Genomic DNA, 221,585 nt, shown 5'->3' on the forward strand with positions numbered 1-221,585 from the left:
GCCATGGCCAACGCGCACGACGACCTGAAGGCCGTGGCGCACGAGATCACCGCGTCGAACGAGCACGACGGCATCGCGGTCGTGCTCGAGGAGCTGCTCCGGACGGCCCCGCGCGCGCAGCGGGCCCCGACGAGTTCGGTCGCCGAGTCGACGAGGTGCTGGAGCGTGGCGCGGAGTTCGAGGTCCGTACCGACGGCGAGGACGGCTTCGAGCAGCATGGGCAGGCGGGCCCGCTCCTGGTCCTGCTCCCGCCCCGGCTCCTGCCCCTGCTCCGCGTCCTCGGCCCGGTCCTCGTCCATGATCACCATGGTCTCATCGGCGTACGAATCGGGTGATGTCCGGATTGGTCACTCCGTCAGGTCGTCCGCGTACTCCCGGTCCCGGTCCCGATCGCGGTCCCGGTCCCGGTCGTCCGCGAGGCCCCGGTGGTCGCCCAGCGGGTCGAGGGTCATCGGCTGGACCTTGCCCTCCAGCATCGCGCCGAGGCCCAGCACGGCGCAGACGTCGGGGCGTTCGGCGATGTGCACCGGCATCCCGGTGGCGTCCCGCAGCATCTGGTCGAGGCCCGGGAGCAGGGCGCTGCCGCCGACCATCATGATCCCGCGGTCGGCGAGATCGGCCACGAGGTCCGGCGGGCAGTCCCGCAGCACCTTCCCGATGCCGTCGAGCACCGCCGTCAGCGGGGTGTGGATCGCCTCGCGCACGGCCGCCGTGTCGACGGTGACCGAGCGGGCCAGGCCGGTGGCCACGTCCCGGCCGTGGATCTCGGTGGAGGCCGGGCCGTGCGGGGTGAGGCCGTTGCCGCTCAGCGCGAGCTGGAGCGGGCGCACCGACTGGCTCGGCAGCATCAGCTCGTGGTGGTGGCGCAGGTGCTGGATGATCGCGTGGTCGATGGCGTCGCCGCCGACCGGCATCCGCTCGGCCGTCACGATCGCGCCCAGCGACAGCACCGCGACCTGGGTCGTCGCCGCCCCGCACACCATGATCATGGTCGCGGTGGGCTGCTCCACCGGCAGCCCGCAGCCCACGGCCGCCGCGATCAGCGTGTCCACCAGCTCGACCCGGCGCGCCCCGAGCCCGACCAGCGTCTCCACGGCCGCGCGCTGCGCGAGCGGGTCGCTGTCGTGCGGGGTGCAGGCGGCGGCGCGCAGCCGGGGCTTGCGGCGGAGCTGGCGGCGCAGCTTCTCGCCGAGGAGGTGGCGGAGCATCCGCTGGGCCATCTCGATGTCGACGACCGTGCCGCCGGAGACCGGGCGCACGACCCGGATGTAGTCGGGGGTGCGGCCGGTCATCTTCTCGGCGAGCGCGCCGACCGCGATCAGCGCTCCGGTGCGGGTGTTGACGGCGGCGACGCTCGGCTCGTCGACGACGAGCCCGGCTCCCTTGACGAAGACCCGGGTGCGGGCGGCACCCAGGTCGACGGCGACATGGCAACGGCGCAGCTGATCGAGGCTGACGGTCACGGCGGATCCTCCGGAGTGCGGTGCTGACACGGGCGAGGTGTCGCGGTTCGGGTTCCTGTTGGCATCGTGCGACCGCCGGGCCCACCGCGCGCGTTGGGCTGCGCCGCCCGGGGCCGGTCCGGGGCGGCCGGTGCGGGCGCGGGACGGGGGCCAGGGTGGGGGAGGGGGTGGTGGAATGGCGCGGTCCGGTGGTGGGGGTGCAGGGGGAGGCGAACCGGGAGAATCGTCACGCCACGGCGTTCACCTGCGGTTTCCTCACAGGATCCTCACGTCCTCGCCTACCCCGGGTCGAGCCGGGCGTCCTAGCCTGCGAGCCCCATGGACTACTGCCACGCGTGCCGGCGGCATCTCAACGGGGCCCTCGCCTGTGCCGGGTGCGGGACTCCCGTCGAGCGGCTGCGGTACGACACCCCCCACGCCCTGTCTCACCCCGCGCCTCACGAGGGCGCCGAGGCACCGGAGCCGTACCCGACGGGCATGCCGTACGCGGCCGAGCCGTACGGGTACGCGCCGGAACCGCATCTCTCGGAGCCGTACGCCTCGGAGCCGTACACAGCCGAGGAAGTCTCCCCCCGCGAGCCCCTCGCTCCCGAGCACGTCTACGAGCTGGACCTCGTGGTGCCGCCGAGGCCGGCGGGGCGGGCGGCGGGACGTGCCGCCGAGCGCCGTCGGAAGCGGGGGCGCTCGGGGCGTGGCCGCTCCGGGCGGGGCCGGACGGTCGCGGTGAGCGCGCTGGGGCTGGTCCTGGCGGCCGGGTCGCTGGGCCTGGCGAAGGCGGTGTTCGAGGAGCCGGAGGAGAAGGGCCCCGCGAACGCGGTGGAGGAGCTCGACGTCACCGAGACCCCGCTGCCGCCCGCGCTGCCGACCCGGAGCCCGGGCGGCGAGCCCACCGGGACCACGAAGGTGGGCAACCGCGCGGACGGGGCTTCGGCGGCTCCCGCCACGTCGACCGGCCGCCCGCGCTGGGTCAGCGCGGAGTCGGGCGGCGGCTCGACCGCCTCGCCCGCGTCGGGATCCGGCCAGGGCTCCGGCCAGGGGCCGGGCGGTGGATCCGGTACGGGGACGGGCCCAGGCGCGGGTACGGGGAGCGGTTCGGGTACGGGGACCGGTACGGGCTCCGGCGAGGGCTCCGGTCAGGGCGGCACGCCCACCGGGCGGCCCTCCTCCGCCACCCCCTCCTCCCCGGCCCCGTCCGTGCCGGAGGTCACCGCGGGCCCGCAGGACGAGGGACCCGGCTCCACGCCGAGTGCCACCGGCTCGCCCACCGCCCCGGCCACGGGCACCGCGAGCCCGTCCGCCACGGCGAGCCCCCGGTCGACCACGGCGACGCCGACACCGGAACCCTCGGAGACCTGCACCCGCTTCCTGTGGTGGTGCGTGTAGGCCGGACCCTTCAGGCCAGGCTCAAGGGCAGGTCAGGGGCGGGCGCGTCAGACCGTCACGTCCTCGCCCAGCATCCGGCGCAGCAGGTCCCGCAGCAGCGTGCGCTCGACGACGGTGAGTTCGCCGAGCGGCTCGCGCGCGAAGCGGAGCGAGTCGCGCAGGCGGCGGGCGGTGTCCCGGCCCTCGTCGGTGGGCGCGGCCAGCTTCACCCGGCGGTCGGCCGGGTCGGGGCGCCGCTCGACCAGGCCCCGGGACTCCAGGCGGTCGATGATCCCCGTGACGTTGGAGGGCTCGCACTTGAGCTTCTCGGCGATCTTCCGCATCGGCGTGGGCTCCAGGGTGAGCAGCCCGAGGACGCGGGCCTGCGCGCCGGTGAGGGAGTGGGCGGCGGCGGCGTCCTCGTACTCCTGGTGGTAGCGGGCCACGACCGCGCCGATCAGCTCGACGACTTCGAGGGTCACGGGGTCGCCGTGTGAGGTGGGCATGGGCCCCATCGTACTCCGATACTTGACAACATGAAATATTCAGGCGCATGGTTGTTTCATCAAGTGAAGCTTTTCGCCGCAGCCCGGAGGTTCCCCCCATGACCGCTCTGCCCCCCACCAGCCGCGCATGGCACCTCGTCGCCCGCCCGCACGGCTGGCCCGCCCCCACCGACTTCGCGCTGCGCGAGACCCCGGTCGAGGCGCCCGCGGAGGGCCGGATCCTGGTGAAGAACCTCCACTTCTCGGTCGACCCCTACATGCGCGGCCGGATGAACGACGTCAAGTCCTACGTCCCGCCCTTCCAGCTGGACCACCCGATGGACGGCGGCGCGGTCGGCGTCGTCGTGGCGTCGAGCGCGGAGGGCTTCGCCGAGGGCGACCACGTCCTGCACGGCCTCGGCTGGCGTGAGTACGCCAGTGTCCCGGTCCAGCACGCGACCAAGGTCGACCCGGAGCTCGCCCCGCTCTCCGCGTACCTCGGCGTGCTCGGCATGACCGGCCTGACGGCCTACGCGGGCCTCTTCGAGACCGCCTCCTTCAAGGAGGGCGACGCGGTCTTCGTCTCCGGCGCGGCCGGCGCGGTCGGCAGCCAGGTCGGCCAGCTCGCCAAGCTCGCCGGCGCCTCCCGGGTCATCGGCTCGGCCGGCTCCGACGAGAAGGTGAAGTGGCTGGTCGAGGAGCTCGGCTTCGACGCCGCGTTCAACTACAAGTCGGGCGCCGTGAAGGACCTGCTGCGCGAGGCCGCCCCGGACGGCATCGACGTCTACTTCGACAACGTGGGCGGTGAGCACCTGGAGGCCGCGATCTCCTCGCTCAACGTGCACGGCCGCGCCGCCATCTGCGGCATGATCGCGCAGTACAACGACACGGAGCCGGTCCCCGGCCCGCGGAACATGGCGATGATCATCGGCAAGCGGCTCCGCCTCCAGGGCGTCCTGGTCGGCGACCACTACGGCCTCCAGCAGAAGTTCGTCGAGGAGGTCGGGGCCCGGCTGCGCTCCGGCGAGCTGAAGTACCGCGAGACCACCGTCGAGGGGATCGAGAACGGGGTGGACGCCTTCCTCGGTCTGCTCCGCGGTGACAACACCGGAAAGATGATCGTCTCGCTGGACCGGTAGTCTTCCCTCAGCCGTCGCGATCGTGGGCGCGAGTCGAGGCGGGGAGAAGAAAGCAGATCCAGCATGTCCATCCAGCACTCCGACGTTCTCTACACCGCCGTCGCCACCGCGGAGAACGGCCGTGACGGCCGTGTCGCCACCGACGACGGCAAGCTCGACCTCGTCGTCAACCCGCCCAAGGCCATGGGCGGCTCCGGCGAGGGCACCAACCCCGAGCAGCTCTTCGCGGCCGGCTACAGCGCCTGCTTCCAGGGCGCCCTCGGCGTCGTCGCGCGGAACGAGAACGCGGACATCTCCGGCTCGACGGTCACCGCCGAGGTCGGCATCGGCAAGAACGACGACGGCTTCGGCATCATCGTCAAGATCTCGGCCTCCATCCCGAACGTGGACGCGGAGACCGCGAAGAGCCTGATCGAGAAGGCCCACCAGGTCTGCCCGTACTCCAAGGCGACCCGCGGCAACATCACGGTCGAGCTCGCGGTCTGAGCCACCGGCGGCACCGCCGCACAGCGGACCCGTGCGGGCCGCACCCCGACCGACCGGGGTGCGGCCCGCACGTACGTTCAAGCGGGCGTCTCCACCCCGCTAGGCTGCGCGCATGCGCGATTTCGGGGTGGGTTTCGGTTATCTGGTCCAGGGCCAGAAGTGGGTCGCACGGCACGGCCGGCAGTTCGGCTTCGGGCTGCTGCCCGGTCTGGTGACCCTCGTCCTCTACGCGGGCGCCCTGATCGGCCTCGGCTTCTGGGCGGACGACCTGGTGGCCTGGGCGACGCCCTTCGCCGACGACTGGTCCTCCCCGTGGCTCGGTCTCCTCCGCAACGGCCTGACGGCGCTCGTCTTCGTCTTCGGCCTCTTCCTCGCCGTCATCACCTTCACCGCCGTCACCCTCCTCGTCGGCGAGCCCTTCTACGAGTCCCTCTCCGAGGACGTCGACCGCGACCAGGGCGGCGAGGTCCCCGAGTCCGGCCTGCCGCTCTGGCGGGAGCTGTGGATCTCGGCCCGCGACAGCCTGCGGATCGTGCTCCGGGTGGCCTTCTACGGCGTGCTGCTCTTCGCCTGCGGCTTCATCCCCGTCGTCGGCCAGACCGTCGTCCCCGCCCTCGGCTTCTGCGTCTCCGGCTTCTTCCTCGCCGTGGAGCTGACCGGCGTCGCCCTCCAGCGCCGGGGCGTGGAGCTCAAGGAGCGCCTGGCGCTGCTGCGCGGCCGGCGCGGCGCCGCGCTCGGCTTCGGCGTCCCGCTCACCCTCGTCTTCCTCGTCCCCTTCGTGGCGGTCTTCCTGATGCCCGGCGCCGTCGCCGGCGCCACCCTCATGGTCCGCGACCTGCGCGGCGAGACGGCCGGCCGCGAGCGCGACGGCGACCGGAGCGACGGGGACTCCGGCCACCTCCCCCTGCCCGGCGCCGACCAGCAGGCGCACCACACCCGCCACTGAGGAGAGCGGCGCCCCGGCGGCGCCGGCTCAGTCCGCCAGGACCGGATGGAGCTCCGGCCGGGCGTCCCACCACTCCCGGTGGAAGGCGTTGGTGCCCACGTTCGCGAGGTACGCCTCCGCCGCCGCCCGGTACAGCAGCTCAGCGTCCCGGGCCGAGACGGCCGACCTGTTCCAGGCGAGCCGGATCCGGCCCGTCACCGGATCGCCCACCAGGGGGCGCAGCACGGTCCCCTCGGTGGGCGGCGCGGTCGGCTGGCTCAGCGAGATCGCCCGGCCCGTGGCGATCAGGTCGTAGTGGATCTTCCGGTCGGCGACCCGGTGCCGCAGGGACGGCGTGAAGCCGGCCCGCTCGCAGGCCGCGACCAGCGCCTCGGGGCCGCCGTCGTCGTCCTCCACCAGCGTCATCCAGGACTCGCCCGCCAGGTCGGCCAGGTCGATCCGGTCCTTCCCCGCCAGCCGGTGCTCCGCCGAGAGCCGCACGCAGAACGGCTCCTTCGCGATCAGCGTCCGGGCCGTCGTCCCCTGCGGCAGCGGCACCTCGTGGTCGTTGACCTCGCCGTACAGCACCGCGTCGTAGCGTCCCGCGCCGAGCTGCCGGGTCAGCGTCGTCGCCGACTGCTCGACCGTCACCGCGATCTCCCGGCCCGCCACGACCTGTTCGAGCCCCAGGAGCAGCCGGTCCACGAGCACCAGCAGGATGCAGCCGAGCCGCAGCGGGGTGTCGGGGTCGACGGCCCGCGCCCCGGCGGCGAGCGCGTCCATCTCGCCGAGCACGAGACGGGCCTTGGAGAGCACGAACTCGCCCAGCGGAGTGGGCTCCACACCGCGCCGGCCGCGCAGGAACAGCTCCCCGCCCGCGACCCTCTCGATCCGCCGCAGCTGCGCCGAGAGCGCCGGCTGCGAGATGCCCAGCCGGAGTGCCGCGCGGCCCAGACTGCCCGCCTCCGCTATCCGGCAGACGGCTTCCAGATGCCTCAACTCCAGCTGCATTTCAGCAGCGTACGCAGCGCCGCACGGGCGCACCATAACCCGCGTCTTATGCCGGATGAGATGTCCCGAACGTGCCATGTCCACGCCCATACTCGGCGCGACGATCCGTCTCCCCCACCCTGAACGGAGCACGACGTTGCACCCCACCAGACTCACGGCGGCCGTGGCCGCCCTGGCTCTCTCGGCGAGCCTGGCCACCGCCCTCGCCGGAACCGCTGCCGCCGCTCCCCAGGCGCAGCCGGTTCCCCCGGGCCACGGCAAGTCCCTGGCCCTGGCCGCCGCGGACACCGCCGCCGCCAGCGGCCTCGACGAACTGCGGCACGGCGCCGACGAGGAACTCGTCCGCACGTCCGTCACCCCGTGGTCGAACGGCCTCTACTACACCGCCTACGAGCGGACGTACAAGGGCATCCCGGTCCACGGCGGCGGCGACGCCGTCGTCCTGACGGACTCCTCCGGCAAGGTCCGCGACGTCACCGGCGCCGCCGCCCCCGCCCTGAAACTGGGCACCACCACCGCCCGGGTGACCTCCGCCGCCGCCCTCGCCACCGCCCGCGGCCAGCTCGCGGCCGTGGAGAGCGCGAGCGCCCCCGAACTGACCGTGCTCCTCAAGGCCGGCAAGCCCGTCCTCGCCTGGCACACCCTGGTCGTCGGCCGCACCGCGAAGGACGTCCCCAGCTCGCTCGACACCTACGTCGACGCCCGTACCGGCAGGGTCACCCAGGCCACCGACAAGGTCCGGCACGCCGACGGGCGCGGCTACCACAACGGCAACGTCACCATCGACACCGCCGCGGGCTCGATGACCGACACCAGCCGCGGCGGCTTCAAGTGCGGCGGCCAGAACGGCAGCGCGTACACGGGCTCCTCCCCGTGGGGCAACGGCGGCGCCAACGACCTCGTCACCGCCTGCGTCGACATCATGTACGCGGCCCAGCGCGAGTCGGACATGCTCAAGGAGTGGTTCGGCTACAACGGCATCAACGGCCAGGGCGGCATGGTCCCGGCCCGCGCCGGACTCACCCAGGTCAACGCCTACTACGACGGTACGAAGACCACGTACGGGCGCAACCAGAACGGCACCAACCAGCTCACCGGCATCGACGTCGTGGCCCACGAGTACGGCCACGAGATCTTCGACCGGACCCCGGGCTCGGCCGGCTCGTCCAACGAGAACGGCGGCATGAACGAGTCCACCGGCGACATCTTCGGCGCGCTCACCGAGCACTACGCGAACAACCCGAACGACACCCCGGACTACACGGTCGGCGAGGAACTGAACTTCACCGGCAACAACCAGCCCATCCGCAACATGTACAACCCGTCGCTCATCAACAACGACCCCAACTGCTACCCGCAGTTGTCCTCGGGCACCGAGGTGCACGCGGCGGCCGGCCCGCAGAACCACTGGTTCTACCTGCTCGCCGAGGGCTCCAACCCGGGCGGCGGCAAGCCCTCCAGCCCCATATGTTCGGGCGGCCCGTCCTCCGTCACCGGCATCGGCATCCAGAAGGCCGGCAAGATCTTCATGGGCGCCCTGCTCCTGAAGACCTCCTCCTGGAACCACCCCGCGGCCCGCCGCGCGACCCTCACCACCGCGAAGAACACCTACGGCGCCACCGAGTGCAACGCGGTGAAGGCGGCCTGGAACGCGGTCGGCGTCCCCGCCCAGTCCGGCGAGACCGACTGCGGCGGCACCTCCACCCCGGGCTTCTCGCTCTCCCTGAACCCGTCCTCGGGCTCGGCCCAGCCGGACACCTCCGTGACCGCCACCGTCAACACCAGCACCACCGGCGGCACCGCGCAGACCGTCCAGCTCTCCGCGAGCGGCGCCCCCAGCGGCGTCAACGTCTCCTTCAACCCCGCGTCGGTGACCTCCGGCAACTCCTCCACGATGACCGTCAAGGTCGCCGCGGGCACCCCGAACGGCACCTACCCGATCACCGTCACCGGTACGGGCTCCGCCACGCACACCGTCACCTACCAGCTGACGGTCGGCTCCGGCACCCCGCCCACCGGCTGCGCCAACGCCGAGAACACCTACCAGGGCACGCTGACCTCCGGTCAGGCCGCCGCCCAGCCGGACGGCTCGTACTACTACTCGGCGAGCGCCGGCACCCACGTCGGCTGCCTGCGCGGCCCGGCCGGCACCGACTTCGACCTCTACCTCCAGAAGTGGAACGGAGCGGGCTGGGCGGACGTGGCCGTCGGCGGCACCGCCGGCGCCGACGAGGACACCAGCTACTACGGCACCGCGGGCTACTACCGCTACGTCGTCCACGCCTACAGCGGCTCCGGCGCCTACACGCTGGGCCTGAGCGCCCCGTAACGGGCCCGCCCCGCAAGGGGCGACGAGAACGCCCCGGTGCGGGGCCCTGACGCCCCGCACCGGGGGCGGGAGACCGTGCGGCGGACCGGGGGTTCCGTCGTACGCCCTCCCGGGCCGGGCCGCCGGAGTCCCACGGCGGCCCGGCCCTCCACCCGTTCCGGACCACCCCTCCCGGCTCAGCCCACGGCGGCGAGGACGAACCCCGGCTTCTCCGGCCCCGCGTCGGCGAGCCGTCCGCCGTCCGGACCCCAGATCCCGGCCATGCCGCCGCCCTCGCCGACCTCGCTCGGCCCGAGGGAGTTGCCGAGGGCCACGTACAGGCCGAAGTCCCGGGCGCGGACCGGGTAGACGGTCTCGAAGGAGTCGTTCGCGGCGTCGAGCATCGAACTCGCCAGGTACACCGCGCAGCCGTCGTCGGCGGCTCGCTCGGCCAGCTCGGGGAACCGGTTGTCGTAGCAGGTGGCGAGCGCGAACCGGACCCCGTCGAGCTCGAACCGCCCGTCGGCCGTGCCCGCCGTGAAGGTGTCCTGCTCGTGCCCGTGGTAGAGGTGCCGCTTGTCGTACCGGACGAGCGTCGCACCGTCCGGCCCGATCACCAGCGTCGTGAGCCCGGGCAGCGAACCCTCCCCCTGTACGGGCCCGTTGACGACGGCCGCCGCCCCCGCCTCCCGGCAGGCCGCGCGGACCGGCTCAAGGCGGGGGTCGTCCTCGGCGAGCACCAGCGCGGGGTTCTCCCGGATCAGGGCGGTGTCGTACCCGGTGAGCGACAGCTCCGCGAAGACGACCACCCGGGCCCCCGCGGCCCCGGCCTCCCGGACGAGACCGGCGATCGTACGGACATTGGCCTCGACGTCCCCGGCGACCGGGGCGAACTGAGCGGCGGCGATCATCATGCCCCCATGCTCCCAGCCCGCCGCCCCGTACCCGCCCGGGGCCGCCCCTACTTCTCGGCCGAGCCCGCGAGCAGCCGCAGGAAGTCCCGGAAGGCGCCCGGCATGTCGACCGCGGACGGGTCCAGGAGCCACTGGTACTGGAGGCCGTCCATGACGGCGGTGAGCAGGGGGGCGGCCCGCTCCGGCGTGAGGCCGCCCGGCAGCCGCTCGCCGAACTCCAGGCGCAGCACGTCCGCCATGTTGGCCCGCACCTGCGCGTACCGCTCGGTGAAGAAGGCCCGCGCGGGGTGCCCGTCGGTGACGCTCTCGCCGAGCAGCGCGGAGAAGGTCTGCACGATCCCGGGCCGCATCGCGTTGTACTCGACCAGCGATTCGAGCAGGTCGAGCCGCCAGCCCTCGCGGTCCCGGCCGCCGCTGGTGTCCCACCGGTCGCGCTCTTCCAGGACGGCGACGAGCAGCGCCTCCTTGGTGGGGAAGTAGTGCAGCAGGCCCTGCTGGGTGAGGCCGACGCGCTCGGCGACGGAGCCGAGGGTGGCGCCCCGGTAGCCGCGCTCGGCGATCACCTCCAGGGCGGCGCGCAGGATCTCCGAGCGGCGCTCCTCGCTCCTGGTCCGTGCCATCGTCCGGCCCCCTTTCCGCGGGTCCTGTCGACAGGACCGTACGCCATGACATGAGATAACGAAAAGATTACATTGCCTACCGATCTACAGGTAGGCGGGTCCATGATGTCCGCATCAGCACTTCAACGCGGAGGTACGGACGTGAACGAGACGGACGTGAACGAGACCGACTCGAACGAGACGGACGTGAACGGGACGGACGTGAACGGGGACGCCGTGCGCGAGGCGGCCGTCGAGGCCGCGCTCGCCCGGCTCGACCTGGACGCCAAGGCCCGGCTGCTCGGCGGCCAGGACATGTGGTCCCTGCCCGCCCTGCCGGAGATCGGCCTCGCCTCGATCGTGATGTCCGACGGCCCCGTCGGCGTCCGCGGCGTCCGCTGGACCGCCGACGACCCGTCCGTCGCCCTGCCGTCCCCGACCGCGCTCGCCGCCACCTGGGACCCGGCCCTCGCCCGCCGCGCCGGCCGCCTCCTCGCCCAGGAGGCCCGCCGCAAGGGCGTCCACGTCCTGCTCGCCCCCACGGTCAACCTGCACCGCACCCCCCTCGGCGGCCGCCACTTCGAGGCGTACAGCGAGGACCCGTACCTCACCGGCGCCATCGGCACCGGCTACGTCCAGGGCGTCCAGGACGGCGGCGTCGGCACCACCGTCAAGCACTTCGTCGCCAACGACGCCGAGACCGACCGCTTCACCGTCGACAACAGGATCGCCCCCCGCCCGCTCCGCGAGCTCTACCTCGCCCCCTTCGAGGCGATCGTCGCCAACGCCCACCCCTGGGGCATCATGACCGCCTACAACCGGGTCAACGGCGTGACCATGACCGAGCACCGGTACCTCGTCAACGAGGTGCTGCGCGGCGAGTGGGGCTTCGACGGCTGCAACGTCTCCGACTGGGTGGCCGCCCGCTCCACCGCCGGCGACATCGAGGGCGGTCTCGACGTGGCCATGCCCGGCCCCGACACCGTCTACGGCGAGCCCCTCGCCGCCGCCGTCCGGGCCGGCGAGGTCGAGGAGTCCGCCGTCGACGCGGCCGTACGGAACGTGCTCCGGCTCGCCGCCCGCGTCGGCGCCCTCGAAGGCGCCCCCGCCGCCGTCACCGAGCACCCCGCCGCCATCGACGGCGACGCCCTGGCCCGCGAGGTCGCCCGCCGCGGCTTCGTCCTCGTACGGAACGAGCGCGGCGCCCTCCCGCTCAAGCCCGGCACCGTCGCCCTCTCCGGCGCCGCCGCCCGCGACGCCCGCGTCCTCGGCGGCGGCTCCGCCCAGGTCTTCCCCGAGCACGTCGTCTCCCCGCTCGCCGGCCTCACCGCCGCCCTTGCGGCGCTTCCCGGCGGGGCATCGCTCACCTACGTGATCGGCGCCGACCCCAGCGACGAGCTCGCCCCCGCCGACCAGGGCTTCACCCTCCGCGCGATCTGCCGCGACGCCGACGGCACCCTCCTCGGCGAAGGCACCCTGCCCAACGGCCAGGTCCAGTGGATCGGCGACGACCTCCCGGCCGGCGTCACCCACGACACCCTCGCCTCCATCGAGGTCATCGGCAGCTTCACCCCGCGCGAGACCGGCGCCCACGCCTTCGGCACCCGCGGCCTCGGCGCCTTCACCCTCACCGTCGCCGGACGCGAACTCTTCGATGGCGTCCAGGAGATGGGCCCCGACACCGACCCCTTCGAAGCCTTCTTCGGCTCCCCGGTCGAGCGCGGCACCATCGAGCTCACGGCCGGCGAGACCGTCGAGGTCTCCCTCCGGCACACCCTCGCCAAGGAGTTCGCCGCCCCGCTCCCCGCGGTCATGTTCTCCTTCGTCCACCTCGGTCCCCGCCGGGACCCCGACGAACTGATCGCCGAAGCCGTCGAGGCCGCCCGCGCCGCCGACACCGCCGTCGTGGTCGTCGCCACCACCGAACGCGTCGAGTCCGAGGGCTTCGACCGCAAGGACCTCGCCCTCCCCGGCCGCCAGGACGACCTCGTCCGCGCCGTCGCCGCCGTCAACCCGAACACGGTCGTCGTCGTCAACGCCGGCTCCCCGGTCGAACTGCCCTGGCGCGAGGACGTGGCCGCGATCCTGCTCGGCTGGTTCCCCGGCCAGGAGGGCGGCGCAGCCCTCGCCGACGTCCTCACCGGCGCCGAGGAGCCCGGCGGCCGCCTCCCCACCACCTGGCCGGTCACCCTCGCCGACGTCCCCGTCACCGAGGTCACCCCCACCGAAGGCGCGCTCGACTACGCCGAGGGCCTGTTCATCGGCTACCGCGCCTGGGACAAGGCCGGCGCCGCCCCCGCGTACCCCTTCGGCCACGGCCTCGGCTATACCACCTGGTCGTACGACTCCCTCACCGCGACCCCCGAGACCGTCACCGTCCGCCTCACCAACACCGGCGACCGCCCCGGCCGCGAGACCGTCCAGCTCTACCTCGCGCCGGTCGGGGACACGGTGGAGCGCCCGGCCCGCTGGCTCGCCGCCTTCGCCGGCGTCGAGGCCGCGCCCGGCGAGACCGTCGAGACGGTCGTCGAACTCCCGCGCCGCGCCTTCGAGATCTGGGACGAGGAGAAGAACGCCTGGACGCTCGTCCCCGGCCGTTACGAGCTCCACGCCGCCCGCTCGCTGACCGACGCCCGCCTCACCACCGAGGTGGAGCTGTAGAGGCACCCCGCGACCGGCCCCGGGGCGGACCTGACGCCCGCCCCGGGGCTACTTCTCCGTGATCCTCCGGTACGCCAGCTCCGCCAGCCGCGCCTGTCCGGCGCGGCTCGGGTGGAACCAGTCCCAGGTGCTCAGCAGCGACTCGTCGAAGCGGACGCCGAACACCGCGCCGCCGTCGTACCGGCAGAGCGCGTCCGCGGCGCAGACCTCGGCGAGCGCCCGGTTGTACGCCACCACCCGGTCGCGCACCGCCGTCCGCCGCCGCTCCGCCGCCGCGCCCAGGTCCTCCGGGTCGGCCAGCATCGCGCCGCAGACACCCAGCTCCCAGACCCGCCGCACCGCGGGGCTCGCCCGGCCGGTGTCCCACAGCTGCCGCAGGTCCGGCACGCTCGCCACGTACACCCGCGCCTTCGGGGCGTCCTCCCGCAGCCGCTCCAGCGACTCCTCGAACGACCGGCGGAACTCCGCGACCGGCGTCATCCCCGCGGGCGTCGGCCGGCAGGCGTCGTTGGCGCCGATCATCACCGTGACCAGCCCCGGACGCTTCTCCGCCGCCCGCGCCATCTGCTCCGGCAGCGCCGCCACCCGCGCCCCGCTGCGGGCCAGGTTCCAGCTGTTCCCCGCCACCCGGCCGGGGCCGAGGAGTCGCAGCGCCAGGCTGTTCACCGCCGGGTCCGTACCGGTCGCCCAGGACGCCTCAGGGCAGTCAGCGAGGAGCGCGCAGGCGTCGAACGCGCGGGTGATGGAGTCGCCGACGGCGGCGACGGAGGCGGGGGAGACGTCCCACGGCGAGGCCGGTGTGGGAGGTGGGGCCGAGGTCGTCGTCGCGGCGGGGGCGGCGGCCGGTGTGGACGACGGGTCGCCCGAGCGGCTCGCGTTGCTCGTGCCGCTCGCGCAGCCCGCGAGCGTGGCCGCCGCGAGCACGGCGCCCATGACGGCGGTACGGAAACGGCGTCGGCCGTACGGCACGGCCCCCTCCTTCGCGCTGCGGGCCTCCTGGCGAGTGAAAGCTTCGTGTCCACCCGCCCCAGGGCCGACCGTACGTCACCCTGATGACGGTGCGGCACGGTAGCTTTTCCCCCGTCGAACCAGCGGCGCGCCAGCGCCGACCGGCTCCGGTAAATTACATCACGTCACATGCTGTCCCTTTTCAGAAGGTTTGCGGAGTTCTTCTCCTGATGCTGTTTACTGAAGCCGCTGGGAAGGCGAACCTCGTCCCACACTGGAGGTCCCGGTGACGACACGTGGAGTCCTGTACGTACACTCCGCACCGCGCGCGCTCTGCCCGCACGTCGAATGGGCGGTGGGGGGTGTCCTTGGTGCGCGGGTCCAGCTCGACTGGATCCGGCAGCCCGCGGCGCCCGGCACCTGGAGAGCCGAGTTCTCCTGGCAGGGTGAGACCGGCACCGCCTCCAAACTCGCCTCCGCCCTGCGCGGCTGGCAGATGCTCCGCTTCGAGGTGACCGCCGAGCCCTGTCCCACGGCCGAGGGCGAGCGCTACAGCGCCACCCCCGACCTGGGCATCTTCCACGCCGTCACCGGCATGCACGGCGACATCCTGGTCCCCGAGGACCGGCTCCGCGCCGCGCTCGCCCGCGCGGCGCAGGGCGAGACGGTCCTGGCGGTCGAGGTCGCCAAGCTCCTCGGCAAGCCCTGGGACGACGAGCTGGAGCCCTTCCGCTACGCCGGAGAGGGCGCCCCGGTCCGCTGGCTTCACCAGGTCGTCTGAGGCCGTTCACCCGGGCCCGGTAGCTTCCCGCCCCGAGGCGCGCGGCACGCGCGCGGGGCGGGGGGACGTACATGACGGGTCTGCGCGGAACGGTCGGCGCGGTAGCCGCCCTGCTGGCGGCGACCGCGCTGGGCGCGGCCCTGGTGCTGCTGGCGGGCTTCGTCTACCAGCTGCTGTACGGCGACGCGCCGGGGGCGATGCTGGTGTGGTCGCTGGGGCTGATGTTCCTGGCGGCGCTCCTGTTCGCCCTCTTCGGCAGCATGCTGCCGGACGAGGAGGCGGAGGAGAGGCCGCAGGAGGAGAAGGCAGAGGGGAAGCAGGAGGAGAAGCCTGACGCTCCGTCGGAGCCGGCGCCGGACAACTGGCTCGACGTGGCCGCCTTCTGCTGCGTCGTGCTGGGACTCGTAGCGGGAGGCCCGTTCGGCATCGCGGGCTACGAGGCGCTGCGGACGGAGACGAAGACGGCGGCGGCCCCACCTCCGACGCAAGCAGCTTCCCCCTCACCGTCGCCGTCTCACCGCGACGGGGCCGTCGCGTGGACGGTGCCGCCCGTCGGGGGCCCGTACGACACCGGGCCCGGTGCCTGGGCGCTCGGCGACGCGGTCGCGCAGGTCCGGCTCGACGGGGTCTCGGCGTACGCCGTCCGCGACGGAGCGGTCCGCTGGAACGTCCCGGCGCCCGCGCGCGAGTCCGTGTGCGCGATGAGCCGGCACGTCGGGGCGAACATCGGGCTCGTCGCGTTCGGGCGGCACGAGAAGCCCTGCAAGACCCTGGCGGCCGTCCACACCTCGACCGGGCAGGTGCTGTGGCGGCAGCCGGTCGGGGGCGCGGGCCTTGCCCCGTACGGCCTCGCGGTCGGCGGGCCGACGGCGGTCGCGGCGGAGGACCGGGTGGTACGGGGCCGCTCCGCCGAGACCGGGGAACAGCGCTGGCAGCGCGCCCTGGGCCGGGACTGCGCGGTCCTGGCGCTCGACGCGGACACCTCCCGGGCGCTCCTGGTGGAGCAGTGCGGCAGCGGCGCGCGGCTGGTCGCGCTGGAGCCCCGTACCGGCAGGGAACAGTGGACCAGGGCGCTGCCCGTCGAGTCGGAGGCCGCGGCGGCGGTGATCTCGGTGACGCCGGCGGTCGTCTCCGTCCACGAGGACGACCCGCGCGGCACCCGCGCGCTCCTCGCCTTCGACGAGCGCGGCGCCCCCACGGCGACGGTGCCGCACTCCGGCCCCACCGGCTCGCTGGCGGTCCCCGAGCAGGTGTCCATCACGGGGGAGTGGGGCACCCCGGTGGTGACCGGCGACCGCCTGGTCGCCGCCGCAGGGGACAAGGTGGTCGCCTTCTCCCTCAAGGACGGCCGCACGACCTGGCAGTACACCCCCAAGGGCACCCGCCCCGCCGCCCTGGCCCTGGAACCCGACGGCCGCATAGGCGTCCTCCTCCCGAGAGAAGGCGCGGAGGTCGTCCTCCTGGACCCCACCACCGGATCGCCAAGCGCCACGACGTCCACCAAGGACGAGGCGGCAACCGTCTCGATCCGCCCCCTCCTCCTCCCCACCCCCCAGGGCCACATCATCACCAACCGCCTGGCCACACCCCCCCAACCAGCCCTCTTCCCTCTCCACTGAAACGCACAAAGGCCCGCCCCCGACAACAGGGAGCGGGCCTCGTGAGCCGAGCGCGCGGGTCAGCGCGGGCGGGTCAGCGCGCGCGGGTCAGTGTGCGCTGGGTGAGACCGTGCGGAAGGCCAGGACTACGTTGTGGCCGCCGAAGCCGAACGAGTTGTTGACGGCGGCGATGGTGCCCTGGGGGAGTTCGCGGGGGGTGTCGCGGACGATGTCGGCCTCGACCTCCGGGTCCAGGTCGTCGACGTTGATCGTCGGCGGGGCCAGGCGGTGGTGGAGCGCCAGGACCGTCGCGACGGTCTCGATGCCGCCGGCGCCGCCGAGGAGGTGACCGGTCATCGACTTGGTCGCGGAGACCGCCACGTGGTCGAGGTCGTCGCCGAAGACCTTCCGCAGCGCCTTGATCTCGGCGACGTCGCCCTGCGGCGTCGACGTGGCGTGCGCGTTGAGGTGCACGACCTCGGCCGGCTTCAGGTCGGTGGTGTCCAGCAGGTGCTGGAGCGCGGAGGCGATGCCCCGGCCGGACGGCTCGGGCTGCGCGATGTGGTGGCTGTCGGCCGAGAGGCCCTGGCCGATCGCCTCGCAGTAGATCTTCGCGCCGCGGGCCCTGGCGTGCTCCTCGGACTCCAGGATCACGACGCCCGCGCCCTCGCCGAGCACGAAGCCGTCGCGCCCGGTGTCGTAGGGGCGCGAAGCCTTCGTCGGATCCTCGTTGTTCTTCGACATCGCCATCATGTTGGCGAAGGCGGCGATGGGCAGCGGGTGGATCGCCGCCTCGGTGCCGCCCGCGACGACCACATCGGCACGGCCGTTGCGGATCATCTCGATGGCGTAGCCGATCGCCTCGGCGCCGGACGCGCAGGCGGAGACCGGGGTGTGGACGCCCGCGCGGGCGTTCACCTCCAGGCCCACGTTCGCGGAGGGGCCGTTCGGCATCAGCATCGGCACGGTGTGCGGGGAGACGCGGCGGACGCCCTTCTCCTTCAGCACGTCGTACTGGTCGAGCAGGGTCGTGACGCCACCGATGCCGGAGGCGATCACGGCGCCGAGCCGCTCGGGCACGACGGCCGGGTCCTCGCCCGCGGCGGCGGTGAAGCCCGCGTCGGCCCACGCCTCACGGGCCGCGATCAGCGCGAACTGCGCCGAGCGGTCCAGCTTGCGGGCCAGCGGACGGGGCAGGACCTCGCCCGGGTCCACCGCGGCGGCCGCGGCGATCTGGACGGGCAGTTCGGCGAAACGCTCGCCCTCCAGGGGCTTGACGCCGGAGCGTCCCGCAAGAAGACCTTCCCAGGTCGACGCGGAGTCGCCACCCAGCGGTGTGGTTGCGCCGATACCGGTGACGACCACGGTGCGATTGGTCGAGCTCACAGGAATTCGTTCTCCATGTGTGTGATGGTCGAAAGACGGCGCCACCGCCGGGTGGCTGGCCGGATCAAGGGCTGGTTCAGCCCTTGGAGATGCCGCCGTCCTGGTTCTTCAGGATGTAGTCGACGGCGTCGCCCACGGTCTTGAGGTTCTTGACGTCCTCGTCGGGGATCTTGACGTCGAAGCGCTCCTCGGCGGCGACGACGACCTCGACCATGGACAGGGAGTCGACGTCCAGGTCGTCGGTGAAGGACTTGTCCAGCTGGACGTCCTCGACCGGGATGCCGGCGATCTCGTTCACGATCTCGGCGAGACCTTCGACGAGCTGCTCCTGGGTGAAGGCCATGGTGGCGCTCCTTCTGTGGTTGCTTCGATGGGTGGGCTTCCGGGAGATCCCGGCCGCCTAGGGGAGAGTAACGACCGTCGCGGCGAACACGAGACCCGCCCCGAAGCCGATGACGAGCGCGGTGTCGCCGCTCTTCGCCTGTCCGGTCGCCAGGAGCCGCTCCATCGCGAGCGGGATCGAGGCGGCCGAGGTGTTGCCGGTGGTCTCGACGTCACGGGCGACCGTGACGTGCTCCGGCAGCTTCAGGGTCTTCACCATCGAGTCGATGATCCGCATGTTGGCCTGGTGCGGGATGAAGACGTCCAGGTCGTCCGCCGTGATGCCGGCGGCGTCGAGCGCCTGCTGGGCCACCTTGGCCATCTCGAAGACGGCCCAGCGGAACACCGCCTGGCCCTCCTGCGTGATGGCCGGGAACTTGATCTCGCCCGCCTCGTTGAGAGGCAGCTGCGAGACGTCGCCCACGTGAAACTCGTTCCACGGCACGGTCTGCTTGATCGTCTCCGACTTGTCGCCCTCGGAACCCCACACCGTGGGGCCGATGTGCGGCACGTCGGAGGGGCCGACCACGACCGCGCCCGCGCCGTCGCCGAAGAGGAAGGCCGTCGCGCGGTCCTCCAGATCGGTCAGGTCGCTGAGCCGCTCCACGCCGATGACCAGGACGTACTCCGCCGAGCCCTCGACGATCATGCCCTTGGCGAGCGTCAGGCCGTAGCCGAAGCCCGCGCAGCCGGCGGAGATGTCGAACGCGGCCGGCTTCCCGGCGCCGATCTTGTCGGCGATCTCGGTGGCGACGGCCGGGGTCTGCTTGAAGTGCGAGACCGTGGAGACGACGACGGCGCCGATCTGCTCCGGGGTGATCCCCGCCTCGGCGATCGCCTTCCCGGACGCCTCCACCGACATGGCGGTGACGGTCTCCTCCGGGGAGGCCCAGTGGCGGGTGGAGATACCCGAGCGCGAGCGGATCCACTCGTCGGACGAGTCGATCTTCTCGAGGATCACCTCGTTGGGCACGACCCGGGCGGGGCGGTAGCCGCCGACGCCCATGATCCGCGCGTACGGGGCGCCCTTGCTGGGCTTGATCTTCGACATGCTTCTCGACACTCCTCGTCAGACGGCCGTGTGCTCGGCGACGAGCGTACGGGCCGCAGCCAGGTCGTCGGGCGTCTTGAGGGCCACGGTGGCCACGCCGGGCAGCGCGCGCTTGGCGATGCCGGTGAGGGTGCCGCCGGGGCAGACCTCGATCAGCGCGGTCGCGCCGAGGGCCTGGAAGGTCTCCATGCACAGGTCCCAGCGGACCGGGTTGGCGACCTGGCCGACCAGGCGCGAGAGGACCTCGGCACCGGTGGCGACGGTCCGCCCGTCCTTGTTGGAGACGTACGGCAGCGTCGGGTCGGCCGGGGTCAGCTCCTGGGCCGCCTGCTCAAGCGTGGCGACCGCGGGGGCCATGTGGTGGGTGTGGAAGGCGCCGGCGACCTTGAGCGCGACGACCCGGCGCACGCCCTCGGGCTTGTCCGCCTCCAGGGCGGCCAGCTGCTCCAGGGTGCCGGCGGCCACGATCTGGCCCGCGCCGTTCACGTTCGCCGGGGTCAGGCCCAGCTTCTCCAGGTGCGGGACGGTCACCTCGGGGTCGCCGCCGAGCAGCGCCGACATGCCGGTCGGGGCGATGGCGGCGGCCTCGGCCATCGCCAGACCACGGGTGCGTACGAGACGCAGCGCGGCGGTGTCGTCGAGGACGCCCGCGAACGCGGCGGCGGTGAACTCGCCGACGCTGTGGCCGGCGACCGCGCCGGGAACGACGTCGCCGAGGGCGGCGGCGGAGAGGAGGCCGGCCGCGACGAGCAGCGGCTGGGCCACGGCGGTGTCACGGATCTCGTCCGCGTCCGCCTTCGTGCCGTAGTGGACGAGGTCGAGCCCGATGGCGTCCGACCAGGCCGCGAGGCGGTCGGCGGCGCCGGGGAGTTCGAGCCAGGGGGTCAGGAAGCCGGGCGTCTGGGCGCCTTGGCCGGGAGCGACGAGTACGAGCACCCTCACACTCTCTCTTGGGGACGGCGTCCGGCGCCCGTGGGGACTAGGACGAAGAACCGTCGGGGTAATTGTTGGTGTTCGACAAAAGTCTAGGACTGCCCGTCCGCGTCGGCCAAGCGCCCGAGGATCAGGGCGATCCGCAGGGTGAACGCGGAACGGACGTCGGAGGGTGACCAGCCGGTGACGTCGGTCACACGTCGGAGCCGGTAGCGCACGGTGTTCGGGTGGACGAAGAGCATCCTCGCCGCGCCTTCGAGGCTGCTGGCCTGCTCCAGATAGACACTCAGAGTCTCCAGCAGTGCCGAGCCGGCCTCCTCCAGCGGTCTGTAGATCTCCTCCACCAGCTGCTCGCGGGCCGAAGGGTCGGAGGCGATCGCGCGCTCCGGCAGCAGATCGTCCGCGAGCACCGGCCGGGGCGCGTCCTGCCACGCCGTGCACGCCTTCAGGCCGGCCGCGGCGGCCTGCGCGGACCGCGTCGCCGCCAGCAGGTCGGGCACCACGGGACCGGCCACGACCGCCCCCGGCGCGTACGGTCCGATCAGGGCCTTCGCCACGCCGAGCGGATTGTCGGAGCCGCCCGCGATCACCACCAGGCGGTCGCCGAGCACCCCCGTGAGCACCTGGAGCTTGGCGTGCCGGGCGGCCCGCCGGATCGCCTCCACGGTCAGCTCGCTGTCCCCGTCGGGCGCGGTGCCGAGGACGACGCAGACGTGGTCGGGCGAGTTCCAGCCGAGCGCGGCGGCGCGGGAGACGGCGCCCTCGTCGGCCTCGCCGGACAGCACCGCGTTCACCACCAGCGACTCCAGGCGGGCGTCCCAGGCGCCCCGCGCCTCCGCCGCCTGCGCGTACACCTGGGCGGTCGCGAAGGCGATCTCCCGGGCGTACACGAGCAGCGCCTCGCGCAGCACCGACTCGTCGCCGGGCGCGGCGACGTCCTCGATCGCCACCTCCATGACCTCGATCGTCGTCCGGACCATCTCCACGGTCTGCCGCAGCGTGATCGCCCGGGTCAGCTCGCGCGGCGCCGTGCCGAAGACGTCCGTCGAGATCGCCTGGGGGGTCTCCGGGTGCCGGAACCACTCGGTGAAGGCGGCGATGCCGGCCTGCGCGACCAGACCGATCCACGAGCGGTTCTCGGGCGGCATCGCGCGGTACCACGGCAGCGTCTCGTCCATGCGGGCAATGGCGTTGGCGGCCAGCCGTCCGGAGGACTGTTCGAGGCGCTTCAGGGTCGCGGCGTGCGGATGAGCGGCGTTCGTGGGTTCAGACACGGGGACAAGACTGCCTCATCCGGGCACCGACGTGCGGGGTCGGGGCGGTTTCGTCCCCGCCGGTCCGGCTACCGTACGGGGGTGATCCGCATCCAGCGCGCGGGCGAGCGGTACCCGGGCGGCGACCCCGGGGCCGGCATCGAGACCCGGCACGCCCTGTCCTTCGGGCCGTACTACGACCCCGACAACCTCCGCTTCGGCCCCCTCCTCGCCGTCAACGAGGAGCGCCTCGCCCCGGGCGCGGGTTTCGACGAGCACCCCCACTCCCACACGGAGATCGTGACCTGGGTGGTGGAGGGCGAGCTGACCCACCGCGACTCGGCGGGCCACGAGACGGTCGTCCGCCCCGGCGACCTCCAGCACCTCAGCGCCGCGGCCGGCGTCCGCCACGTCGAGCGCAACGCCGGCGACACCCCCCTGACCTTCGTGCAGATGTGGCTGGCCCCGCGCGAGACCGGCGGGGAACCGGCGTACGAGCTGATCCGCTCACTCCCCGGGCGCCACGACCTCCCGGCGGCCGGAGCGGTCCTCCACGTCCACCGGCTCGCGCGGGGCGAGGGGACCGGGCTCCCGGCGGCGTACTCCCTCTACGTCCACGTGGTCCGGGGCGCGGTCCGCCTGGCGGGCGAGACCCTGACGGAGGGCGACGCGGCGCGGATCGAGGCCGGGGAGGCCGCCCCGGCCGTGGAGGCGGCGGAGGCGGCGGAGCTCCTGGTGTGGGAGTTCCGCGGCTGAGGGCCTTCAGCCCAGCGCGCTCTTCGCCTTCCACTGGGCCCAGGAGAGGTTCCACGCCCCGTACCCGTTGCCCTCGGCGACGACGCCCTTCGTGTCGCCGCCCGTGATCTCGAACGGGTCGCCCACGCGCACGGCCGCGTAGAACGACTCCGCGTCGGCGGTGCTCATCCCGATGCAACCGGAACTCCGGTTCGCCTTCCCGAAGTGCGCCGCGTTCCACGGCGCCGCGTGCGCGTACATCCCCGACCACGTCAGCCGCATCGAGTGGTCGACCATCTTGTCGTAGGCGTCCCCGAGCCCGACCGTCTCGGAGTTCATCCGGATCGTGCCCTCCTTCGCCATCAGCACGGCCGTCCCCCGCCACGACCGCTTGTCGCCGCCCGGCGTCCCGCCGGAGACCGGGATGGTCCGCACCGTCCGCCCGTCCTTCACCAGGGACAGCCGCTTCGCGTCGAGGTCCACCTTCACCACCTGCGAGGCGCCGATCGTGAAGCCGGTCCGGTAGTCGCGGACGAACCAGCCGTCGCCCGAGTCCGTCCCGTTCAGGTCCGCCTCCAGCGTGACCCGCGTGCCCGGCTTCCAGTACGTCCGGGGCCGCCAGTCCACCCGGTCACGCCCCGAGTAGTCGGTCACCCAGCCCCACGACCCCTCGGTGCCGTTCGAGGTCGTGACCCTCAACTGCCGCTCCACGTCGGCCTTCCGCTCCACCGGCCGGTCGAAGACGATCGACAGCGGCTGCCCGATGCCGACGGTCGTGTTCTTCCCGGGCGCCAGCGTCAGCTTGTTGACCTCCGCCGCCTCCGCCGTGGTGAAGGTGGACCGGGTCGTCGTCTCCTTCCCGGAGGCGGTACGGGAGACGGCCTCGACCGTGTACGAGGCCCCCGGCACCGCCTTGCGGTCCGAGGTCCAGCGGGCCCCGCCCGCCGCGGACTTCCCGTCCAGCCGCCCGCCCTCCGCGTCCGTGACCGTCACCGACGCGAGCGTCCCGCCGGCCGCCGTCACCGTCACCGGCTTCCCGGCCACCCGGTCCACGACGGTCACCTGCGCGGGCGGCCCGTCCGCGGTGGCACCCCCCGTGGGAGCGGCCGAGGAGCCGGGGCCGCTCGCGGCCTGGGCCGTACACGCGGTGAGGGAGACGGCCAGGGCGACGGCGGCCAGAGCGGGGCGGGACGTGCGTATCGGCGGCACGGAGCACCTCCGGAAGAGGAGAGAAAAGGGTGGGATGCCCGGACTCTAGGCGCCTGGCCCCGCCCTCCGCCCGGCCGGAGCCCCATGTGACAGGGGCTGATGGAAAACGGTCATCGTCCCGTCACACACGCCGCGCGGACCCGTCTCATCCGGCTGTGAGCCTGCTGTGCGCCGCGCCACCGAGGGCGCGGAGGAACCAAGGAGGCTCCCGTTGTGTCAGCGCTGCTCGTGACGCCCGCACCCGTGAAGCGCCGCCCCGCCGCCGTGCCGGTGCCCGCGGGACCGCTCCGGCTCGGCCCCGTGACCCCGGAGGCGTACCGCGCCTTCCTCGCCTCCCGCGCCACGGGAGCGGACGGCCCCGGCTTCCTCCAACTCCCCTCCTGGGCGCAGGTGAAGGAAGGCTGGACCCACCAACTCCTCGGTTGGGGGCCGGAGTCGGGCGAGCTCACCGGTGTCGCCCTCGTCCTGCTGCGCGCCTTCCCCGGCACCCGCAAGCACTTCGCCTACCTCCCCGAGGGACCCGTCGCCGACTGGGCCGACCCCGACCTCGACCGCTGGCTCACCCCGCTCCTCGCCCATCTGCGGGCCTCCGGCGCCTTCGCCGTACGCATCGGACCCGGGCCCGACCACCGCCGCTGGACCGCCGCCACCGTCAAGGCCGCCACCGGACCCGGCCGCCGGCTCGGCGACGTCCTCGCCGACGAGGTCGACCCCCTCGGCACCGCCGTCGCCGAACGGCTCCGCGCCCGCGGCTGGAAGCGCTGCGGCGGCGACTCCGAGGACGGCGCCGACGCCCAGCCCCGCCACGTCTTCCAGGTCCCGCTCACCGGCCGCACCCCCGACGACCTGTGGTCCGGCCTCAACCAGGAGTGGCGGCGCAACGTCCGCAAGGCCCGCAAGTCCGGCGTCGAGATCACCGTCGGCTCCGCCGCCGACCTCCCCGAGTTCCACCGCCTGCTCCGCGTCACCGAGGAGCGTGACGGATTCCGCCTCGGCCGCTCCCTCGCCTACTACGAACGCCAGTACGCGGTCCTCAACGCCGAGCACGCCGGTCGGATGAAGCTCTACCTCGCCCGCCACGAGGGCGAGATCCTCGCAGCCCACACCATGATCACCGTCGGCCGGCGGGTCTGGTACCAGACCGGCGCCTCCGCCGACCACCGCCGCGAGGTCCGCCCCTCCAACGCCCTCCAGTGGCGCATGCTGCTCGACGCCCACGCCCTCGGCGCCGACGTCTACGACCTGCGCGGGGTACCCTCCACCCTCGATCCGGACGACCGCGCCCACGGGCTCCTGCGCTGGAAGCTCGGCACGGGCGGACAGGTCGTCGAGACGCTCGGGGAGTGGGAGACACCGATGCACGGCACGACCAACCAGGCGCTGTACCGCGCCTTCCACGCCTACCTGAACCGCCGATGAGCAACGGCACGACCCTCGCCCCGCCCGCGCCGACCCGGCGGAAGCCCGCCTCGGCGCTCCGCAGCGGCGCCCTCATGGCCGCCGGCTCGCTGGTCTCCCGCGCCACCGGCTTCGTCCGCGCCTCCGTCGTCGCCGCCGCGCTCGGCGCGGGCGTGGTCGCCGACGGCTACGCGGTCGGCAACTCCGTCCCCACCATCGTCTACACGCTGCTCCTCGGCGGCGCCCTCAACGCCGTCTTCGTGCCCGAACTGGTCAAGGCGGCCAAGGAGCACGCGGACGGCGGCGCCGCCTACACCGACCGCCTCCTCACCCTCTGCGCGCTCGCCCTCGTCGCCCTCACCGCGGGCGCCGTGCTCGCCGCGCCCCTCGTCGTCGACACGTACACCGACTACGCCGGCGGCCAGCGCGACCTCACGATCGCCTTCACGCGCGCGTGCCTCCCGCAGATCCTCTTCCTCGGCCTCTTCACCCTCCTCGGCCAGGTCCTCAACGCCCGCGGCCGCTTCGGCGCCATGATGTGGACCCCGGTCCTCAACAACGTCGTGGTCGTCGCCGTGTTCGGCCTCTTCCTCGTCGTCAGCGACGGCGGCGAACTGACCCCGGAGGAGACCGCGCTCCTCGGCTGGGGCACCACTGCCGGCATCGCCGCCCAGGCCCTCGCCCTGCTGCCCTCGCTGCGCGCCGCCCGCTTCCGCTTCCGGCCCCGCCTCGACTGGCGCGGCAGCGGCCTCACCGCCCCGCTCCGCGCCGCCGGCTGGCTGGTCCTCCTCGTCGCCACCAACCAGGCCGCCTACTGGGTCACCACCTGGGTCGCCACCTCCGCCGGACAGCGCGTCCCCGGCGGCGGCGCCGGCCTCGCCGCGTACAACAACGCCTACCTCCTGTGGGCCGTCCCGCACGGCATCGTCACCGTCTCCCTCGTCACCGCCCTCATGCCCCGGATGAGCGCCGCGGCCGCCGACGGCGACCTCGCGGGCATCCGCCGCGACGTCTCGTACGCCCAGCGCACCAGCGCCGCCGGCGTCGTCCCCGCCGCCTGCGCCCTCTTCGCCCTCGCCACCCCGCTGATGAGCGCGGTCTTCGGCCACGGCGCCACCGACGCCGACGGCGTGCGCGGCATGGCCTGGACGCTGATGGCCTTCGCCCCCGGCCTGATCGCGTTCTCCGGCCAGTACGTGTGCACCCGCGCCTTCTACGCGCTCCGCGACACCCGCACCCCCTTCCTGCTCAACCTGGTCATCGCGGGCCTCAACGCGGGCCTCTCGCTGGCCGCGTACCACTGGCTGCCCACCCGCTGGGCCGTCACCGGCATGGCCGCGGGCTACTCCCTCGCCCTCTGGGCCGGCTGGGCGCTCACCGCGTACGTCCTCCGGCGGCGCCTCCCGGCGGCGAAGGACGGCGGCGACGGCCTCGGCCGGCTGCTGCTCGCCGCGGTCCCCGCCACCGGATACGGGCTCTTCGTCACCGAGGCCACCGCCCCGGCCGGCGCCGTCGTCTCCGGTCTCGCCGGCGCGGCCACCGTCCTCGGCGCCTTCGCCGTCCTCGCCCGCCCGCTGGGCCTCACCGAGGTCTCCGCCCTCCTGGCCAAGGCCACCGGGCGTCTCACCCGCCGCACCTGACCGCATCCACCAGGAGGTTCCCGGAGCCGGGGGCCTCCACCGACCCTGGGATACTCCACCCATGCCCCGCGTGCTCCTCATCGAAGACGACCCCTCGGTCCGCGAAGGCGTCGAGCTCGGGCTCAGGCGCCGCGGGCACGAGGTGCGGACCGCCGCCACCGGGGAGGCCGGTCTCGCCGCCCTCGGCGAGTTCCGCCCCGACCTGCTGCTCCTCGACCTCATGCTGCCCGGCATGAACGGCGTCCAGGTCTGCCGCCGGGTCCGCGAGACCAGCCAGCTCCCGATCATCATGCTCACCGCGCGCGGCGACGACTTCGACGTCGTCATCGGCCTGGAGGCGGGCGCCGACGACTACATCGTCAAACCCGCCCGCACCGAGGTCATCGAGGCCCGCATCCGCGCCGTCCTGCGCCGCATCGAGGACATCGGCGGCGGCCGCCCCGCGATCGAGCACCACGGCGACCTCGCCGTCGACCGCGCCGGCCTCACCGTCGCCAAGACCGGCGAACGGCTCGCCCTCGCCCCCTCCGAACTCAAGCTGCTGCTCCACCTGACGGCAGCCCCCGAGCAGGTCTTCAGCCGCCAGCAGCTCCTGGAGCACGTCTGGGAGCACAACTACCACGGCGACGCCCGCCTCGTGGACGCCTGCGTCCGCAGACTCCGCGCCAAGATAGAAGACACCCCCGGCGACCCCCGCTACATCCAGACTCTGCGCGGCTTCGGCTACCGCTTCGGCCCCCTGTGAAGACGTGCGTACACCCACGGGAGGAACCGTGGGAGGGACCGGGGGACGGGAACAGGCACGGGGCTGGGGTTGGGTCCGGGTCCGGGCCTGGGTCTTCCGGTGGGTCCGAGTCTGGGGCCGGTGGCGGGTACCGGGCCGGGTCCGGGGTCGGTACGGGCTTCGCTACGGGTACCGGGGCCGGGGCCGAGTCCCGTACGGGTGACGGCTCCGGGTCCGATACGGGCTCCGGCTCCGGGTCTCCGTCCGGCCCCGGGACCGAGGCCGAGGCCGCCGACCCGGGTCGGACCGGCCGCCGTACGCGCGCCCGGTTCCGGGGCCGGGCGTCCGGGTCCCGCACGGGTACCGGGGTGGGGACCGACTCCCGTACGGGTACCGGGGCGGGGTCCGAGCCCCGTACGGCTGACGGGGCCGGGTCCGATACGGACTCCGGGTCCGCCTCCGGGTCCGCGGCCCGGTCCGGGTCCGGGGCCGCAGACCCCGGCCGGGACGGGCGGCGGGCTCGGGCGGGGTTGCGGGGGCGGCGGCCGCGGCCGTTCGGGCTGCGTACGCGTATGGTCTTCGCGTTCCTCCTCGTCGCGGCCGTCAGCTGCGGCACCACCGCCGCCCTCACCTACCGGGCGGCCCGCAGCGCGATCCTGGAGCAGACGCAGGACACCGCCGTCTCCGCCTTCCGGCAGCAGGTGGACGACCTCAGCATCGACCTGCCGCCGGACGAGGACATGCTCCGCGACCTGCTGCGGGGCATCGCCCGGCAGGGCAAGCCGCGCCCCTGGCGGGTCTACGCCGAGTACGGCTCCCTCCGGGTCTCCTCCACCGACCGCCCCGTCTCCACCGTCCTCACCCCGGAGCTGCGGGCCCGCGCCCACGCCCGGGAAGCGCCGCGCACCAGCTTCCAGCGGGTGGTCAAGGCCGGCACCCCGTATCTGACGATCGCCGTCCCCGCCCTCTTCCGTACCGACACCGACCCGGCCACGGCCCAGCCCACCGGCCTCGTCCTCTACGCCGTCATGGAGCTCCGCGAGGACGAGGCCAACATCGAGGCCCTGGTCACCGCCGCCCGCGACGGCGCCCTGCCCGCCCTGGCCATCGCCCTGATACCCGCGCTGCTCGCCGCCCGAGGCGTCCTGCGCCCGGTCCGCGAGCTCCGCCACGCCGCCCGCAGCATGGGCCGCGGCCGGCTCGACACCCGGATCCACGCCAAGGGCAGCGACGAACTCTCCGACCTGGCGCGCACCTTCAACGAGTCCGCCGCCGAGCTGGAACGTTCCGTCACCGAGCTGCGCCGCGCCGAGGCCCGCGCCCGCCGCTTCGCCTCCGACGTCTCGCACGAACTGCGCACCCCGCTCGCCGGGATGCTCGCCGTCACCGAGGTGCTCGACGAGGACGCCGGCACCCTGGACAGCGACACGGCCCGCGCCGTCCGGCTGATCAGCGCCGAGACCGTCAAGCTCGCCGTGCTCGTCGAGGACCTGATGGAGATCTCCCGCTTCGACGCCCGCGCCGCCGAACTGCACACCGACGAGGTCGACGTCGCCGACTGCGTCCGCAAGACCCTGAGCAGCCGGCGCTGGACCGACCCCGAGCAGATCCACGCGGCGCTCGGGGAGGGCATCCGGGCCCGGCTCGACCCCCGCCGCTTCGACGTCGTCGTCGCCAACCTCGTCGGCAACGCCCTGCGCCACGGACGCCCGCTGGTCACCGTCCGGGTGTACGTGGACGACGACGGCACCCTCGTCACCCAGGTCTCCGACCGGGGCCCCGGCATCCACCCGGACGTCCTGCCGCACGTCTTCGAACGCTTCTACAAGGCCGACCCGGCCCGCGCCCGCTCGGCCGGCAGCGGCCTCGGCCTGGCGATCACCCAGGAGAACGTCCGCCTGCACGGCGGCACCGTGGAGGCCGCCAACCACCCGGCGGGCGGTGCCGTGTTCACGGTCAGGATCCCGCTGTGAGGCGCCGGACCCGGGCCGCCGCCGCAGCCCTGCTCGCCGCGCTCGCGCTCGCCGGCTGCGGCGTCCAGGGCAGCGACGTCGTGGAGGCGGGCGAGGCGCCGCACCTCATCGTGCGGCCCAACCCCGAGAGCCGGATGCTGCTCTACTTCCTCGGCCCCGAAGGGAGGCTGATGCCGGTCTCCCGCGACGTCGGCATCACCTTCGTCCCCGACCCCGAGCGGACCCGGCCGGGGGACGCGACGGAGCTCGGCCGGAAGAGGACCGAGGGGCCGTTCGAGGAGGGCGGGAGCGGTTTCGGGGTCGACGCGGGCCACCCGTACGCCCCCGGCCTCGCCGCCGTGAAGGCGCTCGCCGCCCTGCTCGCGGGCCCCGGCGGCGCCGAGAGCGAGGCGGGCCTCACCACCGACCTGCCCGAGAGCCGCGAACTGATCCGGGTCGAGTCGGACGGGGCGGACGGGGTCCGCCTCCAGACCCCGTTCCTGACCCAGGAGCTGTCGGAGGCCGCGGTCGCCCAGCTGGTGTGCACGGCCGCGCACGCCGTGGACCGGTCCGGCACGTCCACCGTCACCGTCGCGGGCCCCGACGGCACCCTCCCGGCCACCGACTGCCGCCCCGGGGAATCCTGACGCGTCAGCGGCGGAGGTCGGCGAGGACCGCGTCCGTGAACGGGGTCCACGCCTCGATCGCCCACGTCCCGAAGGCCCGGTCCGTGAGCGCCACGCAGGCGGCCCGCGCGTCCGGGTCGATCCACAGGAAGGTGCCGGACTGGCCGAAGTGGCCGAAGGTCCGCGGCGAGGACGTGGTGCCGGTCCAGTGCGGGGCCTTGGAACCCCGGATCTCGAAGCCGAGCCCCCAGTCGTTGGGCCGCTGGTGCCCGTATCCGGGCAGGATGCCGGTGAGCCCGGGGTACGTGACCGTCATCGCGTCCAGCACCGTGCGCGCGTCCAGCAGCCGCGGCGCCTGCACCTCGGCGGCGAACCGCACCAGGTCCTCCACGGTCGACACCGCGTCCTTGGCGGGGGAGCCGTCGAGCGTCGTGCCCGTCATCCCGAGCGGCTCCAGGACCGCCTGGTGGAGGTAGTCGGCGAAGGGGATGTCGGTGGCCTTGGCCACCAGGTCGCCCAGGACCTCGAAGCCGGTGTTGGAGTAGATCCGGCGGGTGCCCGGCGCGGCCTGGACCCGGTTCTCGTCGAAGGCGAGCCCCGAGGTGTGGGCGAGCAGGTGCCGCACGGTCGCGCCCTCGGGCCCGGCCGGCTCGTCGAGGTCGATCGCCCCCTCCTCGTACGCGACGAGCACCGCGTACGCCGCCAGCGGCTTGGTCACCGAGGCGAGCGGGAACCGGTGCCCGGTCGGCCCGTGGGTCCCGGCCACCGTGCCGTCCGCGCGGACCACGGCCGCCGCCGCGGTGGGGACGGGCCAGTTCTCGATCGCCGCCAGGCTCGGCACGCTGCTGCTCTCCATGGGGCCGAGCCTACTTGCTTGGAGTGCACTCCAACCTTTTAGCGTGGAGGCATGAGCGTGATCGAGAGCACGAGCACGACCCGGCCGCCGGTCATCGGCAAGGACCGCTACACGATCAGCGAGGTCGCCGCCCTGACCGGCCTCTCCGCGCACACCCTGCGCTGGTACGAGCGGATCGGTCTGATGCCGCACGTCGACCGTTCGCACACCGGCCAGCGCCGGTTCACCGAACGGGACCTCGGCTGGCTGGAGTTCGTCGGCAAACTGCGGCTCACCGGCATGCCGGTCGCGGACATGGTGCGGTACGCGGAGCTGATCCGCGAGGGCTCCCACACCCACGCGGAGCGGCGGGCCCTCCTGGAGGACACCCGCCGGGACGTGCTGTCCCGCATCGCCGAGCTCCAGGACACGCTCGCCGTGCTCGACCTCAAGATCGACCACTACGGCACCATCTGCGGAGGCACCACCTCATGAGCGACACCACCGGCCAGGCCGGCCCGATCGACACCGTACGCCTCGGCCCCGGCCAGGACGGCCCCGAGATCGGCGTCCAGGGCTTCGGCGCCATGGGCATCAGCGAGTTCTACGGCTCCACCGACGAGCCCGCGGCCCGCGACACCCTCGAAGCGGCCCTGGAGGCCGGCGTCACCCTGATCGACACCGCGGACAGCTACGGCGGCGGGACCAACGAGGAGTTCCTCGCCCCCTTCGCCGCCGCCCACCGCGACGAGATCGTCCTCGCCACCAAGTTCGGCATCGAACGCGACCCCGAGCGGCCGACGTACCGGGGCATCCGCAACGACCGCGCCTACATCCGCCAGGCCGTCGAGGGCAGCCTGCGCCGCCTCGGCGTCGACACGATCGACCTCTACTACCTGCACCGGCGCGACCCCGCCGTGCCCTTCGCCGAGTCCGTCGGCGCGATGGCCGAGCTGGTCGCCGAGGGCAAGGTGCGCCACCTGGGCGTCAGCGAGGTCACCGGACCGGAGCTGCGCGAGGCGTTCGCCGTCCACCCGATCGCCGCCCTCCAGTCCGAGTGGTCGCTCTTCTCCCGGGACGTCGAGCGCTCCGCCGTGGCCGCCGCCGCCGAGCTGGGCGTCACCTTCGTGCCGTACTCGCCGCTCGGCCGCGGCTTCCTCACCGGCGCCTTCGCCGACGCCGGCAAGGAGCTCCAGGACGGCGACTTCCGCCGCCGCCAGCCCCGCTTCACCGGCGAGAACGCCGAGCGGAACGCGGCCCTGCTCGACCCGGTCCGGAAGATCGCCGCCACCCACGGGGCGACGCCCGCGCAGATCGCCCTCGCCTGGGTGCAGCAGCGCGCCGCCGTCCACGGCCTCACCGTCGTCCCCATCCCCGGCACCCGCAAGCGCTCCCGCCTGGAGGAGAACGCCGCCGCCACCCGCATCACCCTCACCGAGGCCGAACTCGCGGACCTGGAACCGATCGCGGGCCTGGTGGCGGGCGACCGCTACCCGGACATGAGCTTCACCTCGGCCGCCCGCGAGGGCTGACCACCGCGCCCGGGGCGCCCCTGCGCGGGGCGGGCTCACGCGAGGCCCAGGGCGAAGACCGCGAACCCCGCCGCGAGCAGGCCCGCGAGCGCGCGGCGGGCCGGTCCGGTACGCGCCCACGGCGACTCGAAGCCGCGCGCGTACCGGCCGATCAGCGCGATCAGCCCGGCGAAGACCGGCATCCAGGCCAGCCGGGCCAGGATCCAGCCGACCGAGTCCGGCGCCCCGACCAGTCCGGGCACCTCGCCCAGGTACGAGGCGGGGACCGCCGCCGCGAGCATCGCCGTCTGGTGCCAGCAGAGGATCGTCATCGCCGACAGGTTGATCACCACGACCGGAGCCCACAGCGCGGGCCTGCGCAGCAGCCGGCCGAGCCGGTCCCGCAGCAGGATCGCGGCCCCGCTCTGGGCGGCGGCGAGCGCCAGGACCAGCAGCGACGGCGGATGCGAGTTGGTCCGGGCCTCGCCGGGCACCCCGACCATCGACGCCGGGTAGCCGAAGGCCAGCAGCAGCGCCGCGAAGAGCGCCGCCCCGCCGAGCAGCAGCGCCCAGGCGTGCCGGCGCCGCACCCGGCCCTCGCCCCAGGAGACGCCGAGCTGGTACGCGAAGAGCCAGCCCGGCAGGATGTTCAGCAGGCTCAGCCAGGACGGCACGGCGTCCGCGTACGGGCCGTACCGCAGGAAGTCCACGACGGCGACCGAGCCGAGCAGCGGCGCCGCCGCCCACACCCCGAACCGGCGCGCGGCCCGCACGCACAGCGGGGTCAGCGCCGTCACCACCGTGTACACCCCGACGAACCACAGCGGCTGGATCACCAGCGTCGACGCCGTCCGCAGGGTGTCCACCGGCACCCCGAGCCCGTGGTGGAGCAGCGGCAGCAGCGCCGCCCACACGGCGGTCACCCCGAGCACCGGCCGGCCGAGCCGGGCCAGCCGCCCGCCGAGCCAGGCGCGGGTGGAGCCGGTCCAGCGGCGGAAGGACAGGACGGAGGCGTAGCCACCGACCAGGAAGAAGATCCCCAGCATCTGGAGGATCCAGCTCGCCGGGGCGAGCGCGCCGAAGGTCGCGAGCGGCGAGGCGTTGTGGAGCGCGCCGTCGGCGGAGAGCGTGAACCCGCCGAGCAGCCAGTGCCCGGTGGGCACGGCGAGCAGCGCCAGGGCCCGCAGCCCGTCCACGGCCCGGTCCCGGTGGGCGGGGGTGCCGGCCTCGATCTTCCGGACGAGGGTCTTCATCGGACGTCCCCCTCGGCGATCGACGCGAAGGCGCGCAGCGAGGAGGTGCCGGGCGCGAAGTAGCCGTCGTGGCCGTCCGCGTCCCCCGCCTCCACCGGGCGGGCGCCGAACTCCGGTGCCGTGGGGTCCGTGCCGTGCCCGAGCCCGGCGACGGCCACGTTCGGCACCCGGTCGATCCAGTCCGTCGGGTCCTTCGCCGCCCACACCCGGGCCGTCGTCCGCAGCGCGTCCACGTTCTCCGCCCGCATGCCGGGGGAGCCGAAGACCACCAGGTCCTTCGCCTTCAGCCCGTGCGCGGCGAGACCGCAGACCACGGAGCCGTAGCTGTGGCAGAAGAGGGACGGCTCGGGGCGCACCCCGGCGGCCCGCAGCCCCTCCGTGAAGCGGACCAGCCGCTCGGCGCCCGCCTCCGCCAACTCCCCGGAAGCGGCGTCGAGTCCGACGCCGACCGGGGTGGTGTAGCCGGCCCAGGCGACGACGGCCGTGCGCCCGCCGGTCGCCTCCCGCAGGGCGGCGGCCTTCCGGGTGAGGGAGTCCATGCGCCCGGCGTCGACGTCCGAGCCCGGCACCAGCACCGCCACCCGCTCGGCCTCCGCCAGGTCCCCGTACACCAGGACCACCTGGCCCCGGCCCCGCGCGTCGTGCGCCAGGACCCGCGCCCCGGGATACCGGCCCTTCGCGGCAAGGGAGTTGGCCTCGTACCGCAGCTCCAGCGGCGCCCCGTCCAGGTTCCCCACCACCGTCGGGTGCGCCCGCACCAGCGCCCGCCGCTCCGCCGTGCCGAGCCCCGCGAAGAAGCGCGCGACCCCGGCCGGGTCCATCCGCTCCGGGTCCGGCAGCCCCGCCGCCCGCCACTCGGCGGTCCCCGCCGGCGGCCCGGTGACCGGCTCCTGCGCGGTGCCGGACGCCCAGCCCGCCGTCCCCGCCACGACCGCCGTCACCATGACGGCGGTCACCAGGGTCCTCGTGATGCGGCGCATGCCCGCCCTCCCTCTCTCGTTGTCGGCGAGAGGAAGGTAGGAAGACGGTGGGTGACGGCACGTCACCCCGGGGAGCCAACTCCCGTGCCATACCCGGGTAGGGGGTGGACGAGGAGCCGCCCCCCGGCCCGGGGTGGGGCTAGCCCCCGGGGGTCACCAGGCCCGACTCGTAGGCGAAGACCACCGCCTGCGCGCGATCCCGCAGGTCGAGCTTGGCGAGCACCCGCCCGATGTGGGTCTTCACGGTCTGCTCGGCGAGCACGAGCCGCTCCGCGATCTCCTGATTGGACAGCCCCCTCGCGATCAGCTCCAGCACCTCGGTCTCACGTGGCGTCAGACCGTTGAGCCGGAGCGCCGTCACGTCCTTGCGCGCGGCCGGCCGGGTCGCGGCGAAGTCGGCGATGAGCCGGCGGGTCACGGACGGCGCCAGCAGCGCGTCGCCCGCCGCCACGACCCGCACGGCCGCGATCAGATCGGCCGGCGGCGCGTCCTTGAGCAGGAACCCGGACGCCCCCGCCCGCAGCGCCTCGTACACGTAGTCGTCGACGTCGAACGTGGTCAGCATCAGCACCTTGGGCCGGTGCGTCACCCCGGCCGGCGGACGCAGGATCTCCCGGGCCGCCGCCAGCCCGTCCAGCTCCGGCATCCGCACGTCCATCAGCACCACGTCGGGGTGGACGGCCCGCGCCACCTCGACCCCCTGCCGCCCGTCCGGCGCCTCACCGACCACGTCGATGTCGCTCTGCGCGGCCAGCAGCGCGGCGAACCCCGCCCGCACCATGGCCTGGTCGTCCACGATGATCACCCGAATGGCCACCCGGCACCCTCACACTCACTCGATGTCCCCCTACCCGCCCGACCCTAGGCCCTGCCGGGCCCCGCCCGAAAAGTCCCGCCTGTCACGCGCCGCCCGGCACGCACGATCACGGCGTTGTCGCCGGCTGTCGCTGCTCCGCCGTTGCCGCCCTCCTCCCTCTCGCGCTCGCACCGGACGCTGCTTGCCCTGCCCTCCGTCCGGACGGCGCCGGCCGCCACGGCTCCGCCGTTGTCGTCCTCCTCCCCCTTGCGCTCGCACCCGCACCGGACGCGCGAGCCCTGCCCTCCGTTCGGGCGGCGCCGCTCTCCGGACAGGCACCAGGCCCTCGGGCCTGTCACGCCGCGTCCGTGCCCTCCGTGCCCTCCGCGCCCTCCGCGCCCTCTGTCCCGAGGGGGAGGTGAGCCGCGACCCGGAAGCCGCCGTCCGGGAGGGGGCCGGTGTCGAGGGTGCCGCCGGTCAGCCGCACCCGCTCCCGCATCCCCACCAGACCGTGCCCCGTGCCGGTGCTCTCCAGCGGCGAGACCGGCTCCGCGGCGGGCCCGTTGACCACCAGGACCATCAGCCGGCCGGACCCGTCCTCCCGCACCGACACCCGGGTCGGCGCGCCGGGCGCGTGGCGCACCACGTTGGCGAGCGCCTCCTGCACGATCCGGTACGCCGAGAGGCCGACGGCCTGCGGCACCTCGGTCCGCCCGTCCGCGAGCTCCGTGGCGAGCGCCAGCTCGGCCGGCAGCCCCGCCCGCACGGTCGCCTCCACCAACTGCTGGAGCCGGTCGAGTCCGGGCTGCGGGGCCCGCTCGCCCTCGCTGCCGTCGCTCCGGAGCACCGCGAGCAGCCGCCGCATCTCGGCCAGCGACTCCCGCGCGCTGCCCGCGATCGACGCGAACTCCTCCCGGGCCGCCTCCGGAAGCTCCGGGATGCGGTACGGAGCGGAGTCCGCCTGCACGGTGATCACCGACATGTGGTGGGCGACGACGTCGTGCAGCTCGCGCGCGATCCGGGCCCGCTCCTCCAGGAGCGTCCGGTGGGCCCGCTCGGCCTCGCTGATCGTCTCCTGCTCGGCGAGTCTTCGCTGCGCCTCGCTCCGCGCCCGTATCGAGGAGGTGAGCAGCAGCAGCACCCCGCTGAGCACGAACAGCAGCGTTGTGATGCCCGTGTCCCCGTACGGCCGCACGGTCTCCAGGAGATATCCGGCCGCGCCGGTCGCCAGCCACACCCCGATGAGGGTGCGGCGCGGCTCGCGCAGCCCGAGCGCGAGCATCAGGGCGCAGTACCCGACGACGACCGGCGGGGTCCACGGCCACAGCTGGGCACGCGGCCCCTCGGAGGCCATGAGGACGAGCGCCCCGGCGACGTCGGCGGGCAGCACGACCCACCACGCCTGGAGCGGCCGGGTGGCGGCGAGCAGCAGCGGCGCGGTCTGCGCGGTGGCGAGCGCCCCGGCGAGGGCGCCGGGCACGTCGTAGTCGTTGATGAGCAGATGGACGGTGACCGGGAGCAGGGAGGCGACGAGCGCGACCCCGAACCCGTACGGAAGCAGCCGCGTCCACCGCGAGGACGCGTCCCCGAAGAGTGCGGACCCGGGCGCGGCGGGCGAGGCGAAGGCGGCTTCCAGCGCCCGGACGGCCGTTCGCGACCAGTCCATCAGCCGCGCCGCGAGCCGCCGGGGCGCCGGCCGCTTCTCGATCACTTTCATGTCGAGTCAGCCTAGGTTCGCGGCCCGCTCCCGTCGTCGTACCAGGGGTGACAATCGCGGGTCAGACCCTGGTATGACGGCGCGCGACTTTCGTCGCGCGCCCCACCCGTCCCGCCCTGACGGGACACCGCCCACCCCGCCTGACGGGACACCGCCCGTCCCACCTGTCCGTCACAGCTCGGCGAGCAGTTCCGACTTCTTCGCCGTGAATTCCTCGTCCGTCACCAGGCCCGCCCGATGCAGTTCGCCGAGGTGCCGAATCCTTTCAGCGATGGCGCCGGGATCCCCGTGCGCCGCGCTGCGCGCCCCCGCGGGGACGGGGGCGCGGTCCTTGGCGCGGATCGCCGCGAGGACCGCCGCCGCGAACGGGAGGGAGTCGTGGACGGGGCCGTAGCCGAGTCCGAAGACGACCGACGCCGGGTCGTGGTCGGGCCGCTCCGCCCCGGGTGCGCCGCTCCGGGGGAGCAGCCGCAGGAACCCGCCGGGCGAGTCCGGCGTGCGCCACTCGACCCCGCTCAGCTCCCGTACCGAGAAGACCTGGTCGCCGGTCTTCCACTTCTCCGACGTGGCCATCGTCGACGACCAGCGGAAGGAGACCTCGGACGACCCGTCGAACGCCGCCTTGCCGTCGTACGCCTTGAAGGAGAGCGGCCCCTGCCCCGCCGCCACCAGGAAACCCGTGTCGAACGGGTCCGCCGGCTCGGCCGGGATCACCTCGGCCAGCGCGTCGCGCAGCCGGGCGGCGGCGTCCTCCCGGTCGGCGGCCAGCGCCAGCCGGTACGGGTCGCAGGCATCCTTCAGCTGCCCGCCGGCCGCCTCCATCAGCGGATCGACGCCCGGCCGCGGCACGGCGTGCAGGACGACGGTGCCGCGCCTGCCCGGCGCGAGCGTCGCCGACGCCAGCGCCTCGTACGGCACGCGTCGCTCGCGCAGCGCCTGGAACAGCCTCGGCGTACGGATCCCCCGTTCGAAGCGGATGACAAGTGCGTCGCTCTCCAGCTCCCAGGTGGCATGAATTCCGGCCAGCACATCACCCATGCGCCTCATCGTAAGCGTCGCGTGGCCGTGCGTCGCCCCTCGGAACTGTCAGGAAATTCCGTGATCTACGCGCGTCAGAGCACCGTGCCGCCGGAGATTCCCCCGCGGCAAGCGCTGTCGGCACGTGCGCAGACGATCCTCCCGAAGGCCCCGGCGCCTATCGCCGCGAAGTTGCCGAGGCTCTCCGTGCCCGGCTCGAAATACCCGCTGTGCCCGGCCGCCCCGGCCGCCGATACCAGCCGCGCCCCGAACTCCGGCGCCACCGGGTCCGCCCCGTGCCCGACCCCGCCGAACTCCAGGTGGGGGATGTCCGCGATCCAGTCCTCGGCGTCCCGCATCGCCCAGATCCGCGCCCGGGTGCCCAGCTCGGCGGCCGTCTCCACCCGCATCCCGGGGCTGCCGGCCACCGCCAGGTCGGTCACCCGCTCCGGCAGCCGGGGCGCGGCGACCCCGCAGAGCACGGAGCCGTAGCTGTGGCAGAAGAGCGCCACCCGCGCCGTCCCCGGCAGGCCCTCGGCGAGCCGGACGAGCCGGTCGGCGCCCGACGTGGCGAGCCGGCCGGTCGCCGCGTCCACGCCCACGCGGGCGGGCGCGGTGTAGCCGGCCCAGGCGATGACGGCGACCCGGGTGTCGGGCGCGGTGCGCCGCTCGGCCTCGTACAGGGCGCGTGCCATGCCGACGGGGGCCGTGTACCGCCCGTGGGTCTTCTGGAAGGTCAGGAGGTGGGTGTCGACGCCGGGCACGACCACCGACACCCGCCGGGCCCGCTCCAGATCGCCCAGCACCTCGGCCGCCCGCCCCGTGCCGGTCGGGTCGAACGCGAGGATCTTGCGGCCGGGCTCCATCAGCGAGACGAGGCGGTCCACCCGCCGGCGGGCCTCGTGCCGGCCCTCGGCGGAGAGCCGGGGGTCGTCGAGGCGGGGCCGTTCGGCCGCCAGCGTGTGGGTGAGGCCGATCCGGTTGGCGCGGTAGCGCAGCGACGGCGGCGCCCCGTCGAGATTGCCGACGACGAACGGATGCCGCACGGCGAGGCTCTCGGCGCGGGCCGGCCCGAGGGCGGCGAACCAGGCCGCGACCGTACGGGGCGGGGCGGTGGCCGGATCCGGCGGCGGGGCATCGCCGATCCGCTCCCGCGCCCAGGAGGCCAGCGCGGCCTCCATGGACGGCCCGGGCACCGGCCGGTGCCGGATGGCGGTCCACCCGGTGGTGGCCAGGATCACGAGGACGACGCCCAGCACGAGGAGCGTGCGCAGGACGGCGAGGGACGGCGGGACATCGGCGGAGGTCACGGGCGCACACCCTAGACGCCCAAGATGACGAACCCGGCCCGCCGGACCCCGGAGCCGGACCCTCCGCGAGGCCCTCGGCCCGCCCGCGGGCCTGCCGTGAACCCGACCACGCGCCCGCCGCGAAATCGGGTCTGAGCCCGGCCGCGAGCGCACCGCACATCCGGCCTGAACCCCCGTCAGCGAGCCCGGAGGAGCCTCCTGGCCGCGACCCCGACCGGGTGGGGCATCTCACGCGCGCGCGTGCGGCTCCCGCCAGTGCAGGGAGAGTGCCGGGCCCAGGTGGTCCAGGTACCACTCGGTGAGGGCGCGGATCCCCTCCAGGGTGCGCTCAGGGCCCTTGCCCCACATCTGACTGGTGACCCGCATCACGCCGCTGAAGGCGGCCACCGCGATCCGGGGCCGCGGGTCGGCGTCCACGTCGAGCCCCTCGCGGCGGGCGATGAGCCGGGCGATGGTCTCCTCCATCTCGCTGGACCGGCGCAGGTGCGCGGCGAGCAGCGCGGGCGTCGACTCGATCATGAAGAAGGTCTTCAGGTACAGCTCGACGGGGACGACCTCGTCGATCGCCTCGCCCACGCCGTCCCACGCGGCGAGCACGGCGTTGCGCAGCGCGTCGAAGGGGCCCTCCTCGGGCGGGCGCACGGCGAGGGCCCGGAGGAACTCCTCCTCCACCATCCGCTGGACCGCGAAGGCGACCTCCTCCTTGGAGGCGAAGTAGCGGAAGAAGGTGCGCTGGGAGACCTCCACCGCCTCGACGATCTCGTCGACGGTGGTCCCCTCGTACCCCTGGGTGGTGAAGAGCTCCAGGGCCACCCGGATGAGCGCGTCGCGCGTGCGCTGCTTCTTCCGCTCGCGCAGGCCGGGCGGGCCGGGCGCGGTCGGTCCGGGCGCGGACACGGTCAACGGAGTCTCTTTTCGGCCGTTTACGGGATGTTCTTCCTGCTCAGCGTACCTGTGAGCTACGTGACAGTTACCGACGTGTGAATCACTTTGTCAATTGTCAGTGGCTGTCATTAGCCTCTTTCTCATGACTAGTCAGACCACCGTGGAAAAGGCCCCGTACGGCCAGGGGGGCGTCCGGGAGCCAGGTCCGGTCCCGGCGAAGGGCCTGCGCGGCCACCCCTGGCTGACCCTGTTCGCCGTCGCGGCCGGCGTGATGATGGTGGCGCTCGACGGCACGATCGTGGCCATCGCCAACCCCGCCATCCAGGCCGACCTCGGCGCCTCCCTGGACCAGCTCCAGTGGATCACCAACGGCTACCTGCTCGCGCTCGCCGTCGCCCTGATCACGGCCGGCAAGCTCGGTGACCGCTTCGGCCACCGCCAGACCTTCCTCATAGGCATCGCGGGCTTCGCCGCCGCCTCCGGCGCGATCGGCCTCTCCGACTCGATCGCCTTCGTCATCGGCTTCCGCGTGCTCCAGGGCCTCTTCGGCGCCCTGCTCATGCCGGCCGCGCTCGGCCTGCTGCGCGCCACCTTCCCCGCCGAGAAGCTGAACATGGCCATCGGCATCTGGGGCATGGTGATCGGCGCGTCCACGGCGGGCGGCCCGATCCTCGGCGGCTTCCTCGTCGAGCACGTCAGCTGGCAGTCCGTCTTCTTCATCAACGTGCCGGTCGGCGTGCTCGCCCTCGCGCTCGGTCTGATCATCCTGAGGGACCACCGCGCCGAGAACGCGCCGCGTTCCTTCGACGTCCCCGGCATCGTGCTGCTCTCCGGCGCGATGGGCCTGCTCGTCTGGAGCCTCATCAAGGCCGGCGCGGACTGGGGCTGGACCAGCGGCAACACCTGGGGCTGCCTGATCGGCTCGATCGTCCTCTTCGCCGTCTTCGCCGTCTGGGAGACGAAGGTCAGGGAGCCGCTCATCCCGCTCGCCATGTTCCGCTCCGTGCCGCTCTCGGCCGGTGTCGTGCTCATGGTCCTGATGGCCTTCGCCTTCATGGGCGGCCTCTTCTTCGTCACGTTTTACCTGCAAGGCGTGAAGGGGCTCGGCCCGATCGACGCCGGTCTGCGGCTGCTCCCGCTGACCGCGATGATGATCGTCTCCTCGCCGCTGGCCGGCGCGCTTATCACCAAGTTCGGCCCGCGGGTGCCGCTGGTCGGCGGCATGGTCTGCACGGCCGCCGCGATGTTCGGCATGATCTCGCTCTCGGACGGTACGAGCACGCTGACGATGTCCCTCTGGTTCGCCCTCCTCGGCCTGGGCCTCGCCCCGGTCATGGTCGGCGCCACCGAGGTCATCGTCGGCAACGCCCCGCTGGAGCTCTCCGGCGTCGCCGGCGGTCTCCAGCAGGCCGCCATGCAGGTCGGCGGCGCGCTCGGCACCGCGGTGCTCGGCGCGGTCATGTCCTCCAAGGTCTCCGGCGTCTTCGCGGAGAACTGGAAGGAGGCCGGCATCCCGGTCCCGGTCGACCCGCGGCTTGAGGAGGCCGCCGAGTTCGGCATGGCTCCGGAGGCGATGAGGCAGGCGCCCGGCATGACCCCGGACCTCTTCGCCAAGATCGCCGACGTCATCCACGACACCTTCCTCCAGGGCATGGGCCTCGCCTTCACCGTCGCCGGTGTCGTCGCCGTGGTCGCGGCCCTGGTCGCCACGCTCACCAAGCGCGGCGAGAACGCGGAGGCCGGCATGGGCGGCGGCCACATCTGACCCTGAGGTTCCCTAGGGGGCCGTCACCCGTTCGAAGGAACGGGGGCGGCCCCTCTTCCGTTCGGAGGGTCACCTCGTCCATGCTCGTGATTACAGAGAGTGACGACATGGGGGTTGATCTGCATGAACGCAAAGGTGACAGCCGTGCTCGCGGGGATGGCGGTACTGCTCCTGGCCGCCCTCCCGGCCACAGCCGCCCCGCCGAAACCGCCCACACCGCCCACGCCACCCGCTCAGGCCGCACCGGCTGCCGGGACCGCGCTCGGGGCCTGCGGACCGGGGCGGCTCTGCCTCTGGCCGAAGCCCGACTTCAAGGGCAAGCCGTGGACGTACGAACTGGCGACGACGGACCTCGACAGCTGCGTCGCCCTCCCGGCCGGGGCCTCGGCCCAGTCGCTGGCCGTCCGCACCGGCCGGCCGGTCACGACGTACCAGTCGGCGGAGTGCGCGGAGACGGGCGAGTTCGAGACCTACCCGGGCCGGGGCACGTGGGTCCCGCAGACCCCCTACGAGGTCAGAGCCCTCAAGCTCTGGGAGCGCTAGCCGCCCCCGCCCCGGACACGGTCTCCGGTACGCCCTCCGGCACGGCCTCCAGGGCGGTCTCCGGTACGCCCTCCAGGACGCCCTGTGGCGCGCCCTGCGGCGGCACCGGGGCCGAGAGCCGGGCGACCTCGGCGCGGAGCTCGCGGACCTCCCTGGTCAGGGTCTCCAGGAGCTCCGTCTGCCGGCGCTCCACCGCGTCGTCCCGCTCGAAGCGGGCGATGAACCAGGCCGCGATGTTGGCGGTCACCACACCCAGCAGGGCGATGCCCGAGAGCATCAGCCCGACCGCGAGCACCCGCCCGAGCCCCGTCGTCGGCGCGTGGTCGCCGTAGCCGACCGTCGTCATCGTGGTGAAGGACCACCACACCGCGTCGCCCAGGGTCTTGATGTTGCCGTCCGGCGCGTCCCGCTCGACGTGCAGCACCGCCAGCGACCCGAACATCATCAGCCCGACCACCGCGCCCGCCACATAGGTGGTGAGCGTTATCTGCGGGGCCATCCGGGCCCGCCGGCCCACGAGGAGGAGCGTGGAGACCAACCGCAGCAGCCGCAGCGGCTGCACCAGCGGCAGCAGCACGGCGAGGAGATCGAGGGGGTGGGAGCGGACGAAGGCCCAGCGTGCCGGGGCGAGACAGAGCCGGACGAGGTAGTCCAGGGCGAAGGCGCCCCACACCACCCACTCCACGTAGTGGCACAGCCGGTGCACCCGCGGGTCGGCGCCGGGCGCCACGATCGGCACGGCGTACGCGACGCCGAAGGCCACCGCGAGCACCAGCAGCGGGGTCTGGGTGCGCTCTTCCCAGCGGGCGTGCGGGGGGCGCTCCTTCTTCACGGACATGCGGGGCATCGTAAGGAATGCCGAGGGGGCGGCGGGACTGCCGGTCCCACCGCCCCCACCAGGAGCTACGCCCCACCAGGAGCTACGCCCCACGAGGCGCACACGCCCCGCCAGGCGCACACGCCCCGCCAGGGTCCGTCAGGCGTCGCCGCCCGCCGGGCCGGGGTCGGCGGCGGCCACGTCCAGGAGCTGGTAGCGGTCCACCGCCTGCTTCAGGACCGCGCGGTCCACCTTGCCCGCGCGGGCCAGCTCGGTCAGCACCCCGAGCACGACCGACTGGGCGTCGATGTGGAAGTACCTGCGGGCGGCGCCGCGGGTGTCCGCGAAACCGAAACCGTCCGCACCGAGGGAGGTGTACGAACCCGGGATCCAGCGGGAGATCTGGTCCGGCACCGCGCGCATCCAGTCCGAGACCGCCACGAAGGGGCCCTCGGCGGACTGGAGCTTGCGGGTGACGTACGGGACGCGCTGCTCCTCGTCCGGGTGGAGCAGGTTGTGCTCCTCGACCGCCACCGCCTCGCGGCGCAGCTCGTTCCAGGAGGTCGCGGACCAGACGTCGGCCCTGACGTTCCACTCCTCGGCGAGGATCCGCTGCGCCTCGATCGCCCACGGCACGGAGACGCCGGAGGCCATGATCTGCGCCGGGATCGCGCCCGCCTCGGCGCGCTTGAAGAGGTGGATGCCCTGGAGGATGCCCTCCACGTCCACGTCCTCCGGCTCGGCGGGGTGCTGGATCGGCTCGTTGTAGACCGTCAGGTAGTAGAAGACGTCCTCCGCCTGGGGGCCGTACATCCGGCGCAGACCGTCCTTGACGATGTGCGCGATCTCGAAACCGAACGCCGGGTCGTAGGCGAGGCACGCCGGGTTCGTCGAAGCGAGGAGGTGCGAGTGTCCGTCCGCGTGCTGGAGGCCCTCGCCGGTCAGCGTGGTGCGGCCGGCGGTGGCGCCCAGGACGAAGCCGCGCGCGAGCTGGTCGGCCATCTGCCAGAACTGGTCGCCGGTCCGCTGGAAACCGAACATCGAGTAGAAGACGTAGACCGGGATCAGCGGCTCGCCGTGGGTGGCGTAGGCCGAGCCGGCGGCGATCAGCGAGGCCGTGCAGCCGGCCTCGGAGATGCCGTCGTGCAGCATCTGGCCGGTCGGGGACTCCTTGTAGGCGAGGAGGAGTTCGCGGTCCACCGCCTCGTACTGCTGCCCCAGCGGGTTGTAGATCTTGGCGCTCGGGAAGAAGGAGTCCATGCCGAAGGTGCGGTACTCGTCCGGCGCGATCAGCACGAAGCGCTTGCCGATCTCCTTGTCCCGCATCAGGTCCTTCAGCAGCCGGACGAAGGCCATCGTGGTGGCGATCGACTGCTGGCCCGAGCCCTTGCGGACCGCCGCGTAGGCCGCGTCGTCCGGCAGGGCCAGCGGCCGGGACCGCACGACGCGGGTGGGCACGTAGCCGCCGAGCCCGCTGCGGCGGTCGTGCATGTACTGGATCTCCTCGGAGTCCCGGCCCGGGTGGTAGTACGGCGGCAGGCCGGACTCCAGCTCCTTGTCGGTCACCGGGATGTGCAGCCGGTCCCGGAAGCGCTTGAGGTCGTCGACCGTCAGCTTCTTCATCTGGTGGGTGGCGTTGCGGCCCTCGAAGTTGGGGCCGAGGGTCCAGCCCTTGACGGTCTGGGCCAGGATCACCGTCGGCTGGCCCTTGTGGGCCTTGGCCGCCGCGTAGGCCGCGTAGATCTTCTTGTGGTCGTGACCGCCGCGCCCCAGGTGGAGGATCTGCTGGTCCGACATGGACTCGACCATCGCCCGCAGCCGGTGGTCGTCGCCGAAGAAGTGGTCGCGGATGTACGCGCCGGTCTCCGTGGCGTACGTCTGGAACTGCCCGTCCGGCGTGGTGTTCAGCCGGTTCACCAGGATGCCGTCGCGGTCCTGCGCGAGCAGCGGGTCCCAGGAGCGGTCCCAGATCAGCTTGATGACGTTCCAGCCGTTGCCCCGGAAGATCGACTCCAGCTCCTGGATGATCTTGCCGTTGCCGCGGACCGGGCCGTCGAGCCGCTGGAGGTTGCAGTTGACGACGAAGGTGAGGTTGTCGAGGCCCTCGCGGGCCGCGATGGAGAGCTGGCCGAGCGACTCGACCTCGTCCATCTCGCCGTCGCCGAGGAAGGCCCACACGTGCGACTTGGTGGTGTCGGCGATCCCGCGCGCCTCCATGTACCGGTTCATCCGGGCCTGGTAGATCGCGCCGAGCGGGCCGAGGCCCATCGACACCGTCGGGAACTCCCAGAAGTCCGGCATCAGCCGCGGATGCGGGTACGAGGACAGCCCGTTCGGGTACTTCGACTTCTCCTGGCGGAAGCCGTCGAGCTGGGTCGCGGTCAGCCGGTCGAGCAGGAAGGCGCGGGCGTAGATGCCGGGGGAGGCGTGGCCCTGGAAGAAGATCTGGTCGCCGCCGTCACCCTCGTCCTTGCCCCGGAAGAAGTGGTTGAAGCCCACGTCGTAGAGGGAGGCCGAGGAGGCGAAGGTGGCGATGTGGCCGCCGACGCCGATGCCCGGACGCTGGGCGCGCGAGACCATCACGGCCGCGTTCCACCGGGTGGCGTTGAGGACCTTGCGCTCGATCTCCTCGTTGCCGGGGAAGAAGGGCTCGTCCCTGGTGGCGATGGTGTTGACGTAGTCCGTGCTGCGCATCTCGGGCACGGCCACCCGCTTCTCGCGGGCACGCTCGATCAGCCGGAGCATCAGGTAGCGGGCCCGCTCACGGCCCCGCTCGTCGACCGCCGCGTCGAGGGAGTCGAGCCACTCCTGGGTCTCTTCCGGGTCGAAGTCCGGGACCTGGCTGGGAAGGCCGCCAATGATGATCGGGTTGCGATCGGATCCGGGAGCCACGCTGTTCCTTCGCTGGTCGGGGGGAGCCCCAGGAGGGAGGGGAGCCCCGTGGAGGCCGGGATGTCCGAGGCCGGGGACGTCCATCGTGTACCCGGCTCGCGGCGCACGTCATCTTTACCGAGAGGTGAATCTCCCCGCGCCCTCCCCGCGCGAGGGGTGTGGTCAAATCGCAACCTTACGCCCAATCCGCGCATGCGTTCCGGCAATGCGTTCGGCAGACTGAAACCGCAGAAGCCCGCCAAGCGGGACGAATCGTGCATCCCTGATCACGGAGAGCTGTCGAAAGTCGCCGGAAGTTGCGGTGAGACAGCCCCAAACGTCACCGTTTCGGCGGTCTCCACGGCCGGGTACTTGCGCGATCCGCCCCGTCACGTGTGGACTACGGCCAGCGCCGCGCACCTACGCGGCCCGAGCATTTTCCGATACATGATCAGGAGGCAAGCCGTGAGCGCGACCGCGGACCACGCGGAGGAGCGGACCAACCCGGCGGCGAGGCTGGGGTTCGAGCCCGGACAGGTGGTCCAGGAGATCGGCTACGACGACGACGTCGACCAGGATCTCCGCGAAGGCATCGAGTCCACCATCGGCCAGGAGCTCGTGGACGAGGAATACGACGACGTCGCCGACGCCGTCGTCCTCTGGTTCCGTGACGAGGACGGTGATCTCACCGACAGCCTGGTGGACAGCATCGGTCTGCTGGAGGACGGAGGCAACATCTGGTTGCTGACGCCGAAGACCGGCCGCGACGGCTACATCGAGCCGAGCGACATCAACGATGCCGCGCAGACCGCTGGTCTCTCCCAGACCAAGAGCATCAGCGTCGCCAAGGACTGGACGGGCACCCGCCTGGCCGCTCCCAAGCGCTGATCCCCTGCCGCGCGAGAGCCCCCGCCGTCGCCACGGCGGGGGCTCTCGCGCACCCTGAGGCCCCCTGACGCCGCCCCCACGCCGCCTGGCGGCCGCTTCGGGATCGGGGACGCCGCCGGCCAGGCCGTAGGGTGGGGTTCACCGGTTCGGCCCAGGGGCCGGGCCCCGTCGAAGGGATGCGTACGCGATGGCGATCGAGGTCGGCACCAAGGCCCCCGATTTCGAGCTCAAGGACAACCACGGGCGCACCGTGAGGCTCTCCGACTTCCACGGCGAGAAGAACGTGGTGCTGCTCTTCTACCCCTTCGCCTTCACCGGCGTGTGCACCGGCGAGCTGTGCGAGCTCCGTGACAACCTGCCGAAGTTCGTCAACGACGACACGCAGCTGCTCGCGGTCTCCAACGACTCCATCCACACCCTGCGCGTCTTCGCCGAGCAGGAGGGCCTGGAGTACCCGCTGCTCTCCGACTTCTGGAAGCACGGCGACGCCTCCCGCGCCTACGGCGTCTTCGACGAGGAGAAGGGCTGCGCCGTCCGTGGCACCTTCATCATCGACAAGGACGGCGTCGTCCGCTGGACGGTCGTCAACGGCCTGCCGGACGCCCGCGACCTCGACGCGTACGTGAAGGCCCTCGAAACCCTCTGAGCGGGACCCGGAATCGACGGCGTCCGCCGACACCCCCCGATTCCCCGGGCGAATCGTCTGTTTCGACTGGGAACCCGTCACTAGGATCCAGTCGTTGATCCGATGCCAACGCACGACTGGGGGCGCTGCCCCTGGAAACCAATGGAGGGACTCGTGGGAGTCAGCCTCAGCAAGGGCGGCAACGTCTCGCTGACCAAGGAGGCCCCTGGCCTCACCGCCGTGACCGTCGGTCTGGGCTGGGACGTCCGCACCACCACCGGTACGGACTTCGACCTCGACGCCAGCGCCATCCTGGTGAGCGAGGCCGGCAAGGTGCGCAACGACCAGGACTTCGTCTTCTTCAACAACCTCAAGAGCGCCGACGGTTCCGTCGAGCACACCGGTGACAACCTCACCGGTGAGGGCGAGGGCGACGACGAGCAGGTCAAGGTCAACCTGGCCGGCGTCCCCGCCGACGTGTCCAAGATCGTCTTCCCGGTGTCCATCTACGACGCCGAGAACCGCCAGCAGTCCTTCGGCCAGGTGCGCAACGCGTTCATCCGCGTCGTGAACCAGGCCGGCGGCGCCGAGATCGCCCGGTACGACCTCTCCGAGGACGCCTCGACCGAGACCGCCATGGTCTTCGGCGAGCTGTACCGCCACGGCGCGGAGTGGAAGTTCCGCGCGGTCGGCCAGGGTTACGCCTCGGGCCTGCGCGGCATCGCGCAGGACTTCGGCGTCAACGTCTGAGCCGCACCACCCTCAGGGCCGTCCGGTCCGGGCCGCCGAGGCCCGGGGCCGGACCCCGCTCGACCGACGTCCGGCGCCGCACCTTCTCGTGCGGCGCCGGACGTGCCTGATGGCAGCAGCATCCACCGGGGAGGAACCGAACACCATGGGCGTCACGCTCGCCAAGGGAGGCAACGTCTCCCTCTCCAAGGCCGCACCCAACCTCACCAAGGTCCTCGTGGGCCTCGGCTGGGACGCGCGGTCCACCACCGGAGCCCCCTTCGACCTCGACGCCAGCGCCCTGATGTGCCAGGCCGGCCGGGTCCTCGGCGACGAGTACTTCGTCTTCTACAACCAGCTGCGCAGCCCCGAGGGTTCGGTCGAGCACACCGGTGACAACCTCACCGGAGAGGGCGACGGCGACGACGAGTCGCTCGTCGTCGACCTCACCCGCGTCCCGCCCCAGTGCGACAAGATCGTCTTCCCGGTCTCCATCCACGACGCCGACAACCGCGGCCAGACCTTCGGTCAGGTCAGCAACGCCTTCATCCGCGTGGTGAACCAGGCGGACGGTCAGGAACTGGCCCGCTACGACCTCTCCGAGGACGCCTCCACCGAGACCGCGATGATCTTCGGCGAGCTCTACCGCTACAACGGCGAATGGAAGTTCCGCGCGGTCGGCCAGGGGTACGCGTCCGGGCTCCGGGGCATCGCTCTAGACTTCGGGGTCAACGTTTCGTAAAGCCGCGTTATCACACAATGGGGTAGGCAGTGGTTCTGAAAACCTTCGGCTGGTCGTTCGCGATCACCGCGCTCGGCCTGGTCGCCGCGGTGCTCTACGGGGGGTGGGAGGCGTTCGGGATCGTCGCGATCCTCTGCATCCTCGAGATCTCGCTCTCCTTCGACAACGCGGTGGTCAACGCCGGAATCCTGAAGAAGATGAATGCCTTCTGGCAGAAGATCTTCCTCACCATCGGCATTCTGATCGCCGTCTTCGGAATGCGCCTGGTCTTCCCCGTCCTGATCGTCGCGGTCAGCGCCAAGGTCGGTCCGATCGAAGCCGTCGACCTCGCGCTCAACGACGCCGACCGCTACCAGGAACTGGTCACCGACGCGCACCCGTCGATCGCCGCCTTCGGTGGCATGTTCCTTCTGATGATCTTCCTCGACTTCATCTTCGAGGACCGTGACATCCAGTGGCTGCGCTGGATCGAGCGCCCGCTGGCCAAGCTCGGCAAGGTCGACATGCTGTCGGTCTGCATCGCGCTGATCGTCCTGCTCGTCACCGCGATGACCTTCGCGACCCAGGCCCACCAGCACGGCGGCGCTCACGTCGACAAGGCGCAGACGGTCCTCATCTCCGGCGTCGCCGGCCTCATCACGTACCTCGTCGTCGGCGGTCTCTCCGGCTTCTTCGAGGGCAAGCTGGAGGAGGAGGAAGAGCGCGAGCACGAGGCCGAGGAAGCGGCCAAGCGCAGCGGCAAGAAGGTCTCCGCGATCCAGCTGGCCGGCAAGGCCGCCTTCTTCATGTTCCTCTACCTGGAGGTCCTCGACGCCTCCTTCTCCTTCGACGGTGTCATCGGCGCCTTCGCCGTCACCAACGACATCGTCCTGATGGCCCTCGGCCTCGGCGTCGGTGCCATGTACGTCCGGTCCCTCACGGTCTACCTGGTCAAGCAGGGCACCCTGGACGACTACGTGTACCTGGAGCACGGCGCCCACTACGCCATCGGCGCCCTCGCCGTCCTCCTCCTGGTCACCATCCAGCACGAGATCCCCGAGGTCATCACCGGCTCCATCGGCGTCATCCTGATCGCCTGGTCCTTCTGGTCCTCCGTCCGCCGCAACCGCGCGCTGGCGGCGGCAGAGGGCGGCTCGGGCGGCTCCTCGGGGGACAAGGCCGAGGTGAGCTCCGGGGTGTGACACCCTGCTCCCCGGTGTGCGCCCCGCCACGGGGTGTGACCCGGGGGACAATGAGGAACGCTTCCCTGCGGGGCGGCCGGTATGCCCGGCCGCCCCGCAGGCGTGTGGCGGGCGGGCAAGGCGACCGATGTGGGGGGTGGGGGCCCGATGGCCTTCTGGGAGAACCTGATTCCGGGACGCGCGGCGTCCTTCGACACCGGTATGGGCGCGTCCCACACCATCGACCTGACCAGGCGCCGCCCCTCGGTCTCGCTCGCCAAACAGGGCGGCGCCACCGGCAACCTCCGGGTCAACCTCTCCTGGCGGATGCGGACCTCCGACATCGAGGGCCGCTCCCGGCAGAGCGGCCGGCTGCTGCGCAACCCCGCCCAGTTCTTCAAGCCCGAGGTCGTCCAGGCCCACACCCAGGGCATGGTCAACGTCGACCTCGACCTGGGCTGCCTGTACGAGCTCAAGGACGGCAGCAAGGGCGTGGTGCAGCCGCTCGGCGGCTTCTTCGGCGACCTCAACGCCGCCCCGTACGTGAAGCTCAGCGGCGACGACCGGTTCGGCGCCCCCTCCGGGGAGACGATCTTCGTCAATCTCGACCACAAGGACGAGATCAAGCGGCTGCTCTTCTTCGCGTACATCTACGACCAGACCCCGGCCTTCGACCGGACCCACGCCAAGATCACGCTGTATCCGAGCAACGGCCCCCGGATCGAGATAGAGCTCGACGAGCGCGCCCCGCAGGCCCGCTCCTGCGCCGTCTTCTCCGTGGACAACAGCAAGGACGAGCTGCTCGTCCGGCGCGAGGTGCGGTTCGTCTACGGCTTCCAGGCCGAGCTGGACCGCCTCTACGGCTGGGGCCTCCAGTGGGGCCGCGGCTACAAGACCAAGACGTGACGGCGGCCCTCAGCGGCTTACCGGGGGCCGCCCGGCCGTCACCGGTGCTGGAACTGCGGCCCCATCGGGGGCATCCGGAACTCCGGGACCGGCTCGGGCCCGCCCGAGGCGTGCACCGGCTGCGGATAGCCGTACGAGGGCCCAGGACCCGGCACCGGCTCCTGCGGGTAGCCGTAGGCCGGCGCCCGGTCGGGCCGGGGCGGCACGGGCGGCGACGGCGGTACGGGGGTGTGGACGACGGTCGCGTCGAGGTCCGAAGGCGCGGCGGAGCCCGTACCGGCCCCGTCGGCGGCCCCGGCGTCGATCAGCGCGGTCTCGGCGAGCGAGGCGCCCCCGGAGTCCCCGGAAGCCCCAGAGGCCGCTCCGGCCCCCGCGGAGGCCCCTTCGGCGGCCGCCCCGGGGTCCTCGTCCACCGAGATGCCGAAGTCCGTCGCCAGGCCCACCAGGCCGGTCGGATAGCCCTGCCCGACCGCGCGGAACTTCCACGCGTCGCCCCGGCGGTACAGCTCGCCGCAGATGACCGCGGTCTCCTCGCCGGTCTCCGCCGTCACGTCGAAGCGCGCCAGCGGCTCCCGATCGGGCGCGGCCGTGGCGTCGTACAGGTAGATCCGCAGGTCGGTGACCGAGCGGAAGGTGCCGCCGTCCGAGGAGGCCGCGAGCACCACCCGGTCGATCGAGGGGTCGAGCGCGGAGAGATCGGCCTCGACCGTGTCCGTCAGCCCCTCGGCCACCCGCTTCTTCGGCAGCCGCCGCACCAGCCCCGAGGGGTGGCGCGGCTGGTTGTAGAAGACGAAGTCCTCGTCGGAGCGGACTCGCCCGTCGGGACCGAGGACCAGGGCCGAGGCGTCCACGTCGGGGACCCCGGGGCCCGGGGTCCAGCGGAGCACGGCCCGTACGGCCGCGGTGTCGAGAGGGACGTTGGAGCCCTTCAGCATCGCGTGCGTCATGACGGCCATCCTGCCCTCCTGCCCGACCGGGGGACAACGCGGGGGCACCACGGGTAGCGGAGCGGCTCCCCCCGGTGGCCCGGCCCGCCGCGCGCGACCGGCGGTACCGGAGTCGTACATCTGACGGAATCAGGGTGGGAACGGGAGGGAACAGAGGGATACGACGGGGACGGGTTACCTGGATTTCATGCGCGGTGGGAACTACGGACACCCGCACCTACGTACTATTACCGGCCACGTGTCATCAGGGCCCAGAGAAGCCGACGGGGGATTCACATGCGTCATTTCGGGCACATCCCGTCCGCGGTGCGGAGCGGGCTGTTCCACCGCGAGCCGGTCGAGTTCACCGCCGACTCGCCCGCCCGCACGCTCGCGGTCGCCCTCGGCGCCACCCTCTACAGCCCCGCCACCCGGCCCCAGCTCGCCGACGCCGTCCGCAAACAGGCCGCCCGCGGCGTCGTCTCCATGGTCCTCTGCCTGGAGGACTCGATCAGCGACGCCGACGTCGAGGCCGGCGAGGACAACCTGGTCCACGAGTTCCGCGACCTCGCCGAGGGACGGGCCGCCGGCGGCCCCGACGTGCCCCTGCTCTTCATCCGCGTCCGCGAACCCCGCCAGATCACCGACCTCACCGACCGCCTCGGCGACACCGTGAGCCTGCTGTCCGGATTCGTACTGCCCAAGTTCACCGAGGCCCGCGGCAGCGCCTTCCTCGAAGCCCTCACCCGCGCCGAGCGCACCGCCGGACGCCGCCTCTTCGCCATGCCCGTCCTGGAGTCCCCCGAGCTCCTCCACCTGGAGACCCGGGCCGAGACCCTCGCCGGCATCGCCTCCATCACCGAGAAGTACCGCGACCACGTCCTCGCGCTGCGCCTCGGCGTCACCGACTTCTGCTCCGCCTACGGGCTCCGCCGCTCGCCCGACATGACCGCGTACGACGTCAAGGTCGTCGCACACGTCATCTCCGACGTCGTCAACGTCCTCGGCCGCGCCGACGGCACCGGCTTCACCATCACCGGCCCCGTCTGGGAGTACTTCCGCCCCGGCGAGCGCATCTTCAAGCCCCAGCTGCGCCGCAGCCCCTTCCTGGAAGGCCGCGCCGAGGACCTGCGCACCGCGCTCATCGAGCACGACATGGACGGCCTGCTCCGCGAGATCGAGCTCGACCGCGCCAACGGCCTCCTCGGCAAGACCTGCATCCACCCCACCCACGTGCTGCCCGTCCACGCCCTGTCCGTGGTCACCCACGAGGAGTGGAGCGACGCCCAGGACATCCTCCGGCCCGAGCGGGACGGCGGCGGAGTGCTCCGCTCCGCGTATACGAACAAAATGAATGAAGTGAAACCGCACCGGGCCTGGGCCGAGCGCACCCTGCTGCGCGCCGACGCCTTCGGCGTCGCCCGGGAGGACGTCGGTTTCGTGGAACTGCTCACCGCCGGCCTGGCCGGCTGACGAAAGGACGACGGCGACGTGGTGTGGACCGGAACGTGGGTCGCGGAGCGGCTCGGGGTCGAGCTGATCGGCGACGAGGACCTGCCGGCGCTCCTGGGCCTCGCCCTGCGCCGCAACCCCAAGCGGGCCCACCTGCTCGTCTCCAGCGTGCTCGGCAAGCACGTGCCGCAGCACCCCTCGGTCGTCTACGGCTCCGGCCTCGGCCTCGGCCTGCGCGTCCGTGAGCTCCTCGGCCCGGACGAGGCCGCCCGGGCCGTCGTCCTCGGCTACGCGGAGACCGCCACCGCCCTCGGCCACGCCGTCGCCGACGGCCTCGGCACCGCCCCCTACCTCCACTCCACCCGCCGCCCCGTCGCCGGCGTCGCCACCGCGGGCGGCTTCGAGGAGTCCCACTCCCACGCCACCTCCCACCTGCTGCTGCCCGAGGACCCGGAGCTGCTGGCCGGGAAGGGCCCGCTCGTCCTCGTCGACGACGAGTTCTCCACCGGCAACACCGTCCTCAACACCATCCGCGGCCTCCACGAGCGCTACCCCCGAGACCGGTACGTCGTCGTCGCCCTCGTCGACATGCGCGGCCCCGCCGACCGCGACCGGCTCACCGGCTTCGCCGCCGAGATCGGCGCCCGCGTCGACCTGATCAGCCTCGCCGCCGGCACCGTCGGCCTCCCGGACGGCGTCCTGGAGAAGGGCCAGGAGCTCGTCGCCCGGCACGAGCCCGCGCCCGGCCCGGCCCCGGCGCCGCGCTCCCGCGGCGGCCTCACCGCCGTCGCCGCGCCCGTCCGCGTCGACCTCGACTGGCCCGCCGAGGTCCCCGACGGCGGCCGGCACGGCTTCACGCCCGAGCACCGCGCCCGCCTGGAGACGGCGCTGCCCGCGATGACGAAGGCCCTCGCCGAGGCGCTGGAGGCCGGCACGGCGGACCCCGCCGACGGAGACGGCCCCCTGGTCACCCGGGTGCCCCGCGTCCTCGTCCTCGGCTTCGAGGAGCTGATGTACGCGCCGCTGCGGCTCGCCGGAGCCCTGGAGGACGCCGGACTCGACGTCCGGTACTCCACCACCACCCGCTCGCCCGTCCTCGCCGTCGACGACCCCGGCTACGCCATACGCAGCCGGCTCGTCTTCCCCGCCCACGACGACCCCGCCGACGGCTCCGGCGAGCGCTACGCCTACAACGTCGCCGGCGGCGGCTACGACGCGGTCGTCGCCGTCGTCGACTCGGCCGCCGACACCCCCGAGCTGCACGCCCCTGACGGACTCCTGGCCCAGCTCGCCACCCACATCCCGCACGTAGTGCTGGCGGTCGTCCCCTCGTACGCACCGGGACCGCAGGCGGCCTTGTCGGACGCACCGGGACCGCAGGCGGCCTTGTCGGACGCACCGGAACCGCAGGCGGCCTTGTCGGACGCACCGCGACCGCAGGCGGCCTTGTCGGACGCACCGGAACCGCAGGCGGCCCTGTCGTACGCACCGCAACCGCAGGCGGCCCTGGAACCGGTCGCCGAAACCGAATCCGAGCCGATCGCGTCCGAAGCGGCCGATCGCGAATCCCCCGGATCCGATCGCGAAGCCCTCGGATCCGAAGCTCCCGAAAGGAGCTCCATGCTGCCCGAGCCCCTCCGCGGCCCCGCCTTCTCCTCGTACGCGCCCGAGGAGGTCGGCTGGCTGCTCCAGGACCTCTCGGACGTCGAGCTGGAGGCGCCCACCGAGGAACGCGAGGAAGCCATCCAGCGCGGCGGCGCGCACTACGCCGAGTCGCTGCCCGTCGAGTACCAGCCGAGCGCCCGCTACCAGGAGCTCTTCCACAGCGCCCTGGACGCCTCCGCCGCCCGCATCGCCCACGCGGTCGGCACCGTCACCGAGACCGTCCTCGCCGAGCGGCCGGGCCGCCCGGTCCTCGTCTCGCTCGCCCGCGCAGGCACCCCCGTCGGCGTCCTCATGCGCCGCTGGGCGCAGCGGCGGCACGGCCTGGACCTGCCCCACTACGCCGTCTCGATCGTCCGCGGCCGCGGCATCGACGCCAACGCGCTGCGCTGGCTCGCCGCCCACCACGACCCGGCCGACGTCGTCTTCGTCGACGGCTGGACCGGCAAGGGCGCCATCACCCGCGAACTCGCCGCCGCCCTGCGGGAGTCCGAGGAGTTCGCCGGCTTCGACCCGGAGATCGCGGTCCTCGCCGACCCCGGCTCCTGCGTCCGCACCTACGGCACCCGCGAGGACTTCCTCATCCCCTCCGCGTGCCTCAACTCCACCGTCTCCGGCCTGATATCGCGTACGGTGCTCCGCTCCGACCTGGTCGGACCGGACGACTTCCACGGCGCCAAGTTCTACCGCGAGCTGGCGGGGGCGGACGTCTCCGGCGCCTTCCTCGACGCCGTCGAGGCCCGCTTCGACGAGGTCGCCGACACCGTCGACACCGACGTGAAGGACCTCCTCGCCGGCGACCGGACCCCCACCTGGGAGGGCTGGGCGGCGGTCGAGCGGATCAGCGAGGAGTACGGCATCCACGACGTGAACCTGGTCAAGCCCGGCGTCGGCGAGACCACCCGCGTGCTCCTCCGGCGCGTCCCCTGGAAGATCCTCGCCCAGCGCGGCGCGGGCGCCGACCTCGCCCACGTCCGCCTCCTCGCGGAGCAGCGCGGCGTACCGGTGGAGGAGGTCGACGACCTCCCGTACACCTGCGTGGGCCTGATCCACCCTCAATACACCAGGGGCGCGACAGGCGCCGACGGCAAGGCGGTGGTGTCCCGATGAGCACGGTTCCCGCCGCGCGGACGGCCGATACGGATAAGACTGGGACTGGGACTGTGGCCGAGACGGGTACGGCCGAGACCGGTACCGACGCCGGGGCGCTCAGGGCCGCGACGCGTACGACCCTGGTCGCGAGCGACCTCGACCGCACCCTCATCTACTCGACCGCGGCCCTCGCCCTCGGCATGCCGGACGCGCAGGCGCCCCGGCTGCTGTGCGTCGAGGTCCACGAGTCCAAGCCGCTCTCCTACATGACGGAGGAGGCCGCCGAGCTCCTCGCGCGGCTCACCGACGAGACCGTCTTCGTGCCCACCACGACCCGGACGCGCAAGCAGTACCAGCGCATCCAACTCCCGGGCAGCGAGCCGGAGTACGCGATCTGCGCCAACGGCGGGCACATCCTCGTCGACGGCGTCACCGACGCCGACTGGCACGCCTCCGTCGTCCGCAGGCTGGCCGACGAGTGCGCCCCGCTCTCCGAGATCCGCGCCTACCTCACCGCGACGACGGACCTGTCCTGGGTGCGCAAGCACCGGGTCGCCGAGGACCTCTTCGCCTATCTCGTGGTCGAGCGGGAGCGGCTCCCGGAGGACTGGCTGGACCGCTTCGGCGCCTGGGCCGGCGACCGGGGCTGGACCGTCTCGCTCCAGGGGCGGAAGGTGTACGCGGTGCCGAAGCCGCTCACGAAGAGCGCCGCCGTCCGCGAGGTCGCCCGGCGCATCGGCGCCGAGCTCACCCTCGCGGCGGGCGACTCGCTCCTCGACGCGGACCTGCTGCTCGCCGCGGACCGGGCCTGGCGCCCGGGCCACGGCGAACTCGCCGACACCGCGTGGACCGCCCCCCACCTCGACGTCCTCGCCGAGCGGGGCGTCGCGGCGGGCGAGGAGATCCTCCGCCGCTTCCGCGCGGCGGCGCTCAGCTGAGGGGCGCGCGTACGTCCTGAGGGCCGGGCGTTCTGAGGGCCGGGCGTTCTGAGATGCGAGCGCCTACGTCCTGACGTCAGCCGCAGCAGCCACCACCGCAGCAGCCACCGCCTCCGCCTCCGCCCCCGCTCGGGGCGGGGCCGGAGGCGGCCGCCGAGCCGCCGACGGCCACGGCCGACAGCAGCTTCACGGTGTCGTCGTGCCCGGCGGGGCAGGAGGCGGGCGCCGAGGACTCGGCCATGGGCCGGCTCAGCTCGAAGGTGTCACCACAGGTGCGGCAGCGGTACTCGTAACGAGGCATGGGGCCAGGTTAGCGGCGGCGTACGCGCGAGTCAGTGCCCGGACGGCCCCCGCCTTCGGGCCGCATCGCCCCGGCCCCCGGGGTCAGTGGGCCCCAGCCCCCCGCTCCTCGCGGATGGCGGTGACGACGCCCGCGGCCGCGGCCCGTACCGCCTCCAGCTCCATCAGGAAGTGCCAGTAGTCGGGGTGGCGCCCTTCGAGCCCGTCCACGGCCCGGTCGATCCGCGCGACGGCCTCGTCGAGGGGACGGGCGTGACGCGGATCGGGCCGGCTGCGGCCCTCCATGGCGAGCCGCTGCGCGTCCCGCACCGCGAACCTGGCGCGGTCCGTCTCCACCTTCGGGTCCTTCGCCGCCGCGTCCAGCCGCCGCAGCCGGTCCCCGGCCGCCGAGACGGCCTCCCCGGTCGTGTCGAGCAGCGCGCGTACGGTCGACAGCAGGGCGGTCACGTCCGGCCACCGCTGCTCGGCCCGCGCCGCGACCGCCTCCGCGAGCCGCTCCTCCGCCTGCCGTACGGCCTCGGCGGCCTGCTCCGGCACGTGCTGGAGGTCCTGCCAGCAGGCGAGGGAGTACCGCCGGCGCAGCTCCGAGAGCATGGGCTCGACGGCCTCGGCGCGGGTCGTCAGGGCCTGCGCCCGGGTCCGCAGGGACACCAGCCGCTTGTCGATCTCCGCGGCCCGCTCCGGCAGCCGCCCGGCCTCGGCCCGTACCGCCTCGGCGTCCCGCAGCACCCGGTCGGCGCGCTGGAGCGTGTCGGCGACGCCGTGCCGCCCGGCGCCCTCGTTGAGCCGGGTCAGCTCGGGCCCGAGCCGTGCGAGGCGTACGGCCAGGTCATCGGCGCGCAGCCCCTGCGCGCGTACGCCGTCGAGCGCCTCGCTCGCCCCGCGCAGCGCCTGCCGCGCCCGCTCCACGGCGGGCGCGAGCCGCGCGAGCTGGGTCTCGGCCCGGTCGAGCAGCGGCGCGAGCCCGGCCTCGAAGCGATCGAGCTCGCCCTTGACCCGGTCCAGCTCCTCCTTGGCCCGGGTGAGCTCGCCGCGGGCCCGCTGGGCGGTCCCGGCGTCCAGTTCGTCCCGGTCGAGGTCATGGGCGTCGACGGCGGAGATGTACGTGTGCGACACCTCGTCGATCCGCCGCCCCAGCGCGTCGAACCCCTCGACGGCCCGCCGCGCCTCGGGCGACCCGTCCACGGCGGTGATGGTCTCGATGGTGATCCGAAGCCCGCGCTGCGCCGTGTCCAGCTCGTAGAAGGCCGCGGCGGCCGCGTCCTTCGCCGCCTGCGCCTCGGCGCGCTGGCTCTCCCCGCGCCCCCCGAACCACCGCCGGGTCCCGCCGCCGGCGAACGACTGCGGCACCAGCGCCGCCACGAGCAGCGGCAGCACGAAGGCCAACCGCACAGCCGACCCACCCCTGGACGCCGCCCCACCCCTCACGTCGCTCGCCGCCACGTCCCTCTCCCGTGCTGTCTCCGAAGTGCCCGGCCGTCCGAACGACCATTCTCCCACCCACTAACGACGAACACACGACCCGATCAGTTCACGGCCCGCACGGCGACGTCACCCTCCCCGCCACGCACCCTCCCGCACGGACACGTCGACGCCCCGGTCACCGTCGCACTCGACGCAAGGCACCCGCAGACTCACGTCGACCCGCCGGCGCACGCCCGCGAGGCCGATCCGTACGTCCCCGTCCTCGGACCGCACCTTCAGCGGTGCCGTGAACCCCTCGACGGCCACGAAAGACACGGCGACGTCCCGGGGCACCTGCACCCGGTGCACGGCCCCGCACCCCGCGTCCACCCGGATCCGCAACCGCCCGTCGACCAACTCCCAACCGGCCTCGGCCTCACCCCCCACCACAGAGGTAGGGCTCCCCCCCCCGGAAACAGGTTTGCGATCCGCCCACCCCCTCCGTGTAGGCTGTTGCTCTCCCACGGGTGCGTAGCTCAGGGGTAGAGCGCTGCTCTTACAAAGCAGATGTCGGCGGTTCGAAACCGTCCGCGCCCACCAGTAGGAAGCACGTCGAAGGCCCCCAACCGATCATGACTGGGGGCCTTCGACGTCAACGTATCCGTAGTCCCGGCGGCCCGTACGGAGAAGGCGTAGGGCACTGCGTCCACGGTGCTGCTGCTCCAGCGGCTGACCGATCATGAGGAAGGGGACTGCTGGATCGGGTCAGGGGGCCGTGGGTTGGGGGCGGGGGCGGTTGTGTCTCTGCCGCAGAGTGCTCGGTGGTAGCGGAGGTGTGCTTCATCGAGCTGGTGGGTGGGGAGTTTGCGGAGCGGGCCTATGGGGCTGCGGTCCTCGGTCCGGCGAACCGTGCCTTCGGTGTCGATGTAGATCGCCAGGGTGTCGAACTGGACGTGGTGGTTCGGGCATAGGACGAGCAGGTTGGGCTGTTCGTCGGGGCCGTTGTGCGGGCGGCCGAGGCCGCGGATGTGGGCGGCCTCGCTGTAGGTGCCGAAGAGGGTCGACAGCCGGAGGCCGCAGACCTGGCAGCGGTCGCCGTGCAGCTTCTTCACCTTGGCCGTCAGAGCCGTGTCGCGGACGATGCGGGCGGTCGCGACCGTGCGCCGCGCAGCGGGACCCGCTTCCGTCGTGCGATCCTCCGATGAGTCCTCGATGCCGCCGGCGCTCTCGTAGCCGGCCAGCCCCAGCCGCTCCATCAGGGCATGCTGATCGATGTCTCGCAAGTACGTCTCGCGCAGGAGGGCCAGCGCCTGGGACCGTACGAAGGGGTCTCCCAGCAATCGTGCGGCCTGCTCGGTCATTCCTGCTTCGGGATTGAGCCTGTCGAACGCTGCGGCGTGCGCTACGGAGTCATGCTCGGAAGGGAGGCCGTGGACGTCCCACAGTCGGCTCGTCTTCAGGTGCAGGAACGGGTACTCGGGGGTGACGGAGGAATCGGGAAGGCCGAACTCGGCTAACAGGCCGCCCACTTCCTCGCGGAACTCCCGCCATGGTGCGAGGTGGGGCCTGCCCGTGGCTACTCGGGAGATACCCCACAGCAGAGCCAACGGCTTGTGCCTGCTCTGCCGGCCGTTTCTCGTATGGACCCGAAGTTTCCTCAGTCTGTCCATGAGCTCGCTCACCATGAGCTCAGCGGGCGACTCGGCTGCGGGAACCGGCGGCGGGAACTCCCGGCCGCTCTCAGCCGAATGCCGGACCGGTTCAGGCACCGTAGGCATGGCGCGGCCCGCTGGGCGTCTTGACCTTGGCGGTCGGATTGATGCCCTTGCTGAGCGGCACCTCGGGATCCTTGTTTCGGGCAGATCGATACACGTCACCGACACGCAACAGGCTTCCCACTGGACCTCCCCCTGATGACACTGCTCTGGTTCCCCGATCTTGCCAGGTCCGTGAGGTCGCTGGAGGTCGGCGGGCGGGCAGCGCACAGTCAGGCGGTCGGTCGGCATGTCGCACGGCGCCTGAGGGCGTACCCGGCGCGTGTGCTGTCGGTGTGCTGCTGTCCGCCGCGGTTGCGCCTCCCCCTCTTCGGTGCGCGCTGGAAGCATTCCAGCATCCGACGACGAAGGGGACAGGATGGTTCAGCCGAAGTGCGGTGCTCCTACCCAGAGCGGAGGCCGCTGCCAGAACAAGGCGATCACGGGTACCTCGCGGTGCTCCAAGCACCAGGGGCCGTGGTCCCCGTATGGGGTGGAGCAGCGGAAGAAGAAGGAAGCCGAAGCCAAGATGAAGAAGCTTCGGAAGAAGCGGTAGCGGGCGGTCAGGTGCGGTCGGCTGACATTCGCAGCTGACACCGACACCGACACCGACGGCGACGGATGACGGCGGCTTCTGGGCTGTGGGATCTGCGTCGTCGTTTTGGAGGCCCCTCGCCTGGGGTGGGGAGGGGCCTTTTGGGTTACTTGATTACTTCTACCTTCTTGTCGCCGGCGGACTTTGCGGCGGTGACCCACTTGACCGTGCCCGTCTGGCGGTCGCTGGCGTCCGTGGACGTGGGGGCCGAGGGGGTGAGGAGGGTGGCGAGGGCGGCGGCCGTGATTGCCAGGAGGGTAATTGCGAGACGGGGGCGGGGGAATGCGGTCGGCATGGGGGCTCCCTGGTGTGGTGAAGTCGTGGTGAGGGGGTGAACTTATCTTGGTGGGGGGTGCTGGGGGAACGGGGTGGGGTGGTTGACGTGGGGGGTTGGGGGTCGGTGTACTCCGGGGATGGTCGATGTGGGGGATGCGCCTGAAGTGGGCGTTGCCGTGGGGGACATGACGGCGCAGAAGTATGTGGAGACGCGGCTCGCGCAGTACCAGGAGTGGTACGACGTCAAGGCGGCGCGGATGAAGGCGATGCATCTGCGGATGCGGACCGTGTCCGTCGTGGGTGGGGCGCTCGTGCCGGTGTTCGTGAATCTGGACGCCGGGTTCGCGCGGGTCACCGCCACCGTGCTGAGCGTGGTCGTCGTCGCCGCGGTGTCGCTGGAGAGCGTCTACCGGTACCGCGAGCAGTGGAAGAACTACCGGTCCACCGAGCAGCTGCTCGGGCACGAGCGGGTCTACTTCGAGACGAAGGTCGGGCCCTACCGGGAGCTGTCGCGGCGGGAGGCGTTCTCGTTGCTCGTCGCCCGGGTCGAGAAGGCCATCGCCAACGAGAACGCCGCCACTTTGAATGTGATGACCTTGGGCGGGCAGGTCACCGCCGATCTTCAGGGGCAGACGCGGGCGGGGGGCGAGGTGCCTGCCGCGCGGGAGGGGTGAGGGGTGAGGGGTGAGCTCAGGCGTCGAAGTCGTACTCCAGGATGTAGGACGACGCGTCCAGGGTCATCTCGTTGAGCTCGACCGCCCGTCCCGGGCCCGTGAACGCCGTGCGGCCGATCAGGACCACCGGTGTGCCGAGGGGGAGGGCGAGGCGGGTGGTCTCGTCCGCCGTCGGCATGCGGCAGCGGATCTCCTCGCGGAAGTGGACCGGGCGGTGGCCGAGCTCCGTCAGGCGGGCGTACGTGCCTCCGGGGCCCGTGTCCGGCTGCGTGATCGGCGTACCGCGCACCAGGTCCGCGGAGAGGTACGAGACCGACAGCAGGACCGGCTTGTCGTCGAGGACGAAGCGGCGGCTGCGGACGCAGACGGGGGCGTCCGGCGGCAGGTTCAGCGCCCCCGCGACCCGCGCCCCCGCCTCCTTCTCCGCCACCACGATCTGGTCCACGACCAGCGCCCTGTTCTCCACCTCCGCCGCCCACACCGAGCGGCCGCCGGCCCAGCCCTCGCCCGCGAGGCGCGGGATGCCGCGGCGGCGCAGCGGGCGGAAGGCGCGGACGAAGACGCCGGCTCCCTTGCGGGCCTCCGTGAGGCCCTCGCCGCGGAGGACCGCGAGGGCCTGGCGGGCGGTCATCCGGGCCACCTCGTAGGTGGACATGAGGTCGTTCTCACCGGGGAGACGGTCGCCCGGCGCGAAGGCGCCGGACTGGATCGCCGATCTCAACTCATCCGCGATGCGCTGGTACTTGGGCCGACGAGTGCCGTCCTGGTCAGTCACGGGTGGACCACTCCCTTCGTCTGCGGGACACCCTAAGGGGCACCCCGCGGCCAGGGTGCACACGTGTGCGCCGTCCTGCCCTCGTGATCCATCCATCGGGGGACATCTCTAGAGATACGTTGACAGGGCGGGGTCTCCGCGTTTCCCTGGGTGTCCCCATGCAGCATTCGGGACCGGGACGGAGGGGTTGCGTGCAGCCTGTGCCCGAGGTCGGCGACCTCGTCCGCGACACCGCCACGGGGCGGGTCGGCTTCTTCGTGCGGAGCGCTTCCGGGCGCTTCCTCATCCGCGCCGTCCACGGCGGGGCCGAGTGGGAGGCCGAGCCCGGCGACGTCCAGCTCGCCACCCCCCTGCGCGAGCTCCGCGCCCGCGCCGCCGAGATCAACGCGCGCAGCCGGCGTGGCCTGAACTGAACCCTGGCTCCCCAGGGAGGCCGTACGGGCCTCAGGCCGTGAATCCGCCGTTGTCAGTGGGGCGGGTCACACTGGAGGCATGTGCCGCAGCATCAAGACGCTCCGCCCGCCCGTCCTGCCGCATGAGGCGACGCAGGACGACATCCGCGCCGCCGCGCTCCAGTACGTCCGCAAGGTCTCCGGCTTCCGCGCGCCCGCCGCGCACAACCGGGAGGTCTTCGACCGGGCCGTCGACGAGATCGCCGACGCCACGGCCCGACTCCTCGCCACCCTGGAGGTGAGAGGAGCGCACCAGCACTCCGGCGTCAGGACGCCGGAGCCGGAGCCGCGCCCGGACGCCGTATGAGATAGCCGGCCAGGCCGCCCGCCAGCAGCAGCGCCAGGGTCGAGACCCCCGCGCTGAACCAGGTCGCGCCCAGCCACTGGCCGCCCAGCCAGCCGAGCCCCACGCTGTACGAGGCCCAGATCACCGCCGCCAGCGCGGACCACGGCAGGAACTCCTCGGGGCGCCGCCGCGCCGCGCCCGCGCCCAGGGACACCACCGAGCGGCCGGCGGGGGCGAAGCGGGCCAGGACCACGATCAGGCCGCCGCCCCGTGCCAGGGCGGTGCCGAGACGTTCCCGCGCCACGGTCAGGCGGCGCGAGCGGGCTATCGCCCGGTCCAGGCGCTTGCCGCCGCGCAGCGCGAGCCGGTACGCGAGGAAGTCGCCGAGCATCGAGGCCGCCGCCGCGGTGAGCAGCAGCGGCAGCAGGGACGGGACGTCCGCGGGCGCGGTGGCCGTGCCGAGGGCCGCGGAGGCGGCCGTGGCGGCGGAGATCACGAGGAAGCCGCTCGGCAGCACGGGCAGAAAGACGTCGAGCAGGATCGACGTCGCCACCACCGGATAGATCCACGGGCCCGCGGTCAGCGACCTCAGCGAGCCCATGCTGTCGAGCAGATTCACAGGGCCAGAGCCTACGCGCCGCCGCCCGGGCTCCTGCCGGGTGGGTACCGGCGGGAGTCCGGGCGGCGGAGAGAGGGGTGGGGAGCTCCGGTCGTCAGGTCATCCGGTCGTCAGGTCATCCTGCCGTCCGGCCGTCAGGCCGTCAGGCGGCGACCGGTGCGCCCTGCTTCTCCGTGCCGCGCTCGTTCTCGCCGTCGGGGGAGCCCGTCCCACTCTTCGCGCCCTTCTGGCCGAAGAGCGCGTCGAGCGCCAGGCCGCCCGGGCCGGTGAAGATCAGCAGGGCGAAGGCCCAGCAGAAGAGGGCGGCGGTCTCGCCGCCGTTCTGGAGGGGGAAGAGGGCCTCCGGCTGGTGGGCCCAGAAGTACGCGTACGCCATCGAGCCCGAGGCCAGGAAGGCCGCCCCGCGCGTGCCGAGGCCGATGAGGACGAGGCCGCCGCAGACGAGCTGGATCAGCGCCGCGTACCAGCCGGGCCAGGCGCCGGTGGGGAGGGTGCCGCCGCCCATCACGCCGCCGAGGACGCCGAAGAGCGAGGCGGCGCCGTGGCAGGCGAAGAGCAGTCCGACGACGATCCGGAACAGGCCGAGCGCGTAGGGCCGCGCTTGGTCGAGGCGGTGGGTGACGGTGTTCATGGTGGGGGGAACTCCTTCGGCGGGCCCTCCCTGGGTGGGGGCGGGCGTGGGGGACTGGTACCGAACGGCCGCCAGGTTAGGCATCCCTCAGTAGTACTTGCAAGTTCAAGCATCTCTATTGAGGGGGGCGCGCCTGTGGTAAGAGTCGCTCAGGTCTGGACCAATAGGTGCGCCGATTTCACGCCGTTCTCGCGCCGCCCCCACGCCCTTCTCGCGCCCTTCTCAGGCCGCGTCAGGAGGCGTGCGGTCAGCAGCCGTTGAGGACCGACTGGAGCGCGCTCTTCTCCGCCGAGTCGACGCTGAGGCCGTAGTGGTACTTCACGTGCACCCAGGCGCGGGCGTAGGTGCAGCGGTACGCGGTGCGCGACGGCAGCCACTTGGCCGGATCGAGGTCGCTCTTGGCCTGGTTGACGTTGTCGGTGACCGCTATGAGCTGCGGCCGGGTGAGGTCGTTGGCGAAGCCCTGGCGCTGGGCGGTGGTCCAGGAGTTGGCGCCCGAGCGCCACGCCTCGGCGAGCGCGACGACGTGGTCGATGTCGAGGTCGGAGGCGGCCGTCCAGGTGGCGCCGTCGTACTGCGAGTACCAGCTGCCGCTGACGGAGGCGCAGGCGGAGTCGGTGACGACGTTCGAGCCGTCGCGCTTCAGGACGGTCTCGCGGGTGTTGCAGGTGCCGGACTGGGTGATCCAGTGCGGGAAGAGATCGCGGTTGTAGCCGGTGAGGGAACCTTCCGCCTTGACCGTGAGGGCGGCGAGGTAGGTGCGGGCGGTGGCGGCGCTGACCGGGGTCGGCATCGCCGCCTGCGCGGAGGGGGCGGCGGTGACGAGGCCGGTGAGGGTGAGGGCGGCGGTGGAGGCGAGCACGGCGGCTCGACGCGCGTAGACCTTGCCGAAGGACATGGGTGACTCCCTGGGATCGGTGGGACCTCGGCGGTTCGGGCCGGCCCCGTGCGGTGCCGGGCGACGGCCCGGTCATCGTGGCGGCGCCAGGTTTCGCTGGAGGGTGCGCCAGGTAACAGAGTGGCGACATGCACACGTCACATCAAGGGGTGTGACGATCCCTGACGGAGCGCCAGATTCCGCTCGCGGGAAGGGCGGTGCCCGATCCGGCCACACACACGACCGCGCGCGACCGGATGATCCGGCCGCGCGCGGTGGGAAAACTGTGTGGGGTGGTGTGGGGTGGTGCGGGTGGTGTGGGTGGGGAGAGGCGAGTGGGTGCCAGGCCGCCCGGGCGGCTAGCCCGCCCTCCCTATGAAGATCACTCCGGTACGACTCCGAGGGTCATCGTCCCGTCCTCGCCCGCCGCCAGCCGCAGGCGGGTCAGGTCCGGCACGTACAGGTCCGGCGCGAAGGCCGCCGCGCGGGGGCCCACGCCCACGACGCGCATCCCGGCCGCCTTCGCCGCCTGGATGCCGGCCTCGGAGTCCTCGAAGGCCACGCAGTCCGCCGGGGCCGTGCCGAGCTCGGCGGCACCCTTGAGGAAGCCCTCCGGGTCCGGCTTGCTCGCGCCGACCTGCTCGGCGGTCACCCGGGTCACCGGCATCCGCAGCTTCGCCGCGCCCATCCGGGCCTGGGCGAGGGCCTCGTCCGCCGAGGTCACCAGGGCGTGCGGGAAGGCGGCGATCGCGTCCATGAAGGCGGGGGCGCCGGCCACCGGCACGACGCCGTCGACGTCGGCGGTCTCCTCGGCGAGCATCACGGCGTTGTCCGCGTGGTTCTCGGCCATCGGGCGGTCCGGGAGGAGGACCGCCATCGTGGCGTAGCCCTGGCGGCCGTGCACGACCTTCAGCACCTCCCCGGCGTCCAGTCCCTGCCGGTCCGCCCAGCGGCGCCAGCAGCGCTCCACGACGGCGTCCGAGTTGACCAGGGTGCCGTCCATGTCGAGCAGGAGGGCGCGGGCGGTGAGCGTTGCCGGGGTGGCGGCCATGAGGGTCTCCAGGGGGGTGGTGCGGAGAACGAAGCGGTCCCGCCCGCCGGTCAGGGAGTACGGGCGGGGCCACTTTGTTTCTTCACGATACAAAAAGCGGGGCGGTCTTGGCCACCCGCCCCCCTGTGACCTTCATCGACCCTCGCCGCCCGTGGCCGTCCGTAGTCAGCCGTGTCAGCCGTGTCAGTCGTAGTACCGGTCGGTCTGCTCCTCCAGCTCGCGCCGGGTGTGGGGGCCGTATACGCCCTCCGGGTCCTTCAGGCGCCAGAAACGGCTCTGGTACTCGATCAGCGACTCCCGCAGGCCGTCGTCGAAGACCCCGTCGGCGTCCCCCAGGTACACCCACAGGAACCGCAGCCGCTCCTGGAGCTCCCGCACCTCGGGCCCCGTGGAGCCGAGGCTCAGCGTCGCTCCCTCGGGCGCGTCCGTGTGCGCGGGGGAGGCGGAGGTGGTCGTCGGGGCGGCGGAGGTCTCGGGAGCCGTGGGCGCGGTCCCGGTCGACGTCGCGGAAGGGGGCAGGTGGCCGGTCGCGGACGGCGAACCGGTGGCCGCCGGCGCGGTCGTCGTCCCGGCCGACGAGGACGCGGACGCGGAGGCGGACGTCGATGCCGACGGGGACTCGGACTCCGTCGAGGGCGTCGCGCTCGGGGAGGAGGATTCCGGCGAGGGCGTCCGCGAGGGGGTCCGGTCCGCCGTCGGGCTGGTCGAGGACGGGGACGGCTCCTCCGAGACCGCGAGGTTCAGGGACGCGCTGGTGGTCATCTCGGGGAGCAGCGCCCGGTTGTCGGGGTCCTCGCCGCCGAACACCGCCGCCGCCAGCGCCGCCGTGCCCACCACGGCCACCGCCGCGACGCCCGCGACCAGCGCGCCCCGCCGCCGGCGCGGCCGCTCCCGCTCCGACCCGTACGCTCCGTGGTCGCCGGCGCCCCCCGCGCCGCCGACCCCGCCGAGCAGCAGAGGCATGGTCTCGTGGGCCCCGCCCTCGGAGCCGTACGAGAAGGAGTCGACGTACGGCTCCGAGAGCGGGGTCCCGTGGATCCCGGCCCCGGCCCCCGCCTCCGGCCGTATCGCCCGCAGCTGCGTCGTCGGCGGATCCCCGGGCTCACCCCCTGCCCCAGGCCCGCCCTGAGCGCCCCGTGCGCCCCGCCCGCCCTCCGCGCCCTGCACACCCTCCGCGTCCTGCGCGTCCAGCGTCACGTACGGCCTGATCCGGAGCGGGTCGAAGTCCTCCGCCGCTGCCAGTTCCGCCGCCAGTCCCGCTGCCCGGGCGCAGGCGCAGCCCGGTCTCTGACCACCGCATTCAGGACATGCGTGTCCGGTCATGATGTTTCCCCTCCCCGATGCAACTGGCAGTGATTATGCAGCCCACCCCCCGCCCACCCTCTGCCGCCGGGTGAACACGTGTACCCCTCCGCAGGCCATATCCGGACATTCGACTCAGGATGGAGGGACCCCGAGGGAGGTTGCCCATGGCCCAGGAGACCAGCCCGCCGCAGCTCGGCGGGGAGCCCGCGCCCGTGCCCGGCGAGGGACAGAGCCACCGCACCGTTCTCGTCGCGATCGGCGCGCTGCTGCTCGGCATGCTGCTCGCCGCCCTCGACCAGACGATCGTCTCCACGGCCCTGCCCACGATCGTCAGCGAGCTCGGCGGCATGGAACACCTCTCCTGGGTGGTCACCGCCTACATGCTGGCCGCCACGGCCGCGACCCCCCTGTGGGGCAAGCTGGGCGACCAGTACGGGCGCAAGAAGCTCTTCCAGACCGCGATCGTCCTCTTCCTCATCGGCTCCGCGCTCTGCGGCCTCGCCCAGGACATGCCCCAGCTGATCGCCTTCCGCGCGGTCCAGGGCCTCGGCGGCGGCGGGCTCATGGTGCTGTCGATGGCGATCGTCGGCGACCTCGTCTCGCCCCGGGAGCGCGGCAAGTACCAGGGGCTCTTCGGCGCCGTCTTCGGCGCCACCAGCGTCCTCGGGCCGCTGCTCGGCGGGCTCTTCACCGAGCACCTCTCCTGGCGCTGGGTCTTCTACATCAACCTCCCCATCGGCGTCGTCGCCCTCTTCGTCATCGCCGCCGTCCTCCACATCCCGGTCCGCTCCACCCGCCACACCATCGACTACCTCGGCACCTTCCTCATCGCCTCGGTCGCCACCTGCCTCGTCCTGGTCGCCTCCCTCGGCGGCACCACCTGGGGCTGGGGCTCGCCGCAGATCATCGGGCTCGCCGTGCTCGGAGCCGTACTCCTCGTCTGGTTCGTGCGCGTCGAACGGCGGGCCGCCGAACCCGTCCTCCCGCTCAAGCTCTTCCGGATCCGGACCTTCACCCTGGTCTCGGTCATCAGCTTCGTCGTCGGCTTCGCGATGTTCGGCGCGATGACCTACCTGCCGACCTTCCTCCAGGTCGTCCAGGGCGTCACCCCCACCATGTCCGGCGTCCACATGCTGCCGATGGTCGTCGGCATGCTGCTCACCTCCACCGCCTCCGGCCAGATCGTGTCGCGGACCGGCCGCTGGAAGGTCTTCCCGATCACCGGCACCGCCGTGACGGCGCTCGGCCTGCTCCTCCTCAACGAGCTGACCGAGACGACGCCCACCTGGCAGATGAGCGTCTACTTCTTCGTCTTCGGCGCCGGACTCGGCCTGGTCATGCAGGTGCTCGTCCTCGTCGTGCAGAACGCCGTCGGGTACGAGGACCTGGGCGTCGCCACCTCCGGAGCGACCTTCTTCCGCTCGATCGGCGCGTCCTTCGGCGTCGCCGTCTTCGGCACCGTCTTCACCAACCGGCTCACCCACAAGCTGGAGGACGTCTTCGCCGAGGCGGCCAGGGCAGGTACGGAGCTGCCGCCCGGCACCGGCCCCGGCCAGGTCGCCGCCGACCCGCGCGGCATCGCCGCGCTCCCCGCCGAACTCCGGCCGGAGGTCCTCCACGCGTACGCCACCTCCATCACGGACGTCTTCCTGTACGCCGCGCCGGTCGTCCTCGTCGCCTTCGCCGTCGCCTGGTTCCTCAAGGAGGACCCGCTCCGTGCCTCCGTCACCGCGCCCGACACCAGCCAGACCCTCGCCTCCAACCCGGTCGAGCGCTCCTCCTACGAGGAGGCCGCCCGCGCCCTGTCGGTGCTCGGCTCCCGCGAGGGCCGCAAGGAGATCTACGAGAAGATCACCGCGCGCGCCGGGCTCGACCTGAAGCCCGCCTCCAGCTGGCTGCTGCTGCGCATCCGCCGCCACGGCACTGTCGAACCCGCCCGGCTCGCCGAGGCCGCCCCCGTGCCGCTCCGCGTCATCACCGAAGCGGCCCGCGAGGTCGAGGGACGGGGGCTCGCCCGCCGCGAAGGGCTCCAGCTGATCCTCACCGAGTCCGGCGTCGCCACCGCCACCCGCCTCGCGCAGGCCCGCGAGGAGTCCCTCGCCGAACTCCTCGGCGACTGGTGGGGGCCCGACCGCCCCACCGACCTGGTGCAACTCGTCGAGGAGCTCACCGCCGAGCTGTGCGGCTCCGACGCGGAACGCCCCCGCGCCCCCGAACCGCCCCGCGACCACCGCGCCTGAGACGGCGGAACTCGCCTCCGGGGCAACCGGGATGACGGGCGCTCAGCACCGGTCGGTACCCTGACCAGCCGAAGATCACATCGCAGGTACGCGCACAGGTGCACGCACAGGTGCAGGTACCCGCACAGGCACAGGCAGAGGTACAGGGGGACGGGCAGGATGAGCAGCCACGAGCCGGGTCAGGGCTGGCCGGCGCAGCAGGGTCACCCGCAGGCGGGGCCGGGATACGGGGGCTACGGCACCCCGCCGCCGCCGAGCACCCCGCCGGGCCGGCAGCCGTCGAACAGGGGCGCGTGGATCGGCGCGGGGGCGACGCTGGTGGCGGCCCTGATCGGCGTCGCCGGGATGTATCTGGTGAACACCGGAGACGACGACCCGGCGGCCGCCCCGGCCCCGGTGCCGACCTCGGTGACCCCGACGACCCCGTCGGCCGACGACAAGCCGACGACGGAAGGCACCCTGGGGGAGGGCTCTGGTACCGCCACCGCCGCCACCCCCGTCCAGGAGGCGCCCGCGACCACCGCCCCGCCCACCACCGCCCCGCCCACCCCCACCACGGCGCCCGACACGGTCCACTGGCAGGGCACCCTGGTCATCACGTACGTGGACGACAAGGACCTCGACGCGGCGCCGCCCGTGGAGTCCGAGATCAACAGCGACAACGACTTCGCGGTGTACCCCTTCGGCGGCCACATGCTGCGGCCTGACAACGGCTCCAAGGCCCTCGTGTGGAAGGGCGCGGCGAAGGCGCCGTCGTACGCGGACTGCGCGGGCGTCGTCGACACCCAAGGCACCGACAACGAGATCGAGATCAAGACCGGTCTGACGGTCTGCGGCCGCACCGGCGAGGGCAAGCTGCTCCGGATGACGGTCGAGGAGATGGACGGCCAGGCGAGCGACACGAACGCCACCTTCGACGTCATGGTCTGGAGCGGCTGACCCCTATCGGCGATCGGCAGCCCGGTCAGAGCTCCTTGCCGTACCAGATCTCCATGTACGGCCCCGAGCAGTACGCCGGGATCTCGCCGTACCCGTGCCGGACGTACAGCGCCCGCGCCTCGACCAGGTCGAGCCGGGTGTTGAGGACCATGCGGCGGGCGCCGAGCGCGCGGGCGGCCCGCTCCAGGCCGTCCATGAGGAGGCCGGCGCCGCCCTTGCCGCGGTACTCGGGGCGGATGAAGACCCGGGTCAGCTCGGCCCGTCCGCCGTCGAGCAGGACGATCCCGCCGCAGGCGGCCGCCACGCCGTCGTACCGCCCGACCAGGAACTCCCCGGCGGGCGGCGCGAGCAGCTCCAGCCCGTCGGCCAGCATCTCCTCGTCGTACTCGTCCTCGGCCAGCACCCGCCCGAAATAGCGTCCGGCGACATCGCCGTAGTAATCGCGGCGCAGGGCGGTGGCGGCCGGGGTGTCGACGCGCTCAGGAGAGAAAGTCCAGGTCATGCGGGCCATTGTGCGACCCGCACGACCGGGGGCGCTCCCGAATTAGCCCCGGGGACTACTTCGGCGACGCCTGCTGCACGACCTCGAACGACCACAGCGTGGAACCGGACGCGGCGGGCTTCGGCCGCTCGCCGCCCTCACCGCCGGCGGTGCCCTGGTGGGCGGCCTTCATGGAACCGTTCATCCAGTTCTGGAAGTCCTCCTCGCTGCGCCAGCGGGTGTACACGAGGTACTGGTCGGTACCCTCCAGCGGGCGCAGCAGCTCGAACCACTCGAACCCGTCGGAGCCCTCCACGGCCCCGGCGCGCGACGCGAACCGCTGCTCCAGCACCTCCCGCTGCTCGGCGGGCACGGTCAGGACGTTGATCTTCACGATGCTCATGGGAGGAAGGATATGACCGGGACCTCAGGCGTCGGGGAGGCGGGCGTGGTGCCAGGGCTTGTGCGGGGGCTGGTGGGGCGGGTGGTGCCTGGGGGCGGGGACTTCGTGTGGTCGCCGGGTGGGGTGTGGCTGGCGCTGGCGGCCGTGGGGTGCGGGGCGCGGGGGCGGACCGCGGAGGAGCTGCGCGGGGTGCTCGGGGTCGCGGGGGAGGAGGCCGCGGCGGTGGTGACCGGGGTCGGGCGGGCCCTCGCGGGGGCGGACGGGGTGGCCGGGGCCGTGGGGGTGTGGAGCAGGGTGCCGGTGTACGAGGGCTTCCGGGACGGGCTGCCGGGGGTCGGGTTCGGCGTGCTGGGCGCCCGGGCGCGGGGGGAGCTGGACGCGTGGGTGCGGGCGGCGAGCGGCGGGAGGGTCACGGGGCTGCCGTTGCCGCTCGACGGGTCCGAGGATCTGGTGCTGCTCGGGGCGCTGGCGCTGAAGGCGGCCTGGCGGACGGCCTTTCCGGCGGGGGCCACGCGGCCCGCGCCGTTCACCGACGCTCACGGGGCGGTCCGCTCCGTGCCGACCATGCACCGGCGGATCCCGGCCGCGTCGGCGTGGCGGGTGCGGCACGGGGTCGTGGTGGAGCTGCCCTGCGCGGGGGAGCGGCCGGTGCGGGTGCGGTTCGTGCTCGGCGAGCCGGGCGCCGGGCCCGCCGACGTCCTGCCCCTGGCCTGGGAGGCGCGGCGCGCGCCGGTCCCGGCCGAGGCCGTGGACCTGGCCCTGCCGCGCTTCTCGCTGCGCACCCGCACCGACTTCCTGCCGTGGCTGGAGGCCCTCGGCGCGGGCGGCGCGCTCCGCCCGGACGCCGACTTCTCGGGCCTGTCGCCGGTCCCGCTGTGCGTCTCCGGGGTGGTGCAGGAGGCGGTGCTGGAGGTCGCGGAGGAGGGGGTCGAGGCGGCGGCGGTCACGCAGGTGGCCATGACGCGGAGCGCGGCCCGGCCCCGCCCGGTGACGGCGGAACGTATCGCCTTCGACCGGCCCTTCGGCGTCGTCGTGCTCGACGCGGAGGGGGAGTGGCCGCTGTTCGCCGGGTGGCGGGCGGGGACGGACGACGCGCCTCAGGGAGCGTCTTGAGGGCGCGGCCTCAGGGAGTGTCTTGAGGGGGTGCCCTGAGGGGGCGTCTCAGACGGTGTCGGTGACGCGGGCGATGAGGAGGCCGTCGTAACCCTTCGTGCCGACCGTCTGGATCGCGGTGGCGTCCAGGCGGGGTTCGGCGGCGACGAGGTCGAACATCGCGCGGGTGCCGGTGATCGCCGGGTCCGAGGGGTCGGGGGTGGCGACGCGGCCGCCGCGGACGACATTGTCGACGACGATGAGGGTGCCGGGGCGGGAGAGCTTCAGGGCCCAGGTCACGTAGTGCGGGTTGTTGGCCTTGTCGGCGTCGACGAAGACGAGGTCGAAGGGGCTGGCGCCCTCCTTCTCCAGGAGCGGGAGGGTGTCCAGGGCCGGGCCGGTGCGCACCTCGACGCGGTGGGCCAGACCGGCGCGGGCGAGGTTGCCGCGGGCCACCTCGGCGTGCCGGGGGTCGTACTCCAGGGTGATCAGGCGCCCGTCGGCGGGCAGGGCGCGGGCCAGCCAGATCGTGCTGTAGCCGCCGAGGGTGCCGATCTCCAGGATGCGGCGGGCGCCCTGCACCTGGGCGAGCAGGTGGAGGAGCTTGCCCTGGTTGGGGGCGACGGCGATCTCGGGGAGTCCGGCCGCCGCGGAGTCGGCCAGGGCCGCGGTCAGGGTCTCGTCGGCGGGGACCAGCAGGTCGGTGACGTACGTGTCGACATCGTTCCACTGAGGGTTCGTCATGCGGGCGACGGTACTCGGCGGCGGTTCGCCCGTACGGTCAGGAACACGGTCGCCGCCGCGATCACCGCCGCGCCCAGGCCCACCGTCAGCAGCCAGACAGGGACGCCGCCGACGGTCAACAGGCGGTCCTGGTAGGTGACTTGACGGTACGGGGTGTCGGCGACCGTGCGCAGGACGTGGTCGTCGTCGATGCGGGACGGGTCAGGGAAGCGCTGTTCCAGGACGGTGAGGTGGGTGGGGGCGCCGCCGGTGAGCGCGGCCACGGGGCCCTCCGGGCGGTCGACGCGGCCGGCGAAGGTGATGTCGGGGCGCTCCCCGCCGATCGTCGAGCGGGGCTCCATGCGGTGCGCGGCGAGGATCGACAGGCCGAGGGTCTGCGGGGTGGCGGCGAGCCGGGAGAGCCGCATGGGGTAGACGAGTTCGGGGGAGGCGAAGGCGATCCGGAGCGGGGTCAGCTCGCCGTAGAGGAGTTCGCCGTGCTTCTCCGGGGCGAGGCGGATGGCGACGTACTCCCACTTCCGGTCGACGTACGGCCGGAGTTCGGGGGTGAGCCGGTCGGGGAGCTCGAAGCCGTTGTCGCGCAGCCAGGCGCCGAGGGCCTCGGGGTCGGTGGCGGTGAGGCGGGCCACGTCGAAGGGGCCGAGGCGCTCGCGGCCGACGACGCCGACGGAGGCGCCGGGGGCCGCGCCGGCCACCGCCCCGTCGCCGTGGCCGAGGTCGAAGGGCCAGTCGTCCCCTCGGGGCCAGAAGTACGTGCGCTCGCGCTCCTCGGGGGCGGCGAGCTCCTCGATCGCGTCGAAGAGCGCCGGGTCGCCGAGGGTGACGTCGGCGCGGCTCGGCACGGGCATCACCCAGGCGGCCTGCCGGGCGTTCCCGTGGACGCGGAAGCGCATGACGACGGTCTCGGTCCGCCCGTCCCAGTGGACGGCGGACTCCTCCCGGTCGACGCCGATGCGCTCCGACGGGTGCGTGATCATGGCGCCGCAGCCGCAGGCCCAGGCGGGCGCGACGAGCGAGCCGAGCTGGAGCGCGAGCAGCGCGACGAGTGTGGTCAGTATTCGGTGTGTTCTCCCCCGCATGCCCGATCGGACGTACGGGGGAGGGGGCCGGTTCCCGCCGGGAGGTGCCGGTGCCGGCGGGGCTTGGGTCAGGGGGTCGTGGTCGCCGTGCGGACCCGGAGCTCCTTGACGCCGTTGAGCCAGGCGGCGCGCAGGCGGCGCGGCTCCGCGGTGAGGGTGAGGTCCGGAAGGACGTCGGCGATGGCGTCGAAGATCAGCTCGATCTCCGTCACGGCGAGGGACTTGCCGAGGCAGAAGTGCGGTCCGCCGCCACCGAAGCCCAGGTGGGGGTTGGGGTCGCGGGTGATGTCGAAGGTGTCCGGGTTCTCGAACACCTCGGGGTCGCGGTTGGCGGAGGAGTAGAAGAGACCGACCCGGTCGCCGCGCTTGATCTTCTGGCCGCCGAGCTCGGTGTCCTGGGTGGCGGTGCGCTGGAAGGAGACGACCGGGGTCGCCCAGCGGACGATCTCCTCGGCGGCGGTCGCGGGCCGCTCCCGCTTGTAGATCTCCCACTGGTCGGGATGCGTGAGGAAAGCGTGCATTCCGTGGCTGATCGCGTTGCGGGTGGTTTCGTTGCCGGCGACGGCGAGCAGCAGTACGAAGAACCCGAACTCGTCGGAGGAGAGGTTCCCTTGGCCCTCGGCGGCGACCAGCTGCGAGACGATGTCCGCGGCGGGGCACTCCTTGCGCTCGACGGCCATGTTCATCGCGTAGCCGATGAGTTCCATGGCCGCCTCGACGCCGACCTCCTCGGTGATGGCGTACTCGGGATCGTCGTACGCCACCATCTTGTTGGACCAGTCGAAGATCCGGGAGCGGTCCTCCTGGGGGACGCCGATGAGTTCGGCGATGGCCTGGAGGGGCAGCTCCACGGCGATCCTGGTGACGAAGTCGAAGGTGCCGTCGGGGTCTTCGGCGGAGGCGGCGAGCGCCTCCTCGACGATCGCGCGGGCGCGGGTGCGCAGGATGGCCTCCAGACCGCGGACGGCGCGGGGGGTGAAGCCGCGCTGGACGATCTGGCGGACCCGGGTGTGCTCGGGCGGGTCCATGTTGAGCATGATCAGCTTCTGGACGTCGATCTGTTCGCGTCCGATGTGCTCGTTGAAGCGGATGACCGCGGTGTTCTCGTGGGAGGAGAACAGCTCGGGGTGGGTGGAGACGTACTTGACGTCCGCGTGGCGGGTGACGGCCCAGTACCCCTCGTCGTCGAAGCCGGTGATGCCGCGCGGCTGGGGGCACCACCAGACCGGGGCGGTACGCCGAAGCTCCGCGAACTCGGGGAGCGGGACGCGACTGCTCAGCAGGTCGGGGTCGGTGGCGTCGAATCCTTCGGGGAGGTGGGGGCAGGTCATCGGCAACACGCTCCAATATCTGATGGGCCATCAGAAGTTGCCGGGAAAGTTAGTAACGAGTTCTACAAGTAGCAAGGGGCGCGGACGGAATCGGGTGGCGGTTCGCGTCTCCGGCGGTCCGGCTGCGGCGAACTTCCGTTCGCTCGAGGGTCACTGTCCGGGAACTCCTGCCTACCGGACCCTTGCGTACCGGCGGTAGCAGTCATAAGACTTCACTCAGAACTAGAACGCGTACTAGTTCTCCCGTGACGCCGACCGGCGGGTGCCGGGACACCCCGCCCGGTCGAGGAGAGGACGAGCTCATGGCCGCGGAACCCGTCATCGTCGAAGCCGTACGCACCCCCATCGGCAAGCGCGGAGGCGCGCTCGCCAACCTCCACCCCGCCTACCTCCTGGGCGAGACCTACCGCGAACTCCTCGGCCGCACCGGCATCCCCGCCGACTGCGTCGAACAGATCGTCGGCGGCACCGTCACCCACGCCGGCGAGCAGTCCATGAACCCGGCGCGCACCGCCTGGCTCACCATGGGCCTGCCGTACGAGACCGCCGCCACGACCGTCGACGCGCAGTGCGGCTCCTCGCAGCAGGCGTCCCACATGGTCGCGAACATGATCACGGCCGGGGTCATCGACGTCGGCATCTCCTGCGGCGTCGAGGCGATGTCACGCGTCCCGCTCGGCTCCGGCTCCAAGCACGGGCCGGGCAAGCCCTTCCCCGACGAGTGGAACGTCGACCTCCCCAACCAGTTCGAGGCCGCCGAGCGCATCGCGCGCCGCCGCGGGCTGAGCCGCGAGCGCGTCGACTCCCTCGGCGTCATCTCCCAGGAACGGGCCGCCGTCGCCTGGTCCGAGGAGCGCTTCAAGCGCGAGACCTTCGCCGTCCAGGTCCCGACCACCGAGGCCGAACAGCAGGCCGGGCAGGGCATGTGGCGGCTCGTCGACCGCGACGAGGGGCTGCGCGACACCAGCATGGAGGGCCTCGCCCGGCTCAAGCCGGTCATGCCCACCGCCGTCCACACCGCCGGCAACTCCTCGCAGATCTCCGACGGCGCCTCCGCCGTGATGTGGGCATCCAAGCGCATGGCCCGCGCGCTGAAGCTGCGCCCCCGCGCCCGGATCGTCGCCCAGGCGCTCGTCGGCTCCGACCCGCACTACCACCTCGACGGGCCCATCGACGCGACCCGGGCGGTCCTCGGCAAGGCCGGCATGACCCTCCGCGACATCGACGTCGTCGAGATCAACGAAGCCTTCGCCTCGGTCGTCCTCAGCTGGGCCCAGGAGTTCGAGAAGGAACTCGACGGCCTGGAGAAGGTCAACGTCAACGGCGGCGCCATCGCCCTCGGCCACCCGGTCGGCGCCACCGGCGCCCGCCTCATCACCACCGCCCTGCACGAGCTGGAACGCACCGACAAGGAATTCGCCCTGGTCACCATGTGCGCCGGCGGCGCCCTCGCCACCGGAACGATCATCCAGCGCCTGTAGAGCCCGAGACCTGGCAGGGGTGCCCGGGAAACCGCGGGGCCTCGCCCTTCCCGATGGGGAGGGCGGGGCCCCGCGCCCGTGCCAGTGTCCGTGCCGTGCAACCGGCGGGTGGTCCCGTCGCGTCCCCCCGGGGGACCGATCAAGAGGGGGATGTATGACCAGGCGAAAGATCGCGTTACTGGCCGCCGTCGGCTGTGCGCTGCTGGTGGGGTGCACGCAGGAGGGGCCCCAGGGGGACGGGCGGACGGAGCGCCAGGTGGCGGAGGCGTATGTCGCGGCGCTGAACGCGCGCGATGTGGACGCGCTCGTCGAGCTGGGGCCTTCGGGGTACGAGGGGGTCGAGGCGGACGCGCGGGAGGCGCTGGACGCCGACGGGGGGAAGGGGGTGGAGGTCGCGAGCGTCGAGGTGTCGCACGAGTTCGGCGACGACGTGGCCAGTGCGCGGGTCCTCGGCGAGGGGAAGGACGGCAAGCCCTTCTCCACGTACGTCCCGCTCGCCCGGCACGAAGGCTCCTGGGTCGTCGTGCTCGGGCACTCCCCGGGGGTGGCCGCGGGAAAGGACGGCGCGAGCCCGGCGGACACGGATCCGCCGAAGTAGCGGACCGAGGAAGTGGCGGGCCGCCGAAGTGGCGGGACCGCCGAAGCAGCGGGAGTGCCGCAGTGGCGGTGACGCCCTTGTCGCCGAAACGCCGCAGGCCCCGCCCCTCCGGGAGGAGGGCGGGGCCTTGCGGGGTGCGCTGGGCGGCGTGGTGACTCTTAGTACCAGCCGTTGGCCTGCCAGAACGCCCAGGCGGCGTTCGGGGAGCCGTAGCGCTCGTTCATGTAGTTGAGGCCCCACTTGATCTGGGTGGCCGGGTTGGTCTTCCAGTCGGAACCGGCGGAGGACATCTTCGAGGCCGGCAGGGCCTGGACGAGGCCGTAGGCGCCGGACGACGAGTTGGTCGCCTTGGGGTTCCAGCCGGACTCGTGCGAGACGATCTTGCTGAAGGCGGCGTACTGCGAGGCGGGCACGATGTCACGGGCGAGCTCCTGCGGGCTGGCGGCCGAGGCCGTGCCCGTCGTACCGAGCACCGCACCCGAGGCGCCGAGCAGCACGGCTGCGGTGGCGGCGAAGGACTTCTTGCGGGCAGCGGCACGAGTGGCGATCGAGCGGAACAAAACGTCTACCTAACGTCGAGGACGGGGGTCGCGCCGGGCGAAACGACTGTTTCCAGCCGATTCCGGCATGCCGGAACCAGAGCCCGGGGAATCCGGGAGCTGGGGGGAACCGGCCTGCCGCGGTGCTTCGCTGAGCACCTGCTGCCTGGCGACGTCCACTACAGAAACAAATCCCCGAGGGCGGCGCAACGACCCCCTGTACGAGGAAGGTTCGGACTCGGGGTGGTGGGACCAACGTCCAGGATCATGGTGTTTTCGCAGGTCATGGGTGGGTGTGGGCGGTTTGGGCGGGTAGTCCGGTTCTACTATTTCGGGTCGTACGTGACCTGGGTCCTATGAGGCGCCTCACCCGGGGACCCCTTCTCGGGCCCCTCGAATGTGACCTGGGCCTCGAAGTTCGCCCGCCGCGTCGCCCTCCGCAGCGCCCGCAGCAGCGGTCCGCCGACCGTGAGGGTCAGGACGACCGTGAGCGCGGCCCGGCCGAGGTCCCAGCCGAGGGAGGTGGCGACCAGGAAGGCCAGGAAACGGACCAGATTCTCGCCCGCCGGGGCCCCCGGCACGAAGGAGATGCCCTGTCCGAGGCCCGCCACCGTCACCCAGCCGTACAGATTGGTGACCGTGCCGTACGCGAACGCCGCGACGAAGCCGTACGCGGCCAGCATCAGCCGCTCCGGGCGGCCGCGGACCCCCGCCGGGAGCAGGCCCGCGCCCATCGCGAACCAGCCCATCGCCAGCATCTGCGTCGGCATCCAGGGGCCCACGCCGCCCGTGAGCAGGGCGGAGGCGAACATCGTCACCGCGCCGAGCACGAAGCCGAAGCCGGGGCCGAGGACCCGGCCGCTCAGCACCATCAGGAAGAACATCGGCTCCAGGCCGGCCGTGCCCGCGCCCAGCGGGCGCAGCGCCGCCCCCACGGCGGCCAGCACCCCCAGCATCGCCACGGCCTTCGCGTCCATCCCGCAGTCCGCGATCGTCGCCACGACGACGGCGATGAGGAGGGGGAGGATCAGCGCGAAGAGCCAGGGCGCGTCGGCGGCGTGGTCCGTGACGGCGGAACCGGCGTCCGCGAAGAGCGGCCAGCCGATGCCGATCAGGCCGACGAGCGAGACGAGGAGGAGGGCGGCGACGGAGCGGGGCCCGAGCCGGATGGGGTGGGTGGGGCGGCTGGGACGGCTGGTCCTCATGTGCGCAGGGCCCCTTCCACCTGTTCGACCGTGAGCCACGGCTCGGGGGCCAGGATCTTCGAGACCTGCGGGGCGAAGGCCGGGGACGAGACGACGACCTCGGCCGTCGGGCCGTCCGCGACGACCTCGCCGCCCGCGACGATCACCACCCGGTCCACCAGCTCGGCCGCGAGCTCCACGTCGTGCGTGGCCAGCACGATCGCGTGCCCCTCGGCGGCGAGCGCCCGCAGCCGGGCGACCAGCCGGGCCTTCGCCGCGTAGTCCAGGCCGCGGGTCGGCTCGTCGAGGAGGACCAGCGGCGGGGCGGCGGTCAGGACCACGGCGAGCGCGAGCGCCAGGCGCTGCCCCTCGGACAGGTCCCGGGGGTGGGTGCTGTCGGTCACCCCCGGTACGAGCTCCGTCACCAGCGCCCGGCAGGTCCCCGGCGCGGCGCCCGCGTCCGCGTCGGCCGCCTCGCACTCCTCGGCGACGGTCTCCGCGTACAGCAGGTCCCTCGGCTCCTGCGGCACCAGGCCCACCCGGCGGATCAGGGTGCGGGGGTCGGTGGCGTGCGGGACGAGGCCGGAGACGCGGACGGTGCCGGAGGTGGGGGCGAGCATGCCGACGAGGGTGGAGAGCAGGGTGGACTTGCCGGCGCCGTTACGGCCCATGAGAGCGATGGTCTCGCCCGCCTTGACCTGGAGGTCGACGCGACGGAGCGCCTCGACGCGGCCGCGGCGGACGGCGAGGCGGTCGATGTCGACGAGGGGGGTGGTGGGGTCGGGGGTGTCGTCGAGGGTGCGGCGCCTCCGGAAGAGGGAGCTTCCCCCACCCCGTGGCGGGGCTGATTTCAGCCCCGCCGGCGTTTGAGGCGCGGGGTCCGGGGCGGAGCCCCGGTTACGGGAAGGGGCGGGGTGGGGGAGAAGCCCCGCAGGGTCCCGCTCCACCCCCCGCTCCACCCCCCGCCCCTCCAGCCGCCCCCGCAGCTCCCCCGACCTCCGCCGCGCGTCCCGGACCGTCAGCGGCAGCGGGTCCCAGCCCGCGAGCCGTCCCAGCCCGACGACGGGCGGGTAGACGGGGGAGACCGCCATGATCTCCTCGGGCGTGCCGAGGACCGCGTCCGGCAGGAGCAGGACGCGGTCGGCGTACTGGACGACCCGCTCAAGCCGGTGCTCGGCCATCAGGACCGTCGTGCCCAGGTCGTGGACGAGTCGCTGGAGCACGGCGAGGACGTCCTCGGCGGCCGACGGGTCCAGCGCGGAGGTCGGCTCGTCGAGGACGAGGACCTTGGGGTGGGTGGTCAGGACGGAGCCGATCGCCACCCGCTGCTGCTGCCCGCCGGACAGCGTCGCGATCGGCCGGTCCCGCAGCTCGGCGAGGCCCAGCAGGTCCAGGGTCTCCTCGACGCGCCGCCGCATCACGGCGGGGGCGAGGCCCAGCGACTCCATGCCGTAGGCGAGCTCGTCCTCGACGGTGTCGGTCACGAAGTGGGCGAGCGGGTCCTGCCCGACCGTGCCGACCAGGTCGGCGAGCTCGCGCGGGTGGTGGGTACGCGTGTCCCGGCCGTCCACGGTGACCCGCCCCCGCAGCGTCCCGCCGGTGAAGTGCGGGACGAGCCCGGAGACGGCACCCAGCAGCGTCGACTTCCCGACCCCCGAGGGCCCGACGAGCAACACCAGCTCCCCCTCCGGCACCGTCAGATCCACCCCCCGCAGGGTCGGCCCGGCAGCGTCCTCATACGTCACGGAGACGCCCTCGAACCGGATCACGCGGACGACTCCTCACGAGTGGGTGGTACGGGGGCGATGCCGGCGAGCGGCGGACGGGCCTGGCCCGGCCGGTGCGGGCGCGGGGTGGCCCGGCGGCCGCGAGCGCCTCGCGGGGTCGGTTCCGGGCGGATCACGCGGACGACTCCTCACGCGCCGGCGGTACGGGGGCGATCAGCGCCGGCAGGAGGGCCGGGAGGATCGAGAGGGCCGGCCAGAGGGGGAGTTCCGGGGTGGTCAGGGGGACGACGCCCGGGTGGAGGGCGGCGTGGGCGTAGGTGTTGGCCTGGATCATGAGGGTGGCCACGGTGATGCCGGAGGCGGCCACCAGGCAGGAGCGGGGGCCGAAGCGGTCGGGGCGGTAGCGGGTGCGGACGCTGCGGCGGCCGCCCAGGCGGAGGCCGGCCACCGCAGCGAGGAGTCCGGCGGCGAGCAGCGGGAGCCCGTAACCGGCGCCCTGCGCGGCCAGGAGGCCGTACGAGCCCGCGCAGACGCCCAGCAGGCCGCCGAGGGTCAGGACGTTGGTCGTGCGGCGGACGGCCGGCGGGACCTGGGCGGTGCGTCCGTAGCCGCGCGCGTCCATCGACGCCGCGACCGCGACCGACCGCTCCAGCGCGCCCTCCAGGACCGGCAGCCCGATCTGGAGCACCGCCCGCACCCCGCCCGTGGGCCGGCCGCGCAGCCGCCGGGCGGTGCGGAGCCGGACCACGTCCGCGACCAGGTTCGGCGCGAAGGTCATCGCCACGACGACGGCGACCCCGGCCTCGTACAGCGCCCCCGGCAGCGACTTCAGGAGCCGCGCCGGGTTGGCGAGCGCGTTGGCCGCGCCCACGCAGATCAGCAGGGCCGCCAGCTTGAGCCCGTCGTACAGCGCGAAGACGAGCTGCTCGGCGGTCACCCGGCCGCCGATCCTTATCCCCTGCGCCCAGTCCGGCAGCGGCAGCTCCGGCAGCGTGAACACCTCGTGCGAGCCCGGGATCGGGGAGCCCAGGACCACCGAGAAGACGATCCGCAGGGCGACGACGAACAGTCCGAGCTTGACGAAGGCGCCGTACGAACGGGCCCACGGCGCGTCGGTGCGGCGCGCCGCCACCACGTAACCGGCGACGCCGACGATCAGGCCGAGCAGCAGCGGGTTGGTGGTCCGGGAGGCGGCGACGGCGAGCCCGAGGGCCCACAGCCACCAGGCCCCCGGGTGCAGCGCGTTCCCCCGGTCCGCGACGGGTGCGTGAAGCCGCGCCCACCAGCTGACCCGGGTGACCTCATCCGCCGTGCCCCCTCGCCTCATGCGCGGCGGCGGGACTTCCACACGGCCGCGGCGCCGAGGGCGAGGACGGCGCCGCCGCCGACGAGGACGCCGAGCGAGGGGCCGCCGCCGTTGTCGTCCGCGGCCGCCTTCGGGGCGGTGGCGGAGGTCGCGGGGTCGGCGACGGCCTCGCCGCAGCCCTGCTTCGGGTAGCCCGCGATGCCGCAGAGCATGGCGGAGCTGTCGTAGCGCAGCGGCTTGGCGACGGCCGCGAGGGCGTCCGCGCCGGTGCCGTTCTCGGCGACGCCGGCGCAGCCGGTCGTCGGGGAGTCCTTCGGCGGGGTCTCGCCGGAGGGCGCGTCCTTCGGGGTGCCGAAGTCGACGACGACCGCGATCCGCTTCGTACCGGGCTTCTTCTCGACGTCCGCGCAGATCGCGCCGAAGTCGGGCGCGGCGGTCGGCCTGGTCGCGTCGGCGGAGTCCTCGCTGAGCGCGAAGCGGAAGCCGATGGCGTCGCCGTCGGCGGGCCGGGAGATCGCGGGGCCCTGGGTGGCGTACGTCCACTTCCCGGCGTCGGCCTGCCAGTACGACCAGTACCGGTAGCCCGCCGCCTGGGCGGGGGCCGCCGCGCCGAGGGCGAGCAGCAGCCCGGCCGTCCCGCAGGCGAGCGCCCCGGCGGCGGTCCGCCGGGAACCCGGGCGCGTCACTTCTTGCGGCCGCTCAGGAGGAAGCCGATGCCGACGCCGGCGACCATGCCGATGCCGATGATCCACCACACGTCGAAGCCGAGGAAGGAGTCGTCGTCCTCGTCCTCGGTGGAGGCGGCGGAGACGTCGGGGGTCTTGGGCGCGGGGCCGGTCGCGTTCAGCGCCTCGACCAGGTCCTCCTTGCCGAACTCGTGCGGGTCGGCCTCCATCGCGCGCGCGGCGAGGATCAGCTGGGCGTAGGCGGCGGGGCCGGACTCCTTCGCCCAGGGGGCCGCGTTCTGCTCCAGCCACTGGAGCGCGGGCTCCGCGAGGCGGGCGGTGCCGGCGGCGGCGAGGGCGACGACGGCGTCGGCGGTGTTGCCGAAGTCCGGCTTCGGCTCGGTGTCGGTGGCGCCGGGCAGCGGCGGGGTGGTGAGGTGGCCGGTCTGCACGAGCGCCTTGGCGAGGTAGGAGGCGCCGTTGAGGGCGGCCCGCTCGACGGTCGGCTCGGAGAGGTCGACACAGGTCGGGGCCTGCGGCGGGGTGGCCTTGACGGCGGTGATGCCCTTGCCGAGCCCGGCGAGGGTGGCCGCGGCGGTCGCGTCCGCGTTGGCGAGCAGCTTGCCCGCCTTGTCGGGCTGGTACGCGAAGGCGCCCGGCCCCTCGTCGTCGGAGCAGGGCAGCGCGAGCGCGAGCAGCGCGTCGTACGGGGTGCGGCCCTCGGCCGAGGTGTACGAACCGGGCTTGACGCCCGACGCGGCGAGCGCGCTGACGACGATGGAGGTCGAGTTGGCGTCGCTGGGGCCGCCGGGGGTGTAGCTCCAGCCGCCGTCCTTGTTCTGTACGCCGCGCAGCCAGCCGTAGCCGGCCTTGACCGCGGTGTCGATCTTCGTCGGGTCGGCGGCCTCGCGGCGGACCGCGCCGAGCGCCTGGAGGGCGACGGCGGTGGCGTTGGAGTCCCGCATCGTCTTGGCGTCGCACGGCTTCGTGGTGTCCGCGCGGTACGAGGCGAAGGAGCCGTCCGCGCACTGCTGGCCGAGCAGCCAGTCCACGGCCTGGTCGGCGGGCTGGTAGCCGGTGGCGCGCTGGGCGAGGAAGGCGAGCGACTGGCGCCAGACGCCGTCGTACGTCGGGTCGCTCTTGCCGTACAGACCGGGCGGGAGCGCGGCGGCGGAAGCGCTCGGCGAGGGCGCGGCGGAGGCCGTTCCGGTCGCGGCGGTGGCGAGCACGGCTGCCGCTGCGGTGAGCGCGGCGGCGGCGCGACGGACGCTGATCATGTGTGCCTCTCGTGCGGGCACCGGACACCGGTGCCCCGCGCGGGGCCCGCGTCCGGCGCCGTATTCCTCGACGGTGCCGGCGCTCACGTCCCGGGGCAGGGCGTTCCGACTCACTGTTCTTCCGAACGGCTCACGGTTGCGGGTCAGCGCCGGATTCGCACCGGCTTTCCCCTGCTCGGGCATGAAGACGACCGGGCCACTCTACCGGCCCGTAGGACCCGCTCCCCGGGCGTGCGAGCCGCGTCACACCGCCACGCGACAGCCGCGTCACACCGCCACGCGCAGGCCGCGTCACACCGCCACGTACGCCACCGGCTCCGTCCCCGTCACGGCCTCCGCGCGGCCCAGCTTGACCAGGCGGCGGATGTGGGCCTCGGCCTCGCTGACGGCGATGTTGCGGGAGCCGTACGGGATGCGGTCCCAGGGGCGGTTCCACTCCATGCGCTCGGCGAGCTGCCACGGGGTGAGGGGGGTGGTGAGGAGGGCGAGGAGTCCGGTGAGCCGGTCCTCGTGGTGGTCGAGGAGTTCGCGGACCCGTCCGGCGGCGTCGGGGAAGGCGTGCTGGTGGGCGGGGAGGACCTCGGCGACGCCGAGCCGTCCGATCCGCTCCAGCGAGTCGAGGTAGTCGCCGAGGGGGTCGGTCACCGTGGCGTCGTCGGGGTCTTCGTAGAGGCCGATGTGCGGGGAGATGCCCGGCAGCAGGTGGTCGCCGGAGAAGAGCCGGCCGTGGCCGGGGAGTCCGGCGGGGTGCTGTTCCTCCAGGTGGAGGCAGACGTGGCCGGGGGTGTGGCCGGGGGTCCAGACGGCGCGGAGCCTGCGCCCGGCGAGGTCGAGGAGTTCGCCGGGGACGATCTCCCGGTCGGGGAGGGCCGCGCCGAGGCCGGGCAGGGTGCGCATCCGGCCGCCGGAGCGGGCGGCGCGCAGCGGGGCGAGGTGGTCCTCGGGGGCGCCGGCGGCGGCGAGCTTGCGGGCGAGGTAGTCGAGCCAGGTGGCGGGGTCGGACTCGCGGGTGCGGCGGACGACGGCGGTGTCGGCGGCGTGCATGGCGATCCAGGCCCCGGACTCCTCCCGGACCCGGCCGGACAGTCCGTGGTGGTCGGGGTGGTGGTGGGTGATGACGACCCCGTGGACGTCCCGTACGCCGATCCCCAACGCGCCCAGCCCGGCGGTGAGTTCGCTCCACGAATCGGGGTCGTCCCAGCCGGTGTCGACGAGGACCGGGCCCCGGTCGGTGTCGAGGACGTGGACCAGGGTGTGGCCCAGCGGGTTGTCCGGGATGGGCACCCGCAGCGACCAGACGCCACCGCCGTGCTCGGTCACCTGCGTCATGAGCGTCCTCATCTCTGCGTACCGGTACGACCATTGCCGACCATATCTAGAACTGATATCAGTTCTGATACACCGTCAGATACCCCCGGGAGGCGACCGGCATGAGCGAGCTTGTGGAGCACGGAAAGCTGTTCATCGGCGGGGAGTTGACCGATCCGCTCGGCGACGCCTCCATCGAGGTGATCTCGCCGCACACCGAGGAGGTCATCGGACGCGTCCCGCACGCCTCGCGCGCGGACGTCGACCGGGCCGTCGCGGCGGCACGGCGGGCCTTCGACGAGGGGCCCTGGCCGCGGATGAGCCTGGAGGAGCGGATCGAGGTCGTCTCCCGGATCAAGGACGCGATCGCGGTCCGGCACGAGGAGCTGGCCCGTTCGATCAGCGCGCAGAACGGCTCCCCGTACTCCTGGTCCGTCCTCGCGCAGGCGCTCGGCGCGATGATGGTGTGGGACTCGGCCATCACCGTGGCCCGCGGCTTCGTCTTCGAGGAGCGGCGCGGCGGGGTCCTCGGCCCGCTGCTCGTGCGGCGCGAGCCGGTCGGGGTGGTCGCCGCGGTCGTGCCGTGGAACGTGCCGCAGTTCACCGCCGCCGCCAAGCTGGGACCGGCGCTGCTCGCCGGCTGCACCGCGATCCTCAAGCCCTCGCCGGAGTCGCCGCTCGACTCGTACCTGCTCGGCGAGATCGCCGCGGAGGCGGGGCTGCCGGAGGGGGTGCTCTCGATCCTGCCCGCCGACCGCGAGGTCAGCGAGTACCTGGTCGGGCACCCCGGCGTCGACAAGGTGTCCTTCACCGGCTCGGTCGCCGCGGGCAAGCGCGTGATGGAGGTCGCCTCGCGCAACCTCACCCGCGTCACGCTCGAACTCGGCGGCAAGTCGGCGGCGGTGATCCTCCCGGACGCCGACGTGGCGACGGCGGTCGCCGGGATCGTCCCGGCCGCGTGGATGAACAACGGACAGGCGTGCGTGGCCCAGACCCGGGTCCTCGCCCCCCGCTCCCGGTACGAGGAGATCGCCGAGGCGCTGTCCGCCGCGGCCTCCGCGCTCGTCGTCGGCGACCCGCTCGACCCCGCCACCCAGGTCGGGCCGCTCGTCGCCCGCCGCCAGCAGCAGCGCTCGCTCGACTACATCGGCATCGGGCAGGCGGAGGGCGCGAAGGTCCTCACCGGCGGCGGCCGCCCGGACGGGCTCGACCGCGGCTGGTACGTCGAGCCGACGCTCTTCGGCGACGTCGACAACTCGATGCGGATCGCCCGCGAGGAGATCTTCGGCCCGGTCGTCTGTCTCCTGCCGTACGGGGACGAGGCCGAGGCCCTGCGGGTCGCCAACGACTCCGAGTACGGGCTCAGCGGCAGCGTCTGGACCGGCGACGTCGAGCACGGCATCGACTTCGCCCGCCAGGTCCGCACCGGCACCTTCAACGTCAACACCTTCAGCCTCGACATGCTCGGCCCCTTCGGCGGCTACAAGAACTCCGGTGTGGGCCGCGAGTTCGGTCCCGAGGGCTTCTCCGAGTACCTGGAGCACAAGATGATCCACCTCCCGGGCGGGTACGAGGGTTCGGGGGGCAACTGATGGGCGACCGCTGGCACCTGGAGGTCGACCGGGCCGTCTGCATCGGCTCCGGCCTGTGCGTCAACCACGCCCCGGAAGGCTTCCGCCTCGACACCGCCCGCCAGTCCCACCCGGTCACCCCGGAAACCGACGCGGGCGAACGCCTCCTCGCGGCGGCCGAGGGCTGCCCCGTCGAGGCCATCCTCATCACCCTCGCGGACGGCGGCGAACCGGTCTACCCACCGGAGGACTAGCCCGCCGGCCCTCGTGCCACACTCCTCCCCTGATCACGGGACGAACGCCCCCGTGACCTGGGGAGGGAACGCACATGCGAGGGAAGAACGGGAAGAGACGGGCCGCCATGGCGGCCTTGGCCGTGGCGGCGTCGCTGGCGACGGCGGGCTGCGGGGCGGGGGAGCCGCAGAAGGGGGCCCCGGTCCCCGTCCCGCCGCGCCCGGCGGGGACCGGACCGCTCACGAAGGACGTGGTGCGGGCGGACGTCGAGGGCGCGCTGAAGGCCGCGGACGCGCCGCCGGACGAGCGAGAGTTCGCCGAGCGGATAGAGAAGGAGATGCTCCTCGGGTGCGCGGTGTACTACAAGGGCTTCGGCGATGGGGAGCACCCGGCCGACCTCGCCCTGTACGAGGCGGTGGTGGACGGACTGGGCGAGCGCGCCTGGCGGTTCGCCAAGAACGGGAACCAGTACGAGGCCGTCAACCCTCAGGAGGTCTTCAAGCAGCGGGGATGGACCCTGGTGGCCGAGTTCCGGAGCGGGGTCGGTGACGGCGAGGGGACGCTCGGCGTCGTGGCGTACGACGACGCGTGCATGGAGAAGACCGGGCTCAGGGACAAGGTCCGGGACCCGGTGGGCTGACGCGCACGCGGAACGATCACCCTGAGCGCCACGGAGGACGCGTGCGTGAAGCAGTCCACCGGGTGGGAGGCAGTCCTCCCGTACGGCGAGGGCTCCGGTCACTGACGGGCGGGGGGCCGTTCCGGGGCCGTCAGGTCGATCAGGCGGCAGACTGTTTCGATGTCGATTTTGACCTGGGCGATCGAGGCGCGCCCGGACAGCCACGTGATGAGGGCCGAGTGCCAGGTGTGTTCGATGACGCGGACGGCCGACAGTTGCTCCGGGGTCGGCTGCTCCGCGCCCATCGCGTCGAGGATGATCGCGGTCGTCAGGCGCGAGACCGTGTCGACCTCGGGGCTCACGCTGCGGTCGGCGAAGGTCAGCGCCCTGACCATCGCGTCGGCGAGCTGCGGCTCGCGCTGGAGCGCGCGGAAGGCCCGCATCAGGGTCTCCGCCACGCGCTCCGCGGGGGCCGCGCCGGCCGGGGGCCGCTTCCGGAGCGTGGTGTGCATGTGCTGGAGCTGGTCCTGCATGGTCGCGACGAGCAGGTGGATCTTGGACGGGAAGTAGCGGTACAGCGTCCCGAGGGCGACTCCGGCCGCCTCCGCGACCTCCCGCATCTGCACCGCGTCGAAGCCGCCGCGGGCGGCGAGCTGGGCGCTGGCGTCGAGGATGCGACGGCGGCGCGCCTCCTGCCGCTCCGTCAGGGGCGGCGTGGCGGAGGGGCGGTGGTCCGCTCTGCTCTCTGCGGTCATCGGGGTCCCGTTCCGTGCGGTGGGGAGCGCCAGTATGGCGGAGGACGGCCGTGGCGCGAACCTCCGCGGCCGGGTGGCGCGAATCACCTGTTCCGGCGCTCACGCCGAAGCTACCTGCCGGTAGATTCGGTGCCTCCCGATGGATCGGACGACACGCGGAAAGCGCGTCGAGAGGCGTCGAGAGGCGTCGAGAACGATCAAGTCTGTAACTTGTTCTACATTAGCGCGAGCGGTTACGCTCGCGCGAAACGCACGCTCGAAGGGGGTCGCGCATGACCGCTGAGGCCATAGAGGCGAACCCCCGACAGGGTGCCGCCCCACCCGGTGACGGTCCGTTGCGGATCGCTCTCCTGACGTACAAGGGCAATCCCTTCTGCGGCGGTCAGGGCGTCTACGTCCGCCACCTCTCCCGCGAGCTGGCCCGGCTGGGCCACATCGTCGAGGTCTTCGGCTCGCAGCCGTACCCGACGCTCGACGAGGGCGTCACGCTCAGCGAGATCGCCAGCCTCGACCTCTACCGCCAGCCCGACCCCTTCCGGACGCCCAAGCGCGACGAGTACCGCGACTGGATCGACGCCCTGGAGGTCGCCACCATGTGGACCGGCGGCTTCCCGGAGCCGCTGACCTTCTCGCTGCGCGCCCGCCGCACCCTCGCCGCCCGTCGCGGCGACTTCGACGTGATCCACGACAACCAGACCCTCGGGTACGGACTCCTCGGCGGCCCCCGCGCGATCGGCGCCCCGCTGGTCACCACGATCCACCACCCCATCACCGTCGACCGGCGGCTCGACCTCGACGCCGCCGCCGACTGGAAGCGCCGCGCCTCCGTCCGCCGCTGGTACGGCTTCACCCGCATGCAGAAGCGCGTCGCCCGCCGGCTGCCGTCCGTCCTCACCGTCTCCGGCACCTCCCGCCAGGAGATCGTCGAGCACCTCGGCGTCCGCGAGGACCGCGTCCGCGTCGTGCACATCGGCGCCGACACCGAGCTGTGGTCCCCGGACCCCTCCGTCGCCGAGGTCCCCGGCCGCATCGTCACCACCTCCAGCGCCGACGTCCCCCTCAAGGGCCTCGTCTTCCTCATCGAGGCGCTCGCCAAGCTCCGCACCGAGCGGCCCGACGCGCACCTCGTCGTCGTCGGCAAGCGCGCTGAGGACGGGCCGGTCGCCCAGGCCATCGAGCGGTACGGCCTCGACGGCGCCGTCCGCTTCGTGAAGGGCATCAGCGACGCGGAGCTCGTCGACCTCTACCGCTCGGCCGAGGTCGCCTGCGTCCCCTCCCTCTACGAGGGCTTCTCGCTGCCCGCGGCGGAGGGCATGGCCACCGGTACGCCGCTCGTCGCCACGACCGGCGGGGCGATCCCCGAGGTCGCCGGGCCCGACGGCGAGACCTGCCTCGCCGTGCCGACCGGCGACGCGGGGGCGCTGGCGGCGGGGCTGGGGCGGATGCTGGGGGATGCGGGGCTGCGGGCGCGGCTGGGTCAGGCGGGGCGGGAGCGGGTGCTGTCCAAGTTCACCTGGGCCCGCGCGGCCCAGGGGACCGCTGAGCTGTACCGGGAGGCGCTGGTCCGGCAGGCTGCCGGGGTTCGCCGGTGACACCTCGCCGTCATCGCCGGGTGCGGCCCGGTGGGCAGGTTGTGCCCACCCGTTCCGCCCAGCGGAACGCCTGCCCACAACCAGACTCCAACCGCGAAAGCAGGGCCTCGTGCTGACCGTCGACTTCACCCGCTTCCCGCTCGCTCCTGGCGACCGTGTGCTCGATCTGGGCTGCGGTGCGGGGCGGCACGCCTTCGAGTGTTACCGGCGTGGCGCCCAGGTCGTGGCGCTGGACCAGAACGGCGAGGAGATCCGCGAGGTCGCCAAGTGGTTCGCCGCCATGAAGGAGGCCGGCGAGGCCCCGGCGGGCGCCACCGCCACCGCGATGGAGGGCGACGCGCTCAACCTGCCGTTCCCCGACGATTCCTTCGACGTCGTCATCATCTCCGAGGTGATGGAGCACATCCCGGACGACAAGGGCGTCCTCGCCGAGATGGTCCGCGTCCTCAAGCCCGGCGGCCGGATCGCCATCACCGTCCCCCGTTACGGCCCCGAGAAGATCTGCTGGACGCTCTCCGACGCGTACCACGAGGTCGAGGGCGGCCACATCCGCATCTACAAGGCCGACGAACTCCTCGCCAAGATCCGCCAGGCCGGCCTCAAGCCGTACGGCACCCACCACGCGCACGCCCTGCACTCGCCGTACTGGTGGCTGAAGTGCGCCTTCGGCGTCGACAACGACAAGGCGCTGCCGGTCAGGGCGTACCACAAGCTCCTGGTCTGGGACATCATGAAGAAGCCCGCCCTGACCCGGGTCGCCGAGCAGCTGCTCAACCCGGTCGTCGGCAAGAGCTTCGTCGCCTACGCGACCAAGCCCCACCTCCCGAAGGCCGACGCCGTGGACGCCGCCAAGTGACCTCTCCCGAGCGGATCGCGGAGCACCTGGTCCTGCCCGGCGTCCTCACCGCCGAGCAGGCCGCCTCCACCGTCGCCGGCATCCTCGCCGCCCAGCGCGAGGACGGCGCCATCCCGTGGTTCCGGGGCCACCACCTCGACCCCTGGGACCACACCGAGGCCGCCATGGCCCTGGACACCGCGGGCGAGCACGAGGCCGCCGCCCGCGCCTACGCCTGGCTCGCCCGGCACCAGAACGGCGACGGCTCCTGGTACGCGGCCTACCAGGACGGCGACCCGGACGACGTCACCGACCGCGGCAAGGAGTCCAACTTCACCGCATACATAGCCGTCGGCGTCTGGCACCACTACCTGTCGACCGGCGACGACGCCTTCCTCGACCGGGTGTGGCCGGTCGTCTACGCGGCGGTCGAGTTCGTCCTCGGGCTCCAGCAGTCCGGCGGCCAGATCGGCTGGAAGCGCGAGCCCGACGGCACCCCCGTCACCGACGCCCTCCTCACCGGCTCCTCCTCCATCCACCACGCCCTGCGCTGCGCCCTCGCCATCGCCGACGCCCGCGAGGAGCCGCAGCCGGACTGGGAGCTCGCGGCCGGGTCCCTGGCCCACGCGATCCGCCGCCACCCCGAGCGCTTCCTCGACAAGTCCCGCTACTCGATGGACTGGTACTACCCGGTCCTCGGCGGCGCCGTCACCGGCGCCGAGGCGAAGGCCCGTATCGACGAGCGCTGGGACGAGTTCGTCGTCCCGGGCCTCGGCGTCCGCTGCGTCGTCCCCAACCCGTGGGTCACCGGCGGCGAGAGCTGCGAACTCGCCCTCGCCCTCTGGGCGACGGGGGAGTCCGACCGGGCCCTCACCGTCCTCCAGGACATCGGCCACCTGCGCGCCCCGAACGGCCTGTACTGGACGGGGTACGTGTACGAGGGCGCCGACGGGCACGAGCCGGCGGTCTGGCCCGAGGAGCAGACCGCCTGGACCGCGGGCTCCCTCCTCCTGGCCGTCGCGGCCCTCGGCGGCGAACAGGCCACCGTCGCCGTCTTCGGCGGCGAGACCCTCCCCACGGGCCTGCCCCCGGACTGCTGCGCGGAGTGACGCACCCGGACGGCGTCGCACGGACGGCGTCGCCCGGATGGCGGGGTGGCGGGGGCGGGGTGAGGCTGGCGGGACCAGTCCCAGGGAGGTTCCGCTGTGCCCAGAAGCCTGACCCGCGGCGTCGTCGCGCTGCTGCTGTCCTGCACGCTGCTGCTCACCACCGCCGCGTGCGGGGCCGACACCACCCAGAGCGTGAGTACGGCCTCCAGCCCCTCGGCGTCGAGCACCTTCGAGCAGCAGAAGCTGGCGAAGACCCGGTTCGTCGCGAACGCCGGACTCGCCGCCGGAGCCGCGTACCAGTGGATCGTGAAGCCGTACAAGGCCGGCAAGTTCAAGAAGGGCGCCGACGGGCGCACCTTCGCCCTCGTCAAGGCGGGCCTCGCCGGCGCGTTCACCTACAACCGGCTCAAGGCCGCGGTGAACAACGCCAAGGGCGACCCGCTCCTGTCCAAGGCCGTCGCCCCGCTCTCCGCGGGCATCGAGTCCCTCAAGGACCTTGGTACGAAGCTCCGCAAGGGCGAGATCGACGCGGCGGGCGTCGGCGGCCTGGAAGGCGTCATCAACGACATCAAGGACGCCGGCAAGTCCGCCGGTGCCGAGGTGGTCGACAAGGTCCCCTCGGCCTCCCAGCTCAGCGGCGGGTGATGCCCTCTCACACGAGGGCGAGGGCGGCGGACTCGGCCAGCGTCGGGTAGTCCGTGTAGCCCTCCGCGTCGCCCGAGTACATCAGGCCCTTCTCCCGCAGCGGGTTGATCGGCCCGCCCGTGCGCAGCCGCTCCACCAGGTCGGGGTTGGCCAGGAACGGGCGGCCCAGCGAGATCAGGTCGGCGCCGGCCGCGAGCAGCCGCTCGGCCGCCCCCTTCCCGCCGTCGGCGGGGAGGGGCCCGCCGAAGCCGAGCACCGGGTTGGCGATCAGCGTGCGCGGCCAGGCCGACCGGATCCACCGGAAGAGCGGCTGCTCCGGGTCGGCGAAGACCACGTGCAGGTAGGCGGGGCCGAGCGCGGCGAGGGCGGGGACGAGCGCCTCGTACAGGGCCTCCGTGTCGCCCTCCTCGATGCCGTTGACCGTGAGCCCCGGCGCGATCCGCACCCCGACCCGCTCGGCGCCGACGGCGTCGACCACGGCCCGGACGACCTCGACGACGAACCGGATCCGGTTCTCGACCGACCCGCCGTACGCGTCCGTGCGCCGGTTCGTGTTCTTCGCCAGGAACTGGTGGAGCAGATACCCGTTGGCGGCGTGCACCTCGACGCCCTCGAAGCCCGCGTCGACGGCCCGGCGCGCGGCGGCGGCGAAGTCGGCGACGGTCTCCCGGATCTCCCCGGCGGTCAGCTCGCGGGGGACGACGCCCTCCCGGTGCCCGCCCGGCGTGTGGATGCCCTCCGGCAGCGCGACCGGCGAGGGGGCGACGGGCACGTGCCCGCTGTTGTCGGGGTGGCCGACCCGGCCGCCGTGCTGGAGCTGGAGGAACATCCGCCCGCCCGCGTCCCGCACCGCGTCGGTGACCCGGCGCCAGCCGGCCACGTGGGCGTCGCTGTGGATGGCGGTGATGTGCGCGTACGTCTGGCCGACCGCGTTCGGCGTGGACGCCTCGGCGATGATCAGGCCCGCGGTGGCCCGCTGGGCGTAGTAGGTGGCCATCAGGTCCCGGGGGACGCCGTCGGCGGTGGCGCGGTTGCGGGTCATGGGCGCCATCACCAGCCGGTTGGGCAGGTCCAGGGAACCGAGGGTGGTGGACTCGAAGAGGCGGGAGGAGACCGGTGCGTTCGTCATGCGGGTACCGTAGGAGTTGACACCAGTGTCAGGTTCAAGTCCTTATCTTCCGGCGGACGGGGTGGCGGATGCGCATCGGTGAACTGGCCGGCCGCAGCGGAGTGAGCGAGCGGTCCCTGCGCTACTACGAGACGCAGGGCCTGCTGCGCTCCGAGCGCACCCCCGGTGGCCAGCGCCGGTACGGCGAGTGGGCGGTGGACCGCGTCATCCGCATCCAGGCCCTGTACGCGGCCGGCCTGAACAGCCGCAAGATCGCCCAGCTGCTGCCCTGCATGCGCGACGCGGACGGCGCGCCCAGCGAGATCGCCACGTCGCAGCTGGTCGACGAGCTGACCGCCGAGCGCACCCGCATCGACACGCTGATCGCCGACCTGACCCGCTCCCGCACCATCCTCGACGAGGTCATCGACCTGGCCTCGGTCGCGACCCGCTGAGCCCTACGAGGCTCGCGACCCGCTGAGCCCTACGAGGAGAGCTCCGCCAGCGTCCGCAGGGTCTCCAGGTCCGGGGCCGTGACCAGGAGGTCCGTCACCGGTCCGGTGCGCCACTCGTCGAGGCGCTCCGCGATCCGGTGCCTCGGGCCCACCAGGGAGATCTCGTCGGCGAAGGCGTCGGGGACGGACAGGACGGCCTCCTCGCGGCGGCCCTCGGCGAAGAGGTCCTGGATGTGGCGCGCCTCGGCCTCGTAGCCCATGCGCGCCATCAGGTCGGCGTGGAAGTTACGGCTCGCGTGCCCCATGCCGCCGATGTAGAAGCCCAGCATCGCCTTCACCGGCAGCAGGCCCTTCGCCACGTCGTCGCAGACCTGGGCGCGCACCATCGGCGCGACCCGGAAGCCCTCGGGGAGGTGCTCCGGCAGGGCGTACACCTCGCGCCGGCGGCGGGGCGACCAGTACAGCGGCAGCCAGCCGTCGGCGATCTCCAGCGTCTGCGCGATGTTCTTCGGGCCCTCGGCGCCCAGCAGGACCGGCAGGTCCGCGCGGAGCGGGTGGGTGATCGGCTTGAGGGGCTTGCCGAGACCGGTGCCGTCCTCGCCCGCGTACGGGAAGGAGTGGTGCCGTCCCGCGAGGGTGACCGGCGCCTCGCGCCGCAGCACCTGCCGGATCACGTCCACGTACTCGCGGGTCGCGGTCAGCGGCGAGCGGGGGAACGGGCGGCCGTACCAGCCCTCCACCACCTGCGGTCCGGAGAGCCCGAGGCCGAGCCGCATCCGGCCGCCGGACAGGTGGTCCAGGGTGAGCGCCTGCATCGCCGTCGCGGTCGGGGTGCGGGCCGCCATCTGCGCCACCGCCGTGCCGAGCCCGATCCGGCTGGTGTGGGCGGCGATCCAGGTGAGGGTGGTGAAGGCGTCCGAGCCCCACGCCTCCGCCGTCCACACCGAGTCGTAGCCCAGCCGCTCCGCCTCGCGCGCGAGCTCCAGGTGGGCGGGGGAGGGGCCGCGGCCCCAGTAGCCGAGCGCGAGTCCCAGGCGCATGACCGGACTCCCTTCTGACGCTCCGTCAGTTCCATGCGGTCCGGGGGACTGTACGACAGCGGCCCCCCGACCGGAAGTGCTTCCGGTCGGGGGGCCGCTGGGTGGATCGGGGAACTCGCCCGCGGGGCTCAGCCGCGCTGGATGCCCGTGGCGTCCTGGAGGACGCCACGGCGCCCGTCCTGCGTCTGCGCGATCAGCGCCTGGCCGCGCTGCTCCACGGCCAGGTACCAGGTGCCGGGGGCCAGTTCGGCGATCTGCGAACCGGAGCCGTCCTCCGCGTACAGCGCGCGGGCGACCGGCACGGCGAACCAGAACGGCGTGAACTCGGAGCCGCCCTGCGCCGGGGCCTGCGGCTCTGGCTGGTGCGGGGCCGGCGGCTGCGGCTGGCCGAAGGGCTGCCCGCCCTGCGACGCGTCGTGCGGGGCCGGGTAGGGCTGCTGGCCCTGCTGGACGCCCGGGTAGCCGTAGCCACCACCGGCGACACCCGGCTGGCCGGGCTGCGCGCCGTACGGCTGCGGGGCCGGCGGACGCGGGGCGCCGACGAGCGGGGCCTTGAGGGCGGGGATCATGGGCGCGGCCACCGCGGCGGCGGCCAGGATGAGCGAGGCGATCAGGCCGAGGATGAGGCCGGCGCCGGAGCTGTCGGACTCGAAGATCCACATGAGCATGGTCCACGCCGAGGCCACCGTGAAGGCGACTCCGACCTGGCCGAGCTCCAGACCCAGGACCTTGCGCGGCTGCGGCAGGCCGTGCGAGAGGACGACGAGCGCCGCTCCGGCGATGCCGAGGAAGAAGGTGCCCCAGCCGAGCTGCGAGAGCTCCCACGAGTTCACGCTGGTGTAGTACTTGCACGCGTCGGGCAGTGCGGGCGTGGGGTCGCAACCTTCGTTGAGGTCGAGGAACGAGGCGATGAACAGCACCACCGCAGCACCGATCAGCACGCCATCGCCTCGGGTGAGGGAGCGGATATTCACGTAAGAATCCTTCGTCGGGTCGTCGTCGCGTCGGGCAGGCGCCGGTTCTTGGCACGGGGGCGGCCCCATCGTACGGAGCGAATCTATCGCTCGCGGGTTCTACCCCTTGAGGTAGGTCACGATGCCGTCGGCGATGCCCTGGGCCGCCTTCTGCCGCCACACCCCGGACGTCAGCAGTGCGGCGTCCTTCGGATCACGCATATTGCCGCATTCGACGAAGACCTTGGGCACTGTTGACAGATTGAGACCTCCGAGATCGGCGCGGACGTCCAACCCGGTGCCACCGCCGAGGTAGTTGGCGGGGGAGGTTCCGGTCGTCCGGGCGAAAGCGGTCACGATGCGCTCCCCGAGGGTGCGCGACGGCGCCACGATGGGAGCGGTGTCGGCGGCCCCCTCCTTCACCCGCGCGGGCACGATCACATGGAACCCGCGGTTCCCCGTCCCGGAGCCGTCCGCGTGCACGGAGACGACGGCGTCGGCCGCCGCCTCGTTCCCGATCTCCGCCCGCTCGTCGATGCAGGGCCCGTACGGCCGGTCCGCGTCGTGCGTCAGAACGACCTCGGCGCCGCGCGCCTCCAGCAGCTTCCGCAGCCGGTGCGAGACGTCGAGCGTGAAGGCGGCCTCCGTGTAGGCGTCCTTCCCCCCGGAGCCGTTCGTCGCGGTCCCGGTGGTGTCGCACTCCTTGTGGGCCGTCCCGATGTCCACCTTCCGCCCGATCTCCCGCACATGCCGGAAGTTCCCCGGATTGTGCCCGGGGTCGATGACGACGGTCCGACCGGCGAGGGAGAGGGGGAGGGGGGTGGGTGTGGCGGTCGGGGCAGGAGCCGTCGGGGTACGGGCCGGGCCGGGCGTCGTGGCCGCGGAGTCCGGCCCCGCGCTGCCCTGAGCGGCCTCGGAGGCCGCACCGCACCCGGCGAGCGCGGCGGAGCAGACGAGAGCCGCGAGGGCGGCGGGCAGACAGCGCTTCACGGGGTTCCCGGGGTTCCTGTGGTTGCTCTGGTGGTACGGCACCCGGAGACTCTAGGCCCTCTTCCGGCCGAAACCGCGGATCGGATGTACCGGCTCGGTCACCGCACCGGCAAACCGGTGGACGCGTGTCCGGGCGGGCGGAAGGGTAGGTGCACGGAGCGGCGTGGAGGTGTCACCGCGCCTGGACCCACGAGGGGGAACCGGTGGGGGAAGAACCGAACGACGCGCGTCCTCAGGACGCGCCGCCCAATCTGCACCTGAACAAGCCCGATCCCACGGACGAACCGACCGACGGACCGGCCGACGGACCGGCCGACAGACCGGCCGACGAGCCCACCGGAACCATCAGATTCAGACCCGCGCGCGGCAGTGGCGAATCCGGTACGGGCTCCGCCGCCTCCGGGGACGGCTCCGGTACGGCCCCCACGGCCACGGGCTCCTTCCGGCTGCCCGCCCCGGCCCCCGCCGACGGCCCGGCCCCCTGGGAGGCCCCGCCCCAGAACAGCGGCTCGCCCGGACCCGCCGGGCCCGCCGACTCCGCCGGACCCGGCTTCGGGCCGCCGGCCGGCGGCTTCGGGCCGCCGTCCGCCGGCTTCGGCGCACCCGCACCCGCACCCACACCCGCACCCGCCACCGCCCCGGGATGGGGAGGAGTGGGGACGATTCCGCCGCCGCCCGCCGCGCCGCCGGGAGGCCGTCCCGGCGGAGGCGGAGGCCAGGGGGAGGCCCGGCCGCTTCAGGCGGTCCTGGTGGCCCTGCTGAACCTGTCCTGCCTCGGGCTCGGCTATGTCCTGCTCCGGCAGTGGATCGGGGCGGCGGTCTGCTGGGTGGCCACCGCCGCGCTGCTGCTGCTCGCGCTGCCCGCGGACGCGGACGGCGTGCCGGTGGGGGTGCTCGTCGGGTACGGCGTCGTCCTGCTGGCCGCCGCGGCCGACGGGGCCCGGCGGGGGCTGCGGGCGCGGCTCGCGGTGGGGGCCACGGCCCGGCGCCTGGCGCTGCCGCTCGCCGTCGTGCTGCTCGCCGTCCCGGCGGGAGGCACCGTCGCGTACGGGGCGGCCCGCGAGGAGGCGCGCGAGGAGGCGTTCCAGCAGTCGCTGCTGGCCCGGCTCGCCACCGCCGACGAGCTGGTGAAGTCCCAGGACGGCATCCGCTTCGACCTCGCCGAGACCGACTACGAGACCGCGCTCGACGCGTACGAGAAGCTGGCGCTCGAACACCCCGGCTCCCGCGCCGCCAAGCTCGTGCCGGAGCGCCTCGACGCGTACTTCGCGGCCGTCTCGACGCCGTACACGGACAAGAGCTACTGCCTGGCGGTCGCGCCGCTCAAGCACCTGCGCGCGCTCCCGGACACCGTGGACGAGGCAGTCCTCGGCGACCGGGCGGCGGCCCTGGACGAGCCGCTGGCGCAGTCGCTGTACGAGTGCGGCGCCGCCGAGCTCGGCCGTGAGGCGACGGAGCCCGCCCACGAGTCCTTCACCGAACTCGCCTCGGTCTTCCCGGAGTCGTCGTACATCGCGAAGGTCGAGAGCCTCGTCGGCGACGGCCTGCGGAAGGCGGCGGCCCCGCTGTCCGACGGCACCGCGTCCGACCCGTGCGCCACCACCGAGAAGGTGCGGACGAAGCGGGCCGACGCCACCAAGCTCAAGGGCTTCTCGCTCGGCGGGCCGGTCGCGGACGCGGACCGGGGCATCCAGAAGGGCGTCTTCGCGTGCGGTACCAAGCAGTTCCGCGACGGGAACTTCTCGGACGCCGAGAGGTCCATGGACCGGTACGCCAAGGACTATCCGAAGAGCCCGCAGACGGCCCACGCCCGCACCATCTCGATCGCCGCGCAGATCGCGGACTACGAGGCGGCGGCCGGGAAGAAGCTGCCGTCGGCGACGGTGCCGGGCGGAGCCCGTATGCCGATGGTGGTCAGCAACGACGGCGACGGCGCCGTCGAACTCCTCTACACCGGCCCGGTCACCGGGAGGGTCACCCTCAAGGCGTGCGGCACGTGCGACAACTACGGCCCCATCCGGGAGGCCGTCGAGCCCGACGCCAAGCCCTGCGGCGGCCCCTCCTCGAAGTACCCGAAGACGACGCTCCAGCTGCCGGCGGGCACGTACTACTTCCTCCAGCGGCGGACCGGCAGCCTGTCGGGGGCGGGCGAGACCAAGGACAGCAAGGCCGTGATCCAGCCGGGCTACACCTACACCAACTGTCTCTACGTCACCTCGCGGTTCTAGGGGAGACCGGCCGCCGGGTGCACGATCCGGTCCACCGCCGCCGCCACCAGCGCGTCCCGCTCCTCCTCCGTGAAGACCTCGGGGAGGGTGAGCTGCTCCACGATCAGCCAGTTCAGGGTGAGCATGAGCAGCTTGACGGCGGTGGCGTCGCCGGGCAGCCCGGACGCCTCGTGGAAGCTCACGTTGGCCTCGACGTCGGCCCGCACCCGCTCGGTCAGGATCGAGCGGAGGGCGGGCCGGCGGGTGGCCTCCAGCCGCAGTTCGAGCAGGGCGAGGTAGCCGGTGCGGAAGGCGGAGACGCGCCCGACCAGCTCGCGCATGATTCCGGTGTACGTCTCCTTGTCCCGGGGCGCGGTCCGGGTCGCCTCCATGGTCGCCTCGTCGGGCTGGAGCCGTTCGTAGACGCGGGCGCCGGCCTGGGTGAGGAGGTCGTCGCGGTTGGCGAAGTAGTTGGAGGCGGTCCCGGTCGGCACCCCGGCCTCGGTGTCCACCGCCCGGAAGGTCAGCCCGCGAGCGCCCTCCCTGGCCAGCACCTCGATCGCCGCGTCCACGAGCACGGCGCGCCGCTCGTCGTTCCGTCTCGCCATCGCGACCACTCCGCTCGTAGTACTACAGCCAAACCCCTTTGCGTAGCGTACGCGCACCCCGCGATGAGTTTTCGCCGCCGGGGGAGTCATGACTCCGGAACATCCGATCGAGGAGGCACTCATGACCGCCGGCCCCCGGCCCCGTACCCAGCTGCTGAAGGTCCAGAACTTCAACGTCTCCGCCGACGGCGTCGCCGCCGGCGAGGACCAGTCCCTGGAGCGCCCCTTCGGCCACGTCGACCCGGCCAGGCTCTTCGCCTGGGCCGGAGCCACCGCGAGCTGGCCCACCCGCACCGACCCCGGCGGCAGCCGCGGGCTCGACGACCACCTCGTCCGCGACTTCCACCACAACATCGGCGCGGAGATCATGGGCCGCAACAAGTTCGGCCCCCAGCGCGGCCCCTGGCAGGACGAGGAGTGGAAGGGCTGGTGGGGCGAGGAGCCGCCGTTCCACACCCCCGTCTTCGTCCTCACCCATCACCTCCGCCCCTCCCTCACCCTCTCCGACACCACCTTCCACTTCCTCGACGCCGACCCGGCGACGGCGCTGGAGCGCGCGAAGGAGGCGGCGGAGGGGAAGGACGTACGCCTCGGCGGCGGCGTCACGACGATCCGCGCGTTCCTGGACGCCGACCTCGTCGACACCCTCCACGTCGTCGTCTCGCCGGTGAAGCTCGGCAGCGGCCTCAAGCTCTGGGAGTCGCCGGAGGAGCTGACCGACCGCTTCCACCTGGACGTCGTCCCCAGCCCGAGCGGGGTCACGCACCACCTCTTCTGGCGCAAGTGACCCGCATCCCGGAAGAGGAGGGGGCGGCCACGGCTCAGGCGGTGGTGCGGCGCAGCACCCGCAGCGAGTCCGTGACCGCGATCTCCTCGAACGCGCCGGACCCGATCGCGCGCAGATAGATCCGGTACGGCGCCTGGCCGCCGTCCGCCGGGTCCGGGAAGACGTCGTGGATGATCAGCAGGCCCCCGGGGGCGACCCTGGGGGCCCAGCCCTCGTAGTCGTTCGTCGCGTGCTCGTCCGTGTGCCCGCCGTCGATGAAGACGAGGCCCAGCTCACCGGCCCATATCCGCGCGACCTGCGGGCTCCGGCCCACCACCGCGATCACGTGGTCCTCCAGGCCCGCCTTCCGCAGCGTCCGCCGGAAGGTCGGCAGCGTGTCCATCGCACCGACCTCCGGGTCCACCACGGTCGGGTCGTGGTACTCCCACCCCGGCTGCTGCTCCTCGCTGCCCCGGTGGTGGTCCACGGTCACCGCGACCGTCCCCGCCCGCCGCGCCGCGTCCGCCAGCAGGATCGTCGACCGCCCGCAGTACGTGCCGACCTCCAGGAGCGGCAGCCCGAGCTTCCCCGCCTCGCCGGCCGCCGCGTACAGCGCCAGGCCCTCCCCGACGGGCATGAAGCCCTTCGCGGCCTCGAAAGCGGCAAGGATCTCGGCACTGGGCTCGGACATCGCGGTCTCCTACTGGCGAGTAGTACGTCGTTACGGGCGCCCATCGTGCCCTACCCGCGCCTCACGCGTCGCACTCGAACCACACCGTCTTCCCGTCCCGCCGCTCCTCCACCCCCCACCGGTCCGTCACGCCCTCCACCAGCACGAGCCCCCGCCCGCCCTCGGCCGTCGGCGCCGGGACCTTCGCGTGGAGCGACCCCGGCACCCCGTCCGCCACCTCCACCCGCAGCCCGTGCGGCTCCCGCAGGAACAGCACCGAGCACCGGCGCCCCGGCACGTGCCGCACGACGTTCGCGACCAGCTCGGTCAGCGCCAGCTCGGCGGAATCGGACATCTGGTCGAGTCCCCAACGCATGAGGAACATGTGCAGGATGCGGCGCATGTGGCGAGCGGAGTGCTCACCCACGGTGAACCCCATCCGATAGCTCGCCTCAAGTGCCGCGGGATGCAAGTCCGTTGCTTGATTCATGCCACCAGAGTGGCCCCGCTTCGTTACGCTCGGCTACGGACTGAACGCAACGCCACGGTGCGTACGCTTTGGGGGGTGACCTCGTCATGGTCAACATCCGCAGCCTCGATCCCAGCGCCTCGCCGCTGGACTACTTCGGCTACGAGCTCCGCCGCCTGAGAGAGGAGGCGGGCCTCAGCCAGTCGCAGCTCGGCGACATCCTCTTCTGCACCGGCTCGCTGGTCGGCCAGATCGAGACGGCGAGAAAGGTCCCGACCAGGGAGTTCTCGGAGCGGCTCGATGCCGCGCTGATGACGGGCGGGTCCTTCTCGCGGCTGATCGGCCTGGTGCTGCGGAGTCAACTGCCGTCGTGGTTCAGGCCGTACGCGGAGATGGAGGGCAAGGCGACGTACCTGTCCTCCTTCCAGGCGCAGCTGGTGCATGGCCTGCTCCAGACGGAGAGCTACGCGCGGGCCGTCCTGGGCGCCAGGTTCGAGAGAGACCTCGATGGGCTCGTCGCCGCCCGGATCGATCGTCAGCAGATTCTGGAGCGTGAGAACCCACCACTGCTCTGGATCGTCATGGGCGAGACGGTGCTGCGCCAGGAAACCGGCGGGCGGGAGGTGATGCGGGATCAACTGGCCCACCTGTTGGAGATGCAGGAGCGTGAGTGGGTGAAGATCCAGATGCTCCCGTTCACCGTCGGCGCTCACGGAGGACAGATGGGCTCCTTCACCCTCCTCCGCTTCGACGACGACCCTGATCTCGTCTACACCGAGGACTTCGTGCAGGGGCATATGACCGTGGATTCAGCCGCGTTCAAGGACGGGTCGCTCCGTTACGATCAGCTCCGAGCGGCCGCTCTCTCGGTGGAGGACTCGACCGCGCTGATCACCCGCGTCATGGAGGAGCACTATGGAGACCAACCGGAACCTGGCGGGAGCGCGCTGGCGTAAGTCCTCGTACAGCGGCGACACCGGCGGCGAGTGCATCGAGGTCGCCGACCTCGTCGCTCACGTGGCCGTGCGTGACTCCAAGAGGCCCGAAGGGCCCGCCTTCCTCGCCAGCCCCGCCGCCTTCACGGCGTTCGTGAGCGCCGCGGCCGAGGGGCGCGTCGGGCACTGACCCGTGGCGGCCCTCGTCGGGATCGTGATCCTCGCCCTCGTCCTGCCGACGTGGGCGGGGATCACGTACGTGGGGCTCGTACGGGCGCGGCGGGAGCTCGGCGGACTGCCGGCCCCGCCCCGCCCGCGGCGTACGCCCGCGAAGAAGGCCGCGTGGATCGCCGTGCTCGCCTTCCTCCTCGGCGGGGCGCTGCACGTGTACGGGCTCTCCTACATGCCGTTCCTCCAGCCGGAGGACGCATGCTGGTTCAAGGCGGGGTACATGGTGGTGCCCGACTCCAGCAGCGCGCTGCCCGTGAGCCTGGTCTGCGCGGGGGAGGAGATCGTCCCGGTGTGGGTGAACCCGGGACTGCTGCTCCTCGCGGTGACCGCCGTCGGCGCGACGGTCGCGTCGGTGGCGCTCGCGGTCAGGAACCGCCGCCGGTAGGGGAGAGGCGGAAGGTCCGGGTGTCGACCGTGTAGCGGATCGGGTGGGCCGCGCTCGGCACCGCGACGGGTCGTGGCGGCGAGGGGTCGCACCCCGCTCGCCGCGCAGCTCGGCGACGACCCGGCCGTCGGCGAGGTCGAGGAGGTACGCCGGGCCGAGGAAGCCCCACGCCGACCACGCCCCCCGCCGTGGACGGCGAACCCACCGCGCCGGGCGGGGGCTCGCCGGGGGCGACGCCGTCAGCGGCCGTCGAAGAGGTGGGCCAGGGGGGTGGGGGTGAGGCGGAGGGTGTCGAACTCGGCCCGGCAGCCGTCTCCGACGGGCGACTGCGCTCCGATGCCGACGCGCGGGGCGGGGAGGGTGGCGGTGTCGCCGAGGGTGAACTGCCGTACCAGGCTCCAGAGATGGCCGTCCTCGGAGGAGTGGAAGGCGAACCGCTCGCCGGTCCTGCTGATCCGCAGCCACAGGGCGTCCGTCGTGACGGGCCCGGCGACGGCGTCGTCCGAACGGCCCCGGGTCACGACGGAGTAGACGCCCGGCGTCCCGTCGGGCGCCCGCTCGAACGTCAGCTTCGCCCAGTGGTCGTCGTCCGCCAGCACCAGCAGCGCACCGGCGTCCCAGGCGTCCCGGAACCCGACGCGCATCCGGGCCGACAACTGCCAGTCGCCCTCCGGCGGGACGGTCAGCGCGAGCGCGGCGTCCTGGCGCCGGCCCCCGTCCAGCGGGTCGGTGAAGAGATCGGTGCGGGCGGCGGCGGTGACGGCCAGGACGTCACCCTCCAGGGACCAGGAGGCGGGCGCGGTGACCCACTCCATGTCCAGGGGCAGCGGCAGCGGGAGACCGGGGGAGGCTTCGGCGTTCATCCCGCCATGATCACGCGCCCGCCGCCCTCGGAGCCGTACCACCGGCCGAGGATCCAACAACCCGCACGGAAGTCCAAGAGGCGGCCCACCGCCGCCTGCGCTTGTGGAAGCATCCCCGGGATGAGCAGCCCCGACTTCGACCTGCCTCCCCTCGCCCCGCCGGAGACCCTCGCCGCGTGGGACGACCTCGCCGACCGCGTCTGCCGCGAACTGACGCGCGCCGGACTGCCCGCCCATCGGGGCGACCGCGAGGGCGGCCCGCTGGCCCGGCCCGGCGCGGACGTCCATGTGGACCGCCTCGCGGACGGCGGGGGCGGGGTGTACGTGGACTGGGCGACGGACGACGAACTGAGGTCGGCGGCGGTCGACATCCTGGAGCGGGGCTTCGACTTCGCGGACCCGCCGCCCCTCATCCGCCACCACGCCACCGTCCACCGGCACATGCGGGACGCCCTGACCGGGATCCTCGCCTCGGCCGGCTTCGAGGTGGCGGAACCGGACCCCCACACGTACGGAAGCGCGGTGCACGTGAAGGCCCTCCGCTGAAGCCGGACCGAGAGTCAGGCCCCCGCCAGCACGCCCCGCAGCGCCCGTACCCCCGCCTTCCACTCCTCGCCGTCCGACTCCTCCCACAGTTCCAGGAGTTCGGACGGCTCGGCGAGCACCCGGTCCAGCGCGGCGACGGCCTCGGCCCGCAGCTCCCGAGGCAGGACGCCCAGCGGCTTCTTCGGCCCGTACGAGGTCGTGACCGGCTCCCCGCCAGGGCACTGCGCCGCCACCAGCGCGGCGGACGCGATCGCCTCCACCGACAGATCGGCGTCCAGGTACTCCTCCCCGGTCCCGGTCACCTCCCGGAAGGCCGCGCGCAGCACGTCCGCCTTCTTCCCCTCGGCGGCCTCGTCCACGCGATACGAGAAGTCCGCCGCGGTGTCGTTGTCGAACGGTCCGATGTCCCAGGTCCCCATGGCGCGCACGCCCCTTCACGATCGTCTCTCGGGCTCTCGTGGCTATCGTGGCACCGCCCACTGACAGTGCGAGGAGGAGCGGCGTGAGGAGCGAGAGGGAGCGGGGACCCTTAGGCGGGCGCGCCCTACGGGTACGGCGCGTGCTGCGACGGCGGGGCGTGCGGAACGTCGTCGTCGCGGGGCTGGCCGGGGTCCTGCTGGGCAGTGTCCTGACCGCCTGGGGGACCGGGGCGCTCGACCGGGAGGCGAAGGCGGCGCCGTGCTGGGGCGCTCTCGGCGACGAGACGCTCAAGGGTCTCTTCGACGGCGCCCGGCTCCACGTCGAGGAGCAGCGGCTGATGCAGGGCCGGAGGGAAGCGACACTCGGCGCCTGCCGGATCACCGAACAGGGGAAGTACTTCTACGAGGACCAGCTCACCGTCCGGGTCCACCGGCTCGACGGTCTGCGCGGGACGGACGCCCACGACTGGCCCGCCGAGTTCCTCAACCCCTTCATGACCCCGCTCGGGAAGGACCTCCCGGGCATGGCCTCCACCACGCGCGCGTGGCTGGCGCTCTCCCCCCGCTGCACAGGTGAACTCCACGGTGACGGCCCGGTGGTCGTCGACCTGGCCATGGGCCCGGCCAACTCCGACGAGGACAGGGCAGGGAAGGACGGCGGCGACGCCCGGCGGACCGCGATGGGCCGTGCCGTCGTCGAGACGGCGGCGACCGTGCTCCGGTCCCTGGGCTGCTCCGCCACCCTCCCGGCCCCGCCCGCGACACTCGGCGACACCGTCGAGGAGGACCGCGCGGCCGGCGAACCGCTGTGCGGCGTCGAGGGGCTCCACCTGCCCGCGTCGTACGCGAAGAAGCCGCCGCCCGGCGGTGGGGTGCCCTTCGACCGGCACCGCAAGAGCGGCGACGACGCCCTGATCCGGGTGTGCGACGCGGGTCAGGGCTACGGTCCCCGGCTGCGGCTGACCACCGTCACCCACCCGGGCCTTGTGAACCTCTTCATGACGAGCGCCCTGAGGGGCGGTGCAGAGGTCACCGACGGCGAGGACAAGGGCTTCGGCTCCGTGAACGCCAACCGGGCCGCCTACAAGGCCGACTGCCCCTCCGGAGAAGTGATCTTCCTGGTGGAGCAGTCCGACAACATCCAGGGCCACCCCTACGACCTCACCACCGCCCTCCTCCCCGGCTACGTCGCCGCGGAGGCGAAGCGCGTCGGCTGCGACCCGCTGCGGATCCGCGTCGGCGCGACGGAGGACTGAGGCTCACTCGCCCCGCACGCGCGCGTGGAGGTGCAGGTCGTGCGCCCCGTCGTCATGGACGGCGGAGCGGTGCTTCGGGGGAATGCCGGAGGGGCGGCGTGCTCCGGGTTGATCTCGGAGTGCGCCGCCCCGGGGGGTGGGAGGTGGGTGCCGGGTCGGGCCGGCGCCTTGGTTACTTCGGGTCCTTGTTGAAGGTCTTCGTCGACCAGATGTAGCCGAGGACGGCCAGGCCGACGCACCAGGCGACGGCGAGCCAGCCGTTGTGGCCGATCTCGGTGCCGAGGAGGAGGCCGCGGAGGGTCTCGATGGCGGGGGTGAAGGGCTGGTACTCGGCGATCGGCTGGAACCAGCCGGGCATCTGGGCGATCGGGACGAACGCGCTGGAGATCAGGGGGAGGAAGATCAGCGGGAGGGCGTTGTTGGAGGCGGCCTCCGCGTTGGGGCTGATCAGGCCCATGCCGACCGCGATCCAGGTCATCGCCAGGGCGAAGAGGACCAGGAGGCCGAAGGCGGCCAGCCACTCCAGTGCCGTGGCGTCCGTCGAGCGGAAGCCGATCGCCACGCCCACCGCGCCGACGAGGACGACGCTGGCGACGGACTGGAGGACGCTGCCGACGACGTGCCCGACGAGGACCGACGGGCGGTGGATCGCCATCGTCCGGAAGCGGGCGATGATGCCCTCGCTCATGTCGTTGGAGACGGAGACCGCCGTACCGATCACGGTGGAGCCGATCGTCATCAGCAGCAGACCCGGCACGAGGTAGGCGACGTACGCCGAGCGGTCCGCGCCGCCCATGCCCGCGCTCATCACGTCTCCGAAGATGTAGACGAAGAGCAGGAGCAGCATCACCGGGGTGAGCAGCAGGTTGAGGGTGAGGGAGGGGTAGCGGCGGGCGTGCAGGAGGTTGCGGCGGAGCATCGTGGACGAGTCGCGGACGGCGAGGGACAGGGTGCTCATCGGACAGCCTCCTTCGGCTGGGCGGGGACGGTGGTGGTGGCGGAGGTGGCGGGCGTGGCGGTGAGGGCGAAGAAGACGTCGTCGAGGTCCGGCGTGTGGACGGTGAGTTCGTCCGCCTCGATGCCGGCCGTGTCGAGCCGGTCGAGCAGCGCGCGCAGCGCCCGCTGACTGCCGTCGTTCGCGATCTGGAGCGTCAGCGCCTCGTCGTCCCGCGCCGCCTCGCGCAGCGCGTCGGAGGCGCTGCGATGGGCGTCGGGGTCGGTGAAGCGGAGGCGGACGTGGCCGCCGGGGATCTGGCGCTTGAGGGCGTCGGCGGTGCCTTCGGCGACGATCTTTCCGCCGTTGAGGACGGCGATGCGGTCGGCGAGTTCGTCGGCTTCTTCGAGGTACTGGGTGGTGAGGAAGACGGTGACGCCGTCGGCGACGAGTTCGCGGATGATCTGCCACATGTTGTGGCGGGAGCGGGGGTCGAGGCCGGTGGTGGGTTCGTCGAGGAAGATGATGCGGGGGTTGCCGACGAGGGTCATGGCGATGTCGAGGCGGCGTTTCATGCCGCCGGAGTAGGTGGAGGCGGGCTTGTTGGCCGCCTCCACGAGGTCGAAGCGGGCGAGGAGTTCGGCGGCGACCTTGCGGCCTTCCTGCTGGGGGAGGTGGTGGAGGTCGGCCATGAGGAGCATGTTCTCCTCGCCGGTGATGAGGCCGTCGACGGCGGAGAACTGTCCGGTGACGCCGATGGCGGCGCGGACCTTGTGGGCGTCGGTGGCCAGGTCGTGGCCGGCGACGGCCGCCTGCCCGTCGTCGGCGGTCACGAGGGTGGAGAGGATCTTCACGGCGGTGGTCTTGCCCGCGCCGTTCGGACCGAGCAGGGCGAAGACGGAGCCGGCCGGGATGTGGAAGTCGATGCCGTCGAGGACGACCTTGTCGCCGTACGACTTGCGCAGACCGTTCGCCGTGATGGCGGGGTTCGTCATGACGGGTGCTCCTCGTCGGTGGTTGTGGTTGTGGCTGTGGCTGTGGCTGTGGCTGTGGTTGTGGCTGTGGTTGTCGTGTGCGGAGGCCGGTGCGCGGTCAGTTGCTGTGGGCGGTGATGTCGCCGAGGGCGGTGGTGGCGCGGATGGTGAGCTCGGCGCCGGTGCCCGCCGCGTTCTGGAGGGTGTTGCTGATGCGGCCGAGGGTGGTGCCGGCGTCGAGGGTGGCGGAGGTGCCGCGGGCGGCGCCGACCGCGATGGAGCCGGCCTGGGTGGAGAGGACGACGGTTCCGGCGACGGCCTCGGCGATCTTCAGGTCGCCGCGGGCGGTGGAGAGTTCGGCGTTCCCGGCGAGGCGGCCGATGCTGATGTCGCCGTCCTGGAGGGTGAGGCGGACGGCGGCGGCCTCGTCGAGCTTGACCGGGCCCTGGGCGGCCTCGTAGGTGACGTCACCGAGGCGTCCGACGCCGCGCAGGTCCGCGGCGGCGGCCTTGGCCTGGACGGAGGAGCCGGTGGGGAGCTGGACGGTGATCTCGACGGAGCCGGTCTGGCCGAAGATCTGGTTCTTGGCCTCGGGGGCGGTGATCCGCAGGACGCCGTCGGTGAAGCTGACGGCGGTCTCCTCGGCGGCCTTGACGTCGCGGCTCTTGGTGGGGTTCGCGGGGCGGACCTCGACGGTGGCGTCGGCGCGGTCGGCGGCGATGAAGCGGAGGTGGCCGGCGGGGAGGGCGACGACGGTGGCGATCGGGGCGGTGGTGGCGAAGGTCTGCATGGTGACTGCTCCTCTGGAGTGCTTGTCGGCGTTTCCGACATGAGAAAAGCTACGTTGCTTTCCAAGGTGTGGCAACGTCTTCGTTGCATAGGAATGTTGTTTTCGCAGGTCAGAGAAGAGATTTCGTTGCAATAGAATCGAAATTGATGCAACGGCATATGCCATCACGTTGCAATGACAGGCGAGTGAACGCTATGCTGACCGCGTCATCACGCACGCATGCGACGAGGGAAAGGGAGTTCGCGATGCCGGGAGGCCGACTCACCCAGCAGGAACGTCAGCAGATCGCGCTGGGGCTGGGCGTCGGGCTCGCCTACGCGGAGATCGCCAGGCGGCTCGAGCGCCCCACCTCCACCGTCACGCGCGAGGTGATGCGCAACGGCGGCCCCACCGCCTACCGCCCCGACCTCGCCCACCGCGCCACCGAGGGGCGCGCCCGCAGGCGGCGGCCCGGCGGCGACACCCCGGCGGCCACGCGCGGGGACGGGCGCGACGCGGCGGCCGTGCGCGACTACGAGGAGGCGTTCGCCACCGTCTTCATCCAGGGCGGTCTGCCCCGCATGACGGCCCGCGTCCTCGCCGCCCTCTACGCCACCGACGCGGGCAGCCTCACCGCCGGTGAACTCGGCGAGCGGCTCCAGGTCAGCGCGGGCTCCATCTCCAAGGCCATCGCCTTCCTGGAGAGTCAGAGCCTCATCCGGCGCGAGCGCGACGACCGGCGCCGCGAGCGGTACATCGTCGACGACGAGCTCTGGTACCAGTCGATGATCGCCTCCGCCAGGGCCAACGAGCAGATGGTCGAGATCGCCCGCCGGGGCGTCGCCGTCCTCGGCCCCGGCACCCCGGCCGCCACCCGCCTGGAGAACGTCGCCCGCTTCATGGACTTCGTCGGTGAGGAGATCATCCGCTCGGCCGAACAGGCCCGCGCGATCCTGCTGTCGAAGCCGGCGGCCCCGGCGTCGCCTTCGGAGGGAGCGGGCGAGGGGGTGGACGAGGAGGGGTGACCGCCTGCGGGGCGCGGGATCCGCTGCGTATCCGAGCCTGGACTCGAACCCGTACCCGAACCCGTACCCGAACCGTACCCGAACCCGTATCTCACCCTGTATCTGACCTTCCGTCAGAATGGAACGTGTTCTAGTCTGCGCGCCATGGGTATCGCCATCACGCACGAACAGCGGGACCTCGCCCGGTCCGTCCGCGCCTGGCTCACCCGCGCCGCACCCCCCGAGGAGCTCCGCCGGTGGCTCGACGCGCCCGAGCCGCCCGCCGGGAGGCCCGGGTACTGGGAGGCCGCCGCCGCGCAGGGCCTCCTCGGGATCCACGTACCCGAGGAGTACGGCGGCGGGGGCGGTGGCCTCGACGACCTCGCCGTGGTCGTCGAGGAGACCGCCCGCGCCCTCCTCCCCGGGCCCTACCTCCCGACCGTCCTCGCCGCCGAACTCCTGCACCGCGCGGGCCCGTCGGCGCACGGCGCGCTCCTCGCCGACCTCGCCGAGGGGCGCCGGATCGGGGCCGTCGCCCTCGGCGGACCCGGCACCCTCACCGCCGTACGCACCGACACCGGGTACCTCCTCGACGGCACCGCGCCCCCCGTCCTCGGCGCCGCCCAGGCCGACCTGCTCCTCCTCCAGGCCGCCACCGCCGACGGCACCGTCTGGCTCGCCGTGGACACCACCGCCGCTGCCGCCCCCGGGGACGCCTCCGGTGAGGCCCCCGGCCTGGTCGTCCGGCCGCACGCCTCCGCCGACCCCACCCGGCCCACCGCCGAGGTCACCGCCGCCGCCCTCCACGTGCCCGCCGACCGCGTCCTCGCCCTCGACACCGGCCTCGTGCACGACCTCGCCGCCGTCCTCTTCGCCGCCGACGCCTGCGGCACCGCCGCCCGCGCCGTCGAGACGGCCGCCGAACACGCCCGTACCCGCGAGCAGTTCGGCCGGCCCATCGGACAGTTCCAGGGCGTCAAACACCTCTGCGCCGACATGCTCGTCCGGCTCGAACAGGCCCGCGCCCTCACCTGGGACGCCGCCCGCGCCGGCCACGACCCCGCCCGGCCCCTCGTCGCCGCCTTCGCCGCCGCCACCGCCCTCGACGCCGCCCACACCACCGCCAAGGACTGCATCCAGATCCTCGGCGGCATCGGCTTCACCTGGGAACACGACGCCCACCTGCTGCTCCGCCGCGCCGTAGTCGCCCGCCAGCTCCTCGGCACCGGCGACCGCTTCCGGCTCGACGCCCTCCGGCACGCCGCCACCGGACTGCGCCGCGGCCTCCGCCTCGACCTGCCGGACACCGCCGAGCCGTACCGCGCCGCCGCCCGCGAGGCCGTCGCCGCCGCCGCAGGACTCGACCCCGCCGCCGCACGCCGCGCCCTCGCCCCCACCGGCTACGCCGCTCCGCACCTCCCGGAGCCGTACGGCCTCGGCGCGGGCCCGCTCCAGCAGCTCGCCGTCCAGCGCGAACTCGACGAGGCGGGGGTCACCGTCGCCGGACTCGGCATCGCCACCTGGGTCGTCCCCTCGCTCCTCGCCCACGGCAGCCCCGCACAGCAGGAACGCCACCTCGGGCCCACCCTCCGCGGCGAACAGCGCTGGTGCCAGCTCTTCTCCGAGCCCGGCGCCGGCTCCGACCTCGCCTCCCTGCGCACCCGCGCCGAACGCACCGAGGACGGCCGCTGGCGGATCACCGGGCAGAAGGTGTGGACGAGCGCCGCCCAGTGGGCCGACCACGGCATCCTGCTCGCCCGCACCGACCCCGCCGCGCCCAAGCACCAGGGGCTCACGTACTTCCTCGTCGACATGAAGAACACCCCAGGCATCGACATCCGCCCCCTGAAGGAGATCACCGGGGACTCCCTCTTCAACGAGGTCTGGTTCGACGACGCCGTCCTCCCCGCCGACGCCGTCGTCGGCGAGGTGAACGACGGCTGGCGGGTCGCCCGCAACACCCTCGGCAACGAACGCGTCCACATGGCCGACCAGGTCGTCTTCGACACCGGCCTCGAAGCGCTCATCAAGGCGTCCGCCGAGGCCGACGGCTCCGTCCGCGCCCGCACCGGCGCCCTCCTCGCCGAGGCCCACGCCCTCGCCTGCATCGGCCTGCGCACCACCCTCCTCCAGGTGTCCGGACTCGAACCGGGCGCGGGCGCCAGCGTCCGCAAGCTCGTCCAGACCCTCCACCAGCAGAAGACCGCCGAACTCACCCTCGAACTCCTCGGCCCCGACGGCGCCGTGTGCGAGGGACCCGGCGCGGCGGCCGTCCACGGACACCTCATGGCCCGCTGCCTGACCATCGCCGGCGGCACCACGCAAGTCCAGCTCAACGTCGTCGCCGAGCGCCTGCTCGGCCTCCCCAGGGACTGAGAGGGCACGCCATGAAGTCGTACATCGTCGGGGTCGGCATGACGAAGTTCGAGAAGCCCGAGACCCGCGACTGGCAGTACTGGGACATGGCCCGCGAGGCCGGCACCGCCGCCCTCGCCGACGCCGGGATCCCGTACGGGAAGGTCAAGCAGGCGGCCGTCGGCTACTGCTTCCAGGCGTCCACCGCGGGCCAGCGGGCCGTCTACGAACTCGGGCTCACCGGACTGCCCGTCTACAACCTCAACAACAACTGCGCCACCGGCTCCACCGCCCTCATGACCGCCCGCCAGTTCGTCGAGGGCGGCATCGCCGACTGCGTCCTCGCCCTCGGCTTCGAGAAGATGAGCAAGGGCTCCCTCGGCGGCGGGGCGGGCGCCGGGGGGGACTTCAAGACCTCACCCGTGGCCCGGCACTACGGCATCATGGCCGCCGCCCACGGCTTCGAGGCGTCCCCGCCGACCGCCCAGATCTTCGGCAACGCCGCCCGCGAGCACATGGAGCGGTACGGCACCACCGAGGCGCAGCTCGCCGCCGTCGCCGCCAAGAACCACCTGCACTCCTCCCGCAACCCCAACGCCCAGTTCCAGGACGTCTACACGGTCGACGAGATCCTCGCCGCCAAGACCGTCCACCGCCCCCTCACCAAGCTCCAGTGCTCGCCCACCTCCGACGGCGCCGCCGCCGCCCTCGTCGTCTCCGAACGCTTCGTCGCGGAACACGGCCTGGAGGGGCGGGCCGTGGAGATCGCCGGCCAGGCCATGACCACCGACACCGGCGAGTCCTTCGCCTCCGGGTCGTGCATCGACGCGGTCGGGCGGCCCATGTCGAGGGAGGCCGCCCGGCGCGTCTACGAGACCTCGGGACTCGGCATCGAGGACGTCGACGTCATCGAGCTCCACGACTGCTTCTCCGTCAACGAGCTCCTCACCTACGAAGCCCTCGGCATGTGCGAGGAGGGCGCCTCCGGCAAGCTCGTCGAGTCCGGCGCCACGACCTACGGCGGCCGGTGGGTGGTCAACCCCTCCGGCGGCCTCATCTCCAAGGGCCACCCCCTCGGCGCCACCGGCCTCGCCCAGGCCGCCGAACTCGTCTGGCAGCTCCGCGGCGAGGCCGCCGCCCGCCAGGTCACCGGCGCGCAAGTGGGCCTCGCCCACAACATCGGCCTCGGCGGCGCGGCGGTGGTGACGCTCCTGCGCAGGTCGTAGGACTCTTTCCGCATGTACGGGGCGGAGCCCGTCTGCGACCATGACATTCATGCCGCAGACCGACTCCGCCACCGGATCCACCTCGACCCGCCCCTCCATACGCACCCCCCGCCCCTGGCTCGTCGTCCTCGTCGCCTGCGCCGGGCAGTTCCTCGTCGTCCTCGACGTGTCGGTCATGAACGTGGCCCTGCCCTCCATGAAGGCCGACCTCGACCTCAGCACCCTCGGCCTCCAGTGGGTGCTCAACGCCTACTCGATCGCCTTCGCCGGCTTCATGCTCCTCGGCGGACGCGCGGCCGACCTCTACGGGCGCAAGACCATGTTCCTGGCGGGACTCGGACTCTTCACGGCCGCCTCGGTCGTCGGCGGCATCGCCCCCGAGGGCGCCTACCTCATCGGCGCGCGGGCCGTGCAGGGCCTCGGCGCGGCGGCGCTCTCCCCGGCCACCCTCACCCTCGTCACCTCCGCCGTCCCCGCCGGCGCCGCCCGCACCCGGGCCATCGCCACCTGGACGGCGGTCGGCGCGGCGGGCGGCGCCGCGGGCGGCTTCGTCGGCGGCCTCCTCGTGGACCTGCTCAACTGGCGCTGGGTCCTCCTCGTCAACGTCCCCATCGGCATCGTCATCCTGGCCGCCGCCGCGCTCTGGCTCCGCGAGGGCCGTACCGCCACCGGCCGCCGCCTGGACCTGCCCGGCGCGGTCCTCGTCACCGCCGGACTCGCGACCCTCGCCTACGGCATCGTGCAGACGGAGATGGCCGGCTGGACCTCCGCCGCGACGCTCCTCCCGCTCCTCGGCGGCCTCGCCCTCCTCGGCGTCTTCGTCGCCGTCGAACGGCGGACCAAGGAACCCCTCGTCCCGCTCGGCATCTTCCGCAACCGGGCCGTGTCCGCCGCCAACGTGGGCATCATGCTCTGCGGCTCCAGCTCCTTCGGCATGTGGTTCTTCATGACGGTGTACGCGCAGAACGTCCTCGGCTACACCCCGCTCCAGGCCGGTCTCGCGCTCGTCCCCAGCTCGCTCGCCGTCCTCGTCGGCTCCAAGGCCGCGCCCCGCCTGATGGCCGTCACCGGCGCCCGCGCCCTCGCCATCACCGGCGTCCTCGTCGCCGCCGCGGGCTTCGCCTGGCAGTCCACGATGACCGCCGACGGCACCTTCCTCACCACGATCCTCGGCCCCGGCATCCTCATGATGGGCGGCATCGGCCTCGCCACCACGCCCCTCGCCACCCTCGCCACCTCCGGCGCGGCGCCCGGCGACGCGGGCCTCGTCTCCGGCCTGGTCAACACCTCCCGCACGATGGGCGGCGCCCTCGGCCTCGCCACCCTGTCGACGGTCGCGGCCGCCACCTCGGTCTCCTCCGGCCCCGACTTCTCCATGTTCGGGACCCCGGACGCCTCCTACCTGGTCCCCGGCTACGCCATGGCCTTCCGCGTCTCGACCGGCATCCTCCTCTTCGCGGCCGTCCTGATCGCCGTCTGGCTGCCCCGCCCCGTACACCGAACGGTGCAGAACCCCTAACCGCCGCCACCCTCCGACGTACACCAGGACCACCGCACTCGGACGACGCGCCCGCCCCTCCCCTCTCCGTAACTTCTGGCCCACCGGAAACGGCCAGGAGCCGCACGAGCAGAAGGAGGACGGGATGACGACGACGGGGACGACGGGGACGACGGGGACGACGGGGACGGGTGGGACGGGTGGGACGACGGGCTCGGGGGTGCGGGCCCCGCTCGTCCTGCTCGGCTTCGGCGCGCTGGCGATGACGGCGGTCGAGCTGCTGAATCCCGGCTACGACCTGGTGAGCGAGGCCCTCAGCCGGTACGCGCACGGCACCGCGGGCGCCCTCCTCCCCGCAGCCCTCCTGGCCGCGGGCGCGGCCTCCGCCCTCCTCGCGGTACGGCTCCGGGGCGGGGCCGGCCGGGTCGCGGTCGCGGTGTGGGCCGTAGGGGTCCTGATCGCGGGCGTCTTCCCCGCCGACCCGCCCGGCCACCACCACCGCCCCTCCACCTCCGAACTCGTCCACGGCAACGCCGCCTTCCTCGCCTTCGCCGCCCTCCCGGTGGCCGCCCTCCTCCTGCGCCGCACGCTCACGACGGCCCACCCCCGGCTGCGCACCGCGCTGAACACCCTCACCGCCGCCTCCCTCCTCGGCACGGTCGCCCTCGCCGTCTTCCTGGCCGACGTCATGGACGGCGGCCCGTCCCTCGGCCTGGGCGGCGCCCCCACCCTCCTCGGCCTCGCCGAACGGCTCGTGATCGCCGCCGACCTGGGCTGGGTCGCCCTCGCGCTCGTCGCGACCGGTGCCGGGGAGCGGGGCCGTCGTGCATGATCGCCCGATGGACCGACCGCTCGCCCGTGCCGTCGCCGCGCCGCGCGCCGTGCGGCCCGTGGACTGGCTCCTCGCGGCCGTCACCGCCGTCGCCGTCCTCGCGGGCACGGCCCGCTTCGGCGGACTCCTGGACGCCGGGGGCGCCCTGCCGCTCGCCCTCTGGCTCGGCCTGCTCCTGCTGGCCCGCCGCCGTTGGCCGCTGGCCGTCCTGCTCCTCTCCGTACAGGCCGTCATCGTCTTCCGCAGCTCCGGCCTCACCGACATCGGCTGGGTGTGGCCGGCCTCCGTCGCGTACGCCGGTCTGGCCGCCGACGACCGCCCCGGCCGCCCCGGCCTGCGCTGGGCCGTGGGCATCGGCCTGACCGAACTCGCCTTCGCCGCGAGCTGGGAGGTGCCCACCTCCGGCACCGATCTCCGCGAGGCCCTCGCCTCGCTGGGCGCCGAGGCCCTGTGGCTGGCGCTGCTCCTCGCCGCCGCCACCGCCTACCGCGACCGCCTCCGCTGGCGCGCCGAACGCGACGCCCGGCTGCTCCGGGAGGCCCGCGCACGCGACCTGGAGGCCGGCCGCCGGATCGCGGAGGCCCGGCTGGAGATCGCCCGCGAACTCCACGACGTCGTCGGCCACACCCTCACCGTCGTCGGCCTCCAGCTCCGCGTCGCCACCGAGTCCCTGGACGACTCCCCGGCCGAGGCCCGCGCCGCCCTCGCCACCGCCCAGGAGGTCCGCACCGCCGCCGTACGCGACCTCCGCGCCCTCGTCCACGTCCTGCGCGAACCGGGCGAGTCCCCGCCGTCCTCGGAGGAACCCGCCGCCGGGGTCCCGGAACTCGCCGCCCTCGTCGAGCGGATGCGCACGCCCGCCCTCGACATTCGCCTGGAGACCACCGGCGACCCCGCCGCCGTCCCCGCCCCGGCCTCCCTCGCCGTCCACCGCGTCGTCCAGGAGGCCCTGACGAACACCGCCCGCCACGCCGGCGCCTCCCGGGCCGAGGTCACCGTCCACATCGGCGACGCCCGCGTCGAGGTGACCGTCACCGACGACGGCCCGCCGCAGCCGGATACGCCCGTCACCCCGGGGCATGGCATACGGGGCATGGCCGAACGCGTCCACGCGCTCGGCGGCGAGCTCACCGCCGGGCGGCCCGGCGACCGGGACGGCTGGCTCGTCCGGGCCGTCATCCCTGTGCCAGGCTTCCCGTCATGACGATCAGGGTGCTCCTCGCCGACGACCAGGCCCTCGTCCGGGCCGGCTTCCGCAGCCTCCTCGGCCGGGCCAGGGACATCGAGGTCGTCGGCGAGGCCGGCACCGGCGACGAGGCCGTCCGCACCGCCCGCGCGGTCCGCCCCGACGTCGTCCTCATGGACATCCGCATGCCCGGCACGGACGGCCTCACCGCCACCCGTGTCCTCGCCGAGGACCCCGATCTGGCGGGGTGCCGGGTCATCGTCCTCACCACCTTCGAGACCGACGAGTACGTCTTCGCCGCCCTGCGCGCCGGCGCCAGCGGCTTCCTCACCAAGGAGATCGAACCGGACGACCTGCGCCAGGCCGTCCGCGCGGTCGCCGCGGGCGACGCCCTGCTCTCCCCGAGCGCCACCCGCCGGGTCGTCGAGCAGTTCGCCCACCGCCCGGCCGCGCCCGCGGAGACCCCCGAACGCCTCGACGTCCTCACCCCCCGCGAACGCGAGATCACCCGCCTCATCGCCACCGGCCTCTCCAACGACCAGATCGCCGAACGACTCGTCATCAGCCCCCTCACCGCCAAGACCCACGTCACCCGCGCCCTCGCCAAACTGGGCGCCCGCGACCGGGCCCAACTGGTCATCCTCGCCTACGAGACGGGCCTGGTAGTCCCCGGCGGAGCCGCCTAGCCCAACCCGCTACAGCCAGCCCTGCTGGCGTGCGGCGCGGGCCGCCTCCAGACGGTTGCGGGTCCCGGTCTTTCCGATCGCGGACGACAGGTAGTTCCGCACGGTCGACTCCGACAGGTGCAGCCGGCCCGCGATGTCGGCGATCGTCGCCCCGTCCACCGCCGCCGACAGGGCCTCCCGCTCACGCGCCGTCAGCGGGTTCGGCCCGGCGCCGAGCGCGGCGGCGGCGAGCGCCGGATCGATGACGGTCTCGCCGCGCAGCGCCTTCCGGATCGACTCCGCCAGCTCCTCCACGGGCCCGTCCTTCACCAGGAACCCGGCCGCCCCCGCCTCCATCGCCCGCCGCAGATACCCCGGCCGCCCGAAGGTCGTCAGGATCAGCACCCGGCAGTCCGGCACCTCGTCCCGCAGCTCCGCCGCCGCGTCCAGCCCCGACCGCCCCGGCAGTTCGATGTCGAGCAGCGCCACATCGGGCCGCGCCACCAGCGCCCGGTCCACGATCTCGTCCCCCCGCCCGACCTGCGCGACGACCTCGATGTCCGCCTCCAGCCCCAGCAACAGCGCGAGCGCCCCCCGCATCATCCCCTGGTCCTCCGCGAGCAGAACACGAATGGACTTGACCGGCCGATGGTCCCGCGGCATCTCGTTCACACCCAAAAGCCTAGGCCGCCCCACCAGAAACTCCGCGAGAACGCTGCCTGACGGACCGTCAGGAGTCTCGTGTCCGAGGGTTCCCAACGTCACGGCCCTCCGCTATACATGGGGGACACCGAACTGGAACGCGTTCTACATCGGCGCGTACGGGGCGGTTCCCGCACGGCCTCGGCGTGACCGACGGTGCGGACGGTCGCGCCGAGGTCTTCCACTCCAAGGACTTCCAAGGAGCTGCAAGTCGATGCCCATTGACCCCGCCAAGGCCCTCGCCGCCGAACCCCGCAGCGCCGAGATCGCCTGGGACCACAAGGACGTCCAGCTCTACCACCTCGGCCTCGGCGCGGGCAGCCCCGCCACCGACCCGGCCGAGCTGCGGTACACCCTCGAATCCCGGCTCCACGTGCTGCCCAGCTTCGCCACCGTCGCCGGCGCCGGCATGGGGGTCGTCGGCGGACTGTCCGCCCCCGGCATCGACATCGACCTCGCCGCCGTCCTCCACGGCGGCCAGTCGGTCACCCTCCACCGCCCGCTGCCCACCGGCGGCCGCGCCGTCTCCACCTCCCGCGTCGCCGCCGTGTACGACAAGGGCAAGGCCGCCATCCTCGTGCTGCGCTCCGAGGCCGCGGACGACGACGGCCCGCTGTGGACCTCCGACGCCCAGATCTTCGTCCGGGGCGAGGGCGGCTGGGGAGGCGACCGCGGCCCCTCCGAGCGCCTGGAACTCCCCGGGCGCGAACCGGACAAGACCGTCGAGCGCCCGATCCGCGAGGAGCAGGCCCTGCTCTACCGCCTCTCCGGCGACTGGAACCCGCTCCACGCCGACCCCGATTTCGCCGCGCTGGCCGGCTTCGACCGCCCGATCCTGCACGGCCTCTGCTCGTACGGCATGACCCTCAAGGCGGTCGTGGACACGGTGCTCGGCGGCGACGTCACCCGCGTCAGCGCGTACCGCACCCGCTTCGCCGGGATCGTCTTCCCCGGCGAGACCCTGCGCATTCGGATGTGGGCCGGGGACGGCCGCGTCCAGGTGGCGGTGACGGCCGTGGAGCGCGACGACGCCCCCGTCCTCGCCGACACCGTCGTCGAACACTCGTAGAACCTTCCCGGAGGGAGCCGCACCATGCGCGCAGCCGTACTGCACGAGATCGGCCAGGACAAACTGGAAGTCCTCGACGACGTCGAGGCGGTGGGCTTCGGCCCGGGCAGGGTGCGGATCCGGGTACGGGCCACCGGCCTGTGCCACTCGGACGTCTCCGCCATGAGCGGCGTCCTGCCGCAGCCCGCGCCGTTCATCCCCGGCCACGAGGGCGCCGGCGAGATCCTCGACGTCGGCGACGGCGTCACCGGCCTGAGTGCCGGACAGCGGGTCCTGCTCTGCTGGCTGCCCGCCTGCGGCACCTGCGCCGCCTGCAAGCGCGGCCAGACCCAGCTCTGTCTCGCCGGCTTCATGAACGCCGGCACCCCCAACTTCAAGCGCCCCGGCGGGGAGGTCTTCGGCTTCGCCGGCACCGGCACCTTCACCGAGGAGGTCGTCGTCGACGCGGGCTGCGCCGTCCCGATCCCCGACGACGTGCCCTTCGACATCGCCGCCCTCATCGGCTGCGGCGTGACCACCGGCCTCGGCGCCGCCATCAACACCGCCAAGGTGGAGGCCGGTTCCTCGGTCGCCGTCATCGGCTGCGGCGGCGTCGGCATCTCCGCCATCCAGGGCGCCCGGCTCCAGGGAGCCGCCCAGATCGTCGCCGTCGACCCCGTCGAGTCGCGCCGCGAGGCCGCGCTCCGCTTCGGCGCCACCGAGGCCGTCGCCCCCGAGGCCCTCGGCGACGCCAAGCAGCGGATCACCGCGGGCGAGGGCTTCGACTACGTCTTCGAGGTCGTCGGCAAGTCCGCCACCGCGCGGACCGCCTACGAGACCACCCGGCGCGGCGGCACCCTCTGCGTGGTCGGCGCCGGAGCCATGGACGACAACCTCCAGCTCAACATGTTCGAGCTGTTCTTCGACGAGAAGCGGATCCTGCCCTCCATGTACGGCGGCGGGGACGTCCTGCGGTCGTACGAGCGGGCCATCGCGCTCTGGCGGGCCGGCCGCATCGACCTGGAGTCGCTGATCACCCACCGGGTCCCGCTGGCGAACATCAACGAGGCCCTGGAGCAGATGCGGACCGGCGCGTCCCTCCGTACCTGCATCGAGATCTGAGAGGATCCCCCGCCATGTCACTGCCTCTTGAGGGGCTGAGCGCGATCGTCACCGGCGCCGGGCGCGGACTCGGCCGCGCCGAGGCGCTCGAACTGGCCCGGCTCGGCGCCGCCGTCGTCGTCAACGACTACGGACAGCCCGGCCGGGACGGCTCCGGGGAGGCGTCGGCCACCCCCGCCGAGGAGGTCGCCGCCGAGATCGTCGCGGCCGGCGGCAGGGCCGTCGCCCACCTCGGCGACATCTCCGACTTCGAGACCGCGCGGGCCCTGGTCGACCTGGCCGTGGCCGAGTTCGGCAAGCTGGACATCCTGGTCAACAACGCGGGCATCCTGCGCGACCGGATGGTCTTCTCGATGAGCGAGGACGAGTGGGACTCGGTCATCCGCGTCCACCTCAAGGGCCACTTCAACACCACCCACTTCGCGGCCGTGCACTGGCGCGGACGGTCCAAGGCGGGGGAGACCGGCGTCTACGGCCGGATCGTCAACACCTCCTCCGAAGCCTTCCTCGCCGGCTCCGCGGGACAGCCCAACTACGCCGCCGCCAAGGGCGGGATCGTCGGACTGACCACCTCGACGGCGCTCGCGCTCGCCCGGTACGGCGTCACCGCCAATGCCATCTGCCCCCGCGCGCGCACGCGCATGACGGAGGACGTCTTCGCCGGCTTCGCCGAGCCCGCCGCCGAGGACGAGCTCGACCCGCTGTCGCCCGAGCACGTGGCACCGCTCGTCGGCTACCTCGCCTCCCCGGCCGCCGCCCGGGTCAACGGACAGCTGCTCGTCGTCCACGGCGGGATGGTCGCCGTCGTCGAACGGCCACGGGTGGCGGCCAAGTTCGACACCGCCAAGGAAGCCTTCGGCTTCGAGGAACTGGACGGGCTGCTCACCCCGTACTTCGCGGAGCGCCCGCCCGGCGAGACCTTCGCGGCCTCCGAGGTCCTGGGGCTGAAGAAGGGCTGAACCCGGCCCGGGGGTGGGCACGGGGGACGGTGGGGAAGGCGAAGGGCCCCGGGGGATCCGCTCCCCCGGGGCCCTTCGCCACGCGCGCGTGCGGCTTTACGAGTGCCACGCGCGCGTACGGCTCCACGAACTCTCGCCCGCTAGCTCTCGTCCGCCTCTCGGCGGTGCCGGCCGTGCGCGGCGGAGGAGGTCTCCTCCGCCGACGCGGCCGAACCGCGGTGCCGTCCGGCGCCCGTGTTCTGCGACTCCTGTGCCGCCTCCGTGCTGTTCTGCGTCATGGTCGTACTCACCCCGTGGGAACGTGCTCCTGCTGTGCTGTGCTGCGGCGGTGAGTCTAACCAGCGGGTTTACGGTCCGTCAGGGGCGCCTGCTGGAGCGGGACCGGGCGGCACGCGCGCGGCTGCGCGTCCTCCGCGACGGGCCCGGCCGGCGCCTCCGCGCAGGGCTCCGGCTCCGGCCCGGGCTCCGGCTCCGGCGGCACCGTGAGACCGGCCAGCGCGCAGGGCAGCTCCGCCGTCGAGCACGGCAGCCGCAGGACGCCCTCCGGCGACCACGCCCCGGCCCCCGCCACCCACCCGGGCGGCGCCGCCACCTGGTGCATCCGCCGCCCCGAGGGCCGCCACAGCCCCACCCAGCTGCCGCCCGCCGCGTCGATCCGCAGCGCCACCCCGCAGCTCTCCGGCATCAGCACCTGCCCCGGCTGGACCGCGAAGGGCGTCACCGCCGCGTCGTCCAGCCGCAGGCACTCCGGGAACCGCACCGGCAGCAGGCTCCCCAGCACCCCCCAGCCCAGCCGCTCGTGCCCCGGCGACGGCGCGTCCGAACGGATCAGCAGCAGCCCGCTGTCCGGATCCGCGAGCAGCAGCCGGTCGTCGCTCGCCTCGGTGATCTGGAGCAGCGGCGACACCTCGCCGCCCCGCTCCAGGTCCACCGCGACCGTCTTCACCGGCCCGTCGCCGAGCCGCCGGTCCAGGGCCAGCATCCGCCCCGTACGGTCCAGCCAGACCCCGCCCGCGCAGTGGCCCGGGATCACCGCGACCCGCTCCGGGCCGAAGGCCCCGCCCGCCACCAGCCAGAGCGTGGTGGAACCGGGGCCCGTGTGGCGGGCGTACGCGCACGTGCCGTCCGGGGACGGCGGCAGCAGCTCCACGCGCCCGGGGCCGGGCGCCTCCACCGAGCCGAGCCGCAGCTCGCCGGTGCCGGGACCGGTCGGGTACAGCAGCGAGAAGGTGTGGCGCCGTCCGTCCACCCGGCGGCACACCAGGACCCGCCCGTCGGCGAGCGGCAGCAGCTGCGCGTCCGCGTCCTCCGGCTGGTCCAGGGGGAGCGGCACGGCGTACGGCTCCGGGCCGTCGAGCGTCCAGCGCTCCGCGTACAGGGCGTCCCCGGAACCCGCGAGCCTGGCGGCGTACGCGCCGTTCGCCGTGATCGCGAAGCCTGCCGGGGGGCGGGCGGGCGTCCCTTCCTGGTCGCCGTCCTCGGCCGCGGTCTCGATGGCACACGCTGTCATCGACTCGTCACCTCCGGCCACGAAGCTAGTTTTCGCACTTCCTGCCGAACAACACGACCCCACGCACTTCACACATAAGGGTGGCGGTGTACCCGTTCCATTGAGCGGAGGGGGCCGATTGTGCTGACGGGGCCAGGGGTACGTAAGGTAAGGCGATCCTAAGCGGAGCCTGTGAGTCCGCCCAGGACCGCCCCGTACGCCGTCCCACCTCGACGTCCGCCATCGAAGAGGAGCCCTCCCGATGTCCTTCCGCCGCCGCGGCACCGCCGCCGCCGTCGCCCTCGCCGCCGCGCTCTCCCTCGCGGCCTGCGGAGGCGGCGACTCGAACGACGCCTCCACCAAGGAGGACACGGCGAAGAAGAAGGACGTCGCCACCGGCGGCAAGGACTTCGGCGACGCGGCCGCCAAGACCGCCGCCCTGGGCACCGACGCCAAGCCGGGCCAGTTCCCCCGCACCCTCACCCACGCCATGGGCAAGAGCGAGATCAAGGCCGCCCCGAAGCGCGTCGTCGTCCTCGACGTCGGCGAGCTCGACAACGTCGTCTCCCTCGGCGTCCAGCCCGTCGGCTACGCCCCCTCCGAGGGCGACGACGGCATCCCCGGCTACCTCGCCAAGGACGCCGGCAGCCCCAAGTCGGTCGGCACCATCAACAACCTCAACCTGGAGGCGATCGCCAACCTCCAGCCCGACCTCATCCTCGGCAGCCAGCTGCGCGCCGCCGACAAGTACGACGAGCTGTCGAAGATCGCCCCGACCGTCTTCTCCATCCGCCCGGGCTTCACCTGGAAGGAGAACTACCTCCTCAACGCCGCCGCGCTCGACAAGACCGCCGAGGCCAAGGAGAAGCTCGCCGCGTACGAGACCAAGGCCAAGCAGCTCGGCACCGACGTCGGTCCGAACAAGCCGACCATCTCGATGGTCCGCTACCTCCCGGGCAAGATCCGCCTCTACGCGAAGGCGTCGTTCATCGGCACCATCCTGGAGGACGCCGGCCTGCCCCGCCCGAAGAACCAGCAGATCGACGACCTCGCCGCCGAGGTCAGCCCCGAGAAGATCGACCAGGCCGACGCCGACTGGATCTTCACCGGCGTCTACGGCGACGCCAAGGCGACCAAGAAGGACGCCGCGCAGGGCAACCCGCTCTGGAAGAACCTCAAGGCCGTCAAGGCCGGCCAGGCCAAGGACGTCCCGGACGAGACCTGGTACCTCGGCCTCGGCGTCACCGCCGCGAACAGCGTCCTCGACGACCTGCGCGCCGACCTGGTGAAGAAGTAAGCGCCGGCAGGCCCGGTTATCCACAGGCCAGGACGGCGGGGCACGGAGGACAGGTAGCCTTTCCTCCGTGCCCCGTCTGTCTGAAGTCATCGCCGAACTCGACGCCCTCTGGCCGCCAGAGCGGGCCGAAGCGTGGGATGCCGTCGGCACCGTCTGCGGCGACCCCGACGCCGAGGTCTCGCGCGTCCTCTTCGCCATCGACCCCGTCCAGGAGATCGCCGACGAGGCGATCGCCCTCGGCGCCGACCTGGTCGTCACCCACCACCCGCTCTACCTGCGCGGGACGACGACGGTCTCGGCCGGTCACTTCAAGGGCCGCGTCGTGCACACGCTGATCAAGAACGACATCGCCCTGCACGTCGCGCACACCAACGCCGACACCGCCGACCCCGGCGTCTCCGACGCCCTGGCCGGCGCGCTCGACCTGCGCGTCACCGGCCCGCTCGTCCCCGAGAACAACCTCGGCCGGATCTGCGAGCTCGACCACCCCGAGACCCTCGCCGAGTTCGCCGCCCGCGCCGCGAAGCGGCTGCCCGCGACCGCGCAGGGCATCCGGGTCGCCGGCGACCCCGACATGCCCGTCCGCCGCGTCGCCGTCAGCGGCGGCTCAGGCGACAGCCTCTTCGACGCCGTGCGCGCCGCCGGGGTGGACGCCTTCCTCACCGCGGACCTGCGCCACCACCCCGTCTCCGAGGCCACCCAGCGCTCCCCCCTGGGCCTCGTCGACGCCGCCCACTGGGCCACCGAGTGGCCCTGGTGCGAGCTGGCCGCCGCCCAGCTCGACACGATCTCCGACCGCCACGGCTGGGACCTCCGCGTCCACGTCTCGAAGACGGTCACGGACCCCTGGTCCTCCCATCACACCTCCCCTGGAGCCCCCAACTGAACGCCGCGCCCGCCGACCAGATTCGCCTCCTCGACGTCCAGGCCCTGGACGTCCGCCTCCAGCAGCTCGCCCACAAGCGCAAGGCACTGCCCGAGCACGCGGAGATCGAGGCGCTGACCAAGGACCTCACCCAGCTGCGCGCCCTGCTCGTCGCCGCGCAGACCGAGGAGAGCGACTGCGCCCGCGAGCAGACCAAGGCCGAGCAGGACGTCGACCAGGTCCGCCAGCGCGCCGCCCGCGACCAACAGCGGCTCGACTCCGGCGCCGTCTCCTCCCCGAAGGACCTGGAGAACCTCCAGCGCGAGATCACCTCGCTCGCCAAGCGCCAGGGCGACCTGGAGGAGATCGTCCTGGAGGTCATGGAGCGCCGCGAGTCCGCCCAGGAGCGCGTCACCGAGCTGACCCAGCGGGTCGAGGCCGTCCAGGCCAAGGTCGACGACGCCACCGGCCGCCGGGACGTGGCCCAGGCCGGCCTCGACGAGGAGTCCGCGACCGTCACCAAGGAGCGCGAGGTCGTCGCCGGCACCGTCCCCGCCGACCTGATCAAGCTGTACGAGAAGCTGCGCGAGCAGCAGGGCGGCGTCGGCGCGGCCCGCCTCTACCAGCGCAAGTGCGAGGGCTGCCACATCGAGCTCAACATCACCGAGCTGAACGAGGTGCGGGCCGCCGCGAAGGACGCGGTCGTGCGCTGCGAGAACTGCCGCCGGATCCTGGTCCGGACGGCGGAGTCCGGCCTGTAATGCGCGAGCTCGTGGTCGAGGCGGACGGCGGCTCCCGGGGCAACCCCGGGCCCGCCGGTTACGGTGCCGTCGTCCTCGACCCGGCCACGGGCGAGACGCTCGCGGAGGTGGCCGAGTACATCGGCGTCGCCACCAACAACGTCGCCGAGTACAAGGGCCTCATCGCGGGCCTGCGCGCCGCCCTGGACCTGGCGCCGGACGCCACCGTCCGGGTCAGGATGGACTCCAAGCTCGTCGTCGAGCAGATGTCGGGCCGCTGGAAGATCAAGCACCCGGACATGAAGCCCCTGGCGGCGGAGGCGGCGGGCGCCTTCCCGCCCGACCGGGTCCGCTACGAGTGGATCCCCCGGGAGCGCAACAAACACGCCGACCGCCTTGCCAACGAGGCGATGGACGCGGGCAAACGCGGCGAACAGTGGACCCCCCGCGACCACTCCGCCGCCGCCATGGCAGCAACCCTCCCCCCGCCGGGCCCCCCGGGCGACGCGAGGGCAGGCGCAGCCATGGCCCGAGCGGCCTTGTCGTTTGCCGCGCCTGCGGCCGCGGCTGCTGCTGCCGCTGTCCCCGCCGAACCAGCTGTGGGCAATCGTTCCGCAGGGCGTGGGGGTCCCCCCTCTGGGGGAGGGTGGGCACAGCCCACGGTGCCGGGCACCGCTTCCCAGCACCCGCCTGCCGCCGAGCCCGCACCCGCAGCGCCCGCCCCCGCACCGCCCCCCGACCTCTCCGCCCCCGCGACCTTCGTGCTCCTCCGTCACGGAGAGACCGCCCTCACCCCCGAGAAGCGTTTCTCCGGCAGCGGCGGCAGCGACCCCGCGCTCTCCGAGGCCGGCCACCGCCAGGCCGCCGCCGTCGCCGACGCCCTCGCCGCGCGCGGCACGATCCAGCACATCGTCAGCTCGCCCCTCACCCGCTGCCGCCAGACCGCCGAGACCGTCGCCGCCCGCCTCGGACTCGACGTCGTGATCGAGGACGGGCTCCGCGAGACCGACTTCGGCGCCTGGGAGGGCCTCACCTTCGCCGAGGTCCGCGAGCGCCACCCCGAGGACCTCGACGCCTGGCTCGCCTCCACGAAGGCCGCGCCCACCGGCGGCGGGGAGAGCTTCACCACCGTCGCCCGCCGCGTCGCCGCCGCCCGCGACCGCCTCGCCGCCGCGCACGCGGGCCGCACGGTCCTCCTCGTCAGCCACGTCACGCCCATCAAGACCCTGGTCAGACTGGCGCTCGGCGCCCCGCCCGAGTCCCTGTTCAAGATGGAGCTGTCCGCCGCCTCGCTCTCCGCCGTCGCCTACTACGCCGACGGCAACGCGTCCGTACGCCTCCTCAACGACACCTCGCACCTCAGGCGCTGAGAGGGAGAGGGAGATGGAGAGGGAGATGGGAAGGGGCGACTGGCACTTCACCACCGACTCGGAGATCTTCCGCGCCGCCGCCGGCCCGCTCCTCGCCGCCGAACCGGCCCGCAACACCGCCGTCCTGACGATGATGGACGGAGCGGAGCTCCTCGGATGGTGGACCGGTCCTGACGGGACCGTGGCCGGCGTCCTCGCCGCGTCCCCGCCCCCCGTCCTCACCTTCGGCGCCGTCCCCGTGGAGGCGGCCGCCGCGCTGGCCCTGCCGGACGGCACGGAGCCGGCCACGCTGCGCGGGGAGACGGCGGCGGTGGAGGCGTACGCAGGAGCCACCGGCCTCCCCTGGGAGCCCGTCATGGGCATCCGGCTCTTCCGCCTCGGCGAGCTCACCCCACGGGACCCGGCGCCGCCCGGCCGTTCCCGGCCCGCGCGCACGGCGGACCTCCCGCTGCTCGGAGGCTGGACGGCCGACTTCGCCGCCGTCCACCGCTACGAGCCGCAGGACGACTACACGGACTTCCTCACCGAGCGGATCACCGAGGGCCGCCTCCACGTCTGGGAGGCCCCGGACGGGCGCCCCGTGGCGATGGCCGGAGTCTCCCGCACGATCGAGGGCCAGGCCCGCGTTCACCTCGTCTACACCGCGCCCGACGAGCGCGGCCAGGGCTACGCCGCCGGGGTCACCACCACCGCGACCCGCGCCGCCCTCGGCTCCGGCGCCACGCAGGTCCTGCTCTTCACCGACCTCGCCAACCCCACCAGCAACGCGCTCTACCAGCGGCTCGGCTACCGTCCGGTGGCCGACCACCTCGGGGTGCGCTTCACACCCCGGCCGTAGCCGTCCGCAGCGCCGCCGCCTCCCGCGCCAGCGCCTCCACCCGGCCCCAGTCGCGGGCCGCGAGCGCGTCCGGCGGCAGCATCCAGGTGCCGCCGACGCAGGCGACGTTCGGCAGGGCGAGATAGGACGGGGCCGAGGCGGCCGAGACGCCGCCCGTCGGGCAGAAGCGCGCCTGCGGCAGCGGACCCGCCAGGGACTTCAGATACGGGACCCCGCCCGCCGCCTCCGCCGGGAAGAACTTCAGCTCCGTGACGCCCTCCTCCAGCAGCGCCAGCACCTCGGAGGCGGTCGAGACACCCGGCAGGAACGGTACGCCCGACTCCCGCAGCGCCCCGAGCAGCCGCCCCGAGCACCCCGGGCTCACCAGGAACCGCGCCCCGGCCCGTACCGCGTCCGCGACACCGTCCGCCGAGACCACCGTCCCCGCGCCGACCACCGCCTCCGGCACCTCGGCCGCGACCGCCCGCACCGCGTCGAGCGCGGCGGGGGTACGCAGCGTGATCTCGATCAGCGGCAGGCCACCGGCCACCAGGGCCCGCGCCAGCGGCACGGCGTCGGCGGCGTCCTCGATCACCACGACCGGGACGACGGGGGCGTGCGGGGCGAGCGCGAAGACGCCGGGGGTGCTGAGCATGACCTCATCCTGCCCAGCACCACCAGTACACGCAACGCGCGTTGCGGAGAATGCAACGCCCGGGTTCAGTGGATCTCGTCCACCAGCACGTCCAGCGCCCCCGCCTTCGCGCCCGTCTCCACCACGTAGCCGAGGTCCCGCAGCGCCGCCACCAGCTCCTCCGGCGTGCCCGGGGCCGCGCCCGACTCCAGCAGGCTCCGTACGATCCGGCCCTTGGTCGCCTTGTTGAAGTGGCTGACCACCTTCCGGGTCGGCGCGTGCAGCACCCGTACCGTCGCGGTCCGCGCCGCGACCTCGCCCTTCGGCTTCCAGGCCGAGGCGTACGCCGACGAGCGCAGGTCCAGGACGAGCCCGTCCCCGGCCGCCTCCGGCAGCACCGAGGCCATCGCGCCCCGCCAGTGCGCGCCCAGCGCGCCGAGCCCCGGCAGCTTGACCCCCATCGAGCAGCGGTACGACGGGATCCGGTCGGTCACCCGGACCGCGCCCCACAGCCCGGAGAAGACGAGCAGCGAGGCCCCCGCGCGCTTGCGGGCGGCCGCGTCGAGCGTGGCCAGGCCCAGCGCGTCGTACAGGACGCCGGTGTAGATCTCCCCGGCCGGGCGGGCGCCCGCCGTCCGCAGCTCCACGTTCTTCGCGACCTCGCCGCGCAGCCCCTCGCTCAGGCCCAGCACCTCGCGCGCCTTCTCCTCGTCGGCGGCGCACAGCTCGACCAGCTCGTCCAGGACGGCGGCCCGCGCCTCCGCGAGCCCCGGCAGCGACAGCGACTCCGGCTTGAGCGGCGCCCCACGCCCGGAGGACGCCTTGCCTTCGGAGGGCGGCAACAGCACGAGCACGGTGGTTCTCCTTCAGTACGGACCAGGAAGAGGGGGTGCGGCCCCGCATGCCAGCGTACGAGGTACCGACCCCCGCCCCACGCCACAGCGCGCCTCACCCCATCCACGCCGCCCCTCCCCACAACATGCCGCCCCCCGCCTCCCGTCCTACGCTCGGTTGCATGCCTCGCCGCCACATTCATGTGACCGGCGCAGCTGAGGCTCCGTTGCGGGCCGCGCTGCGCGCACTCCGTACCGAGCTCGGGGTTCCCGGGGAGTTCCCGGCCGCGGTGCTCGCCGAGGCCGAGGCGGCGGCGAAGAGTCCTCGGCTGCCCGCGTACGAGGACGCCACCGACCTGCCGTTCTTCACCATCGACCCGGCCACCTCCACCGATCTCGACCAGGCGATGCATCTGGCGCGGCGGGCCGACGGCGGGTACCGCGTCCACTACGCCATCGCCGACGTCGCCGCGTTCGTCGCGCCCGGCGGGGCGCTCGACGCCGAGGCGCACCGGCGGGTGCTCACCCTGTACTTCCCCGACGGCAAGGTCCCCCTCCACCCGCCGGTCCTGTCCGAGGGGGCCGCGAGCCTGCTGCCCGGCGAGCCCCGGCCCGCCCTGCTGTGGCGGATCGACCTCGACGCCGAGGGGCGCCGCGTCGCCACCGACCTGCGCCGCGCGCTCGTCCGCAGCCGCGCCAAGCTCGACTACGCCGGCGTCCAGCGGCTCATCGACGCCGGTACCGCCGAGGAACCCCTCGCGCTGCTCCGCGACATCGGGCGGCTCCGCGAGGAGCGCGAGATCGAACGCGGCGGGATCTCCCTCGACGTGCCCGAGCAGGAGATCGTCGAGATCCCCGGCGACCACACCTACACGCTCGCCTACCGGGCACCGCTGCCCGCCGAGGGCTGGAACGCGCAGATCTCCCTCCTCACCGGCATGGCCGCCGCCGACCTCATGACCGCCGCGGGCACCGGCATCCTGCGCACCCTCCCCGTCGCCCCCGACGGCGCCGTCGCCCGGCTGCGCCGCTCCGCCGAGGCGCTCGGCGTCGCCTGGCCGCACCACGTGCCCTACGCGGAGGTGGTCCGCAACGCCGACCCCACCGACCCGCGCCAGGCCGCGTTCCTCCAGGAGTGCACCACCCTGCTGCGCGGCGCGGGCTACACCGTCTTCTCCGACGGGCAGCTCCCCGACCCGGCGGTGCACGCGGCCGTCGCCGACGAGTACACCCACTGCACCGCCCCGCTGCGCCGGCTCGTCGACCGGTACGCCTCCGAGCTGTGCGTCGCGGCGGTCGCCGGGACCGAGCCGCCCGAGTGGGTGCGGGCCGCGCTGCCCGGCCTGCCCGACACCATGGCCGGAGGCTCGCGCCGGGCCAACGCCGTGGAGCGGGAGAGCGTCGACATCGTCGAGGCGGCGCTGCTCAGCGGCCGGGTCGGCGAGCTCTTCGACGCGTACGTGATCGACGTCAAGGAGCGCGAGCCGGCCGTCGGCACCGTCCACCTCGACGACCCGGCGGTCGTCGCCCGCGTCGAGGGCGGTACGGCTCCGCTGCCGCTGGGGGAGTGGATGCGGGTCAGGCTGTCGGAAGCGGATCCTGGCCGGGCGAAGGTGCTGTTCGGGCCGGTGTGACCGGGACGGCTGCGGCTCCGGCGACGGCGTCGCGCAGCGCCTCGTACAGCGCCTTGGGGTCGTCCGCGTGCAGCCGGATCGTCGTCACCGGCCGGACCTTGCCGAGCAGCCCGACCACGTCCAGCGGCGCGTCCAGCTCCAGCGTCACGGAGGTCTGCGAGCCGACGGCGAGGTTCAGCTCGCCGTCCTTCTTCTCGTGGGTGAAACGGTTCTCCCGGCGGACGGCCGCGATCCGCTCCAGCGGGACGGACACGTCGACGTGAGCGGCCTGCCGGGCCCGCAGCCGCCCGCCGGCCAGCACGTGCGGCCGGGTCACGGAGGCGGCGTGCAGCCCGAGGACGAAGAGGACGGTGTAGACGTCGAGGACGAGGACGACCGCGTGGACCATCGGCCAGTCGGCCAGCAGCCACGACATCCCGGCCGTCTCGACCAGGCAGACGAAGGCGAAGCCGTACATGAGGGCGGCCTGGTCCCGCGCGTGCGGGAAGACGCCCTCGGCCCCCGCCGTCCCGTGCGGCCGCCGCGCCACCCACCGCCCGAGGCTCGCCAGCAACGTCAGCTCGTGCCCGATCAGCCGCAGCACCCGCTCCGGTACGAGCTCCGCCAGCGCCTCCCGCCGCGACAGCCCGCGCCGCCGCAGCCGCACCCACACGACCGCCTCGGCGGTCAGCAGCACGACCATCACCAGCTCCGCGCCGACCAGCACCGACCCGGGTATCCGCACCCCGCCGAGCAGCAGCGCGAACAGCACCAGCTCGGCCGGCAGCGCGGCGTACGCGACCCCGCGCAGCACCCGCAGCACGGCTCCCCGCTCACTCCCCGCCATGACCCTCCCCCTCCTGGGCACGCTCGGACACCAGCACCATCGCTCGCCGTACGGCCGCCGCCTGGGCGGGCGCGAGGTCGGCGAAGAAGACGTCGGCGAGCCCGCCGGACCCCTCCGCCGGGAGCTCGAAGCCGCCGACGCCGTCCGGCAGCACCCCGGCGAGCGCCCGCGCGGCCTCCTCGACCCGGGGATCGTCCACTCCGGCGTCGACGAGCGCGTCGAGGAGCCCGTACACCTGCCCGGCGCTCCCGGAGACCTCGTGCATGAGCTCCATGAGCCGCGCCCGCTCGTCCTCCGGTACGACGGTGTCGAGGAGGGCGAGGATCTCCCGGTCCTTCACGGCCATCGGGGAGTCGGGCAGTTCGCCGACGCCGGCGAGGAGCGCGGCCAGCTCCGGCGACACGGGCCCCTCGGCGGCGAGCCGCCCGGCCCGCGCGTCGTCGAGCAGCCCGGCCAGCCGCTCGCGGCGCTCCCGGATCAGGGCCTCCTGCCGGGCGAGGTCGGCGTCCAGTTCCTCCAGGACCTCCACGACCTCCCGCCCCGCGTCGTCGGCCAGGACATCGCGCACCTCGTCGAGCCCGAGCCCCAGCTCGGTCAGCCGCCGCACCCGGGCGAGCAGCACCGCGTCCCGGATGCCGTACTCCCGGTAGCCGTTGGCCAGCCGCGGGGGCTCGGGCAGCAGCCCCAGATGGTGGTAGTGCCGCACGGCGCGGGGGGTGACCCCGACGAGCGCGGCGATCTCGCCGATTCGCATGACCTCAGTAGAAACCCTGACGCTACGACAAGGTCAAGCGGCGTCGTACACCGTCCTGCGCCGTCCGCCCCGCCAGGTAGCATGGTCGGCACGGCAGACGAGCCGGGCGGGCGGCCGCGTGGAGATCCCCGGATCTCCCCGAGGAACGTCCGGGCTCCACAGAGCAGGGTGGTGGCTAACGGCCACCCGGGGTGACCCGCGGGACAGTGCCACAGAAAACAGACCGCCGGGGGCCTCGGCCCACGGTAAGGGTGAAACGGTGGTGTAAGAGACCACCAGCGCCTGAGGTGACTCAGGCGGCTAGGTAAACCCCACCCGGAGCAAGGTCAAGAGGGGACACCCCGGTGTCCCTGCGCGAATGATCGAGGGCTGCTCGCCCGAGTTCGCGGGTAGACCGCACGAGGCCGGTGGCAACGCCGGCCCTAGATGGATGGCCGTCACCCCGACGACCGCGAGGTCCCGGGGAACAGAACCCGGCGTACAGCCCGACTCGTCTGCCCCCAGGGCTCCCTCACGGGAGCCCTTTCACGTCACCCCGCCGAAGGCTTCCGACGCCTACCGGTCCCGGGCCCGAGCTTCGGTGCCGCCTCGGGGGCGGCGGGCGCGGCCTCGGTGTGGGGGAACAGGATCCGTCTCGCCTCCGCCAGGTCCGCCGCGAAGCTGTGCGGCTCCCACAGGTGCCCGTTCCAGCGCTGGATCGCGCGGGGCGCTTCGGGGTTCAGGTGGGATGCCCTCGGGCCGTCGCCGGTCACGAGCGGTACGGCGCGCAGCGCGCCGATCCTCGCGTCCCGGCGCTCGGCCCATCGGGCGAGCGGTTCGTCGTCCATGCGCGGAGGCTAGCGGGTCAGGAGATCCGGTGCTCCCGGCGCGGGGAGGTGGCCGGGAGGGGTCAGAGCAGCCAGCCCGCGTCGCGGGCTATGCGGATGGCGTCTACGCGGTTGCGGGCGTTCAGTTTCATCACCACCGCCGTCAGGTAGTTGCGGACGGTGCCTGTGGACAGGTACAGCTCGGCGGCTATCTCGGAGGCTTCCGAGCCTTCGGCGGCGAGGCGGAGGACTTCTGTCTCGCGGTCGGTGAGGGGGCTCTCCAGGCCGTTCCAGGCCGCCACGGCGAGCTGGGCGTCGATGACCCGCTGGCCGGCGACCACCCGGCGGACCGCGCTGGCCAGTTCCTTGGGGGAGTCGTCCTTCAGGAGGTAGCCCGAGACCTGGGCCGACAGGGCGCGGCGGAGGGTGCCGGGGCGGCCGAGGCTGGTCAGCATCAGCGTGCGGCATTCCGGGAGGTGCTCGTGGATCTGCATGGCGGCGCTCAGGCCGTCGAGCCCGGGGAGGTCGATGTCGATGATCGCGATGTCGGGTCGGACTCTCAGGGCCGCGTCCAGGATCTCGTCACCGCGCTCCAGCTCGCAGACGACCTTCATATCCCCCTCCAGGTCCAGCAGGGCGACCAGCGCCCCGCGGACCATATTCATATCCTCGGCCAAGAGTATTCTGATCACGAAGAGCCCCCCGTCGCCCGATCGATCTCGCGTGATCTGATCATATTGACCAGATGACCTGCTTCGGAATGTCTGAAAATACGTCACATCACGCGACGGTGCGACTTCGTTCATCCCGGGACGACGGCAGCGGTTTTCGGTCGGCCCGTGCGGGAACGCGCGCGATCACGCGGAATATCTGGCCCGGCGTCAGATCGACGTCGAGCTCACCGCCCACCGCGCGCAGCCGCATGCTCAGGTTGCCCAGACCGCTGCCGCTGTGCGGCGAGGAGTCCTGGTACCCCTCCTCCACGCCGTCGTTGACGACCGTCAGCGTCATCAGGCCGTCCTCCTCCGCCACCGTGATCTCGCAGCGCGCGGCGCGGCTGTGCCGGAGGACGTTGGTGACCGCCTCCCGCAGCACCGTCGCGAGCACCGTGTCCACCGGCGCGTCGACCGCGCCCATGCGGACGGCGGTCACCGTCTCCACCTCGGCGGCGCTCAGCACCGAACGGGCCGAATCGATCTCCTCCCTCAGCGACATCTCCCGGTAGCCGCTCGCCACCCGCCGCACATCGGCCAGCGCCTGGCGCGAGATGGACAGCACGTCCTCGATCTCCGCCTTCGCCCGGACCGGCTGGCTCAGCACCAGACGGTGGATCAGCTCCCCCTTCAACTGGATCGCGGAGAGGCTGTATCCGAGCAGATCGTGCAGGTCACGGGCGAATCGCAACCGCTCGCGGGTCACCGCGGCGAGGGTCAGCTCGCTCCGGCTGTCGTGCAGCACCCGCACCAGCTCCGACATCCGCGTCAGGCCGAAGGTGACCAGTCCGGTCAGGAGGGTGGTCTGCGCCAGGTACAGGCTGTCGATGCCAGGACGGCCCTCCAGGACCGGTGGCAGGAGCATGCTCACCCCCACGCAGCCGTACAGGGTCCAGCCGAGGCGCGCCGGCAGGAGCAGCAGCAGCGAGCCGGCGAAGAAGCCCGCCATCGCGCCCCACTGTGACTTCAGGGCGATGAGGGGGAGGTACGTGAACACCGCCTGGGTGACCAGCGTCAGCACCCGGCGGCCGAGCGGCGCGCGCCGCGCGCCCGCCCGCGAGTGCAGCAGCTGGAGGGCGAACACCGCGCACAGACAGCCCATCGCGGCCACCAGGCCGAACCCGCCGACCCCACTGCTGAGGATGTTCAGGAAGGTCAGGCCCACGTAGCAGAGGATCGCCGCGACAAGGATGACTTTGGCCATCCGGGGCGGGGGTAAATCCCGGCCGCGGGGGAGAACTCCCGAGGCCGGATCCATATCCCCCCCGGCCTGCTCTTCCCAAGTCCCTTGGCCGTCAGGCATGTCAATCCCCCGTTGGTGTATCCGTGGCATCCACGAGCATAGGCGAGGAAGTGACAAGGGGGGGTTAACGCTTGGGTCGTCAGACGAAGAGCGGTATCGGATTGAGCCGCTCATAGGGGGTGGGCTCGGCCAATCGGCCGAGAATCACCGGTACGTCGAAGAGCCGGCCGGGAGCGAACCGCGCCCAGAAATGGCGAAGACCCGGCACGATCACCTTCACCACCGGAAGTTCGAGGTCCGGCCGCGTCTGGTCGAGCACCAGGAGATCCAGCCCACGGTCCTTGACGAGAGCGGTGATCGCGCGGACGTCGTCGAGCAGGTCCGGACGGCGCTCCGCGGCCACCCGGCCCGGCGTCAGCGGCGCCGCCGCCGGATCGGGCAGCAGGTACGGCTGGCCGGCCACCGTCGCCCGGCGCCACCAGTCCAGCGGCTCCGGGTCGGTGATCCCGTACCCCGTCCCGCCCGACCGCGTGTGGCCCACCGCCGGCAGGAGCTGGCCCATCTCCGACAGCGCCCGGCGCAGCGCCACGCGCGGGTCGAAGTGCGCGCCGAAGCCGAAGATCACGTCCTCGGTGGGCCGGTCGGTGCGCCGGGACAGCGCCGCCACCACCGGAACGCCCAGGTCCGAGGTGAGGTCGAGCGCCCACACCTCGCGGCCCGCCCGGGCGAGCCCCGCGCACAGCCGCTCGGTCCACTCGTCCCCGAACGCCGCCAGGTCCACCGCCGGCTGACGGGTGCGGTTGTACCACCACAGCGCTACCGCGTCCCGCTCCACCAGCTCCAGGAAGCCCTGCACCACGGCGTCCTCGGGGCTGCTCCCCGCCGCGTTCCCGTTGGAGTCGGCCCACAGACCGTCGGCGGCGGGCGCGTTCCCGGTGCCGCCCCGGGCGTAGTACAGCATCGAGGTCGGCAGTAGCCGCTGCCTGCCCTCCGTCAGCGACCACACCGGCGTCCACTCCGTGGCCCGCTCCTCGTCGAACGGCGGCGGCACGTGGTGGAAGGGCGAGTGCGAGGCGTTCCACCGCTCCCGTTCCGCGTACTGCCGGGCGCCGTACAGCTGGACGTCGCCGGGGTGTACGGCGATGTCGCCGAGGCCCCGCAGCGAATCCCGTACCGTCGGCTCGTCGCCGTGCCGGGTGCCGCTGTAGCGCTCCACCGCCTCGCACAGCGCGCTGACCCGGGCCTCCTCGTCGGTACGGCCCTTGCCGCCGCTCAGCGCCCGCAGGCCCGAGCGCAGACCGGCGAACGACGCCGACTCCATCGCCAGGTTGGGCCCGGAGACGTACGAGGTGAGGAAGTCCGGTCCGTCCGGGGAGCGGCGCAGCTCCTTGACCACCCCGGTCACCGGGCCGACCAGACGGCCGTGGACGCCGAGCATGCGTGCCGCCGTCAGAGCCCGGTCGCCGCCCTCCGCCTTGGGGCGCGGCGCGGGCACGAACGGCGCGTTCACCCGGCGCGCCACCAGGCCCGGATCGCCGCAGGACGCGCACTGCGGGAGCCGGCTCACCGGATGGGCGTCGGTCCGCAGCCGCAGGGTGTCGAGGGTCAGCAGCCGGTTCTGCTCCGGGTGGCGCAGGCCGGCCAGCCACTTCGCCGCCTCCAGGGCGGCGAGGTTGGCGGCGAGCGCCCGGCCCGCGGCGAGCCCGGCGGGAGGCCGGGGCACCGGTCCGGCCAGCCCGAGCGCCTGCCGGACCGGGAGCTCCGAGTGGCGGTGCCCGCGCAGCCGGACGGCCAGGCAGTGCCAGCAGGGGCCGGAGCCGGGCCGGAAGAAGGGCCCGATCCACGGGTCCGTCCCGCAGAACCGCACCGGCAGCCAGGGGACGCCGGTGCGGCGGTGGCGGGCGTCCACCTCGGCGAGCTCGGGGGAGAGGTAGTCGTCGCAGAGGACGAGGAGCAGGGCCACCGGGCCGGCCGGGCGCCCGGCGGGGTCGCCCGGGGGTGCGACGGCCGTCAGGGCGTGGTGTCCGGTGGGGTCGTCCGGGGGCGCGACGACCGTCAGGCCGTGGTGTCCGGTGGGGTCGTCCGGGGGTGCGACGACCGTCAGGCCGTGGTGTCCGGCGGGGCCGTCCGGGGGTGCGACGACCGTCAGGCCGTGGTGTCCGGCGGGGTCGCCCGGGGGCGCGACGACCGTCAGGCCGCTCGCCCGGCACGCCTCCACCACCGGCGCCGGGTCCAGGCCGCCCAGTGCCTCCACGGCCACGCCCGACCGCGCCAGGCCGGCGGCGGTCGCACCGCCGTCCAGGCCCGCGAGGTCCCAGTACGCCTCCGCTTCGGCGCCCGCGTCCCCCGCGCGGGACTTGTGGGGCGCGGGGGACGCGGGGGAGCTGAGGCGGATCAGGCCCGCCTCGTCCAGGGCGCGGAGCGCCGCCGCGGCGCTCTCGCGGCCGAGCTCCAGCGACGCCTGCCGCTCGACCGCCCCGACCGTACGGGTGCCGTCGAGGAGCGGGACGAGGACCTCCGCCTCACTGCCGCCCAGCGCGGTCACCCCGCGCAGCGACACCAGATAGGCGGCGTCCCCGGGGACGAGCGTCGGGCGCAGATGGGACTTGAACCCCACCAGCGCCTCACCCGCCGGTACGTCGGTCACCGATACCTCGGTCGTCGACACCTCGGTCGCCGGTGCGGCGCCCGTCGCCGGCGTGACCGCCGGAGCGTGGCTGCCGTCGGCGGTCACGCCGGCGTTCACGCCGCGCTGCGTACGGCGGTGGGGGCCGCGTCCGGGCGCGTGCGGGCGCAGACCGTGAAGAGGACGACGGAGTCCGCGGGGGCGTCGAGGTGCTCGATCACCAGACCCGAGGGGGTGGTGGGACGGGCGGGGGAAAGGGGGGAATCCGTGAAGGCGGCACGGGACGGGGTCGGAGTGCTGATCATGATGGCGGGATCCTTCTGCGTCGGTGTGATGCTGCTGAGATTCCGTTCCCCGTGATTCTCCGAGCCGCGCGGTGATCGCTGACAGTGGCTCGGTCACCAGGGGGGGATGAAGTTTTCACATGGCCCGGGGCGGGAGCCCGGGACCGTCCGGGCGGCGCCCGCCGGCGGGACCTCACCGCCCCGCCGACCAGCGCACGGGCAGCCTCCGCGGCCCCCGGATGAGCAGCCCGGACCGCCACTCCAGGGACGCCGGGTCGGCGTCCAGGACCAGCTCCGGGCAGCGGTCCAGGAGCGCCGCGACGGCGGTCCTGGCCTCCAGCCGGGCCAGTGGCGCGCCCAGGCAGTGGTGCACGCCGTGCCCGAAGGCGAGATGGCCGCCGGCCGGGCGCAGGATGTCGAAGCGCCCGGGGTCGGGGAAGCGGGCGGGGTCCCGGCCCGCGTCGGCGAGGGCCACCAGGACCAGCTCGCCGCCGCCGGGGACGGTGGTGGAGCCGAGGGTGAGCGGGGTGGTGGTGAAGCGGTACGTGGTCGTCTCCACCGAGCCGTCGAAGCGCAGCGTCTCCTCGACGGCGGCGTCGACCAGCGCCGGATCGGCGCGCACGGCGGCGAGCTGCTCGGGGTGGCGGAGGAGGGCGAGGACGCAGGAGGCGATGAGGTGGACGGTGGTCTCGAAGCCGGTGACGAGCAACAGCCAGGCCATGCCGATGAGTTCGTCGGAAGTGAGCCGCCCTCCCGTCCCGCCTTCGGCGCCCTGTGCCGGACTCTGCCGGCCCTGCGCCGGAACCGGCCGGCCCTCCGCAGTCCCTGCCCGGCCCTGTGCCGGACTCTCCCGGCTCTCCGCCGGACTCTCCCGGCCCTGTGCCGGAACCGCCCGGCCCTGGGCCGGACCCGCTCCGCCGTGTGCCGGACCCGATCCGTCCTGCGCCGTCCCTGCCCGGCCCTGCGCCGGAATCGCCCGGCTCTCCGCCGGAACCGCCCGGCACTGGGCCGGACCCGATCCGCCGTGTGCCGGACCCGATCCGCCCTGCGCCGTCCCCGCCCGGCCCTCCGCCGGACCCGATCCGCCCTGCGCCGGACCCGCCCGGCCCTCCGCCGGACCCGATCCGCCGTGTGCCGGGCATCCCGTCGGGCCCTCGTCCGTGGTGCGGACGAGGGCGCTCAGCAGGTCGGTGCCGGGGTGGGCGCGCAGGTAATCCGTCAGCTCCGTCAGGTAGCGGGTCATCGCCGTCGTCGCCGCTGCCCGCACCTGGCCGTCCGGGCTGCTCAGGGCCTGCTCGGCCCAGTCCCGGAAGGCGTCGCGGTCGGCCCGGGGCACCCCGAGGAGCTCCCCGATGACCCCCATCGACAGGGGATAGGCGAGCGCCTCGACGAGGTCGGCCCCACCGGACGGCCGGGCGAGCGCGGCGTCGAGCAGCTCGCCGGTCAGTTCCTCCACCCGGGGCGCCAGCGCGGCCACCCGGCGGCCGGTGAACTCCCTCGCCACCAGCCGCCGCAGCCGGGTGTGGTGCGGCGGGTTGGAGCTGAGCAGGTTCTCCCCGGCCGACAGCCGGGCCAGCGGCAGCGAAGGGGAGGCGTCCGCCCACGACTTGGAGAGCGTCGGATCGGTGAGCGCGGCCCGGCACGCCTCGTGGCCGACGACCAGCCACGCGTCCGCGCCCTCTGGGACCCGCACCCGGTGCACGGGGCCCCGGGCGCGCAGCGCGGCGTAGACCGGGTGCGGGTCCCGGGCGAAGTCGGCGCCCAGGGCGCCGAAGTCCACCGCGACACCCGCGCCCGTGTCCGTGCCCGCGCCCGTGTACCTGTCCGTGTCCACGGTCACGCCGCTCGCCTCCCGGTCACGCGGACCGCTCCTCGAAGACCTGCCGGGCCACCGTGATCCCGTTCAGGGCGCGGGGGAAGCCGGAGTACGCGACGACGTGGATGAGCAGCTCCACGATCTGCGCCGGGCTCAGGCCCACGTTCAGCGCCGCGCCGATGTGCACGCGCAGCTGCGGGGCGGTGTCGCCGAGGGCCGTCAGCGCCGACACGGTGACGAGCTGGCGGCGCCGCGCGGAGAGCCAGGGCCGGTGGTAGACGTCGCCGAAGGTGAACTCGACGATGAAGCGGCCGAGGTCGGGGGCGATGTCGCGGAGCGACTCGATGACCTCCAGGCCGTGCCGCCCGTCGATCTCCCTCAGCTTGGCGACCCCGCGCCGGTACCGGTCGCGAGGGTCGTCCTGCACGGACGGCTTGAACGCGATGCCCTTGTCCGCGAAGACCTGCCGGGCCACCGTGATCGCGTTGAGCGCCCGGGGGAAGCCGACGAAGGGGACCAGGTGGATCAGCGCCTCGATGATCTCGGTGGGCTCCACGCCGACGTGCAGCGCCGCGTCGATGTGGAAGTTCTGCTGCGGCGCGGTGTCGCCCTGGGCCACCAGCGCGGCGACCGTGACGAGCTCCCGCTCGCGCAGGCTGAGGCCGGGCCGGGGGTAGATGTCCCCGTAGGCGAACTCGACGACGAAGCGGCCGAGGTCGGGGGCGATGTCCTTGAGCGACTCGATCACGGCCGCGCCGCGTTCGCCGGAGGTGGAGCGCAGGGCGGCGAGACCGCGCTCGTACCGGCTGCTCTCGGCGGCGGCGGTGGCGGCGGAGGCGGGGGCGGCGCCGAGGAGGCCGGTGAAGCCGCCGCCGATGAGGGCGGCGCCCGTGCCGGTGAGGGTGGAACGGCGGCTGATTCGGCTCTGTCCGGTGGCCTTGGTCATGATGACTCCATCCAAGTGGCGGTTGACGTGGGGGTGTTCGGGTCCAGGGACTGCGGAGGGCTCGGCACGGTGCCGGTCACGACGACGTTGCCCTCGCTGATGTAGGCGTCCGGGTCGCGCAGCGCGTGGTCGGGGGCGTCGGGGTCGAGGAAGGGCGTCCAGTTGCCGGGGGCGCCCTCGCGCAGCGCCTGCTCGGCGAAGCGGGCGCACGCCTGCGTGTAGAAGGCCAGGGCCGCCGGGGTCAGCGGCGCGTGGTGCTCCATGAAGACCGTGCGCTGCCGTACGGAGACGAGCCCGGCGGCGCGCAGCCAGTCGCGCAGGGCGGGTCCGCGCAGCAGCCGGCGGGCATAGCCGGGGGCGCGGGCCGAGGCGCGGAAGAAGTCGGTGATGAGGAACGGGTCGGCCGGGCGGACGGTGCTGAGCGAGCCGTCGACGTCCTTGACCGCGACGAGCCCGCCGGGCCTGGTCACCCGCCGGAACTCCGCCAGTACGGGGCCGAGTTCGGCGTCGTCGAGGTACTGGGTGGTGTTGGCGCACCAGACGGCGTCGAAGGTGGCGTCCGGGAAGGGCAGGGCGAGGAGGTCCGCCCGCCGCACCTCGACCCGGGCGTGTGCCGGATGGTCGCGCATGCGGGCGGCGGCGAGCGCGGTGTTCTCCGGGGCGAGGTCGACGGCGGACACCCGCCCGCCGGGGCCGACGAGCTCGGCGAGCTGCGGCAGGAAAGTCCCGCCGCCGCAGCCGGCGTCCAGGACGTGCCCGCCGGGCGGGATGCCGACGCCGGCGAGCGCCCGGCGGTAGTACGGGGCGCAGGCCCGGTAGTGCGGGTCCACGATGGACTCGTGGGTGAAGGCGAGCCCGGTGGAGGTCGCGTACCCCCAGGCCGAGCCACCCGCCGCCGCCGTCACCACACCCACACCCCCTCAGCCCCCGCGGCCCGGCCCGCGTCCCTGCCGGGCCCGGCCTCTCCGGCCCGGCCCGCGTCCCCGCCGGGTCCGGTCAACCTGGCCCGGTAGGTCCCCGCGCCAGGCCCGGCCACCCCGGTCCGGTAGCTCCCCCCGCCAGGTCCGGCCTCTCCGGCCGCCCTGTAGGTCCCCGCTCCCGGCCCGGCCACCCCGGCCCGGCCCGCGTGAGGACCCGCCGCCTTCGCGCCCGCTTCCGCGCCCGCCTTGGCGCCCGCCGCCGCGCCCGCCCTCCTCACCAGTTCCGTGAGCAGCAGGCGTACGGTCTCCGGGGCTTCCAGTGGGGCCAGGTGCCCTACGCCGGGGAGGGACGCGTACCGGCCCTGCGGTAGCGCCGCGCAGGCGTGGCGGGACTCGGGGGTGGAGACCAGGGTGTCCTCTTCGCCGTGGACGACTACGGCCGGGATGTGGGCGCCGCGGAGGGTCGCGGTCGAGTCCGGGCGGGCCGCCACCGCGCGCTGCGCCCAGGCGACCGACTCCGGGCGGGCCGCGAGTGCCGACTCCGTCACCCGTGCGAGGAGTCCGGGGCGGCGGGCGCGGGTGGTGGCGCCGAGCAGGGCGGGGCTGGTCGCGGTGACGAGGCCGGGGCGCGCCGCCTCGTCGAGGATCCGGTCCGCGAAGAGCAGCCGTTGTCCGGCCGCCTCGGGGGTGTCGGTGGCGGCCCTGGCGGCGAGCAGCGCGAGGGCGCCGACCCGGTCGGGGTGGCGGCGCAGGAAGGCCATCGCCACGTAGCCGCCCAGGGAGCAGCCGGCCAGCGCCGCGCGGTGCACGCCCGCCCGGTCCAGCGTCCGGGCGACGTGGTCGGCGAAGGCGTCGAGCGAGGGCGGGCCCGCGGCGGGCGGCGCGGCGCCGAAGCCGGGCAGGTCGAGGCTGAGGACCCGGTGGCCCGCGGCCCGCAGGCCCCGGGCGGTGACCTCCCACATCGACGCGTCGAGGGGCAGGGCGTGCAGGAGGACGAGCGGCAGCGGCCCGGCCGCCGCCCCGGCCCGGGGGCTCCGTGCGGGGCTCATCGCGCCGCCCCCCGCTCGGCCGCGGCGACGAACCGGCTGACGTGCGGCGGCTGTTCGGCGTCGCGCAGCCACGCCAGGGCGACCGGGGAGGGCTCCAGGTCGTCGACCGGGACGACCGCGATGTCCGGCGGGAGAATGGCGGCCAGGGACCGGAACGACAGGTGCATGGCGGTGGAGGTGCGCAGCAGCTCGGCCATCGCGGCGAGGGTCGTCATCGGGTGGACCCGCCGGATGGTCCGGCCGCCGGGGGTGCGCTCCGGCACCACCTGGTCCCAGACGAGCGGCGGGAAGTCGCCGGGGCAGCGGAAGCCCTCGTACGGGGCGACCTCCTCGACCGACACCGAGGGGCGTCCGGCCAGCGGGTGGTGGGCGCCGACGACGACGGCCCGCCCGTCGAGGGCGACGGGGGCGCCGACCTCGATGTCGGGTTCGCGCGGGTCGTACTTGACGATCATGAGGTCCGCCGCGCGGTCGCGCAGGGGCCGGAACGGCTCGGTGACGTCGTACGGCACGAACTGCACGGCCTCCGGGGGCAGTCCGGCGGCGGTCACGATCCGGGCCGCGAGGTGCGGGGAGCCGTGGATCCCGATCCGTACGGGCGGGGCGGCGGACCCCCGGGGCAGGTCGGGCGCGCCGGGCGTGCGGGGCCGGTGGGACGGTGGCATGTCAGATCTCCTCGGTCAGTCCGGCGTAGGGCTGGAGGACGTCCGGCCGGTGCACGTCGGCGTCGACGCGCAGCCGGGCGAAGGACGGCTCCCGGCCGGTCAGCCGGGGCACGAACCGCAGCGTCAGCCGGTCGCCGGGGCCGATCAGCCGGTCCATCGCGGCTTCGGCCAGCAGGTGGTTGAGGTGGACGAGGGCCTCGGTGACGGACACCCGGGCGGTCGCCACGTACAGGTCGCGGCGGACCGCCCGGCCCGCCTTCGGGCGGCCGGGCACCGTCACCCCCACCGGCGGTCGGGCGGCCAGCTCGCGGGGCGCCTCGAAGCTCTTGAGGAGGCGGCGCAGGGTGGCCGTGGCCGCCTCGTCCGCCGGTCCGGCCCAGGCCGCCGAGCCGTCGGCGGCGACGTGGTCGAAGGCGAACCGCTCACGGAGGTTGGCCGGGCTGCCCGCCAGATAGACGGTACGGGTGAAGCTCCGCCGCCAGGTCTCCGCCGCGCCCGGCGCGAGGGCGAGCGCGAAGGCGCAGGTCTCGCGGACCCAGGAGGGCAGGTCGAGGCGGCCGATGACGACGACGGCGAGCGCCCGGTCCGTGTCGGCGGCCGTCGTGTCGTGGCGCCCGGAGCGGACGTCCCGCAGGATCCGGGGGCTGGTCAGGTCGAGCCGCCGGGAGAGCTCGGGCCGGGCGAACCGGACCCGGTTCATGGCGGACCGCAGCAGGTCCGCCGAGGTCAGGTCGAAGGCCGCCGCCGACGGCGGCACGGCCGCGGCCGGGGCCGCGGCGGGGGAGTCGAAGGGAGGGGTCACAGGTACACCGCCGAGAGGAGTCCGGGATCGGGGGCCGGCCGGCCCCTGCCGAGCAGCGAGCAGGTCAGCCGGTAGGGGTCCACATAGGTGTGGTCCCGCCGGTGCGGGGCCACCAGGGCCGTCAGGTCGCCGGTGACCGGCGCGTCGCCGGAGCGGCGCAGCAGCCGGGCGGCGACGGCCAGGCTCTGCCGCAGCAGGTCGAGGCGGAACGACTGGCCCTGTCCGGGGCCGAGGGTCGCCACGAAGTACAGCCGCAGGCCGAGGCGGAGCGCGGCCTCGTCGTACTCCCCGGCCGCCTCGCGCAGCAGCGCGGTGAGGGTGTGCCGGCGCCAGCCGCCGTGCCGGGCCGAGGTGACCCTGCCGTCGATGGGCACCCGGCCGAGCGGCACCCGGCGCACGGTGGGGCCGAGCCCGGCCAGCACCCGGTGGAGCAGCTGGTAGTCGGCGTCCAGCTCGCGGTCGAAGAGCAGGACGACCTCGTCGTACCAGGGGGCGAGCGGTACCAGCTCGCGCAGCGCGCAGGCCAGGTAGTTGGGGCGGCCGTCGGCGGTGACGATCCGGCGCAGCGGCATCCCGTAGCGGGTGAGGTCGAGGTAGACGGGGCCGCCCGTCGCCCGCTGGTCCAGGACCAGGCCGGTGGTGCCGAGCCGTTCGAGGGTCTCCTCCAGGCCCAGGCCGGGCGGCCGGTGCGCGCGCAGGCCGGGGTCGTGCATCCCGAGGCGGGCGTAGTGCCCGGTCCACAGGGCGAGCAGCCGTTCGCTCGCCGGGTGGACCCAGCCGCTGTGCTCGACCGCGTCCCGGTACGGGCGCAGCGCCGCCGGGTCGCGCCGCCCCTCCTCGGCCCGGTGGCGGACGTACAGCTCGCCGATCTCCTCCTCGGTCAGGTCCGAGTAGTCGGCCTCGCCGTGGGTGCGGTCCAGGTACTCCCAGAAGCCGGCCGTCTGCTCGGTGACGTCGTAGGTGGTGTGGCTGTAGTGGTACGTCACCTCCGCGAGCGGGGCCGTGGCCCGGAACATCACGTCGGTCCACAGCAGGCCCTTGAGGTGACTGGGGGTCAGCGGCTTCGTGGGGGTCACCGTGACCGGGGCGAGGAGCACGTTCGTACGGTGGGTCACTCCGTTCCTCCTTCCGGTGGGCGGCGGGCGGCCAGGGCGCGGCGCAGCTCGTCCCGGGTCGGCGGCCGGGGGCCGTCGGGGGCCGGTCCGGCCGTCCGCGCCGCCGCCCGCAGCCGGGCGCGGAACCCTTCCCGCGCGAGGACCTCGGCGGGGGTGCTCAGGCTCGTCTGGACCCGGGTGACCCCGCGCCAGACGACGGGATCGGTCCCGGCGGCCGCGGCCGCCTCCGGGGGCAGCCCCGGGCCGGGCGGTGGTACGGAGCCGTCTCCGGGGGAGGCGGCCGGCTCCGGGGGGAGGCCGGCGGCGGCACGCCACCGCTCCACCCGGGCCCGCGAGTCGTGCGCGCCCCGCTCGTACCAGGGCCGCAGCAGCCGTCCGGTGACCTCCGCCGCCGCCTCGTCCAGCTCCGGGCCGCCGGCCGGGTGGCCGTCGATCACACCCGCCAGGGCGAAGGCGTGCGCCAGGGCCAGCGACATGCCCCGGCCGAACATCGGGTCGGTGACCCCGGCGGCGTCGCCGGTGCGCAGCAGGCCGCCGACGCGGTGCGGGCCGCCCGGGGCGTCGCCGCGCCACAGGTTGGGCGGCATGCCCGTGACCCGTACCGGACCGAGCGGCTCCGCCACCCCGTCGGCCAGCCAGGGGGCGAGGAACGGCGAGAGGCGGCCGGCGGCGGTGAAGCCGCCGGGGGTGGCGAGCGCGGCGAGCGCCCGGTCGCCCGGCAGCGCGCCGAAGGTGACGGCGAAGGTGCCGTTGTCCGCCGGGTGCAGCACGGCCGAGTAGTGGTCCCAGACGCCGCCCGCCGCGTTGCCCCGGTTGAGCGGGCCGGGCAGCGGGCCGTGCGGGTCGCGCAGCCGGTAGAAGCGGCCGTACGCCCGCAGGCTCCCCGGCACCGCCAGGTCGTCCGGGACCGGGAGCCCGGCCGCCGCCAGCCACCCCCGGGACGCCGACCGGATGCCGGTGGCGTCCACCACCACGTCGGCCGCGATCCGCTCCCCGCTGTCCGTCACCACTCCCCGGACCCGCCGCCCCGCAGGGCCGCCGGGGGTCAGCGTCAGCCCCGTGACCCGCACGCCGTGCCGGATCGTCACGCCGGGCGTGGTCCGGGCCGCGCGGTGCAGCACCACGTCCAGGACCGGGCGGCGGACGACGAGGGTGACGAAGTCCTCGTCGCCGGGGAGGGCGGTGGCGGGCGGGGGAGCGGCGCGGGTGAGGTCGAGCAGCCGGGCGCCCTCGTCCAGGGCGGCGGTGAGCACCGCCGGGGCGTGGCGGCGCAGGGCGCGGACGCCGAGCGCGTTGAGGATGTGGTCGTGCCGGGCCTGCGGGACGCCGGGCCGGTGCCAGAGCCCGGCGGCCTTGGCGGCGGGGCCGTCGGGCGGCGCGCCGCCCGGCTCCAGGACCCGCACCCGGTGGCCGCGCGCGCCGAGGGCGAGGGCCAGCGCGAGTCCGGCGACACCGCCTCCCGCGATCACGGTGGTCACCATGGTCAGCGACGCCTGCCGTGGATGAAGAACACCCGCCGCACATCCGCGAGTTCGCGCGGCGGTACGGGGTCGGGCCAGCGCCCGTAGTCGGCCTCGGGCTCGCCGGGCTGGGTCGCCCGCACGTCGAAGCCGTACCGCTCGAAGAGGGCCTCCGGCTCGTCGGAGCCGAACAGCCAGGGGCAGCCCCAGCCGGCGAAGACATCGAGCAGTCCGCGCATGTGGGGCAGGGTGAGGGCGGCCCCGTTGACGAGGTCGGCGGCGATGCGGCTGCCGGGCGCCGAGACGGCGGCGACCCGCTCCAGCATCCGGTGCGCGTCGGCCTCCGGGATGTAGTAGAGCAGTCCCTCCAGGAGCCAGGTCGAGGGGACGGCCGGGTCGTAGCCGGCGTCGACGAGCCGGTCCTCCCAGGCGGCGTCGGTCAGGTCGACGGCGACCGTGCGGTGGTCGACCCGGGGCGTGACCCCGCTCAGCCGCGCGGCCTTGAAGTCGAGGACCGCCGGCCGGTCGATCTCGAAGTAGCGCAGGTGGCCGGGGAACGGCAGCCGGTAGGCGCGGGAGTCCATGCCGGCCGGGGCCAGCACGATCTGCGTCGCGCCGGGCTCGGACGCCGCGTCGAGGAGGAAGTCGTCGAAGAAGCGGGTGCGGATGGCGTTGTAGTCCGGGGTGCTGGGCAGGCTCCTCGGCCGGTCCGGCGGGAAGGTGGCCGCGTGGACCTCGGCCAGGAGTTCCGCCCCGACGTCCCCGACCAGACCGCCGGCGTACGGGTCCTCGTACAGCCGGTCCTCGCGGCGGGTCTCGGCGGCGCGCAGGGCGGCGGTGAGCAGGGCGGTCCGTTCGACCGCGTTGAGCGCGGGCATGACAGGCTCCTCGGGGGTGGGAGAGGTCTCGTGTACGGGGGTCGCGCGGGGGCCGGTCAGACGGCCGGTGCGCCGGTCAGGCGCGTCCACCGCGTCCCGTCCGTCTCGAACAGGCGGTCCTTCGCCTGGGCCGGGCGGACGCCGGAGGCGACCGTGTCGGACCAGGCGCGGGCGAACGCGTCGGCGTCCAGGAGCCGTACGGCCGGCGCGGCGAGCCGTCCGGCCGAGCGCGCGTGGGCGTACGGAGCGGAGGCGGCCGCCAGGGACCGGTCCAGCGCCTCGCCGAAGCGTTCCGTCTCGGTGGTGCTCCACGGCGTCGTGGGGGCGACGGCGAAGACGTGGCGGGGGACGCCGCCGGGGCCCGGCTCGGCCCGGCAGGACACGTTCCGCAGCCCGAGCCCGCCCGACTCCAGGGCGGCCCGCACGGCCCGGACGACCTCGGCGTCCCGCAGCCGCTCGCCCGCCGCGTCCAGCCGGCCGGCCCGGCCCGCGTACTCCAGCCTCGGCAGCCCGCCGGCCCGGTCCACCACCCGCACCACGTCCCCGCCCGCGTACCGGTACAGGCCGCCGACGTGGCTGAACAGCACGTGGTAGTCGCGGCCCGCCTCCACCTCGTGCGCGAGCAGCGTCTCCGCGCCGGGGCCGAGGTCCCGCTCGGCCGGGACGAACTCGTACAGCGAGGCCGAGGCGACCAGGCTGCCCGCCGACGCGTGCCGGTCGAGCGCCACGGCCACCGGACCCTCCGAGGCGGCCACCGGCGCCGGCAGCACCGTGACCCCGGCGCCGAACTCCTCCCGCAACGCGGGCAGGTACAGCGACGCCACCCCGCTCGACCAGCAGAACAGCACCCGCATCCGGGGCCACACGTGCGCCGGGCGCACGGTCCCGAAGTAGGCGGCGAGCCGCTCCAGTTCGGCCGCCCGGCGCGGGTCGGGCGCGCCGTACGGCACCCCGCCGAGGGTCCCGTCGCGGACCTCCCGCACGATCCGGGGCCACCACAGGTTCAGCTGGTACGGGACGGCCGCGACCATCGCCGGGTTGATGCCGATCACACAGCGCACGTCGCTCTGCACCGCCAGACGCAGCCGCAGGTACGCCCGCTCCAGGTGGTCCGCCGGGTCGGTGGCGACCGGCAGCACCGCCCACGGGGCGCCGGTGCCGGGCTCGGCCGCCAGCGGCTCCCCGAACCGGGCGCCGAGGTCCACCTGGCTGGCGCCCACGTGCGGACGCCCGTCGCCCGTCACCGGCGGCGCGGCCGGCGGGTCGTGCTTGAGGTTGAGCACGGCGTCCGGCCGCTCCAGCACCTCGGGGAAGTGCTCGGCGAGCGGGGCCCAGGCCGCGAAGTAGAACGGCATGAACGTGGTGCGCATGAAGCGGGGCGTCACCGGAATCTTCTTGTGCGCCCCGGTGCTGCCGCTGCTGGTGAAGTACAGCTCGGGGGCGTCGGCCGTGAGCAGACCGCGCTCGCCGGCCGCCGTCCGCTCGATCAGCGCGGCGTGGCTCGCGTAGTCGCCCACCGGCACGGCCCGCCGGAAGTCGTCCACCGTCCGCAGCCCGCCGAAGCCGTGCTCGCGGCCGAACGCGGTTTCGGCGTTGAACTCCAGCAGGTCCGCGAGGACCCGCTCCTGCGCCCCGCGCGGGTCGGCGTGGTCGGCGGTCAGCCCGGCGCGGGCGGCGAACACCCGCGCCCGGTAGCGGTCGGCGTGCCCGGGGGAGTGCCAGCCGGAGCGGGCCGGGGCGTCCGTGGCCGCGGTCACCGGGTCAGCGCCTTCCGTACGGCCTCGGTCGCGTGCTCGGGGTCGGGCTGCTCCGGCACCAGCTCCACCGGCAGCTCCCGCACCTCCTCCAGCATCAGCTTCCGCAGGGTCCGCTGGTACTGCTCGAAACCGGCCCGGTCGGCCGCCTCCGGCCCGTGCTCCAGGAGGTTCACCGTGCCGCCCGCGTCCCGGCGGTGCCAGGCCGCCTCCGGCGAGACGTCGAGGAAGACGACGCCGTCGGGCCGCGGGAAGGAGCGCCACCAGGAGTAGATGCGGCGGTCGGGGGAGTCCGCCATCCGGCACTTCGCGAGGATCTTGTAGTAGTACGAGTCCATCAGCACGGGCGCGTCGGGGTCGCCGGCCCGTAACTGGTCGCGCAGGTGCACCACGGCCGTCTGGAGCAGGCTGGCCATCAGGTCCGCCGAATAGGCCGTGCCGAGCCCCGGCAGCAGCCGCTCGTGCAGCTCGCGCCGCAGCCGGGGGATGAGCGCGTGCTCGGGCGCCACGAACGGCCCGTCGGTGGACAGCAGCCGCCAGCCGGGGAGCAGCGGCCCGAGCCGCCGCATCACCGTGGACTTCCCGGCCCCGTCGGGGCCGAGGAGCACATGGAACCGGCGCCCGCTCATCGGGCGTGGACCGGGTCGCAGGCGCCGGCCAGGGCGCGGCGCAGCTCCTCGTCGTCTCCGACGGCCACCGGGTGGCCGACGAGCTCCAGCATCGGCAGGTCGGAGAGGTGGTCCCCGTAGGCGTAGCAGTCGGCCGGGTCGACACCGGGCCGGGAGGCCAGCAGGTCGCGCACGGCGTCCCGCTTGCCGTCGCCGATGACGGGGGTGGTGACCTCGCCGGTGTAGCGGCCGTCGGCGATCAGCGGCCGGGTGCACAGCACCGTGTCCGCCCCGACCTCACGGGCCACCGGTTCGAGCAGCGGCGGGAAGGAGCCGGAGACCAGGACGACGCTCGCGCCGGCCGCCCGGTGGTCGCGCAGCGCCTGGAGGGTGGGCTCGATCCAGAACCCGCGGGTGGTGGTGGTCCGTTCGGCGAACCAGTCGTCCGCGAGCGCGGCGATCGCGGCCACCGACTCGCCGGCGTAGTGGCCGTAGTAGAAGCGGTTGATCTCCTCGCGCGGCACGTGCTCGGCGCTGCGCCGCCGGACCGTGGCCATGATCCGCTCGTACTCCTCCTCGCCCGCCTGCCCGTGGCGGCGGACCAGTTGGTACTGGAGGAAGTCGAACATGCTCTTGACCGAGATCAGCGTCTCGTCGACGTCGCTGAAGACCGTGTAGGGGCGTGGTGTGGCGGACATGTCGGGGGCTCCATGCGGGGAGGGCGGGCGGCCTGGCGTACGGGCGGGGCCGGCGGTGCGGGTCGGGCCGGCGGTACGGGTCACGGGGTGCGGGCCCCGGCCGGCACGGGGAGTCCGGCGGTGGCGGCGGCGGCCGCCGCGAGCGTCATGCCGTCCTCCAGGGAGCGCTGGGCCGCCCGCGTCTCCTTGGTGTGCGAGATCCGGGTGTCGAAGGCGGTGAACCGGACCTCCATCTCCACCGCGTCCGCGCCGCCCTGGCTCAGCGCGAGCGCGCAGTGGAAGGAGGTGCGGGTGGGGTGCGGGGCGTGGTGCGCGAGGACGGTGCAGCGGACCTGGGCGGGCAGCGGGAAGAGGAAGTTGCGGTAGCGGGTGGAGAAGGTGTCGATGACGAAGTAGCGGCTGCCGACCGCATCGGCCGGCAGGTACGCCTCCTCGGCGACCGCGATGAACATCTGCCGGCCGGCCTCCATGGCGAGCATGCCCTGCATGTGCTGGCCGGTGAGGTGGTCGGACATGACCTCGTTGCCCGCGTCGACCAGCAGGTCGGACTCGAAGACGTCGGTGCCGGCCGCGCGGGGACGGGAGATCAGCACGTTCTCCAGCCGGTGCTTGTGGGCCAGTTCGCGGCCGGCGCGGCCGTGCAGCACCCGGTCGTCGACGACGACCCGGTCCGCCAGGCCGTGCCGGCGCAGGGTGTCGCGGACGTACTCGACGTCGAAGAGGGAGACGCCCTGGCCCGGCGTCATCCGTATCCCGGCCGCGCCGCCCACGCCGTCCCCGCCGGGGAAGGCGCCGCTCCTGATCCGCCCCACCAGCTGGGAGACGGTGTGGACGCCCTCGTGGCGGGCGAACTCGGCGAACACGTCGCCGACGAGGAAGTGCACGCCCGGCTGGGCCTCGGTGACGTCGGCTGATTCCTGGGTCATGACGGCGGGACCTTTCCCGTTCGGCGGCGAGGGGGCGGTGCTTCGGGGGTTCGGGTTGTTCGGGTTGCTCGGGTTGATCGGGCGCGGGGTGGGGCGACGGCCTCCGGCGGGCGGGGGACGGCCGCCGGAGGCCGCCGGGTCATTCGGTGGTGCGGCGGCTCAGCTCGGGGAACTTCGGGTCGCTGCCCAGCGCCCCGCCCTCGGCCCAGCGGTGCCGGGGCACCTCCTGGATGTAGACGGTGATCTTGTCCAGGGGTGCTCCGGTGACCCGGCGGACGGTCCGGGTCAGCTCCTCCAGGAGCTCCTGGGCCTGGGCGTCGTCCTGGCCCTCCCAGGTCGTGACGGAGATGATGGGCATGACGGGCCTCTCTCGGGCTTCTCGAAGGCGGTACGAGTACGAGTACGGGTGGGGGGTGCGGGTGGGGACGGGTACGTGCGGCGGCGGGTCCGTCAGGGCCGGCCGGGCCCGTGCGTCCGCAGCTCCTGGAAGGCGGGGCCGCGGAGCTTGAGGTGGGCGTGGATGTCGCCGCCGAGCCCGAACTCGCCGATGGCGCCGCCGTAGCTGCGCTGGTAGCTCATCCACAGCACGACCACGTTGACGATCCGGTTGGCGCCGGGCAGCTCCGGGTCCGGGAACGGGTCCGGCAGGGTCGCGTGGTAACTGCCGGAACCCTCGCGGTCGGTGACGAACACGTTCGGCACCCCGAGCGGGCCCGGCCGGGTCGGCCCCGACGGGTCCAGGTCATGGGCCCGCAGCGACATCACCGTGTAGACGCTGTCCGGCACCAGACGGGAGAAGGAGAAGTCGAAGGTCCCGGACCGGCCGTCCGCCGTGACCCCGGCGGTCACCGTCCCGCTCGCCCGCATCCACGCGCCGAACGTCACCGGCTCCACCACCTTGGGCCCGTCCTCCGGCCGCAGGTCCGGTATCGGCACCTGGTGGAAGGCGTGACGCGGCCGCACCACCGAGGCGGCGTCCGGAAGTTGGTCCGGCGCGAACACCATCGGGTAGTTGTTGCAGGGCAGCGGCAGCGGCAGGGTGTGCAGGACCATGTCCCGGTCGGCGCCGTCCGGGTCGGTGTCCAGCTCCCGGACGACCGTGTACGGGGCGAGGGAGCCGAACGGGGGGACGGGGCTCTCCGGGGAGACCACCGCCGCGCCCCACTCCGGCACCGCCCCGCCCGCCTGGCCGGGCCGGTTGATCACGCCGACGACGACGAAGTCGCCGTTCCCGTCCATGACCTCGCTCGGCGGGTACAGCGGACCCTGCGTCGTGAGCGCCAGCTCGTGGGTCACGCTACGGCCCGGGGTCGCGCCGGACACCGGGGCGGGCGCCTCGGCGGTCTCAGACATCGGCGCGCTTGTACACGCGGGTGTACAGGCCGCTCTCGCCGCCCACGATGTAGCGGTCGCCCGCCTGCTGCACGATGTCCTGGTACTTCGGCGAGGTGAACACGGCCTGGTAGGCGGCCGGTTCGGCGGAGAAGCCGGAGACGAACATGACGCCCGGCTCGCTGCTGACGAGCGAGTGGTAGGCGAGGAAGACCTCCACCTCCGCCGCGCCCCGCACGACCTCGAAGATGGTGTTCTCGCGCCACTCGCGGTACGCCGCGTACTCCTTCGGCTTGACCTCGATGTGGCGCAGCTGGACGTACGGGGTGGTGGGCACCGGCTCCGCGGTGTCCTTGGGCGCCTCGACGAACTCCAGGAGATGGCGCCGGAAGTCGGTGACCAGGTCCTCCGACACGGAGTCCCAGAGCTTGCGCCAGCCCGCGTTCAGACCGGCCAGCTCCGCGGGGTCCGCGACGGGCGTGATCTCCAGGAGGTTGTCGTCGTCCAGGCTGCGGTACAGCGCGCGGCCGGCCACCGGCTCCTTGCCGTTCAGCGCGGCCCACTCCGCGAGGACGTGGTCGGCCCGGCCGGGGGCCGCGGCGACCTCGTTGAGGACGAGGAGAGTGGAAGACATGGTGGTTCCTCTCGATGGAAGTGATGGAAGTGATGGAAGTGAATGAAGCGGTGTGGGGGGGTTCTGAAGGGGGGTGGGGGGATCCGCGGGGCGGGCCGTGCGGCGCGTCAGACGACGGGGACGCCCTTGCCGGCGAGCACCGCGGCGGCCTCCGCCACCGTCTGCTCGGGGACCAGCTCACCCATCTCGATCGCGATGCCGAAGGACTTCTGGAGCCGAAGCGCCAGCTCCTCCAGCAGCAGCGAGTCGATCTCCATCGCCTCGAAGGTGGTGTCCGGGGTGACGGTCGACGTGTCGACGTCCAATTCCCCCAGGACCACGATGATCCGACTGACGGTCGAATTTTCCATTGCCTGCTCCGTGACTCGACGAGAACTGACTCGACCAGAAGTGACTCGACCAGAACTGACTGGACCGATTGTTGAATTCATCATCGGAGGCGGAAACGGGGTGTGGAAGTGTCTCCTGATCGGGGTGGTGGGAACACCACCCCGATCGGCGGATCAGGAAACGGGCCCCGTCAGGCCGCTTCGGAACGCGCCCCGGCCATTTCCCGCGCCCGTTCCGCCGTACTCGCCGCCGGCCGCGCGATGTACAGCGTCAGGAGCGACTCCGGGCGCTCCGGCACCCGCATCACCACCCGGTCGAAGACCCGCACCCCGGAGTGCGGATGGACGATCCGGCGGGTGCTCTGGTCCGGCCCGACGACCTCGTGGCTGTCCCACAGCGAGGCGAACCGCGGGCTCGTCCCGCTCAGCCGCTCCGCGATCCGGCCGAACTCCGGATCCTCCGGGAACCGCGCCGACTGCGCGCGGAACTGCGCCACCAGGCCCTGCCCCACCTCGTCCGCGTCCGGGTACTTGGCCCGCGCGGACGGGTCGGTGAAGAACTTCACCACGCAGTGGTCGCCCCGCGCCTCCATCCGGAACAGCGCCCGCGCCGACCTGCTGGCCAGCTCCACCCGCCCGTAACGGTCGGTGATGTAGGCCGGGTTGTACGACCAGCCCTCGACGAGCGCCTGGAGCCGGGCGGGCGCCCCGTCCCCGAGCCGGGCCCCCGGCCGCGGCGGCGGGTTGTGACCGGCCAGCCGGTAGAAGTAGTCCCGCTCGGCGTCCTCCAGGCGCAGCGCGTTGCCGACCGCGTTGACGATGCCCTCGGACACGTTGATGTCCCGCCCCTGTTCGAGCCACGTGTACCAGGACACCCCCACCCCGGCCAGCGCCGCCACCTCCTCCCGGCGCAGCCCCGGTGTCCGCCTGCGTTCCGCCTTCACCAGGCCGACCTCCTCGGGCGTGATGCGCTCCCGGCGGGCCCGCAGGAAATGCCGGAGGCGCGTCCGGCGCAGAAGTCCGGATGTCCGGGGGGATTCCGTCGTCCGCATGTCTCGACCTCTTTCTTCCGCTCTCGCCCGACCTCGGCGAGGCAATTCGGGGACGTGTTCCGGAGAGGGGAAGGGGCGTGCTCCGTCGCGCGTCCCTCCTTTCGGTGGTGGTGTCACCACCCCTTTTCGCAGACACTGCCTCCCGGCGTGACGGGACGGCAGAATGCCTTCCATGCGCCTGTTCTGTTTCCACCACGCCGGCGGCAGCGCCTGGTCCTTCGCGGGCTGGGGCCAGTGGCTCGGCTCCGCCGTGGACGTCGTGCCGGTGGCCATGCCCCCGAGGGCGCCGGCCGCCGACGGGGTGCCGGGCGCGGTCGGCACGATGGACGCCCTGGTGTGCGAGGTGACACGGCAGCTCACTCCCTCCCTCGACGGGCCCTACGCCTTCTACGGCCACAGCATGGGATCGCTGGTCGCCTACGGTGTGGCGCAGCGGCACCTCGCCGCGGGCGGCCGCCCGCCCGAGTGCTTCGTGGCCGGGGCCCACCGCGCGCCGCACGTGCCGACCGCGTCCGGCCTGACCGTAGAGCCGACCGATGGCGCCAGCCTGGAGCTGTTGTTGGGCCTCGGTGGAGCGGGCCGCCTGCTGCGCGAGAACCCGTCGCGGACGAGGGCCGTCGCGGGCCGGCTGCGGGACGACCTGCACGTCGCCGGCACCTACCGGCACCCGGAACCCGCGCCGCCGCCGCTGCCCTGCCCCGTACACGTCCTGCACGGCGACGACGACCCGCTGGTGTCCGCGGCGGCCGCGCGGGCCTGGCGGCGGCACGCCGGGGCCGGGTTCTCCTTCCGGTCCCTGCCCGGCGGCCACTTCTTCCACCGCGACGACAAGGAACGGTTCTTCGCCGAACTCGGCCGGATCCTCGCCCTCCACACCCCGTCCGCCCCGAGCCGCCCGCTGCCCACCCCGGGCAAGGGGTGACCCAGGCCGGCGGCCGGTCCTGACGGGGTGTGATCCCCGTCGCTGACAGTTCCGCGTGCGTGACCTACCGTCCAGCACCATGGACGTCACGCTCTTAGGCACCGGTGGCAACAAGAAGCGGCGCAGTCAGCTGACCCATTTCCTGCGCACCCGCCGCGCCGCGCTCTCCCCCGAGGAGGTCGGCCTCGCCACCACCGGCACCCGGGCCCGCGCCGGGCTCCGCCGCGAGGAGGTCGCCGTCCTGGCCGGGGTCAGCGCCTCCTGGTACGCGTGGCTGGAGCAGGGCCGCCCCATCAAGGTCTCCGACGGCGTCCTCGACGCGATCAGCGGCGCCCTGCGGCTGAGCGAGCTCGAACGCGTCCACCTGTACCGGCTCGCCGACGCCAACCCGCCGGCCCCGGTCTCCGCGCCCGCCCCGCCGGACTCCGAGGTCTTCCGGCGGCTCGTCGACGCGCAGACCCTCGGCCCCGCCTGCGTGATCGACCGCTACTGGGACGTCCTCGCCGCCAACGCCCCCGCCGCCGACGTGCTGCGCCTCGGCCGCGACGGCAACGCCAACTTCCTGACCAGCCTGTTCACCGGCACCCACGGCGAGCGGTACCGCGACCTGCCCGCGGTGGCCCGCCGGATGACCGCCCGCTTCCGCTTCCAGGCCGCGTACGGCCCCGACGACCCGCGCTACGAGCAGATCGCGGACGGACTCGCCCAGCGGCACTCCGGGTTCGCCGCGCTCTGGGACCGCCACGAGGTGGAGGAGCCGGTGCCCGCCCCCGTCGAACTCGCCCCGCCCGGCCGGGAAGCGCGCCCCTTCGTCCTGCTCACCATGGACCTGGCCGAGGCCGCCGGCACCCGCCTCCTCGTGTACACACCGCCGGGCCCCGACACCCCCCGCGACTGACCCGGCCCCCGCACAACTCCCGTCCCCTGTACGGCCCCAGGCCCCCGTACGGCCCGCAGGGTGGTGGTGCCGCCACCAGTGCCGCCACCCACCGCGTCAGCACGGTCTGGAACGGCGCCGCCCGCCGCCGCACAATCGTCGTACGTTTCCGGGCCGCGCGGAGTACCCGTGCCGCCGCGCCGGGCCGCATCCGGTCGCCGCCCGTCCAGGGTCGCGCACCGCCGCCGCCCCCTCAGCTCGTTCGCCGCCCCCTCGCGGGCGGAGCGCGGCCCGTTCCAGCAACGCCGGTGACGGTGTCCCGCACCGGCCTTCCGAGGAGGCCCTCCTTGACGCAGCCCACCGCCGTCCTCACCGGGCTCGGGACCTTCGTCCCACCCAGGATCGTCACCAACGAGGAACTGTCCCTGACGATGGACACCTCCGACGAGTGGATCCGCACCCGGACGGGCATCACCCGCCGGCACTGGGCCGACCCCGGCACCGCCACCGGCGACCTCGCCGTCGCCGCGGGCGAACGGGCCCTGAAGTCGGCCGCCGTGACCGAGGTCGACCTGCTGATCGTCGCCACCACCACCCCCGACCACTCGTGCCCGGCCACCGCGCCCGACGTGGCCGCCCGCCTGGGTCTGGGGAACATCGCCGCCTACGACGTCGCCGCCGTGTGCAGCGGCTTCGTCTACGCGCTGGCCGCCGCCTCCGGCGCCCTCGCCGCCGGCATCGCCCGGCAGGTCCTGGTCATCGGCGCGGAGACGTACTCGCACATCCTCGACCCCGGGGACCGTACGACCTCCGTCATCTTCGGCGACGGCGCGGGCGCCGTCGTCCTGCGGGCCGGCGACCCGGCCGAACCGGGCGCCCTCCAGGGCTTCGACCTCGGCAGCGACGGCACCCTCAAGGACCTCATCGTCGTGCCCGGCGGCGGCTCGCGGCAGCGCGCCGCCGCGGCGGCCGACCCGGCCGCGCCCCCGGCCGACCCGTACTTCCGGATGCGGGGGCGGGAGGTGTTCCGGCATGCCGTGACGCGCATGGCGGACTCCTCGCGGGCGGTCCTGGACCGCACCGGGTGGGAGCCGGAATCGGTGGCCCGCTTCGTGGGCCACCAGGCCAACTCCCGGATCCTGCACGCCGTCGCCGACCAGCTCGGCATGGACCGGGAGCGGGTCGTGGTCAACCTGGACCGGGTGGGCAACACCTCGGCCGCCTCGATCCCGCTGGCCCTCGCCGACGCCGTCGAGGACGGTCTGCTCGCCCCGGGCGACCGGGTCCTGATGAGTGCCTTCGGCGGCGGTGTCACCTGGGGCTCGACCGCCCTGGTCTGGCCCGACGTCACCCCGCACTGACGCCCCGCCCCCCCGAGCACGAAGACGAGGCCCGTGAACGACATGACGAACGACACCACGAACGACATCACGCACGACGCCCCGAACGACACCACGCACGAGGGCGCGAACCAGGCGGCCGAGGGCGAGAAGGCGCTGTCCGTCGCCGTCCTCGGCGCCGGCAACATCGGCCGCCCGCTCGGCTGCCACTGGACCGCCGCCGGGCACACCGTGACCTTCGGCTCCCGCGCGCCGGAGCGGCTCGCCGCCTTCACCGACCCCCTCGGCGAGCGGGCCACGGCCACCACCCACGCCGAGGCCGTGGCGGCGAGCGACATCGTCCTGCTCGCGGTCCCGCACCCGGCTCTCGGCGAGCTCCTGGACGGCCTCGGCGACCTGCTCGCCGGGAAGGTCGTCGTCGACGCCACCAGCCCCATCGGCGTCGGCGCCGACGGTCTGTTCGTCTCGGAGCTCGGCCCCGGCACCACCCAGGGGAGCTGGCTGGCCGAGCGGCTCCCCGGTACCGCGGTCGCCCGCGCCTTCACCCACTTCCCCGACGAACTGCTGTGGTCGCGCGGCACCGCCCAGCGCCACTTCTGGGGCATGGGCACGGCGTACGACGACCCCCGCGCCGGAAGGGCCGTGGAGCGGCTGGTCCTCGACGCGGGCTTCGTCCCGGTCCGGATCGGCGGCCTCGCCACCCCCGAACTCGACCCGGGCGGCGTCCTCTTCGGCTACGTCTCCACGCCGGCCGGGCTGCGCGCCGCCGCCGCGCGGGGCTGAGCCCCCGGCCGTACCGAAGGGGGCGTCTTCCCCGCCCCTCCCGGGTGGGGAAGACGCCCCCTTCACTCGTCCCCGCGCGGCTCAGCGCTCGGCCGCGACCCCGGGCGCCGGAGCCGGCACCTCCGCCACCGGCATCTCCGCCACCGGCGCCGGGGTGGCCGGCGGGGCGGGCTTGCGGCGCGGGTTCGACCAGCGCCGGGTGATCGGCCGTTCGACCAGGGCGTACAGCGCCCACGAGACCAGCAGCGAGACGGCGAGGAACACCACCATCAGGCCCGCCGCCTGCACCGGCGAGTAGGAGTCGCTCCCGAACAGCTTCCACACGGCGACCATCACCGTGTAGTGCACCAGGTAGAAGGCGAAGGACACGTCCCCGAGCCACACCATCACCCGGTTGCGGAAGAGGGTGAAGCGGCCCTCGTCGTCCGCGAGGGCGCCGGCGGCGATGAGCAGCGCGGCCGGGATGACGCAGACCGCGCGGGTCGAGTAGATCGGCGGGGTGAAGTAGCCCACCGCGTAGCTGACCGCGAGCAGCACGCCCGACCAGCCCATGCCGATGTTCCGCCACCGGCCGGCCATCACGGAGCGGGCGACGAGGATGCCGAGGAGGAAGTCCAGCACCCGGGGCAGCGGCAGGATGTAGGAGAAGAAGTACTGGTTGATCGAGGTGTCGGACTCGGTGTCCATCATCGCCGTGCCTGCCGGCACCAGCAGCTCCGAGAGGAGCGGGGTCGCGATGATCCCGGCGACGACGGCGACCACCCAGTGGTTGAGCCGGTGCGCCGGGATCTTCTTGGCGAGGTGGAACAGGGCGGGGAAGGCGAGGTAGAAGACCGCCTCGACGCCCAGGGACCAACCGGCCGGATTCACGCCGAAGTTGACCGCGAAGTCGGGGAACCACACCTGGATCATGAAGAGGTTGAGCAGTCCGGTCCGCAGGTCGGTGAACGGGGCCGCGAACACCACCATCGCCAGCGCCCAGACCAGCACGTAGTTGGGGACGATCTTCACGAAGCGGCGGCGCCAGAACCTCGGCGCGGTGTCGGTGTCCCGCGCCGACCAGGTCAGGACGAAGCCGCTCAGCACGAAGAAGAAGGTGACGCCCAGCGCGCCCGCGTGGGCGACCGCGTCGTAGTAGGTGACCGCGGCCGACTCGCTGTCCAGCCAGGGCACGCCGAGGAAGGGCAGCAGGGCCGCGTGGTAGAGCAGCACCACGAAGGCGGCGGGGAAGCGCAGGCCCGTGAGCGTGTCGAGACGCTTCACCCGGGCCCGCTCCGGCGCCGTTCCCACGGCCCCACGGCCGGTCGCTCGCAATTCGTCGGTCGACAATTCTCTGCTCCTTCGGGAAAGGGAGATCGGGAAGGGCCAAATGCGCCGGAAGGGAATTCGACGGAGACGCGGCCATCCGGCGGAGAACCGGACGGTCGCAAGCTACCGGACCGCGCGCGGGGTTATCGGGGTCAGTTCATCCGGTTGGTGACACCACCAGCCCCGCCCCCGCCACACCCCGTGTGAGCTGCGCGAACGCGATCCTCAGCCTGGTGGTACCACCACCAGCAGCGGGAGACACTTCCGCCCGCGGACGGGCTCGCGCGACAATGCCGCGGCGGGCCGATATCGGCGTCCCGCCGCCTTCGGGCGGTCCGGACCTCCGTGCGTCGCCCCGCCTCGCGGAAACCCTGCGGTACGTGGAGCAGGGGCCTTTCCCGTGTTCTTCCTGTGTCCTTTCCCGGGCCGCCCGCGAGCCGTTTCCACCACCCACCGGACCTCCACCCCCGGGAGCCACCATGTCCCCCAGCACGGCCCGCCAGAGCAGCGACCAGCCGGAGACCACGACCTCGCCGCCGGACCGGCCGGACACCCCGGGCGCCGCGCCGGCCGAGGGCGGGCACTCCTCGCTGCGCGGCTGGCTGGGTGTGGCCGGACTCGCCCTCGGCGTCTTCTCGTTCGTCACCACCGAGACCCTGCCCATCGGCCTGCTCCCGTCGATCGCCGACGGCACCTCGGTCTCGCTCGGCTCGGCGGGCTTCCTCGTCTCCGGCTTCGCGGCGCTCGCCGCCGTCACCGCCGCCCCGCTGACCGCCGTGACGGGCCGGGTCGACCGCAAGTGGCTGCTGGTCGGCCTGATGACCTTCTACGTGCTCGGCAACCTGCTGGCCGCCGTCGCCTCCAGCTACCCGGTGCTGCTCGCCGCCCGGCTCGTCGTCGCCCTCGCACACGGCGTGTTCTGGTCCATCGCGGTCTCCGTCGCCGTCCGGCTCGTGCCCGAGCGGCACGCGGTCCGCGCCACCGCCGTCGTCCTCGGCGGCATCTCCCTCGCCTCCGTCGCCGGCACCCCCCTCGGCACCGCGATCGGCCAGTCCGCGGGCTGGCACGCGGCCTTCGCCTGCGTCGCGGTCCTCGGGGTCCTCGTCCTCGTGATGAGCGCGCTGTTCATGCCCGCCCTCCCGGCGCGCGGCAGCGGCGACCTCTCGGCCCTCCTCCACGTGCTGCGCCACCGCGCGCTCAGGGTCGCGGTCGGTGTGACGGCGCTCGTCATGAGCGGCCACTTCCTGGCGTTTACCTACGTCGCCCCGTACCTGGAGAAGGTCACCGGCGTCCGCCCCTCCCTCGTCGGCGTGCTGCTGCTGGTCTTCGGTGTCGCCGGTCTGATCGGCAACTTCGCCGCCGGCGCGGTCGTCGGCCGCGCCCTGCTCGCGAGCCTCGCCGCCTGCACCGGACTGCTCGCGCTCGTCATGGTCGTGATGTTCGCCGGCGGCGCGAGCACCCCGCTGGTCGTCGCGATGCTGGTCGCCTGGGGCCTGGTGTACGCGGCGCTGCCGGTCGCGCTCCAGACCTGGGTGATCCGGCTCGTCCCCGAGGAGAGCGAGGCCGCGTCCTCGCTGTACGTGGCGGCCTTCAACGGGGCCATCGGCGTGGGCTCGTTCATCGGCGGCCTGGTCGTCGACGCCTCCGGACCGCGCTGGGCGATGCCCGCGGCGGGCGCCTTCGCCCTCGCCGCCATGCTCGTCGTGACCGTCTTCGGCCGGAACGGCAAGCGGGCACAGCAGATCTGACGAAACGTCACGAAGAATCCCACTCTCCGGCGGCGCCGCGTCCCCCGCGGCGCCGCCGGCGTGCGGGCGTCTTACGCGTTCGTAAAACCGGACGTGAATATTTCACGCCCACGACATGGCGTAGTGCCTGTGGCGGAACCCGGGCGTGCCCGCATACTCGACGAATCCCTCGGCACGGAAGAAGGGGTCCGACACATGCAGGGTACGAGCGGGGACGCCCGTACGCTCCACCTCTGGTCACTGGCCGAGGACGTGAGCGTCGAGCAGGATCCCCGCGGCGACGTGCTGTTCCTCACCAGTCGCTGGGGCCGGGACCGCATCGACCGCCCGGGCCCCGTCGTGCGCGAGGTGCTGCGCAGGATGGAGCTCGGACCCGTCCTCCTCGGGAACGCGATGAGCGGCGTCGAGGACCTGTGCCACCACACCCTGCCCGTCCTGGCCCGGCTCTCGCACCTGGTGGTCCGCACCCTCGGCCTGGACGACCTGAAGGGCCCGCTGCTCTCGCTCCTGCCGGCCTCCTCCTCCACCACCCCCCTGGTCCTGCTCCGGCCGTTCGGCGAACGCCGTATACGGCTGCCGCAGGACGTCGGCTTCAGCGTCGCCGAGCCCGGATCGGGGTGTGTCATGGAGCACGACGACTGCCCCTACCGGGTCGTCCTGCACCGGCCGGAGGCCGCGTGGGTGGCGATGACGCTGGCGTGGCCGACGACGCTGACCGCCGTCTCGCACGCCCTGCCGCTGCCGCCGAAGGTGACCCGGGACATCGTCGGCTACCTGGCCGCCGCCAGTCTGGTGACACCCGTCCACCGGGCCGAGGACGGCGAACCCGCCTGACGGGGCGCGGCGGCGATTCGCCGTCCGCCGCGATCGTGTCGCTCTCCAGGTGCTTTCAAGCCAGTTCGCCGAGGGTCGGACCCTACGACGGGAACAGTCCCTGTCCGAACCGACGGAGTGGACACCATGCTCGACGCAGACAGCTTCCGCAGGGTCTTCGGAACCTTTCCCACGCCGGTCGCGATCGTCACCGCCCGGGGCGAGGACGGCGCGCCGCGCGGCTTCACGTGCAACGCCTTCTCCGCCGTCTCGGCCGCGCCACCGCTGCTCCTGGTCTGTGTCGGCAAGGAGTCCCGTACGCTCCCCGCGATGCTCTCCTCCGGCGCGTTCGCGCTGAACTTCGTCGCCCACCACGGCCGGGGCGCGGCCCGGCTCTTCGCAGGGAAGACGCCCGACAAGTTCGCCGCGGTGGAGTGGCGTCCCGGCTGGGCCGGCGCCCCGGTCCTCGCCCAGGACGCGGTCGGCTACGCGGGCTGCTCGCTGGTGCGGACCGAGGAGGCCGGCGACCACCTGCTGGTGTTCGGCCGGGTCGAGGAGAGCGAGACGTTCCCGGGCGACGCCACCCTCTACCAGCGCGGCGAGTTCGGTACGTGGGAGCCGGGCGCCGCCCGGCTCGCCGCGCCGACGGCCTGAGGCCGGGGTCCCGGCGGCACCCCGCCGGGACCCCAGGCGGGCTCCAGCCCTCCGGGCCATCGTGGCGGCGCAGACATCGCCCGACCCCCGCCCAGGAGGCCCTTCATGAGCTCGTCCGTCAGCACCGACCTCTACGTCCAGGTCCAGCAGTTCTACGCCCGCCAGACGCAGGCGCTGGACAACGGACGCTTCGAGGAGCACGCCGCCACCTTCACCGAGGACGGCAGCTTCTCCCTGGTGCCCGGAGAGGTGCCGGCCGTCGGCCGCGCGGGCATCCTCCAGGCGCTGCACGACTTCGCCAAGCAGTTCGAGAACGACCCGGTGCAGCTGCGCCACCACTTCAACCAGGTCCTGCTGGCCCGCCGGGACGACGGCGGCCTCTCCGCCACCGTCTACGCCCTGCTCGTGCAGACCCGCCCCGGCGGGGAGCCGGTGGTCGGCCCGAGCCTGGTCCTCCACGACGTCATCGACACCTCCGGTGCCGAACTCCTGCTCCGCTCGCGCGTCGTGACGTACGACCAGTCCTGACGCGCGACGTACCCGCAGCCCTGACGCGCGGCCCGGCCGGGCCGCGCGTCGACTCCTACGCGGAGAGCGCCTGCGGCACCGGCAGGGGCGACCCCAGGGGGCCGTCGTTGGCCAGCACCGCCCGGTGCAGCCGCTGGAGCCGCGGCGACGGCTCGACGCCCAGCTCCGTGATCAGCGCCTGACGCAGGCCCTGGAAGACCTCCAGGGCCCGCCACGGCTGCCCGGCCCGGTACAGGGCGGTCATCAGCTGGGCGGCGTGCGTCTCGTGCAGCGGCCGGCCGCTCACCAGCATCGACAGCTCCCCGACGAGCTCGGCGTGCCGGCCGAGGGCGAGGTCGGCGTCGATCCGCATCTCCAGCGCCCAGGCACGCTCCTCCTCCATCCCGATCACCTCCGTGCCGAGGATCTCCCCGACCGGTACGTCGGTCAGGGCGGGGCCGCGCCACAGCGCGAGGGCGCGGTGCAGGTGGCCGGCGGCGGCCGACGGGTCCCCGGCGGTCAGCGCCCGGCCGCCGAGGCGGGCCAGCCGCTGGAACTCGTCCCGGTCCAGCGAGAAGGTCTCCGGCGTGAGCCGGTAGCCGCCGTAGCAGGTCTCCAGGATGTCCTTGGCCCCGCGGCCCTGCCGCCGGGCTCCGGCCGCGTCGAGCTTCCGGCGCAGTTGCAGGATGTACGTCTGGAGGGTGTTGGCGGCGCTGCGGGGGATGGCGTCGCCCCACACCTCGGCCATGAGGGTGTCCACCTGGACGACCCGTCCCGCGCGGATGGCGAGCAGCGAGAGGATCTGGCGGGGCTTGCCCGCGGTGGGGACGACGGATGTCTGGTGCATGCGGGCTTCGAGCGGTCCGAGAACTCCGAATTCCATGCCGCGAGCATCGCAGTCGGCCGGCGGCCGGGAACAGTGAAGCCGGCACGGCCGGGCATGAAGATCTCATGTGCCCGGCCGTACCGGCGGTGCCTCCCGGGGGCCTCACGGGGCCCTCACGGGGCCGGAGGCCAGGTGTCAGCGGTTGACGAAGCTGAGTCCATTGGCGTCGTAGCGGGTGCCCGCGATCCGCTCCGGCGGCGCCGCCGCCTCGACGGCGGCCAGGTCCGCCGGGGACAGCGCGACCGACAGGGCCGCCAGGTTCTCGTCCAGGTACTGCCGCCGCCGGGTGCCGGGGATCGGCACGGTGTCGTCGCCGCGGTGCTGCACCCAGGCGAGCGCGAGCTGCCCGGCCGTGATGCCCTTCGCCTCGGCGAGCGCGGTCAGCGCGGCGACGACATCGAGGTTCCGCTCGCGGTTGCCGTCCGCGAAGCGCGGGTTGTGGCGCCGCACGTCGTCGGCCGCCAGCCCGTCCACCGACCGGTACCGCCCGGTGAGGAAGCCCCGGCCGAGCGGGGCGTACGGCACGAGGCCGACGCCCAGTTCGCGGCAGACCGGCAGGATCTCCGCCTCCAGGTCGCGGGACCACAGCGACCACTCGGTCTGGAGCGCCGCGATGGGGTGGGTGGCGTGCGCGCGCCGGATCGTGGCCGCGCCCGCCTCGGAGAGCCCCAGGTGGCGGACCTTCCCCTCCCGCACGAGCTCGGCCATGGCGCCCACGGTCTCCTCGATGGGCACGTCCGGGTCGACCCGGTGCTGGTAGTAGAGGTCGATGTGGTCGACGCCGAGCCGGCGCAGCGACGCCTCGCACGCCTCGCGTACGTACGCGGCGTCCCCGCGCACCCGGACCGGCTCGCCCAGCCGGCTCGCGAAGCCGAACTTGGTGGCCAGCACCACCTCGTCACGGCGTCCGGCGAGGGCCCGCCCGATCAGCTCCTCGTTGTGCCCGGAGCCGTAGTAGTCGGAGGTGTCCCAGAAGGCGACCCCCCGGTCGAGGGCGTGCAGCAGGGTGGCGACGGACCGGGCGTCGTCCCGGGCGCCGTAGCCGTGGCTCATGCCCATGCAGCCCAGGCCCTGCGCGGAGACCTCCAGCGAACCCAGCCGCCGGGTGGGGAGGGTGGTCATGACGGTGCCTTTCGGGGATCGGGAGCGCTCGGCGTCTCGACGCTAAGCGCTGGAGCGCACTCCATGGCAAGCCGGGAGCGGCTCACCGCCCGAACGGGCGGGAGGAGTAGAGCGCCGCGGCCGGGTCGAAGGCCAGCGCGATGTGGGTGGCCATGGAGTTGACGTCGCCCCAGATCCGCTGGAGCGGGCTGTCGATGCTCTGGCCGGAGGTGCCGGCGGTCGCGAACATCCCCTGCACGGCCTTGACCAGGAGCTCGGTCGACAGCGCGTAGTCGCGGACGTTGCGCGCGGTCTCCTCCTCGGTGATCCGGCCGCCCGCGTCCGCCGTCCGGGCCGCCCGGCCCAGCAGCAGCCCGGCGGCGTCGATCTCGCCGGAGGCGCGGGTCAGGACCGCCTCGTACGTGCTCCGCGCCGGCCCCGGCACCCCGGGCCGCCCGGCGCCCCGGGCCAGCCGGTCCCCGGTGTCGCCGGTCCACAGCCGCAGCGCCTCACGGGCGGCGCCCAGCGCGGCGGGGGCGCAGGACAGGCCGTTGACGGCCTGGATGGGGACGGTGTGGCAGGCGGCGTCCGAGGCGACGGGCCGGCCGTCGAAGAGCCGCCGCCGGTCCATGCTGCGGGCCTCGGGGACGAACAGGTCGTCGGTGATGAGGGTGTTGCTGCCGGTGCCGCGCATCCCGGCGCCGGCCCAGGTGTCCTTGATCTCGTAGGCGGCCCGGGGGATCGCGAAGACCCGCATGGCCGGCGGCGCGCCCTCGGGAGTGCCCGCGTCACGGGGGACGACGGCGCAGACCACGGCCCAGTCGGAGTGGTCGATCCCGCTGATGTACGCCCAGGAGCCGGAGAGCCGCCAGCCGCCCGGCGCCCGGACGGCCCGGCCGACGGGGGAGAGGGAGCCGACGACGAAGACGTCCGGCCCGGCGGCCCACACCTCGGCCCGGCCCTCCTCCGGCAGCAGCGCCGCCATCCGGGCGAGGCTGGAGGCGACCGAGGCGCACCAGGCGGTCGCCGCGCACCCCTCGGCGAGGGTGGCGACCGCCTCGGCGAACTCCTCGAAGGTGCCCTCGGTGCCGCCGTGCGCGGCGGGCACGAAGTGCCGGGCGAAGCCCGCGAGGAGCATCCGCTCGGCGACGTCGGGCGTGAGCCTGCGCCGCTCCTCGGCGCTCCTGGCCCGGGTCCGGGCGAGTCCGGTCAGTTCCGCCGCCCGTGCGGTGAGCCCGGTGTCCCGGAGGGTGCGCGGGGCCGTGGTGGTCGGCGTGTCCGGCGTGGTCTGGGTGAGCATCCTGCCTCCTGGGTGACGCACCTCTGCTGGCGGGTCCGACCCTGGGCCACGGCGCTGGACGGCGGGTGGGGCTCACCTGGAGCGGGCGGCGGCGGGGGGCCGGTCAGTTCAGGAGTTCGACCGTCCAGTGCGGGGCGCGGTCGTCGGTGCGGATCACGACCGGCTTCGGGTCAGGACCCGGTTCCTCGAAGAGGTCCCGGCCGAGGGCGAACCCGCCCCGCGTGAGCACGTACGTGCCGCTCCGCAGCTCCCCGGCCGAGGCGACCGTCACCATCCCGCGCGGCGTGACCTGCTGGAGGCGCCAGACGGAGGAGGGGGAGGCGTCGGGGCGGACGAGGGCGGGGGCGCGGACGGTGCCGGGGGCGGTGAGGGTGTCCACGGTGCCCTGGACGGTGAGCCGGAAGCCGCCGTCGGCGGCGCCGACCGCCCAGGCGGCGGCCCACCGTTCCCCGTCGTCGGGGAAGGCCACCGCCCGCCCGTGGAGGGCGCCGACCGGGGCGCCCTTCGCGTACAGCCTGACGATCCGTTCACCGGTGGACATGGTGCCTCCAGGAAGTGCGGGGAAGACGGGGGAACAGCGGGAAGGGCACCGATACTGCCCCGCCCTCCCGGCTCCGCCCCGGAGGCGGACGGGACGCTCGCCCGACTGGCCCAGCCGCCGTTGCCCCCGGGTCCCGGGTCCCCGGGCTCAGCCGCGGCCGATGTACGGCATCGTCGTCGCCATCACCGTCGCGAACTGGACGTTCGCCTCCAGGGGGAGGGCCGCCATGTGGACCACCGTGGCCGCCGCGTCCGCCGCGTCCATCACCGGTTCCGGTGCGAGGTCGCCGTTGGCCTGGAGGATGCCGGACTGCATGCGGGCGGTCATGTCGGTGGCGGCGTTGCCGATGTCGATCTGACCGCAGGCGACGCGGTACGGGCGCCCGTCCAGCGACAGGGACTTCGTCAGGCCCGTCATCGCGTGCTTCGTGGCGGTGTACGCGATCGAGTGCGGGCGCGGCACATGGGCGGAGATCGAACCGTTGTTGATGATGCGACCGCCCTGCGGGGACTGCTCCTTCATGGCCCGGAAGGCGGCCTGGGCGCAGAGGAAGGCGCCCGTGAGGTTGACGTCGACGACCGCGCGCCAGGTCTCGTAGGACAGCTCCTCGACCGGGGTGCCGCCGCCCGCGAACGTACCCGCGTTGTTGAAGAGCAGGTCGACGCGGCCGAAGCGGGCGCGTACCGCGTCGAAGAGGGCGGTCACCGCCTCCGGTGACGTCACGTCGGTCGGGACGCACAGCGTCCGGCCGGCGGGCAGGCCCTCCGCCGACTCCTCCAGGGGGGCGAGGCGCCGGCCCGCGAGGGCCACCGTCCAGCCCGCCTCCGCGAGCGCGCGCGCCACGCTCCGGCCGATGCCCGAACCCGCTCCCGTCACCACTGCGACGCCCATGCCGAACCCACCTTCCAGCTCCGTGTCGCCCCCGGCCGGGCAGCGTACGCCAGACGCGTGCCCTATGAACTCACCCGTCCGACCCCTGGATGACCTGTCCCCGACAAGGCGATGTCGCCCTGGGCGAGGAACCCCGCTCCGCCGGGCTCACGCCCGCGTGAGCTCCTGCGGATAGCGGACGCCGACGCGGGCCCGTACCGCGTCGAGCGTCCGCATCACCGCGAGGGTGCCGTCCAGCGGGACCAGCGGCGACTCCGTCTCGCCGGTCCGCAGGCAGCGCATCACCTCGGCGGCCTCGTGCCGCAGCGAGTGCGGGTCGTCCGTGTTCACGAACTCCTCCGGCTCGGCGCCGTCGCGCACCAGCGTGAACCGCTCCGGGAAGAAGAAGCCGCGCGGCACGTCGATCCGGCCCTTCGTGCCCGTCACCGAGGCGGTCAGCGGGGTGTCCGCCTCCAGCGAGCAGGACAGCAGCGCCGAGGCGCCGGAGTCCCAGCCCAGCAGCATGCCCGTGTTCAGGTCGACGCCCTCGGGGGAGATCCGCGCGTGCGCCTGCACCGAGTCCGGCTCCCCGAGCAGCAGGTACGCGAACGACACCGGGTACACGCCCAGGTCGAGCAGCGCCCCGCCGCCGACCGCCGGGTCCCGCAGCCGGTGGCCCGGATCGAAGGGACCGGCGAGCCCGAAGTCGGCCTGAACGGTCCGTACGTCCCCGATGGCGCCGTCCCGGACCAGCGCGGCGAGCCGGCGGATCAGCGGGTTGCAGTACATCCACATGGCCTCCATGAGGAAGAGACCGCGGTCCCGGGCGAGCGCGGCCAGCTCCTCCGCCTCCCGGGCGTTCAGCGTGAACGCCTTCTCGCAGAGGACCGCCTTCCCCGCCTCCAGGGCGCGGCCGGCCGCCTCGCGGTGGGCGTGGTGCGGGGTCGCGACGTAGACGACGTCCACGTCCGGGTCGGCGAAGAGCCCGTCCCAGCCCCCGTACGCCCGCGCGATCCCGAACCGGTCCGCGAAGGCGCGCGCCGACGCCTCGGTACGGGACGCCACCGCCACCACCTCGGCGCCGTCCAGCCCCGCCAGGTCCGCCGCGAACCGCTCGGCGATCCCGCCGGTCGCGAGAACGCCCCACCGTATGCCGTCGCTCGTGATGCCGTCGCTCATGCCGTCGCTCATGTCGTGCCACCCCACAGGTTTCGACCAGTCCGACCGAGCTGAGAGCATAGGCAAGGTTTCAACGAAATGGAGCAGTCGATGCCGGAGAGCGGCCAGAAATCAACACAAGGCAACATACCCGGACCCTCCCCGGCGACTGCCCCCGTTCCCACCCCCGTTCCCGGGGCCGCGCGGCGGGTCGGGCTGCTCGTCACCCTCGTGCTCGGCGGGCTCACCGCGCTCCCGCCGCTGTCCATGGACATGTACCTGCCGGCGCTGCCGGAGGTCACCCGCTCGCTGGCCGCCCCCGCGGCCACCGTCCAGCTCACCCTCACCGCCTGCCTCGCCGGCATGGCCCTCGGGCAGCTCGTCGTCGGCCCCATGAGCGACAAGTGGGGCCGCCGCCGGCCGCTCCTCGTCGGCATGGTCGTCTACGTCCTCGCCACCGCCGTCTGCGCCTTCGCGCCCACCGCCGAGCTGCTCATCGCCTTCCGTCTCCTCCAGGGGCTCGCCGGCGCCGCCGGCATCGTCATCGCCCGTGCCGTCGTCCGCGACCTCTACGACGGCGTCGAGATGGCCCGTTTCTTCTCCACGCTCATGCTGATCTCCGGCGTCGCGCCGATCATCGCGCCGCTGATCGGCGGGCAGATCCTCCAGATCACCGACTGGCGGGGCGTCTTCCACGTCCTCGCCGTCATCGGCGTCCTGCTCACCGCCGTCGTCTGGCGCTTCCTCCACGAGACCCTGCCCCCGGAGAAGCGCCAGGAGGGCGGCGTAGGCCAGGCCCTGCGCACCATGCGCGGCCTCCTCGCCGACCGCGTCTTCACCGGCTACATGCTGGCCGGCGGGCTCGCCTTCGCCGCGCTCTTCGCCTACATCTCCGCCTCCCCCTTCGTCGTGCAGGAGATCTACGGCGCCTCGCCGCAGACCTTCAGCCTGCTCTTCGGGCTCAACTCCATCGGGCTCGTCGCCGTCGGCCAGATCAACGGCAAGCTGCTCGTCGGCCGGGTCAGCCTCGACAAGGCGCTCGGATGGGGCCTGTCCGTGATCCTGCTCGCCTCGGTGGCGCTGCTCCTGATGACCACCGGGGTCTTCGGCGAGGTGGGTCTTGTCCCGATCGCGGCGGGGCTCTTCGTCCTGATGTCCGCGATGGGCCTGGCGATGCCGAACACGAACGCGCAGGCGCTGATGCGGACCCCGCACGCGGCGGGCTCCGCGTCCGCGCTGCTCGGCACGTCGTCGTTCCTCATCGGCGCGGTCGCCTCGCCGCTCGTCGGCATCGCGGGGGAGCGGACCGCGGTGCCCATGGCCGTCGTCCAGCTCGTGTGCGCGGTCGCCGCGCTCGCCTGCTTCCTGCTGTTGTGCCGGCCCTGGCGCGTCGGCCGGGAGAACGCCGGCGCCTGATGTGACGATCCCGGGATGTGCCACTACTGCGGTTGCCGCGACATCCCGCTGATCAAGGAGTTCATCGCCGAGCACGAGGCCGTGACGAACCTCGGCGGCGACGCGGTCCGCGCCCTCGACGCGGGGGACCGCGAACGGGCGGCCCTCCTCGCCGCCGAGATGGCGGTCCTGCTGCGGCGGCACTGGGCGGGCGAGGAGGCGGGCCTCTTCCGCGTCATGTCCGAGAACGAGGAGTACGCGGCGTACGTGGCGGCCCTCGTAGCGGAGCACCGCGAACTGAACGCGTTCCTGGAGGCCCTGGACCTGTCCGACGAGGAGCAGCGCGTCGCCTTCGCTCAGGCGGTAGAAGACCTCCACGACCACATCGCAAAAGAGGAAGACGGCCTCTTCCCCGCCTCCCTGACAGAACTAACCGGCCCCCAATGGACCCAAGCAATGACCGCCTGGCAATCCCTCCAAACCCCCTAACCCCGCCCTACGCGACGGCACCCCGGGCCCGCACCCGCTCCCTCGTGCCGGCGCCCCATGCCGCACCCCCACACGCGCCCGCGCCCACGGGCCGGCGCCCGGCCGCACCCCCGCGCGTGCCCGCGCCCTCGGGACGGCGCCCCCCCTTCGCCGCACCTCCGTGTGGGCATGCGTCCGGAGACCCACCCCCGCCCCCCACCCCCGTGTGGGCAGGCGTCCCGCAGGGCGGGACGGGTGGGCACACGGGACGGTGCCCCTTGCCGGGCCTAGGCTTCCGCGCCTGAACCCGCACCGGATGTACGACGCGGTACTGGTGCGGGTCAGGGACGTGTGCGGAGGCACCCGCGGAGGGTGCCGTTCCGTTGTGCCCACCCGTTCCGCCCCAGCGGAACGATTGCCCACAACGGAACGGCGGCGCCCCAGCGGAACGTATGCCCACAACGAAACGGCGGGCCTGCCCGCAGCGGAGCGGGTGGCTGCGGCGGAGCCGGTGGGGGGCTGGGGGTGCCTAGAATGGGGGGCGTGAGGGAAAAGTTGGGGGTTGGCGAGGGGTTGCCGGGGGCGCTTGCGCGGGTGGTGGGTGGGTTGCCACCGTCCACCGCTGCCAAGGCCGTCGAGCGACTTATCGCCCACTACCGCGGCGCGACCCCCACCGACACCCCCGTCCTCCGCGACCGCTCCGACGTCGTCGCGTACGCCGCCTACCGGATGCCCGCCACCTTCGAGGCCGCCCGCGCAGCCCTCGGCGCGCTGCGGGACGCGGCGCCGGACTGGGTGCCGGGGACCCACACGGACGTCGGCGGCGGGACGGGCGCCGCGAGCTGGGCCGTCGCCGAGGCGTGGGACGGGGCCCCGCCGCGTACCACCGTCCTCGACTGGGCCGAGCCCGCCCTCGCCCTCGGCCGCGAACTGGCCGCCGGCGTCCTGGACGCCGAGTGGCGCCGCGAGCGCATCGGCACCGCGCTGCGCCTCGACGAGACCGACCTGGTCACCGTCTCGTACGTGCTCAAGGAACTGACCGAGGCCGACCGCACCACACTCGTCACCGAGGCCGCCCGCGCCGCGCGCGGCGCCGTCGTGATCGTCGAGCCCGGCACCCCGGACGGCTACGAGCGGATCATCGCCGCCCGCACGGTCCTGATCGACGCCGGCTTCACCATCGCCGCGCCCTGCCCGCACAGCGGCGCCTGCCCGATCGAACCCGGCACCGACTGGTGCCACTTCGCGGCCCGGGTCAGCCGCTCCTCGCTGCACCGGCAGGTGAAGGGCGGCTCGCTGCCGTACGAGGACGAGAAGTACGCGTACGTCGCCGCCACCCTCCCCCAGTCTCGGCTTCGCTCGACCGGGGGGACCCCCACCCCCGTGACCCCCGCGCCCGCCCGAGTCATCCGCAGGCCGCAGACCCGCAAGGGCCTCGTCCTGCTCGACCTCTGCGCCCCGGACGGCCTCGGCCGCGAGACCGTCACCAAGCGCCACGGGCCCCTGTACAAGCAGGCCCGCGACGCCGAGTGGGGCGACTCCTGGCCGCCGGAGCGCGCAGAGGATTAGGGCCGCAGCTCCTGGGTGCAGCACTTCACGCTGCCGCCGCCCTTGAGGAGTTCGCCCAGGTCCATGCCGAGGGGCCGGAAGCCGCAGGCCCGCAGCGGGTCGAAGAGGCCGGTCGCCGTCTGCGGGAGCAGGACGTGCAGGCCGTCGCTGACCGCGTTGAGCCCGAGCGCCGCCGCGTCCTCCTCGGTGGCCAGGAGGGCGTCGGGGAAGAGCCGTGCGAGGACGGCGCGGCTGCCGGGGGAGAAGGCGCCGGGGTAGTACATGACCTCGTCGCCCGCCTCGTCGAGGACGCACAGCGCCGTGTCCAGGTGGTAGTAGCGCGGGTCCACCAGCTCCAGGCCGATCACCGGCCGGCCGAAGAACTCCTGGGCCTCGCCGTGGGAGAGCGGACTGGAGCGGAAGCCGGTGCCGGCCAGGATCCACGAGGCGGTGACGGCGAAGTCGCCCTCGCCCTCGTTGACGTGCCGCGGCATCCACAGGTCCTCCTCCGCCCAGCCGCTCCGGCGGAACCAGGCGAGGTGCGCCTCGGCCTCCGCCGTCCGCTCGGGGTACGCGAACCGGGCGCCGAGCACCCGCCCGCCGACCACGGTCGCGCCGTTCGCCGCGAAGACCATGTCCGGCAGCGCCGGGTCGGGTTCGAGGAGTTCGACGGTGTGCCCGAGGGCCAGGTAGCGGTCGCGGAGGTCCTCCCACTGGGCGAGGGCGAGCGGCAGGTCGACGGGTTTCGTCGGGTCCATCCACGGGTTGATGGAGTACGTCACCGTGAAGTGCGCGGGTGGGCACATCAGGTAGCGGCGGGGCGAGGACTCGCGCGGAGTGGGGCGCAATCGGGCCTCCTCACGGACGGTGGCCCGCCGGGGCGGGCCGTGGATCGGTGGAGCCATGGTCCGCTCTCGGAGCCCCGCGCGCAGTGGACCGTTCGGGTGGTTCGCCCTCCGCACAAGTGGTCGACGCCCGGACGCAAGCTAACGAGACGTACCGTCTCGCCAAATGATAGGTTCGGCCCCATGCCCGAACCCAAGACCCCCGAACCCAAGGCCCCCGCGCCGAAGACCTCCGCCTCCAAGACCCCCGACGCCTCCCGCCGCAGCGAGCGTTCGCGCCGCGCCATCTTCGACGCCGCCCTCGCGCTCGTCTCCGAGACCGGCTACGCGAAGACCACCGTCGAGGGCATCGCCGCCCGCGCCGGGGTCGGCAAGCAGACCATCTACCGCTGGTGGCCCTCCAAGGCCGCCGTCCTCCTCGACGCCTTCCTCGACCTCGCCGCCCGCGCCGCTGAGGAGGCCGGCGCGGCGGAGGGCCAGACCGAGCTGCCCGACACCGGGGACCTCGCCGCCGACCTCCGGCTCGTCCTGCGCGCCACCGTCGACGAGCTGAACAACCCCCGGTACGACGCCCCCACCCGGGCGCTCGCCGCCGAGGGCTCCACCGACCCCGAGCTCGGCGCCCGCTTCACCGCCGCCCTCCTCGAACCGCAACTGGCCGTCTTCGCCCGCCGCATCGAGGCCGCCCAGGCCGCCGGCCAGGCCGACCCGGACGTCGACCCCCGGCTCGCCACCGAACTCCTCGTCGGCCCCCTCCACCACCGCTGGCTCCACCGCACGGGCCCCCTCACCCACGCCTACGCCGACGCCCTCGTCGCGCACGCCCTGCGCGGCCTCACGCCCCGTCCGTGACGGGCGTGAGCGTCGTCACCGGCCCCCGGTTGCCCACTCCGGTCACCCGGGGCGCAGGATGGTGGGACCATGGGCAGAGCCGAACGGGCGAGCATGAGCTGTGAGGGGATAGATGGGCGACGGCATCGGCCGCTACCGCGGCACGGAGAGCAAACTCGCACAGTGGCTGCGCAGGCGCCCGAAACGCACCGCGGCCGACGACGGGAACACCCGCGAGACGCTGCTCCTGGCCATCGCCGCCGCCGGTCTGCCCCTGGCCCCCGCCGCCTACCCCGTCGGCTACAGCTGCTCCTGTGAGCGGATCGGCTGTCCGACCCCCGCCCGCCACCCGGTCTCCTTCGCCTGGCAGACCCAGTCGACCACCGACCGCGCGCAGATCGAGCGCTGGGTACGGAACGAGCCCGCGGCGAACTTCATCACCGCCACCGGCATGGTCCACGACGTCCTCGACGTGCCGCTGGCCGCCGGCCGCGCCGCCCTGGAGCGGCTGCTCGCCCAGGACATCGAGGTCGGACCGGTCGCCGAGTCCCCGGACAGCACGGGCGACGGCGGGCGGATGCTCTTCTTCACCGCCACCCGGGGCACCCCCGAGGACGAGGACGAGTGGTGGCCCTGCGAGCTCGACTGCCATCCCGAGACCATGGACGAGCATCCGGGGCTCCGCTGGCACTGCCGCGGCAGCTACGTCCTCGTACCGCCCGCCCGGCTGCCCGGTGACGAGTCCGACCATCCGGTCGTCGGCTGGGTCCGCGGCCCCGAGCACCCGCTGCCCGACCCGCTGAACCTGCTGGAGACCCTCACCGACGCCTGCGCCCGGCACGCCGCCCAGCGCGAGGCCGACGGGGACGGCGAACACACCGCCCACACCGTCGCCTGGCCCCTCACCCGCTGAGCCCCTGCCGGGCCGCGCCCGGAGCCGTCCCGTACATCCGAGTGGTCAGGAACCCTCGACGGAGACCACGCCCTGGAGGCGGCCGAGGAAGGTGACCGCGTCCTTCTCCGCGCCCGGCGGCTTCACCAGGACGGCCTGGCTCGACACCCACTCCTTGGTGACCGTGTTCACGACCTGGCCCTTCATCAGGGCCTTGAGGTCCTTGCCCACCTTCGGGCGGTAGCCCTTCGCGGTCGTCTGCCGCTCGAAGTGGCGGCTGGCGAAGAAGACCAGCGCGCCGCCGTCCTTCGTCGCCAGCGCCAGCGGCGCGAAGTCGCCCGCGTCGGCGGCGCGGTCGATCCACTGGGTCGCCAGGCCGGGCCGCTGGGCCGTACGGGCCCGCTTCTCACGCCACTCGGTGGTGGGCGCCCCGGCCGCGAACGGGCTCGTACCGCCGTCCTTGAGGTACGCGGCGTACCGCTCGCTCAGCGCGCCCGGGGCGACCGCGAGCGCGTCAGAACCGGCGGCGACCGGTATCTCGTCGCCCTGCTCCTCGGCGAACTCCGGCAGTTCGTCCTTGCCGAGGATCGCCAGGTGGGCGGCCTTCCAGGGCTGGTCGGGGCCGTTGCGGACGAAGGCGACCAGCCAGCGGCTGTCCGCCCCGGCCGTGTCGTCGTCCCGGTTGGCGTCGGTGTCCGCGACGAACCAGCGCGGCCAGCCGCCCTTCCTGGGGACCAGGAAGCGGGCGTCCCGCAGCTCCAGCGGCTCGTGGTCCGGATTGCCCTCCGGCCGGGTCACCGACTTCGACTTCAGACCGGCCTGGTTGATCGCCCCGAACGGGCCGGTCACCTGACCGGCGGCGAGCGCCGGGTCGTTGGCCTTGTCGGCCCGGTTGAACGCGGTGACGAAACCGGCCAGCGCCGCCGACGCCTCCTCCGGCGTCGCACCGGGCACGACGGCGGTCTCGCCGTGGACGGTCACACAGCCGCTCGCCGTCAGCGCCACGACGGTCGTCGCGGCGACGGACGCCAGGGCCCTCGCGGGACGCCGTCCCCGCCGCTCCCCGGACCGCCGGGTCTGCCGCTCCAGGCTCAGCCTTCTCATCGGTCGCCTTCTGCTTCTCCACGCGCTCGGACGGACCCGACCCTATCGGGGCGGGGAAGCGCGCGAGCGCGGGGACCGGATACAGCGCCCACACCGTGACCTGAGGGACCGTCGGGTCGGTACGGGACGGCCCGTCACTTCGCGACGGCGGCCGCGAGCCTGGAGAGCGGCTCGGCCAGGGCGTCGACGCCGTCCGACAGCTCCTCGCGCCCGGCCTCGCCGACCTTGTCGTAGGGGGTGAAGTCGTAACCGGTCCTGTCGGCGCGGTATCTGTCGAGGAGCGTGTTCAGCGCGGCGAACCGCCGGTCGAGTTCGGCGACGAGCGCGGCGTCGTTCCGGGCGGCGGCCGGCTTGAGCAGTTCGAACGCCTTCTGCGCGCCCTCGACGTTGGCCTTGAGGCCGACCAGGTCGGTGGGGGAGTAGGGCTCCCGCTCGCCGGTGGCGAGCTCGGCGAGGAGCCGCCGCGCGCCGTCGGCCATGGATGCGGGGGTGATCTCGGCGGTGCCGACGCGCTGCACCCAGTCCGCGAGGTCCTTGTCGAGCCGGTCGGCGAGCTGCTTCTCGCGGGTGGTGATCCTCTTGTCCCGCCAGAGCGCCTTCTCCAGAGCGTGCCAGCCGATCACCGGGCCCTGGCCCTCCTTCGAACCGTCCTCGCGGACATCGACCTTCGCGCCGATGCCGCCGAAGGAGTCGGCGACCGGCTCGGTACGCCCCCAGCCGATGCGGGAGGGGGCGTACGCCTTCTTCGCGGCCTCCAGGTCGCCCGCGCGGACGGCGTCGGTGAAGACCTTCGCCCTCGGCAGCGTCTCCTCGGCCTGTGCCTGGAGGTACTGGCGGTACGCGGCGACGACGGCGTCCGTCCCGGCGGCGCCGGCTCCCGGGGCGGAGCCGCCGGTGAGGGTGACGGTGACGGCCTGACGGAGGCCGCCGCCCGTCATGCCGGGCCTGCACACGATCGTGTACGAGCCCGCCCCGAGCTCGGCGGTGAGCGTGGCCCACGTGCTGGCGCCGACGTTCTCGCGCTCGGCGACGACCCGGTCGTCCGGCCGGAGGATCCGAACCCCGGTGACCTTGGAGCCCCGATTCTCCACCCTCACCGTGACCCGGCCGGGACGGAACTCCTGCTGCGACACCTCACAGGACCCGTCCTTGGAGATGACGGTGACCCCACCCTCCCCGCCCCCGCTCTGCACGGTGCAGCCGCTGACGGCGACCAGGACGACGGCGACGGTGGTACGGACGGCTCGCATGACGGCTCCAGAACGGGACAACGGGACCGGAAGTGACACCGAGGCGCACTCGGCTCGGCCGAGGCATACCCCAGTCCCCCCACCACGTCCAGCAAAACGCCCCCCACGTCCGACAACTGAGACACCCCCCGCCCCCGCGCCCACACCCCAGCCGCCCCGCCGCAGGGGCGCGCCCCGTCAGGCCGGGTCCTCCGCCCCCGCGCCTTCGGGTGCCGCCGGGCGGCGGGGGACGACCTGGGGGACGCCCGTTCTCGGGTGGGGGAAGACTTCTACCGGCTGTCGGTAGACGCGGGTCAGGAGGGTCTCGTCGAAGACCTTGGTGGGGGGGCCTTCGGCGGCCAGGCCGCCGCCGTGCACGATGCCTACGCGGTCGGCGTGGGCCGCCGCTAGGCCCAGGTCGTGGAGGACGACCACCACCGCGTCCCCGGCCGCCGCCCGCTCGCGGCAGACGCGCAGGACCAGTTCCTGGTGGCGCAGGTCGAGCGCGGCGGTCGGCTCGTCGAGCAGGAGGAGACCGGCCCGCTGGGCGAGTACGCGGGCGAGCGCGACCCGGGCCCGTTCGCCGCCGGACAGCGCGGAGAAGGGGCGCGCGGCGAACTCCGTCACCTCGGTCGCGGCCATCGCCTCCGCCACCGCCGCCTCGTCCTCCGCCTCCCGCTCGGTCCCCACCCACGGGGCACGGCCCATCCGGACCACCTCCGCGACCGGGAACGGGAAGGACAGTTCGGCGGTCTGCGGCAGCACCGCCCGCCGCAGCGCCAGTTCGGGAGCGCTCCACGCGTCGGCGTCCCGGCCCCCGACGCGTACCGTCCCCGCCTCGGGCGCGAGGTCCCCGGCGAGCACCGACAACAGGGTCGACTTCCCGGCGCCGTTCGGCCCGACCAGGGCCAGCACCTCCCCGGCGCGCACGCCGATCCGGGCCCCGTCGAGGACGGCCCGCCGCCCCCGCACCACCCGCACCCCGTCCGCCTCGGCGGCGAGCCCGCCGCGCTCGACGGGCGCGGGCAGCTCCCTCGTACGCCTCCTGAACACGCCGATCACGCCCAACCACCTTGCTTCCTGCGGGTCCTGCGGAGCAGCCAGAAGAAGAACGGGCTGCCGATGAGGGCGGTGAGGACGCCCAGGGGGAGTTCGGCGGGGGCCGCGAGGGTGCGGGCCGCCAGGTCGCCCGCGGTGAGCGCGACCGCGCCGCCGAGCGCGCTGCCGGGGATCAGGAAGCGGTGGCCGGGGCCGTTCGCCATCCGCAGCACGTGCGGGACGACCAGGCCGACGAAGGTCACGATGCCGGAGACCGCGACCGCCGCCGCCGTCAGCAGCGCCACCACCAGGATCAGCGCGATCCGCAGCCGCTCCACCTCCACGCCCAGGTGCCGGGCGGGCCGCTCGCCGAGCGCGAGCAGATCGAGCCGGCGGGCGTACAGCGGGGCGACGGCCAGGCCCAGCAGGGCGCACGGCAGCACGGCGAGCACCTTCGGCCAGGTGGCCTGCGCCAGCGAACCGAGCTGCCAGAACGTGATCTGGCTGATCTGCGCGTTGTCCGCGAAGAAGATGAAGAGCCCGATGAGCGCGCCCGCGAAGGCCGTCACCGCGATGCCGGTGAGGATCAGCGTGACGACCTCCGTCCGGCCGCCCGAGCGGGACATCGCGTACACCGCCACCACCGTGACGAGCCCGCCCGCGAAGGCGAAGACGGTCACCGTCCAGGTGCCGAGGAAGCCCGCGCCGAGCACGATCGCGCCGACCGCGCCCACGGCGGCGCCGGAGGAGATGCCGATGACACCGGGCTCGGCGAGCGGGTTGCCGAAGACGCCCTGCATCAGCGCGCCCGCGCAGCCGAGGGAGGCGCCGACGAGGAGGGCGAGGACCACCCGGGGCAGCCGGATGTTCCACAGCACGCTCTCGGCGGTCCGGTCGAGCGCGTGCCCGCCGAGCCCGATCCGGTGCTGCACCGAGGCGAGCACGTCGCCGAGCGGGATCTCGTACGCGCCGATGCCGGCGGACAGCAGGGCGAGCAGCAGCAGCGCGGCGAGCAGCCCGCCGGTCAGCAGGGTGGCGCGGCCGCGCCGGGGCGGCGGCGCGGAGGTCTCGGCGGCCGGGAGCACGGGCCGTTCCTGGAGGGCCGTCACTTCTTCTCCCCGTACAGCTGGTCCACGAGCGAGGCGAGCACCTGGTCGGTGCGCGGCCCGTAGTTGAGGAGGACGCCGTCGTCGACGGAGACGACCCGGCGGTCGGCGCCGGCCGGGGTCTCGGCGACGCCGGGGATCTTCACCAGCCCGTCGATCCCGCCGACCGACTGGAGCCCCTTGCTCATGACGAGGATCGCGTCCGGCGCGGCCGCGGCGAGCGCCTCGGTGGTGATGGGCGTGAAGTCCTTCCTCAGCCCCGACTCCTTGCCCGCGTCGACCGCCCCCGCGGCCTCCAGGAGCGAACTCGCCCCGGACTCGGCGCCGCCGAGGAGGTAGACGGCGGCCGAGCCGCGCACGTAGAGGAAGGCGACGCGCGGCCGGTCGGCGTGGGCGGGGATCTTCTCCCGGACGGCGTCGAGGCGTGCGGCGGTCCGCTCGCGCAGCTTCTCGCCGGAGGCGGGGACGCCGAGCGCGGCGGCCACGTCGCCGATGCGGCTGCCGACGTCGTCGAGGTCCTTCGCGGCGGGGACGACGACGAGCGGGACGCCCGCGTCGCGGATCTGGGCGATCGCCTCGGCGGGTCCGGTGGTGGACTCGGCGAGGACGAGGGTCGGCTTCAGGGAGAGGACGCTCTCGGCGGAGACGTCGTGGGCGCGGGTCACCACCGGGAGGTCCGCGGCCTGTTCGAAGGTGGCGGTGACGTCCCGGGCCACGACCCGGTCGCCGAGGCCGAGGGTGAAGACGATCTCGCTGAGCGAGCCGCTGAGCGGCACGATCCGCTTGGCCGAGCCGACGGTCACCCGACGCCCGTCGGCGGAGGCGACGGTGACGGGGAGTCGGGGGGAGGCGGGCGTGGGGAGCGGTTCGACCCGGTCGGGGGCGGCCGCCGACGCCTTCGCGGCCGCGCCGGGGGCGGCCTTCGGGCTGTCGCCGCCGCCGCATCCGGTCGCCGTGAGGGCGAGGGCGATTACTGCTGTCAGCGCTCCCGCGAGGCGAGTTCTGCGCACCGGACACCGTCCTGTCGTTCCGCTTCGGAGTTTCGTCGCCCGGCATCCGGTGGGAAGGGTTCCGGCCGGGACGGGATGTAGCTTAGGTTAGCCTTACCTCACCCGCTAGCCCTCGGAGGGGTGCTCCATGCTGCTGTCCAGACCCTGCCGCGCACTCGCCGTGACCCTGTTCACGGCCCTGCTGGCCGCCCTCGTCCCGGCCGCCGGCGCCCACGCGGAGAGCCGCCCCGTCGCGGGCGGACGACTGGACTGGGGCATCAAGTCCTCCTTCCAGAGCTACGTCACCGGGCCCATCGCGCAAGGGAGTTGGAACCTCACCGGCGGCGCCGCCACGGTCGGGTCCCAGTACCGCTTCCACTCCGCGCAGGGCTCGTACGACCCCGCCACCGGCGCCTTCGAAGCCGCCTTCGGAGGCGGCGTCCACTTCACCGGACACCGCAAGGCCGACGGCACGAACGAGCTCGACCTGACCATCAGCCGGCCCCGGATCCGCATCCAGGGCGGCGCCGGCACCCTCTACGCCGACATGGCGAGCAAGGCCAAGGGCAGCGGACGGACGACCGTCAACTCCCAGGTTCCGCTCGCCACCCTGAACCTCGGCGGCGTCGACATGCGCGGCGGCACCAGCCCCGTCTCGCTCGCGGGCGTCCCCGCCACGCTCACCACCCAGGGCGCCTCCGCCTTCGCCGGCTACTACCCGGCCGGCACCGCGCTCGACCCGATCAGCCTCACCGTCGACGTCCAGGCCGCCACGGCCACCACGCCGCCCGCCACCGCGAGCCCGAAGCCGACCCCGAAGGCGACCGACGAGGCGACCGGCGACGCCACCGGCAAGGCCACCCCGAAGGCGACCGACCAGCCGAAGGCGGGCGCCGGATCCCTCCGCGCCGCCGCCGTCGACTGGGGCGTCCGCCGCACCTTCCGCGAGTACGTCACCGGCGCCATCGCGCAGGGCGGGTGGACCCTCGCCGACGGAGCCCAGGACGGCGGCGCCCTCTTCCGCTTCCCCTCCGGCACCGGCCGTTACGACCCCGAGGCCGGCACCCTCGACGCCGCCTTCGCCGGCAGCGTCCGCTTCACCGGCACCCACCTCGACCTCACCCTCGCGAAGGTCACCGTCCAGGTGACCGGAGGCACCGGCACCCTCCGCGCCGACGTCACCACCTCCGGCGAGACCGAGAAGAACGTCCCCCTCGTCACCTTCGCCGCCCGCGACCTCACCCCGAAGAACGGCCTCGCCGTCGTCACCGAGGCACCCGCCACCCTCACCGAGGGCGGCGCCCGGGCCTTCGGCGGGATGTACAAGGCGGGCACCGTGATGGACCCGGTCTCCCTCGCCGTCTCCGTCGACGCCGCCGCCGCGCTCCCCGCCCTCCCCGACCTCGGCAGCGACCCCACGACCGCGCCGGCCCCCTCCTCCGCCACCCCCTCGGCCACCGCGAGCCCCTCGGCCTCCGTCGCGCCCGTGACCGCCGCCGCCTCCTCGGACTCCGGCACCCCCGCCCTCGTCTACGCCGGGATCGGCGCGGGCGTCCTGGCCGCCGCCGTCGCCGCGTACGCGATCCTCCGCCGCCGCCGCACCGGGGAGACGGCCACCGACTGACCCGCCCCTCCCCCCACCCCCGCACGGGCCCGCGTACGACGCCCGTGCGGCGGCCCCCCACACCCTCGTACGCCCCCGATTCCCCCCAGAAACACCCTGATTCCCCCCGAATCGCCCCCCATGAATTCCCCCTGAAATCCCCCTGAAATCCCCCGGAACAACCCCCCGTTCGCCTAGGAGACCCCCGACATGGCCACCCGTATGCGCCGCCCCGTCACTCTGGCCGCCGCCGTCACCACGGCCGCCGCCCTGGGCGCCGGTGCCCTGACCCTCGCGCTCCCCGCGGCCGCCGCCGACAGCGCGACCCCGCCGATGTCCCTCGTGGAGGGCACCCTGGACTGGGGCATCAAGCAGTCCTTCCGCTCCTACCTCGCGCAGCCCTTCTCCAAGGGGAAGACCACGATGGAGGGCGGCGCGACCCAGGCGGCGGGCAACGGCGTCTTCACCTTCGTCGACGGCACCGGCACCTACGACATGGCCAGCCACGCCACCGCCACCGCCTTCAAGGGCGGCGTCCACTTCGAGGCCCACGAGGGCGTCCTCGACATCCGGATCTCGGACGTCCGCCTCAAGACCGCCGGTTCGGCCGCGCCCACCGGCGAGATCACCGCCGACGTCGTCACCAAGGAGAAGAACGGCTCCTTCACCACCCGCGACGACGTCGCCTTCGCCGCGCTCGACATGAGCGCGGTCCGCCCCGGCCAGGGCGCCGGCGGCGCGATGGTCTTCAAGGACATACCGGCCAAGCTCACCAAGGACGGCGCCGCCGCCTTCGCCGGCTTCTACAAGGAGGGCGACGCCCTCGACGCCGCCACCCTCACCGTGAAGGCGGGCTCCCGCCCGACCACCCCGCCCACCACGCCGCCGCCCACCACCACGCCCCCGACGACCCCGCCGACCACGCCCCCGACCACCCCGCCCACCACCCCGCCCACGACCCCCGCGACGACGGCCCCGACCACCGGCAACCCCACCCCCACCACCACCGCGCCCACCACGCCCGCCCCGACCACCACCGCGCCGAGCCCGACCGCGACCTCGACCGTGACCACGCCCGCCGAGGAGCCCGGCGTCGTCGCCGGACGGCTCACCTGGGGCGTCCTGGAGCGCTGGCGGGTGTACGTCGAGGACCGCTGCGGCGGCACCGTCACCCCGGCCGCCGGTGCCACCGGGTCCGGCTCCGCGTACGCCTTCCAGGTCGACGAGGCCGAGCTCGACGCGGACGCCCGTACCCTCACCGCCTCCTTCTCCGGCCGTGTCGACTTCGTCTGCGCCGCGCACGGCATCGACTGGCGGATCGGCGGCGTGAAGCTCGCCGCCGACGGCACCACGGGCAGCCTCACCGCCGACGTCACCACCGCCGACGGCACCAAGAAGGGCGTGCGCTTCGCCGAGCTCGACCTCACGAAGGCCGACTGGACCCCGAAGAAGGGCGTCGTCACCCTCGCCGCCCTGCCGGCGAAGCTCACCGCCGACGGCGCCGGCCTGTTCGCCGCCCCCGGCGGCGCGTCCTACTACGACGCGGGTCTGGCCCTCGACCCGGTGACCGTCTCCCTCGCCCTCGACAAGGACGCCACCCTCCCGCCCGCCACCGGCGGCTCGGCCGGCTCCACGGGCTCCACCGGTACGACGGGCACCACGGGCGACTCCGGCTCGGCCGGCACGACCGGTTCCACCGGTACGGGCTCCACCGGGGCCGGCACGGTCGGCGGCGCGGGCACGGTCGGCGGCGCCGGGACCGTCGGCGGCTCCGGGGCGCTCGCCGCCACCGGCTCCTCCGCCCCCACCGGCCTGCTCGCGGGCGCCGCCGCCCTCATCGTCGCCGCCGGCGGGGCCGTCGTCGTCGCCGCCCGCCGCCGCACCGGCGGCGCGGAGGGCTGACCCGAAGACCGCCACCCCCCCCAACAGGCAGGGCCGCGCCCCGCGGAAACGCGAGGCGCGGCCCTGCCGCATGCCCCTGGATGGTTCAATTCCGCCATGAACACGACTGCCACCGACGTCACAGAGATCGACGTCCTGCGGGTCTTCTGCGCGGGCGACGGCCGCCACGGCAACGCCCTCGGAGTCGTACGGGACGGGCGCACCCACCCCGACGAGGCGTCCCGGCAGGCGCTGGCCAAGGAACTCGGCTACAGCGAGACCGTGTTCGTCGACGACCCCGAGCGCGGCGTCGTCGACATCTACACCCCCGGACTGCGGCTCCCCTTCGCCGGGCACCCGCTCGTCGGCACCGCCTGGCTGCTCGACCTGGAGGTCATCTGCCCGCCCGCCGGCGAGGTCTGGGTGCGCGGCGACGGCGAGTTCACCTGGATCGAGGCGCGCGCCGAGTGGGCCCCGCCGCGCACCCTGCGGCAGTACGCCTCCGCCGCCGAGGTCGACGCCCTGGAGGTGCCGCCGCCGGGGGAGTGGATCTACGCCTGGGCGTGGGAGGAGGAGGCCGCCGGGCGGATCCGGGCGCGCGCCTTCCCCGGCCGGGGCGACGGCATCGACGAGGACGAGGCCACCGGCGCGGCGGCCCTGCTGCTCACCGACCGGCTCGGCCGGGCCCTGAACATCACGCAGGGCCGGGGTTCGCAGCTGCTCACTGCCCCCGGCCCTGACGGCATCGTGGAGTTGGGCGGACGCGTCCGCCTCGAAGGAACCCTTACGCGCTGAGCGGGAACTCGCCGCCCAGCTCGCGGAAGACCTCCGTGTTGAAGGCGAAGGCCCGCTTGCACTCGTCGACGATCCGCTGCTTCTCCAGGTCGTCCGCGTTCACCCCGTCGAGGAGCTCCCGGTAGGCCCGCTTGAACGCCGCCGGGTTGCCGATCGCGTCGAAGACGTAGAACCGCACGCCGTCGCCCTTGCGGTCGAAGCCCCAGGTCCGCTCCGCCTTGTCGCGGATGATCTGGCCGCCCGACAGGTCGCCCAGGTAGCGCGTGTAGTGGTGGGCGACGTAGCCCGCGGGCCAGGTGCGGGCGCACTCGGCCACCCGCGCCGCGTACGCCTCCGTGGCGGGCAGCGCGGAGACCCCGGCGCGCCACTCGGGGCCGCGCAGATGGGCGAGGTCCGCCTCCAGGGCGGCCGTGCGGAAGAGCTCGGGCTGTATGAACGGCCCGGCGACCGGGTCCTCCCGCAGCGCGTCGGCACCCGCCTCCAGGGCCTGGTACACGAACCAGAGCTGCTCCGTGTAGCGGGCGTAGGCGTCCACGCCCAGCCGTCCGCCGAGGAGGTCGCCCATGAAGGACGAGGTCTCCGCCTCGGTGTGCTGCTCGTGCGAGGCCGTGCGGATGAGGGTGGAGAAGGGGGTGTCCAAGGCGTGCCTCCGGGACCGATGGGGCGGGAACCAGTCTGATGGTGCCAAGTTAGGCTTACCTAAGTCAACTGGTTCCCGACGACCTGTCGGTAAAGGCTTTACCCCGTCCGGGGCTCAGGGCAACGTCAGGATGTCCGCTCCGGTCTCCGTCACCACCAGGGTGTGCTCGAACTGGGCGGTCCGCTTGCGGTCCTTGGTCACCACGGTCCAGCCGTCGTCCCACATGTCGTACTCGTGGGTCCCGAGGGTCAGCATGGGCTCGATCGTGAAGGTCATGCCGGGCTGGATGACGGTGGTGTGGTGGGGCGAGTCGTAGTGCGGCACGATCAGGCCGGAGTGGAACGACGTGTTGATGCCGTGCCCGGTGAAGTCCCGCACGACGCCGTAGCCGAAGCGCTTGGCGTACGACTCGATGACGCGGCCGATGATGTTGATCTGGCGGCCCGGCTTGACCGCCTTGATCGCGCGGTTCAGCGACTCCCGGGTCCGCTCGACGAGCAGCCGCGACTCCTCGTCGACGTCGCCGCACAGATAGGTGGCGTTGTTGTCGCCGTGGACGCCGCCGATGTACGCCGTGACGTCCAGGTTCACGATGTCGCCGTCGTTCAGCACCGTGGAGTCCGGGATGCCGTGGCAGATGACCTCGTTGACGGAGGCGCACAGCGACTTGGGGAAGCCCCGGTAGCCCAGGGTCGAGGGATAGGCGCCGTGGTCGCACATGTACTCATGGGCGACCCGGTCGAGCGCGTCGGTCGTGACGCCCGGGGCGATGAGCTTGGCGGCCTCCTCCATCGCCCGGGCGGCGATGCGGCCGGCGATCCGCATCCTTTCGACGGTGTCGGAATCCTGCACCTCGGGCCCCGTGTACGGGGTGGGGGCGGTCTTCCCGACGTACTCGGGACGGCGGATCGAGCCCGGGACGGAGCGGGCGGGGGAGAGCTCCCCCGGGACGAGAAGCGACTGGCCAGACATGCCAGCGAGTCTAACGACCGCGTCTGGGGCAGCATGGTCCCGAGGGAAGGAGCCGACGACCATGGCCCTGTTCAAGAAGCGCACGGCCGGAAAGCCGGGCGAGTGGTACTACTGCCTGGAACACAAGAAGGTCGAGGAAGGGCCCGAATGCCCGGCGAAGAACCGGTTCGGCCCCTACGCCACCCGTGAGGAGGCGTCCCACGCCATGGACACCGCCCGCGAGCGCAACCTGGAGTGGGAGACCGACCCGCGCTGGCACGACGCGCCCCGCCCGGAGGACACCCGGGACTGACGGCGGCGGGCGGCGGGCGGCCGGGGAGCCGGGGAGCCGGGTCAGACGGTCCCGGCCGCCGTCGCCGCCTCCTGCTGGGCCTTGCGGCGCAGGGCGTCCTCGTCGGTGGCGGAGTCGTACCGCAGCAGCTTCGGCAGCGCCAGGCAGAGCAGGCCCACGGAGGCCACGCACGCGACACCGCCCGCCCACACGGCGGTACGGGTCCCGGTCCAGCCGGCCATCACGCCCGCCCGCACCTGCCCGAGCTGCGGGCCCACGCTGTACGAGAGCACCTCGATGCCCGCCAGCCGGCCGCGCAGCTCCTCCGGGATCGTCTGGTTCCAGATCGTCGAGCGCCCCAGCCCGCTCAGCATGTCGCCGGCGCCCGCGAACGCCAGGCACAGCAGCACCAGCCACACGTTCCCGAACCAGCCCGCGCCCGCGATCGCCAGGCCCCAGCCCGCCGCGCCGCCCGCCACGAGCAGCCCGTGCCGCCGCACCTTCGACGTCCAGCCGCTGGTCAGCCCCAGCACCAGCGAGCCGACCGAGCCGGCCGCGTACATCAGGCCCAGCGACCACGGCGCGTCCAGGTCGTCCGCGAGGAACGGGAAGACCGCGTTCGGGAAGGCGAAGAACATCGCCGCCAGGTCGATCCCGTACGTGCCGAGCAGCACCGGCCGCGACCAGGCGTACCGCGCGCCCTCCGCGATCGACCGCAGCGACGGCTTGTCCGCGTCGTGCGCGGGCGGCGCGGGGGAGAGGCGGCGGCACATCAGCACCGACACCGCGAACCCGGCCAGCGTCACCGCGTACGCCGGGGCGTGCCCCGCGTAGGCCACCACCACGCCCGCGAGCGACGGCCCCGCGATGGCCCCCAGCTGCCACCGCAGCGAGTTCAGGGCGGCCGCCGCCGTCTGCTGCTCGTGCGGCACGATCCGCGCCAGCAGCGAGTCGAGCGCCGGACGCTGGAGCCCCGCCAGCGCCGACACGCCCGCCGCGACCACGTACAGCGGCCACAGCAGCGGCTCGTCGAGCAGCGAGTTCCCCAGCAGGAGCAGGGCGAGGAGCCCGAGCCCCGCCTCCGTCGCGACGATCACCCGCCGCCGGTCCACCGCGTCCGCCAGCGCCCCGCCGTAGAGCCCGAACACCACCAGCGGCACCAGCTCCACCGCCCCCATCGCCCCCACGGCGAGCGGCGAGTCCGTCAGCTCCTTGATCTGCAAGGGCAGCGCCACCATCGCCATGGCGCTGGCGAAGAAGGTGACGAGCCCCTGCCCCCACAGGAGGCGGAAGTCACGGGAGGAACGCCACGGGGCGGTATCGGGAAGCACGGCGGCGAGCCGGGCGCGGAGCGGGGAGGGCGCGGAGGAGGACACGAGGAGCCATGTTCCGTCGGTCGATCGCCCCAGGCAACCGGATTCCGCTCACCAGCGGGCCGGCGGCGGAGAGGTCAGATGGTCGGCCAGCAGGGCGAGCCGGTCCCGGAAGCGGCGACCCCGGGGCGCGGGCAGGCTGTTCTCGCCCGCCGCCGCGCCCACCAGGTGCTGCACCGTGTCGAGGTCCACCTCCGCCCCCTCCGCCACCGACAGCGCCTCGTGCGCGAGCCCCCGGACCTCCGGGTCGCCGCCGTCCAGCGAGAGCACCGTCGCCCCCGCCCGCCGCGCGTCGTGGACCCGCTGGAGCAGCCCCTCCTCCGGCCGCTCCGGCGCCACCACGAGGAGCGTCGCGCCCCGGCCCGCCGCCTCAAGGCGGCCCAGGCCCACCGCCAGGTGCGCCGGGTCCCCGGGCCGCGCCCGGTGCCGCACCAGCGTCGGCGCCAGCTCCGGCAGCCCCGACCAGGCGGCTTCGTCCACCAGGTGCGCCGCCAGGTGCCAGGGCTCGTACGCCTCCGTGCCGACCAGCAGCAGCCCGCCGCGCTGCGGCACCACCGACGCCCGCAGCGCCCCGGCGAAGTGACGGGCGGCCGCCGGCCACTCCGTCCCGGCGAGCACTTCCCGCAGCAACGCGACCCGTACGGCATCCATGGCGCCGCATCCTGCCCGAGCGGGACGCCCGCGCGTCGCCCGTATCCGCCGATCCACCCGAACGGGTCCCGAACCGGTGGGTAGGGTCGGCCCATGACTTCCTCGACTCCCGCGAACGAACCCACGAAGGCCCCCAAGGACCCCTGGGACCTGCCCGACGTCTCCGGACTCGTCGTCGGCGTCCTCGGCGGCACCGGCGACCAGGGCCGCGGCCTCGCCTACCGCCTCGCCGCCGCCGGCCAGCGGGTCGTGATCGGCTCCCGCGCCGCCGACCGCGCCGAGGCCGTCGCCGCCGAGATCGGCCACGGCGTCGAGGGCGCCGACAACGCCGAGTGCGCCCGCCGCAGCGACGTCGTCATCGTCGCCGTGCCCTGGGACGGGCACGCCAAGACCCTGGAATCGCTGCGCGAGGAGCTCGCCGGCAAGCTCGTCGTCGACTGCGTCAACCCGCTCGGCTTCGACAAGAAGGGCGCCTACGCCCTCAAGCCCGAGGAGGGCTCCGCCGCCGAGCAGGCCGCCGCGCTGCTCCCCGACTCCCGGGTCGCCGCCGCCTTCCACCACCTGTCCGCCGTCCTCCTCAAGGACACCTCGATCGCCGAGATCGACACCGACGTGATGGTCCTCGGAGAGGAGCGCGCCGACGTCGAGATCGTGCAGGCGCTGGCCGGCCGCATCCCCGGCATGCGCGGCGTCTTCGCCGGCCGGCTGCGCAACGCCCACCAGGTCGAGTCGCTCGTCGCCAACCTGATCTCGGTGAACCGCCGCTACAAGGCCCACGCGGGCCTGCGCGTCACCGACGTCTGAGCGGCCCTCCCGCCCCGGGACCGGAGCCGGAGAACGGACGCTTCGGGGCATGGGGGACACTGGTCGGGCACCGTCAGCCGTACCCGACAGGAGCCGACCCCCATGCCCCGTCTCGCCCTCTACGCCCTCGTGGTCTGCGCCCTGGCCGTCGCCGCGGCCGTGATCTCCTTCGTCAACGGCAGCTTCATCGGCGTCGTCTGGGTCCTCCTCGCCGGCCTCTCCTCCAACATGGCCTGGTACTACGTCCGCCGCGCGAAGGCCGAGAAGGACGCCGGGGCGGAGACCGCGCCCGTCGCCGGCTAGACCGGGCAGGCCGCCGGGGTGCCCTGCCAGAAGCGGAACAGCGCGGAGCCGCAGGCGCGGGTCCTGCCGTCGACGCCCAGGGCGCTCATCAGGGCGTCGACCGCGTCGAAGAAGGCGCCGTTGACGACCGGCACGAACAGCAGCCCGATCACGATGAAGAAGCCGTACGGCGCGTAGGGCTCGATCCGCCGCTTCACCTGGTACGACAGCCAGGGCTCCACGATCCCGTAGCCGTCCAGGCCCGGCACCGGCAGCAGGTTCAGCAGCGTGGCCGTCACCTGGAGGAACGCCAGGAACGCCAGCGCGTACCGGAAGGCGGCCGGCACCCCGTCGAGCGCGCCCAGCCAGAACGGGGCCGTGCACACCACCGCGAACAGCAGGTTCGTCAGCGGGCCCGCCGCCGAGATCAGGCTGTGCCGCCAGCGCCCCTTGATCCGGCCCCGCTCGATGAAGACCGCCCCGCCCGGCAGACCGATCCCGCCCATGATCACGAAGAGCACCGGCAGGACCACGCTCAGGACGGCGTGGGTGTACGCGAACGGGTTCAGCGTCAGATAGCCGCGGGCGCCCACCGTGATGTCCCCGCTGTGCAGGGCCGTGCGGGCGTGCGCGTACTCGTGCAGACAGAGCGAGACGATCCACGCCGAGGTGACGAAGAGGAAGATCGCCACCCCGGGCAGCGCCGCGAAGTCCGTCCACACCGCCCAGCCGGTGACCGCCATGACGGCGAGCACCCCCAGGAAGACGGGACTGATCCGGCGTTCCTGGCGGCGGACGGCGGCCGAACTCATCACGGACTCCCCGGGACGTGCCCCCGCGCGGGGGACGTGGTGCGGTGCGGACTGTGTGCGGGAGAACGTACCGCCCCGCCCCCGGGTTCCCCCGCCTCCCGGCGCGCGGAGTCCCCTCACGGAGAATGGGGGGTGTGCGCTACTGCCTCCTGGGACCGACCCGTGTGCTGACCGCCGACGGCAGCGAGCTGCCCGTCGGCGGCCCGCGCGTCCGCGCCCTGCTCACCGCCCTCGCCCTCCGGCCCGGCCGCGCGCTGCCCGTGGCCGCGCTCGTCGACGAGGTCTGGCACGCCGACGAGCCGCCCGCCGACGCGGTGGCCGCGCTCCAGGCCCTGGTCGGGCGGCTCAGGAAGGCGCTCGGGCGGGACCGGGTCCACTCCGCGGAGGGCGGCGGCTACCGGCTCGCCGCGACCCGCGAGGACGTCGACCTCTTCCGCTTCGAACGGCTCACCGCCGACGGCTCCGCCGCGCTCGCCGCCGGGGACCCGGAGCGGGCCGCCGCCCTCCTCGACGAGGCCCTGGGCCTCTGGGCCGGGCCCGTCCTCGCCGACCTGCCCGACCGGCACGCCGAGGCCGCCCGCTGGGAGGCCCGCCGCCTGGACGCCCGCCGCACCCGGCTCGACGCGGCGCTCGCCCTCGGCCGGGCCGCCGACGCCCTGCCCGAACTCACCGCGCTCTGCGCCGGCCGGCCGCTCGACGAGCCCCTCCAGGCCCTGCGGATCCGGGCCCTGCGCGACACCGGCCGCGCCGCCGAGGCCCTGGCCGCGTACGAGGAGGTCCGCAGGACCCTCGCCGACCGGCTCGGCGCCGACCCGGGCCCAGGACTGCGCGCCCTGCACGAACGGCTCCTCGCCCCGGAGCCGGAGCCCGCACCGGCCCCCGCGCCCGCTTTCGGGAAGGCCCCCGCGCCCGTACCCGGCAACCTGCGGGCCCGGCTCACCTCCTTCGTCGGGCGTGACGAGGAGATCGCCGCCCTGCGCCAGGACCTGGGCACCGCCCGGCTCGTGACCCTGCTCGGGCCCGGCGGCGCCGGCAAGACCCGGCTCTCCCAGGAGGCGGCCGAACGGGCCGCCGACACCTGGCCCGACGGCGTCTGGGCCGCCGAACTCGCCCCCGTCCGCGACCCGGAGGCCGTCCCCGAGGCCGTCCTCATGGCCCTCGGCGCCCGCGAGACCGTGCTGCGCGGCGCAGGCGCCGAGGAACTGCGCGGCGACGGCGACCCCTTGCACCGCCTGGTGGAGCACTGCGCCGGGCGGCGGATGCTGTTGCTGCTGGACAACTGCGAGCACGTGGTGGAGGCGGCGGCGCGGCTGGCGGAGACGGTGCTGGCGCGCTGTCCTGGCGTACGCGTCCTGGCGACGAGCCGGGAGCCGCTGGGGGTGCCGGGGGAGCGGCTGCGGCCGCTGGGCCCGCTGCCGGAGGCGACGGCGCTGCGGCTGCTGGGGGAGCGCGGGGCGGCGGCGCGGCCGGGCTTCGACGTGACGGAGGACGGGGCGGCGGTGCGGGAGATCGTGCGGCGGCTGGACGGGCTGCCGCTGGCGATCGAGCTGGCGGCGGCGCGGCTGCGCGTGCTGTCGGCGCGGCAGATCGCGGACCGGCTGGACGACCGTTTCCGGCTGCTGACCTCCGGGGCGCGGACGGTGCTGCCCCGGCAGCAGACGCTGCGGGCGGTGGTGGACTGGTCGTGGGACCTGCTGGAGGAGCCGGAGCGGGCGGTGCTGCGGCGGCTCGCGGTGTTCACCGGCGGATGCGACCTGGAGGCGGCGGAGGCGGTGTGCGCCGGGGCCGAGGGGGGCGACGTCCTCGACGTGCTGGGCGCGCTGGTCGACAAGTCGCTGGTGGTGTCGGCGCCGGGGGAGTCGGGGATGCGGTTCCGGCTCCTGGAGACGGTGGCGGAGTACGCGGGGGAGCGGCTGGACGAGGCCGGGGAACGGGCGGCCGCCGAGCGGGCCCATCTCACGTACTACCGCGAACTCGTCCGCCGTACCGACCCCGAACTGCGCGGGTCCGGGCAGCTCGCCGCCATGGTCCGGCTCGACGCCGAGTACGGCAACCTGCGCACCGCGCTCGCCCGCGCCGTCGCCTGGCGCGACGAGGACGAGGCGCTCGTCCTCGTCCACGCCCTGCTCTGGTACTGGCAGCTGCGCGACCTGCGCTCCGACGCCCTCCACGCCGTCCGGACCGTCGCCGCCCTCGGCCCCGACCCCTTCGCGCCGCCCGCCGCGCCCCTCGTGCCGCTCGCTGAGCCGTGCACCGCCACTCCGCCCCCGCTCTCCGAGGAGCAGCGCTGGGAGGCCCGGCGCGGCGTGCGGCTCGTCGAGCTGGTCAACATGGACCACGAGACGGCCCGCTGGACGAGCCCCGAGGGCACGGCCCGGCTCCGCGAGATCACCGCCGTCTACCGGCCCGGACTCCCGCAGACCTGCCGGCTGCCCGGCTCCTTCGCCGTCTTCGCGGTCCTCCTCATCGGGGAGCCGGACCGGCTGCACGAACTCCTCGACATCACCGTGGCGGCCTGCCGGAGCAACGGCTACGACTGGGAGCTCGCCCACGTCCTGCACCTGCGCGCCAACATGCGGGCCAACCGCAGCGACCGGGCCGCGCAGGCCATCGAGGACGCCGACGAGAGCCTGGAGATCTTCGAACGGCTCGGGGACGCCTGGGGCGCGGCCGAGGCGCTCTCCTCCCGCGCCGAGGCCCACGAGCGGCGGCTGGAGTTCGAGGCCGCCGGGGCCGACTTCGCCGCCGCCATCGGTTACGCGGAGAAGCTCGGGGCCCCCTCGCAGCGGGCGCTGCTGCGCGCCCGGTACGCCGACATCCTCGTCGAGAGCGGCCGGATCGAGGAGGGGGAGGCGATCCTGCGGGAGATCCTGGAGGACCGGCACGGCTCCGGCCACGAACCGCAGCTCGGCGCCCGCATCTTCCTCGCCCTCGCGCTGGGCCGCACGGGCCGGACCGTCGAGGCCCGGGAGCATCTGACGCTGCTCCTGAAGGAGTTCAGCAGCGACACCCTCTCCGTCTTCGAGGGGTTCACGCTCGGCAGCCTGGGCTGGATCGACGTCCTGGAGGAGCGGTACGTCCCCGCGCTCGCGCGGGCCGCCGAGGCGTACGAGCGGTCGCTGGGCCCGCTGTCGATGATGGTGGCCCCGCAGATGCCCTCGGCGCACCTGACGGTCGGCGCGTGGGCGCTCGCCGGGACCGGAGGCGAGGGGGCGCGCACGGCGGCCGTGCTCCTCGGCGCGCGGGAGGGCCTGCTGCCGGACGGGCACCGGGCGCCCGCGATGGAGCGGGAGAACGTGGTCCGGGCGACGGAGCTGGCCCGGGCGGTCCTGGGCGAGGCCGGATTCGCCGCCGCGTACGCCGAAGGCGACGGCCTCTCCCTGGAGGAGGCCGCCGCCCTGCTCGGTCGCGCCGCCGACGCGATCACCGGACGCGCCGAGTCCTGAGCCCCCGCCGGAGGGGGCCGGTCCCGTCAGGTCTTCTTGCGGAACTTGGCGACCGCGAGCGGCGCCGTGACGAGCGTGATGACCAGGGACCAGCCCAGCACCATCCACACCGAGTGGGCGACCGCGCCGCCGTTGATGAGTGCGCGGGCCGCGTCGGCGAGGTTGGAGAGCGGGTTGTAGTCCGTGAAGGTCTCCAGCCAGCCGGGCATCGTCGTCGTCGGGGCGAAGATCGACGAGCCGAACTGGAGCGGCATCAGGACCATCATGGCCATGCCCTGCACCGCCTGCGCGGATCCCAGGCTCAGGCCGAGCAGGACGAAGATCCACATCAGGGAGGCGCCGAAGACCACCGACAGGCCGATCGCGGCGAGGAGGTGGAGCACCGAGGTGTGGATGGTCAGGCCCAGCAGGAAGCCCATGCCGAGCAGGATCGCGGTGGCGATCATCATGCGGCCGAGCTCGACGACGATCTTGGCGATGAGGACCGAGGAGCGGGCGATCGGCATCGTCCGGAACCGGTCCATCACCCCCTTCTTGAAGTCGTCGTTGATGCCCACGCCGACACCCATGGCGATGTTCATGCCCATCATCGCCATCAGGCCGGGCGTCACGTAGTTCACGTAGACGTCGTTGTTGCCCTTGCCGGAGATGGCGCCGCCGAAGACGTACACGAAGAGCAGGATGAAGATGATCGGCATGAACACGGCGTCGAACATCGACTCCGGGTCCTGCTTGATCTGGAGCGCGTTGCGCCGGGCCAGCGCGCCGATGTGGCGCAGGTTGGCCCGCAGGCCGATGCGGCCGTCGGTCTCGGTGCGGACCGGCCGGTCCTTCGCGGGACCCGGGGTGACGGTGGGGGACTTGGTGACCGTGGTCGTGCTCACGCGGCGACCTCCTCGGGGATCTCGTCGGAGACGGCGGTCTTCTGGCCGGTGATGGCCAGGAACACCTCGTCCAGGCTGGGCAGGTGGGTGCCGATGTGGGCGATGCCGAAGCCGCGCGCGCCGAGCAGCGTGACCACGGCGGTCAGCTGCTGGTCGGTCAGGATCGGCACGTACAGCGCGCCCTCGTCCGGCACCACGGTCGCGCCGGCGACGCCGTCGAGACCGGTCTCGCGGAGCGCGGCCGCCATCGCGGGCAGCTGGTCCGGGTCGACCGGGCGGACCTTGAGGGTCCGGCCGCCGACCTTCGCCTTGAGCTCGTCGACCTCGCCCTTGGCGATGACCTTGCCCCGGTCGATCACGGTCAGCTCGCTCGCCAGCTGCTCCGCCTCCTCCATGTACTGGGTGGTGAGGAGGACGGTGACGCCCTCGGAGACCATCCGCTTCACCTCGTCCCACACCTCGTTGCGGGTGCGGGGGTCGAGGCCGGTGGTCGGCTCGTCCAGGTAGAGCACGGCCGGCTGCCCGATCATCGAGGCGGCCAGGTCGAGGCGGCGCCGCATGCCGCCGGAGTAGTTCACGGCCGGGCGCTTGGCGGCCTCGGTGAGGGAGAAGCGCTCCAGCATCTCGTCGGCGCGGCGGCGGGCGTCCGCGCGCGACAGGTCGAGCAGCCGCCCGATCATGTACAGGTTCTCGAAGCCGGAGAGCTTCTCGTCGACGGAGGCGTACTGGCCGGTGAGGCCGATGGTGCGGCGCAGCTGGCGGGGCTGGCGCACCACGTCGTAGCCGGCGACGGTGGCGGTCCCGGCGTCCGGGACGAGGAGGGTGGAGAGGCAGCGGACGAGGGTGGTCTTCCCGGCGCCGTTGGGCCCGAGGACCCCGAGGACGGTGCCCTCGCGGACGTCCAGGTCGACCCCGTCGAGGGCCTTCGTGTCGCCGAAGTGCTTCACGAGGCCCCGGACCTCGATGGCGTTGGTCTGTGATCGCGTCATGGCCACCATGGAACACGCCACCACTGACAGTCTTCCGACAAACGGCCTACAGGCGGCCGACAGCCCGCCGTCGGGGGATGGCGGCGGGCTGTCGGTGGTGCCGGGAGTGGTCCGGTGCCTCCTAGTGGAAGGTGTGCTCCTCGGCGGGGAAGGACCCGCCGGCCACGTCCTCGGCGAAGGCGCGGGCGGCGTCGCCGAGCGTCTCGCGGAGGTTGGCGTACTGCTTGCTGAAGCGCGGCACCTTGCCGCCGGTCAGCCCGGCCATGTCGGTCCAGACGAGGACCTGGGCGTCGGTGTCGGGGCCGGCCCCGATGCCGATGACCGGGATGTGCAGCGAGCGGGTGACCTCGGCGGCCAGCTCGGCCGGGACCAGCTCCAGGACGAGCGAGAAGGCGCCCGCGTCCTGGGCGGCCTTGGCGTCGCGCAGCAGCTTGTGCGCGGCCTCGTCGGAGCGGCCCTGCACCCGGTAGCCCATGGTGTTCACGGACTGCGGGGTGAGGCCCAGGTGGGACATGACGGGGATGCCGGCCTGGACCAGCATCTCGGTCTGCGGCAGCGAGCGCTCGCCGCCCTCCAGCTTGACCGCCTGGACGCCCGCGTCCTTGACCAGCCGGGTCGCGCTGCGCAGGGCCTGGACGGGCCCTTCCTGGTACGAGCCGAAGGGGAGGTCGCCGACGACGAGGGCGCGCCGGGTGCCCCGGACGACGGCGGCGGAGAGCAGGGCCATCTCGTCCATCGTGACGGGCACGGTGGTGTCGTAGCCGAGGTGGCAGTTGCCCATGGAGTCGCCGACGAGGATCACCGGGATGCCGGCCTCGTCGAAGACGGACGCGGTCATGGCGTCGTAGGCGGTGAGCATGGGCCACTTCTCGCCGCGGGTCTTGGCGGCGGCGATGTCGTGGACGGTGAGACGGCGCGAGCCCTTGCCCCCGTACAGCGTCTTCGTGCTGTCGGCGAACGGTTTCTGGGCAGCCTGAAGCGTCATGGTGCACGGCTCCTTGTGTCATCTCGAGGCGCCCTGACGGCGTCCCCGGACCACATCCATGGTGGCACTTCGCCGGGCGGGCGGGGAAGTGGGCCGTTGTGGCGCTCTTCACAGACGAGTGAGTGTTCGAACGCGATGGGTGTGCGTAAAGGCTCGGTCATGGATTCCGATACGAGACGGGTCCGTATCGAAACAGGTCTACAGTGGTGCACATGCCAGAGCCGTCCCCCTCCTCCTCCCCCTCCCCCTCCGTGCCCGAGGCCGTCCACCGCCGCCGCTGGGCGATCCTCGGCGTGCTGATGCTCAGCCTGCTGATCGTCGTCCTCGACAACTCGATCCTGAACGTGGCGGTCAAGACGATCGCCTCCCCGGACCCCACCGGACTCGGCGCCACCCAGAGCGAGCTGGAGTGGGCGATCAACTCCTACACGCTCGTCTTCGCCGGCCTCCTCTTCGCCTCCGGCCTCCTCGGCGACCGGCTCGGCCGCAAGAAGTCCCTCCTCTTCGGCCTCACCGTCTTCGGGATCGGCTCGGCCCTCGCCGCCTTCTCCGGCTCCCCGGGCGAGCTGATCGCCTACCGGGCCGTGATGGGCCTCGGCGCCGCCTTCGTCATGCCCGCCACCCTCGCCGTCCTCATGAACGTCTTCGAGCGCGACGAGCAGCCCAAGGCCATCGGCATCTGGGCCGGCAGCGTCGGCCTCGCCATCGCGATCGGCCCGATCACCGGCGGCATCCTCCTGGAGCACTTCTGGTGGGGCTCGATCTTCCTCATCAACGTGCCCGTGGTGCTCCTCGGCCTCGCCCTGATGATCTGGCTCGTCCCCGAGTCCCGCGACCCCGCGCCCGGCCGGATCGACCTGGTCGGCGTGCTCCTCTCCGTCCTCGGCCTCGTCCTCCTCGTGTACGGGATCATCCGCGGCGGCGAGCAGGCGTCCTTCACCGAGCCCGGGGTCCTCGTCCCGGTCCTCGGCGGGCTCGCCGTCCTCACCGCCTTCGTCCTGTACGAGAAGCGCAGCGACCACCCGGCCCTGGACGTCTCCTACTTCCGCAAGCCGGTCTTCTCCGCCGCCGTCGCCGCCATCGCCCTGGTCTTCTTCGCCCTCATGGGCGTCACCTTCTTCTCGGCGTTCTACCTCCAGAGCGTCCGCGGCTACAGCGCGCTCGACTCCGGTCTGCTCCTGCTGCCGCTCGCGCTCGCCCAGATGGTCTTCGCGCCCCGGGCCCGGCACGCCGTCGCCCGCTTCGGCGCCCGCGCGGTCTGCGCCACCGGCATGGCCGCCGTCGCCGTCGGCCTCGGCGCCTTCGCCTTCTTCGACGCGGACACCCCGGTCTGGGTGATGGCCTTGGTCTTCCTGCTCCAGGGCGCCGGCATGGCGCACATCATGCCGCCGGTCACCGTCGCGATCATGCAGACGCTGCCCCGGGAGAAGGCGGGCTCCGGCTCCGCCGTCAACAACACCTTCCGCCAGGTCGGCGGCGCGCTCGGCGTGGCCGTCCTCGGCTCCGTCCTCTCCTCCGTCTACCGGGGCGAGATCGAGTCCCACCTCGACGTCCTCCCGCCCGCCGTGCGCACCACCGCGGGCGAGTCCCTGGAGGCCACCCTCGCGGTCGCGGAGAAGCTCCACGCCGAGAGCCTGATCGCCCCCGCCCACCAGGCGTTCATCGACGCCATGCACGTCACCGCCTGGGCCTCCGCGGCGATCGCCGTCGTCGGCGTCGTGGTCGTCGCCGCCTTCCTCCCGGGCCGCACCCCGGCCCCCGGGCTCCCGGCCCAGGCGGCCCCGGAGGCGGCGGAGCCCGCGGAACCGGCCCGCCGCTGAACGCGCCGGGGGCGGGCCCGTCCGGGCCCGCCCCCGTGGGGCGAGAATGAGGGCGTGGCAGACCCCCGTACACCGACGAGAGGCGGAGCGCGCGTGTCCCTGGCGGACGGCGAGATCCCCGGTGAGATTCCCGGCGAGCTTCCCGGCGACCCCGAAACCCCCGGCGCCGCCGAGCCCGACCGTGACCCAGAGCCGGGTTGCGTTGACGCGGGCGGCTGCCCCGACCCCGGGCCCCGGCGCGGGCGGCCCCGGAGCGAGGCGGTGGAGCGGGCGATCTTCGACGCCGTCATCGGGCTCCTGGAGGGCGGGGTGCCCCTCGGCGACATCTCGATCGAGCGGATCGCCCGTACCGCGGGCGTCGGCAAGGCCACGATCTACCGCCGCTGGGCCGGCAAGGAGGACCTGCTCGTCGAGCTGATTCGCTCCGTCGAGCCCCCGGACCCGGAGCTGCCCGGCACCTCCGTCCGCGAGGACCTCGTCATGCTCCTGGAGTTCATGCGGCGGCGTGGACTCGCCAAGCGGACCTCCGCGCTGCTGCGGAACATGTTCGCGCAGATGCAGGCGCACCCCCGGCTCTGGGACCAGTACCACCGCACCTCCATCGAACCCCGCCGCCGCCGCGGCATCGAGGTCCTGGAGCGCGGCGTCGCCACCGGCGAGATCCGGGCCGACCTCGACCTGGAGCTGGTCAACGACCTGTTCGTCGGCCCGCTCCTGCTCCGTACCGTCCTCCAGCCCGACGCCGACCTGTCGCCCGACTTCCCGGCCCGCGTCGCCGACACCATCCTCGACGGGGTCCGGCCGAGGGACTGACCGCGCAAGCCACCCTCGTGCCCAGGTCCGGGACCCGTACGAATGTGCGCGTTCTGTCACAGCCCGCCCGTACCGGCCCGCCGCCGGAACCCCGTCACACGCCGCGTCCGTCCTTGGGGGAGTGCGCGGGGCCCTGTATCGCCTAGGGTCGGGACCGGGTCTCGGAGCACGGACGGCACGACGGCACGGCAAGCGAGCGAGGGCAGCGATGGCGCGGGTGGACATGACGGGGACGGAGCACGGCGGAACGGGAGGTGCCCCTTCCGGAGGCCGCGACCGGTTCCGTTCCTCCCTCGGCCGCCTGCGCCGCGACCCCGGCATCTGGCGGCGCGGCATCCTGTTGGCCGTCTGCGCCGTCGCCCTCACCCTCCTCATGGCCTTCCACGCGCAGATCCCCAACCGGGTCGGCAACCTCGGCAGCCTCACCGAGACCTTCCTGCCCTGGCTCGGCCTCCTCGTCCCCCTCCTGCTCCTCCTCGCGCTGCTGCGCCGCTCCGCCACCGCGCTGATCGCGCTGCTCCTCCCGGCGGTCGTCTGGCTCAACCTCTTCGGCGGTCTCGTCGCCGACAAGTCGGCCCCCGGCGGCGACCTCACCGTCGCCACCCACAACGTCAACGCCGACAACCCCGACCCCGCCGGCACCGCCCGCGGGCTCGCCGCCTCCGGCGCCGACGTGCTCGCCCTGGAGGAGCTGAAGGCCGACATGGTGCCGGTCTACGAGCGGGAGCTGGCGGAGCGGTACCCGTACCACTCGGTCCAGGGCACCGTCGGCCTGTGGAGCCGGCTGCCGCTGCGGGACCCGAAGCCCGTCGACATCCACATGGGCTGGACCCGCGCCATGCGCGCCACCGTCGTCGCCCCGCAGGGAGAGCTCCGGGTGTACGTCGCCCACCTGCCCTCCGTACGCGTCAACCTCGACGCGGGCTTCACCGCCAACCAGCGCGACACCAGCGCCGACGCCCTCGGCGAGGCCATCGCGAGCGACCGGGCGCAGCGGATCGTCCTCCTCGGTGACCTCAACGGCACCATGAACGACCGCGCCCTCAACGCCGTCACCTCCCAGCTGCGCTCCACCCAGGGCGCGGCGGGCGACGGCTTCGGCTTCTCCTGGCCGGCCTCCTTCCCGATGGCCCGGATCGACCAGATCCTGGTCCGGGGCGTCGAGCCGGTCTCCTCCTGGGCGCTGCCGGAGACGCGGAGCGACCACCTGCCGCTCGCGGCCCGCATCACGCTCTGACCCCGCGCACGGGCACGCGTACCCCGCCCGCAACACACTCTTCATCCCCCGGTGGCCGGGGGACCCTCCGGGATCTGCCACAATTTGTTTTGTAAGAAAACAAACCCCTGGATCCGGAAAGGGTCTCCCACCCATGCCCGTGGCCCTGCTCGCCCTGGCCATCTCCGCTTTTGGCATCGGCACCACCGAGTTCGTGATGATGGGCCTGCTGCCCAACGTCGCCGGCGACCTCGGCACCACCGTCCCGACCGCGGGCCACCTCGTCTCCGCCTACGCCCTCGGGGTCGTCATCGGCGCCCCGCTGCTCACCGCCCTCGGCTCCCGCGTCCCCCGCAAGCGGATGCTGCTCCTGCTGATGGCCCTCTTCACCGTCGGCAACCTCGCCTCCGCCCTCGCCCCCGGCTACGGCTGGCTGCTCGCCGGCCGGGTCCTCGCCGGGCTCCCGCACGGCGCCTTCTTCGGCGTCGGAGCCGTCGTCGCCGCCCGGCTCGTCCGCCCCGACCGGCAGGCCCGCGCGGTCGCCACCATGTTCCTCGGCCTCACCGTCGCCAACATCCTCGGCGTCCCCGCCGCCACCCTGCTCGGGCAGCACCTCGGCTGGCGCGCCACCTTCCTCGTCGTCGCCGTCATCGGCCTCGTCGCGCTCGCCGCCCTCGCCCGGCTGGTCCCCCAGCTCCCCGTCGACGAGCGCCAGGGCCTCGGCCGCGAACTGCGCGCCCTCCGGCGCCCGCAGGTGCTGCTCGGCCTGCTCACCGCCGTCTTCGGCTTCGCCGGCGTCTTCGCCGTCTACTCCTACCTGGCCTCCATGACCACCGAGGTCATGGGCTTCGGCGAGTCCACCGTCACGATCGTCCTCGCCCTCTTCGGCCTCGGCATGACCGCCGGCGCGCTCGCCGCCGGACCGCTCACCGACCGCGCCCCGCGCCCCACCCTGTACGGGTCCCTGGCCGCCCTCGCGGTGGCGCTGGTCGCCTTCCGCTTCACCGTCCACGTGCCCTGGCTCGCCCTGGTCACCGTCGTGGTGCTCGGCGCCGTCGGCTTCATGACCACCACCCCGCTCCAGATGCTCGTCATGGAGAAGGCGAAGGACGCCCCGACGCTCGCCTCCGCCTCCAACCACTCGGCCTTCAACCTCGCCAACGCGGGCGGCGCCTGGGCCGGCGGCGCCGCCATCGCCGCGGGCTGGGGCTGGACCTCCCCGGCCCTGGTCGGCGCGGGCCTCGCCGCCGCCGGTCTGGCGATCGCCGTCGCCGCCGGGCTCCTCGACCGTCCGGGGAAGAACGCGGAAGGGGCCTCGCACGTCGTCGCGCGAAGCCCCCTCGGCGCTCAGGAGACCGGCACCGGCGCCACCACCGGCACCACCACCGACACCGGTGTCAGGGAGTCGGCGTCTCCCGCCAGCGGTTCGTGATCGGCAGCCGCCGGTCCTTGCCGAAGCCCTTCGCCGAGATCTTGGTGCCCGGCGGGTACTGGCGCCGCTTGTACTCCGCCGCGTCCACCATCCGCAGCGTCCGCCCCACCAGCTCCGCGTCGAAGCCGGCCGCCACGATCGCGTCCGTACCCTCGTCCCCGTCCACGTACAGGGCGAGGATCCGGTCGAGCACCTCGTAGTCCGGCAGCGAGTCCGTGTCCACCTGGCCCGGGCGCAGCTCGGCGCTGGGCGGCTTCACGATCGAGTTCTCCGGGATCGGCGGGGCCTGGCCGCGCTCCTCCGCGGCCCGGTTCCGCCAGCGGGCCAGCCGGAAGACGTCCGACTTGTAGACGTCCTTGATGGGCCCGTAGGCGCCGACCGAGTCGCCGTACAGCGTCGAGTAGCCCACCGCCAGCTCGGACTTGTTGCCCGGGGCGAGGACGAGGTGGCCCTCCTGGTTGGAGATCGCCATCAGGGTGGTGCCGCGCAGCCGGGACTGGAGGTTCTCCTCGGCGAGCCCGGTGAGCTCCACCGCTCCCATGTACGCGTCGAACATCGGCTCGATCGAGACGGTGCGGAAGTTCAGCCCGGTCCTGCGGGCCAGCTCCGCCGCGTCGCCCTTCGAGTGGTCGGAGGAGTACTTCGACGGCATCGACACCCCGTGCACCCGGTCCGCGCCCAGCGCGTCGCAGGCGATCGCGGCGACCAGGGCCGAGTCGATCCCGCCGGAGAGGCCGATCACCACCGAGCCGAAACCGTTCTTCGCGACGTACGCGCGCAGCCCGATGACCAGCGCCGAGTAGACCTCCTCGTCGTCGTCGAGCCGCTGCGCGTAACCGCCCGTCAGCTCCGCCTCGTACGCCGGGACCGGCTCTCCGGCCTCCCCGGCGAGCACCGCACGGTCGATCCGCAGCCCGTCGTCGACCACCGTGCCCGGGGCGGGAGCCTCCGGGTCGGCGGCCGGCAGGTCCAGGTCGAGGATGACGCTGCCCTCGGTGAACTGCGGGGCCCGCGCGATCACCTCGCCCGCCGCGTCCACCACGATCGAGTCCCCGTCGAAGACCAGCTCGTCCTGCCCGCCGGTCGACGCCAGATAGGCGGTCGTGCAGCCCGCCTCCTGGGCCCGCTTGCGGACCAGTTCGAGCCGGGTGTCGTCCTTGTTCCGCTCGTACGGCGAGGCGTTCACCGACAGCAGCAGCCCGGCCCGGGCGCTGCGCGCCGCCGGCACCCGGCCGCCCTCCTGCCACAGGTCCTCGCAGATCGCGAGCGCCACGTCGACCCCGCGCACCCGCAGCACCGGCAGGGTGTCGCCCTGCACGAAGTAGCGGAACTCGTCGAAGACGCCGTAGTTGGGCAGATGGTGCTTGGCGAAGCGGAGCACCGCCCGGCCGCGGTGCAGCACCGCCGCCGCGTTCTCCGGCGAACCGGCCGGGCGCCCCAGCCGGGGCACCGCCCGCTCCGTGCGGTCGAGATAGCCGACGACCACCGGCACCTCGCCGAAGCCCTCGTCGGCGAGCCGCTCCGCGAGCGCCAGCAGCGCCGCGCGGGAGGCTTCGACGAAGGACGGCCGCAGGGCCAGGTCCTCGACGGGATAGCCGGTCAGCGCCATCTCGGGGAACGCGACGAGGTGCGCGCCCTGCCCGACGGCGTGCCGGGTCCAGTGGACGATCGCCTCGGAGTTCCCGGCGACGTCCCCGACGGTCGAGTCGATCTGATTCAGCGCGAGGCGTAGTCGATGCACGCCCCCCACTCTAATCGTCAAACCGACGCTATGTCCCGGGAAAAGGCGTCCGGCGCCCCACCGTCCACCCCTTCCGCCCCTTCCGTCCCGACATGCGAAGTCCGTCGACCGCCTTGATCATGGGCCCATGACGACCACTGACGATCCGGCGGAGTCGGCCGGGCCCGCCACCAGCGAGGACGCGGCGGTCCTCCAGGACGACGGCACCAAGCGGCAGTTCATCTCCTGGCTGACGCTCGCCTTCATGACCACGGCCTCCGTCGCCTCCCTGCGGCCCGCGCCGACCATGGCCATCTACGGACTGGCCGCGATCTTCCTCTACCTCCTCCCCGCCATCGTCTTCCTCCTCCCCACCGCCCTCGTCGGCGCCGAACTCGCCTCCGGCTGGTCCGGCGGCATCTACCGCTGGGTCAGCGAGGCCCTCGGCAAGCCCCTCGGCTTCCTCGCCGTCTGGTGCCAGTTCGCCATGACGATCGCGTACTACCCGAGCCTGCTCGCCTACGTCGCCTCGACGTTCGCGTACGTCGTCGACCCCTCGCTCGCCGAGAACGGCCTCTACGTCGCGATCGTCATCGTCACCGTCTACTGGGCCGGCGTCTGGATCTCCTCGCGCGGCACCCGCGCCATCGCCGGACTCTCCTCCTTCGGCCTGATCATCGGCACCCTCGTCCCCGGCGTGCTCCTCGTCCTGCTCGGCATGATCTTCCTCGGCCAGGGCAACCCCTCCGCCCAGCCGATGAGCGCCGACCACTGGCTGCCGCCGTGGACCGGCCTCGCCAGCCTCGTGCTCATCGTCAACAACTTCCTGTCCTACGCGGGCATGGAGATGAACGGCGTCCACGTCTCCTCGCTGCGCGAACCCAAGCGCGAGTACCCGAAGTCGATGTTCCTGGCCACCGGACTCGTCCTGCTGATCTTCATCCTTCCGGCCCTCGCCATCGCCTGGGTCATGCCGTCCGACCAGCTCAGCCTCACCGCCGGCCTCATGCAGGCGTTCGACGCCTTCTTCGACCACTTCTCCATCGGCTGGATGACCAGGGTCGTCGGCGTCATGCTGGTCTGCGCCGCCCTCGGCGGCATGCTCACCTGGCTCTCCGGACCCGCCAAGGGCCTCGTCCTGCTCTCCCGCCAGGAGGGCTACCTCCCGCCCGCCTTCCAGAAGTTCAACAAGGCGGGCTCCCCGACCAACATCATGATCGCCCAGGGCGTGGTCACCACCCTGATCGGCATCCTGTACGCCTTCAGCGACAGCGTCTCCAGCTCCTACTGGATGTTCTCCGTCATCACCGTCCAGATCTACCTGATCGCCTACCTGCTGATGTTCGTCGCGGTCGTCAAACTCCGCCGCACCCAGCCCGACGTGGAGCGCGGCTTCCGCGTCCCCGCCGTCACCTGGGTCGCCTCGATCGGCTTCGTCGCCTCCATCGCCGCCCTCGTCATCGGCTTCGTCCCGCCCGACCAGTTCGACGGCGAACCGCTCTGGCGCTACCTGCTGATCGTCGGCGGCGGACTGCTCGTCCTCGGCCTCCTCATCCCCGCCGCCCTGCTCAAGTTCCGCAAACCCGAATGGGTCCACCCCGAGCACCGGGAACCTTCCGGCACTCCCTGACGTCTGACCCCGTATGCCCGGAAAGGTCACGCGCGCGTCCGCCGTCCTGCTGTTCCTGGGGGCGCTCGCGTACACCGCCTGGGTCCTCGAAGTCGTCGTGCGGACCGGTCTCGACCCGGTCCGCACGTACGTCTCCGAGCTCGCCGCGGCCGACCAGCCCCTCGGCGGCCTCTTCCGCGCCACCGACCTCGTCGCCGGCCTCCTCGTCCTCGCCGGCGCCGTCGCCGGCCTCCTCGCCCACCGCGCCGCCGCCGGACCCGCGCCCGCACCGGGCGTCCCCAGCTGGGCCCGCACCGGCACCCGGCCCGCCCGCCGCCCCTGGCTCCTCGCCGGCTGGGCCGCCCTCGCCCTCTTCGGCGCCGCCACCGCCGTCGACTCCCGCCTCCCGCTCAGCTGCGCCCCCACCGTCGACCCCGAGTGCGCCGCCCGCGAGACCGCCGGACTCGTCCCCGCCACCCACACGGCCCACGCCATCAGCTCCGGCCTCGCCATGACCGGCGCGCTCGTCGCGATGGTCGCCCTCACCGTCGCCGCCCGCCGCTACGGCCTCTGGCGCCCCCTGGCCCGCACCGGCCCCGCCCTCGTCGCCCTCGAACTCGCCGCCACCGCCTGGACCCTGGCCGCCATCGCCGCCTTCGAAGCAGGCCAGGGCCTGTGGTCCCTGGGCGCGGGCCAACGCCTCCAGGTCCTGCTCGTCGCGGTGTGGACGGGGGTCCTGGCGGTCTCGGTGGCGAGGGAAGGGGTACGAGAGTGATGTCGGTACGCGTCGTGGGCGCCGCCCGCCGGGGGAGTACGAGAGTGACGTCGGTACGTGGCGTGGGCGCCGCCCGCCGAAGGAGCACAGGCCGGAGCACAGGACGGAGCACAGGACGGAGCGTCGGCACGTGACCTTCGTACGGATCGGGGGCGTGGCCCACCACGTGGTCGTCGACGGCGACGGGCCGGTCTGCGTGCTCTCCGCCGGGCTCGCGCTCGGCTGGTTCGACTGGGACCCGGTCGTCCCGCTGCTCGCCCCGCACCGCACGGTCGTCCGCTTCGACCGGCCCGGCCACGGCCTCTCCCAGGGCGCCACCGCGCCCCCCACCCTCGCAGGCGAGGCGGACAGGATCGCCGCCCTCCTCGACGCCCTGCGGCTGCCCGGGCCCGTCACCGTCGTCGGCCACTCGATCGCCGGCCTGCACGCCGAGGGCTTCGCGCGCCTCCACCCGCACCGCACGGCGGCCCTCGTCCTCCTCGACTCCTCCGTCGAGGACGACCCCCGCCCCGGACACCTGGACCGGACCGCCACCGCCGCCGGGACCGCCCTCACCGCCCTCGGTCTGCCCGCCGCCCTCGGCCCCGCGCTGCGCCGCCTCGCCCTCCACCCCGACACCGCCCCGCCCGACACCGTCCGCCGCGTCTACCGCACCTCACGCGTCTGGCGCGGCGTCCTGCGCGAGAACGCCCGCTACGGCTCCGTCGCCGCCGAGCTCCACGCCCTCCGCGACCGCCGCCCCCTCCCGCCCGGCGCCCCCGTCACCGTCCTCGCCGCCCCCGACGGCTCCGCCCGCTGGGAGCACCGCCAGCGCACGCTGGCCCGGCGGCTCGGCGCCCGCTACGAGGCGGCCGTGCCGTCGGGCCATCTGGTCATGCGGGACGCCCCGGACACGGTCGCCCGGGTCGTCCTGGAATCGGGTCAGGAAGCGGCGTAGACGCTCGCGCAGAACGCCTTCAGCTGCTCGTCCGAGAGCTGCTGGGCCAGGTCGGCCTCGCTGATCATGCCGACCAGCCGCTTGTTCTCGATCACCGGCAGCCGCCGGATCTGGTGGCTCTGCATCTCCTCCAGCACCGCGCCCACGTCCGCGCCCGCGTCGATCCAGCGCGGGGTGCCCTGGACGATCTCGCCACAGGTCACCTTCGCCGGGTCGTGGCCCATCGCCACGCAGCGGAGCACGATGTCGCGGTCGGTCACGATGCCGCAGAGCCGTTCGTTCTCGTCGGCGACGGGAAGCGCCCCCACGTTCAGGTTGCGCATCATCTGCGCCGCGCGGTCGAGCGTCTCGTGGGCCGGGATCCACTGGGCTCCCGGATGCATGATGTCCTTCGCCGTGGTCATGGGGTGCGTACCTTTCGTCGAACGTCGTCGTACGAACTCCCCGAGCGCCTTCATTCTGCGGGCACGCGTCGGCCCCCGCGACCGCAGCGGGTCACGGGGGCCGGGGGTGCCTGGCTCAGGCGCTCGCGCCGCGCTTGCGGAGCATGTCCGCCATCAGCGCGATCTCCGACTCCTGGGCGTCGACCATGCCCTGGGCGAGGTCCCGCTGGACCGGGACCCCGCACTTCTGCACACAGCCCTCGGCCATGTGCACCCCGCCCTTGTGGTGGGCGGTCATCAGCCGCAGGTAGAGGATCTCGGCCTCCTTGCCGGACGCCTTCCGCAGGGCGTCCAGCTGCGTCTTCGTCGCCATGCCGGGCATCAGCGCGCCGTCCTTGGAGGCGGCGTCGCCGGTGACGGGCATGCCCATCCAGGTCATCGGCGCGGTGCCGGACTCGACCTTCGGCAGGTCCCACAGGTCGAGCCAGCCGAGCATCATCCCGCGCTGGTTGGCCTGGGTGTTGGCGATGTCGTACGCGAGCCGGCGCACCGACTCGTCCCGCGTCCGGTCACGGACGATGAAGGACATCTCGACGGCCTGCTGGTGGTGGACCGACATGTCCCGGGCGAAGCCGGCGTCCGCCGAGGCGGCGTCCGGGGTGCGGGGCGCCTCCTCGCGCTCGGCCGAGGCGACCGTGACCGCGCCCGCGGCGAACAGCACCGAGAGCGCGACCGCGGTGATCGCCGCGTACCGGGTGCGACGGGGGGTCACTGGCCCATCCCGGCGCCGCCCATGCCGTCGGCGCCGACGCCGCCGGTGCAGGCAGCGCCCGGCTCGGGCGTCTGCTTGCCCTGCACGTACTTGGTGAAGAAGGCGTCGACGCGCGGGTCGGTCGCGCTGTCCACGGTCACCTGCTTGCCCCACGCGGAGAGCATGATCGCGCCGGTCTGGTCGTCGACCGGGCTCATCAGCGTGTAGGGGGTGTCGGCGACCTTGTCCTTCAGCTTCTTCACGTCCGCCTCGGCGGCCTTCTTGTTGTACGTCACCCAGACGGCGCCGTGCTCCAGGGAGTGCACGGCGTTCACCTCGGGGACGGCCTTGTCGTAGACGTCGCCGTCGCAGTTCAGCCACACCGGGTGGTGGTCGCCGCCGACCGGGGGCTTGGTGTCGTACTTCACGGCGGTCTCGACGTGGTTGCGGCCCAGCTTCGCCGCGTCCCAGGACTTCTCGCCGGCGATGGGGGCCTTGGCGGCGGCCGCCTTGGCGTCCTCCTCGTCGGCCTTCTTCATCAGCACGAAGGTGCCGAAGCCGACGAGGCTCAGCACGACGACGGCGGAGACGCCGATCGTGAGGAAGCGGTTGCGGCGCTCCCTGGACTGCTCGGCGCGGCGCATCTCCTCTATTCGGGCGCGGCGGTCGGCGGTGGTGGAGCGGTTGGCGGCCATGGTGGTGTCGTCCTTCTGGGAAAGAAAAAGAGGGGGAAGTCGTCGTTCGGTGGGGAGGGCGCAGGCCCGCCCTAGGTCCGGAGAACTTGAAGGACGTGCAGGTCCGGGGCGCGCGGCCGGACCCCCGGATCCCGCGAGGCACCGTCGGCGGCCAGCGTGTCGAAGCGCGGCAGCCGGTCCTCGGTGTGCAGCGGGGGATCGAGGGGCGGAGCGCTGAGCACCGCGGGGGAGAGGGACGGGAAGAGGGAGCAGTCGCCCCGGTCGTACGGGCACACGTACGCGGCCCGCTCGGACACCGGCCCCGAAACCGGGGTGGCGGCGGGGGCCGTGGCGGGGGCCTTGGGGGCGGCCCGCCCGTGCCCCGGATGGCCGTCCGGCCCGCCGGGACCGCTCCCCAGACAGACGAAGAGCGCGGCGAGGAGCGTCGCCACGGCACTCACCAGTGCCATGGGACGCGTGTGCCGGTACGCGCGTTCGAGCCGCAGGGCCCCCATGGGCGCAGATCGTAGTGGGCGAGGGGGCTCCGTGGGCCGAACGGGGTAGGACTTCCGGCGGTCCTCGGTTACCTGTGTCACACCCGAACAGGCAGTATGGGTGTGCAACGTGCGCGAAACCATGTGGTGGGATGCTCAGGTGCCCCCCGATGTACCCGAGGCGGTGGGAGCAGGCGGCCTGACCAGCAAGGATGGGTGTGGAAATGGACAAGCAGCAGGAATTTGTGCTCCGTACGCTCGAAGAGCGCGACATCCGCTTCGTGCGCCTGTGGTTCACCGACGTGCTCGGCTTCCTGAAGTCGGTCGCCGTCGCCCCCGCCGAGCTGGAGCAGGCGTTCGACGAGGGCATCGGCTTCGACGGCTCCGCGATCGAGGGCTTCGCCCGCGTCTACGAGTCCGACATGATCGCCAAGCCGGACCCGGGCACCTTCCAGATCCTGCCCTGGCGGGCCGAGGCGCCCGGCACGGCCCGGATGTTCTGCGACATCCTGATGCCGGACGGCTCCCCGTCCTTCGCCGACCCGCGCTTCGTCCTCAAGCGGGCCCTCGCCAAGGCGTCCGACCTCGGCTTCACCTTCTACACCCACCCCGAGATCGAGTTCTTCCTGCTGAAGGACAAGCCGCTCGACGGCTCCCGGCCCACCCCGGCCGACAACTCGGGCTATTTCGACCACACCCCGCAGAACGTGGGCATGGACTTCCGCCGCCAGGCGATCACGATGCTCGAATCGATGGGCATCTCGGTCGAGTTCTCCCACCACGAGGGCGCGCCCGGCCAGCAGGAGATCGACCTGCGCTACGCGGACGCGCTGTCCACGGCGGACAACATCATGACGTTCCGTCTGGTCATGAAGCAGGTGGCGCTGGAGCAGGGCGTCCAGGCGACGTTCATGCCGAAGCCGTTCTCGGAGTACCCGGGCTCGGGCATGCACACCCACCTCTCCCTCTTCGAGGGCGACCGGAACGCCTTCTACGAGTCGGGCGCCGAGTACCAGCTCTCCAAGGTGGGCCGCTCCTTCATCGCGGGCCTCCTGAAGCACGCGGGCGAGATCTCCGCCGTGACCAACCAGTGGGTCAACTCGTACAAGCGCATCTGGGGCGGCTCCTCCCGCACGGCCGGCTCGGGCGGCGAGGCCCCCTCGTACATCTGCTGGGGCCACAACAACCGCTCCGCCCTCATCCGCGTCCCCATGTACAAGCCCGGCAAGACCGGCTCCTCCCGCGTGGAGGTCCGCTCCATCGACTCGGGCGCCAACCCCTACCTCACCTACGCCGTCCTCCTCGCCGCCGGCCTCAAGGGCATCGAAGAAGGCTACGAACTCCCGGCAGGCGCCGACGACGACGTCTGGGCCCTCTCCGACTCCGAACGCCGCGCCATGGGCATCGAACCCCTCCCCCAGAACCTCGGCGAAGCCATCTCCCTCATGGAGAAGAGCGAACTAGTAGCCGAAACCCTAGGCGAGCACGTCTTCGACTTCTTCCTCCGCAACAAGAAGCAGGAGTGGGAGGAATACCGCTCCGAGGTGACGGCCTTCGAGCTGCGGAAGAATCTGCCGGTGCTGTAGGGGCGGTTCTCGGAAATGCTTTGCTCTCGGTGCGGCGGGTGTTCAGACTGCCCTGCGTGAAGATCGAAACCGTCGCCACCGAGCGGCTGCTGCTCCATCCCCTGACCGTTGACGAGGGCGAGCGGGTCGTTGCCCGGGAGCCCTTGCCTGGGGAGCGGTGGGGGGAGGGGTATCCGGGGGTGGGGGATCTTGCTTCTGTGGGGGCGTTTTTGCGGCGGTGTGGTGAGGAGGGGGATCCGGGGGTCTTTCGGACGTATCAGATACGCGTCGCGGAGAGTGGGGTTGTTGTCGGGGGGATCGGGTTTCATGGGCCGCCTGGGGTGGACGGCGGGGTGACCGTGGGGTACGGGGTTGTGTCGGGGGAGCGGGGGAAGGGGTACGCCTCCGAGGCGCTTGCGGCGGTGATCGGCATCGCCCGGGCGGCGGGGGCCGCTGTGCTGCGGGGGGATGCCGATCCCGCCAACGTCGCCTCCCACCGGGTGATGGAGCGGGCCGGGATGCGGCGCGTGGGGGAGGGGGACGGGCTGGTGCGGTTCCTCGTGGAGCTCGGGGGGTAGCTCTCAGCGTTCAGAGAGTTCCGACGGGGCCTCCTGGACCACCCAGCCGTTGCCGTCGGGGTCCTCGAAGGTGAGGAAGGAGTTCCAGGTCTCGCCCTTGCCCTCCTCCCAGCCGGTCGCCCCGACGTGCATCACCGGGGAGACGTCCACCCCCGTCTCGACGAGCGCGATCCGGGCCGCCTCGATGTCCGTGACGCACAGCTGGAGCCCGTGCAGGGTGCCCGGGGCCATCGTCTTCGCGCCGGGCATCTCCGGCATGCCGGAGAGCAGCGCGATCGAGCAGCGCGAGCCCGGCGGGGTCGCCTGGATGATCCGCATCCCGGGGGCGACCTCGTCGTCGAGGTCGATGGCGAAGCCGCACTTCTCGGCGTAGAACTCCTTCGCCCGGTCCATGTCGCTGACGGGGACCGGGACGACTTCCAGTGTCCAGTTCATGGCACCACCGTCCCGCACCCGGCCGCGCCCCGCATCTCGCCGCCCCGGCCGACCTGACGGAAAATCGCCTTCCCTCCGAGCGCATGACCTGATCATTTCGTTCGAGGAGCGAGATGGACCGGGAACGACCGCTCCGGCGTCACACAACCTCCCTATAGTGACCACGCGTTGGCCCAACGGGGCCGTAGATCCGCCGTGTTGACGACGTGTTCGCCACAGGAGACAGGACTGATGACGCCCTCCCCCACCGCCGGGCCCGTTCCCGATCCGGCACCCCCGTCCGGGTGCCCCGCGGCCGTCCCGCTCTCCGGACCCGGCTTCCAGACCGACCCGCAGTCCGTCTACCGCGCCATGCGCCGCGACCACGGCTCCGTCGTCCCCGTGGAACTCCCCGGCGGCTTCCCCGCCTGGCTGGTCGTCGGCTACCGCGAGATCCACCAGGTGACCAGCGACCCCGAACTCTTCCCCCGGGACGTCGGCCTGTGGAACCAGTGGCCGAACGTCCCCGACGACTGGCCGCTGCTCCCCATGGTCGGACGGCCCCTGCCCTCCATCTACTTCAGCGCGGGCGAGGAGCACCGGCGGCACGTCCGGATGGTCGTCCCCGCCCTGGAGGCCGTCGACCCCTTCGAGATCCGCGGCCACTGCGAGCAGCTGGCCGACCGGCTGATCGACGGCTTCTGCGCCCGCGGCACCGCCGACCTCGTCGCCGCCTTCTGCGAGCCCCTCCCCGTCCTCGTCCTCGCCCGGCTCGTCGGCTTCCCCGACGACGAGGGCGCCGACATCGCCCAGGTCCTGAAGGACCTCGCCGACGGCGGACCCGGCGCGCAGAGCGCCCACCAGCGGTTCGCCGGGCACATGGCCCGGCTGGTCGCCGCCCGGCGGGCCGAGCCCGGCGACGACGTGACGAGCCGGATGCTGGCCTACCCGGAGGAGTTCACGGACGAGGAGTACATGCTCGACCTGATGGCCATCACGGCCGCGGGCCACCTCACCACCGCCGACTGGATCGGCAACTCCGTCCGCCTGATGCTCACCGAGTCCGACTTCGCCGACTCGATGGCCCTCGGCCGCCGCAGCGTCGCCGACGCCATGACGGAGGTGCTGTGGGAGGACGGCCCCACCCAGATCCTCGCCGGCCGCTGGCCCGTCCGCGACACCCGCCTCGGCGAGCGGCGGATCAAGGCGGGCGACCTGCTGCTGCTCGGTCTCGGCGCCGCCAACACCGACCCGCTGATCCGCCAGGGCGCCCCCGGCGGCGCCCCGTCCGAACGCGGCGGGGGCGGCGCCCACCTCGCCTTCAGCCACGGCGAGTACCGGTGCCCGTTCCCCGCCCAGGAGATCGCCGAGATCATCGCCCGGACCGGCATCGAGGTCCTGCTCGACCGGCTGCCCGACCTCGAACTCGCCGTCCCCGAGGAGGAACTGGTCCGCCGCCCCTCCGCCTTCCTGCGCGGCACCACCGCCCTGCCCGTCCGGTTCACCCCCGTTCCCACCACTGGAGACCCCTCGTGACCTGCCCGCACGCAGCCGCCCAGGACGCCACGCCGGTCGTCGTCGACCCGATGGTCCAGGACCTCGACGGCGAGACCGACCGGATCCGCGCCGCCGGCCCGCTGGCCCGTATCGACCTGCTCGGCGTGCCCGCCTGGGCCGTCACGCGCCACGCCGACGCCCGGCGCCTCCTGGTCGACCCCCGGCTGGTGAAGGACCTGGACGCGTGGGGCCTGTGGACCAGCGGGGTGGTCACCCACGCCTGGCCGCTCATCGGGATGGTCGACGCCGGCCGGTCCATGTTCACCGTCGACGGCGAGGAGCACCGGCGGCTGCGCGCCAAGACCTCGCAGGCGCTGACCCCGCGCCGGCTGGAGGCGATCCGCCCCGACATCGAGAAGTTCACCGCGGAGCTGCTCGACGCGCTGGAGGAGGGCGGGCGGGACGGCGCCGTCGTCGACCTCAAGGCCGTCTTCGCGCAGCCGCTGCCCATGCGGGTCGTCGGCATGCTGATGGGTGTCGACCCCGAGGCGAACACGATGCTCACCCGGCAGTACAAGAAGTTCTTCTCGATGCTGACGCCGCAGGACGAGCGGCTCGCGCTCCTCGCGGACCTCGACGTCTTCTACACGGACCTCGTCCGCGCCAAGACCGCGCTGCCGACCGACGACCTGACGTCCGCGCTCATCCTCGCCGAGGAGGGCGGCGAGCCGCTGACGGAGGAGGAAGTCGTCGGCAACCTCAAGGCGATGGTCGCCGCCGGGCACGAGACCACCATCGGCCTCGTCCTCAACGCCGTACGCGCCCTGCTCGCCCACCCCGACCAGCTCCGCATGGTGCTCGCGGGCGAGGTCTCCTGGGACGCGGTGATCGAGGAGACCCTGCGCTGGGACACCCCCACCACCCACCTGCTGATGCGCTTCGCCACCGAGGACGTCGAGGTCGGCGACGCCGTGATACCGAAGGGCGAGGGCGTGGTGATCTCGTACCGGGTGATCGGCCGCGACCCCGAGCAGCACGGCCCGGACGCCGACGCCTTCGACATCACCCGCCCCGCGCCCATCCGGCACATGACCTTCGGCCGCGGCCCGCACATCTGCCCCGGCGCGGCCCTCTCCCGGGTCGAGGCGGGCATCGCCCTCCCCGCCCTCTTCACCCGCTTCCCCCGCCTCCGCCTGGCCGTCCCCGACACGGACCTCCGCAACCTCCCGGTCATGACCCAGAACGACCTGGAATCCTTCCCGGTCCTGCTGAACGCGTAAGCGCCTGAACGCGTAAGCGCCTGAACGCGTAGCGGCCGGAAGGCTCCCTCAGGTCCGGGGGCTCGGGGCCGCCCCGTTCGTCCAGTAGAGGCGGCCGTCCTGGCCCAGGGCGGCCACTCCGCCAGGGCCGGCCGCGGGGGCGCCTGCCAGGGGGAAGCCGGAGATGCGCCAGGTGCCGCCGCCGGGGAGGGGGGCCACGGCGAGGCGGCCGGTGCGGGAGCGGGCGGCGACCAGGCCGTCCGCCGCGCTCACCGGGCCGAAGCCCGCGATGCCGCCGGACGGCGGCGCGACCGGGGCGAGCCGGGTGCTCCCCGAGAAGTCGGCCGCGCGCGGCTCGCCGGTGGCGGGCGCGCGGGACCAGAGCCGTACACCGTCACCGGAGGGCGTCGGGCCCGCGCTCAGCGCGAGCGTCGTCGGCCCCAGGCCGGTCCGCAGCGGTCCGGTGACCGGGGCGCCGTCGGACGCGCCCGTCCACATCAGGACCGAGTGCGGGGTGCCCGCGAAGACGTACGTCCGGCCGCGCGCGTCGGTCGCCGCCACCGGGTCGCCGTGCAGGTCCGCCCCGCCCAGCGCCCGCCACGGGCCCCAGGCGCCGCCCGGCGTCCGCTCGCGCCCGGCGAGCCGGTGGTCGCCGTCGCGCAGGAAGAGCGAGACCCGCCCCGTGCCGTCCACGGCCACGGCGGGCGCGCTGATGTCCGGCGTACGGTCGGCCTCGTCCCGCTTCCCGGGCGTGCCGAGCGAGTGCCACGCACCGAACCGGCCGCCCGGCGCGGTCTGCTCGACCGCGACGACCTCGCGCCGGTAGCCCGCCGGGCCCGCGAAGGAGGTCCGGGTGCCGAAGACCGCGATCCGCCCGTCCGGCAGCCGTACGGAGGTGACCGCGCCGTCCAGACCGCCGCCGGGCAGCAGCTCCGGCCCCTTCCAGGCGCCGCCGGGCGCCCGGTGCCAGGTCGCGAGCCGCCCGTCCTGGACGCCGAAGGCGTTCAGACCGCCGTCCGCGGCCGGCTGGAGCCAGCCGGTCGAGGCGCCGCGCGCGTACCGCACGGTCCCCGTCCAGCCGCGCCCGCTCGGCTTGCCCGACGCCCGCAGGTCGCCGCAGCCCGCCGGGCTGCCGCAGTCGTGGACCCCGTCCAGCCAGGCGTACGTCTCCAGGCTGCGCAGCTTCTCCGCGGCGGTACGGCTGTCCAGCGCGCGCGGCAGATCGGTGTTCGGGTAGCCCATGTAGCTCTGCACGCCGACGTGCGGATGCCCGGGCCGCTCCGCGTACCGCGCCAGCGCCGCCTGCGCGAACCGCGCCCCGTACGCGTGGTCCTGGTGGTCCCGCAGGTGCCCCGTTTTCGCGTCCGTGCCGGGCGTCGGGTCCAGGGTGCGGACGAAGGTCGGCCGGAAGCGGTCGAGCAGCCCCGTCAGCGTGGCCACGACCTCCTCCTTCGAGTACGCGAAGTCGGCGGCGACCGGCGTCCCCGAGGACCGCATCGAGCCGAGCTCGGAGATCCGGCCGTCCCACAGGCCCCGCAGGCTCACCGGGCGGTCGGCGGAGGTCGAGCCCGCCTCGCGCAGCTGCATCCAGACCAGCCGCACCTGGGGCCGCGCCCGCAGGGTGTCCAGCTCGGCCTCGCCCCCGCCGGCCGTGCGGATCACGGTCCGCTCCCAGGGGCTGGTGCGGTTGCCGGTCACCATCTCGGCGTACGCGGCGCGTATGCCGTTCTGGCGGGCCTCGGCGAAGGCGGGCTTGTCCGGCACGGTCACCGCGGAGGCCCGCCCGCCGCGGGCGTTGATGCCGTTCGACTCGCCGGCCGTCATGTACACGGTGGTCAGCGGGACCCGGTCGGCCAGCGACTGCGCGGTGTCCGGGTTCATGAAGTACAGGTCGTCGTCCGGGTGGGAGACGAACTGGAGCACGGAGAGCGGGGCGGCGGACCGCGCGCCCCGGTCCGGTTCCTGCGCGACGCCCCGGGCGTTGCCCCGCACGGTGCCGGTCGTCTCCGGCGCGGGCGCGGGGGTCTGCGCGCGGGTGGCCGCGGGGGCCGGCTCCTCGTGGGCGGCCGTCGCCGTGAGCACGCCCGCGAGGGTGCCGCCGGTCAGGGCGGCGACCGTCGCCGCGGCCACGAGGGGCCGGCGGTGACGGAAGGGGCGTATGAGGCGGGAGAGGCGACGGACGGGCATGGGCGCGGGAGGGCTTTCTCTACCTGGGGGACGGGGCGTGCGTCGGGGGCGACGGCGGTTCGCGGCGGCGCGGGCGACGGTGGAGGCGACCGGTTGGCCGACTCACATGGGTACAGGGCCGGAGCCCCCGGCAGGTTCCGAAAAAGGCCCGATGTGCCCGAGGTCACGTGTGATCCCCACCGGATCCGGGCAGGTCGCAACGGTTTTCGGACACCCGTGGTGAAGGCCCGCCACCGCCTCCCGCGACGGCCCGTCACCCACCCCTCCCCGCACCCCTCGGCGGCGGCCCGTCACCCCCACCCCTCACCCCCCTCGGCGGCGGCTCGCCGCCCCCGTCGCGCACGCCCGGACCCCTCCCTGCGGATAGGCTCGATCCGTCGGGCGTGCGGGTGGAGGGAGCGGCGGAGATGACGGTGCCGGGGCGCAGGAGCAGTACGTTCTCATTGCTGCTGCGGCACGGGTTCACCGATCCGTCCGGGGCCGAGCGGCTGCTCGACCTGCCCGAGCTCGCCGCGCTCCGCGGGGACTCCGTCCTGCTGGACGCGCTGGGCGCCACCGCCGACCCCGACCTCGCCCTGCTGGGCCTGGTCCGGCTGGTCGAGGCGCAGCCCGAGGCCGACCGGCAGACGTTCACCACCACCCTCCTGTCGGCCAAGCCCTTCCGGGACCGGCTGCTCGGGGTGCTCGGCGCCTCCGAGGCGCTCGCCGACCACCTGGCCCGGCACCCTAAGGACTGGGAGACGCTGGTCACGTACGAGGCGGTCGACCTGCACCCGGGGGTGACCGAGTTCGAGCGGGGGCTCGCCTCGGCGTCGGAACCGGTGGCCCTGCGGGTCGCCTACCGCCGCTGCCTCCTCGGGATAGCGGCCAGGGACGTGTGCGGCACCACCGACGTCGCCCAGACGGCCGCCGAGCTGGCCGACCTGGCCACCGCCACCCTGCGCGCCGCGCTCGCCATCGCCCGGGCGGCCGCACCCGCCGACGCGGCCCAGTGCCGGCTCGCCGTCATCGCCATGGGCAAGTGCGGCGGCCACGAGCTGAACTACGTCTCGGACGTCGACGTGATCTTCGTCGGGGAGCCGGTGGAGGGCGCCGACGAGGCGAAGGCGCTCCAGGCGGCCACCCGGCTCGCCTCCCACCTCATGCGGATCTGCTCCGAGACCACGGTCGAGGGCACCATCTGGCCCGTCGACGCCAACCTGCGCCCCGAGGGCCGCAACGGCCCGCTCGTCCGCACCCTCTCCTCCCACCTCGCCTACTACCAGCGCTGGGCGAAGACCTGGGAGTTCCAGGCCCTCCTCAAGGCCCGGCCGGTGGCCGGCGACCCGGAGCTGGGGAGCGCGTACGTCGACGCCGTCTCCCCGCTGGTCTGGCAGGCCGCCGAGCGCGAGAACTTCGTCACCGACGTGCAGGCCATGCGCCGCCGGGTCGTCGACAACATCCCGGTCGCCCAGGTCGACCGCGAGCTGAAGCTCGGCCCCGGCGGCCTGCGGGACGTCGAGTTCGCCGTCCAGCTCCTCCAGCTCGTGCACGGCCGCAGCGACGCCACCCTGCACAGCGGCTCCACCCTGGACGCGCTCGCCGCCCTC

At 73.6% G+C, this 221,585-nt stretch carries 215 protein-coding genes, 1 tRNA gene, 1 other RNA gene, 1 pseudogene and 1 riboswitch (1 of these 219 cut by a window edge); of the genes and pseudogenes, 100 read left to right on the forward strand and 118 right to left on the reverse strand.

Annotated features, from left to right (window positions below):
• On the reverse strand, positions 1-218 hold a 218-nt coding region (locus ACFXMG_RS07395), incomplete at its 3' end, for a hypothetical protein (protein ID WP_384900669.1).
• A 129-nt stretch (positions 219-347) separates the two neighbouring features.
• Positions 348-1,463, reverse strand: a complete 1,116-nt coding sequence (locus tag ACFXMG_RS07400) for a rod shape-determining protein (RefSeq protein ID WP_383828995.1) — start codon at positions 1,461-1,463, stop codon at positions 348-350.
• 318 nt (positions 1,464-1,781) lie between these two features.
• On the opposite strand from ACFXMG_RS07400, the gene ACFXMG_RS07405 reads away from it, so the two are divergent.
• Positions 1,782-2,846: a hypothetical protein gene (locus ACFXMG_RS07405; protein WP_383828997.1), complete on the forward strand. Its 1,065-nt coding sequence runs from the start codon at positions 1,782-1,784 to the stop codon at positions 2,844-2,846.
• 47 nt (positions 2,847-2,893) lie between these two features.
• Here ACFXMG_RS07405 and ACFXMG_RS07410 read toward each other — a convergent pair whose 3' ends face one another.
• A complete protein-coding gene (locus ACFXMG_RS07410) occupies positions 2,894-3,331 on the reverse strand; it encodes a MarR family winged helix-turn-helix transcriptional regulator (RefSeq protein WP_383828999.1) in 438 nt (145 codons plus the stop codon).
• Positions 3,332-3,429: 98 nt separating this feature from the next.
• Here ACFXMG_RS07410 and ACFXMG_RS07415 point away from each other — a divergent pair, with 98 nt between their 5' ends.
• The 3 genes from ACFXMG_RS07415 to ACFXMG_RS07425 all read left to right on the forward strand — a co-directional run bounded on the left by ACFXMG_RS07415 (position 3,430) and on the right by ACFXMG_RS07425 (position 5,881).
• On the forward strand, positions 3,430-4,449 hold the full coding sequence (locus tag ACFXMG_RS07415) for an NADP-dependent oxidoreductase (protein ID WP_383829001.1): 1,020 nt from the start codon (positions 3,430-3,432) through the stop codon (positions 4,447-4,449).
• 63 nt (positions 4,450-4,512) lie between these two features.
• Positions 4,513-4,935 (forward strand): organic hydroperoxide resistance protein, encoded by a 423-nt coding sequence (locus ACFXMG_RS07420; protein ID WP_383829003.1) that lies wholly within the window; start codon positions 4,513-4,515, stop codon positions 4,933-4,935.
• 112 nt (positions 4,936-5,047) lie between these two features.
• Entirely contained in the window at positions 5,048-5,881 is an 834-nt protein-coding gene (locus ACFXMG_RS07425) for an EI24 domain-containing protein (protein WP_383829005.1), read from the forward strand.
• A 27-nt stretch (positions 5,882-5,908) separates the two neighbouring features.
• Here the strand turns inward: ACFXMG_RS07425 and ACFXMG_RS07430 are convergent, their stop codons facing one another.
• Entirely contained in the window at positions 5,909-6,871 is a 963-nt protein-coding gene (locus ACFXMG_RS07430) for a LysR family transcriptional regulator (protein ID WP_383829007.1), read from the reverse strand.
• Positions 6,872-7,007: 136 nt separating this feature from the next.
• On the opposite strand from ACFXMG_RS07430, the gene ACFXMG_RS07435 reads away from it, so the two are divergent.
• The gene (locus ACFXMG_RS07435) at positions 7,008-9,200 is read left to right on the forward strand and encodes a M4 family metallopeptidase (protein WP_383829009.1); all 2,193 of its coding nucleotides are present in this window, start codon (positions 7,008-7,010) and stop codon (positions 9,198-9,200) included.
• 176 nt (positions 9,201-9,376) lie between these two features.
• On the opposite strand, the gene ACFXMG_RS07440 is transcribed toward ACFXMG_RS07435, so the two are convergent.
• Complete coding sequence (locus ACFXMG_RS07440; RefSeq protein ID WP_383828075.1) at positions 9,377-10,093, reverse strand: carbon-nitrogen hydrolase family protein; 717 nt, start codon at positions 10,091-10,093, stop codon at positions 9,377-9,379.
• 47 nt (positions 10,094-10,140) lie between these two features.
• On the reverse strand, positions 10,141-10,713 hold the full coding sequence (locus ACFXMG_RS07445; RefSeq protein ID WP_383828073.1) for a TetR/AcrR family transcriptional regulator: 573 nt from the start codon (positions 10,711-10,713) through the stop codon (positions 10,141-10,143).
• 141 nt (positions 10,714-10,854) lie between these two features.
• Here ACFXMG_RS07445 and ACFXMG_RS07450 point away from each other — a divergent pair, with 141 nt between their 5' ends.
• Positions 10,855-13,353 carry a beta-glucosidase gene (locus ACFXMG_RS07450; RefSeq protein WP_383828071.1) on the forward strand — a complete coding sequence of 833 codons (2,499 nt, stop codon included), beginning with the start codon at positions 10,855-10,857 and terminating at the stop codon, positions 13,351-13,353.
• Between the two features lie 48 nt (positions 13,354-13,401).
• On the opposite strand, the gene ACFXMG_RS07455 is transcribed toward ACFXMG_RS07450, so the two are convergent.
• Positions 13,402-14,286, reverse strand: coding sequence for an SGNH/GDSL hydrolase family protein (locus ACFXMG_RS07455; protein WP_383828081.1), 885 nt, complete (start codon positions 14,284-14,286; stop codon positions 13,402-13,404).
• 301 nt (positions 14,287-14,587) lie between these two features.
• Here ACFXMG_RS07455 and ACFXMG_RS07460 point away from each other — a divergent pair, with 301 nt between their 5' ends.
• Positions 14,588-15,082, forward strand: a complete 495-nt coding sequence (locus tag ACFXMG_RS07460) for a DUF3145 domain-containing protein (RefSeq protein WP_383828069.1) — start codon at positions 14,588-14,590, stop codon at positions 15,080-15,082.
• Positions 15,083-15,153: 71 nt separating this feature from the next.
• Positions 15,154-16,701, forward strand: coding sequence for a PQQ-binding-like beta-propeller repeat protein (locus ACFXMG_RS07465; RefSeq protein WP_383828067.1), 1,548 nt, complete (start codon positions 15,154-15,156; stop codon positions 16,699-16,701).
• An 87-nt stretch (positions 16,702-16,788) separates the two neighbouring features.
• Here ACFXMG_RS07465 and fabF read toward each other — a convergent pair whose 3' ends face one another.
• The 5 genes from fabF to ACFXMG_RS07490 all read right to left on the reverse strand — a co-directional run bounded on the left by fabF (position 16,789) and on the right by ACFXMG_RS07490 (position 21,705).
• Positions 16,789-18,066 carry a beta-ketoacyl-ACP synthase II gene (gene fabF / locus ACFXMG_RS07470; protein ID WP_383828065.1) on the reverse strand — a complete coding sequence of 426 codons (1,278 nt, stop codon included), beginning with the start codon at positions 18,064-18,066 and terminating at the stop codon, positions 16,789-16,791.
• Between the two features lie 76 nt (positions 18,067-18,142).
• Positions 18,143-18,409 carry an acyl carrier protein gene (locus tag ACFXMG_RS07475; protein ID WP_383828063.1) on the reverse strand — a complete coding sequence of 89 codons (267 nt, stop codon included), beginning with the start codon at positions 18,407-18,409 and terminating at the stop codon, positions 18,143-18,145.
• Positions 18,410-18,466: 57 nt separating this feature from the next.
• Positions 18,467-19,498, reverse strand: a complete 1,032-nt coding sequence (locus tag ACFXMG_RS07480; protein ID WP_383828061.1) for a ketoacyl-ACP synthase III — start codon at positions 19,496-19,498, stop codon at positions 18,467-18,469.
• A gap of 18 nt (positions 19,499-19,516) precedes the next feature.
• Entirely contained in the window at positions 19,517-20,434 is a 918-nt protein-coding gene (locus ACFXMG_RS07485; protein ID WP_383828059.1) for an ACP S-malonyltransferase, read from the reverse strand.
• 89 nt (positions 20,435-20,523) lie between these two features.
• A complete protein-coding gene (locus tag ACFXMG_RS07490) occupies positions 20,524-21,705 on the reverse strand; it encodes a PucR family transcriptional regulator (RefSeq protein WP_383828057.1) in 1,182 nt (393 codons plus the stop codon).
• Positions 21,706-21,786: 81 nt separating this feature from the next.
• On the opposite strand from ACFXMG_RS07490, the gene ACFXMG_RS07495 reads away from it, so the two are divergent.
• Positions 21,787-22,440, forward strand: coding sequence for a pirin family protein (locus tag ACFXMG_RS07495; protein WP_383828055.1), 654 nt, complete (start codon positions 21,787-21,789; stop codon positions 22,438-22,440).
• A gap of 6 nt (positions 22,441-22,446) precedes the next feature.
• On the opposite strand, the gene ACFXMG_RS07500 is transcribed toward ACFXMG_RS07495, so the two are convergent.
• Positions 22,447-23,628 (reverse strand): Ig-like domain-containing protein, encoded by a 1,182-nt coding sequence (locus tag ACFXMG_RS07500; RefSeq protein ID WP_383828053.1) that lies wholly within the window; start codon positions 23,626-23,628, stop codon positions 22,447-22,449.
• Positions 23,629-23,892: 264 nt separating this feature from the next.
• Between ACFXMG_RS07500 and ACFXMG_RS07505 the strand changes: the two genes are divergently transcribed.
• From ACFXMG_RS07505 to ACFXMG_RS07525, 5 genes are all read left to right on the forward strand, one after another.
• Positions 23,893-25,047 carry a lipid II:glycine glycyltransferase FemX gene (locus ACFXMG_RS07505; RefSeq protein WP_383828079.1) on the forward strand — a complete coding sequence of 385 codons (1,155 nt, stop codon included), beginning with the start codon at positions 23,893-23,895 and terminating at the stop codon, positions 25,045-25,047.
• Complete coding sequence (murJ, locus tag ACFXMG_RS07510) at positions 25,044-26,666, forward strand: murein biosynthesis integral membrane protein MurJ (protein ID WP_383828051.1); 1,623 nt, start codon at positions 25,044-25,046, stop codon at positions 26,664-26,666. Before ACFXMG_RS07505 ends, murJ begins: the two co-directional genes overlap by 4 nt.
• Positions 26,667-26,727: 61 nt before the next feature.
• Positions 26,728-27,411: a response regulator gene (locus ACFXMG_RS07515; protein WP_383828049.1), complete on the forward strand. Its 684-nt coding sequence runs from the start codon at positions 26,728-26,730 to the stop codon at positions 27,409-27,411.
• A gap of 551 nt (positions 27,412-27,962) precedes the next feature.
• Complete coding sequence (locus ACFXMG_RS07520) at positions 27,963-29,363, forward strand: ATP-binding protein (protein WP_383828047.1); 1,401 nt, start codon at positions 27,963-27,965, stop codon at positions 29,361-29,363.
• On the forward strand, positions 29,360-29,989 hold the full coding sequence (locus ACFXMG_RS07525) for a hypothetical protein (RefSeq protein ID WP_383828046.1): 630 nt from the start codon (positions 29,360-29,362) through the stop codon (positions 29,987-29,989). The genes ACFXMG_RS07520 and ACFXMG_RS07525 overlap by 4 nt, the downstream gene beginning before the upstream one ends.
• A 4-nt stretch (positions 29,990-29,993) precedes the next feature.
• On the opposite strand, the gene ACFXMG_RS07530 is transcribed toward ACFXMG_RS07525, so the two are convergent.
• Positions 29,994-30,824: a serine hydrolase domain-containing protein gene (locus ACFXMG_RS07530; protein WP_383828044.1), complete on the reverse strand. Its 831-nt coding sequence runs from the start codon at positions 30,822-30,824 to the stop codon at positions 29,994-29,996.
• Positions 30,825-30,875: 51 nt separating this feature from the next.
• Between ACFXMG_RS07530 and ACFXMG_RS07535 the strand changes: the two genes are divergently transcribed.
• A complete protein-coding gene (locus ACFXMG_RS07535) occupies positions 30,876-31,298 on the forward strand; it encodes a MerR family transcriptional regulator (protein ID WP_383828043.1) in 423 nt (140 codons plus the stop codon).
• Complete coding sequence (locus ACFXMG_RS07540; protein WP_383828041.1) at positions 31,295-32,335, forward strand: aldo/keto reductase; 1,041 nt, start codon at positions 31,295-31,297, stop codon at positions 32,333-32,335. Before ACFXMG_RS07535 ends, ACFXMG_RS07540 begins: the two co-directional genes overlap by 4 nt.
• 35 nt (positions 32,336-32,370) lie before the next feature.
• Here ACFXMG_RS07540 and ACFXMG_RS07545 read toward each other — a convergent pair whose 3' ends face one another.
• The 7 genes from ACFXMG_RS07545 to ACFXMG_RS07575 all read right to left on the reverse strand — a co-directional run bounded on the left by ACFXMG_RS07545 (position 32,371) and on the right by ACFXMG_RS07575 (position 40,284).
• Positions 32,371-33,567, reverse strand: coding sequence for an acyltransferase (locus ACFXMG_RS07545; protein WP_383828039.1), 1,197 nt, complete (start codon positions 33,565-33,567; stop codon positions 32,371-32,373).
• A complete protein-coding gene (locus ACFXMG_RS07550; RefSeq protein ID WP_383828037.1) occupies positions 33,564-34,547 on the reverse strand; it encodes an alpha/beta hydrolase in 984 nt (327 codons plus the stop codon). The genes ACFXMG_RS07545 and ACFXMG_RS07550 overlap by 4 nt, the downstream gene beginning before the upstream one ends.
• A 139-nt stretch (positions 34,548-34,686) precedes the next feature.
• Positions 34,687-35,364: a response regulator gene (locus ACFXMG_RS07555; protein WP_383828035.1), complete on the reverse strand. Its 678-nt coding sequence runs from the start codon at positions 35,362-35,364 to the stop codon at positions 34,687-34,689.
• A gap of 334 nt (positions 35,365-35,698) precedes the next feature.
• The gene (locus tag ACFXMG_RS07560; protein ID WP_383828033.1) at positions 35,699-37,060 is read right to left on the reverse strand and encodes a sensor histidine kinase; all 1,362 of its coding nucleotides are present in this window, start codon (positions 37,058-37,060) and stop codon (positions 35,699-35,701) included.
• Positions 37,061-37,231: 171 nt separating this feature from the next.
• Positions 37,232-38,098 carry a DUF4429 domain-containing protein gene (locus tag ACFXMG_RS07565; protein ID WP_383828031.1) on the reverse strand — a complete coding sequence of 289 codons (867 nt, stop codon included), beginning with the start codon at positions 38,096-38,098 and terminating at the stop codon, positions 37,232-37,234.
• A gap of 74 nt (positions 38,099-38,172) precedes the next feature.
• Positions 38,173-39,387 (reverse strand): alpha/beta hydrolase, encoded by a 1,215-nt coding sequence (locus ACFXMG_RS07570; RefSeq protein WP_383828029.1) that lies wholly within the window; start codon positions 39,385-39,387, stop codon positions 38,173-38,175.
• A 228-nt stretch (positions 39,388-39,615) separates the two neighbouring features.
• On the reverse strand, positions 39,616-40,284 hold the full coding sequence (locus tag ACFXMG_RS07575; protein ID WP_383828077.1) for a TetR family transcriptional regulator: 669 nt from the start codon (positions 40,282-40,284) through the stop codon (positions 39,616-39,618).
• Between the two features lie 130 nt (positions 40,285-40,414).
• Here ACFXMG_RS07575 and ACFXMG_RS07580 point away from each other — a divergent pair, with 130 nt between their 5' ends.
• Positions 40,415-42,037, forward strand: a complete 1,623-nt coding sequence (locus ACFXMG_RS07580; protein ID WP_383828027.1) for an MFS transporter — start codon at positions 40,415-40,417, stop codon at positions 42,035-42,037.
• Positions 42,038-42,160: 123 nt separating this feature from the next.
• The gene (locus tag ACFXMG_RS07585; RefSeq protein WP_383828025.1) at positions 42,161-42,580 is read left to right on the forward strand and encodes a peptidase inhibitor family I36 protein; all 420 of its coding nucleotides are present in this window, start codon (positions 42,161-42,163) and stop codon (positions 42,578-42,580) included.
• Here ACFXMG_RS07585 and ACFXMG_RS07590 read toward each other — a convergent pair.
• Positions 42,561-43,418 carry a potassium channel family protein gene (locus ACFXMG_RS07590; protein ID WP_383828023.1) on the reverse strand — a complete coding sequence of 286 codons (858 nt, stop codon included), beginning with the start codon at positions 43,416-43,418 and terminating at the stop codon, positions 42,561-42,563. The genes ACFXMG_RS07585 and ACFXMG_RS07590 overlap by 20 nt on opposite strands.
• 138 nt (positions 43,419-43,556) lie before the next feature.
• The gene (aceE, locus tag ACFXMG_RS07595; RefSeq protein ID WP_383828021.1) at positions 43,557-46,289 is read right to left on the reverse strand and encodes a pyruvate dehydrogenase (acetyl-transferring), homodimeric type; all 2,733 of its coding nucleotides are present in this window, start codon (positions 46,287-46,289) and stop codon (positions 43,557-43,559) included.
• 444 nt (positions 46,290-46,733) lie between these two features.
• On the opposite strand from aceE, the gene ACFXMG_RS07600 reads away from it, so the two are divergent.
• From ACFXMG_RS07600 to ACFXMG_RS07625, 6 genes are all read left to right on the forward strand, one after another.
• Positions 46,734-47,156, forward strand: coding sequence for a DUF3052 domain-containing protein (locus ACFXMG_RS07600; RefSeq protein ID WP_030756477.1), 423 nt, complete (start codon positions 46,734-46,736; stop codon positions 47,154-47,156).
• A 187-nt stretch (positions 47,157-47,343) separates the two neighbouring features.
• The gene (locus ACFXMG_RS07605) at positions 47,344-47,802 is read left to right on the forward strand and encodes a peroxiredoxin (RefSeq protein ID WP_383826073.1); all 459 of its coding nucleotides are present in this window, start codon (positions 47,344-47,346) and stop codon (positions 47,800-47,802) included.
• 153 nt (positions 47,803-47,955) lie between these two features.
• Positions 47,956-48,531 carry a TerD family protein gene (locus ACFXMG_RS07610; protein WP_360311373.1) on the forward strand — a complete coding sequence of 192 codons (576 nt, stop codon included), beginning with the start codon at positions 47,956-47,958 and terminating at the stop codon, positions 48,529-48,531.
• A 145-nt stretch (positions 48,532-48,676) separates the two neighbouring features.
• A complete protein-coding gene (locus ACFXMG_RS07615) occupies positions 48,677-49,252 on the forward strand; it encodes a TerD family protein (protein ID WP_383826081.1) in 576 nt (191 codons plus the stop codon).
• Positions 49,253-49,281: 29 nt separating this feature from the next.
• Positions 49,282-50,433, forward strand: a complete 1,152-nt coding sequence (locus ACFXMG_RS07620) for a DUF475 domain-containing protein (RefSeq protein ID WP_383826069.1) — start codon at positions 49,282-49,284, stop codon at positions 50,431-50,433.
• Between the two features lie 147 nt (positions 50,434-50,580).
• A complete protein-coding gene (locus ACFXMG_RS07625) occupies positions 50,581-51,318 on the forward strand; it encodes a Tellurium resistance (protein WP_383826066.1) in 738 nt (245 codons plus the stop codon).
• Positions 51,319-51,356: 38 nt separating this feature from the next.
• Here the strand turns inward: ACFXMG_RS07625 and ACFXMG_RS07630 are convergent, their stop codons facing one another.
• Entirely contained in the window at positions 51,357-52,274 is a 918-nt protein-coding gene (locus tag ACFXMG_RS07630) for a TerD family protein (protein WP_383826063.1), read from the reverse strand.
• A 267-nt stretch (positions 52,275-52,541) separates the two neighbouring features.
• Here ACFXMG_RS07630 and ACFXMG_RS07635 point away from each other — a divergent pair, with 267 nt between their 5' ends.
• The 3 genes from ACFXMG_RS07635 (at position 52,542) to ACFXMG_RS07645 (ending at position 57,388) form a co-directional block, all read left to right on the forward strand.
• Entirely contained in the window at positions 52,542-53,717 is a 1,176-nt protein-coding gene (locus ACFXMG_RS07635) for an HpcH/HpaI aldolase/citrate lyase family protein (protein ID WP_383826061.1), read from the forward strand.
• 18 nt (positions 53,718-53,735) lie between these two features.
• The gene (locus tag ACFXMG_RS07640) at positions 53,736-56,468 is read left to right on the forward strand and encodes a phosphoribosyltransferase domain-containing protein (protein ID WP_383826058.1); all 2,733 of its coding nucleotides are present in this window, start codon (positions 53,736-53,738) and stop codon (positions 56,466-56,468) included.
• Between the two features lie 122 nt (positions 56,469-56,590).
• Positions 56,591-57,388, forward strand: coding sequence for an HAD family hydrolase (locus tag ACFXMG_RS07645; RefSeq protein WP_383826079.1), 798 nt, complete (start codon positions 56,591-56,593; stop codon positions 57,386-57,388).
• 76 nt (positions 57,389-57,464) lie between these two features.
• On the opposite strand, the gene ACFXMG_RS07650 is transcribed toward ACFXMG_RS07645, so the two are convergent.
• The 3 genes from ACFXMG_RS07650 to ACFXMG_RS07660 form a co-directional block, all read right to left on the reverse strand.
• A complete protein-coding gene (locus tag ACFXMG_RS07650; protein WP_383826056.1) occupies positions 57,465-57,689 on the reverse strand; it encodes a zinc ribbon domain-containing protein in 225 nt (74 codons plus the stop codon).
• 83 nt (positions 57,690-57,772) lie between these two features.
• On the reverse strand, positions 57,773-59,080 hold the full coding sequence (locus tag ACFXMG_RS07655) for a hypothetical protein (RefSeq protein WP_383826053.1): 1,308 nt from the start codon (positions 59,078-59,080) through the stop codon (positions 57,773-57,775).
• 159 nt (positions 59,081-59,239) lie between these two features.
• Entirely contained in the window at positions 59,240-59,542 is a 303-nt protein-coding gene (locus tag ACFXMG_RS07660) for a hypothetical protein (protein ID WP_383826049.1), read from the reverse strand.
• 75 nt (positions 59,543-59,617) lie between these two features.
• On the opposite strand from ACFXMG_RS07660, the gene ACFXMG_RS07665 reads away from it, so the two are divergent.
• A tRNA-Val gene (locus ACFXMG_RS07665) sits at positions 59,618-59,692 on the forward strand.
• A 137-nt stretch (positions 59,693-59,829) separates the two neighbouring features.
• Here ACFXMG_RS07665 and ACFXMG_RS07670 read toward each other — a convergent pair.
• Together ACFXMG_RS07670 and ACFXMG_RS07675 are read right to left on the reverse strand one after the other, a co-directional pair.
• Positions 59,830-60,453 carry an HNH endonuclease gene (locus ACFXMG_RS07670; protein WP_383826047.1) on the reverse strand — a complete coding sequence of 208 codons (624 nt, stop codon included), beginning with the start codon at positions 60,451-60,453 and terminating at the stop codon, positions 59,830-59,832.
• Positions 60,454-61,547: 1,094 nt separating this feature from the next.
• A complete protein-coding gene (locus ACFXMG_RS07675) occupies positions 61,548-61,736 on the reverse strand; it encodes a hypothetical protein (protein ID WP_383826044.1) in 189 nt (62 codons plus the stop codon).
• Between the two features lie 166 nt (positions 61,737-61,902).
• Here ACFXMG_RS07675 and ACFXMG_RS07680 point away from each other — a divergent pair, with 166 nt between their 5' ends.
• A complete protein-coding gene (locus ACFXMG_RS07680; RefSeq protein ID WP_383826042.1) occupies positions 61,903-62,391 on the forward strand; it encodes a DUF4231 domain-containing protein in 489 nt (162 codons plus the stop codon).
• A 16-nt stretch (positions 62,392-62,407) separates the two neighbouring features.
• Here the strand turns inward: ACFXMG_RS07680 and ACFXMG_RS07685 are convergent, their stop codons facing one another.
• Positions 62,408-63,166: a GntR family transcriptional regulator gene (locus tag ACFXMG_RS07685; protein ID WP_383826039.1), complete on the reverse strand. Its 759-nt coding sequence runs from the start codon at positions 63,164-63,166 to the stop codon at positions 62,408-62,410.
• Between the two features lie 191 nt (positions 63,167-63,357).
• Between ACFXMG_RS07685 and ACFXMG_RS07690 the strand changes: the two genes are divergently transcribed.
• A complete protein-coding gene (locus tag ACFXMG_RS07690; protein WP_319013726.1) occupies positions 63,358-63,579 on the forward strand; it encodes a hypothetical protein in 222 nt (73 codons plus the stop codon).
• Positions 63,580-63,658: 79 nt separating this feature from the next.
• Positions 63,659-63,925 carry a DUF2277 domain-containing protein gene (locus ACFXMG_RS07695; RefSeq protein WP_383826035.1) on the forward strand — a complete coding sequence of 89 codons (267 nt, stop codon included), beginning with the start codon at positions 63,659-63,661 and terminating at the stop codon, positions 63,923-63,925.
• On the opposite strand, the gene ACFXMG_RS07700 is transcribed toward ACFXMG_RS07695, so the two are convergent.
• The 5 genes from ACFXMG_RS07700 to ACFXMG_RS07720 all read right to left on the reverse strand — a co-directional run bounded on the left by ACFXMG_RS07700 (position 63,885) and on the right by ACFXMG_RS07720 (position 68,405).
• Positions 63,885-64,517, reverse strand: coding sequence for a DedA family protein (locus ACFXMG_RS07700; RefSeq protein WP_383826076.1), 633 nt, complete (start codon positions 64,515-64,517; stop codon positions 63,885-63,887). The two genes, ACFXMG_RS07695 and ACFXMG_RS07700, sit on opposite strands and share 41 nt — an antisense overlap.
• A gap of 148 nt (positions 64,518-64,665) precedes the next feature.
• Entirely contained in the window at positions 64,666-65,154 is a 489-nt protein-coding gene (locus ACFXMG_RS07705; protein WP_383826032.1) for a DoxX family protein, read from the reverse strand.
• 247 nt (positions 65,155-65,401) lie between these two features.
• Positions 65,402-66,052 carry an HNH endonuclease family protein gene (locus ACFXMG_RS07710; RefSeq protein ID WP_383826029.1) on the reverse strand — a complete coding sequence of 217 codons (651 nt, stop codon included), beginning with the start codon at positions 66,050-66,052 and terminating at the stop codon, positions 65,402-65,404.
• A gap of 361 nt (positions 66,053-66,413) precedes the next feature.
• Positions 66,414-67,082, reverse strand: coding sequence for an HAD-IA family hydrolase (locus tag ACFXMG_RS07715; RefSeq protein ID WP_383826026.1), 669 nt, complete (start codon positions 67,080-67,082; stop codon positions 66,414-66,416).
• 183 nt (positions 67,083-67,265) lie between these two features.
• The gene (locus tag ACFXMG_RS07720) at positions 67,266-68,405 is read right to left on the reverse strand and encodes a peptidoglycan-binding protein (protein ID WP_383826023.1); all 1,140 of its coding nucleotides are present in this window, start codon (positions 68,403-68,405) and stop codon (positions 67,266-67,268) included.
• A 146-nt stretch (positions 68,406-68,551) separates the two neighbouring features.
• On the opposite strand from ACFXMG_RS07720, the gene ACFXMG_RS07725 reads away from it, so the two are divergent.
• The gene (locus tag ACFXMG_RS07725) at positions 68,552-70,627 is read left to right on the forward strand and encodes a DHA2 family efflux MFS transporter permease subunit (RefSeq protein ID WP_383826020.1); all 2,076 of its coding nucleotides are present in this window, start codon (positions 68,552-68,554) and stop codon (positions 70,625-70,627) included.
• A gap of 159 nt (positions 70,628-70,786) precedes the next feature.
• Positions 70,787-71,566: a hypothetical protein gene (locus ACFXMG_RS07730; RefSeq protein ID WP_383826017.1), complete on the forward strand. Its 780-nt coding sequence runs from the start codon at positions 70,787-70,789 to the stop codon at positions 71,564-71,566.
• Positions 71,567-71,591: 25 nt separating this feature from the next.
• Here the strand turns inward: ACFXMG_RS07730 and ACFXMG_RS07735 are convergent, their stop codons facing one another.
• Together ACFXMG_RS07735 and ACFXMG_RS07740 are read right to left on the reverse strand one after the other, a co-directional pair.
• A complete protein-coding gene (locus tag ACFXMG_RS07735) occupies positions 71,592-72,077 on the reverse strand; it encodes a GNAT family N-acetyltransferase (RefSeq protein WP_383826015.1) in 486 nt (161 codons plus the stop codon).
• 46 nt (positions 72,078-72,123) lie between these two features.
• Positions 72,124-72,450 carry an antibiotic biosynthesis monooxygenase gene (locus tag ACFXMG_RS07740; RefSeq protein WP_190223561.1) on the reverse strand — a complete coding sequence of 109 codons (327 nt, stop codon included), beginning with the start codon at positions 72,448-72,450 and terminating at the stop codon, positions 72,124-72,126.
• 12 nt (positions 72,451-72,462) lie between these two features.
• Between ACFXMG_RS07740 and ACFXMG_RS07745 the strand changes: the two genes are divergently transcribed.
• Positions 72,463-73,563, forward strand: coding sequence for a serpin family protein (locus ACFXMG_RS07745; RefSeq protein ID WP_383826012.1), 1,101 nt, complete (start codon positions 72,463-72,465; stop codon positions 73,561-73,563).
• Between the two features lie 48 nt (positions 73,564-73,611).
• Here ACFXMG_RS07745 and ACFXMG_RS07750 read toward each other — a convergent pair whose 3' ends face one another.
• From ACFXMG_RS07750 to ACFXMG_RS07760, 3 genes are all read right to left on the reverse strand, one after another.
• Positions 73,612-74,286, reverse strand: a complete 675-nt coding sequence (locus tag ACFXMG_RS07750; RefSeq protein ID WP_383826009.1) for an O-methyltransferase — start codon at positions 74,284-74,286, stop codon at positions 73,612-73,614.
• Positions 74,283-75,365 carry a DUF2330 domain-containing protein gene (locus ACFXMG_RS07755; protein WP_383826006.1) on the reverse strand — a complete coding sequence of 361 codons (1,083 nt, stop codon included), beginning with the start codon at positions 75,363-75,365 and terminating at the stop codon, positions 74,283-74,285. The genes ACFXMG_RS07750 and ACFXMG_RS07755 overlap by 4 nt, the downstream gene beginning before the upstream one ends.
• A gap of 68 nt (positions 75,366-75,433) precedes the next feature.
• On the reverse strand, positions 75,434-76,696 hold the full coding sequence (locus tag ACFXMG_RS07760; protein ID WP_383826004.1) for a cytochrome P450: 1,263 nt from the start codon (positions 76,694-76,696) through the stop codon (positions 75,434-75,436).
• Positions 76,697-76,998: 302 nt separating this feature from the next.
• On the opposite strand from ACFXMG_RS07760, the gene ACFXMG_RS07765 reads away from it, so the two are divergent.
• Both ACFXMG_RS07765 and ACFXMG_RS07770 read left to right on the forward strand, forming a co-directional pair.
• Positions 76,999-78,177 carry a steroid 3-ketoacyl-CoA thiolase gene (locus ACFXMG_RS07765; RefSeq protein ID WP_383826002.1) on the forward strand — a complete coding sequence of 393 codons (1,179 nt, stop codon included), beginning with the start codon at positions 76,999-77,001 and terminating at the stop codon, positions 78,175-78,177.
• Between the two features lie 154 nt (positions 78,178-78,331).
• A complete protein-coding gene (locus ACFXMG_RS07770; RefSeq protein ID WP_383825999.1) occupies positions 78,332-78,775 on the forward strand; it encodes a hypothetical protein in 444 nt (147 codons plus the stop codon).
• 158 nt (positions 78,776-78,933) lie between these two features.
• Here ACFXMG_RS07770 and ACFXMG_RS07775 read toward each other — a convergent pair whose 3' ends face one another.
• From ACFXMG_RS07775 to ACFXMG_RS07805, 7 genes are all read right to left on the reverse strand, one after another.
• Entirely contained in the window at positions 78,934-79,335 is a 402-nt protein-coding gene (locus ACFXMG_RS07775; RefSeq protein ID WP_383825997.1) for a transglycosylase SLT domain-containing protein, read from the reverse strand.
• A 305-nt stretch (positions 79,336-79,640) separates the two neighbouring features.
• On the reverse strand, positions 79,641-80,519 hold the full coding sequence (locus ACFXMG_RS07780) for an ECF transporter S component (protein ID WP_383825995.1): 879 nt from the start codon (positions 80,517-80,519) through the stop codon (positions 79,641-79,643).
• Entirely contained in the window at positions 80,516-82,267 is a 1,752-nt protein-coding gene (locus ACFXMG_RS07785; protein WP_383825993.1) for an ABC transporter ATP-binding protein, read from the reverse strand. Before ACFXMG_RS07785 ends, ACFXMG_RS07780 begins: the two co-directional genes overlap by 4 nt.
• A 130-nt stretch (positions 82,268-82,397) precedes the next feature.
• The gene (locus tag ACFXMG_RS07790) at positions 82,398-83,552 is read right to left on the reverse strand and encodes an energy-coupling factor transporter transmembrane component T (RefSeq protein WP_383825991.1); all 1,155 of its coding nucleotides are present in this window, start codon (positions 83,550-83,552) and stop codon (positions 82,398-82,400) included.
• The gene (locus ACFXMG_RS07795; RefSeq protein WP_383825988.1) at positions 83,549-84,217 is read right to left on the reverse strand and encodes an SCO2322 family protein; all 669 of its coding nucleotides are present in this window, start codon (positions 84,215-84,217) and stop codon (positions 83,549-83,551) included. Before ACFXMG_RS07795 ends, ACFXMG_RS07790 begins: the two co-directional genes overlap by 4 nt.
• The gene (locus ACFXMG_RS07800; protein ID WP_383825985.1) at positions 84,214-85,473 is read right to left on the reverse strand and encodes a prenyltransferase/squalene oxidase repeat-containing protein; all 1,260 of its coding nucleotides are present in this window, start codon (positions 85,471-85,473) and stop codon (positions 84,214-84,216) included. The genes ACFXMG_RS07795 and ACFXMG_RS07800 overlap by 4 nt, the downstream gene beginning before the upstream one ends.
• A gap of 77 nt (positions 85,474-85,550) precedes the next feature.
• A riboswitch (cobalamin riboswitch) is annotated at positions 85,551-85,688 on the reverse strand.
• Between the two features lie 76 nt (positions 85,689-85,764).
• Positions 85,765-86,802: an MBL fold metallo-hydrolase gene (locus ACFXMG_RS07805; protein WP_383825982.1), complete on the reverse strand. Its 1,038-nt coding sequence runs from the start codon at positions 86,800-86,802 to the stop codon at positions 85,765-85,767.
• Between the two features lie 101 nt (positions 86,803-86,903).
• Here ACFXMG_RS07805 and ACFXMG_RS07810 point away from each other — a divergent pair, with 101 nt between their 5' ends.
• The 3 genes from ACFXMG_RS07810 (at position 86,904) to ACFXMG_RS07820 (ending at position 89,226) form a co-directional block, all read left to right on the forward strand.
• Positions 86,904-88,373: an aldehyde dehydrogenase gene (locus ACFXMG_RS07810; protein ID WP_383825979.1), complete on the forward strand. Its 1,470-nt coding sequence runs from the start codon at positions 86,904-86,906 to the stop codon at positions 88,371-88,373.
• The gene (locus tag ACFXMG_RS07815; protein ID WP_383825976.1) at positions 88,373-88,606 is read left to right on the forward strand and encodes a ferredoxin; all 234 of its coding nucleotides are present in this window, start codon (positions 88,373-88,375) and stop codon (positions 88,604-88,606) included. The genes ACFXMG_RS07810 and ACFXMG_RS07815 overlap by 1 nt, the downstream gene beginning before the upstream one ends.
• 107 nt (positions 88,607-88,713) lie before the next feature.
• Complete coding sequence (locus tag ACFXMG_RS07820; RefSeq protein WP_383825973.1) at positions 88,714-89,226, forward strand: hypothetical protein; 513 nt, start codon at positions 88,714-88,716, stop codon at positions 89,224-89,226.
• A gap of 98 nt (positions 89,227-89,324) precedes the next feature.
• Here the strand turns inward: ACFXMG_RS07820 and ACFXMG_RS07825 are convergent, their stop codons facing one another.
• The gene (locus ACFXMG_RS07825) at positions 89,325-89,960 is read right to left on the reverse strand and encodes a TetR family transcriptional regulator (protein WP_383825970.1); all 636 of its coding nucleotides are present in this window, start codon (positions 89,958-89,960) and stop codon (positions 89,325-89,327) included.
• Between the two features lie 272 nt (positions 89,961-90,232).
• Here ACFXMG_RS07825 and ACFXMG_RS07830 point away from each other — a divergent pair, with 272 nt between their 5' ends.
• The 4 genes from ACFXMG_RS07830 (at position 90,233) to ACFXMG_RS07845 (ending at position 94,141) form a co-directional block, all read left to right on the forward strand.
• Positions 90,233-91,552: a glycosyltransferase family 4 protein gene (locus tag ACFXMG_RS07830; protein ID WP_383825967.1), complete on the forward strand. Its 1,320-nt coding sequence runs from the start codon at positions 90,233-90,235 to the stop codon at positions 91,550-91,552.
• A gap of 109 nt (positions 91,553-91,661) precedes the next feature.
• A complete protein-coding gene (locus tag ACFXMG_RS07835; protein WP_383825964.1) occupies positions 91,662-92,408 on the forward strand; it encodes a class I SAM-dependent methyltransferase in 747 nt (248 codons plus the stop codon).
• Positions 92,405-93,496 carry a prenyltransferase gene (locus ACFXMG_RS07840; protein WP_383825962.1) on the forward strand — a complete coding sequence of 364 codons (1,092 nt, stop codon included), beginning with the start codon at positions 92,405-92,407 and terminating at the stop codon, positions 93,494-93,496. Before ACFXMG_RS07835 ends, ACFXMG_RS07840 begins: the two co-directional genes overlap by 4 nt.
• Before the next feature lie 96 nt (positions 93,497-93,592).
• Complete coding sequence (locus ACFXMG_RS07845; protein ID WP_383825959.1) at positions 93,593-94,141, forward strand: hypothetical protein; 549 nt, start codon at positions 93,593-93,595, stop codon at positions 94,139-94,141.
• A 7-nt stretch (positions 94,142-94,148) separates the two neighbouring features.
• Here the strand turns inward: ACFXMG_RS07845 and ACFXMG_RS07850 are convergent, their stop codons facing one another.
• On the reverse strand, positions 94,149-95,270 hold the full coding sequence (locus ACFXMG_RS07850) for an alkene reductase (protein WP_383825957.1): 1,122 nt from the start codon (positions 95,268-95,270) through the stop codon (positions 94,149-94,151).
• A gap of 68 nt (positions 95,271-95,338) precedes the next feature.
• Between ACFXMG_RS07850 and ACFXMG_RS07855 the strand changes: the two genes are divergently transcribed.
• Positions 95,339-95,704 (forward strand): MerR family transcriptional regulator, encoded by a 366-nt coding sequence (locus ACFXMG_RS07855; RefSeq protein WP_383825954.1) that lies wholly within the window; start codon positions 95,339-95,341, stop codon positions 95,702-95,704.
• 29 nt (positions 95,705-95,733) lie between these two features.
• Here ACFXMG_RS07855 and ACFXMG_RS07860 read toward each other — a convergent pair whose 3' ends face one another.
• From ACFXMG_RS07860 to ACFXMG_RS07870, 3 genes are all read right to left on the reverse strand, one after another.
• Positions 95,734-96,744 (reverse strand): LLM class F420-dependent oxidoreductase, encoded by a 1,011-nt coding sequence (locus tag ACFXMG_RS07860; RefSeq protein WP_383825951.1) that lies wholly within the window; start codon positions 96,742-96,744, stop codon positions 95,734-95,736.
• Positions 96,745-96,872: 128 nt separating this feature from the next.
• Positions 96,873-97,718, reverse strand: a complete 846-nt coding sequence (locus ACFXMG_RS07865) for a DUF5336 domain-containing protein (RefSeq protein WP_383830337.1) — start codon at positions 97,716-97,718, stop codon at positions 96,873-96,875.
• A 99-nt stretch (positions 97,719-97,817) separates the two neighbouring features.
• On the reverse strand, positions 97,818-98,729 hold the full coding sequence (locus ACFXMG_RS07870) for an N-acetylmuramoyl-L-alanine amidase (protein WP_383830340.1): 912 nt from the start codon (positions 98,727-98,729) through the stop codon (positions 97,818-97,820).
• A 161-nt stretch (positions 98,730-98,890) separates the two neighbouring features.
• Between ACFXMG_RS07870 and ACFXMG_RS07875 the strand changes: the two genes are divergently transcribed.
• Positions 98,891-100,915: a hypothetical protein gene (locus tag ACFXMG_RS07875; RefSeq protein ID WP_383830343.1), complete on the forward strand. Its 2,025-nt coding sequence runs from the start codon at positions 98,891-98,893 to the stop codon at positions 100,913-100,915.
• Here the strand turns inward: ACFXMG_RS07875 and ACFXMG_RS07880 are convergent.
• Positions 100,912-101,502 carry a TetR/AcrR family transcriptional regulator gene (locus tag ACFXMG_RS07880; RefSeq protein ID WP_383830346.1) on the reverse strand — a complete coding sequence of 197 codons (591 nt, stop codon included), beginning with the start codon at positions 101,500-101,502 and terminating at the stop codon, positions 100,912-100,914. The two genes, ACFXMG_RS07875 and ACFXMG_RS07880, sit on opposite strands and share 4 nt — an antisense overlap.
• A 121-nt stretch (positions 101,503-101,623) precedes the next feature.
• Between ACFXMG_RS07880 and ACFXMG_RS07885 the strand changes: the two genes are divergently transcribed.
• Positions 101,624-102,289, forward strand: a complete 666-nt coding sequence (locus ACFXMG_RS07885) for a dihydrofolate reductase family protein (protein WP_383830349.1) — start codon at positions 101,624-101,626, stop codon at positions 102,287-102,289.
• A 34-nt stretch (positions 102,290-102,323) separates the two neighbouring features.
• Here ACFXMG_RS07885 and ACFXMG_RS07890 read toward each other — a convergent pair whose 3' ends face one another.
• Together ACFXMG_RS07890 and ACFXMG_RS07895 are read right to left on the reverse strand one after the other, a co-directional pair.
• The gene (locus ACFXMG_RS07890) at positions 102,324-102,959 is read right to left on the reverse strand and encodes a class I SAM-dependent methyltransferase (protein WP_383830352.1); all 636 of its coding nucleotides are present in this window, start codon (positions 102,957-102,959) and stop codon (positions 102,324-102,326) included.
• 61 nt (positions 102,960-103,020) lie between these two features.
• Complete coding sequence (locus tag ACFXMG_RS07895) at positions 103,021-103,341, reverse strand: ATP-binding protein (protein WP_383830355.1); 321 nt, start codon at positions 103,339-103,341, stop codon at positions 103,021-103,023.
• Between the two features lie 173 nt (positions 103,342-103,514).
• Here ACFXMG_RS07895 and ACFXMG_RS07900 point away from each other — a divergent pair, with 173 nt between their 5' ends.
• The 3 genes from ACFXMG_RS07900 to ACFXMG_RS07910 are packed head-to-tail and all read left to right on the forward strand — an operon-like array spanning position 103,515 to position 104,958.
• On the forward strand, positions 103,515-104,363 hold the full coding sequence (locus tag ACFXMG_RS07900) for a helix-turn-helix domain-containing protein (RefSeq protein WP_383830357.1): 849 nt from the start codon (positions 103,515-103,517) through the stop codon (positions 104,361-104,363).
• Positions 104,323-104,532 carry a DUF397 domain-containing protein gene (locus tag ACFXMG_RS07905; RefSeq protein ID WP_383830360.1) on the forward strand — a complete coding sequence of 70 codons (210 nt, stop codon included), beginning with the start codon at positions 104,323-104,325 and terminating at the stop codon, positions 104,530-104,532. Before ACFXMG_RS07900 ends, ACFXMG_RS07905 begins: the two co-directional genes overlap by 41 nt.
• Positions 104,533-104,535: 3 nt before the next feature.
• Positions 104,536-104,958, forward strand: coding sequence for a hypothetical protein (locus ACFXMG_RS07910; protein WP_383830363.1), 423 nt, complete (start codon positions 104,536-104,538; stop codon positions 104,956-104,958).
• 239 nt (positions 104,959-105,197) lie between these two features.
• Here ACFXMG_RS07910 and ACFXMG_RS07915 read toward each other — a convergent pair whose 3' ends face one another.
• Positions 105,198-105,821, reverse strand: a complete 624-nt coding sequence (locus ACFXMG_RS07915; protein WP_383830366.1) for a DUF1349 domain-containing protein — start codon at positions 105,819-105,821, stop codon at positions 105,198-105,200.
• A 120-nt stretch (positions 105,822-105,941) separates the two neighbouring features.
• On the opposite strand from ACFXMG_RS07915, the gene ACFXMG_RS07920 reads away from it, so the two are divergent.
• Positions 105,942-106,367, forward strand: coding sequence for a hypothetical protein (locus ACFXMG_RS07920; RefSeq protein WP_383830369.1), 426 nt, complete (start codon positions 105,942-105,944; stop codon positions 106,365-106,367).
• A 14-nt stretch (positions 106,368-106,381) separates the two neighbouring features.
• Here ACFXMG_RS07920 and ACFXMG_RS07925 read toward each other — a convergent pair whose 3' ends face one another.
• Positions 106,382-106,786 carry a DUF4259 domain-containing protein gene (locus tag ACFXMG_RS07925; RefSeq protein WP_383830371.1) on the reverse strand — a complete coding sequence of 135 codons (405 nt, stop codon included), beginning with the start codon at positions 106,784-106,786 and terminating at the stop codon, positions 106,382-106,384.
• Positions 106,787-106,926: 140 nt separating this feature from the next.
• Between ACFXMG_RS07925 and ACFXMG_RS07930 the strand changes: the two genes are divergently transcribed.
• Entirely contained in the window at positions 106,927-108,042 is a 1,116-nt protein-coding gene (locus ACFXMG_RS07930; protein WP_383830374.1) for a hypothetical protein, read from the forward strand.
• A 172-nt stretch (positions 108,043-108,214) separates the two neighbouring features.
• Here the strand turns inward: ACFXMG_RS07930 and ACFXMG_RS07935 are convergent, their stop codons facing one another.
• The 3 genes from ACFXMG_RS07935 to ACFXMG_RS07945 all read right to left on the reverse strand — a co-directional run bounded on the left by ACFXMG_RS07935 (position 108,215) and on the right by ACFXMG_RS07945 (position 110,740).
• Positions 108,215-109,000: an ABC transporter permease gene (locus ACFXMG_RS07935; protein ID WP_383830376.1), complete on the reverse strand. Its 786-nt coding sequence runs from the start codon at positions 108,998-109,000 to the stop codon at positions 108,215-108,217.
• On the reverse strand, positions 108,997-109,971 hold the full coding sequence (locus ACFXMG_RS07940) for an ATP-binding cassette domain-containing protein (RefSeq protein ID WP_384338757.1): 975 nt from the start codon (positions 109,969-109,971) through the stop codon (positions 108,997-108,999). Before ACFXMG_RS07940 ends, ACFXMG_RS07935 begins: the two co-directional genes overlap by 4 nt.
• 97 nt (positions 109,972-110,068) lie before the next feature.
• Positions 110,069-110,740, reverse strand: a complete 672-nt coding sequence (locus ACFXMG_RS07945; protein WP_383820328.1) for a DUF4097 family beta strand repeat-containing protein — start codon at positions 110,738-110,740, stop codon at positions 110,069-110,071.
• 245 nt (positions 110,741-110,985) lie between these two features.
• Here ACFXMG_RS07945 and ACFXMG_RS07950 point away from each other — a divergent pair, with 245 nt between their 5' ends.
• From ACFXMG_RS07950 to ACFXMG_RS07980, 7 genes are all read left to right on the forward strand, one after another.
• A complete protein-coding gene (locus ACFXMG_RS07950) occupies positions 110,986-111,744 on the forward strand; it encodes a MarR family transcriptional regulator (RefSeq protein ID WP_383820331.1) in 759 nt (252 codons plus the stop codon).
• 144 nt (positions 111,745-111,888) lie between these two features.
• The gene (locus tag ACFXMG_RS07955; RefSeq protein ID WP_383820335.1) at positions 111,889-114,099 is read left to right on the forward strand and encodes an acyl-CoA dehydrogenase; all 2,211 of its coding nucleotides are present in this window, start codon (positions 111,889-111,891) and stop codon (positions 114,097-114,099) included.
• Positions 114,100-114,110: 11 nt separating this feature from the next.
• Positions 114,111-115,304, forward strand: a complete 1,194-nt coding sequence (locus tag ACFXMG_RS07960) for a lipid-transfer protein (protein ID WP_383820338.1) — start codon at positions 114,111-114,113, stop codon at positions 115,302-115,304.
• A gap of 40 nt (positions 115,305-115,344) precedes the next feature.
• Positions 115,345-116,823 carry an MFS transporter gene (locus ACFXMG_RS07965; RefSeq protein WP_383820341.1) on the forward strand — a complete coding sequence of 493 codons (1,479 nt, stop codon included), beginning with the start codon at positions 115,345-115,347 and terminating at the stop codon, positions 116,821-116,823.
• 124 nt (positions 116,824-116,947) lie between these two features.
• The gene (locus ACFXMG_RS07970) at positions 116,948-117,634 is read left to right on the forward strand and encodes a DUF998 domain-containing protein (RefSeq protein ID WP_383820343.1); all 687 of its coding nucleotides are present in this window, start codon (positions 116,948-116,950) and stop codon (positions 117,632-117,634) included.
• A gap of 7 nt (positions 117,635-117,641) precedes the next feature.
• Positions 117,642-118,838 carry a sensor histidine kinase gene (locus tag ACFXMG_RS07975; RefSeq protein ID WP_383820346.1) on the forward strand — a complete coding sequence of 399 codons (1,197 nt, stop codon included), beginning with the start codon at positions 117,642-117,644 and terminating at the stop codon, positions 118,836-118,838.
• Positions 118,835-119,506 carry a response regulator gene (locus tag ACFXMG_RS07980; protein WP_383820348.1) on the forward strand — a complete coding sequence of 224 codons (672 nt, stop codon included), beginning with the start codon at positions 118,835-118,837 and terminating at the stop codon, positions 119,504-119,506. Before ACFXMG_RS07975 ends, ACFXMG_RS07980 begins: the two co-directional genes overlap by 4 nt.
• A gap of 9 nt (positions 119,507-119,515) precedes the next feature.
• Here the strand turns inward: ACFXMG_RS07980 and ACFXMG_RS07985 are convergent, their stop codons facing one another.
• Positions 119,516-120,148, reverse strand: coding sequence for a response regulator (locus ACFXMG_RS07985; protein ID WP_383820512.1), 633 nt, complete (start codon positions 120,146-120,148; stop codon positions 119,516-119,518).
• A 253-nt stretch (positions 120,149-120,401) separates the two neighbouring features.
• Between ACFXMG_RS07985 and ACFXMG_RS07990 the strand changes: the two genes are divergently transcribed.
• The 3 genes from ACFXMG_RS07990 to ACFXMG_RS08000 are packed head-to-tail and all read left to right on the forward strand — an operon-like array spanning position 120,402 to position 123,316.
• On the forward strand, positions 120,402-121,256 hold the full coding sequence (locus tag ACFXMG_RS07990; protein WP_383820351.1) for a MaoC/PaaZ C-terminal domain-containing protein: 855 nt from the start codon (positions 120,402-120,404) through the stop codon (positions 121,254-121,256).
• Between the two features lie 24 nt (positions 121,257-121,280).
• A complete protein-coding gene (locus ACFXMG_RS07995) occupies positions 121,281-122,357 on the forward strand; it encodes a Zn-dependent alcohol dehydrogenase (protein ID WP_383820354.1) in 1,077 nt (358 codons plus the stop codon).
• A 14-nt stretch (positions 122,358-122,371) separates the two neighbouring features.
• Positions 122,372-123,316 (forward strand): 3-oxoacyl-ACP reductase, encoded by a 945-nt coding sequence (locus tag ACFXMG_RS08000; protein ID WP_383820357.1) that lies wholly within the window; start codon positions 122,372-122,374, stop codon positions 123,314-123,316.
• A gap of 140 nt (positions 123,317-123,456) precedes the next feature.
• On the opposite strand, the gene ACFXMG_RS08005 is transcribed toward ACFXMG_RS08000, so the two are convergent.
• Together ACFXMG_RS08005 and ACFXMG_RS08010 are read right to left on the reverse strand one after the other, a co-directional pair.
• Positions 123,457-123,594, reverse strand: coding sequence for a hypothetical protein (locus ACFXMG_RS08005; protein WP_383820360.1), 138 nt, complete (start codon positions 123,592-123,594; stop codon positions 123,457-123,459).
• Positions 123,595-123,650: 56 nt separating this feature from the next.
• Positions 123,651-124,826: a hypothetical protein gene (locus ACFXMG_RS08010; protein ID WP_383820362.1), complete on the reverse strand. Its 1,176-nt coding sequence runs from the start codon at positions 124,824-124,826 to the stop codon at positions 123,651-123,653.
• Positions 124,827-125,067: 241 nt separating this feature from the next.
• Between ACFXMG_RS08010 and ACFXMG_RS08015 the strand changes: the two genes are divergently transcribed.
• From ACFXMG_RS08015 to ACFXMG_RS08035, 5 genes are all read left to right on the forward strand, one after another.
• Entirely contained in the window at positions 125,068-126,102 is a 1,035-nt protein-coding gene (locus tag ACFXMG_RS08015) for an ABC transporter substrate-binding protein (protein ID WP_383820365.1), read from the forward strand.
• 67 nt (positions 126,103-126,169) lie between these two features.
• Entirely contained in the window at positions 126,170-126,988 is an 819-nt protein-coding gene (locus ACFXMG_RS08020; RefSeq protein WP_383820368.1) for a Nif3-like dinuclear metal center hexameric protein, read from the forward strand.
• Positions 126,985-127,728: a zinc ribbon domain-containing protein gene (locus ACFXMG_RS08025; protein ID WP_383820515.1), complete on the forward strand. Its 744-nt coding sequence runs from the start codon at positions 126,985-126,987 to the stop codon at positions 127,726-127,728. The genes ACFXMG_RS08020 and ACFXMG_RS08025 overlap by 4 nt, the downstream gene beginning before the upstream one ends.
• The gene (locus ACFXMG_RS08030) at positions 127,728-129,077 is read left to right on the forward strand and encodes a bifunctional RNase H/acid phosphatase (RefSeq protein ID WP_383820371.1); all 1,350 of its coding nucleotides are present in this window, start codon (positions 127,728-127,730) and stop codon (positions 129,075-129,077) included. The genes ACFXMG_RS08025 and ACFXMG_RS08030 overlap by 1 nt, the downstream gene beginning before the upstream one ends.
• A 13-nt stretch (positions 129,078-129,090) precedes the next feature.
• Complete coding sequence (locus ACFXMG_RS08035) at positions 129,091-129,915, forward strand: GNAT family N-acetyltransferase (RefSeq protein ID WP_383820374.1); 825 nt, start codon at positions 129,091-129,093, stop codon at positions 129,913-129,915.
• Here the strand turns inward: ACFXMG_RS08035 and eda are convergent.
• Positions 129,899-130,549, reverse strand: a complete 651-nt coding sequence (gene eda / locus ACFXMG_RS08040) for a bifunctional 4-hydroxy-2-oxoglutarate aldolase/2-dehydro-3-deoxy-phosphogluconate aldolase (protein ID WP_383820376.1) — start codon at positions 130,547-130,549, stop codon at positions 129,899-129,901. The genes ACFXMG_RS08035 and eda overlap by 17 nt on opposite strands.
• 65 nt (positions 130,550-130,614) lie before the next feature.
• Positions 130,615-131,382, reverse strand: a complete 768-nt coding sequence (gene yaaA, locus ACFXMG_RS08045; RefSeq protein WP_383820379.1) for a peroxide stress protein YaaA — start codon at positions 131,380-131,382, stop codon at positions 130,615-130,617.
• A gap of 161 nt (positions 131,383-131,543) precedes the next feature.
• On the opposite strand from yaaA, the gene ACFXMG_RS08050 reads away from it, so the two are divergent.
• A complete protein-coding gene (locus ACFXMG_RS08050) occupies positions 131,544-132,995 on the forward strand; it encodes an RNB domain-containing ribonuclease (protein WP_383820382.1) in 1,452 nt (483 codons plus the stop codon).
• Here ACFXMG_RS08050 and ACFXMG_RS08055 read toward each other — a convergent pair.
• Both ACFXMG_RS08055 and ACFXMG_RS08060 read right to left on the reverse strand, forming a co-directional pair.
• Entirely contained in the window at positions 132,940-133,821 is an 882-nt protein-coding gene (locus tag ACFXMG_RS08055; protein WP_383820384.1) for a hypothetical protein, read from the reverse strand. The genes ACFXMG_RS08050 and ACFXMG_RS08055 overlap by 56 nt on opposite strands.
• The gene (locus ACFXMG_RS08060) at positions 133,808-134,575 is read right to left on the reverse strand and encodes a MerR family transcriptional regulator (RefSeq protein WP_383820387.1); all 768 of its coding nucleotides are present in this window, start codon (positions 134,573-134,575) and stop codon (positions 133,808-133,810) included. The genes ACFXMG_RS08055 and ACFXMG_RS08060 overlap by 14 nt, the downstream gene beginning before the upstream one ends.
• A gap of 98 nt (positions 134,576-134,673) precedes the next feature.
• Here ACFXMG_RS08060 and rnpB point away from each other — a divergent pair.
• Positions 134,674-135,072: RNase P RNA component class A (rnpB, locus tag ACFXMG_RS08065), an RNA gene on the forward strand.
• Between the two features lie 33 nt (positions 135,073-135,105).
• Here rnpB and ACFXMG_RS08070 read toward each other — a convergent pair.
• The 23 genes and pseudogenes from ACFXMG_RS08070 to ACFXMG_RS08180 form a co-directional block, all read right to left on the reverse strand.
• Positions 135,106-135,402 (reverse strand): DUF6087 family protein, encoded by a 297-nt coding sequence (locus ACFXMG_RS08070; protein ID WP_383820389.1) that lies wholly within the window; start codon positions 135,400-135,402, stop codon positions 135,106-135,108.
• A 62-nt stretch (positions 135,403-135,464) separates the two neighbouring features.
• Positions 135,465-136,073 carry a DNA-binding response regulator gene (locus tag ACFXMG_RS08075; RefSeq protein WP_383820392.1) on the reverse strand — a complete coding sequence of 203 codons (609 nt, stop codon included), beginning with the start codon at positions 136,071-136,073 and terminating at the stop codon, positions 135,465-135,467.
• Between the two features lie 88 nt (positions 136,074-136,161).
• Complete coding sequence (locus ACFXMG_RS08080; protein ID WP_383820395.1) at positions 136,162-137,298, reverse strand: sensor histidine kinase; 1,137 nt, start codon at positions 137,296-137,298, stop codon at positions 136,162-136,164.
• Between the two features lie 178 nt (positions 137,299-137,476).
• Positions 137,477-140,083 (reverse strand): TOMM precursor leader peptide-binding protein, encoded by a 2,607-nt coding sequence (locus ACFXMG_RS08085; RefSeq protein ID WP_383820398.1) that lies wholly within the window; start codon positions 140,081-140,083, stop codon positions 137,477-137,479.
• Entirely contained in the window at positions 140,080-140,268 is a 189-nt protein-coding gene (locus ACFXMG_RS08090) for a hypothetical protein (protein ID WP_383820400.1), read from the reverse strand. Before ACFXMG_RS08090 ends, ACFXMG_RS08085 begins: the two co-directional genes overlap by 4 nt.
• A 172-nt stretch (positions 140,269-140,440) precedes the next feature.
• Positions 140,441-141,001: pseudogene (locus ACFXMG_RS08095) on the reverse strand (cytochrome P450); the annotation flags it as partial.
• Between the two features lie 1,102 nt (positions 141,002-142,103).
• Positions 142,104-143,009 (reverse strand): carboxymuconolactone decarboxylase family protein, encoded by a 906-nt coding sequence (locus tag ACFXMG_RS08100; RefSeq protein ID WP_383820403.1) that lies wholly within the window; start codon positions 143,007-143,009, stop codon positions 142,104-142,106.
• Positions 143,006-143,923, reverse strand: coding sequence for a methyltransferase domain-containing protein (locus ACFXMG_RS08105; protein WP_383820406.1), 918 nt, complete (start codon positions 143,921-143,923; stop codon positions 143,006-143,008). Before ACFXMG_RS08105 ends, ACFXMG_RS08100 begins: the two co-directional genes overlap by 4 nt.
• Positions 143,911-144,978 carry an alpha/beta fold hydrolase gene (locus ACFXMG_RS08110; RefSeq protein ID WP_383820408.1) on the reverse strand — a complete coding sequence of 356 codons (1,068 nt, stop codon included), beginning with the start codon at positions 144,976-144,978 and terminating at the stop codon, positions 143,911-143,913. Before ACFXMG_RS08110 ends, ACFXMG_RS08105 begins: the two co-directional genes overlap by 13 nt.
• Positions 144,975-145,643, reverse strand: a complete 669-nt coding sequence (locus tag ACFXMG_RS08115) for a LysR family transcriptional regulator substrate-binding protein (RefSeq protein ID WP_383820411.1) — start codon at positions 145,641-145,643, stop codon at positions 144,975-144,977. The genes ACFXMG_RS08110 and ACFXMG_RS08115 overlap by 4 nt, the downstream gene beginning before the upstream one ends.
• Position 145,644: 1 nt before the next feature.
• On the reverse strand, positions 145,645-146,445 hold the full coding sequence (locus tag ACFXMG_RS08120; protein WP_383820414.1) for a DUF6182 family protein: 801 nt from the start codon (positions 146,443-146,445) through the stop codon (positions 145,645-145,647).
• A complete protein-coding gene (locus tag ACFXMG_RS08125) occupies positions 146,442-147,560 on the reverse strand; it encodes a hypothetical protein (protein WP_383820416.1) in 1,119 nt (372 codons plus the stop codon). Before ACFXMG_RS08125 ends, ACFXMG_RS08120 begins: the two co-directional genes overlap by 4 nt.
• The gene (locus ACFXMG_RS08130; protein WP_383820418.1) at positions 147,557-149,041 is read right to left on the reverse strand and encodes an FAD-dependent oxidoreductase; all 1,485 of its coding nucleotides are present in this window, start codon (positions 149,039-149,041) and stop codon (positions 147,557-147,559) included. The genes ACFXMG_RS08125 and ACFXMG_RS08130 overlap by 4 nt, the downstream gene beginning before the upstream one ends.
• Positions 149,042-149,043: 2 nt before the next feature.
• Positions 149,044-149,898: a class I SAM-dependent methyltransferase gene (locus tag ACFXMG_RS08135; protein ID WP_383820421.1), complete on the reverse strand. Its 855-nt coding sequence runs from the start codon at positions 149,896-149,898 to the stop codon at positions 149,044-149,046.
• Between the two features lie 56 nt (positions 149,899-149,954).
• Positions 149,955-151,655: a GH3 auxin-responsive promoter family protein gene (locus tag ACFXMG_RS08140; RefSeq protein WP_383820424.1), complete on the reverse strand. Its 1,701-nt coding sequence runs from the start codon at positions 151,653-151,655 to the stop codon at positions 149,955-149,957.
• Positions 151,652-152,281, reverse strand: coding sequence for a dTMP kinase (locus ACFXMG_RS08145; protein ID WP_383820427.1), 630 nt, complete (start codon positions 152,279-152,281; stop codon positions 151,652-151,654). The genes ACFXMG_RS08140 and ACFXMG_RS08145 overlap by 4 nt, the downstream gene beginning before the upstream one ends.
• Positions 152,278-152,958 carry an HAD family hydrolase gene (locus tag ACFXMG_RS08150; protein ID WP_383820429.1) on the reverse strand — a complete coding sequence of 227 codons (681 nt, stop codon included), beginning with the start codon at positions 152,956-152,958 and terminating at the stop codon, positions 152,278-152,280. The genes ACFXMG_RS08145 and ACFXMG_RS08150 overlap by 4 nt, the downstream gene beginning before the upstream one ends.
• A gap of 80 nt (positions 152,959-153,038) precedes the next feature.
• Positions 153,039-153,884, reverse strand: a complete 846-nt coding sequence (locus ACFXMG_RS08155; protein ID WP_383820432.1) for an AfsA-related hotdog domain-containing protein — start codon at positions 153,882-153,884, stop codon at positions 153,039-153,041.
• A 139-nt stretch (positions 153,885-154,023) separates the two neighbouring features.
• Positions 154,024-154,242: a 4-oxalocrotonate tautomerase family protein gene (locus ACFXMG_RS08160; protein ID WP_383820435.1), complete on the reverse strand. Its 219-nt coding sequence runs from the start codon at positions 154,240-154,242 to the stop codon at positions 154,024-154,026.
• 92 nt (positions 154,243-154,334) lie between these two features.
• The gene (locus ACFXMG_RS08165; protein ID WP_383820438.1) at positions 154,335-155,237 is read right to left on the reverse strand and encodes a hypothetical protein; all 903 of its coding nucleotides are present in this window, start codon (positions 155,235-155,237) and stop codon (positions 154,335-154,337) included.
• On the reverse strand, positions 155,230-155,850 hold the full coding sequence (locus ACFXMG_RS08170; RefSeq protein WP_383820440.1) for a hypothetical protein: 621 nt from the start codon (positions 155,848-155,850) through the stop codon (positions 155,230-155,232). The genes ACFXMG_RS08165 and ACFXMG_RS08170 overlap by 8 nt, the downstream gene beginning before the upstream one ends.
• Positions 155,851-155,957: 107 nt before the next feature.
• Positions 155,958-156,200 carry an acyl carrier protein gene (locus ACFXMG_RS08175; protein WP_383820443.1) on the reverse strand — a complete coding sequence of 81 codons (243 nt, stop codon included), beginning with the start codon at positions 156,198-156,200 and terminating at the stop codon, positions 155,958-155,960.
• 170 nt (positions 156,201-156,370) lie between these two features.
• Positions 156,371-157,231: a helix-turn-helix transcriptional regulator gene (locus ACFXMG_RS08180; protein WP_383820446.1), complete on the reverse strand. Its 861-nt coding sequence runs from the start codon at positions 157,229-157,231 to the stop codon at positions 156,371-156,373.
• A gap of 172 nt (positions 157,232-157,403) precedes the next feature.
• On the opposite strand from ACFXMG_RS08180, the gene ACFXMG_RS08185 reads away from it, so the two are divergent.
• The 4 genes from ACFXMG_RS08185 (at position 157,404) to ACFXMG_RS08200 (ending at position 161,153) form a co-directional block, all read left to right on the forward strand.
• Positions 157,404-158,153 carry a thioesterase II family protein gene (locus ACFXMG_RS08185; protein ID WP_383820448.1) on the forward strand — a complete coding sequence of 250 codons (750 nt, stop codon included), beginning with the start codon at positions 157,404-157,406 and terminating at the stop codon, positions 158,151-158,153.
• Positions 158,154-158,232: 79 nt separating this feature from the next.
• Positions 158,233-159,051, forward strand: a complete 819-nt coding sequence (locus ACFXMG_RS08190) for a helix-turn-helix transcriptional regulator (protein WP_383820451.1) — start codon at positions 158,233-158,235, stop codon at positions 159,049-159,051.
• 326 nt (positions 159,052-159,377) lie between these two features.
• The gene (locus tag ACFXMG_RS08195) at positions 159,378-160,391 is read left to right on the forward strand and encodes a beta-ketoacyl-ACP synthase III (protein ID WP_383820453.1); all 1,014 of its coding nucleotides are present in this window, start codon (positions 159,378-159,380) and stop codon (positions 160,389-160,391) included.
• 42 nt (positions 160,392-160,433) lie between these two features.
• Positions 160,434-161,153, forward strand: coding sequence for an NADPH-dependent F420 reductase (locus ACFXMG_RS08200; RefSeq protein ID WP_383820518.1), 720 nt, complete (start codon positions 160,434-160,436; stop codon positions 161,151-161,153).
• An 81-nt stretch (positions 161,154-161,234) separates the two neighbouring features.
• Here ACFXMG_RS08200 and ACFXMG_RS08205 read toward each other — a convergent pair whose 3' ends face one another.
• Complete coding sequence (locus ACFXMG_RS08205; RefSeq protein ID WP_383820456.1) at positions 161,235-162,416, reverse strand: acyltransferase family protein; 1,182 nt, start codon at positions 162,414-162,416, stop codon at positions 161,235-161,237.
• 524 nt (positions 162,417-162,940) lie between these two features.
• Here ACFXMG_RS08205 and ACFXMG_RS08210 point away from each other — a divergent pair.
• The 4 genes from ACFXMG_RS08210 to ACFXMG_RS08225 all read left to right on the forward strand — a co-directional run bounded on the left by ACFXMG_RS08210 (position 162,941) and on the right by ACFXMG_RS08225 (position 166,204).
• Positions 162,941-164,209 (forward strand): MFS transporter, encoded by a 1,269-nt coding sequence (locus ACFXMG_RS08210; protein WP_383820458.1) that lies wholly within the window; start codon positions 162,941-162,943, stop codon positions 164,207-164,209.
• Between the two features lie 195 nt (positions 164,210-164,404).
• Positions 164,405-165,043, forward strand: a complete 639-nt coding sequence (locus ACFXMG_RS08215) for an NADH oxidase (protein WP_383820460.1) — start codon at positions 164,405-164,407, stop codon at positions 165,041-165,043.
• Between the two features lie 126 nt (positions 165,044-165,169).
• Entirely contained in the window at positions 165,170-165,676 is a 507-nt protein-coding gene (locus ACFXMG_RS08220) for a flavin reductase family protein (RefSeq protein WP_383820462.1), read from the forward strand.
• A 105-nt stretch (positions 165,677-165,781) separates the two neighbouring features.
• Positions 165,782-166,204, forward strand: a complete 423-nt coding sequence (locus tag ACFXMG_RS08225) for a nuclear transport factor 2 family protein (protein ID WP_383820466.1) — start codon at positions 165,782-165,784, stop codon at positions 166,202-166,204.
• A 55-nt stretch (positions 166,205-166,259) separates the two neighbouring features.
• Here the strand turns inward: ACFXMG_RS08225 and ACFXMG_RS08230 are convergent, their stop codons facing one another.
• The 6 genes from ACFXMG_RS08230 to ACFXMG_RS08255 all read right to left on the reverse strand — a co-directional run bounded on the left by ACFXMG_RS08230 (position 166,260) and on the right by ACFXMG_RS08255 (position 172,072).
• The gene (locus ACFXMG_RS08230) at positions 166,260-167,066 is read right to left on the reverse strand and encodes a BTAD domain-containing putative transcriptional regulator (RefSeq protein WP_383820469.1); all 807 of its coding nucleotides are present in this window, start codon (positions 167,064-167,066) and stop codon (positions 166,260-166,262) included.
• A 138-nt stretch (positions 167,067-167,204) separates the two neighbouring features.
• Positions 167,205-168,191 carry an aldo/keto reductase gene (locus ACFXMG_RS08235; RefSeq protein WP_383820472.1) on the reverse strand — a complete coding sequence of 329 codons (987 nt, stop codon included), beginning with the start codon at positions 168,189-168,191 and terminating at the stop codon, positions 167,205-167,207.
• 82 nt (positions 168,192-168,273) lie between these two features.
• Positions 168,274-169,470, reverse strand: coding sequence for a hydrolase (locus ACFXMG_RS08240; protein WP_383820475.1), 1,197 nt, complete (start codon positions 169,468-169,470; stop codon positions 168,274-168,276).
• Positions 169,471-169,573: 103 nt separating this feature from the next.
• On the reverse strand, positions 169,574-170,011 hold the full coding sequence (locus tag ACFXMG_RS08245) for a hypothetical protein (protein ID WP_383820478.1): 438 nt from the start codon (positions 170,009-170,011) through the stop codon (positions 169,574-169,576).
• A 147-nt stretch (positions 170,012-170,158) separates the two neighbouring features.
• Positions 170,159-170,902, reverse strand: coding sequence for an SDR family oxidoreductase (locus tag ACFXMG_RS08250; protein ID WP_383820481.1), 744 nt, complete (start codon positions 170,900-170,902; stop codon positions 170,159-170,161).
• Between the two features lie 147 nt (positions 170,903-171,049).
• Complete coding sequence (locus ACFXMG_RS08255) at positions 171,050-172,072, reverse strand: Gfo/Idh/MocA family protein (RefSeq protein ID WP_383820483.1); 1,023 nt, start codon at positions 172,070-172,072, stop codon at positions 171,050-171,052.
• Positions 172,073-172,150: 78 nt separating this feature from the next.
• Here ACFXMG_RS08255 and ACFXMG_RS08260 point away from each other — a divergent pair, with 78 nt between their 5' ends.
• The 3 genes from ACFXMG_RS08260 to ACFXMG_RS08270 all read left to right on the forward strand — a co-directional run bounded on the left by ACFXMG_RS08260 (position 172,151) and on the right by ACFXMG_RS08270 (position 175,471).
• Positions 172,151-173,455 (forward strand): Bcr/CflA family multidrug efflux MFS transporter, encoded by a 1,305-nt coding sequence (locus ACFXMG_RS08260; RefSeq protein ID WP_383820521.1) that lies wholly within the window; start codon positions 172,151-172,153, stop codon positions 173,453-173,455.
• A gap of 15 nt (positions 173,456-173,470) precedes the next feature.
• A complete protein-coding gene (locus ACFXMG_RS08265; RefSeq protein WP_383820485.1) occupies positions 173,471-173,923 on the forward strand; it encodes a hemerythrin domain-containing protein in 453 nt (150 codons plus the stop codon).
• A 513-nt stretch (positions 173,924-174,436) separates the two neighbouring features.
• Positions 174,437-175,471 carry a small ribosomal subunit Rsm22 family protein gene (locus ACFXMG_RS08270; RefSeq protein WP_383820487.1) on the forward strand — a complete coding sequence of 345 codons (1,035 nt, stop codon included), beginning with the start codon at positions 174,437-174,439 and terminating at the stop codon, positions 175,469-175,471.
• On the opposite strand, the gene ddaH is transcribed toward ACFXMG_RS08270, so the two are convergent.
• The gene (gene ddaH, locus ACFXMG_RS08275) at positions 175,468-176,298 is read right to left on the reverse strand and encodes a dimethylargininase (RefSeq protein WP_383820524.1); all 831 of its coding nucleotides are present in this window, start codon (positions 176,296-176,298) and stop codon (positions 175,468-175,470) included. The two genes, ACFXMG_RS08270 and ddaH, sit on opposite strands and share 4 nt — an antisense overlap.
• A gap of 180 nt (positions 176,299-176,478) precedes the next feature.
• Here ddaH and ACFXMG_RS08280 point away from each other — a divergent pair, with 180 nt between their 5' ends.
• Both ACFXMG_RS08280 and ACFXMG_RS08285 read left to right on the forward strand, forming a co-directional pair.
• Positions 176,479-177,147 carry a TetR/AcrR family transcriptional regulator gene (locus ACFXMG_RS08280; RefSeq protein ID WP_383820488.1) on the forward strand — a complete coding sequence of 223 codons (669 nt, stop codon included), beginning with the start codon at positions 176,479-176,481 and terminating at the stop codon, positions 177,145-177,147.
• A 112-nt stretch (positions 177,148-177,259) separates the two neighbouring features.
• A complete protein-coding gene (locus tag ACFXMG_RS08285; RefSeq protein WP_383820490.1) occupies positions 177,260-178,039 on the forward strand; it encodes a bifunctional DNA primase/polymerase in 780 nt (259 codons plus the stop codon).
• Between the two features lie 45 nt (positions 178,040-178,084).
• On the opposite strand, the gene ACFXMG_RS08290 is transcribed toward ACFXMG_RS08285, so the two are convergent.
• The 5 genes from ACFXMG_RS08290 to ACFXMG_RS08310 form a co-directional block, all read right to left on the reverse strand.
• Positions 178,085-179,122 carry a hypothetical protein gene (locus ACFXMG_RS08290; RefSeq protein ID WP_383820493.1) on the reverse strand — a complete coding sequence of 346 codons (1,038 nt, stop codon included), beginning with the start codon at positions 179,120-179,122 and terminating at the stop codon, positions 178,085-178,087.
• Positions 179,123-179,256: 134 nt separating this feature from the next.
• Positions 179,257-180,372: an iron uptake system protein EfeO gene (gene efeO / locus ACFXMG_RS08295; protein WP_383820495.1), complete on the reverse strand. Its 1,116-nt coding sequence runs from the start codon at positions 180,370-180,372 to the stop codon at positions 179,257-179,259.
• 177 nt (positions 180,373-180,549) lie between these two features.
• Positions 180,550-181,413 (reverse strand): heme ABC transporter ATP-binding protein, encoded by an 864-nt coding sequence (locus ACFXMG_RS08300; protein WP_383820498.1) that lies wholly within the window; start codon positions 181,411-181,413, stop codon positions 180,550-180,552.
• Positions 181,410-182,498: a FecCD family ABC transporter permease gene (locus ACFXMG_RS08305; protein WP_383820501.1), complete on the reverse strand. Its 1,089-nt coding sequence runs from the start codon at positions 182,496-182,498 to the stop codon at positions 181,410-181,412. Before ACFXMG_RS08305 ends, ACFXMG_RS08300 begins: the two co-directional genes overlap by 4 nt.
• Complete coding sequence (locus ACFXMG_RS08310) at positions 182,495-183,505, reverse strand: hemin ABC transporter substrate-binding protein (protein ID WP_383820504.1); 1,011 nt, start codon at positions 183,503-183,505, stop codon at positions 182,495-182,497. The genes ACFXMG_RS08305 and ACFXMG_RS08310 overlap by 4 nt, the downstream gene beginning before the upstream one ends.
• 127 nt (positions 183,506-183,632) lie before the next feature.
• Between ACFXMG_RS08310 and ACFXMG_RS08315 the strand changes: the two genes are divergently transcribed.
• The 3 genes from ACFXMG_RS08315 (at position 183,633) to ACFXMG_RS08325 (ending at position 187,763) form a co-directional block, all read left to right on the forward strand.
• The gene (locus tag ACFXMG_RS08315) at positions 183,633-185,108 is read left to right on the forward strand and encodes an HtaA domain-containing protein (RefSeq protein WP_383820507.1); all 1,476 of its coding nucleotides are present in this window, start codon (positions 183,633-183,635) and stop codon (positions 185,106-185,108) included.
• A 189-nt stretch (positions 185,109-185,297) separates the two neighbouring features.
• Entirely contained in the window at positions 185,298-186,989 is a 1,692-nt protein-coding gene (locus tag ACFXMG_RS08320) for an HtaA domain-containing protein (RefSeq protein WP_383820510.1), read from the forward strand.
• A gap of 96 nt (positions 186,990-187,085) precedes the next feature.
• A complete protein-coding gene (locus ACFXMG_RS08325; RefSeq protein WP_383827113.1) occupies positions 187,086-187,763 on the forward strand; it encodes a PhzF family phenazine biosynthesis protein in 678 nt (225 codons plus the stop codon).
• Here ACFXMG_RS08325 and ACFXMG_RS08330 read toward each other — a convergent pair.
• Positions 187,753-188,403 (reverse strand): heme oxygenase (biliverdin-producing), encoded by a 651-nt coding sequence (locus ACFXMG_RS08330; protein ID WP_383827110.1) that lies wholly within the window; start codon positions 188,401-188,403, stop codon positions 187,753-187,755. The two genes, ACFXMG_RS08325 and ACFXMG_RS08330, sit on opposite strands and share 11 nt — an antisense overlap.
• Before the next feature lie 114 nt (positions 188,404-188,517).
• Positions 188,518-189,375, reverse strand: coding sequence for a type I methionyl aminopeptidase (gene map, locus ACFXMG_RS08335; RefSeq protein ID WP_383827107.1), 858 nt, complete (start codon positions 189,373-189,375; stop codon positions 188,518-188,520).
• Positions 189,376-189,436: 61 nt separating this feature from the next.
• On the opposite strand from map, the gene ACFXMG_RS08340 reads away from it, so the two are divergent.
• A complete protein-coding gene (locus tag ACFXMG_RS08340) occupies positions 189,437-189,667 on the forward strand; it encodes a hypothetical protein (RefSeq protein WP_383827104.1) in 231 nt (76 codons plus the stop codon).
• A 41-nt stretch (positions 189,668-189,708) separates the two neighbouring features.
• Here the strand turns inward: ACFXMG_RS08340 and ACFXMG_RS08345 are convergent, their stop codons facing one another.
• Together ACFXMG_RS08345 and ACFXMG_RS08350 are read right to left on the reverse strand one after the other, a co-directional pair.
• Entirely contained in the window at positions 189,709-191,022 is a 1,314-nt protein-coding gene (locus ACFXMG_RS08345) for an MFS transporter (RefSeq protein ID WP_383827101.1), read from the reverse strand.
• A gap of 48 nt (positions 191,023-191,070) precedes the next feature.
• Complete coding sequence (locus tag ACFXMG_RS08350; protein ID WP_383827098.1) at positions 191,071-191,670, reverse strand: hypothetical protein; 600 nt, start codon at positions 191,668-191,670, stop codon at positions 191,071-191,073.
• Positions 191,671-191,763: 93 nt separating this feature from the next.
• On the opposite strand from ACFXMG_RS08350, the gene npdG reads away from it, so the two are divergent.
• Both npdG and ACFXMG_RS08360 read left to right on the forward strand, forming a co-directional pair.
• Positions 191,764-192,474 carry an NADPH-dependent F420 reductase gene (gene npdG, locus ACFXMG_RS08355; RefSeq protein ID WP_383827095.1) on the forward strand — a complete coding sequence of 237 codons (711 nt, stop codon included), beginning with the start codon at positions 191,764-191,766 and terminating at the stop codon, positions 192,472-192,474.
• 102 nt (positions 192,475-192,576) lie between these two features.
• Positions 192,577-192,777, forward strand: a complete 201-nt coding sequence (locus ACFXMG_RS08360) for a hypothetical protein (RefSeq protein WP_383827092.1) — start codon at positions 192,577-192,579, stop codon at positions 192,775-192,777.
• Here the strand turns inward: ACFXMG_RS08360 and ACFXMG_RS08365 are convergent.
• Positions 192,774-193,568, reverse strand: coding sequence for a site-2 protease family protein (locus ACFXMG_RS08365; RefSeq protein WP_383827090.1), 795 nt, complete (start codon positions 193,566-193,568; stop codon positions 192,774-192,776). The two genes, ACFXMG_RS08360 and ACFXMG_RS08365, sit on opposite strands and share 4 nt — an antisense overlap.
• Before the next feature lie 134 nt (positions 193,569-193,702).
• Here ACFXMG_RS08365 and ACFXMG_RS08370 point away from each other — a divergent pair, with 134 nt between their 5' ends.
• A complete protein-coding gene (locus ACFXMG_RS08370; RefSeq protein ID WP_383827087.1) occupies positions 193,703-197,014 on the forward strand; it encodes a BTAD domain-containing putative transcriptional regulator in 3,312 nt (1,103 codons plus the stop codon).
• A gap of 26 nt (positions 197,015-197,040) precedes the next feature.
• Here ACFXMG_RS08370 and ACFXMG_RS08375 read toward each other — a convergent pair whose 3' ends face one another.
• From ACFXMG_RS08375 to panB, 3 genes are all read right to left on the reverse strand, one after another.
• The gene (locus ACFXMG_RS08375; RefSeq protein ID WP_383827084.1) at positions 197,041-197,898 is read right to left on the reverse strand and encodes an ABC transporter permease; all 858 of its coding nucleotides are present in this window, start codon (positions 197,896-197,898) and stop codon (positions 197,041-197,043) included.
• Complete coding sequence (locus ACFXMG_RS08380; RefSeq protein ID WP_383827081.1) at positions 197,895-198,896, reverse strand: ATP-binding cassette domain-containing protein; 1,002 nt, start codon at positions 198,894-198,896, stop codon at positions 197,895-197,897. The genes ACFXMG_RS08375 and ACFXMG_RS08380 overlap by 4 nt, the downstream gene beginning before the upstream one ends.
• Positions 198,897-199,008: 112 nt before the next feature.
• Positions 199,009-199,872, reverse strand: a complete 864-nt coding sequence (gene panB, locus ACFXMG_RS08385) for a 3-methyl-2-oxobutanoate hydroxymethyltransferase (protein ID WP_383827079.1) — start codon at positions 199,870-199,872, stop codon at positions 199,009-199,011.
• 212 nt (positions 199,873-200,084) lie between these two features.
• Here panB and ACFXMG_RS08390 point away from each other — a divergent pair, with 212 nt between their 5' ends.
• The 4 genes from ACFXMG_RS08390 to ACFXMG_RS08405 all read left to right on the forward strand — a co-directional run bounded on the left by ACFXMG_RS08390 (position 200,085) and on the right by ACFXMG_RS08405 (position 205,153).
• Positions 200,085-201,692 carry an MFS transporter gene (locus ACFXMG_RS08390; protein WP_383827076.1) on the forward strand — a complete coding sequence of 536 codons (1,608 nt, stop codon included), beginning with the start codon at positions 200,085-200,087 and terminating at the stop codon, positions 201,690-201,692.
• A gap of 93 nt (positions 201,693-201,785) precedes the next feature.
• Positions 201,786-202,505: a TetR/AcrR family transcriptional regulator C-terminal ligand-binding domain-containing protein gene (locus ACFXMG_RS08395; RefSeq protein WP_383827073.1), complete on the forward strand. Its 720-nt coding sequence runs from the start codon at positions 201,786-201,788 to the stop codon at positions 202,503-202,505.
• Between the two features lie 223 nt (positions 202,506-202,728).
• Positions 202,729-203,742: an endonuclease/exonuclease/phosphatase family protein gene (locus tag ACFXMG_RS08400; protein ID WP_383827070.1), complete on the forward strand. Its 1,014-nt coding sequence runs from the start codon at positions 202,729-202,731 to the stop codon at positions 203,740-203,742.
• 133 nt (positions 203,743-203,875) lie between these two features.
• Positions 203,876-205,153 carry an MFS transporter gene (locus ACFXMG_RS08405; protein WP_383827067.1) on the forward strand — a complete coding sequence of 426 codons (1,278 nt, stop codon included), beginning with the start codon at positions 203,876-203,878 and terminating at the stop codon, positions 205,151-205,153.
• On the opposite strand, the gene ACFXMG_RS08410 is transcribed toward ACFXMG_RS08405, so the two are convergent.
• A complete protein-coding gene (locus ACFXMG_RS08410) occupies positions 205,119-206,894 on the reverse strand; it encodes an NAD+ synthase (RefSeq protein WP_383827064.1) in 1,776 nt (591 codons plus the stop codon). The two genes, ACFXMG_RS08405 and ACFXMG_RS08410, sit on opposite strands and share 35 nt — an antisense overlap.
• Positions 206,895-207,021: 127 nt before the next feature.
• On the opposite strand from ACFXMG_RS08410, the gene ACFXMG_RS08415 reads away from it, so the two are divergent.
• From ACFXMG_RS08415 to ACFXMG_RS08425, 3 genes are all read left to right on the forward strand, one after another.
• Complete coding sequence (locus tag ACFXMG_RS08415; protein WP_383827061.1) at positions 207,022-208,503, forward strand: APC family permease; 1,482 nt, start codon at positions 207,022-207,024, stop codon at positions 208,501-208,503.
• Positions 208,504-208,516: 13 nt separating this feature from the next.
• Entirely contained in the window at positions 208,517-209,257 is a 741-nt protein-coding gene (locus ACFXMG_RS08420) for a DUF998 domain-containing protein (RefSeq protein ID WP_383827058.1), read from the forward strand.
• A gap of 130 nt (positions 209,258-209,387) precedes the next feature.
• Positions 209,388-210,194 (forward strand): alpha/beta fold hydrolase, encoded by an 807-nt coding sequence (locus ACFXMG_RS08425; RefSeq protein WP_383827055.1) that lies wholly within the window; start codon positions 209,388-209,390, stop codon positions 210,192-210,194.
• On the opposite strand, the gene ACFXMG_RS08430 is transcribed toward ACFXMG_RS08425, so the two are convergent.
• The 4 genes from ACFXMG_RS08430 to ACFXMG_RS08445 all read right to left on the reverse strand — a co-directional run bounded on the left by ACFXMG_RS08430 (position 210,179) and on the right by ACFXMG_RS08445 (position 212,472).
• Positions 210,179-210,598: a CBS domain-containing protein gene (locus tag ACFXMG_RS08430; protein ID WP_383827052.1), complete on the reverse strand. Its 420-nt coding sequence runs from the start codon at positions 210,596-210,598 to the stop codon at positions 210,179-210,181. The genes ACFXMG_RS08425 and ACFXMG_RS08430 overlap by 16 nt on opposite strands.
• A gap of 115 nt (positions 210,599-210,713) precedes the next feature.
• Positions 210,714-211,349, reverse strand: a complete 636-nt coding sequence (locus tag ACFXMG_RS08435; protein ID WP_383827049.1) for a DUF305 domain-containing protein — start codon at positions 211,347-211,349, stop codon at positions 210,714-210,716.
• Positions 211,346-212,023 (reverse strand): DUF3105 domain-containing protein, encoded by a 678-nt coding sequence (locus ACFXMG_RS08440; RefSeq protein ID WP_383827046.1) that lies wholly within the window; start codon positions 212,021-212,023, stop codon positions 211,346-211,348. The genes ACFXMG_RS08435 and ACFXMG_RS08440 overlap by 4 nt, the downstream gene beginning before the upstream one ends.
• 71 nt (positions 212,024-212,094) lie before the next feature.
• On the reverse strand, positions 212,095-212,472 hold the full coding sequence (locus ACFXMG_RS08445) for a hypothetical protein (protein WP_383827043.1): 378 nt from the start codon (positions 212,470-212,472) through the stop codon (positions 212,095-212,097).
• A 248-nt stretch (positions 212,473-212,720) separates the two neighbouring features.
• On the opposite strand from ACFXMG_RS08445, the gene ACFXMG_RS08450 reads away from it, so the two are divergent.
• Complete coding sequence (locus ACFXMG_RS08450) at positions 212,721-214,082, forward strand: glutamine synthetase family protein (RefSeq protein ID WP_360311921.1); 1,362 nt, start codon at positions 212,721-212,723, stop codon at positions 214,080-214,082.
• A gap of 56 nt (positions 214,083-214,138) precedes the next feature.
• A complete protein-coding gene (locus tag ACFXMG_RS08455; protein ID WP_383827041.1) occupies positions 214,139-214,639 on the forward strand; it encodes a GNAT family N-acetyltransferase in 501 nt (166 codons plus the stop codon).
• Between the two features lie 3 nt (positions 214,640-214,642).
• Here ACFXMG_RS08455 and ACFXMG_RS08460 read toward each other — a convergent pair whose 3' ends face one another.
• On the reverse strand, positions 214,643-215,074 hold the full coding sequence (locus tag ACFXMG_RS08460) for a VOC family protein (RefSeq protein ID WP_383827038.1): 432 nt from the start codon (positions 215,072-215,074) through the stop codon (positions 214,643-214,645).
• Between the two features lie 231 nt (positions 215,075-215,305).
• Between ACFXMG_RS08460 and ACFXMG_RS08465 the strand changes: the two genes are divergently transcribed.
• Both ACFXMG_RS08465 and ACFXMG_RS08470 read left to right on the forward strand, forming a co-directional pair.
• A complete protein-coding gene (locus ACFXMG_RS08465; RefSeq protein WP_383827035.1) occupies positions 215,306-216,589 on the forward strand; it encodes a cytochrome P450 in 1,284 nt (427 codons plus the stop codon).
• Positions 216,586-217,830, forward strand: coding sequence for a cytochrome P450 (locus ACFXMG_RS08470; RefSeq protein ID WP_383827033.1), 1,245 nt, complete (start codon positions 216,586-216,588; stop codon positions 217,828-217,830). Before ACFXMG_RS08465 ends, ACFXMG_RS08470 begins: the two co-directional genes overlap by 4 nt.
• Before the next feature lie 48 nt (positions 217,831-217,878).
• Here ACFXMG_RS08470 and ACFXMG_RS08475 read toward each other — a convergent pair whose 3' ends face one another.
• On the reverse strand, positions 217,879-219,996 hold the full coding sequence (locus ACFXMG_RS08475) for a PIG-L family deacetylase (protein ID WP_383827030.1): 2,118 nt from the start codon (positions 219,994-219,996) through the stop codon (positions 217,879-217,881).
• A gap of 407 nt (positions 219,997-220,403) precedes the next feature.
• On the opposite strand from ACFXMG_RS08475, the gene ACFXMG_RS08480 reads away from it, so the two are divergent.
• Positions 220,404-221,585, forward strand: partial view of a bifunctional [glutamine synthetase] adenylyltransferase/[glutamine synthetase]-adenylyl-L-tyrosine phosphorylase gene (locus ACFXMG_RS08480; protein ID WP_383827027.1) — the 5' portion only. Its footprint extends 1,806 nt past the window's final position; the window shows 1,182 of its 2,988 coding nt (coding positions 1-1,182); it begins with the start codon at positions 220,404-220,406; its stop codon lies beyond the right edge, outside the window.

This window comes from Streptomyces sp. NPDC059201, from assembly GCF_042754585.1.
GTDB lineage: Bacteria > Actinomycetota > Actinomycetes > Streptomycetales > Streptomycetaceae > Streptomyces.

Excerpts from the sequence above, each read along its gene's own strand:
- ACFXMG_RS08255 (WP_383820483.1), bottom strand. The coding sequence starts at position 172,072 with ATGAGCGACGGCATGAGCGACGGCATCACGAGCGACGGCATACGGTGG.
- ACFXMG_RS08365 (WP_383827090.1), bottom strand. The coding sequence starts at position 193,568 with ATGAGTTCGGCCGCCGTCCGCCGCCAGGAACGCCGGATCAGTCCCGTC.
- ACFXMG_RS07750 (WP_383826009.1), bottom strand. The coding sequence starts at position 74,286 with ATGACGAACCCTCAGTGGAACGATGTCGACACGTACGTCACCGACCTG.
- ACFXMG_RS07720 (WP_383826023.1), bottom strand. The coding sequence starts at position 68,405 with ATGACCGGACACGCATGTCCTGAATGCGGTGGTCAGAGACCGGGCTGC.
- ACFXMG_RS07715 (WP_383826026.1), bottom strand. The coding sequence starts at position 67,082 with ATGGCCGCCACCCCGGCAACGCTCACCGCCCGCGCCCTCCTGCTCGAC.
- ACFXMG_RS07925 (WP_383830371.1), bottom strand. The coding sequence starts at position 106,786 with ATGGGGACCTGGGACATCGGACCGTTCGACAACGACACCGCGGCGGAC.
- ACFXMG_RS07740 (WP_190223561.1), bottom strand. The coding sequence starts at position 72,450 with ATGAGCATCGTGAAGATCAACGTCCTGACCGTGCCCGCCGAGCAGCGG.
- ACFXMG_RS07855 (WP_383825954.1), top strand. The coding sequence starts at position 95,339 with ATGCGCATCGGTGAACTGGCCGGCCGCAGCGGAGTGAGCGAGCGGTCC.
- ACFXMG_RS07745 (WP_383826012.1), top strand. The coding sequence starts at position 72,463 with ATGACCGGGACCTCAGGCGTCGGGGAGGCGGGCGTGGTGCCAGGGCTT.
- ACFXMG_RS07465 (WP_383828067.1), top strand. The coding sequence starts at position 15,154 with ATGACGGGTCTGCGCGGAACGGTCGGCGCGGTAGCCGCCCTGCTGGCG.
- ACFXMG_RS07670 (WP_383826047.1), bottom strand. The coding sequence starts at position 60,453 with ATGACCGAGCAGGCCGCACGATTGCTGGGAGACCCCTTCGTACGGTCC.
- ACFXMG_RS07725 (WP_383826020.1), top strand. The coding sequence starts at position 68,552 with ATGGCCCAGGAGACCAGCCCGCCGCAGCTCGGCGGGGAGCCCGCGCCC.
- ACFXMG_RS07425 (WP_383829005.1), top strand. The coding sequence starts at position 5,048 with ATGCGCGATTTCGGGGTGGGTTTCGGTTATCTGGTCCAGGGCCAGAAG.
- ACFXMG_RS08290 (WP_383820493.1), bottom strand. The coding sequence starts at position 179,122 with ATGAGAAGGCTGAGCCTGGAGCGGCAGACCCGGCGGTCCGGGGAGCGG.
- ACFXMG_RS08420 (WP_383827058.1), top strand. The coding sequence starts at position 208,517 with ATGCCCGGAAAGGTCACGCGCGCGTCCGCCGTCCTGCTGTTCCTGGGG.
- efeO (WP_383820495.1), bottom strand. The coding sequence starts at position 180,372 with ATGCGAGCCGTCCGTACCACCGTCGCCGTCGTCCTGGTCGCCGTCAGC.
- ACFXMG_RS08190 (WP_383820451.1), top strand. The coding sequence starts at position 158,233 with ATGGACGTCACGCTCTTAGGCACCGGTGGCAACAAGAAGCGGCGCAGT.
- ACFXMG_RS07860 (WP_383825951.1), bottom strand. The coding sequence starts at position 96,744 with ATGCGCCTGGGACTCGCGCTCGGCTACTGGGGCCGCGGCCCCTCCCCC.
- ACFXMG_RS07760 (WP_383826004.1), bottom strand. The coding sequence starts at position 76,696 with ATGACCTGCCCCCACCTCCCCGAAGGATTCGACGCCACCGACCCCGAC.
- ACFXMG_RS08280 (WP_383820488.1), top strand. The coding sequence starts at position 176,479 with ATGCCCGAACCCAAGACCCCCGAACCCAAGGCCCCCGCGCCGAAGACC.
- ACFXMG_RS08000 (WP_383820357.1), top strand. The coding sequence starts at position 122,372 with ATGTCACTGCCTCTTGAGGGGCTGAGCGCGATCGTCACCGGCGCCGGG.
- ACFXMG_RS08450 (WP_360311921.1), top strand. The coding sequence starts at position 212,721 with ATGGACAAGCAGCAGGAATTTGTGCTCCGTACGCTCGAAGAGCGCGAC.
- eda (WP_383820376.1), bottom strand. The coding sequence starts at position 130,549 with ATGCTCAGCACCCCCGGCGTCTTCGCGCTCGCCCCGCACGCCCCCGTC.
- ACFXMG_RS07920 (WP_383830369.1), top strand. The coding sequence starts at position 105,942 with ATGAGCAGCCCCGACTTCGACCTGCCTCCCCTCGCCCCGCCGGAGACC.
- ACFXMG_RS07765 (WP_383826002.1), top strand. The coding sequence starts at position 76,999 with ATGGCCGCGGAACCCGTCATCGTCGAAGCCGTACGCACCCCCATCGGC.
- ACFXMG_RS07945 (WP_383820328.1), bottom strand. The coding sequence starts at position 110,740 with ATGCAGACCTTCGCCACCACCGCCCCGATCGCCACCGTCGTCGCCCTC.
- ACFXMG_RS07415 (WP_383829001.1), top strand. The coding sequence starts at position 3,430 with ATGACCGCTCTGCCCCCCACCAGCCGCGCATGGCACCTCGTCGCCCGC.
- ACFXMG_RS08170 (WP_383820440.1), bottom strand. The coding sequence starts at position 155,850 with ATGTCTTCCACTCTCCTCGTCCTCAACGAGGTCGCCGCGGCCCCCGGC.
- ACFXMG_RS08390 (WP_383827076.1), top strand. The coding sequence starts at position 200,085 with ATGCCAGAGCCGTCCCCCTCCTCCTCCCCCTCCCCCTCCGTGCCCGAG.
- ACFXMG_RS07810 (WP_383825979.1), top strand. The coding sequence starts at position 86,904 with ATGAGCGAGCTTGTGGAGCACGGAAAGCTGTTCATCGGCGGGGAGTTG.
- ACFXMG_RS08235 (WP_383820472.1), bottom strand. The coding sequence starts at position 168,191 with ATGACCACCCTCCCCACCCGGCGGCTGGGTTCGCTGGAGGTCTCCGCG.
- ACFXMG_RS07900 (WP_383830357.1), top strand. The coding sequence starts at position 103,515 with ATGGTCAACATCCGCAGCCTCGATCCCAGCGCCTCGCCGCTGGACTAC.
- ACFXMG_RS07420 (WP_383829003.1), top strand. The coding sequence starts at position 4,513 with ATGTCCATCCAGCACTCCGACGTTCTCTACACCGCCGTCGCCACCGCG.
- ACFXMG_RS08135 (WP_383820421.1), bottom strand. The coding sequence starts at position 149,898 with ATGCCCGCGCTCAACGCGGTCGAACGGACCGCCCTGCTCACCGCCGCC.
- ACFXMG_RS08070 (WP_383820389.1), bottom strand. The coding sequence starts at position 135,402 with ATGGACGACGAACCGCTCGCCCGATGGGCCGAGCGCCGGGACGCGAGG.
- ACFXMG_RS08325 (WP_383827113.1), top strand. The coding sequence starts at position 187,086 with ATGAACACGACTGCCACCGACGTCACAGAGATCGACGTCCTGCGGGTC.
- ACFXMG_RS08405 (WP_383827067.1), top strand. The coding sequence starts at position 203,876 with ATGCCCGTGGCCCTGCTCGCCCTGGCCATCTCCGCTTTTGGCATCGGC.
- ACFXMG_RS08445 (WP_383827043.1), bottom strand. The coding sequence starts at position 212,472 with ATGGCACTGGTGAGTGCCGTGGCGACGCTCCTCGCCGCGCTCTTCGTC.
- ACFXMG_RS07430 (WP_383829007.1), bottom strand. The coding sequence starts at position 6,871 with ATGCAGCTGGAGTTGAGGCATCTGGAAGCCGTCTGCCGGATAGCGGAG.
- ACFXMG_RS07550 (WP_383828037.1), bottom strand. The coding sequence starts at position 34,547 with ATGCGCCGCATCACGAGGACCCTGGTGACCGCCGTCATGGTGACGGCG.
- ACFXMG_RS07730 (WP_383826017.1), top strand. The coding sequence starts at position 70,787 with ATGAGCAGCCACGAGCCGGGTCAGGGCTGGCCGGCGCAGCAGGGTCAC.
- npdG (WP_383827095.1), top strand. The coding sequence starts at position 191,764 with ATGACTTCCTCGACTCCCGCGAACGAACCCACGAAGGCCCCCAAGGAC.
- ACFXMG_RS07960 (WP_383820338.1), top strand. The coding sequence starts at position 114,111 with ATGAAGTCGTACATCGTCGGGGTCGGCATGACGAAGTTCGAGAAGCCC.
- ACFXMG_RS08465 (WP_383827035.1), top strand. The coding sequence starts at position 215,306 with ATGACGCCCTCCCCCACCGCCGGGCCCGTTCCCGATCCGGCACCCCCG.
- ACFXMG_RS07440 (WP_383828075.1), bottom strand. The coding sequence starts at position 10,093 with ATGATGATCGCCGCCGCTCAGTTCGCCCCGGTCGCCGGGGACGTCGAG.
- ACFXMG_RS07885 (WP_383830349.1), top strand. The coding sequence starts at position 101,624 with ATGACCGCCGGCCCCCGGCCCCGTACCCAGCTGCTGAAGGTCCAGAAC.
- ACFXMG_RS08320 (WP_383820510.1), top strand. The coding sequence starts at position 185,298 with ATGGCCACCCGTATGCGCCGCCCCGTCACTCTGGCCGCCGCCGTCACC.
- ACFXMG_RS08475 (WP_383827030.1), bottom strand. The coding sequence starts at position 219,996 with ATGCCCGTCCGTCGCCTCTCCCGCCTCATACGCCCCTTCCGTCACCGC.
- ACFXMG_RS07590 (WP_383828023.1), bottom strand. The coding sequence starts at position 43,418 with ATGTCCGTGAAGAAGGAGCGCCCCCCGCACGCCCGCTGGGAAGAGCGC.
- ACFXMG_RS07995 (WP_383820354.1), top strand. The coding sequence starts at position 121,281 with ATGCGCGCAGCCGTACTGCACGAGATCGGCCAGGACAAACTGGAAGTC.
- ACFXMG_RS08010 (WP_383820362.1), bottom strand. The coding sequence starts at position 124,826 with ATGACAGCGTGTGCCATCGAGACCGCGGCCGAGGACGGCGACCAGGAA.
- ACFXMG_RS07680 (WP_383826042.1), top strand. The coding sequence starts at position 61,903 with ATGACGGCGCAGAAGTATGTGGAGACGCGGCTCGCGCAGTACCAGGAG.
- ACFXMG_RS08340 (WP_383827104.1), top strand. The coding sequence starts at position 189,437 with ATGGCCCTGTTCAAGAAGCGCACGGCCGGAAAGCCGGGCGAGTGGTAC.
- ACFXMG_RS07580 (WP_383828027.1), top strand. The coding sequence starts at position 40,415 with ATGACTAGTCAGACCACCGTGGAAAAGGCCCCGTACGGCCAGGGGGGC.
- ACFXMG_RS08015 (WP_383820365.1), top strand. The coding sequence starts at position 125,068 with ATGTCCTTCCGCCGCCGCGGCACCGCCGCCGCCGTCGCCCTCGCCGCC.
- ACFXMG_RS07780 (WP_383825995.1), bottom strand. The coding sequence starts at position 80,519 with ATGAGGACCAGCCGTCCCAGCCGCCCCACCCACCCCATCCGGCTCGGG.
- ACFXMG_RS07560 (WP_383828033.1), bottom strand. The coding sequence starts at position 37,060 with ATGAAAGTGATCGAGAAGCGGCCGGCGCCCCGGCGGCTCGCGGCGCGG.
- ACFXMG_RS07695 (WP_383826035.1), top strand. The coding sequence starts at position 63,659 with ATGTGCCGCAGCATCAAGACGCTCCGCCCGCCCGTCCTGCCGCATGAG.
- ACFXMG_RS08460 (WP_383827038.1), bottom strand. The coding sequence starts at position 215,074 with ATGAACTGGACACTGGAAGTCGTCCCGGTCCCCGTCAGCGACATGGAC.
- ACFXMG_RS08130 (WP_383820418.1), bottom strand. The coding sequence starts at position 149,041 with ATGGTGACCACCGTGATCGCGGGAGGCGGTGTCGCCGGACTCGCGCTG.
- ACFXMG_RS07985 (WP_383820512.1), bottom strand. The coding sequence starts at position 120,148 with ATGCCGCGGGACCATCGGCCGGTCAAGTCCATTCGTGTTCTGCTCGCG.
- ACFXMG_RS08250 (WP_383820481.1), bottom strand. The coding sequence starts at position 170,902 with ATGGGCGTCGCAGTGGTGACGGGAGCGGGTTCGGGCATCGGCCGGAGC.
- ACFXMG_RS08430 (WP_383827052.1), bottom strand. The coding sequence starts at position 210,598 with ATGACCACGGCGAAGGACATCATGCATCCGGGAGCCCAGTGGATCCCG.
- ACFXMG_RS07955 (WP_383820335.1), top strand. The coding sequence starts at position 111,889 with ATGGGTATCGCCATCACGCACGAACAGCGGGACCTCGCCCGGTCCGTC.
- ACFXMG_RS07675 (WP_383826044.1), bottom strand. The coding sequence starts at position 61,736 with ATGCCGACCGCATTCCCCCGCCCCCGTCTCGCAATTACCCTCCTGGCA.
- ACFXMG_RS07475 (WP_383828063.1), bottom strand. The coding sequence starts at position 18,409 with ATGGCCTTCACCCAGGAGCAGCTCGTCGAAGGTCTCGCCGAGATCGTG.
- ACFXMG_RS08090 (WP_383820400.1), bottom strand. The coding sequence starts at position 140,268 with ATGATCAGCACTCCGACCCCGTCCCGTGCCGCCTTCACGGATTCCCCC.
- ACFXMG_RS08100 (WP_383820403.1), bottom strand. The coding sequence starts at position 143,009 with ATGACCAAGGCCACCGGACAGAGCCGAATCAGCCGCCGTTCCACCCTC.
- ACFXMG_RS08415 (WP_383827061.1), top strand. The coding sequence starts at position 207,022 with ATGACGACCACTGACGATCCGGCGGAGTCGGCCGGGCCCGCCACCAGC.
- ACFXMG_RS07755 (WP_383826006.1), bottom strand. The coding sequence starts at position 75,365 with ATGCGGGGGAGAACACACCGAATACTGACCACACTCGTCGCGCTGCTC.
- ACFXMG_RS08265 (WP_383820485.1), top strand. The coding sequence starts at position 173,471 with ATGTGCCACTACTGCGGTTGCCGCGACATCCCGCTGATCAAGGAGTTC.
- ACFXMG_RS07635 (WP_383826061.1), top strand. The coding sequence starts at position 52,542 with ATGCGTCATTTCGGGCACATCCCGTCCGCGGTGCGGAGCGGGCTGTTC.
- ACFXMG_RS08380 (WP_383827081.1), bottom strand. The coding sequence starts at position 198,896 with ATGGTGGCCATGACGCGATCACAGACCAACGCCATCGAGGTCCGGGGC.
- ACFXMG_RS07965 (WP_383820341.1), top strand. The coding sequence starts at position 115,345 with ATGACATTCATGCCGCAGACCGACTCCGCCACCGGATCCACCTCGACC.
- ACFXMG_RS08220 (WP_383820462.1), top strand. The coding sequence starts at position 165,170 with ATGCTCGACGCAGACAGCTTCCGCAGGGTCTTCGGAACCTTTCCCACG.
- ACFXMG_RS07530 (WP_383828044.1), bottom strand. The coding sequence starts at position 30,824 with ATGGAGAGCAGCAGCGTGCCGAGCCTGGCGGCGATCGAGAACTGGCCC.
- ACFXMG_RS08110 (WP_383820408.1), bottom strand. The coding sequence starts at position 144,978 with ATGAGCCCCGCACGGAGCCCCCGGGCCGGGGCGGCGGCCGGGCCGCTG.
- ACFXMG_RS07770 (WP_383825999.1), top strand. The coding sequence starts at position 78,332 with ATGACCAGGCGAAAGATCGCGTTACTGGCCGCCGTCGGCTGTGCGCTG.
- ACFXMG_RS07850 (WP_383825957.1), bottom strand. The coding sequence starts at position 95,270 with ATGACGAACGCACCGGTCTCCTCCCGCCTCTTCGAGTCCACCACCCTC.
- ACFXMG_RS07935 (WP_383830376.1), bottom strand. The coding sequence starts at position 109,000 with ATGAGCACCCTGTCCCTCGCCGTCCGCGACTCGTCCACGATGCTCCGC.
- ACFXMG_RS07480 (WP_383828061.1), bottom strand. The coding sequence starts at position 19,498 with ATGTCGAAGATCAAGCCCAGCAAGGGCGCCCCGTACGCGCGGATCATG.
- ACFXMG_RS08180 (WP_383820446.1), bottom strand. The coding sequence starts at position 157,231 with ATGCGGACGACGGAATCCCCCCGGACATCCGGACTTCTGCGCCGGACG.
- panB (WP_383827079.1), bottom strand. The coding sequence starts at position 199,872 with ATGACGCTTCAGGCTGCCCAGAAACCGTTCGCCGACAGCACGAAGACG.
- ACFXMG_RS07545 (WP_383828039.1), bottom strand. The coding sequence starts at position 33,567 with ATGAAGACCCTCGTCCGGAAGATCGAGGCCGGCACCCCCGCCCACCGG.
- ACFXMG_RS08400 (WP_383827070.1), top strand. The coding sequence starts at position 202,729 with ATGACGGGGACGGAGCACGGCGGAACGGGAGGTGCCCCTTCCGGAGGC.
- ACFXMG_RS07915 (WP_383830366.1), bottom strand. The coding sequence starts at position 105,821 with ATGAACGCCGAAGCCTCCCCCGGTCTCCCGCTGCCGCTGCCCCTGGAC.
- ACFXMG_RS08175 (WP_383820443.1), bottom strand. The coding sequence starts at position 156,200 with ATGGAAAATTCGACCGTCAGTCGGATCATCGTGGTCCTGGGGGAATTG.
- ACFXMG_RS07880 (WP_383830346.1), bottom strand. The coding sequence starts at position 101,502 with ATGGCGAGACGGAACGACGAGCGGCGCGCCGTGCTCGTGGACGCGGCG.
- ACFXMG_RS07990 (WP_383820351.1), top strand. The coding sequence starts at position 120,402 with ATGCCCATTGACCCCGCCAAGGCCCTCGCCGCCGAACCCCGCAGCGCC.
- ACFXMG_RS08115 (WP_383820411.1), bottom strand. The coding sequence starts at position 145,643 with ATGCCACCGTCCCACCGGCCCCGCACGCCCGGCGCGCCCGACCTGCCC.
- ACFXMG_RS07805 (WP_383825982.1), bottom strand. The coding sequence starts at position 86,802 with ATGACGCAGGTGACCGAGCACGGCGGTGGCGTCTGGTCGCTGCGGGTG.
- ACFXMG_RS08285 (WP_383820490.1), top strand. The coding sequence starts at position 177,260 with ATGGGCGACGGCATCGGCCGCTACCGCGGCACGGAGAGCAAACTCGCA.
- ACFXMG_RS07970 (WP_383820343.1), top strand. The coding sequence starts at position 116,948 with ATGACGACGACGGGGACGACGGGGACGACGGGGACGACGGGGACGGGT.
- ACFXMG_RS08150 (WP_383820429.1), bottom strand. The coding sequence starts at position 152,958 with ATGTCCGCCACACCACGCCCCTACACGGTCTTCAGCGACGTCGACGAG.
- ACFXMG_RS07520 (WP_383828047.1), top strand. The coding sequence starts at position 27,963 with ATGGTCTTCGCGTTCCTCCTCGTCGCGGCCGTCAGCTGCGGCACCACC.
- ACFXMG_RS08315 (WP_383820507.1), top strand. The coding sequence starts at position 183,633 with ATGCTGCTGTCCAGACCCTGCCGCGCACTCGCCGTGACCCTGTTCACG.
- ACFXMG_RS07830 (WP_383825967.1), top strand. The coding sequence starts at position 90,233 with ATGACCGCTGAGGCCATAGAGGCGAACCCCCGACAGGGTGCCGCCCCA.
- ACFXMG_RS08200 (WP_383820518.1), top strand. The coding sequence starts at position 160,434 with ATGACGAACGACACCACGAACGACATCACGCACGACGCCCCGAACGAC.
- ACFXMG_RS07650 (WP_383826056.1), bottom strand. The coding sequence starts at position 57,689 with ATGCCTCGTTACGAGTACCGCTGCCGCACCTGTGGTGACACCTTCGAG.
- ACFXMG_RS07405 (WP_383828997.1), top strand. The coding sequence starts at position 1,782 with ATGGACTACTGCCACGCGTGCCGGCGGCATCTCAACGGGGCCCTCGCC.
- ACFXMG_RS07905 (WP_383830360.1), top strand. The coding sequence starts at position 104,323 with ATGGAGACCAACCGGAACCTGGCGGGAGCGCGCTGGCGTAAGTCCTCG.
- ACFXMG_RS07710 (WP_383826029.1), bottom strand. The coding sequence starts at position 66,052 with ATGTCCTTCGGCAAGGTCTACGCGCGTCGAGCCGCCGTGCTCGCCTCC.
- ACFXMG_RS08005 (WP_383820360.1), bottom strand. The coding sequence starts at position 123,594 with ATGACGCAGAACAGCACGGAGGCGGCACAGGAGTCGCAGAACACGGGC.
- ACFXMG_RS07895 (WP_383830355.1), bottom strand. The coding sequence starts at position 103,341 with ATGCGCCGCATCCTGCACATGTTCCTCATGCGTTGGGGACTCGACCAG.
- ACFXMG_RS08215 (WP_383820460.1), top strand. The coding sequence starts at position 164,405 with ATGCAGGGTACGAGCGGGGACGCCCGTACGCTCCACCTCTGGTCACTG.
- ACFXMG_RS07705 (WP_383826032.1), bottom strand. The coding sequence starts at position 65,154 with ATGAACACCGTCACCCACCGCCTCGACCAAGCGCGGCCCTACGCGCTC.
- ACFXMG_RS08060 (WP_383820387.1), bottom strand. The coding sequence starts at position 134,575 with ATGCGAATCGGCGAGATCGCCGCGCTCGTCGGGGTCACCCCCCGCGCC.
- ACFXMG_RS08245 (WP_383820478.1), bottom strand. The coding sequence starts at position 170,011 with ATGTCCACCGGTGAACGGATCGTCAGGCTGTACGCGAAGGGCGCCCCG.
- ACFXMG_RS07790 (WP_383825991.1), bottom strand. The coding sequence starts at position 83,552 with ATGAGGCGAGGGGGCACGGCGGATGAGGTCACCCGGGTCAGCTGGTGG.
- ACFXMG_RS08165 (WP_383820438.1), bottom strand. The coding sequence starts at position 155,237 with ATGTCTGAGACCGCCGAGGCGCCCGCCCCGGTGTCCGGCGCGACCCCG.
- ACFXMG_RS08055 (WP_383820384.1), bottom strand. The coding sequence starts at position 133,821 with ATGGCGGGGAGTGAGCGGGGAGCCGTGCTGCGGGTGCTGCGCGGGGTC.
- ACFXMG_RS07535 (WP_383828043.1), top strand. The coding sequence starts at position 30,876 with ATGAGCGTGATCGAGAGCACGAGCACGACCCGGCCGCCGGTCATCGGC.
- ACFXMG_RS07445 (WP_383828073.1), bottom strand. The coding sequence starts at position 10,713 with ATGGCACGGACCAGGAGCGAGGAGCGCCGCTCGGAGATCCTGCGCGCC.
- ACFXMG_RS08050 (WP_383820382.1), top strand. The coding sequence starts at position 131,544 with ATGCCTCGCCGCCACATTCATGTGACCGGCGCAGCTGAGGCTCCGTTG.
- ACFXMG_RS07800 (WP_383825985.1), bottom strand. The coding sequence starts at position 85,473 with ATGATCAGCGTCCGTCGCGCCGCCGCCGCGCTCACCGCAGCGGCAGCC.
- map (WP_383827107.1), bottom strand. The coding sequence starts at position 189,375 with ATGTCTGGCCAGTCGCTTCTCGTCCCGGGGGAGCTCTCCCCCGCCCGC.
- ACFXMG_RS07630 (WP_383826063.1), bottom strand. The coding sequence starts at position 52,274 with ATGGCCGTCATGACGCACGCGATGCTGAAGGGCTCCAACGTCCCTCTC.
- ACFXMG_RS07950 (WP_383820331.1), top strand. The coding sequence starts at position 110,986 with ATGCCGGGAGGCCGACTCACCCAGCAGGAACGTCAGCAGATCGCGCTG.
- ACFXMG_RS07890 (WP_383830352.1), bottom strand. The coding sequence starts at position 102,959 with ATGTCCGAGCCCAGTGCCGAGATCCTTGCCGCTTTCGAGGCCGCGAAG.
- ACFXMG_RS07980 (WP_383820348.1), top strand. The coding sequence starts at position 118,835 with ATGACGATCAGGGTGCTCCTCGCCGACGACCAGGCCCTCGTCCGGGCC.
- ACFXMG_RS08160 (WP_383820435.1), bottom strand. The coding sequence starts at position 154,242 with ATGCCCATCATCTCCGTCACGACCTGGGAGGGCCAGGACGACGCCCAG.
- ACFXMG_RS07410 (WP_383828999.1), bottom strand. The coding sequence starts at position 3,331 with ATGCCCACCTCACACGGCGACCCCGTGACCCTCGAAGTCGTCGAGCTG.
- ACFXMG_RS07820 (WP_383825973.1), top strand. The coding sequence starts at position 88,714 with ATGGCGGCCTTGGCCGTGGCGGCGTCGCTGGCGACGGCGGGCTGCGGG.
- ACFXMG_RS08185 (WP_383820448.1), top strand. The coding sequence starts at position 157,404 with ATGCGCCTGTTCTGTTTCCACCACGCCGGCGGCAGCGCCTGGTCCTTC.
- ACFXMG_RS08260 (WP_383820521.1), top strand. The coding sequence starts at position 172,151 with ATGCCGGAGAGCGGCCAGAAATCAACACAAGGCAACATACCCGGACCC.
- ACFXMG_RS07455 (WP_383828081.1), bottom strand. The coding sequence starts at position 14,286 with ATGGGCGCCGTGCTCGCGGCGGCCACGCTCGCGGGCTGCGCGAGCGGC.
- ACFXMG_RS08350 (WP_383827098.1), bottom strand. The coding sequence starts at position 191,670 with ATGGATGCCGTACGGGTCGCGTTGCTGCGGGAAGTGCTCGCCGGGACG.
- ACFXMG_RS07940 (WP_384338757.1), bottom strand. The coding sequence starts at position 109,971 with ATGACGAACCCCGCCATCACGGCGAACGGTCTGCGCAAGTCGTACGGC.
- ACFXMG_RS07625 (WP_383826066.1), top strand. The coding sequence starts at position 50,581 with ATGGCCTTCTGGGAGAACCTGATTCCGGGACGCGCGGCGTCCTTCGAC.
- ACFXMG_RS08030 (WP_383820371.1), top strand. The coding sequence starts at position 127,728 with ATGCGCGAGCTCGTGGTCGAGGCGGACGGCGGCTCCCGGGGCAACCCC.
- ACFXMG_RS07975 (WP_383820346.1), top strand. The coding sequence starts at position 117,642 with ATGGACCGACCGCTCGCCCGTGCCGTCGCCGCGCCGCGCGCCGTGCGG.
- ACFXMG_RS08080 (WP_383820395.1), bottom strand. The coding sequence starts at position 137,298 with ATGGCCAAAGTCATCCTTGTCGCGGCGATCCTCTGCTACGTGGGCCTG.
- ACFXMG_RS08210 (WP_383820458.1), top strand. The coding sequence starts at position 162,941 with ATGTCCCCCAGCACGGCCCGCCAGAGCAGCGACCAGCCGGAGACCACG.
- ACFXMG_RS08240 (WP_383820475.1), bottom strand. The coding sequence starts at position 169,470 with ATGCTCACCCAGACCACGCCGGACACGCCGACCACCACGGCCCCGCGC.
- ACFXMG_RS07540 (WP_383828041.1), top strand. The coding sequence starts at position 31,295 with ATGAGCGACACCACCGGCCAGGCCGGCCCGATCGACACCGTACGCCTC.
- ACFXMG_RS08035 (WP_383820374.1), top strand. The coding sequence starts at position 129,091 with ATGGAGAGGGAGATGGGAAGGGGCGACTGGCACTTCACCACCGACTCG.
- ACFXMG_RS07815 (WP_383825976.1), top strand. The coding sequence starts at position 88,373 with ATGGGCGACCGCTGGCACCTGGAGGTCGACCGGGCCGTCTGCATCGGC.
- ACFXMG_RS08440 (WP_383827046.1), bottom strand. The coding sequence starts at position 212,023 with ATGGCCGCCAACCGCTCCACCACCGCCGACCGCCGCGCCCGAATAGAG.
- ACFXMG_RS08270 (WP_383820487.1), top strand. The coding sequence starts at position 174,437 with ATGGGGGGCGTGAGGGAAAAGTTGGGGGTTGGCGAGGGGTTGCCGGGG.
- ACFXMG_RS07735 (WP_383826015.1), bottom strand. The coding sequence starts at position 72,077 with ATGGCCCGCATGACCTGGACTTTCTCTCCTGAGCGCGTCGACACCCCG.
- ACFXMG_RS07615 (WP_383826081.1), top strand. The coding sequence starts at position 48,677 with ATGGGCGTCACGCTCGCCAAGGGAGGCAACGTCTCCCTCTCCAAGGCC.
- ACFXMG_RS08360 (WP_383827092.1), top strand. The coding sequence starts at position 192,577 with ATGCCCCGTCTCGCCCTCTACGCCCTCGTGGTCTGCGCCCTGGCCGTC.
- ACFXMG_RS07515 (WP_383828049.1), top strand. The coding sequence starts at position 26,728 with ATGCCCCGCGTGCTCCTCATCGAAGACGACCCCTCGGTCCGCGAAGGC.
- ACFXMG_RS08230 (WP_383820469.1), bottom strand. The coding sequence starts at position 167,066 with ATGGAATTCGGAGTTCTCGGACCGCTCGAAGCCCGCATGCACCAGACA.
- ACFXMG_RS08145 (WP_383820427.1), bottom strand. The coding sequence starts at position 152,281 with ATGAGCGGGCGCCGGTTCCATGTGCTCCTCGGCCCCGACGGGGCCGGG.
- ACFXMG_RS07605 (WP_383826073.1), top strand. The coding sequence starts at position 47,344 with ATGGCGATCGAGGTCGGCACCAAGGCCCCCGATTTCGAGCTCAAGGAC.
- ACFXMG_RS08155 (WP_383820432.1), bottom strand. The coding sequence starts at position 153,884 with ATGACCCAGGAATCAGCCGACGTCACCGAGGCCCAGCCGGGCGTGCAC.
- ACFXMG_RS07825 (WP_383825970.1), bottom strand. The coding sequence starts at position 89,960 with ATGACCGCAGAGAGCAGAGCGGACCACCGCCCCTCCGCCACGCCGCCC.
- ACFXMG_RS07585 (WP_383828025.1), top strand. The coding sequence starts at position 42,161 with ATGAACGCAAAGGTGACAGCCGTGCTCGCGGGGATGGCGGTACTGCTC.
- ACFXMG_RS07565 (WP_383828031.1), bottom strand. The coding sequence starts at position 38,098 with ATGGGTGATGTGCTGGCCGGAATTCATGCCACCTGGGAGCTGGAGAGC.
- ACFXMG_RS08225 (WP_383820466.1), top strand. The coding sequence starts at position 165,782 with ATGAGCTCGTCCGTCAGCACCGACCTCTACGTCCAGGTCCAGCAGTTC.
- murJ (WP_383828051.1), top strand. The coding sequence starts at position 25,044 with ATGAGCAACGGCACGACCCTCGCCCCGCCCGCGCCGACCCGGCGGAAG.